The organism is Agrobacterium sp. 10MFCol1.1 (assembly GCF_000381165.1).
GTDB lineage: Bacteria > Pseudomonadota > Alphaproteobacteria > Rhizobiales > Rhizobiaceae > Agrobacterium > Agrobacterium tumefaciens.
Genome location: NZ_KB906072.1, coordinates 320,728 through 551,413 on the forward strand (window position 1 = coordinate 320,728; position 230,686 = coordinate 551,413).

212 protein-coding genes, 5 tRNA genes and 1 riboswitch are annotated in these 230,686 nt (G+C 59.1%); of the genes, 93 read left to right on the plus strand and 124 right to left on the minus strand.

Going from position 1 to position 230,686, the window contains the following annotated elements:
- Positions 1–485 precede the first annotated feature (485 nt).
- Both F617_RS0101710 and F617_RS0101715 read left to right on the plus strand, forming a co-directional pair.
- On the plus strand, positions 486–920 hold the full coding sequence (locus F617_RS0101710; protein WP_025592588.1) for a hypothetical protein: 435 nt from the start codon (positions 486–488) through the stop codon (positions 918–920).
- 260 nt (positions 921–1,180) lie between these two features.
- Positions 1,181–1,627 carry a DoxX family protein gene (locus F617_RS0101715; protein WP_019564240.1) on the plus strand — a complete coding sequence of 149 codons (447 nt, stop codon included), beginning with the start codon at positions 1,181–1,183 and terminating at the stop codon, positions 1,625–1,627.
- Between the two features lie 63 nt (positions 1,628–1,690).
- On the opposite strand, the gene hisG is transcribed toward F617_RS0101715, so the two are convergent.
- Genes hisG through hisS form a run of 4 tightly spaced genes read right to left on the minus strand, consistent with a single transcriptional unit; the run spans position 1,691 to position 5,420 of the window.
- Positions 1,691–2,383, minus strand: coding sequence for an ATP phosphoribosyltransferase (hisG, locus tag F617_RS0101720; protein ID WP_019564241.1), 693 nt, complete (start codon positions 2,381–2,383; stop codon positions 1,691–1,693).
- Complete coding sequence (locus tag F617_RS0101725; RefSeq protein WP_004432209.1) at positions 2,380–3,507, minus strand: ATP phosphoribosyltransferase regulatory subunit; 1,128 nt, start codon at positions 3,505–3,507, stop codon at positions 2,380–2,382. The genes hisG and F617_RS0101725 overlap by 4 nt, the downstream gene beginning before the upstream one ends.
- 16 nt (positions 3,508–3,523) lie before the next feature.
- Positions 3,524–3,892 carry a VOC family protein gene (locus F617_RS0101730; protein ID WP_026330619.1) on the minus strand — a complete coding sequence of 123 codons (369 nt, stop codon included), beginning with the start codon at positions 3,890–3,892 and terminating at the stop codon, positions 3,524–3,526.
- Positions 3,893–3,896: 4 nt separating this feature from the next.
- Positions 3,897–5,420, minus strand: coding sequence for a histidine--tRNA ligase (hisS, locus tag F617_RS0101735; protein ID WP_019564242.1), 1,524 nt, complete (start codon positions 5,418–5,420; stop codon positions 3,897–3,899).
- A gap of 156 nt (positions 5,421–5,576) precedes the next feature.
- On the opposite strand from hisS, the gene F617_RS0101740 reads away from it, so the two are divergent.
- From F617_RS0101740 to F617_RS0101750, 3 genes are read left to right on the plus strand one after another with little or no spacing between them, the layout of a single operon-like run.
- Positions 5,577–5,810, plus strand: a complete 234-nt coding sequence (locus F617_RS0101740) for a DUF6290 family protein (protein ID WP_004432214.1) — start codon at positions 5,577–5,579, stop codon at positions 5,808–5,810.
- On the plus strand, positions 5,794–6,063 hold the full coding sequence (locus F617_RS0101745) for a type II toxin-antitoxin system RelE/ParE family toxin (RefSeq protein WP_019564243.1): 270 nt from the start codon (positions 5,794–5,796) through the stop codon (positions 6,061–6,063). The genes F617_RS0101740 and F617_RS0101745 overlap by 17 nt, the downstream gene beginning before the upstream one ends.
- A gap of 6 nt (positions 6,064–6,069) precedes the next feature.
- A complete protein-coding gene (locus tag F617_RS0101750) occupies positions 6,070–6,834 on the plus strand; it encodes a hypothetical protein (protein ID WP_019564244.1) in 765 nt (254 codons plus the stop codon).
- Between the two features lie 51 nt (positions 6,835–6,885).
- Here F617_RS0101750 and F617_RS0101755 read toward each other — a convergent pair whose 3' ends face one another.
- Positions 6,886–7,803, minus strand: a complete 918-nt coding sequence (locus F617_RS0101755) for a LysR substrate-binding domain-containing protein (protein ID WP_004432220.1) — start codon at positions 7,801–7,803, stop codon at positions 6,886–6,888.
- A gap of 82 nt (positions 7,804–7,885) precedes the next feature.
- Here F617_RS0101755 and F617_RS0101760 point away from each other — a divergent pair, with 82 nt between their 5' ends.
- Positions 7,886–8,929, plus strand: coding sequence for a YeiH family protein (locus tag F617_RS0101760; protein ID WP_019564245.1), 1,044 nt, complete (start codon positions 7,886–7,888; stop codon positions 8,927–8,929).
- Positions 8,930–8,944: 15 nt separating this feature from the next.
- Here the strand turns inward: F617_RS0101760 and F617_RS0101765 are convergent, their stop codons facing one another.
- Positions 8,945–9,388 (minus strand): hypothetical protein, encoded by a 444-nt coding sequence (locus F617_RS0101765; RefSeq protein WP_013635544.1) that lies wholly within the window; start codon positions 9,386–9,388, stop codon positions 8,945–8,947.
- Complete coding sequence (locus F617_RS0101770; RefSeq protein ID WP_019564246.1) at positions 9,385–10,014, minus strand: DNA-3-methyladenine glycosylase I; 630 nt, start codon at positions 10,012–10,014, stop codon at positions 9,385–9,387. The genes F617_RS0101765 and F617_RS0101770 overlap by 4 nt, the downstream gene beginning before the upstream one ends.
- 237 nt (positions 10,015–10,251) lie before the next feature.
- Between F617_RS0101770 and F617_RS0101775 the strand changes: the two genes are divergently transcribed.
- Positions 10,252–11,025 carry a L,D-transpeptidase gene (locus tag F617_RS0101775; protein WP_019564247.1) on the plus strand — a complete coding sequence of 258 codons (774 nt, stop codon included), beginning with the start codon at positions 10,252–10,254 and terminating at the stop codon, positions 11,023–11,025.
- A gap of 264 nt (positions 11,026–11,289) precedes the next feature.
- Positions 11,290–11,949: an outer membrane beta-barrel protein gene (locus F617_RS0101780; RefSeq protein WP_019564248.1), complete on the plus strand. Its 660-nt coding sequence runs from the start codon at positions 11,290–11,292 to the stop codon at positions 11,947–11,949.
- Between the two features lie 233 nt (positions 11,950–12,182).
- On the opposite strand, the gene glcF is transcribed toward F617_RS0101780, so the two are convergent.
- From glcF to F617_RS0101795, 3 genes are all read right to left on the minus strand, one after another.
- The gene (glcF, locus tag F617_RS0101785; RefSeq protein WP_019564249.1) at positions 12,183–13,484 is read right to left on the minus strand and encodes a glycolate oxidase subunit GlcF; all 1,302 of its coding nucleotides are present in this window, start codon (positions 13,482–13,484) and stop codon (positions 12,183–12,185) included.
- 3 nt (positions 13,485–13,487) lie between these two features.
- Entirely contained in the window at positions 13,488–14,690 is a 1,203-nt protein-coding gene (glcE, locus tag F617_RS0101790) for a glycolate oxidase subunit GlcE (protein ID WP_019564250.1), read from the minus strand.
- Positions 14,691–14,781: 91 nt separating this feature from the next.
- Positions 14,782–16,215, minus strand: a complete 1,434-nt coding sequence (locus F617_RS0101795; RefSeq protein ID WP_019564251.1) for an FAD-linked oxidase C-terminal domain-containing protein — start codon at positions 16,213–16,215, stop codon at positions 14,782–14,784.
- A 114-nt stretch (positions 16,216–16,329) separates the two neighbouring features.
- Here F617_RS0101795 and F617_RS0101800 point away from each other — a divergent pair, with 114 nt between their 5' ends.
- On the plus strand, positions 16,330–17,229 hold the full coding sequence (locus tag F617_RS0101800; RefSeq protein ID WP_019564252.1) for a LysR family transcriptional regulator: 900 nt from the start codon (positions 16,330–16,332) through the stop codon (positions 17,227–17,229).
- A 9-nt stretch (positions 17,230–17,238) separates the two neighbouring features.
- On the opposite strand, the gene F617_RS0101805 is transcribed toward F617_RS0101800, so the two are convergent.
- On the minus strand, positions 17,239–18,513 hold the full coding sequence (locus F617_RS0101805; RefSeq protein ID WP_019564253.1) for a DUF3422 family protein: 1,275 nt from the start codon (positions 18,511–18,513) through the stop codon (positions 17,239–17,241).
- A 290-nt stretch (positions 18,514–18,803) separates the two neighbouring features.
- Here F617_RS0101805 and F617_RS0101810 point away from each other — a divergent pair, with 290 nt between their 5' ends.
- The 7 genes from F617_RS0101810 to F617_RS0101845 all read left to right on the plus strand — a co-directional run bounded on the left by F617_RS0101810 (position 18,804) and on the right by F617_RS0101845 (position 26,480).
- Positions 18,804–19,577 carry a FadR/GntR family transcriptional regulator gene (locus F617_RS0101810; RefSeq protein WP_019564254.1) on the plus strand — a complete coding sequence of 258 codons (774 nt, stop codon included), beginning with the start codon at positions 18,804–18,806 and terminating at the stop codon, positions 19,575–19,577.
- Positions 19,578–19,679: 102 nt separating this feature from the next.
- Complete coding sequence (locus tag F617_RS0101815) at positions 19,680–21,026, plus strand: glycosyltransferase family 1 protein (protein WP_004432251.1); 1,347 nt, start codon at positions 19,680–19,682, stop codon at positions 21,024–21,026.
- Positions 21,023–21,793, plus strand: a complete 771-nt coding sequence (locus tag F617_RS0101820) for an HAD-IIB family hydrolase (RefSeq protein ID WP_019564256.1) — start codon at positions 21,023–21,025, stop codon at positions 21,791–21,793. The genes F617_RS0101815 and F617_RS0101820 overlap by 4 nt, the downstream gene beginning before the upstream one ends.
- Before the next feature lie 274 nt (positions 21,794–22,067).
- Positions 22,068–22,508: an NUDIX hydrolase gene (locus tag F617_RS0101825; protein ID WP_013635535.1), complete on the plus strand. Its 441-nt coding sequence runs from the start codon at positions 22,068–22,070 to the stop codon at positions 22,506–22,508.
- Between the two features lie 161 nt (positions 22,509–22,669).
- On the plus strand, positions 22,670–24,175 hold the full coding sequence (locus F617_RS0101835; RefSeq protein ID WP_025592560.1) for an inorganic phosphate transporter: 1,506 nt from the start codon (positions 22,670–22,672) through the stop codon (positions 24,173–24,175).
- A 20-nt stretch (positions 24,176–24,195) separates the two neighbouring features.
- Positions 24,196–24,933 (plus strand): 16S rRNA (uracil(1498)-N(3))-methyltransferase, encoded by a 738-nt coding sequence (locus F617_RS0101840; RefSeq protein ID WP_019564257.1) that lies wholly within the window; start codon positions 24,196–24,198, stop codon positions 24,931–24,933.
- A 173-nt stretch (positions 24,934–25,106) separates the two neighbouring features.
- Positions 25,107–26,480: a glutamate--cysteine ligase gene (locus tag F617_RS0101845; protein WP_019564258.1), complete on the plus strand. Its 1,374-nt coding sequence runs from the start codon at positions 25,107–25,109 to the stop codon at positions 26,478–26,480.
- Positions 26,481–26,687: 207 nt separating this feature from the next.
- Here the strand turns inward: F617_RS0101845 and F617_RS0101850 are convergent, their stop codons facing one another.
- Complete coding sequence (locus F617_RS0101850) at positions 26,688–26,981, minus strand: DUF1127 domain-containing protein (RefSeq protein WP_003515205.1); 294 nt, start codon at positions 26,979–26,981, stop codon at positions 26,688–26,690.
- A 204-nt stretch (positions 26,982–27,185) separates the two neighbouring features.
- Between F617_RS0101850 and F617_RS0101855 the strand changes: the two genes are divergently transcribed.
- Positions 27,186–28,136, plus strand: a complete 951-nt coding sequence (locus F617_RS0101855; protein WP_003515204.1) for a LysR substrate-binding domain-containing protein — start codon at positions 27,186–27,188, stop codon at positions 28,134–28,136.
- A gap of 80 nt (positions 28,137–28,216) precedes the next feature.
- Here the strand turns inward: F617_RS0101855 and F617_RS0101860 are convergent, their stop codons facing one another.
- Positions 28,217–30,655 (minus strand): DUF1217 domain-containing protein, encoded by a 2,439-nt coding sequence (locus F617_RS0101860; RefSeq protein WP_026330621.1) that lies wholly within the window; start codon positions 30,653–30,655, stop codon positions 28,217–28,219.
- Between the two features lie 366 nt (positions 30,656–31,021).
- On the opposite strand from F617_RS0101860, the gene F617_RS0101865 reads away from it, so the two are divergent.
- On the plus strand, positions 31,022–31,588 hold the full coding sequence (locus F617_RS0101865) for a DUF6101 family protein (protein WP_003515202.1): 567 nt from the start codon (positions 31,022–31,024) through the stop codon (positions 31,586–31,588).
- 77 nt (positions 31,589–31,665) lie between these two features.
- Here the strand turns inward: F617_RS0101865 and ubiA are convergent, their stop codons facing one another.
- The 4 genes from ubiA to F617_RS0101885 all read right to left on the minus strand — a co-directional run bounded on the left by ubiA (position 31,666) and on the right by F617_RS0101885 (position 37,523).
- Entirely contained in the window at positions 31,666–32,619 is a 954-nt protein-coding gene (gene ubiA / locus F617_RS0101870) for a 4-hydroxybenzoate octaprenyltransferase (RefSeq protein WP_003515201.1), read from the minus strand.
- A 120-nt stretch (positions 32,620–32,739) separates the two neighbouring features.
- Positions 32,740–33,540 (minus strand): MipA/OmpV family protein, encoded by an 801-nt coding sequence (locus tag F617_RS0101875; protein WP_003515199.1) that lies wholly within the window; start codon positions 33,538–33,540, stop codon positions 32,740–32,742.
- A gap of 234 nt (positions 33,541–33,774) precedes the next feature.
- Positions 33,775–35,031 carry a cyclopropane-fatty-acyl-phospholipid synthase family protein gene (locus F617_RS0101880; RefSeq protein ID WP_019564261.1) on the minus strand — a complete coding sequence of 419 codons (1,257 nt, stop codon included), beginning with the start codon at positions 35,029–35,031 and terminating at the stop codon, positions 33,775–33,777.
- A gap of 167 nt (positions 35,032–35,198) precedes the next feature.
- A complete protein-coding gene (locus F617_RS0101885; protein WP_019564262.1) occupies positions 35,199–37,523 on the minus strand; it encodes a Tex family protein in 2,325 nt (774 codons plus the stop codon).
- A gap of 201 nt (positions 37,524–37,724) precedes the next feature.
- Here F617_RS0101885 and purD point away from each other — a divergent pair, with 201 nt between their 5' ends.
- The 3 genes from purD (at position 37,725) to F617_RS0101905 (ending at position 41,817) form a co-directional block, all read left to right on the plus strand.
- Positions 37,725–38,996, plus strand: a complete 1,272-nt coding sequence (gene purD, locus F617_RS0101890) for a phosphoribosylamine--glycine ligase (protein WP_019564263.1) — start codon at positions 37,725–37,727, stop codon at positions 38,994–38,996.
- Between the two features lie 157 nt (positions 38,997–39,153).
- A complete protein-coding gene (locus F617_RS0101895) occupies positions 39,154–39,666 on the plus strand; it encodes a plant virulence effector HPE1-like domain-containing protein (RefSeq protein WP_026330623.1) in 513 nt (170 codons plus the stop codon).
- A 327-nt stretch (positions 39,667–39,993) separates the two neighbouring features.
- Positions 39,994–41,817, plus strand: coding sequence for a methyl-accepting chemotaxis protein (locus F617_RS0101905; protein WP_019564266.1), 1,824 nt, complete (start codon positions 39,994–39,996; stop codon positions 41,815–41,817).
- A gap of 58 nt (positions 41,818–41,875) precedes the next feature.
- On the opposite strand, the gene F617_RS0101910 is transcribed toward F617_RS0101905, so the two are convergent.
- From F617_RS0101910 to F617_RS0101955, 10 genes are all read right to left on the minus strand, one after another.
- Positions 41,876–42,370, minus strand: coding sequence for a DUF523 domain-containing protein (locus F617_RS0101910; RefSeq protein ID WP_013635525.1), 495 nt, complete (start codon positions 42,368–42,370; stop codon positions 41,876–41,878).
- Between the two features lie 228 nt (positions 42,371–42,598).
- Complete coding sequence (gene glyS, locus F617_RS0101915) at positions 42,599–44,752, minus strand: glycine--tRNA ligase subunit beta (protein ID WP_013635524.1); 2,154 nt, start codon at positions 44,750–44,752, stop codon at positions 42,599–42,601.
- Positions 44,753–44,850: 98 nt separating this feature from the next.
- Complete coding sequence (locus F617_RS0101920; protein ID WP_019564267.1) at positions 44,851–46,788, minus strand: DUF2207 domain-containing protein; 1,938 nt, start codon at positions 46,786–46,788, stop codon at positions 44,851–44,853.
- Between the two features lie 23 nt (positions 46,789–46,811).
- Positions 46,812–48,089 (minus strand): 3-phosphoshikimate 1-carboxyvinyltransferase, encoded by a 1,278-nt coding sequence (gene aroA / locus F617_RS0101925; protein ID WP_019564268.1) that lies wholly within the window; start codon positions 48,087–48,089, stop codon positions 46,812–46,814.
- A gap of 84 nt (positions 48,090–48,173) precedes the next feature.
- On the minus strand, positions 48,174–48,725 hold the full coding sequence (locus F617_RS0101930) for a LemA family protein (protein ID WP_019564269.1): 552 nt from the start codon (positions 48,723–48,725) through the stop codon (positions 48,174–48,176).
- A gap of 78 nt (positions 48,726–48,803) precedes the next feature.
- Positions 48,804–49,766: a glycine--tRNA ligase subunit alpha gene (locus F617_RS0101935; RefSeq protein WP_013635520.1), complete on the minus strand. Its 963-nt coding sequence runs from the start codon at positions 49,764–49,766 to the stop codon at positions 48,804–48,806.
- Positions 49,767–49,866: 100 nt separating this feature from the next.
- A complete protein-coding gene (locus tag F617_RS0101940; RefSeq protein ID WP_003515179.1) occupies positions 49,867–50,061 on the minus strand; it encodes an NfeD family protein in 195 nt (64 codons plus the stop codon).
- 20 nt (positions 50,062–50,081) lie between these two features.
- Positions 50,082–50,951: a S49 family peptidase gene (locus F617_RS0101945; protein ID WP_026330624.1), complete on the minus strand. Its 870-nt coding sequence runs from the start codon at positions 50,949–50,951 to the stop codon at positions 50,082–50,084.
- Positions 50,952–51,038: 87 nt separating this feature from the next.
- Positions 51,039–51,839: a tRNA1(Val) (adenine(37)-N6)-methyltransferase gene (locus tag F617_RS0101950; protein ID WP_019564271.1), complete on the minus strand. Its 801-nt coding sequence runs from the start codon at positions 51,837–51,839 to the stop codon at positions 51,039–51,041.
- Between the two features lie 6 nt (positions 51,840–51,845).
- Positions 51,846–52,076, minus strand: coding sequence for a DUF2007 domain-containing protein (locus F617_RS0101955; RefSeq protein ID WP_003515173.1), 231 nt, complete (start codon positions 52,074–52,076; stop codon positions 51,846–51,848).
- A gap of 111 nt (positions 52,077–52,187) precedes the next feature.
- Between F617_RS0101955 and F617_RS0101960 the strand changes: the two genes are divergently transcribed.
- The 4 genes from F617_RS0101960 to moaB all read left to right on the plus strand — a co-directional run bounded on the left by F617_RS0101960 (position 52,188) and on the right by moaB (position 56,703).
- Positions 52,188–53,204, plus strand: a complete 1,017-nt coding sequence (locus tag F617_RS0101960; protein WP_026330625.1) for a polyprenyl synthetase family protein — start codon at positions 52,188–52,190, stop codon at positions 53,202–53,204.
- A 191-nt stretch (positions 53,205–53,395) separates the two neighbouring features.
- A complete protein-coding gene (locus F617_RS0101965; RefSeq protein ID WP_026330626.1) occupies positions 53,396–55,240 on the plus strand; it encodes a tetratricopeptide repeat protein in 1,845 nt (614 codons plus the stop codon).
- A 6-nt stretch (positions 55,241–55,246) separates the two neighbouring features.
- Positions 55,247–56,131 carry a 4-(cytidine 5'-diphospho)-2-C-methyl-D-erythritol kinase gene (locus tag F617_RS0101970; RefSeq protein WP_019564274.1) on the plus strand — a complete coding sequence of 295 codons (885 nt, stop codon included), beginning with the start codon at positions 55,247–55,249 and terminating at the stop codon, positions 56,129–56,131.
- A 26-nt stretch (positions 56,132–56,157) separates the two neighbouring features.
- The gene (gene moaB, locus F617_RS0101975) at positions 56,158–56,703 is read left to right on the plus strand and encodes a molybdenum cofactor biosynthesis protein B (RefSeq protein ID WP_019564275.1); all 546 of its coding nucleotides are present in this window, start codon (positions 56,158–56,160) and stop codon (positions 56,701–56,703) included.
- Positions 56,704–56,747: 44 nt separating this feature from the next.
- On the opposite strand, the gene F617_RS0101980 is transcribed toward moaB, so the two are convergent.
- From F617_RS0101980 to F617_RS0102000, 5 genes are all read right to left on the minus strand, one after another.
- Positions 56,748–57,626, minus strand: coding sequence for a dienelactone hydrolase family protein (locus F617_RS0101980; RefSeq protein ID WP_019564276.1), 879 nt, complete (start codon positions 57,624–57,626; stop codon positions 56,748–56,750).
- A 110-nt stretch (positions 57,627–57,736) separates the two neighbouring features.
- Positions 57,737–58,765, minus strand: coding sequence for an alcohol dehydrogenase AdhP (adhP, locus tag F617_RS0101985; RefSeq protein WP_003515167.1), 1,029 nt, complete (start codon positions 58,763–58,765; stop codon positions 57,737–57,739).
- Positions 58,766–58,914: 149 nt separating this feature from the next.
- On the minus strand, positions 58,915–59,316 hold the full coding sequence (locus F617_RS0101990) for an MAPEG family protein (protein ID WP_003515166.1): 402 nt from the start codon (positions 59,314–59,316) through the stop codon (positions 58,915–58,917).
- Positions 59,317–59,430: 114 nt separating this feature from the next.
- Complete coding sequence (gene guaB, locus F617_RS0101995) at positions 59,431–60,936, minus strand: IMP dehydrogenase (RefSeq protein WP_003515165.1); 1,506 nt, start codon at positions 60,934–60,936, stop codon at positions 59,431–59,433.
- A 284-nt stretch (positions 60,937–61,220) separates the two neighbouring features.
- Positions 61,221–62,222 (minus strand): MBL fold metallo-hydrolase, encoded by a 1,002-nt coding sequence (locus tag F617_RS0102000; RefSeq protein WP_026330627.1) that lies wholly within the window; start codon positions 62,220–62,222, stop codon positions 61,221–61,223.
- Positions 62,223–62,415: 193 nt separating this feature from the next.
- Here F617_RS0102000 and F617_RS0102005 point away from each other — a divergent pair, with 193 nt between their 5' ends.
- A complete protein-coding gene (locus tag F617_RS0102005; RefSeq protein ID WP_003515163.1) occupies positions 62,416–63,813 on the plus strand; it encodes an MDR family MFS transporter in 1,398 nt (465 codons plus the stop codon).
- Here F617_RS0102005 and F617_RS0102010 read toward each other — a convergent pair whose 3' ends face one another.
- The 3 genes from F617_RS0102010 to F617_RS0102020 all read right to left on the minus strand — a co-directional run bounded on the left by F617_RS0102010 (position 63,814) and on the right by F617_RS0102020 (position 66,425).
- Positions 63,814–64,554: an RlmE family RNA methyltransferase gene (locus tag F617_RS0102010; protein WP_003515161.1), complete on the minus strand. Its 741-nt coding sequence runs from the start codon at positions 64,552–64,554 to the stop codon at positions 63,814–63,816. It abuts the gene before it with no gap.
- Complete coding sequence (locus F617_RS0102015; protein WP_026330628.1) at positions 64,551–66,182, minus strand: Ppx/GppA phosphatase family protein; 1,632 nt, start codon at positions 66,180–66,182, stop codon at positions 64,551–64,553. Before F617_RS0102015 ends, F617_RS0102010 begins: the two co-directional genes overlap by 4 nt.
- Positions 66,183–66,348: 166 nt before the next feature.
- Positions 66,349–66,425, minus strand: a tRNA-His gene (locus tag F617_RS0102020).
- A gap of 361 nt (positions 66,426–66,786) precedes the next feature.
- Here F617_RS0102020 and F617_RS0102030 point away from each other — a divergent pair.
- Together F617_RS0102030 and F617_RS0102035 are read left to right on the plus strand one after the other, a co-directional pair.
- Positions 66,787–70,539, plus strand: coding sequence for an ATP-binding protein (locus F617_RS0102030; RefSeq protein ID WP_019564280.1), 3,753 nt, complete (start codon positions 66,787–66,789; stop codon positions 70,537–70,539).
- 85 nt (positions 70,540–70,624) lie between these two features.
- Positions 70,625–72,283, plus strand: a complete 1,659-nt coding sequence (locus F617_RS0102035; RefSeq protein WP_034501762.1) for an iron ABC transporter permease — start codon at positions 70,625–70,627, stop codon at positions 72,281–72,283.
- A 311-nt stretch (positions 72,284–72,594) separates the two neighbouring features.
- On the opposite strand, the gene F617_RS0102040 is transcribed toward F617_RS0102035, so the two are convergent.
- The 5 genes from F617_RS0102040 to F617_RS0102060 form a co-directional block, all read right to left on the minus strand.
- Positions 72,595–73,407, minus strand: coding sequence for an ABC transporter permease (locus tag F617_RS0102040; RefSeq protein ID WP_019564283.1), 813 nt, complete (start codon positions 73,405–73,407; stop codon positions 72,595–72,597).
- A gap of 4 nt (positions 73,408–73,411) precedes the next feature.
- Positions 73,412–74,320, minus strand: coding sequence for an ABC transporter permease subunit (locus tag F617_RS0102045; RefSeq protein ID WP_003515156.1), 909 nt, complete (start codon positions 74,318–74,320; stop codon positions 73,412–73,414).
- An 11-nt stretch (positions 74,321–74,331) separates the two neighbouring features.
- A complete protein-coding gene (locus tag F617_RS0102050; protein ID WP_019564284.1) occupies positions 74,332–75,489 on the minus strand; it encodes an ABC transporter ATP-binding protein in 1,158 nt (385 codons plus the stop codon).
- A 179-nt stretch (positions 75,490–75,668) separates the two neighbouring features.
- A complete protein-coding gene (locus F617_RS0102055; RefSeq protein ID WP_003515154.1) occupies positions 75,669–76,766 on the minus strand; it encodes a polyamine ABC transporter substrate-binding protein in 1,098 nt (365 codons plus the stop codon).
- A 151-nt stretch (positions 76,767–76,917) separates the two neighbouring features.
- Positions 76,918–78,333 carry a short-chain fatty acyl-CoA regulator family protein gene (locus tag F617_RS0102060; RefSeq protein ID WP_019564285.1) on the minus strand — a complete coding sequence of 472 codons (1,416 nt, stop codon included), beginning with the start codon at positions 78,331–78,333 and terminating at the stop codon, positions 76,918–76,920.
- A 254-nt stretch (positions 78,334–78,587) separates the two neighbouring features.
- Here F617_RS0102060 and aceA point away from each other — a divergent pair, with 254 nt between their 5' ends.
- Together aceA and F617_RS0102070 are read left to right on the plus strand one after the other, a co-directional pair.
- Positions 78,588–79,877 (plus strand): isocitrate lyase, encoded by a 1,290-nt coding sequence (gene aceA, locus F617_RS0102065; RefSeq protein ID WP_019564286.1) that lies wholly within the window; start codon positions 78,588–78,590, stop codon positions 79,875–79,877.
- An 83-nt stretch (positions 79,878–79,960) separates the two neighbouring features.
- A complete protein-coding gene (locus F617_RS0102070; protein WP_003515151.1) occupies positions 79,961–80,218 on the plus strand; it encodes a hypothetical protein in 258 nt (85 codons plus the stop codon).
- A gap of 6 nt (positions 80,219–80,224) precedes the next feature.
- Here F617_RS0102070 and F617_RS0102075 read toward each other — a convergent pair whose 3' ends face one another.
- Positions 80,225–81,097: a LysR family transcriptional regulator gene (locus F617_RS0102075; RefSeq protein ID WP_019564287.1), complete on the minus strand. Its 873-nt coding sequence runs from the start codon at positions 81,095–81,097 to the stop codon at positions 80,225–80,227.
- An 83-nt stretch (positions 81,098–81,180) separates the two neighbouring features.
- On the opposite strand from F617_RS0102075, the gene F617_RS0102080 reads away from it, so the two are divergent.
- Positions 81,181–81,528 carry a hypothetical protein gene (locus F617_RS0102080; RefSeq protein WP_026330631.1) on the plus strand — a complete coding sequence of 116 codons (348 nt, stop codon included), beginning with the start codon at positions 81,181–81,183 and terminating at the stop codon, positions 81,526–81,528.
- Between the two features lie 110 nt (positions 81,529–81,638).
- Here the strand turns inward: F617_RS0102080 and F617_RS0102085 are convergent, their stop codons facing one another.
- Positions 81,639–82,820 carry an NAD(P)/FAD-dependent oxidoreductase gene (locus tag F617_RS0102085; protein WP_019564289.1) on the minus strand — a complete coding sequence of 394 codons (1,182 nt, stop codon included), beginning with the start codon at positions 82,818–82,820 and terminating at the stop codon, positions 81,639–81,641.
- 129 nt (positions 82,821–82,949) lie between these two features.
- Here F617_RS0102085 and F617_RS0102090 point away from each other — a divergent pair, with 129 nt between their 5' ends.
- The 7 genes from F617_RS0102090 (at position 82,950) to F617_RS0102120 (ending at position 91,884) form a co-directional block, all read left to right on the plus strand.
- Positions 82,950–84,386 (plus strand): glutamine synthetase family protein, encoded by a 1,437-nt coding sequence (locus F617_RS0102090; protein ID WP_013635499.1) that lies wholly within the window; start codon positions 82,950–82,952, stop codon positions 84,384–84,386.
- A gap of 10 nt (positions 84,387–84,396) precedes the next feature.
- Positions 84,397–85,683 carry an FAD-binding oxidoreductase gene (locus F617_RS0102095; protein WP_003515145.1) on the plus strand — a complete coding sequence of 429 codons (1,287 nt, stop codon included), beginning with the start codon at positions 84,397–84,399 and terminating at the stop codon, positions 85,681–85,683.
- A gap of 26 nt (positions 85,684–85,709) precedes the next feature.
- On the plus strand, positions 85,710–86,060 hold the full coding sequence (locus F617_RS0102100) for a hypothetical protein (protein WP_013635497.1): 351 nt from the start codon (positions 85,710–85,712) through the stop codon (positions 86,058–86,060).
- Between the two features lie 137 nt (positions 86,061–86,197).
- A complete protein-coding gene (gene zwf / locus F617_RS0102105; RefSeq protein WP_003515142.1) occupies positions 86,198–87,673 on the plus strand; it encodes a glucose-6-phosphate dehydrogenase in 1,476 nt (491 codons plus the stop codon).
- Positions 87,674–87,683: 10 nt separating this feature from the next.
- Positions 87,684–88,382, plus strand: coding sequence for a 6-phosphogluconolactonase (pgl, locus tag F617_RS0102110; RefSeq protein ID WP_019564290.1), 699 nt, complete (start codon positions 87,684–87,686; stop codon positions 88,380–88,382).
- Positions 88,383–88,505: 123 nt separating this feature from the next.
- The gene (gene edd, locus F617_RS0102115) at positions 88,506–90,326 is read left to right on the plus strand and encodes a phosphogluconate dehydratase (protein ID WP_019564291.1); all 1,821 of its coding nucleotides are present in this window, start codon (positions 88,506–88,508) and stop codon (positions 90,324–90,326) included.
- A 193-nt stretch (positions 90,327–90,519) separates the two neighbouring features.
- Entirely contained in the window at positions 90,520–91,884 is a 1,365-nt protein-coding gene (locus F617_RS0102120; protein WP_019564292.1) for a metallophosphoesterase, read from the plus strand.
- Between the two features lie 21 nt (positions 91,885–91,905).
- Here F617_RS0102120 and F617_RS0102125 read toward each other — a convergent pair whose 3' ends face one another.
- From F617_RS0102125 to F617_RS0102150, 6 genes are all read right to left on the minus strand, one after another.
- Positions 91,906–92,262 (minus strand): hypothetical protein, encoded by a 357-nt coding sequence (locus F617_RS0102125; RefSeq protein ID WP_034501827.1) that lies wholly within the window; start codon positions 92,260–92,262, stop codon positions 91,906–91,908.
- 254 nt (positions 92,263–92,516) lie between these two features.
- Entirely contained in the window at positions 92,517–93,605 is a 1,089-nt protein-coding gene (locus F617_RS0102130) for an ABC transporter ATP-binding protein (protein WP_003515137.1), read from the minus strand.
- Between the two features lie 21 nt (positions 93,606–93,626).
- The gene (locus F617_RS0102135) at positions 93,627–95,282 is read right to left on the minus strand and encodes an alpha-glucosidase family protein (RefSeq protein WP_019564293.1); all 1,656 of its coding nucleotides are present in this window, start codon (positions 95,280–95,282) and stop codon (positions 93,627–93,629) included.
- Between the two features lie 36 nt (positions 95,283–95,318).
- Positions 95,319–96,479, minus strand: coding sequence for a carbohydrate ABC transporter permease (locus F617_RS0102140; RefSeq protein WP_003515133.1), 1,161 nt, complete (start codon positions 96,477–96,479; stop codon positions 95,319–95,321).
- 1 nt (position 96,480) lies between these two features.
- Positions 96,481–97,494: a carbohydrate ABC transporter permease gene (locus tag F617_RS0102145; protein ID WP_003515131.1), complete on the minus strand. Its 1,014-nt coding sequence runs from the start codon at positions 97,492–97,494 to the stop codon at positions 96,481–96,483.
- A gap of 106 nt (positions 97,495–97,600) precedes the next feature.
- Entirely contained in the window at positions 97,601–98,962 is a 1,362-nt protein-coding gene (locus F617_RS0102150; protein WP_019564294.1) for an ABC transporter substrate-binding protein, read from the minus strand.
- Between the two features lie 275 nt (positions 98,963–99,237).
- On the opposite strand from F617_RS0102150, the gene F617_RS0102155 reads away from it, so the two are divergent.
- Positions 99,238–100,263 carry a LacI family DNA-binding transcriptional regulator gene (locus F617_RS0102155; RefSeq protein WP_019564295.1) on the plus strand — a complete coding sequence of 342 codons (1,026 nt, stop codon included), beginning with the start codon at positions 99,238–99,240 and terminating at the stop codon, positions 100,261–100,263.
- 9 nt (positions 100,264–100,272) lie between these two features.
- Here the strand turns inward: F617_RS0102155 and folD are convergent, their stop codons facing one another.
- The 29 genes from folD to motA all read right to left on the minus strand — a co-directional run bounded on the left by folD (position 100,273) and on the right by motA (position 127,657).
- A complete protein-coding gene (folD, locus tag F617_RS0102160; protein ID WP_003515126.1) occupies positions 100,273–101,172 on the minus strand; it encodes a bifunctional methylenetetrahydrofolate dehydrogenase/methenyltetrahydrofolate cyclohydrolase FolD in 900 nt (299 codons plus the stop codon).
- A gap of 77 nt (positions 101,173–101,249) precedes the next feature.
- A complete protein-coding gene (locus F617_RS0102165) occupies positions 101,250–103,025 on the minus strand; it encodes a hypothetical protein (protein WP_019564296.1) in 1,776 nt (591 codons plus the stop codon).
- Positions 103,026–103,138: 113 nt separating this feature from the next.
- Entirely contained in the window at positions 103,139–103,813 is a 675-nt protein-coding gene (locus tag F617_RS0102170) for a WecB/TagA/CpsF family glycosyltransferase (RefSeq protein WP_019564297.1), read from the minus strand.
- A gap of 177 nt (positions 103,814–103,990) precedes the next feature.
- Entirely contained in the window at positions 103,991–104,527 is a 537-nt protein-coding gene (locus F617_RS0102180) for a hypothetical protein (protein WP_003515123.1), read from the minus strand.
- Positions 104,527–104,895 (minus strand): hypothetical protein, encoded by a 369-nt coding sequence (locus F617_RS0102185; RefSeq protein ID WP_003515122.1) that lies wholly within the window; start codon positions 104,893–104,895, stop codon positions 104,527–104,529. The genes F617_RS0102180 and F617_RS0102185 overlap by 1 nt, the downstream gene beginning before the upstream one ends.
- 29 nt (positions 104,896–104,924) lie before the next feature.
- Positions 104,925–105,482, minus strand: a complete 558-nt coding sequence (locus F617_RS0102190; RefSeq protein WP_003515121.1) for a rod-binding protein — start codon at positions 105,480–105,482, stop codon at positions 104,925–104,927.
- Between the two features lie 115 nt (positions 105,483–105,597).
- Positions 105,598–106,017: a hypothetical protein gene (locus F617_RS0102195; RefSeq protein ID WP_019564300.1), complete on the minus strand. Its 420-nt coding sequence runs from the start codon at positions 106,015–106,017 to the stop codon at positions 105,598–105,600.
- Positions 106,018–106,032: 15 nt separating this feature from the next.
- On the minus strand, positions 106,033–106,788 hold the full coding sequence (gene fliR, locus F617_RS0102200; RefSeq protein ID WP_003515118.1) for a flagellar biosynthetic protein FliR: 756 nt from the start codon (positions 106,786–106,788) through the stop codon (positions 106,033–106,035).
- Entirely contained in the window at positions 106,785–108,872 is a 2,088-nt protein-coding gene (flhA, locus tag F617_RS0102205; protein WP_003515116.1) for a flagellar biosynthesis protein FlhA, read from the minus strand. Before flhA ends, fliR begins: the two co-directional genes overlap by 4 nt.
- Positions 108,873–109,031: 159 nt before the next feature.
- Complete coding sequence (locus tag F617_RS0102210) at positions 109,032–109,298, minus strand: flagellar biosynthetic protein FliQ (RefSeq protein WP_003515115.1); 267 nt, start codon at positions 109,296–109,298, stop codon at positions 109,032–109,034.
- 49 nt (positions 109,299–109,347) lie between these two features.
- Positions 109,348–109,818 (minus strand): flagellar hook assembly protein FlgD, encoded by a 471-nt coding sequence (gene flgD / locus F617_RS0102215; protein WP_003515114.1) that lies wholly within the window; start codon positions 109,816–109,818, stop codon positions 109,348–109,350.
- Complete coding sequence (gene flbT, locus F617_RS0102220; protein WP_003515113.1) at positions 109,809–110,258, minus strand: flagellar biosynthesis repressor FlbT; 450 nt, start codon at positions 110,256–110,258, stop codon at positions 109,809–109,811. The genes flgD and flbT overlap by 10 nt, the downstream gene beginning before the upstream one ends.
- Positions 110,255–110,599, minus strand: a complete 345-nt coding sequence (flaF, locus tag F617_RS0102225; protein WP_003515112.1) for a flagellar biosynthesis regulator FlaF — start codon at positions 110,597–110,599, stop codon at positions 110,255–110,257. The genes flbT and flaF overlap by 4 nt, the downstream gene beginning before the upstream one ends.
- A gap of 34 nt (positions 110,600–110,633) precedes the next feature.
- Positions 110,634–111,737 carry a flagellar hook-associated family protein gene (locus F617_RS0102230; RefSeq protein ID WP_003515111.1) on the minus strand — a complete coding sequence of 368 codons (1,104 nt, stop codon included), beginning with the start codon at positions 111,735–111,737 and terminating at the stop codon, positions 110,634–110,636.
- Positions 111,738–111,740: 3 nt separating this feature from the next.
- A complete protein-coding gene (gene flgK, locus F617_RS0102235; protein WP_003515109.1) occupies positions 111,741–113,219 on the minus strand; it encodes a flagellar hook-associated protein FlgK in 1,479 nt (492 codons plus the stop codon).
- 22 nt (positions 113,220–113,241) lie between these two features.
- A complete protein-coding gene (locus tag F617_RS0102240; protein WP_003515108.1) occupies positions 113,242–114,522 on the minus strand; it encodes a flagellar hook protein FlgE in 1,281 nt (426 codons plus the stop codon).
- 104 nt (positions 114,523–114,626) lie between these two features.
- Positions 114,627–115,298, minus strand: coding sequence for a transcriptional activator Rem (rem, locus tag F617_RS0102245; protein WP_003515107.1), 672 nt, complete (start codon positions 115,296–115,298; stop codon positions 114,627–114,629).
- Positions 115,299–115,580: 282 nt separating this feature from the next.
- On the minus strand, positions 115,581–116,147 hold the full coding sequence (locus F617_RS0102250) for a lytic transglycosylase domain-containing protein (protein ID WP_019564301.1): 567 nt from the start codon (positions 116,145–116,147) through the stop codon (positions 115,581–115,583).
- Positions 116,095–117,450 carry a flagellar hook-length control protein FliK gene (locus F617_RS0102255; RefSeq protein WP_019564302.1) on the minus strand — a complete coding sequence of 452 codons (1,356 nt, stop codon included), beginning with the start codon at positions 117,448–117,450 and terminating at the stop codon, positions 116,095–116,097. Before F617_RS0102255 ends, F617_RS0102250 begins: the two co-directional genes overlap by 53 nt.
- The gene (gene motC, locus F617_RS0102260) at positions 117,447–118,724 is read right to left on the minus strand and encodes a chemotaxis protein MotC (RefSeq protein WP_003515101.1); all 1,278 of its coding nucleotides are present in this window, start codon (positions 118,722–118,724) and stop codon (positions 117,447–117,449) included. The genes F617_RS0102255 and motC overlap by 4 nt, the downstream gene beginning before the upstream one ends.
- A complete protein-coding gene (locus tag F617_RS0102265; protein ID WP_019564303.1) occupies positions 118,721–120,004 on the minus strand; it encodes a MotB family protein in 1,284 nt (427 codons plus the stop codon). The genes motC and F617_RS0102265 overlap by 4 nt, the downstream gene beginning before the upstream one ends.
- Positions 120,001–120,651, minus strand: coding sequence for a hypothetical protein (locus F617_RS0102270; protein ID WP_019564304.1), 651 nt, complete (start codon positions 120,649–120,651; stop codon positions 120,001–120,003). Before F617_RS0102270 ends, F617_RS0102265 begins: the two co-directional genes overlap by 4 nt.
- A gap of 251 nt (positions 120,652–120,902) precedes the next feature.
- Positions 120,903–122,195 carry a flagellin gene (locus F617_RS0102275; RefSeq protein ID WP_019564305.1) on the minus strand — a complete coding sequence of 431 codons (1,293 nt, stop codon included), beginning with the start codon at positions 122,193–122,195 and terminating at the stop codon, positions 120,903–120,905.
- 306 nt (positions 122,196–122,501) lie between these two features.
- On the minus strand, positions 122,502–122,939 hold the full coding sequence (locus tag F617_RS0102280) for a hypothetical protein (protein WP_003515097.1): 438 nt from the start codon (positions 122,937–122,939) through the stop codon (positions 122,502–122,504).
- Positions 122,940–122,944: 5 nt separating this feature from the next.
- Complete coding sequence (gene flhB, locus F617_RS0102285; RefSeq protein WP_003515096.1) at positions 122,945–124,027, minus strand: flagellar biosynthesis protein FlhB; 1,083 nt, start codon at positions 124,025–124,027, stop codon at positions 122,945–122,947.
- Between the two features lie 126 nt (positions 124,028–124,153).
- On the minus strand, positions 124,154–125,197 hold the full coding sequence (gene fliG, locus F617_RS0102290; RefSeq protein WP_003515095.1) for a flagellar motor switch protein FliG: 1,044 nt from the start codon (positions 125,195–125,197) through the stop codon (positions 124,154–124,156).
- A gap of 27 nt (positions 125,198–125,224) precedes the next feature.
- The gene (fliN, locus tag F617_RS0102295; RefSeq protein WP_013635478.1) at positions 125,225–125,764 is read right to left on the minus strand and encodes a flagellar motor switch protein FliN; all 540 of its coding nucleotides are present in this window, start codon (positions 125,762–125,764) and stop codon (positions 125,225–125,227) included.
- A gap of 64 nt (positions 125,765–125,828) precedes the next feature.
- Positions 125,829–126,788 (minus strand): FliM/FliN family flagellar motor switch protein, encoded by a 960-nt coding sequence (locus F617_RS0102300; RefSeq protein WP_003515092.1) that lies wholly within the window; start codon positions 126,786–126,788, stop codon positions 125,829–125,831.
- The gene (gene motA / locus F617_RS0102305; RefSeq protein WP_019564306.1) at positions 126,785–127,657 is read right to left on the minus strand and encodes a flagellar motor stator protein MotA; all 873 of its coding nucleotides are present in this window, start codon (positions 127,655–127,657) and stop codon (positions 126,785–126,787) included. Before motA ends, F617_RS0102300 begins: the two co-directional genes overlap by 4 nt.
- 184 nt (positions 127,658–127,841) lie before the next feature.
- Here motA and F617_RS0102310 point away from each other — a divergent pair, with 184 nt between their 5' ends.
- The 17 genes from F617_RS0102310 to F617_RS0102390 all read left to right on the plus strand — a co-directional run bounded on the left by F617_RS0102310 (position 127,842) and on the right by F617_RS0102390 (position 142,702).
- On the plus strand, positions 127,842–128,621 hold the full coding sequence (locus F617_RS0102310) for a DUF1217 domain-containing protein (RefSeq protein ID WP_003515087.1): 780 nt from the start codon (positions 127,842–127,844) through the stop codon (positions 128,619–128,621).
- A gap of 1 nt (position 128,622) precedes the next feature.
- Positions 128,623–129,357 (plus strand): flagellar basal-body rod protein FlgF, encoded by a 735-nt coding sequence (flgF, locus tag F617_RS0102315; protein WP_003515085.1) that lies wholly within the window; start codon positions 128,623–128,625, stop codon positions 129,355–129,357.
- A gap of 11 nt (positions 129,358–129,368) precedes the next feature.
- Positions 129,369–130,775: a flagellar protein export ATPase FliI gene (gene fliI / locus F617_RS0102320; RefSeq protein WP_003515084.1), complete on the plus strand. Its 1,407-nt coding sequence runs from the start codon at positions 129,369–129,371 to the stop codon at positions 130,773–130,775.
- Positions 130,776–130,778: 3 nt separating this feature from the next.
- On the plus strand, positions 130,779–131,351 hold the full coding sequence (locus F617_RS0102325) for a hypothetical protein (protein ID WP_019564307.1): 573 nt from the start codon (positions 130,779–130,781) through the stop codon (positions 131,349–131,351).
- Between the two features lie 238 nt (positions 131,352–131,589).
- Entirely contained in the window at positions 131,590–131,982 is a 393-nt protein-coding gene (gene flgB, locus F617_RS0102330) for a flagellar basal body rod protein FlgB (protein ID WP_003515082.1), read from the plus strand.
- 3 nt (positions 131,983–131,985) lie between these two features.
- Entirely contained in the window at positions 131,986–132,405 is a 420-nt protein-coding gene (flgC, locus tag F617_RS0102335) for a flagellar basal body rod protein FlgC (protein WP_003515081.1), read from the plus strand.
- On the plus strand, positions 132,402–132,737 hold the full coding sequence (locus F617_RS0102340; protein WP_003515080.1) for a flagellar hook-basal body complex protein FliE: 336 nt from the start codon (positions 132,402–132,404) through the stop codon (positions 132,735–132,737). Before flgC ends, F617_RS0102340 begins: the two co-directional genes overlap by 4 nt.
- 122 nt (positions 132,738–132,859) lie before the next feature.
- Positions 132,860–133,648, plus strand: a complete 789-nt coding sequence (gene flgG / locus F617_RS0102345) for a flagellar basal-body rod protein FlgG (protein ID WP_003515079.1) — start codon at positions 132,860–132,862, stop codon at positions 133,646–133,648.
- A 20-nt stretch (positions 133,649–133,668) separates the two neighbouring features.
- The gene (flgA, locus tag F617_RS0102350) at positions 133,669–134,157 is read left to right on the plus strand and encodes a flagellar basal body P-ring formation chaperone FlgA (RefSeq protein ID WP_013635474.1); all 489 of its coding nucleotides are present in this window, start codon (positions 133,669–133,671) and stop codon (positions 134,155–134,157) included.
- Positions 134,154–135,275 carry a flagellar basal body P-ring protein FlgI gene (locus tag F617_RS0102355; RefSeq protein WP_003515077.1) on the plus strand — a complete coding sequence of 374 codons (1,122 nt, stop codon included), beginning with the start codon at positions 134,154–134,156 and terminating at the stop codon, positions 135,273–135,275. Before flgA ends, F617_RS0102355 begins: the two co-directional genes overlap by 4 nt.
- Complete coding sequence (locus F617_RS0102360) at positions 135,272–135,808, plus strand: MotE family protein (RefSeq protein ID WP_019564308.1); 537 nt, start codon at positions 135,272–135,274, stop codon at positions 135,806–135,808. The genes F617_RS0102355 and F617_RS0102360 overlap by 4 nt, the downstream gene beginning before the upstream one ends.
- The gene (flgH, locus tag F617_RS0102365) at positions 135,805–136,521 is read left to right on the plus strand and encodes a flagellar basal body L-ring protein FlgH (RefSeq protein WP_003515062.1); all 717 of its coding nucleotides are present in this window, start codon (positions 135,805–135,807) and stop codon (positions 136,519–136,521) included. The genes F617_RS0102360 and flgH overlap by 4 nt, the downstream gene beginning before the upstream one ends.
- Positions 136,522–136,549: 28 nt before the next feature.
- A complete protein-coding gene (locus tag F617_RS0102370) occupies positions 136,550–137,050 on the plus strand; it encodes a flagellar basal body-associated FliL family protein (protein WP_013635471.1) in 501 nt (166 codons plus the stop codon).
- Positions 137,047–137,784: a flagellar type III secretion system pore protein FliP gene (gene fliP / locus F617_RS0102375; protein WP_003515060.1), complete on the plus strand. Its 738-nt coding sequence runs from the start codon at positions 137,047–137,049 to the stop codon at positions 137,782–137,784. Before F617_RS0102370 ends, fliP begins: the two co-directional genes overlap by 4 nt.
- 372 nt (positions 137,785–138,156) lie before the next feature.
- Positions 138,157–139,167, plus strand: a complete 1,011-nt coding sequence (locus tag F617_RS0102380) for a flagellin (RefSeq protein ID WP_003515059.1) — start codon at positions 138,157–138,159, stop codon at positions 139,165–139,167.
- A gap of 591 nt (positions 139,168–139,758) precedes the next feature.
- Complete coding sequence (locus F617_RS0102385; RefSeq protein ID WP_026330633.1) at positions 139,759–141,102, plus strand: flagellin; 1,344 nt, start codon at positions 139,759–139,761, stop codon at positions 141,100–141,102.
- A gap of 262 nt (positions 141,103–141,364) precedes the next feature.
- On the plus strand, positions 141,365–142,702 hold the full coding sequence (locus tag F617_RS0102390; RefSeq protein WP_019564310.1) for a flagellin: 1,338 nt from the start codon (positions 141,365–141,367) through the stop codon (positions 142,700–142,702).
- A gap of 195 nt (positions 142,703–142,897) precedes the next feature.
- On the opposite strand, the gene F617_RS0102395 is transcribed toward F617_RS0102390, so the two are convergent.
- Positions 142,898–142,972, minus strand: a tRNA-Thr gene (locus tag F617_RS0102395).
- A gap of 155 nt (positions 142,973–143,127) precedes the next feature.
- Between F617_RS0102395 and F617_RS0102400 the strand changes: the two genes are divergently transcribed.
- The 10 genes from F617_RS0102400 (at position 143,128) to F617_RS0102445 (ending at position 150,031) form a co-directional block, all read left to right on the plus strand.
- Complete coding sequence (locus F617_RS0102400) at positions 143,128–143,394, plus strand: hypothetical protein (RefSeq protein ID WP_013635467.1); 267 nt, start codon at positions 143,128–143,130, stop codon at positions 143,392–143,394.
- A 102-nt stretch (positions 143,395–143,496) separates the two neighbouring features.
- Entirely contained in the window at positions 143,497–144,789 is a 1,293-nt protein-coding gene (gene murA, locus F617_RS0102405; RefSeq protein WP_013635466.1) for a UDP-N-acetylglucosamine 1-carboxyvinyltransferase, read from the plus strand.
- Between the two features lie 115 nt (positions 144,790–144,904).
- Positions 144,905–145,345 (plus strand): DUF2948 family protein, encoded by a 441-nt coding sequence (locus F617_RS0102410; protein ID WP_019564311.1) that lies wholly within the window; start codon positions 144,905–144,907, stop codon positions 145,343–145,345.
- 131 nt (positions 145,346–145,476) lie between these two features.
- Positions 145,477–146,775 carry a histidinol dehydrogenase gene (hisD, locus tag F617_RS0102415; RefSeq protein WP_019564312.1) on the plus strand — a complete coding sequence of 433 codons (1,299 nt, stop codon included), beginning with the start codon at positions 145,477–145,479 and terminating at the stop codon, positions 146,773–146,775.
- A 3-nt stretch (positions 146,776–146,778) separates the two neighbouring features.
- Positions 146,779–147,252 carry a UPF0262 family protein gene (locus F617_RS0102420; protein WP_003515052.1) on the plus strand — a complete coding sequence of 158 codons (474 nt, stop codon included), beginning with the start codon at positions 146,779–146,781 and terminating at the stop codon, positions 147,250–147,252.
- Positions 147,253–147,254: 2 nt separating this feature from the next.
- Positions 147,255–147,743: a low molecular weight phosphatase family protein gene (locus tag F617_RS0102425; protein ID WP_013635463.1), complete on the plus strand. Its 489-nt coding sequence runs from the start codon at positions 147,255–147,257 to the stop codon at positions 147,741–147,743.
- A 210-nt stretch (positions 147,744–147,953) separates the two neighbouring features.
- A complete protein-coding gene (gene infA, locus F617_RS0102430) occupies positions 147,954–148,172 on the plus strand; it encodes a translation initiation factor IF-1 (RefSeq protein ID WP_003493814.1) in 219 nt (72 codons plus the stop codon).
- Between the two features lie 34 nt (positions 148,173–148,206).
- On the plus strand, positions 148,207–148,830 hold the full coding sequence (locus tag F617_RS0102435; protein ID WP_019564314.1) for a Maf-like protein: 624 nt from the start codon (positions 148,207–148,209) through the stop codon (positions 148,828–148,830).
- 3 nt (positions 148,831–148,833) lie between these two features.
- Positions 148,834–149,061, plus strand: coding sequence for a DNA gyrase inhibitor YacG (gene yacG / locus F617_RS0102440; protein WP_013635461.1), 228 nt, complete (start codon positions 148,834–148,836; stop codon positions 149,059–149,061).
- Between the two features lie 148 nt (positions 149,062–149,209).
- A complete protein-coding gene (locus F617_RS0102445) occupies positions 149,210–150,031 on the plus strand; it encodes a DUF6030 family protein (protein ID WP_019564315.1) in 822 nt (273 codons plus the stop codon).
- Positions 150,032–150,058: 27 nt separating this feature from the next.
- Here the strand turns inward: F617_RS0102445 and galE are convergent, their stop codons facing one another.
- The 3 genes from galE to mscL all read right to left on the minus strand — a co-directional run bounded on the left by galE (position 150,059) and on the right by mscL (position 153,164).
- Positions 150,059–151,090, minus strand: a complete 1,032-nt coding sequence (galE, locus tag F617_RS0102450) for a UDP-glucose 4-epimerase GalE (RefSeq protein ID WP_019564316.1) — start codon at positions 151,088–151,090, stop codon at positions 150,059–150,061.
- 326 nt (positions 151,091–151,416) lie between these two features.
- The gene (locus tag F617_RS0102455) at positions 151,417–152,583 is read right to left on the minus strand and encodes a pyridoxal phosphate-dependent aminotransferase (RefSeq protein ID WP_019564317.1); all 1,167 of its coding nucleotides are present in this window, start codon (positions 152,581–152,583) and stop codon (positions 151,417–151,419) included.
- A gap of 152 nt (positions 152,584–152,735) precedes the next feature.
- Complete coding sequence (gene mscL / locus F617_RS0102460; RefSeq protein ID WP_003515034.1) at positions 152,736–153,164, minus strand: large conductance mechanosensitive channel protein MscL; 429 nt, start codon at positions 153,162–153,164, stop codon at positions 152,736–152,738.
- A gap of 216 nt (positions 153,165–153,380) precedes the next feature.
- On the opposite strand from mscL, the gene F617_RS0102470 reads away from it, so the two are divergent.
- On the plus strand, positions 153,381–156,890 hold the full coding sequence (locus F617_RS0102470) for a hybrid sensor histidine kinase/response regulator (RefSeq protein ID WP_013635457.1): 3,510 nt from the start codon (positions 153,381–153,383) through the stop codon (positions 156,888–156,890).
- 55 nt (positions 156,891–156,945) lie between these two features.
- Here F617_RS0102470 and F617_RS0102475 read toward each other — a convergent pair whose 3' ends face one another.
- The 13 genes from F617_RS0102475 to F617_RS0102540 all read right to left on the minus strand — a co-directional run bounded on the left by F617_RS0102475 (position 156,946) and on the right by F617_RS0102540 (position 170,464).
- The gene (locus tag F617_RS0102475; protein ID WP_003515028.1) at positions 156,946–158,793 is read right to left on the minus strand and encodes a methyl-accepting chemotaxis protein; all 1,848 of its coding nucleotides are present in this window, start codon (positions 158,791–158,793) and stop codon (positions 156,946–156,948) included.
- Between the two features lie 149 nt (positions 158,794–158,942).
- On the minus strand, positions 158,943–159,644 hold the full coding sequence (gene visR / locus F617_RS0102480) for a transcriptional regulator VisR (protein WP_003515015.1): 702 nt from the start codon (positions 159,642–159,644) through the stop codon (positions 158,943–158,945).
- A 58-nt stretch (positions 159,645–159,702) separates the two neighbouring features.
- Complete coding sequence (gene visN / locus F617_RS0102485) at positions 159,703–160,434, minus strand: transcriptional regulator VisN (protein WP_003515014.1); 732 nt, start codon at positions 160,432–160,434, stop codon at positions 159,703–159,705.
- A gap of 372 nt (positions 160,435–160,806) precedes the next feature.
- Complete coding sequence (fliF, locus tag F617_RS0102495; RefSeq protein WP_003515013.1) at positions 160,807–162,489, minus strand: flagellar basal-body MS-ring/collar protein FliF; 1,683 nt, start codon at positions 162,487–162,489, stop codon at positions 160,807–160,809.
- 131 nt (positions 162,490–162,620) lie between these two features.
- Positions 162,621–163,004: a hypothetical protein gene (locus F617_RS0102500; protein WP_003515012.1), complete on the minus strand. Its 384-nt coding sequence runs from the start codon at positions 163,002–163,004 to the stop codon at positions 162,621–162,623.
- Positions 163,005–163,018: 14 nt separating this feature from the next.
- Complete coding sequence (gene cheD, locus F617_RS0102505; protein ID WP_003515010.1) at positions 163,019–163,564, minus strand: chemoreceptor glutamine deamidase CheD; 546 nt, start codon at positions 163,562–163,564, stop codon at positions 163,019–163,021.
- Positions 163,561–163,950, minus strand: coding sequence for a chemotaxis response regulator CheY2 (cheY2, locus tag F617_RS0102510; RefSeq protein WP_003515008.1), 390 nt, complete (start codon positions 163,948–163,950; stop codon positions 163,561–163,563). The genes cheD and cheY2 overlap by 4 nt, the downstream gene beginning before the upstream one ends.
- Complete coding sequence (gene cheB / locus F617_RS0102515) at positions 163,950–165,005, minus strand: protein-glutamate O-methylesterase CheB (protein ID WP_019564319.1); 1,056 nt, start codon at positions 165,003–165,005, stop codon at positions 163,950–163,952. The genes cheY2 and cheB overlap by 1 nt, the downstream gene beginning before the upstream one ends.
- The gene (cheR, locus tag F617_RS0102520; RefSeq protein WP_019564320.1) at positions 165,002–165,910 is read right to left on the minus strand and encodes a protein-glutamate O-methyltransferase CheR; all 909 of its coding nucleotides are present in this window, start codon (positions 165,908–165,910) and stop codon (positions 165,002–165,004) included. The genes cheB and cheR overlap by 4 nt, the downstream gene beginning before the upstream one ends.
- A 13-nt stretch (positions 165,911–165,923) precedes the next feature.
- Positions 165,924–168,191, minus strand: coding sequence for a chemotaxis protein CheA (locus tag F617_RS0102525; RefSeq protein ID WP_019564321.1), 2,268 nt, complete (start codon positions 168,189–168,191; stop codon positions 165,924–165,926).
- Between the two features lie 16 nt (positions 168,192–168,207).
- Positions 168,208–168,573, minus strand: a complete 366-nt coding sequence (cheY1, locus tag F617_RS0102530; protein ID WP_003493773.1) for a chemotaxis response regulator CheY1 — start codon at positions 168,571–168,573, stop codon at positions 168,208–168,210.
- Positions 168,570–168,869 (minus strand): STAS domain-containing protein, encoded by a 300-nt coding sequence (locus F617_RS0102535; protein ID WP_013635450.1) that lies wholly within the window; start codon positions 168,867–168,869, stop codon positions 168,570–168,572. Before F617_RS0102535 ends, cheY1 begins: the two co-directional genes overlap by 4 nt.
- Entirely contained in the window at positions 168,869–170,464 is a 1,596-nt protein-coding gene (locus F617_RS0102540; protein ID WP_245260751.1) for a globin-coupled sensor protein, read from the minus strand. Before F617_RS0102540 ends, F617_RS0102535 begins: the two co-directional genes overlap by 1 nt.
- Before the next feature lie 516 nt (positions 170,465–170,980).
- Between F617_RS0102540 and F617_RS0102545 the strand changes: the two genes are divergently transcribed.
- The 7 genes from F617_RS0102545 to mnhG all read left to right on the plus strand — a co-directional run bounded on the left by F617_RS0102545 (position 170,981) and on the right by mnhG (position 177,465).
- Positions 170,981–171,358, plus strand: coding sequence for a hypothetical protein (locus tag F617_RS0102545; protein WP_026330635.1), 378 nt, complete (start codon positions 170,981–170,983; stop codon positions 171,356–171,358).
- Between the two features lie 106 nt (positions 171,359–171,464).
- Positions 171,465–174,383, plus strand: coding sequence for a monovalent cation/H+ antiporter subunit A (locus tag F617_RS0102550; RefSeq protein WP_019564324.1), 2,919 nt, complete (start codon positions 171,465–171,467; stop codon positions 174,381–174,383).
- A complete protein-coding gene (locus F617_RS0102555) occupies positions 174,383–174,718 on the plus strand; it encodes a Na+/H+ antiporter subunit C (RefSeq protein ID WP_003514993.1) in 336 nt (111 codons plus the stop codon). Before F617_RS0102550 ends, F617_RS0102555 begins: the two co-directional genes overlap by 1 nt.
- Entirely contained in the window at positions 174,715–176,361 is a 1,647-nt protein-coding gene (locus F617_RS0102560) for a monovalent cation/H+ antiporter subunit D (RefSeq protein WP_019564325.1), read from the plus strand. The genes F617_RS0102555 and F617_RS0102560 overlap by 4 nt, the downstream gene beginning before the upstream one ends.
- Positions 176,358–176,846, plus strand: a complete 489-nt coding sequence (locus F617_RS0102565) for a Na+/H+ antiporter subunit E (RefSeq protein ID WP_003514990.1) — start codon at positions 176,358–176,360, stop codon at positions 176,844–176,846. The genes F617_RS0102560 and F617_RS0102565 overlap by 4 nt, the downstream gene beginning before the upstream one ends.
- Positions 176,843–177,124, plus strand: a complete 282-nt coding sequence (locus tag F617_RS0102570; RefSeq protein WP_003514989.1) for a K+/H+ antiporter subunit F — start codon at positions 176,843–176,845, stop codon at positions 177,122–177,124. The genes F617_RS0102565 and F617_RS0102570 overlap by 4 nt, the downstream gene beginning before the upstream one ends.
- Entirely contained in the window at positions 177,121–177,465 is a 345-nt protein-coding gene (gene mnhG, locus F617_RS0102575) for a monovalent cation/H(+) antiporter subunit G (RefSeq protein ID WP_003514988.1), read from the plus strand. Before F617_RS0102570 ends, mnhG begins: the two co-directional genes overlap by 4 nt.
- Positions 177,466–177,711: 246 nt before the next feature.
- On the opposite strand, the gene F617_RS0102580 is transcribed toward mnhG, so the two are convergent.
- From F617_RS0102580 to F617_RS0102600, 5 genes are all read right to left on the minus strand, one after another.
- A tRNA-Phe gene (locus F617_RS0102580) sits at positions 177,712–177,787 on the minus strand.
- Positions 177,788–178,072: 285 nt separating this feature from the next.
- On the minus strand, positions 178,073–178,495 hold the full coding sequence (locus F617_RS0102585) for a hypothetical protein (RefSeq protein WP_013635445.1): 423 nt from the start codon (positions 178,493–178,495) through the stop codon (positions 178,073–178,075).
- A 169-nt stretch (positions 178,496–178,664) separates the two neighbouring features.
- Positions 178,665–180,881, minus strand: a complete 2,217-nt coding sequence (locus tag F617_RS0102590; protein ID WP_019564326.1) for a 3-hydroxyacyl-CoA dehydrogenase NAD-binding domain-containing protein — start codon at positions 180,879–180,881, stop codon at positions 178,665–178,667.
- Between the two features lie 186 nt (positions 180,882–181,067).
- Positions 181,068–182,276, minus strand: a complete 1,209-nt coding sequence (locus tag F617_RS0102595) for an acetyl-CoA C-acetyltransferase (protein ID WP_013635443.1) — start codon at positions 182,274–182,276, stop codon at positions 181,068–181,070.
- 32 nt (positions 182,277–182,308) lie between these two features.
- On the minus strand, positions 182,309–184,105 hold the full coding sequence (locus F617_RS0102600) for an acyl-CoA dehydrogenase C-terminal domain-containing protein (RefSeq protein ID WP_019564327.1): 1,797 nt from the start codon (positions 184,103–184,105) through the stop codon (positions 182,309–182,311).
- 376 nt (positions 184,106–184,481) lie between these two features.
- Here F617_RS0102600 and podJ point away from each other — a divergent pair, with 376 nt between their 5' ends.
- The 4 genes from podJ (at position 184,482) to F617_RS0102620 (ending at position 190,864) form a co-directional block, all read left to right on the plus strand.
- Positions 184,482–188,255, plus strand: a complete 3,774-nt coding sequence (gene podJ / locus F617_RS0102605) for a cell division protein PodJ (RefSeq protein ID WP_019564328.1) — start codon at positions 184,482–184,484, stop codon at positions 188,253–188,255.
- A 263-nt stretch (positions 188,256–188,518) separates the two neighbouring features.
- A complete protein-coding gene (locus F617_RS0102610) occupies positions 188,519–189,445 on the plus strand; it encodes a sulfite exporter TauE/SafE family protein (protein ID WP_003514964.1) in 927 nt (308 codons plus the stop codon).
- Positions 189,442–190,266, plus strand: coding sequence for a TIGR02186 family protein (locus tag F617_RS0102615; RefSeq protein ID WP_019564329.1), 825 nt, complete (start codon positions 189,442–189,444; stop codon positions 190,264–190,266). The genes F617_RS0102610 and F617_RS0102615 overlap by 4 nt, the downstream gene beginning before the upstream one ends.
- Positions 190,267–190,426: 160 nt before the next feature.
- Complete coding sequence (locus F617_RS0102620; protein ID WP_003514961.1) at positions 190,427–190,864, plus strand: universal stress protein; 438 nt, start codon at positions 190,427–190,429, stop codon at positions 190,862–190,864.
- Positions 190,865–190,882: 18 nt separating this feature from the next.
- Here the strand turns inward: F617_RS0102620 and pdeM are convergent, their stop codons facing one another.
- Together pdeM and F617_RS0102630 are read right to left on the minus strand one after the other, a co-directional pair.
- Positions 190,883–191,611, minus strand: coding sequence for a ligase-associated DNA damage response endonuclease PdeM (pdeM, locus tag F617_RS0102625; protein ID WP_025592414.1), 729 nt, complete (start codon positions 191,609–191,611; stop codon positions 190,883–190,885).
- 34 nt (positions 191,612–191,645) lie between these two features.
- A complete protein-coding gene (locus F617_RS0102630) occupies positions 191,646–194,237 on the minus strand; it encodes a ligase-associated DNA damage response DEXH box helicase (RefSeq protein WP_245260752.1) in 2,592 nt (863 codons plus the stop codon).
- A 50-nt stretch (positions 194,238–194,287) separates the two neighbouring features.
- Here F617_RS0102630 and F617_RS0102635 point away from each other — a divergent pair, with 50 nt between their 5' ends.
- A complete protein-coding gene (locus F617_RS0102635) occupies positions 194,288–194,791 on the plus strand; it encodes an Rrf2 family transcriptional regulator (RefSeq protein WP_013635435.1) in 504 nt (167 codons plus the stop codon).
- 101 nt (positions 194,792–194,892) lie between these two features.
- On the plus strand, positions 194,893–195,354 hold the full coding sequence (locus F617_RS0102640; RefSeq protein WP_019564332.1) for a carboxymuconolactone decarboxylase family protein: 462 nt from the start codon (positions 194,893–194,895) through the stop codon (positions 195,352–195,354).
- Positions 195,355–195,380: 26 nt separating this feature from the next.
- Here the strand turns inward: F617_RS0102640 and F617_RS0102645 are convergent, their stop codons facing one another.
- From F617_RS0102645 to F617_RS0102655, 3 genes are all read right to left on the minus strand, one after another.
- Positions 195,381–196,022 (minus strand): YitT family protein, encoded by a 642-nt coding sequence (locus F617_RS0102645; RefSeq protein ID WP_003514952.1) that lies wholly within the window; start codon positions 196,020–196,022, stop codon positions 195,381–195,383.
- Between the two features lie 73 nt (positions 196,023–196,095).
- A complete protein-coding gene (locus F617_RS0102650) occupies positions 196,096–196,707 on the minus strand; it encodes a YitT family protein (protein ID WP_003514951.1) in 612 nt (203 codons plus the stop codon).
- Between the two features lie 134 nt (positions 196,708–196,841).
- Positions 196,842–197,783: a class I SAM-dependent methyltransferase gene (locus tag F617_RS0102655; RefSeq protein ID WP_019564333.1), complete on the minus strand. Its 942-nt coding sequence runs from the start codon at positions 197,781–197,783 to the stop codon at positions 196,842–196,844.
- Positions 197,784–197,951: 168 nt separating this feature from the next.
- Here F617_RS0102655 and F617_RS0102660 point away from each other — a divergent pair, with 168 nt between their 5' ends.
- Positions 197,952–198,218, plus strand: a complete 267-nt coding sequence (locus F617_RS0102660) for a DUF6460 domain-containing protein (protein WP_003514949.1) — start codon at positions 197,952–197,954, stop codon at positions 198,216–198,218.
- 1 nt (position 198,219) lies between these two features.
- Positions 198,220–198,717, plus strand: a complete 498-nt coding sequence (locus F617_RS0102665) for a CAP domain-containing protein (protein ID WP_013635432.1) — start codon at positions 198,220–198,222, stop codon at positions 198,715–198,717.
- A 125-nt stretch (positions 198,718–198,842) separates the two neighbouring features.
- Here the strand turns inward: F617_RS0102665 and F617_RS0102670 are convergent, their stop codons facing one another.
- Positions 198,843–199,934, minus strand: coding sequence for a quinone-dependent dihydroorotate dehydrogenase (locus tag F617_RS0102670; RefSeq protein ID WP_019564334.1), 1,092 nt, complete (start codon positions 199,932–199,934; stop codon positions 198,843–198,845).
- Positions 199,934–200,287, minus strand: a complete 354-nt coding sequence (locus tag F617_RS0102675) for a DUF952 domain-containing protein (RefSeq protein ID WP_019564335.1) — start codon at positions 200,285–200,287, stop codon at positions 199,934–199,936. The genes F617_RS0102670 and F617_RS0102675 overlap by 1 nt, the downstream gene beginning before the upstream one ends.
- Positions 200,288–200,531: 244 nt before the next feature.
- On the opposite strand from F617_RS0102675, the gene F617_RS0102680 reads away from it, so the two are divergent.
- Together F617_RS0102680 and F617_RS0102685 are read left to right on the plus strand one after the other, a co-directional pair.
- Entirely contained in the window at positions 200,532–201,182 is a 651-nt protein-coding gene (locus F617_RS0102680) for a response regulator transcription factor (RefSeq protein ID WP_003514945.1), read from the plus strand.
- A gap of 111 nt (positions 201,183–201,293) precedes the next feature.
- Complete coding sequence (locus tag F617_RS0102685; protein ID WP_003514944.1) at positions 201,294–201,944, plus strand: helix-turn-helix transcriptional regulator; 651 nt, start codon at positions 201,294–201,296, stop codon at positions 201,942–201,944.
- A 74-nt stretch (positions 201,945–202,018) separates the two neighbouring features.
- Here the strand turns inward: F617_RS0102685 and F617_RS0102690 are convergent, their stop codons facing one another.
- Positions 202,019–202,771: a polysaccharide deacetylase family protein gene (locus F617_RS0102690; RefSeq protein WP_019564336.1), complete on the minus strand. Its 753-nt coding sequence runs from the start codon at positions 202,769–202,771 to the stop codon at positions 202,019–202,021.
- A 27-nt stretch (positions 202,772–202,798) separates the two neighbouring features.
- Positions 202,799–204,094: a Wzy-type polysaccharide biosynthesis protein UppY gene (gene uppY, locus F617_RS0102695; RefSeq protein ID WP_026330638.1), complete on the minus strand. Its 1,296-nt coding sequence runs from the start codon at positions 204,092–204,094 to the stop codon at positions 202,799–202,801.
- 350 nt (positions 204,095–204,444) lie between these two features.
- On the opposite strand from uppY, the gene uppX reads away from it, so the two are divergent.
- Entirely contained in the window at positions 204,445–205,671 is a 1,227-nt protein-coding gene (uppX, locus tag F617_RS0102700) for a Wzx-type polysaccharide biosynthesis protein UppX (RefSeq protein WP_236762079.1), read from the plus strand.
- Between the two features lie 40 nt (positions 205,672–205,711).
- On the opposite strand, the gene F617_RS0102705 is transcribed toward uppX, so the two are convergent.
- The gene (locus tag F617_RS0102705) at positions 205,712–206,473 is read right to left on the minus strand and encodes a transporter substrate-binding domain-containing protein (RefSeq protein WP_019564339.1); all 762 of its coding nucleotides are present in this window, start codon (positions 206,471–206,473) and stop codon (positions 205,712–205,714) included.
- Positions 206,474–206,643: 170 nt separating this feature from the next.
- On the opposite strand from F617_RS0102705, the gene F617_RS0102710 reads away from it, so the two are divergent.
- The gene (locus F617_RS0102710; RefSeq protein WP_019564340.1) at positions 206,644–208,581 is read left to right on the plus strand and encodes a glycosyltransferase family 2 protein; all 1,938 of its coding nucleotides are present in this window, start codon (positions 206,644–206,646) and stop codon (positions 208,579–208,581) included.
- 135 nt (positions 208,582–208,716) lie between these two features.
- Here F617_RS0102710 and F617_RS0102715 read toward each other — a convergent pair whose 3' ends face one another.
- The 4 genes from F617_RS0102715 to F617_RS0102730 all read right to left on the minus strand — a co-directional run bounded on the left by F617_RS0102715 (position 208,717) and on the right by F617_RS0102730 (position 211,169).
- Complete coding sequence (locus F617_RS0102715; protein ID WP_019564341.1) at positions 208,717–209,010, minus strand: hypothetical protein; 294 nt, start codon at positions 209,008–209,010, stop codon at positions 208,717–208,719.
- Between the two features lie 90 nt (positions 209,011–209,100).
- The gene (aqpZ, locus tag F617_RS0102720; protein WP_019564342.1) at positions 209,101–209,787 is read right to left on the minus strand and encodes an aquaporin Z; all 687 of its coding nucleotides are present in this window, start codon (positions 209,785–209,787) and stop codon (positions 209,101–209,103) included.
- A 154-nt stretch (positions 209,788–209,941) separates the two neighbouring features.
- Positions 209,942–210,015: transfer RNA gene (locus tag F617_RS0102725), tRNA-Gly, on the minus strand.
- A 56-nt stretch (positions 210,016–210,071) separates the two neighbouring features.
- Positions 210,072–211,169 (minus strand): 2'-deoxycytidine 5'-triphosphate deaminase, encoded by a 1,098-nt coding sequence (locus F617_RS0102730; RefSeq protein WP_026330640.1) that lies wholly within the window; start codon positions 211,167–211,169, stop codon positions 210,072–210,074.
- Between the two features lie 73 nt (positions 211,170–211,242).
- A riboswitch (SAM riboswitch) is annotated at positions 211,243–211,321 on the plus strand.
- 42 nt (positions 211,322–211,363) lie between these two features.
- Here F617_RS0102730 and F617_RS0102735 point away from each other — a divergent pair.
- Both F617_RS0102735 and apaG read left to right on the plus strand, forming a co-directional pair.
- The gene (locus F617_RS0102735; RefSeq protein WP_003514934.1) at positions 211,364–212,548 is read left to right on the plus strand and encodes an O-succinylhomoserine sulfhydrylase; all 1,185 of its coding nucleotides are present in this window, start codon (positions 211,364–211,366) and stop codon (positions 212,546–212,548) included.
- Positions 212,549–212,783: 235 nt separating this feature from the next.
- Entirely contained in the window at positions 212,784–213,176 is a 393-nt protein-coding gene (gene apaG, locus F617_RS0102740; RefSeq protein WP_003514932.1) for a Co2+/Mg2+ efflux protein ApaG, read from the plus strand.
- A gap of 38 nt (positions 213,177–213,214) precedes the next feature.
- Here apaG and F617_RS0102745 read toward each other — a convergent pair whose 3' ends face one another.
- From F617_RS0102745 to F617_RS0102755, 3 genes are all read right to left on the minus strand, one after another.
- On the minus strand, positions 213,215–214,204 hold the full coding sequence (locus tag F617_RS0102745; protein ID WP_003514930.1) for an Hsp33 family molecular chaperone: 990 nt from the start codon (positions 214,202–214,204) through the stop codon (positions 213,215–213,217).
- Between the two features lie 223 nt (positions 214,205–214,427).
- On the minus strand, positions 214,428–215,345 hold the full coding sequence (argF, locus tag F617_RS0102750; RefSeq protein WP_003514928.1) for an ornithine carbamoyltransferase: 918 nt from the start codon (positions 215,343–215,345) through the stop codon (positions 214,428–214,430).
- Positions 215,346–215,399: 54 nt separating this feature from the next.
- Positions 215,400–216,602, minus strand: coding sequence for an aspartate aminotransferase family protein (locus tag F617_RS0102755; protein ID WP_013635420.1), 1,203 nt, complete (start codon positions 216,600–216,602; stop codon positions 215,400–215,402).
- Between the two features lie 430 nt (positions 216,603–217,032).
- Between F617_RS0102755 and F617_RS0102760 the strand changes: the two genes are divergently transcribed.
- Positions 217,033–217,566 (plus strand): GcrA family cell cycle regulator, encoded by a 534-nt coding sequence (locus tag F617_RS0102760; protein ID WP_003514924.1) that lies wholly within the window; start codon positions 217,033–217,035, stop codon positions 217,564–217,566.
- Positions 217,567–217,865: 299 nt separating this feature from the next.
- Here the strand turns inward: F617_RS0102760 and phoB are convergent, their stop codons facing one another.
- The 7 genes from phoB to phoR all read right to left on the minus strand — a co-directional run bounded on the left by phoB (position 217,866) and on the right by phoR (position 225,811).
- Positions 217,866–218,549: a phosphate regulon transcriptional regulator PhoB gene (gene phoB / locus F617_RS0102765; RefSeq protein ID WP_003493692.1), complete on the minus strand. Its 684-nt coding sequence runs from the start codon at positions 218,547–218,549 to the stop codon at positions 217,866–217,868.
- A gap of 31 nt (positions 218,550–218,580) precedes the next feature.
- On the minus strand, positions 218,581–219,306 hold the full coding sequence (phoU, locus tag F617_RS0102770; RefSeq protein WP_003514921.1) for a phosphate signaling complex protein PhoU: 726 nt from the start codon (positions 219,304–219,306) through the stop codon (positions 218,581–218,583).
- Positions 219,307–219,404: 98 nt separating this feature from the next.
- Entirely contained in the window at positions 219,405–220,220 is an 816-nt protein-coding gene (gene pstB, locus F617_RS0102775; protein ID WP_003514913.1) for a phosphate ABC transporter ATP-binding protein PstB, read from the minus strand.
- Positions 220,221–220,234: 14 nt separating this feature from the next.
- Complete coding sequence (gene pstA / locus F617_RS0102780; RefSeq protein ID WP_003514911.1) at positions 220,235–221,557, minus strand: phosphate ABC transporter permease PstA; 1,323 nt, start codon at positions 221,555–221,557, stop codon at positions 220,235–220,237.
- Positions 221,554–223,038: a phosphate ABC transporter permease subunit PstC gene (gene pstC, locus F617_RS0102785; RefSeq protein WP_003514909.1), complete on the minus strand. Its 1,485-nt coding sequence runs from the start codon at positions 223,036–223,038 to the stop codon at positions 221,554–221,556. Before pstC ends, pstA begins: the two co-directional genes overlap by 4 nt.
- 274 nt (positions 223,039–223,312) lie before the next feature.
- Positions 223,313–224,347: a substrate-binding domain-containing protein gene (locus F617_RS0102790; RefSeq protein WP_003514907.1), complete on the minus strand. Its 1,035-nt coding sequence runs from the start codon at positions 224,345–224,347 to the stop codon at positions 223,313–223,315.
- 195 nt (positions 224,348–224,542) lie between these two features.
- On the minus strand, positions 224,543–225,811 hold the full coding sequence (gene phoR, locus F617_RS0102795) for a phosphate regulon sensor histidine kinase PhoR (protein WP_019564344.1): 1,269 nt from the start codon (positions 225,809–225,811) through the stop codon (positions 224,543–224,545).
- Positions 225,812–226,042: 231 nt separating this feature from the next.
- Here phoR and ppk2 point away from each other — a divergent pair, with 231 nt between their 5' ends.
- Positions 226,043–226,924, plus strand: coding sequence for a polyphosphate kinase 2 (ppk2, locus tag F617_RS0102800; RefSeq protein WP_003514903.1), 882 nt, complete (start codon positions 226,043–226,045; stop codon positions 226,922–226,924).
- Positions 226,925–226,985: 61 nt separating this feature from the next.
- Here ppk2 and F617_RS0102805 read toward each other — a convergent pair whose 3' ends face one another.
- Positions 226,986–228,131, minus strand: coding sequence for a hypothetical protein (locus F617_RS0102805; RefSeq protein WP_019564345.1), 1,146 nt, complete (start codon positions 228,129–228,131; stop codon positions 226,986–226,988).
- Positions 228,132–228,386: 255 nt separating this feature from the next.
- Here F617_RS0102805 and F617_RS0102810 point away from each other — a divergent pair, with 255 nt between their 5' ends.
- The 3 genes from F617_RS0102810 (at position 228,387) to F617_RS0102820 (ending at position 230,228) form a co-directional block, all read left to right on the plus strand.
- Complete coding sequence (locus F617_RS0102810; RefSeq protein WP_019564346.1) at positions 228,387–229,349, plus strand: nitronate monooxygenase family protein; 963 nt, start codon at positions 228,387–228,389, stop codon at positions 229,347–229,349.
- A 137-nt stretch (positions 229,350–229,486) separates the two neighbouring features.
- Positions 229,487–229,562, plus strand: a tRNA-Thr gene (locus tag F617_RS0102815).
- A 156-nt stretch (positions 229,563–229,718) separates the two neighbouring features.
- Entirely contained in the window at positions 229,719–230,228 is a 510-nt protein-coding gene (locus F617_RS0102820) for a hypothetical protein (protein WP_026330641.1), read from the plus strand.
- Positions 230,229–230,686: the final 458 nt, after the last annotated feature.

Sequence of the window (230,686 nt, forward strand, 5' to 3'; positions counted from 1 at the left end):
GAATACGAAAGGGCGGTCTTCGGATCGCCCTTTTTCGTTGCCGCCCATGCCCCTTGGGACAGCTGGCGCGATATCTTCACTTGCCGGGATCGGGCTTAAAAAATATTGTCTCTTTTTGAAACAGCGATAACTTTAGTCAGCTTGTTTTTGGCAGCGCGTGCAATAATCGGGTGCCGATAGAGGCGAATCACAATTGCCGATGGGGCGGATTTTCGCCCTCTTCAGTTTATAAGCACGACATTTAGTTGTCTTTTTTTCATATATTTCGCGATTACGATGAAGGAATACATATTATTTTTGATTTTCTCTCTGACAGGTTGTTGTCGGTAGAAGAAAATAAACTATAAGTCAGCGCCCGTGAGGGTGCCGCGGCGGGATGCAAGCATTGAAGGGGTTCGATGCTTGGCAAGCACGCTCGAATGCGGATGGCGATGAAAAATCAACTTGGCAGCGACGCTTGAGATTGCAGCGCTGGTACGATGTTCATGCGGGGGCGCGATTTGTTCGAAATATCAAGACGCAACGATGCTCTGCCTGCGGCCGCGACAACCATGCCGGATACTCAGACCCTCTCGCATTTCTTCATTTCGGAGGAATGGAGCGGCGATCTTTCGAGCGGCGTCATCAAGCTTGGCGAACATGCATCTTTCATGCATGGGCTGCCGCAGGGTGAGTGCGGCCTGCTCAGCCTGATCCGCTGTTACGATCGGGGTCACCACGACCGCGTGCTCGAAATTTTCGAACAGGCTTCCGCCGCACCCTCACGCTTCTGCTTTTCCACCGGCCTGTTCACCCTGCCGGCAATGCGGCAGCCGCTTATTTGCATGGGCGAATCCTCGGGTTTCGAGATCGGCCAGCAAGGGCGCATTTCGGGGCTCTTCCTGTTTCCGCGTTTCGAGGATATGCGCTTCGCCGCCTAGAGCGTTTCCAGTGAAACTGCGCAGCGGCTTTATGTCAGGAAAATTTGTTAAAACAATTAGATAGATCGAGTCGAATGGTCCCGTTCAAACGGGATGCGCGCTCTATGTCATTGAACGACATTGTTGGTCGTTCACAAAATGAAGACAATTTGTCTTATATTGTTCATCTTTATAGATGCATGATTTTCGGTCATTGATATCTCCAGACATCACCTTGCAGTTTAACCGGCGACACGCCGATCACTTACCGGAGATACTCCATGTCCAGCAGCCAGAACGCTCTCGTTCTCATCGCCCGCATTCTGCTTTCCTTCATCTTCATCTATTCCGGCTTCGGCAAACTCACTGATCCGGCTGGCACTGCCGGCATGATCTCGGGCGCCGGCATGCCTGGCGCAACCGCGCTTGCCTATCTTGCCGGCCTGTTCGAACTCGTTGCCGGTCTTGCCATTCTCGCCGGTTTCCAGACGAAGATCGCCGCATGGGCGCTTGCAGCATTCTGCGTGTTCACCGGCCTCGTATTCCACAGCGGCACCGTTGCCGTTCCCGGTTGGCCTGAGCCTGCTCTCGGCTGGATCAACACGCTGAACGGCATCATGCTGATGAAGAACATCACCCTTGCCGGCGCCTATATCCTGCTCGCAACCTTCGGTGCAGGCGCCTACTCCGTCGATGCAAAGCGCGGCTTCGTTACCGCCCGCGCCTGAATCCATAGGCTGACCAAGAAAAAAGCCGCCGGAGCGATCCGGCGGCTTTTTTCTTTTGTGCTTTCAGACAGCCGCTTTTATTCGCGCCGCGATCTCATGAACCGCCGGATCACCTTCGTGCTCCGGCTTGCGGGCGCGCACGAAACAGGCTTCCGAGCGGACGATGATGCCGTCGGAGAGAATTTTCAGGTGGTTAGCTTTCAGCGTCGAGCCGGTGGAGGTGATATCGACGATGATATCCGCCTGCCCTGCCGCCGGCGCACCTTCGGTGGCGCCAAGGCTTTCGACAATACGGTAAAGCTGAATGCCATGCTGGCGCGAAAAGAACTGCTGCGTCAGCCGCCAGTATTTGGTTGCGATTGCCAAACGGCGACCATGACGGGCACGGAATTCCGAGGCCACATCGCCGAGATCGGCCATGCTGTCCACATCCAGCCAGATTTCCGGCACGGCGACAACGACATCGGCATGGCCGAAACCGAGGCGGGCGCAGAATTCCACCTGCGCATCGGCGTTGGTCAGCCCCTCTCGCACCAGGTCTTCACCCGTCACGCCGAAATCCACGCTGCCAGCACCAATTTCGCGGGCGATCTCGGAGGCTGAGAGATAGGCAATCTCGATATCGTCGCGCCCTTCGATGCGGCCGCGATAGGACCGGTCGTTACCGACAGCTGCGACCTTCAGCCCGGCGCGTTCCAGAACGGCGGAGGCGTCTTCCTTCATCCGGCCCTTTGAGGGCAAGGCAATGGTGATCATGGCTTATCGCTCCCGCGCACCGTTTCGATGCGATCCAGCCAGAGGGAAAAGCCCACGGCCGGTATTTTTTCCTGCGCGCCAAGCAGCGTCAGCAGCCGGTCAAAACGGCCACCACCGGCCAAAACGCTATCGCTACCTTCTTCCATCACCTCGAAAACGAGGCCAGTATAATAATCGAGCGGACGGCCGAAGGCCGCGCCGTAGCTGACTGTTTCGAGATCGACCCCGGCATTGGCAAGGGCCGCGACACGCTTATCGAAAGCGGAAAGCGCACCGTCCAGCTTCAGCTTCGCCTTTGCGGCAAAATCGGCCAGAACTTGCGAGGCCTGCGGCAAGGGCGCCTGCAGGGCCAGGAACTGCTTGAGCAGTTCGAAACTCTCATCCGGCAGACGCGTGGCGGCAAGCGCCAGCTTTTCCCGCAGACGGCGGGCTATTTCCTGCGGCGAGCGGCTGGCATTGGTGGAATAGCCGGTTTCCTGCATTACCGTGTCGAGATAATCGACCAGCACCGCCTCTTCGCCCGTTGCCAGAAGTCCAGCGACCCGCGCGTCAAGGCCGGTCATGGGCTTGGGGTGCACGAGGCTTTCCAGCAGCGCGTCGAGCTGCGCCATATCGCCGAAAGCCTGCACCAGCCGTTTCTGCCAACCGAGCGGCAGGCCGAGCGCTGCAACGACCGCCTCGAACACCTGCTGGTCGCCCAGCGTGACGGCGAGCGAACGGCCAGGCAAAAGGCGTTTCAGAATGGCGGTTGCATCAATCACGGCGCGGGCATCGGCGGCGGCGATATCGGTATCGCCAAGATCCTCGATGCCGGCCTGATAAAACTCGTTCGCACCCTCCCGGCGCTGGCGGAAGACCTCGCCCAGATAGGAGTAACGCTTCGGCGTACCCGTCGCTGTCTCGATATGGCGCAGGCAGACGGGAATAGTGAATTCGGGGCGCAGGCACAGGCTTTCGCCTGTCTCGCTCTCCGTCATGAAAATACGCCGGCGCAAATCCTCGCCCGCCATATCCAGAAACGGTTCGGCAGGCTGGATGACAGGCGTATTCACACGACTTGTGCGCCGCGCGGCGAATTCTTCCAGTAGCTCTCCGGAAAATTCCGGCATGTCGATCAGGGGCATGGAACGGTACTTTTCGTCACGGTTCGAGCGGCTGCATCATTTCGATGCGGTTTCCGAAGGGATCAAGGACATAAAACCGGTGATATCCTTCGAGCGGCTCATCCTCAACCACATGGTAGCCTGCAGTTTCAAGTGTTTTTCGCAAGATACTGAGATCGTCTACCAGAAAGGCAGGATGGGCTTTCCTGGCAGGTCTGAAATCCTGATCGATGCCGAGGTGGAGTTTTATCGGTCCAGATGAGAACCAGCATCCGCCCCGCGCCGCCAGATTGGCGGGTTTCGCCTGCTCCGCAAAGCCGAGCAGGTCGCCATAAAAGGCGCGCGCCTCGTCTTCCCGGCCGACGGGCATCGCCAGTTGAAGGTGATCGAGCGCGAGGATCGCCATCGCCTCAGCGCCCTTCAGCGGCGCGGCGAACGTCCTCTGCATGATGCTCCAGAATCTCGCGAACCTTCGCCACCAGTTCCGTCTCCGGCGCGGTGATCTGTGCCACCCGCGCTTCGCGCCAGCTGGCATTGTCCTCGATCTCGCCGGAGAGGCGCTTGCCTTCGATTAGATCCTTGATCTGCACGACGCCTTCGGCGCGCTCGTCACCGCCCTGGATGATGGCGATGGGGGAGCCGAGACGGTCGGCATATTTCAGCTGATTGCCGAATTTCTTCCAGTTGCCCTGGTACATTTCGGCGCGGATACCCTCGGCACGCAGCGCCTGCGTGAAGCGCTGGTAGCGGCCCATGCTGTCCACATCGCCATCCATGACGGTGATGAGAACCGGGGCGAGCGGCTTGACCTGACCGAGTTTGCCGAGGTTCTTCAAGGCCGTCATCAGACGGGAAACGCCGATGGAGAAGCCTGTTGCCGGAACTGGCTGACCCATGAAGCGAGAGACGAGACCATCATAACGGCCGCCACCGCCGACCGAGCCAAAGACGACCTTTTCGCCCTTTTCGTTGGTGACGTCGAAGGTCAGTTCGGCCTCATAGACAGGGCCGGTGTAATATTCGAGACCGCGCACGACGGAGGGATCGATCTTGATACGCGTCGCATCGTAACCGGCACCGGAAACCAGAGAGCCGATGATGTTCAGTTCATCGACGCCTTCCGCGCCTTTGGATGTGCCCGCAACCAGTTGTGCGAGATCATCGGCGCTTTCCGCATAATCCTTGATGCCGACGAAAAACAGAACCTTTTCGATCTGCTCTTCACCGAGACCCGCACCCTTGGTGAAATCGCCGGACTCATCCTTGCGGCCGGGACCGAGCAGCAGCTTCACACCATCAGGGCCGAACTTGTCGAGCTTGTCGATGGCGCGCAGCACGTTCAGGCGACGACCGGCATTTTCCTCGCCACCAAGGCCGATGGCCTCCATGACGCCGTCCAGCACCTTGCGGTTGTTGACGCGGATGACATAATCACCGCGCGCAATGCCAAGCGCTTCCAGCGTATCGGCCATCATCATGCACATTTCGGCATCGGCCTGCACACCGGCAGCACCGACCGTATCGGCATCGAACTGCATGAACTGGCGGAAGCGGCCGGGGCCGGGCTTTTCATTGCGAAACACATAACCGGCGCGATAGGTACGGTAGGGCAGCTGGATTTCGTTGAAATTTTCCGCGACATGGCGGGCAAGCGGTGCAGTGAGATCGTAACGCAGGCTCATCCACTGGTCGTCGTCATCCTGCAGCGAAAATACGCCCTCGTTCGGACGGTCGCTATCAGGCAGGAATTTGCCGAGCGCATCGGTATATTCAAACAGCGGTGTTTCCACCGGATCGAAGCCGTAAAGCTCGTAGACCTTGCGGATCTTGTCGATCATTTCATTGGTGGCATGGATATCGGCAGCAGAACGGTCCACGAAGCCACGCGGCAGGCGGGCTTTCAGTTTCTGAGGCTTTTTTGCTTTTTCGCTCATGATGCCGATCCGATATTTTCCTGAAATTATGCCGGTGTATTAGATGATGAAGCCCGGTGCGGCAAGCCGCAAAGCCTCTGGTTCTACTGGCCGCACGGGGCAAACAATGCTATATGGGATGCATGTATCCCATTTTAGTCGAAAAGGGCGCAAGCAATGAGCAAACAGACTGCCATCCGCCTGCCGGACGAGACCTATGAACGGCTGAAAGCGCTTTCCGAGCGCACGGGCCGTACGTCCGCATACTATATCCGCGAGGCGATTGAGAAACATATTGAGGATATGGAAGATCTCTATTTAGCCGAAGAGGCGACGCGACAGCGCATTGCCAATAAAGAGCGCACCTATAATCTGGAAGAAGTGATGCGCGATCTTGACCTGGAAAATTGAATTTCAGCACCGAGCCGTCAAACAGCTTGGAAAGTTGGCAAAGCAGGACGCGAACCGCATCGTTTCTTTTCTGGCGGACCGGGTCGTCCAGGACGACAATCCCCGCCAGACAGGTGCCGCCCTGCAAGGCTCAGAACTCGGCAGCTTCTGGCGTTACCGGGTAGGCGATTACCGTATCATCTGCGATATACAGGACAACAAGCTTGTCGTGCTGGTGGTGGAAATTGGCCATCGCCGCGAAATTTACCGTTAGGCATCAATGATCCTCGAAGCCCTGCAATATGCCGCCACGCGTGCGGCCACGCCGAACCCATTCCGGCCGCATATCCGCTATTCCGTCAATCTATGGGCGCGCGCCAATCGCTGCGCAACAGCATGGGCGGAGCATGAAAACAACAGCCAGCAATTTGTGCTGCAATCGGTGAGAAAACTCAAACAGAGGCGGACGGCGGTGGTGCTCGGGTCGGGTCTGCTGCGCGACGTGCCATACGATGCGCTGGTGGCGATGTTCGATACCGTAGTTCTGGTCGATCTGGTGCATCTTGCCAGCGTGCAGGCGAAACTGCGCTTCAATTCCAAAAAGAATGTGCGCATCGTCAACCGCGATCTTTCCGGTTTTGACGATATCGTTGCCGGTAAAGAACCGGAACCGCTCGAGTTCCTGCGGCGGGTGCCCTATCTGGATTTCGTCGTCTCGGCCAACCTCCTGTCACAGATCGGCACCGGCGCGCGGCATCGGCTGGAGCGGGAGAAGATTGCCGGCGCGCCTGATGACCTTTTGCCGAGGCTCATTCAGACGCATCTGGATGCGCTGGCCGCCCTTCCCTGCAAGGTGTGCCTAGTAACGGACACATCCTTTGACGTTATCGGCGAAGACGGCAGCCTGCACCAGCACGAGGACTTGCTGCATGGCGCTGATCTGTCCGCGCCGGCCGCCGCATGGGAATGGCCACTCGCTCCGTTGGGAGAGGAAAGCAGGGACTATCGAATCGTTCATCACGTCGTTGCGCATGAGCTGACGTGAGAGGCTCTGCCCGCGCACCGCGATCCCGATAATGCCGCGCGGCCTTTCGACCTACAAACCGGCAAGACCGGCCTTGTAGTCCTCCGAGGCGGCACGGCTGAGGCGTTCCAGTTCCATGGCGGCACGGCTGGTGTGACGTTCCTTGTGGCGCAACAGAGCAAAATTGCGGGCGGGCAGATCGATGCCGGCGCGGACCAACAATCCCTGGCGTAAGAAGAGGGAGGCGACGGAAGCGGAAACCGCCGTCGCCGCGCCGCCGGAGCGTGCCGCCATCACCACGGCCTCGTTGGAGGGCAATTCCAGCATAACGGAAAGATCTGCCGGGTCGACCCCCATCTGCCGCACCGCCGCCTCGAAGGCGGAGCGGGTGCCGGAACCCTGTTCGCGCAACACCCAGGACGTTCCGTATAGAATATCGAGGGCGGTAAGATAACGGCCGTCGGCGAAGGGGTGGGCGGAGCCGGTGACGACCAGAAGCTTGTCGGATACCACGGGCTGCACCATCAGCGCCGGCTCGTCGATCTTGCCCTCGATGAAGCCGACCTCAGCCAGCCCATCGAGCACGGCCTGCGTTACCGTTTTCGTATTGCCGATATCGAGTTTCAGCGTAACACCCGGATAAAGCTTCTTGAATTGCATGAGGATCGGCGGCAGCCAGTAGCTGGCAATGGTCTGGCTGGCGCAGACAGTGATTTCGCCGCGCGTCAGACCGCCCATTTCGGAGAGAATCAGTTCGGCGCTGCGCACACGCGCCAGCGTCGCCCTGGCCTCACCCAGAAACACCCGGCCGCTTTCGGTCAATTCGATATTGCGGCCGACGCGATGGAACAGCTCGACATTGTAAAATGCCTCGAGGTTCTTGATAGCGGAACTGACAGCCGAGGCGGTCAAACCGATTGCCTGCGCGGCCCTTGTCAGGTGCTCGCGTTCGGCGACGGCGATGAAAATGCGGAGTTGTTCGAAGGTCATGGCTTTTTCATTCGATTTTATCGAATAATATATGCCATATTATTTGATAGAATAAAACAGGCCATTCCGGTATTGTCTGTCCATGGCACAGCATCGCACCCTCACTCATCCCTTCCAGTCTTCTTTTCGTTCGCTGACCCCGCTTCTGCCGGGCATTCTGCTTTGCGCGGCGGTCAGTTGCGCTGCCATTCTGGCGGAACGATTTCAGGTGCGGCTTGCCGGACATGCATGGCTCGGCGATCTGGTGCTGGCTATTCTGATCGGTACGCTTTTGCGTTCGCTCGTGTCGCTGCCAGCGGTTGCTTCGGCTGGCATCAAGTTCAGTGCCAAGACCCTGCTCGAGATTGCGGTGGCGCTTCTTGGCGCATCCTTGAGCCTTGCCATTCTAAAAGGCGCCGGCGGTTTGCTGATCGGCGGCATCGCTGTCATCGTCGCCCTGTCGCTGATCTTCAGCTATGCCGCCGGGCGGATGCTGGGGCTGCCACCCAAACTCGCAACCCTTATCGCCTGCGGCAATTCCATCTGCGGCAATTCGGCGATCGCGGCGGCAGCGCCCGCCATTGGCGCCAAGCCAGAAGATGTCGCCGCCTCGATTGCTTTTACAGCCGTTCTCGGTGTCGCCGCCGTTCTGCTGATGCCGTTTCTGCCGCAGCTTCTCGGTCTTGATGCCACCCAATATGGCATCTTCGCTGGCCTGACGGTCTATGCCGTACCGCAGGTGCTAGCCGCCACCGCCCCGCTCGGCGCCGTTGCGGTGCAGACTGGGACAATCGTCAAGCTCATACGCGTCCTGATGCTGGGGCCGGTCATTGCTGCCCTCTCCGTCATCCACGGCCAGTCCGGCAAGGGCCGGCTGAAGTTGCAGCAGATGGTTCCGTGGTTCATCATCTGCTTCGTGCTGATGATCATGGCCCGTTCCTTCGGCCTCATTCCCGAGGTTCTGCTCGGACCCCTCGCCTCGCTCTCCAACATCCTCACCATCATGTCGATGGCGGCACTTGGTCTGTCGGTCGACATTCGCAGCCTTCGCCATGCCGGGGGCAAAGTCATCGTCGCCGCCAGCCTCTCGCTCGTGCTGCTTGGAATCTTGAGCTTCGGCCTGATCGCGCTGACGCAAACGGCCTGAAGGTGCGGCGGGCCGTTATTTCTGAGTGCTGACCGTCAGGATATAATGCGCACCGAGCCCGCGACGCGGTGATCCCAGGATAAGCGTCGGGCGGATCAGCCATTCGGTATCCGCCTTCGGCGTCAACGTGGCGATTTTACCTTCGGAGTCGCTGAAAAAGATCGCGTCCTGATCCGGCGTCGAAAAATCAAAGATCGCCATCAGGACGAATTCGCTGGAAGAGGTAAGCTCGACCTTCATCGTCTGCCCGGCCTTGACCTTCAGGCGGTAGACATCGCCACGGCCGCGCCGTGTCCAGCCATCTAGTTTCAACGGCCCGGTGGGCGGCAGGGCAACTTCCTTGAGCCTTTCGCCGTCGTCCAGCCAGATGCCGTCGACGTTGCGGCTTTCCGCAAGGGATGGATGCGGCACGGCCGCCACGGCCATGGCAAAAGCCAGAAGAAGGGACTTTGCTTTCATGGACGTACAAACTCCCGCCGCATGGCCTCGATCGGCTCACGGCAATGACAGCCTTCGATATGATCGTTGACCATACCCATGGCCTGCATGAATGCATAGACGGTCGTCGGGCCGACGAAGGTCCAGCCGCGCTTTTTCAAATCCCTGGAAAGACGAATGGACGCGTCGCTGGTGGGGTTGGCCCTTAACGTCGCATAGTCCAGCCTTTGCGGCCTTTCTGCGGCGGAAGGCTCGAACCCCCAGAAATAATGGGCAAGCGAACCGAATTCGTCCCGGAGCGCTATGGCGCGACGGGCATTGTTGATGGTCGACACGATCTTGCCTCGATGGCGGATGATGCCCTTGTCCGCAACACAGCGCTCAATGTCGGCTTCACCGAACTCCGCAACTTTTTCGAATTCGAAATTGGCAAAGGCAAGACGGAAAGCCTCGCGCTTGCGCAACACCGTCAGCCAAGAGAGGCCGGACTGGAAGCCCTCGAGACATATCTTCTCGAACAGGCGGCGATCGTCGGTGACGGGATAACCCCATTCTCCGTCATGGTAGCGGCTGTAATCCTCAAGTCCCTGCTGCCAGAAACACCGCACGCGGCCATCCGCGCCCGTTTCAAGTCCCGCCTCGTTCATACCGCAACCACCCTTTTTCGCTCCCGCCCGTGACCGGCGTGATGCGCGCACTTACCACTCATTCACCACGTTTCAAAACGGGTCGCTAACCTTAAATCCAGCTTTTTCTAATCAAGCGCTTTTTAATGAACAGCCATTTACGATTCGCTGGCGTCAAGGTGCGAACGTAGCCGGCAAGGCGGGCGAATGATCCCGCAATTGCTATTGTTGCGACATACCGCAGAGAGAGTCCACCCGATGACGATGAAGTCCGTTTTTCTGGCGCTGAGCCTCGTTTCCACCTTCGCCGCCCCGGCCGCCGCAGCTGGTGACCGTTACCGGGAGCGCCCGCCTGTCGTCGTCAGTCCAGACCTTTCCGCCCCCTGGGTAACGCAGCTTGGTGGCGGCAATGTGCGGCCCGTGGTTTACCCGCGCGCGCCAGCAGCCCGCCAGCCTTTCTTCCAGCAGCGCCAGGCCGCCATGCCACAGCGCCCAAGCTCCGGCGTCACCTCGCAGCGCCCGGCCCGGGTACAGAACGCCGCCGTTCGCCCGAATGCGCCAGTGCGCACGCAGATCGCCCCGCAATTCCTGCCCCAGATCGTGAGCTACCAGACCACTCAGAAGCCCGGCACCATCGTCATCGATACGCCGAACCGCTTCCTCTATCTCGTCATGGCGGATGGCAAGGCCCGTCGTTATGGCGTCGGTGTCGGCAAGCCCGGTTTCGAATGGGCCGGAACGCACAAGGTGACCCGCAAGGCGGAATGGCCGAGCTGGACGCCCCCGAAAGAAATGATCAGCCGCGAAGCGACGAAGGGGCACTACCTTCCGGCCTTCATGGAAGGCGGACCTGCCAATCCGATGGGCGCGCGCGCCATGTATCTCGGCTCCACGCTTTACCGCATCCACGGTACCAACCAGCCCTGGACGATCGGCAGCAACAATTCCTCAGGCTGCATCCGCATGCGCAACGAGGATGTCACCGATCTTTACGAGCGTGTGAACGTCGGAACAACCGTCATTGTGATATGACGGCAACGGTGCCGCTAATACGCGGACTTTGCAGCCCACACCGCGGCAGATCGCGCTTGAATTGATGTCCCGCAGCGGTACAATCGCTACTAGATTGATTGAAGGAGACTTGGCGGGGGACGCCAGGCGCCGGACCTCTCTCAGGGGGATGATGGAACGGCCTTGAAACGGGTGGTCAGCTGACCGCCCGTTTTTCGTTTCTGTCATTTAAATGTTACTAAAAAGCGGTTTGGTGTGTCCTCAACACCAAACTGGATTCTCCCCATGCTGCGCCACGTTTCCATTCTTTGCGCCCTGCTGCTCAGCGGCGTTTCCTTCTCTTCCGCAATCGCGGGGGAATTTGAATTTTCCGGTTACGGCGGCTGGCAAAGCGCCCCGCACAGCGATGTCACGGTTTCGGACGGAACGGACTTCCGGGCGGGGTGGGAAGGCAAGTCATTTTCGAGCCCGGCCTATTGGGGGGTGCGCGGCACGTACTGGTTCGAGGAAGGCCAGCTCAACAATCTCGGCATCTCGCTCGATTACACCCATGACAAGGTCTATGCCGACGACCAGACGCTGGCGCGTTCCGGCTGGTCGCATTTCGAGTTCACCGACGGCCTGAACCTTTTGACGCTGAACGCGCTCTATCGTTTCCCGCTGGAGACCTGGCGCCTGACGCCTTACGTGGGCGCGGGCGTTGGCATCAACGTGCCGCATGTGGAGGTTACCCGGGCTTCCGGCAAAACCTTCGAATACCAGCTCGGTGGCGCAACCCTGCAGGCGCAGGCCGGCCTCAGCTACCGCATAACCGACAACTGGTCGACCTTCGTGGAATATAAAGGCACCTACTCCTTTATCGACGTGGATATCGACAATGGCGGCAAGCTGAAAACCGATATCATGACCAATGCGGTGAACTTCGGCGTGGCCTACAAGTTCTAAAGCTGGGATGGCAATAGAGGGCGCTTTCCGACAGGTGCCAAGCTACCCTCAAACCTCACTCCTGTGCTTGTCACAGAGATCCATCCGACACGCGTCTGCGCGGCGAGAAGAGGCCTTCAAGCCCAAAACTTGGGCTGACTGGATCCTGTGACAAACACAGGATGAGCAGAGCGAACGACGCACCGGCCCGAAACTTGTGTCGGGTCCCATGGCCCTTACAAGCGAACGGCGCTCTAAGCCAAAAGCCTCGCGGGTTTCGGTCCGCCATAAGCCCAGTCCAGCAGCTCGACCGTGTGCAGGATCGGCATTTCCGTGCCAGTCGCGATCTGCGTGATGCAGCCGATATTGCCGGTGGCAATGACATCCGCGCGTGTGGCCTCGATGTTCCTCACCTTGCGCGCCTTCAGCTTTCCTGAGATCTCCGGCTGCATGATGTTATAGGTTCCGGCCGACCCGCAGCAGAGGTGCCCTTCCGCCGGATCGCGGACGGTAAAACCAGCCGCTTTCAGCAATTGCTTCGGTGCCATGGTGATCTTCTGGCCATGCTGCATGGAGCAGGCCGAATGATAGGCAACCGTTAGGCCCTGGCTTTCCTTTTGCGGCAGGTCGAGCGTGGCAAGATATTCGGTGATGTCCTTCGCGAGTGCCGATACCCGTGCGGCTTTGTCCGCATAGGCCGGATCAAGCCGTAGCATATGGCCGTAGTCCTTGATGGTCGTGCCGCAGCCGGATGCGGTGATGATGACGGCATCGAGGCCGCCATTTTCCATTTCACGCATCCATACATCGACATTGCGGCGGGCGGCGGCGAGCGCCTCAGCCTCGCGCCCCATATGATGCACCAGCGATCCGCAGCAGCCTTCCCCCTTCGGCACGACAACCTCGACGCCAAGCCGCGCCAGAAGACGCAGCGTCGCCTCGTTGATACCAGGGTCAAGCACCGGCTGGGCGCAGCCGGTAAGAATGGCGACACGTCCCCGCTTTTCACCTTCGGCTGACCGTTCACCCGGACGGGCAGAAGCTGAAACGGCGGGCACGGAAGCCGGGGCGAGAGCGAGCATGGATTGCAGCGGTTTCAGCGCGGGAAACTTCGCGAGCACACCGGCGAAGGGTCGCGTGATCCGTGCCAGATGCAAGGCCATCCGGAAGCGACCGGGATAAGGCAGAACTGCAGCCAGAAGATTGCGGGTCAGGCGGTCCATGAAGGGACGTTTATAGGTTTGTTCGATATGGGCGCGGGCGTGATCGACAAGATGCATGTAATCGACGCCGGACGGACAGGTGGTGGTGCAGGCAAGGCAGGACAGGCAGCGGTCGATATGGGTGACGACTTCGCGGTCCGCCGGGCGGCTATTTTCCAGCATGTCCTTGATGAGGTAAATGCGGCCGCGCGGACTGTCCAGCTCATTGCCAAGCGTGACATAGGTGGGACAGGTGGCGGTGCAGAAGCCGCAATGCACACATTTGCGCAGGATTTTTTCTGATTCCGCCACATGCGGATCAGCCAGCTGCTCGGGCGTGAAGGATGTTTGCATGGTTCAGACGGCCCTTCCCATCTTGCCAGGATTGAAGATGCCCGCCGGATCGAGCTTTTCCCTGATGCGCGCAGACAATATGGCCTCCGCCGTCGGGCGCGGTTCGAATGCCGGCACGGTGGCGCGCACCGTGTCGCTCGCCCGCATCAAGGTGGCGTGCCCGCCGCCGAGCGCGCGGATGGCACCGCGCAGCAATTCCGCTTCGGGGTCCGCCTCCATCTGCATCCAGATGAGACCACCCTGCCAGTCGTAAAAGGCATCGATACCCGCTTCCATGCGCAAGGCAGCAACCAGCCTGTGGCCTTCGCTCGGCGCGACCGAGACTTTCCAGAGCGGTTTGGCATCTTGCCCGGCATAGGGCGCGACATTCCGCACCTGCCGCCATAAAACAGCACTCTCCTCGCCTTCCAGCAGCGCCCATGGGCCAACCCGATCCATGACGGAAAGGAGTTTCGCCGCGCGCGCCTCGACGGAAGCCCCGAGCCCTTCCAACCGCAGGATTGTCGCCGGACCTTCCGGCAGCGCGCCTGCGATGAAATGGGAGCGAACGCTTTCCGGCAGATGGGCCGCACCGGAAACCTCGACGCTCATCGCCATCGCTGCCGCCATGATCCGCGTCGCGGCCTCGTCGTCCAGACCGCAGACAACCACGGTTTTTTCCGCTGGCGGTTTCGGCAACACGCGGAAGGTTACTTCCGTGAGAAAACCGAGCGTGCCGTGTGAACCCGCCAGAAGCTTCGAGAGATCTAGCCCGGTGACATTCTTCATCACCCGGCCACCCGCCTTGATGACTTCCGCCTTTCCATTGACGAAACGGATGCCGAGCAGGCTGTCACGCGCCGCACCAGCCACATAACGGCGCGGGCCGGAAACATTAGCAGCAAAGACGCCGCCGATGGTCGGCTCGCCTGTGGTTCCCATGATCGGGCGGTGGTCCATCGGCTCGAAGGCCATCATCTGCCGGTTTTCCGCAAGGGCGGCCTCGACGGTGGCGAGCGGTGTGCCTGCTTTGACCGTCATGACCATTTCTGCGGGGTTGTAGGCGATGATGCCAGACATTGCGCGGGAGGAAAGCGTTTCATCTGCCTCGACCGCATTGCCGAAACCGGAGCGGGTGTTGCCGCCGATGATTTTCAGCGGGGTTTTTCGGGTTGTGTGGTCGCGGATGATGTCGGCGACCTGGGTTTCTGCATAAGGGGTCAGCATGGGGTGCGCTCCGAGCAAGAGATACCCTCCTCTGCCCTGCCGGGCACGGAGGGGTGAGCCGCACCCACCAAGGCTACAAAGCTAAAATACATCATCCCCTCCCCTCCAGCGGAAACACCTTGGAAGGGTTCATCAGCCAGCCCTCGTCAAAAGCAGCACGAACCGCCATCTGCTGGGCAAGATCAGCCTCGGCATATTGGTGCCGCATCAGGTCGCGTTTTTCGATGCCGACACCGTGTTCGCCGGTGAGGCAACCGCCCGCATCGACGCACAGCTTCAGGATTTCATTGCCCGCCTCTTCGGCCCGGGCGGCGTCTTGCGGATCGTTGGCGTTGAACAGGATCAGCGGATGCATGTTGCCATCGCCCGCATGAAAGACATTAGCGACGCGAAGGCCGAGGCGGTCGGTGATTTCGCTTGTTTTTTTCAGCACATAGGAAAGCTGGGAAAGCGGCACCGTGCCATCCATGCAGATATAGTCCGCGATGCGGCCCGTTGCGCCGAAAGCGGATTTCCGGCCCTTCCAGATCGCCGCGGCCTCCATGGCCGACTGGCATTCCCTGACCGTCTTCACGCCGTGTTTTTTCGCAATGGCGACAATATCGGCCAGCATGGCGTCCATTTCCGCCTCCGAGCCTTCGACCTCGACGATCAGCAGCGCGCCGACATCCAGCGGATATCCGGCCTTGGCGAAGGCCTCGCAAATCTCGATTGCCGGCTTGTCCATGAATTCGATGGCGACAGGAATGATGCCCGCGCCGATGATATCGGCCACGCAGGAGCCAGCTTCTTCGGAAGTTTCGAAACCAAACAGCACCGGGCGCGCGCCCTCCGGCTTGGCAATCAGCCGCACCGTCGCCTCTGTGACGATGCCGAGCTGGCCTTCCGAACCGCAAACGAGGGCGAGAAGATCGTAACCGGCGGCGTCAAGATGCTTGCCGCCCAGCTCCATCACCGTGCCATCGACAAGCACCATTTTTACGCCGAGCAGATTATTGGTGGTGACACCGTATTTCAGGCAGTGAGCGCCGCCGGAATTCATGCCGACATTGCCGCCGATGGTGCAGGCAAGCTGGGAGCTTGGGTCCGGCGCATAAAAGAAGCCTTCCGCACCGGCCGCATCGGAAATGGAGAGATTGGTGACGCCCGCCTGTACCCTTGCCGTGCGATTGTAAAAATCGAGTTCGAGGATCGCGGACATCTTCGAAAGGCCGATCACCACCGCATCTTCCTGCGGAATGGCGCCGCCGGAAAGCGAGGTGCCCGCGCCGCGCGGCACGACAGGAATGCCGTAACGGTGACAATATTTCAGCACCGCTGCGACCTCTTCGGTGGTCTTCGGCAAGGCGACGGCCAGCGGCAGGCGGCGGTAGGAGACGAAAGCGTCGGTCTCGAAAGGCACGAGCTCACGCGGCTCGTGCACGAGACAGTCTTCGTCCAGGATATCCTTCAGATCGGATATGATGCGGTCACGGCTCAATAAAACCGCCGCACGCGGCTCCAGAAACTTGATCGGCTGCGTCACCGCCCCCCTCCTCCATGCACGTCTTGCCAAGTGGTATTGTTTCTTTACCACTTTGAAGGAGCGCAATCAAATGCTAAGGATTTTTTCCGTTCTGGAAATAATCGGGAGGCAACTGTGACAAATCTGGGCGACCTGGAGGTCTTCGCAACCGTTGCCGCCTCCGGCAGCATGTCGCTTGCCGCCAAGGAGCTTGGTTATTCGCCCGCTGTTATTTCCAAGCGCATCAAGCGGCTGGAAGAAAAGCTCGGCGCACGGCTGTTCCAGCGCACGACAAGGCAGATCTCACTGACCGAAGCGGGCCAGGGCTTTTACGAACGGGTACTTGCCGTGTTGGAAGGGCTGGAGGATGCCGAGGATTTCGTGTCTGGGCGCGCCAACACCGTCAACGGCACGCTGAAAATCTCAGCTCCCACCTCCTTCGGTCGCATGCATATCGCGCCGCATCTGAAGACGTTCATGGAGCGCCACCCGGACCTGTCGGTCAATCTGGTGCTCAGCGACGAATTCATCGATATCATCGAAGGCGGTTACGATCTGGCGATCCGCATCGCTGATCTCAATTCCTCCAGCCTCGTCGCCCGCCGGCTGGCGCCGGTGCGCCGCGTGCTATGCGCCTCGGCGGAATATGTCACTGCCCACGGCATGCCGGCGACGATCGAGGACCTTAAGAAGCACCGCTGCCTGCCGGCCCACAACAACGATATCTGGCGACTGGAAGGACCGGGCGGGGCGCTCAGCATCCGCCCGGAAGGCATGCTGGTCACCAATTCCAGCGAAGTGATCCGCGAGGCGGTGATATCGGGACTGGGAATTGCGTTGCGCTCCACCTGGGATATCGGCCACGAATTGCGCGCCGGCCGGCTGGTGCAGGTTCTACCCAGCTATGGGGGATCGCGAAACGTCACGCTGTCGGCGGTCTATCCAAGCCGCCAGTTCCTGCCCGCGAAAGTGCGGCTGTTCATCGACTATCTCGCCGGACTTTACGGCCCCTCACCCTATTGGGAGCATGATTGACGCCGGTATTCAGTGCCCGCCCTCGACATGGGAGCGGCGAATGCGGCGCACCACCCACCAGACGCCGAGCACGGCAAAGGGAACGGAAAGACCGGTGACCACGGCGGGATCAACCGGCAGCACGTCGTGGCTGATCGCCTTGGTGAGATAACCGATCAATCCGACGACATAATAGGAGATGGCGGCGACCGACAGGCCTTCCACCGTCTGCTGCAGGCGAAGCTGCATGGCGGCGCGCTTGTTCATGGTGTTCAGGAGCACCGTGTTCTGCCGTTCCAGTTCCACGTCGATCCAGCTTCTGACGAGTGCCGTGGCGCGATAGAGCTTGCGCGACAGGTTGGCCTGCCGCTCCTCGACCGACTGGCAGGTGCGCATGGCGGGCGCCAGACGCCTTTCCAGAAAGCTGCCCATGGTCTCGTGCCCCTGAACCGGCGTTTCCGCAAGCGCGCGAATACGTTCACGCACGATGCCGTCATAGGCGCGGCTGGCGCCAAAACGATAGAGGCTGAGCGCGGCATTGGCTTCCAGTTCCGCCGCAAGCCGGGTCATCTCCGCCAGCAGCGCATCGGCCTCGTCGCGCGCGCCGTTTTTCATGCGCTGGGTGATTCCCGTCAGGCCATCTTCGATGCGACGGATTTCCGGCGACAGCGTCTGCGCCATCGGCAGTCCGAGCATGGCGAGCGTGCGATAGGTCTCGATATCCAGCAGCCGCTGCACCAGCGCACCGCGGCTGTAATCGCTCAAGCCACGGTCGATCACCAATATCTGCGTCAACCCGTCGCGATCCTGACGGAAATCGGTGAGGATCGCCGCCTGCCCGTCGCGCACGTCGCTGTAACAGAGGCTCGTCGGCTCGAACATGGTCTCCGCGTTGGGGGCCGTTGCGCCATCTGGACGGATTTCCAGCCGTATGCCTGATATCAGGGAGCCGGGTGGTGAAAAACCGTCGCCGAACGGGTCGCCGACAATATCGCCGCCGAATTTTTCCGGCGCGGGGCCATCCCAGAACCATGTCGAGAATTCGGTATGCCGCTCCCAGCGCAGCGTGCCCTGCCCCCAGGGCATGGCATGGTGGCGGGCATCCCGTTCCGGCGGCGCGACACCCCGGCTGCGCGACATCTCCGCAATGACCGAGTGATGCACGGCAGAACCGCCATCCATCATGAAGGCAAGCTGGACGATGATGCGCGACGGCGCGAGAAGCACGGTCGGCCGCGCATGAACCTCGCCGAGAGCCAGCGATCTTTCCGGCGCGCTTGCGAAAGCAAATCTACCCTTGGCCATAGCGATATCGTCCCCGCCTGTTTCGCCGGTTTTCTAGAACATCCATCGCGATGACGACACCGCAATCGAAGCATATGTAATTGTTTTGATGCACCTGACGGAGAAAACCCGCCATTACCACCCTGTGCGGGTGCTTTAACAAAAGCCAGTTTAAAAAGGCAGGTGCCGTGTTGCCGCAGGCATGGCGCAGAGCTTACGGCAGAACTGGACAGAATATTTGACCAGTGCGATGCTTCGCTGATAATTTGCCCCATCGAATACGGGGCGGGACTTCGCCGGAGAATGTTGCGATGGACGAAACACTGTTCGCCCGAATAGAGCACAGCCGCACATCGCAGGAGGTGATCTTACGTTTCGAGGAGCTCATCCTCGACGGCATATTGCGGGATGGCGACCGGCTGCCCGGCGAGCGTGAACTGGCGCAGAAGCTCGATGTATCGCGGCCAATCCTGCGGGAAGCGCTGAAGGAACTCGAAACGCGCGGCCTTCTCACCAGCCGGCACGGCGGTGGGACTTATGTGGCCGATATTGTCGGTCCGGTCTTTTCCGATCCCTTGAGCGCGCTGATCACACGCCACAGCCGCGCAACGCGGGATTTTCTGGAATATCGCCGATATATCGAAGGCATGACCGCCGAACTTGCGGCACAGCGGGCGACGGAACCGGACAGGCGCAACCTTGCGGCTATCGTCGAAAAAATGCGGGAGGCCCATGAGGCTGGCCGCTTCGAAGAAGAACTTGCAAGCGATGTGGAATTTCACAACGCCATCGGCGAGGCGGCACATAATATCGTGCTGATGCACACATTGCGGTCCTGCTACCGGCTCCTGAGCGACGACATCTTCTATAACCGCCATCTCATATTCAGCGTCGCAGGTGCGCATGACGAGGTGTTGAGACAGCATATCGCCATCCACGAGGCCATTGCGGGCAGTAATGCGGCAGGGGCAAGGGCTGCGGCGGAAACCCATATCGATTTTATCGTGGACACCACATCAAAGGCGCATCAGGCAAGGGAATGGGACCGGATTTCACGCCTGCGACAACAGCAGCGCAACGCCTGAAAACAGCTTCAGACGAAATGCGGCATCGCTTTTCTTCAGATTTTATGGAACCTTTTGTCCTCTTTGGTCTTTTTCTGGGGTTAATTGGAAAAATTTACCAAGATGGGACCCATGACGACCACGAGCGAAACTGAACGCTATCCAAGGATAGCTCTCATATCGACGCATGGCTATGTCGCCGCGCACCCGCCACTCGGCGCAGCGGACACCGGGGGACAAGTGGTTTATGTGCTTGAGCTTGCACGCAAACTCGGCCAGCTCGGTTACACCGTTGATCTCTATACCCGCCGCTTCGAAGACCAGCCGGAATTCGACGAGGTTGACGAGCGCGTCCGTGTGGTGCGCATTCCCTGCGGCGGGCGCGATTTCATTCCCAAGGAATATCTGCACCGCCACCTGATGGAATGGTGCGAAAACGCGTTGCGCTTCATCAAGAAAAACAACCTCAACTACTCTTTCATCAACAGCCACTACTGGGATGCGGGCGTTGCCGGGCAGCGGCTTTCCGAGGCGCTGAAAGTCCCGCATCTGCACACGCCGCATTCGCTCGGCCTCTGGAAAAAACGCCAGATGGAAACCGATTACCCGGAAAAGGCCGATACCTTCGAACTTGAGTTCAATTTCAAGGAACGTATCCAGCACGAACTCATCATCTATCGCAGTTGCGACATGGTGATTGCGACGACGCCGGTGCAACTCGACGTGCTGATCGAAGATTACGGTCTGAAGCGCAAGCACATCCACATGATCCCGCCGGGTTATGACGACAACCGCTTCTTCCCCGTCTCGGATGCGACGCGGCAAATGATCCGGCAGCGTTTCGGTTTCGAGGGCAAGGTGGTGCTGGCGCTTGGACGCCTTGCCACCAACAAGGGTTACGACCTTTTGATCGACGGCTTCTCGGTTCTTGCGGCGCGCGAACCGGAAGCCCGCCTTCATCTGGCCGTCGGCGGCGAGAATATGGACGAGCAGGAAACCACCATTCTCAATCAGCTGAAAGAGCGAGTCAAATCGCTCGGGCTGGAGGACAAGGTGGCGTTTTCCGGCTATGTCGAGGACGAGGATTTGCCTGATATCTACCGGGCAGCCGATCTTTTCGTTCTTTCGAGCCGTTACGAGCCATTCGGCATGACCGCAATCGAGGCGATGGCGAGCGGAACTCCAACCGTGGTAACCATCCACGGCGGGCTGTTCCGCGCCGTCAGCTACGGCCGCCACGCGCTGTTTGCCGATCCTTTCGATAAGGAAGACCTTGGCATCACCATGATGAAGCCGTTCAAGCACGAGCGGCTGTATGGGCGGCTTTCCCGCATGGGGGCGCACAAGGCGCGCAGCCTGTTCACCTGGACGGGAATCGCGCAGCAATTGCTGGCGCTGGTGGAAGGCAGGCCGCTGATGCCGGTTCTGGAAGAATCCGATTGGGCAGAGCCATGGAACGACGGCGATTGAAACCGCTTCGCCTGTTTTCCACCGATCTCGACGGAACCGTCGTCGGCGATAACGCCGCTACGCGCCGGTTCCGCGATTTCTGGCATTCGCTGCCGGACGATCTTCGCCCGGTTCTGGTCTTCAATAGCGGCAGGCTGGTCGATGACCAGCTCGCCCTCTTGGAAGACGTCCCTTTGCCGAGGCCCGACTACATTATCGGCGGGGTCGGCACCATGCTGCACGCAAGAGAGCGGGGCGAGCTTGAAAGCGCCTATACGCATTCGCTCGGTACGGGTTTCGACCGGAAAAAGATCGCCGATGTCATGGCCGGCCTGCCGGGTGTGACCATGCAGGCGGAACGCTATCAGCATGGCCTCAAATCCAGCTGGTTCCTGCATGGTGCGGATGAGAAGATGCTCAGTGATATCGAAGCCACGCTCGTTGCGGCGGATATCGATGCCCGGATCGTCTATTCCAGCAACCGCGACCTCGACATATTACCCAAGGCCGCGGACAAGGGTGCGGCATTGGCGTGGTTATGTGGACAACTGCACATTGGTCTCGACGAATCAGTGGTTGCGGGCGATACTGGCAACGATCGGGCGATGTTCGAGTTGAATGGTATTCGCGGTGTGATCGTTGGCAATGCCTTGCCGGAGCTTCTTTCGCTGGCGAACAATGACAGCCGTTTTTTCCTCTCGCGCGCGACCGAAGCTGACGGTGTGATCGAAGGTCTCCAGAATTGGGGATTGCACGCTGGCCAACGCAGTTCCGGCAATAATTCATAGCGGTTTTGCGTTCTGAATAGCGTAAAACAGAAAAAATGCAGTATTTCCGCGATCGGTCGCTGACGGTTACGTACCGGGCAAAGCCTTCGTTCGCACCCCTGCCACATCCCCTGCTGCCTACGATCTTCAACGGCATGAAGACAATCGTCGGTTATGCGTGAGAGGGGATTGGCGGGACATAAAGGATATCTATATTAGCAGTTACGACTAACAGGCGAAGAAGGATCCACACGGATTGAAGATTTTGAATCGATTGGCGACAGATGTAGGCTTGATGTTGCGCAGACCGCCGCGACAGCAATACGCAGCGCTGTGCTATCGATCGTCCAAAAAACATCATGAGCCGGAAGTCCTGTTGCTGACAAGCAGGGATACGGGGCGCTGGGTCATTCCCAAAGGCTGGCCCATGGCCAACAAGAAGGCGCATGCCGTTGCCGAACAGGAAGCCTACGAGGAAGCCGGTGTCAAAGGCAGGGTGGATAAGGCCCCGTTCGGCTTTTATGAGTATGAGAAAAAGCTGAACAGCGGCATCAATGTGCTGTGCAAGGTTCAGGTACATCTGCTCGAAGTGGCGGAGTTGCAGGACAGCTTTCCCGAGAAGGATTCCAGACGGCTTGAATGGGTTACTCCCGAAGAGGCCGCCAAACGGGTCAACGAGCCGGAACTGAAAGCGCTCATGCTCACTTTCGACAAGCGGATGGCGCTTTCGAAATAGCGTCCTCGCCCGAATAGTGGCAATCTGCAGTTTGTTTTTCCAACATGGCTTTTACTGTCTTTCATTTTGGAAAGATGTGCGAGATGTAACAGTCTTTCTGTAAATTGCCTTCAGCCCGCGACATTGCCGGACGAATGGGAATGCTGGCGAACGAGGTCTGAATGGCAATAAAGCCGCCACCGAACATGAAGCCGACGCTCGACAAGGATCTCGAGAAGATCACCCGTGTCGAAGAGGCGACGCTGCACGTCACGCAGCAGCTTGCCGGCCTTGGTGCGGGGGTGATGTTCGTTGTTCTGGCGGCGATATTTGCGGGCGCCTTCGTCACGGGCACGGCGGGCGCCGTCATCATCATCGCAGCCGTTGCCATCGGCGCCTATATGGCAATCAACATCGGCGCGAACGATGTGACAAACAATGTCGGCCCGGCGGTCGGCGCCAAGGCGATGCCGCTTGCAGCGGCACTCATCATCGCCGCCATCTGCGAAATCGCGGGTGCCTTGATCACCGGCGGCAACGTCGTCGAGACCATTTCCAGCGGCATCATCAACATCCAGACCATTCCCGACCGCACCGTGTTTTCCTGGGCTATGTTGTCGGCCCTTCTCGCCGCCGGTCTTCTCGTCAATATCTCGACCTGGACGAAAGCGCCGATTTCCACCACCCACACGGTGGTTGGCGGCGTTGCGGGGGCTGGAATGGCGGCCTATGGCATCCGGGCAGTCGACTGGCTGTCGCTTGGCAGCATCGCCTTTGCCTGGGTTCTAGCGCCCTTTATAAGCGCGGCCATCGCCATCGCCCTCCTTGCATTCATCAAGGAATTCATCATCTACCGGGAGGACAAGATCGACGCCGCGAAGCGTTGGGTTCCTGTTCTGATCGGCATCATGACCGGGGTCTTCACCGCTTATCTCATCTGGGTTGGGCTGAGGCAGATCGTGCATGTCTCGCTTGGCCATGCAAGCGGCATCGGGCTTTTGACCGGCCTCGTCGCCTGGCGGCTGTGCGTGCCGATCATCCGCAAACAATCGGTGGGATTGGAAAACCGCAACCAGTCGCTTCGAACGCTGTTTCAGTGGCCGCTCGTTCTTGCGGCTGGCCTCATGTCCTTCGCGCATGGGGCAAATGACGTTTCGAACGCCATCGGCCCGGTGGTGGCAATCGTGCGAGCACTGCACGACGAGGCAGTGGAGACGTCCGCCCGCGCGCCGCTCTGGGTGATGCTGGTGGGCGCATTCGGGCTTTCCTGCGGTATTCTTCTCTATGGCCCGCGCCTCATCCGCCTTGTCGGTGAACAGATCACCAAGCTTAACCCGATGCGCGCTTTCTGCGTTTCCGTGGCTACGGCTCTGACGGTTCTCGTCGCATCACGCTTCGGCCTGCCGGTCAGCACCACCCATACGGCGATCGGCGCCGTGTTCGGCGTCGGCTTCTTCCGCGAATGGTACACGCAGGCGTCTCGACGGCGGCAGGAACTCGTCCAGGCCGGCACCAGTCAAATCCGCCGGGCCGATCGATATCTGGACAATCCTTCCGAGATACGCCGCCGTTATCTCGTCCGGCGATCCCACTTCATGACCATCATCGCCGCCTGGCTGGTGACCGTTCCCGCAAGTGCTACGCTTGCAGCACTGTTATATTGGCTTATGTCCTTCCTCTTTCTCTGACGCTGAAACAGAAAAGTCCCATGCGCGCAAATTTCCGGATGCAACGCCTGTTCGTCGAAACCCCGCTTGTTGCGGGCGCGGCGCAGGAAGCGACGACCGAACAGTTCAATTATCTCGCCAATGTGCTGCGCATGACCGATGGCGCGGAAATCCTGCTGTTCAACGGCCGCGACGGCGAATGGAAGGCGAGGCTCTCCTTTCCGAGCCGCAAGAAGATCACCCTCATCCCTCTGGAACAGACACGGCCCCAGCCGCCGTCATCGGATCTGTACTACCTGTTTGCGCCGCTGAAAGTCGGACGCATGGATTATCTGGTGCAGAAGGCGGTCGAAATGGGGGCCGGTCTTTTGCAGCCGGTGATGACACAGCATGTGCAGGGCAAGATCCACAATACCGAAAAGCTGCGCGCCAATGCCATCGAGGCCGCCGAGCAATGCGGCATCCTGTCGTTGCCTGACGTGGCCGAGCCGGTGAAACTGAAAGACATGCTCCAGACCTGGCCCCAGGATCGACGGATCATCTATTGCGACGAGGGCGACGCGGGCCAAAATCCGCTGCCTGTCCTGCAATCCATCAAGGAACGCAAAATCGCTCTTCTGGTCGGCCCGGAAGGCGGGTTTTCCGAAGAGGAAAGAGAGCTGCTGCGCAGCCTTGCCTTCGTCACCCCCATCCCGCTCGGGCCGCGTATCCTCAGGGCCGATACGGCTGCGGTCGCAGCCCTTGCGGTCATTCAGGCATCGATCGGCGACTGGAATTGACCTATCTGGCACATGTCTTTATCGCAAAACCGCTGCACAGTTTTACACGACATGCGCTGGACCATTGCGCTTCATGCATCTTTAAAAGAAATTCATTTGCCTCCGGATACGATCCGGCTCTATCTGCCACACATATGCCTCGCCGCAACAGAGACGTCATAACAAGGTAAGCCATGGCACGCGATACGACCGACCAGACACCCCTCTCCTCCGTCACGGAGCTTACAGATTATCTGGCCGGCGGTTGCAGAGCTGAAGCCGACTTCCGCATTGGCACCGAGCACGAGAAATTCGCCTTTTTCCGCGAGGGCAACCGGCCGGTTCCCTATTTCGGCGAGGCCAGCATTTCCGCTCTGCTGAAGGGCATGCAGGAAAAGCTCGGCTGGGAGCCGATCATGGATGGTGAAAACATCATCGGACTTGGCGAACAGCACGGCATGGGCGCCATATCGATCGAGCCGGGCGGCCAGTTCGAACTGTCAGGTGCCCCGCTCGAGAACCTGCATCAGACCTGCAAGGAATCCAACCAGCATCTGGCGACCCTGCGCGAAGTGGCGGAGCCGATGGGCATCCGTTTTCTCGGCATAGGCGGCAGCCCGCTGTGGAGCTATGACGAAACACCGCGCATGCCGAAATCGCGCTACGCGATCATGACGCGCTACATGCCGAAGGTCGGGACCAAGGGTCTCGACATGATGTACCGTACCTGCACCATTCAAGTTAACCTCGACTTCTCTTCCGAAGCGGATATGCGCCAGAAGATGCGCGTTTCCATGAAGCTCCAGTCGCTGGCAACCGCACTGTTTGCTTCCTCGCCCTTTACCGAAGGCAAGCCGAACGGCCTGCTTTCCTGGCGCGGCGATATCTGGCGCGATACCGACAATCGCCGCTCCGGCGTGCTGCCCTTCACCTTCAATGACGATTTCGGCTTCAAGGATTATGTCGAATGGGCGCTGGATGTGCCGATGTATTTCATCGTGCGCGACGGCAAGTATCACGATTGCACCCATGTCACCTTCCGCCAGTTCATGAACGGGGCGTTAAAGGGTGAAATCGCTGAATGGGAACCGACCATGGGTGACTGGACGAACCATCTCTCCACGCTGTTCCCCGATGTGCGCCTGAAGCGCTTTCTGGAAATGCGTGGTGCCGATGGCGGCCCATGGAGACGCATCTGTGCCCTGCCCGCTTTCTGGGTCGGCCTTCTCTATAATCAGGAAGCGCTTGACGCAGCCGATGCGCTGACAGCTGGCTGGAGTTTCGATGAGGTCATCGCCCTTCGCAATACCGTGCCGACCAAGGGGCTGGCGGCGGAGATCGCCGGCAAGCCGCTTCTCGGTTTCGCCCGCGAGGTGCTCGACATTTCCCGCACCGGCCTCAAGAACCGCAACCGGCTGAACGGCGAAGGCCAGGACGAAACCGTGTTCCTGTCCTCGCTGGACGAGGTTCTTGCCAAGAAGACCACGCTCGCCGAAGACCTGCTTGCGCTCTATAACGGCCGCTGGGGTGGATCGGTGCTGCCAGTATTCGATGAATATCAGTATTGAAGCATTCCGCTGAAACTGCGCAGCGGCTTTACGTCCGGACAATGCGCAAAACAGGCAAGGCGTTGCCATAAAAAAACCCGGTGCGGCCGAGGGGCCTGACACCGGGCAAAGGCAGGGTTATTGGCAAATCACCCTGCGGGGAAAACCTTATAGGTTCGCAAGCAATCCCGGCGTCTGGAGGTACGCCGGAATTGCACGAACACAAGCCTAGAGCGTCTTGAACCGCGTGACTGAGCGCGTGCGTGCGGCGCGGGTCAGATGGGCGGTCGGATCTTCGAGCAAGCCGGTATTGAGCGCGTTGGTCACATCCGAGCGCGCCAGCCCGATATCGGCGAGCAGGCGATCGTCAAGCTCCGTGAGACCATTTGCGACGATACGATTGTAGATGCGCTGCACAAACGTTTTCACGGTGGAAGCAACACCGAAAGCGATGCGACGCAGGGTGTCGCTCTGCTGGCCGGTTGCGAATTCCAGTTCCATTTTCCGTTCTGCCGTGCGCATAACAATGATCCTTCCGTAACGGCACGATGCGGCACCGCTCCCGACGCACCGTGCGCGGGAAGCTGCCTTGGGTTGGGGGCCTGACGATGTGCCCGCCCCGGGGTTGAGATTGATTTGCTGGGTGTCAAAATGTCGCAAGACTATTGATCAGTCCAACGAATGTTTCTAATGTGAGACATCAATCATTCTGATGGATGAGTATCAATGTCCGCACCTCTCGACATAGACCAGCTGCACACCTTCATCGCCATTGTCGATACCGGCAGCTTTACCAAGGCCGCTGAGCGCGTTTTCAAGACGCAATCCGCCGTATCCATGCAGATGCGGCGACTTGAGGAGCGGATCGGCAAACAGCTCTTTGCAAAGGACGGGCGCGGCAACCGCCTGACGGCCGAGGGCGAGAAACTGATGAATTATGCCCGCCGCATCATTCGCCTTAACAACGAGGCGATTGCGGCCTTCGATGACAACAGGCTCGAGGGCACGTTGCGCATCGGCACCCCGGACGACTATGCCGACCGCTACATGCCAGAGATCATCGGGCGTTTCGCCAAGACGCATCCGAATGTCGAGCTTTACATCGTTTGCGAACCTTCGGTGAGCCTTGCCGAAAAAATGGCGCGCGGCGAGCTGGATATAGCACTCGTCACCCACAATCCCCGCGCCCGCTCCTCCGATGTCGTGCGCACCGAGCCACTCTGCTGGGTCACCTCCGCGAACCATCCGCTGAAGGATGATGCGCCAGTGCCGCTGGCTGTCGGCCGGCGCGACTGTCACTGGCGCCAACTTGCCTGCTCGGCGCTCGATGCCGACGGGCGGGATTATCAGGTGCTGTTCACCAGCTGGTCTTCCACCGTGGTTGCCGCCGCCGTGCTGGCAGGTATGGCGGTTTCCGTGCTGCCGGAATCGGCGCTGCGTACCGGCATGAAGGTTTTGACCGCCTCGGACGGTTTCCCACCGCTGCCGCCGGTCCAGATCGGCCTGATGAAACGGCCCGGCCTGTCGCCCTCGCTGGTAAACGCCATCACAGACCACATCACCGCCTGCCTCGACAACATCTCTCCGATGAACGTCGCCGATGAGCTGGATAACGATGTGAAGACCTACCCGAAGATGCCGCGCCTGCGCGCCGGGCACATGCTGCCGGGCTGGTGAATGGGTCCGCAAATGCGGTCGTGTGAGACGCCTTAACCGGGTAAGCTCGGCCTTTCCATCGTCCGTCTTCGCTTTCCAGCCTACCGCGCACGCAGCGATGCGACAGCCAGCAGCGTGTCGCCGCTGATGCCCACCGAGCCGCTGCCGTTGAACAGCATCATGATCGGGTTGGTGGTGTTCTGCTTGTCGTCGTACATGATGGTAAAACGGGCGATCAGCTTCTTGACCTTATCGGGGTCCTGAAAGTCCTCGATGTCGAAATATTTCTTCATCATCGCCACCTGCGTATCGACCCCGGCATTGCCGAGTTCATCGGGAATGCCAAAGGTGGTCGTGATGAAGTTCTGGATCGCGGTGTCGGCAAGAATGGAGTAATAGGACGTTGTTCCCGCCGCCATTCGCTTGAAATAGAGCGCCAGACGCACGCCCGCGTTTTCTTCACCTGCCTGCGTCTCCAGCGTCTGCGTCAGATAATTGTCCAGCGTCTCGTAGAGGCCGCGACGAGTCTGGATGGAGCTTCGATCCTCGCGCAGGATATTACCGTCCGTATCGAAATTGAACGCGGTGACGAGACGGCGAAAAGCCGGGTCCATCTCCTTGTTGAGATAGCTGTCCTTGTCATCCAGATTGGACGTGAACATTTTTTGCAGCTGGTCCTTGGTGACCTTCGTCGGGTCGATGCCAAGCGATTCCATCGCGAATTTCGTCAGGCGATCATTCCCCAGAAAATCGCTGAGCGTCTTGACCTTCTGTAGCTCCGAACGGAAAAATTCCGCCTCCTTCTTGGCGGCTTCCTTTTCCTGGTCTGTTCCGAAGGCTGATTTCTTCTTGATGTAGTCGACCGACATGCTCTGAATTTCAAGTTCGGACTGCGCAAGAACCGGAGAGCCTGGCGATCCGTCAGACTTGAAGTTGAAGAGTTCCGCGAGTTTGACGTAACGGTCGTCTTTCAGCGCATAAACGTAGCTCTTCTTGTCCAGCAGGTCGCTGGTCAAGGCTCTACGAACGTCCGCAATATTCACCTTCGTCGGATCGAGGCCGACCGCCTTGAGCGCATAGGTGTAAACCGCGCTGCTTTCCAGGAAGTCCGCAACGGATTTGACGTTGGCAATATCGCTCTTGAACAGCTTCAAAGCGTTTTCGTCAGCGGCTTCGTCCTTGTCGTTATAATGGTTCATGTACCCGTTGGTCGTGGTAACGGTCTGGGTCGTCGTCTGTGGTGCCGTACCGTCCGGCAGCGTTCCATCCCCCTTGAAATTGAACGCTTCGCGCAATGCGATGTAACGTTTGTCGCCATTGCCGAACTTGGCGATATAGTTGTTCGGATCGCTGAGATCGCTGGTCAAAATGTTCTCGATCGTCGCATTGACTATGGTCAAGTCATTCAGGTCGAATGCGACCTTGATGTAATTCACCAGACGCGGGTCTGCCATTAACTCATCGACGGTCTTGATCGAACCGATCTTCGATTCGAAATAATCCCTGTTCAGGGTGGCAACGGTCGGGGTCACACGCGGGGCACTGCCGACATAGGCCTGGGTCAGGATCTTGACGTTGTCGGCCGTCTGCGCCTGGCCGGCCGCAACGGTACCGTCATTGGCAAATTCGAAAGCCTGGGCCATCTGCGCCATCGTATTATATTGCGAGACGGTATTGGAGAGCTGGGTCTGCTCCGCCGTGATGGAGGCAAGGGTCGCCGCCCACTGGTCCTTCGGCGGCAGCACGGCTTCAAGCTGGGTGAGCTGATCCTGCCGGGTGGTTTTCTCTGTTTCAAGGGCGGTTCGCTGTTCGGCGGTCAGCGTGGTATCAGCCAGCGCGGTATCGATGGCCTTTATCCGATCCGTCACATCCCCATGCAACTCGATATTGCCCTTGGTCGTAAGCTTTTCCACGGCAGCGGAATAGGCCGCGCCGAACTTCTGGTTCAGATAGCTGTTCGGGTCATCGATATCGCTCGTCATCAATCCCTTGATGTGGGAATAGCTGTAGGTCTTCTCATCAACGCTGAAGACCTCGAAGATGTAGGCGCGGGTTCTATCGTTCTGAAGCAGCTGGTCCACGTTCGTGACCGTTCCGATGATCGCCTTATAATAACGGGTTTCTTCGGACAGGCTATCATCGAGGTTGGTGATCGAGGTGTCGTAAAGCCCGATCATCTTGTCGAGCTGCGCCTCCGTCTGCACCGTGGTGGTGGACTGCGTGAAGTTGAAGGATGCGGCAAATTCGCGATAACGTTCATCGGTCAGCTTGTTGGCAAAGCTGTTCTGGTCGTTCAGGTCGCTTTCCAGCACCTTCTTCATGAAGGCCTTGGCGTAGGTCATCTCGCCGAGACCGAAGGCATCCATGGCATAGGAATAGAGCTGGTAGTTATTGAGGAACTCGTCGACGCTTTTTACATTGCCGATGTTTTCCTTGTAATATTTCGTCTGCCGCTCGACGATCCCCTGCTGCGACACGCGTGAAATGCTTGCCTTCATATCGCGGTTGATGAGGTCGTAGCTCAGAAAAGTCGATACCATGCGAATGCCCCCTGGAGCACCGCGCATCACGCTGGATACGGCCGGCTCCGGTTTTGAATTCGCCCACCACACCTCCATCCGGACGCACGGCAGGCCTTGGCGCGACTGTGCATGACGCGCCTTGCCCGGAGCTTGAAAGAGCACAGTTTCGGGACTGAGAAAAATCGCATTGTCTCAATCGGCTTTACCTCAGCGAAACCATGCCACGGTGGGTTTTGCTAACCATTTGGGAATGCAAAGTTTTCTTAACCGCGATTTTTAAGCAGTCTCGAACATGCGGCGGATATTCTCCTGACATCAGAGGACGAAAAGTCCCGATGAGAAGACCGGAAACCGGCTCTCAGGTAAAACAAGGGTAGAATAAACATGACCAAGACCGTTCTGAAGCCCGACTGGGCCGTCGCCACACTCAGACTCGACCCGGCACGTTTTCCGCAACAGGTCACCTATGGCAGGGGCAATGGCGCAACCGATGTTGCCGTCACGCTCGATGAACGGGGCGCCGTTCTGCGAAAGGTCCTGTCCTCTTCCGGCCTGCCTTTGTCCTTCGCCCTGCCAGCCCGCGCTTTCAAGGGCGTTGCCGCCCGCGCCATCGACCATGGTGATGGACAGGTGACGGTGACGCTGGAGCTTCACCACGACGATCCGGAACTTTGCGTTCCGCTTCTCGTCGCCCATGATCTTTGCGACATCGCCGCCGACTGGCGCAGCTGGTCCGAGGCCTACCGCATTCCGATGCTGATGGTGGAGGCCGATGGCGTCGCCCGTCCGCTGGAAGAACATCTCGGCAAGGTGCGCACCAAGAACAGCCGCCCCCGTCGCCGGCACTCCTATTTCGCGGATCGTCGCCCGCGCTTCCTCGTGCGCCGCTCCACCGGTTCTCTCGGCATGAGCATGAAGATCGAGGGCAAGGAAATCATCGCTCGCAGCTGATAATCTTCAGACAAAACAATAAAAAGCCCGGCGCGGATATCGCGGCCGGGCTTTTTTGCATCTACCTTTCAACAACCTCACGCCAACAGAAGCGGCAGAATGAGACCGGCGAAAATCAGCACGCCGACGCGGTTGTTGGATTTAAACAGCACAAGGCATTGCGCCACGTCGTCGATATCGAGCACCCAGACCTGCCGGAAAAGCATGATGGCGGCGGCGGCAAGGCCGCTATAGGCGATCAGGTTAACGCCCGCTCCCCAGAAGGACAGGGCGATCATGACAAGGGCTGTGCCATAAAGAAAAACCAGCCAGCGATGTGTGTTGTCTCCAAACAGCAGCGCAGTTGAACCGATGCCCACTGCCGTGTCGTCTTCCTTGTCCTGATGGGCGTAGATTGTATCATAACCGATCGTCCAGGCGATGGAGCCGACATAAAGCAGGACAGCAGGCCAGGCGATGGACCCGAACTGCCCGGCCCAGCCCATCAGCGCACCCCAGGAAAAGGCAAGGCCGAGAAAAAATTGCGGCCAGTTGGTGAAGCGCTTGGCGAAGGGATAGATTGCCACGAAGACCAGCGAGAATATGCCGGTGGCAATCGCAAATCCGTTGAACTGCAACAGCACCACGAGTCCGGCGAGCGCCTGCAACACGATGAAGACCTTCGCCTGCGCCCTGCTCACGCGACCAGATGGCAGCGGCCGCGAGCGAGTGCGCGCAACGGCCATGTCGATCTTGTGGTCCGCAAGATCGTTATAGGTGCAGCCCGCGCCGCGCATCGCCACCGATCCGATGAAAAACAGCGCCAGATGCCAGATCAGCGTGCCCCAGGAAAAACCGCCGCTTGCTACCGCGGCATTGGCCGCGAGTGCTGCGGACCAGAAACACGGCCACATCAGCAATTGCCAGCCGATGGGGCGGTCCCATCTTGCTAGCTGCGCATAGGGCCAGAGGGGTCTCGGCAAAATCCGATAGACCCAGTTGTTGGATGGTGCGTCGGAGACGCGGTCTGACAAATCGCTGTGGTGAACCATGGGGATGGTTCTACAGCATCGGCAGGCGAATCGGAATCGATTTCAGCACTTGGCCGTAGCCACAAAAAAGCCCCGCAACGCTTTCGCGGCGGGGCTTGGGGTGGGCATATTCGCCTCGCCTCAGGGCAGCGTGAAGCCGAATTTGTAGCTTGCCTGGACGCCGACGACGAACTGGTTCTTGGAGCCGCGCTCACGCACCAGCGAGCTGTCGGCGGCATCGCCCGTCAGGCGGCGATATTCGGCGAAGGAACCAACTTCAGCGGCTTCCGTGACCTTCCACGTAATGGCGGCGCCGACGCCGGCGGAATGCAGGCCGCCGCCGGGGCTGTAGGGCGATGGCGCGCCGGCCGCTGTCTGCGCGGCGCTTACGCCGTAATAGCGTTCATTGTATTTGCTGCTGACCCATGTGGCGCGCGGGCCGGCGGAAATCTGGATACCGGGGGCGATATCGGTGAAGACGTCGGCCGAGAGGTCGGCGACCACGCCGCTATGGCTGCGGATGCCCTGACGGGCTTCGCCGCGAATACGCAGCCAGTCGGTGGGATAAGCCTCGGCGAAACCGCCAAGCTCGCCGCCGCGCTTGATGCGGGTCATGCCTTTCAGATCGGCCGAATCCTTCTGGTCACGCGGAGACACCAGCTTTCCCGCAAGACCCATACTGATCGGGCCATTGTCCAGCAGCGAGATCGAGGCGCTGTCGTTGCGCGACGTGAAACGCGCGCCCTGACCCTGACGGCCGAGAGAAATGATGGGCGAAAAGCCGAATTCGTTCTTGTTGTCGCCCTGATATTTCGGCGCAGAAAAACCCGAACCGCCGAGCTTCAAATACCAGTCGCCGGAAAACCAGCCATCGGCATGGGCGTTACCGACGGCAAAAAGCGATAAAACACAAGCGGCGACGGCCGCTGATGGCTTGAACATGAAAATAACCCCAGGAAACGCAATACAAACAGGTAAGCGTAGAATTAGAGGGATTCCGTTTCCATTCCATTAACCAGCGCGAGAAGGCGGCGATTAGCTCTTCCGTCATTCCGGCCCTGAGCCGGAATTCAGACGTCGCGCGTCTGCGCGGCAGGAAGCCTTCTTTCAGCCCAAGGACTTGGGCCGACTGGATGCCAGATCAGGTCCGGCTTGACGATGGCGAATGGACAAGCCTTAGAACATAACCTTCGCAAGCGGCGGCCGCGTCTTTTCGAACTCCAGCAGTTTTTCCTCGTTGCGGGCAATGTAGTCGCGATTATGCGGAACGGCGTCGCGATCCTTGGCGAGCTGGATCTGGAAAATATGGAAATTTTCGTGGGTAAAGGCCATTTCGGACCCCGCCAGATAAAATTCCCACATGCGGAAGAAACGTTCGTCATAAAGTGCTACCGCCTCTGCCTTGCGCGCCACGAAACGTTCGCGCCAGTGCCGCAGCGTATGCGCATAATGCATGGGCAGGATTTCGATATCCTTCACCAGCAGCCCAGACTTCTGGATGGCCGGCAGCACCTCGGCAAGCGAGGGGATGTAACCACCGGGGAAAATATATTTTTCGATGAAGGGATTGGTTGCAAGTGCCGGACTGGGCTGGCCGATGGAATGCAGCACCATTACGCCCTTGTCGTCCAGAACCTCCGCCACCTTGTCGAAATAATCGCGGTAATGGGTCGGCCCGACATGTTCGAACATGCCGACTGAGACGATACGGTCGAATTTCTTCGAGGCAGGCAGGTAACGGTAGTCCTGCAATTCGAAACGAACATTGCCGGCAAGCCCACGTTTTGCTGCACGGTCGCGGGAAACGCGCAGTTGCTCCTCGCTGAGCGTGATGCCGGTCACATCGGCACCTGCACTTTCGGCAATATACATCGCCATGCCGCCCCAGCCGGATCCGATCTCCAGTACGCTCTGGCCCGGCTCCGTCATCAGCTTGGCGGCGATGTGCCGCTTCTTGGCGACCTGCGCCTCATAAAGGCTGATGCCCGGCGGATTGAAATAGGCGCAGGAATATTGCCAGTCCTCATCAAGGAAGATGTCGAACAGCTTGGCGCTCAGATCATAGTGATGGGCGACGTTGCTCTTGTTGTGGTTTACCGGCAGATGCATCCTGATGCGGGCGGCGATGATGCGGGCCATACCACGCCACACCATGCCGAAGGACAGCGCCTCGCTTAGCGTGTTGCTTTTAACCAGCGCCAGAAAGTCGTAGATGTCGCCCTCGACGACCTGCATACGGCCTTCCATATAAATTTCGGCGAGTTTCAGCGCAGGATCGGCAGCGATCTCCTGCATGGCAGCTTCGTCGGTGAAATTCAGAACCACCCTTGTTCCGGTACCGTTACCAAATGTACGGCTACCACCCGGGCTATTGACGACAAGATTACCGTTCTTGATTATCTTTTCGAGAAGAACATGCAGAGACGACGCCATGGCACCCCCAATTGCTAAGTCTCACTTATCAATTTTTCTGACCGTATTCCTTTCGGCACAAGTTTCAAGATAGTCTTATTTCAAAAAAATTGAACGATTTCATCAAGCAAAAAGCCCCACCGGGGTTTCCGGCAGGGCTTTTCCATAGAAATTATTTCAACCGGAGGTCAGCGTCGCTTCATCGCTTCGGCCATAGCCGCAGCAAGAGCACCACCCGATTGCGACCCTTCGTTGTGTCCCTGCGGTTTGGAATTCGCGTGGCGCATGGCGCCCGCATTGCCCTTTTCGCGCATTGGCTGGGGTGCCGCCTCGCCACCGTCCTTGCGCATGGTGAGGGCAATACGCTTGCGCTTCACATCCACTTCCACGACACGGACCTTGACGACATCACCCGCTTTCACGACCTCATGCGGGTCTTTCACGAAACGGTCGGCCAGCTGCGAGACATGCACGAGCCCGTCCTGATGCACACCGATATCCACGAAAGCGCCGAAGGCGGCGACATTGGTGACGGTACCTTCCAGCAACATGCCCGGTTTCAGATCGGTGATCTCGTCCACGCCGTCAGCAAAGGTCGCCGTCTTGAAGCTTGGGCGCGGGTCTCGGCCGGGCTTTTCCAGTTCGGCGATGATGTCCTTGACGGTGGGCAGGCCGAATTGCTCGTCGATGAAGCGCTTCGGATCGAGCCCCTTCAGCGTGGCGCTGTCACCCATCAGCGTGCGCAGGTCGCGACCGCAGGCGGCAACGATCTTTTTCGCAACGCCATAGGCTTCGGGGTGCACGGAGGACGAATCCAGCGGTTCCTTGCCGTTTGGAATACGCAGGAAGCCGGCGCATTGCTCGAAGGTGCGCTGGCCAAGGCGCGGCACCTTCAACAGCTCCTTGCGGCTGGCAAAGGGGCCGGTCTGGTCGCGGTGTGCGACGATGGCATCGGCAATCGAAGCACCGAGGCCGGAAACCCGCGCCAGAAGCGGCGAGGAGGCGGTATTGAGATCGACACCGACGGCATTCACCGCATCTTCCACGACCGCGTCGAGTGAACGGCTAAGACGGCCCTGATCGACATCGTGCTGATACTGCCCGACGCCGATGGATTTCGGCTCGATCTTCACCAGTTCGGCCAGCGGGTCCTGAAGGCGGCGGGCGATGGACACCGCGCCACGCAGGGACACGTCGAGATTGGGGAATTCCGCCGCCGCCCGTTCCGACGCGGAATAGACTGACGCGCCCGCCTCCGAAACGATGACCTTAGTGGGCTTTGCGCCGGAAGCCAAAGCCGGCATCTGTGTCAGCAGATCGGCGACCAGCTTTTCCGTCTCACGGCTGCCCGTGCCGTTGCCGATGGCGATCAGCTCGACATTGTGCTTGCGGATGAGCATGGCGAGTTCCGCCTGCGCGCCGCGCACGTCGTTCCTCGGCTGGAAGGGATAGACCGTCGTGGTGTCGAGCAGCTTGCCGGTGCCATCCACCACGGCTACCTTGACGCCGGTGCGGATGCCCGGATCGAGCCCCATGGTGGCGCGTGAGCCCGCCGGTGCGGCCAGCAGCAAATCCTTGAGATTGCGGGCGAAAACATTGATCGCCTCTTCTTCCGCACGTTCGCGCAATTCGCGCATGAGATCGAGCGAAAGCGACATGGAGAGCTTCACCCGCCAGGTCCAGCCTGCCACTTCCATCAACCATTGATCGGCGGGGCCGGCATTGCGGATATCGAAGGCGGCCGCGACGGTACGCTGCGCGGGTTTGACCGGAGAGGGATCATCCGCATCGACATCGATGGTCAGCGTCAGAATCTCCTCGTTCCAGCCGCGCAGCATGGCCAGCGCGCGGTGTCCCGGCACTGTCGCCCAGCGCTCGAAATGATCGAAATAATCGGAGAATTTTTCGCCTGCCGCCTGCTTGCCGTCGACCACCTTGGCGCGGAAAATGGCGTTCTGGCGCATATAGTCGCGCAGGCGTCCAAGAAGATCGGCGTTTTCCGTCATGGTTTCCGCCACGATGTCACGCGCGCCTTCAAGCGCTGCCTTCACATCCGCCACCTCGCCCTGCACATAGGCCTCGCCAAGCTTTGCCGGATCGGCTGCGCGGTTTGCCCAGATCGCTTCGGCCAGCGGACCGAGACCGCGCTCGCGGGCGATTTCGGCGCGGGTGCGGCGCTTCGGCTTGTAGGGCAGATAAAGGTCTTCCAGCTCCGCCTTGGTGCCCGCCTGCATGATCTTGACCATCAGGGCGTCCGTCATCTTGCCCTGACTGTTGATGGTATCAACAATGGAGGCACGGCGCGCATTGAGTTCACGCAGATAGACGAGGCGTTCGGCAAGCGTTCGAAGCTGGGTATCATCCAGCCCTCCCGTCGCTTCCTTGCGGTAACGGGCGATGAAGGGCACGGTCGCTCCCTCGTCCAGCAACGCCACTGCCGCCTTCACCTGATCGGCGCGGGCGTTGATTTCGGAGGCGATGAGCGTGGCGAGGCGGGCATTATCTGCGGTCATGGGGTTCTCTGATGTCACATCTGGAGCGGCGAACATAATGTCTGATTGTGGCGTGACAACAAGAGGCGGCAACGATTCCACAGGAAAGGCTGAGTTCGAGGGAAAGACGGGCATTTGAGGCGCTTTCTCCTTGACCTTTCGCCCCCCTGCCCTTAACGCCCCTCAAACAAGGTTACAGGCGAATTTGCAGGGGTGTTGACCATGAAAGTTCTGTTGATCGGTTCCGGCGGACGCGAACATGCGCTGGCGTGGAAAATCGCCCAGTCTCCCCTGCTCGATGAACTTTATGCCGCTCCCGGCAATCCCGGCATCGCCGACCATGCGACACTCGTTTCGCTTGACGTGGAAGACCACGCCACCGTTATCGCCTTTGCCAGGGAAAAGGCGATTGACTTCGTCGTCGTCGGACCGGAAGCGCCGCTGGTTGCGGGTCTGGCAGATGATCTGCGTGCGGCTGGTATTGCCACCTTCGGGCCTTCGAAAGCAGCCGCTCAGCTTGAGGGTTCCAAGGGGTTCACGAAGGATCTATGCGCCCGTTACGATATTCCAACCGGGGCTTACCAGCGTTTCAAGACCGCCGAACCGGCAAAGCAATATGTCCGTGAACAGGGCGCACCCATCGTCATCAAGGCCGACGGGCTTGCCGCCGGCAAGGGCGTAACGGTTGCCATGAGCGAGGCGGAAGCGCTTGCCGCCATCGACGACTGTTTCGACGGCGCTTTTGGCGCTGCCGGCGCCGAGGTTGTGGTGGAAGCTTTCCTCGACGGTGAGGAAGCCAGTTTCTTCTGCCTTTCCGATGGCAAAACCGCGCTGGCGTTGGCAACAGCCCAGGACCACAAGCGCGTGGGTGATGGCGACACCGGCCCCAACACCGGCGGCATGGGCGCCTATTCCCCCGCCCCGGTGATGACACCGGCCATGGTGGAGCGCACCATGAAAGAAATCATCGAGCCGACGATTTCTGGCATGGCGAAAGACGGCAATCCCTTCTCAGGCGTATTTTTCGCCGGTCTGATGATCACCGCCAAAGGCCCCGAGTTGATCGAATACAATGTGCGTTTCGGCGATCCGGAATGTCAGGTGCTGATGATGCGCCTCAAGAGCGACCTGCTGCCGATCCTCTACGCCACTGCTACCGGCACGCTGGACAAGGTAGAAGCGGAATGGCGCGACGATGCGGCGCTGACCGTTGTTCTAGCTTCCAAGGGTTACCCCGGTGCCTACGACAAGAACACGCCCATCGCCCATATTCCCGATGCCAGCGAAGAGGCAAAGGTGTTCCATGCCGGGACGGCGCTGAAGGACGGCAGACTGGTGGCGACGGGCGGACGTGTGCTGAACGTCACCGCCTTTGGCAAGAACGTGACGGAAGCACAGGCGCGCGCCTATGCGCTGGCGGCCAAGGTGGAATGGGAAAACGGCTTCTGCCGTCGCGATATCGGCTGGCAGGCCGTGGCGCGCGAAAAAGTCTGACCATTCAAGGCATACAGCGGCCGGAGCGCAGATTTCGCTCAATTTTTACCAAGTTTGCTGACCTGATGGAAACGAAAGACCGATAATATCTGCCGAACATTGAAGGGCGCATTCTGTCTTGATCGTGAGGCTGCGCCGTCATTTTGGGGGTTTTTCGATGCGTCGTCTTCTTTTGACAGCGGTTGTCGCGCTGACCGGCGGGTCTGCGATGGCGTCTTCCATCGAATATGTAAACGGCACCCACACCAGCAATGGCAGCTTCGTTCGTCTCGACTGCGCCCGCTGCCAGCCCGTGAAGGACAACACTGCCCCCGAGGGCTTTGCCATCCCCTCCATCGAGCCGGGCACGCAGCACACGGAAATGCGTGAAATCGAGGGTAAGCGCACGCTGGTGCGCACCGAAGCCTGGCTTGGCGGCGCGCCCGTCACCTTCGTCAGCACCAATCCCGCTTGGATGCCGCAGGAAACCCCCGGCACCGCAATTGCCACCTATGATGAGGGTGAAGCTGGCACTCCCCCCGAGGAAACGGCAGCCACGCCAGCAGGCATAGACATGACCGCGACCACGGCAGCGACGAAGACAATTTCGGCGGCCAATGCCACGGCACCGTCAAGCGCATCAGCAATGGCGGCACCCGATTTCCAGGATTTCAAATTGCGCGGCAATTGACCGACAGTGTCGGCGGCGTCTTTGATGACAAAAGTCAAATAATCGCGTCATCGCTGCATTTTTCGAAGTGCACGGCAACCATCCGGTGAATAATAAATTATGCATCCATTATTCTGCCAAGCACGCTCATAAAGCTTTTGCTAATTAAATATTTATTCAAATTTTTTGCCGCTAAGTGACCTCATAGTGCGATGCAGCACGACATGAGGGCTTGGAGCGGACTTTCGCTTTCAGGCTGATCACAGCGCATCAGGCGCCTTCCCATTTTCGAAACTTCGGCAGCGCGCGGCTTTTTCTGGCTCGCGACGCAAAAGCTTGTGAGCGCCCATGAAGAATCTTTCCATTTCCCGTCAGCTGATCGTGCTCGTGGTGGCCCTCATGGCCGCCTTCGCAGCAGCAACGTTTTACCAGCTGAAATCTGCCACCGACGCGATCTATGAAGAACGCTACGGCATGCTGCGGACACAGGTGCAATCCGCCATTTCCATCCTGCAATCCTTCCACGACAAGGAAAAGGCCGGGACGCTTTCACACGAAGACGCCATGAAGCAGGCCTTCGCCACCGTCAGCGCCATGCGGTTCACCCCAGATGGCTATCTGTTCGGTTACGACTACGACGTGACGATGAAATTCCATCCCGACGCGAAGCGTGTCGGCGAGAACTACAAGGGCAAGCCGGACAGCAAGGGCTTCCAGTATCGTGACGAGCTCGTACGGCTTGGCCGCAACGGCGGCGGCCAGACGGATTTCTACGGTCCGAAGCCCGGCATGGAAGGCAATGACTACGCCAAAAGCTCCTACGCCCTTGCTTTTGAGCCCTGGCAGGTGGTGGTCGTGACCGGCGTTTACATCGATGATCTGAATGCCCAGGTTCGTGGCGAGGTGATGAGGGCGCTGTCCATCGGTGCCGCCATCTTCGTGCTGGCACTTGCCGCCGCCTTCTACGTTATCCGGGGGATCTCGAAGCCGCTCGGCGACATTCACAGGGCGCTGGGTGAAGTCGCCAATGAGAACGTCTCGCTCACCATACCCCATACCGGGCTGACCAACGAGGTGGGCATGATGGCGAAGGCCACGGCCTCGCTTCAGGACAAGGTGCGGGAGCGCCACGCCATGCAGCGCCGAGAGGAAGAACAGCAGCAGCAGCTCAACGCCGAGCGCCAGAACAACCTCGACATGCAGCGCGACGAGGCCGCATTGCAGGCACGTGTCGTCACCACCATTGGCGAGGCGCTGGAAAAACTCGCCGGCGGTGATCTGACCGTGCGTTGCGCCGATCTCGGCAACCGTTACGCCGCGCTGCGCGACAACTTCAACGAGGCATTGACCCATCTCGACGCCGCCATGGCCAAGGTGAATTCCAAGAGCATCGATATCGGCGGCTCGAAGGAAGAAATCCGCAAGGCTTCCAACGAGCTTTCGCAGCGCACCGAACGGCAGGCGGCAAATCTCGAGGAAACCTCTGCCGCGCTCGACGAGTTGACGGTTGCGGTACGCCAGACGGCTGAAGGTGCAGCCGACGCCGCCAAACGCGTCACGACAGTCAGCTCCGAAGCGATGCGCAGCGACCGGGTGGTGGAAGAAGCGATTGCGGCGATGAGCGGCATCGAACAATCTTCCGATCAGATTTCGAACATCATCGGCGTGATTGACGACATCGCTTTCCAGACCAATCTTCTGGCACTGAATGCGGGCGTGGAAGCGGCGCGTGCCGGGGAAGCGGGCAAGGGCTTTGCCGTGGTGGCACAGGAAGTGCGCGAACTGGCGCAGAAATCTGCCGCCGCCGCCAAGGAGATCAAGGACCAGATCGCCCGCTCTTCCAACCAGGTGGAAAACGGCGTGCGTCTTGTCGGCGAAGCCGGTGACGCGCTGAAACGCATCTCGGACCAGATCAAATCCGCCAACGAGATCGTCGGCAAGATCGCCCATTCAGCGGCCGAACAGGACACGACGCTGCGCTCTATCTCCACATCGCTCAACCAGCTCGACGTCGCCACCCAGCACAATGCGGCGATGGCGGAAGAGACCACGGCTTCGGCGGAAGCGCTGGCCGTCGATACCGAAGAGCTGCTGAACCTCATCCGCGGCTTCCGCGTCTCCTCCGGCAACCAATTCCACGGCATGGCAGAGCAGATGCGCATGGCGGGGTGATAGACGCTGAGGTGATGGATAAACGAAAACGCCGGAGGAAACTCCGGCGTTTTTTGTTTCAACGTGTCAGAGTATCCAGCCGGTCGATATCGACAGGCGAAAAGACCGTAATTCCCGCTCTTTCAAGCAGCGCCGCCGTCACGCCATTGCCCGCATGTTTGATGCCGGAGAACGAGCCGTCATAGATTGCGACCGATCCGCAGGACGGACTGCCGTCGATCAATAGCGCGTGCGTGCAGCCATTGGCTTTAGCAAGGGCCAACGCCTTTTCCGCACCGGCAATAAATTCCGCCGTGACATCGCCGCCGGTTACTTCCAGCACCCGGGCGTGACCTTCCAGCACATCGAGACCGGAAGCGCTATTCTCGATCTCTGCCGGCGGGCGCGGCACGGACATGCCGCCCGCCATTTCCGGACAGATCGCCACCAGCCTGCCTTCATCCCGCCAACGGTCTATCGCCGGGTGGACGAGAGGTTTGCCTTTGCCGTCATATCTGACCGGCTGACCGAGAAGGCAGGCGCTGATGAGGATTTTGCGGGGCGTGTGGGTCATTGGAAAAACATCCTGTGGGAGTCGCGGCTGTAGCTTACCCCCCTCTGCCCTGCCGGGCATCTTCCCCTCAAGGGGGAGATCGAATCGTGACAACGTGCCGATCATCTTCGACGTTGCAAATTTTTGCGGGGAGCGACCGTCTTGCCGATCTCCCCCTTGAGGGGAGGATGTCCGGCAGGCCAGAGGGGGTGAACCGCGCACGCTACGTCGCAGCTACCCCGAAACTCCTCACCCCGTAATCTTCGAGAAATCCGCAACCGTTCCGGTGGCTTCACGAATGGCTTTCAACAGCGCCAGACGGTTTGCGCGGATGGCCGCGTCCTCATCGTTGACGAGAACATCCTCGAAAAACTTGTCGACGGGCGCGCGAAGCGTCGAAAGCGCCTGCATGGCGGAGCGGAAATCTTCCGTCTCGACGGCCTTTGCGGCATCGGCGGAAGCGGTCTTGATCGCCGCGTAAAGCGCCTTTTCGGCGTCGAGCTTCAGCAGTTCTTCTGAAACGCTGTTCGCAACCACGGTGCCCTTCTTTTCCTCTGCGGCCAGAAGCTGGGTGGCGCGCTTTGCACCGGCCAGCAGGTTCCGGCCATCTTCGCCGGTGATGAAGGCGGTCAGCGCCTCGACACGGCGGGCGATCATCAGCAGATCGTCAGACTCCGGTGTCAGGACGGCGTCGATCAGATCGTAGCGGGCGCCAAGATCGCGCAGATAGACCTTCAGGCGGTCGTGGAAGAAGGATAGGAGGTCAGTATCCTTCGCGACGCTCAAGAGCGGCAGGCGCACGTTCTTTTCAAGCAGAATGCGAACCACGCCCAGCGCCGCACGGCGCAGTGCGAAGGGATCCTTCGAACCGGTAGGCTTTTCATCGATAGCCCAGAAGCCGACGAGCGTGTCGAGCTTGTCGGCGAGAGCAACCGTGATCGCCACCTTGTCGGCGGGCAGGCGGTCGGAGGGACCCTGCGGCTTGTAGTGATCCTCGATCGCCGCGGCGACACTTTCGTTTTCGCCCTGCAAGGTTGCGTATTTTCGGCCCATCAGGCCCTGAAGTTCGGGGAATTCGCCGACAGCTTCGGTGCGCAGGTCGGCTTTCGCCAGCACCACGGCGCGGTCCACCAGAGCAGCATCGGCACCGACGACGGCGGCCAGAGCCTTGGCCAGTTCGCGAATGCGCGCCACACGCTCACCCTGCGTGCCGAGCTTGGCATGGAAGGTAACGTTCAGCGCATCGAGCTTCGCCATGCGCTGGTCGAGCGGCTTCTTGAGATCGAGGCCAAATTTCGCAGCCGAATCCTTGAGTGTCTCCAGATCGGGCAGATCGCCCTGGTCACGGTTCCAGAAATGGCGGGCATCCGACAGGCGGGCGCGGACGACCTTGCCGTTGCCATGGATGATTTCCTTGCCGCCGTCGCTTGCCTCGATGTTCGAGATCAGGATGAAGCGGTTGGAAAGACCCTCTTCCGCACCCTGATTGCGGGTGACGAAACACTTCTGGTTGGTCTTGATGGTCAGCCGGATGATTTCCGCCGGGATTTGCAGGTAATCCTCCTCGAAAGTGCCCATCAGCACCTGCGGCCATTCAACAAGGCCGGAGACTTCTTCCAGCAGGCCTTCGTCTTCCACCAGCTCAAGGCCGTTGGCAAATGCCAGATCCTTGGCATCGTGCAGGATGATATCCTTGCGGCGGTCGGCATCGAGAATGACCTTCGCCTTTTCAAGGCTCGAGACATAATCCTCGAAACGGCGCACGGTGATCGGACCCGGCGCATGGAAACGGTGGCCATAGGTGACGTTGCCAGCGACGATGCCGTCGATGACAAAGGGAATGACCTGGGTTTCGTCATGTTCGGGGCCGAACAGGCAGACGATGGATTGCAGCGGGCGCACCCAGCGCAGGCTCTCCGAGCCCTTGCCTTCGATGCCGGCATAGCTGGAACCCTTCGGCATGGAGGCCGGGCCGGAGCGCATGGATTTCGGCCAGGGGAAGGAGCGGATGATGCCGGGCATCACTTCGGCGATAATCTCTTCCGCCGGGCGGCCGGGCTTGTTGATGATGGCGATGTAGAAATCGCCTTTCTTCGGATCGGAAACGACCTGAGCCTCGGAGACATCATTAAGGCCAGCGCCGCGTAGAAAGCCCTCAATCGCCTTTTCGTTGGCATCGGTGCGCGGACCCTTCTTTTCCTCACGCACATCGGCGGAGCGGGCGTTGAGGCCGCGAATATCCAGCGTGAGGCGGCGCGGCGTCCAATATTCGCGCGCACCCTCATAGGTCAGCCCTCTCTCCACCAAGGCGTCAGTGACGAGTTTCTTCAGATCGCCCGCCGCCTTGCGCTGCATGCGTGCGGGGATTTCCTCGGAGCGAAGTTCAAGCAGAAGATCGGGCATGGGATAAGGACTTTAATCTGTTGCAAAAGAGTGTCGCGGACTTAGCAAGACCAGCGGCAAAAGTCATCAGCTATCGGTTAAATTACCGCCGGTGGACGTTACCAGCCGCCACCACCACCACCGCCACCGCCCGAACCGGAAGAACCACCACCACCGCCACCTGAAAAGCTGGAGGAAGATGAGCTGACAGGCTGGGGAATGGTGGAAGCTATTGTATTCGCCATGGAAGTGGAGAACCCACCAATCCGGTCTCCGAAGCTGCCGTAATTGCTGCCCAAATACCAGCCGGGCGCATAACTCGCCGCGGCAGCACCGGCAGCAGCCGTGGCAAGCCAGGTCTCGAAGGTGCGGCTCCAGGGTTTTTCCACGCCGAGCGCGACCGCATAGGGCAGCAATGTCTCAAAATGCTGCGGCGACATGGCGGGGGCATCCGCCATATTCATCCGGTCCTTTTCCGCCAGCGTCAGATAGGTTCTGAGGCCCTCGATGCCGTCCATCAGCTTGCGGCCGAGCGGCGTCGGCGCACCCATCAGGAACAGGAACAGCGCGTTGGTAAGCACGATGCCGCCGATGGCGGCCAGCGCCAGCGACTTGGTGTCATGCGTCACATCCAGCAGGATCTGCGTGGCAATGCCGCCAATGACCGAGAAAGCCACAAAACCGGCAAAGGCCAGCATAACGATGCCGCCGATGCGCTTGCTCAACGACGCGCCACGCGAGAACTGTCGGCCGATGCCGATCGACAGGATGCTGAAGAAAAAGGCGAAAAAGCCGAAGACCAGCACGGCGGCAATGGCGCTTTCATCGAGATCACCGAACACCAGCGTCGCGACGATTATGGCGACGCTGAAGAAGATGCCGAAAACGATGTAACCGGCATTGCTGCGGTAATATTTGCCGCGGTGCTCTTTTTCTATCGCCGCGCGAAACTGCTTGCCGACCTTTTCGACTTCCGTTCCATGCGCCTTGTCGATGGTGAGCGTCTCGCCCGGACCACCGATGGAGGACAACAGCGTCTTCTGCCCACTCGGCAACTCCGCCCCAGCCTGCTTTTGCGTGCGGCGGATGACGATGGAGTTCTTCAGATCCTCCAGAACGACATAACCCTTGACCGCCAGATCAAGGGCGGAGGCGGACAGCGCTGTCCAGCCTGCGCCGGAAAAACCCCTGTTATCAACGTAATTGACCAGAGCCGGCGAAAGCCCCTCCGGTGCATCCCAGCGCGGCACGACTACACCCTTGGCCGGATCACGGCCGACCGCGAACCATGCTCGCAGATAATAGAGCAGCACTGCGAAAAGCCCGCCGCCCGAAAGCAGGATGGCGAGATTGTCACGTAGCCACCAACCTGCCTCCTGGGAGGAGTCGGGGGCGGCAATGGCGCCCTTCGGTAACTTCACGGCAACTGTCATGCCCTCGCCCACTGAAAACGGGCGGGTAGAGGCAAAAAACACCTCGTTGCCTTCGCTCAAAATACGCGCATCCTTGCCCTTGGCACCGAGTGGACCGGTGAAAACGGCAGTATCGGTGGCCTTCACGCCTTGTGGCAAAGTGATGGTGGCGGAAATCTCACCCATCGGAAACTGCCAGCCATTGCCGGTGACATTCCAGGTGAGTTCGTCATAGTCGCTGAAATAACGGATCTGCCGGGCGGTGGTGTAGGTGATCTGGAAGATATGCTCACCGGTCGGAAGAAAACGATCGGCGCTGCCGGTATAAATGCGGATGCCGCCATCGATATTCTCGGTGCGCCAGTTCTCCGGCGCGCCATCGCGCTCCACGGAAACGACGTTAAAATCCACCTTGGTGCGTCGGTCATTTGCATCCAGCGCATAAAGCGGGAAATCGCGGAAGATGCCGCGCTTGATGTTCTGACCTTCAGCACGGGCGGTGATGGTTTCCGTCACCGTCAGTTCGCCACTCTTCGCAACCTCGACCACGGAATGATAGGAGCGGATGAATTCTTCCGCAAAGGCCGGGCAGGTCGCGCCCAGGAAGACAAGCAGCGCGAGAAGTCTTGCGGCGATGGTCTTCACGGGGCGGTCTCCTCCAGCCGGTTTCAGTGCTGCGGCTCGGCAGCACTTTCCTTTTCGGTATAGTCGACGCCGAGCGAGGCGAGCGCCTTCCAGTAGCCCGGATAGGTCTTGCCAACGCAGGCAGGGTTCTGGATGGCGATGCCGCCGATCTTCAGAGCCGCGAGCGCAAAGCTCATGGCGATGCGGTGATCGGCAAAAGTATCGATGGAGGCATCGACCGTCTGGCCCGCCAGCGCCGGGTCGGCATGCACGATCAGGTCGTCGCCTTCCTCATGCGCCAGACCGTTGCGGATTTCGTTGAGGCCGAGCGAGACGGCGCGGATGCGGTCGCATTCCTTCACACGCAGATTGGCAATGCCGACGAAACGTACTGGCGTTTCGTTGAACGCGGCGAGAACGGCGATGGTCGGAATGGCGTCCTGCATCTGCGAACCGTCGATTTCAGCGGGCAGATGCGGAAACTGCGCCATGACCTCATAGGCCTTGGCATCCGGCTGGGTGAACTTGTCGGCGGGCGTGCCGATGTCGATCGCACCGCCGGTCAGAAGTTCCGCGCCCCAGAGATACGTGGCGGCGGATGCATCCGGTTCGATGTGGAAATCGGTCGCGGTGTAGCCGGTCGGATGCACGCGCCAGATGGCGTTGCTGACCCGCTCCACCTTTGCGCCGAAGGCTTCCATGGCTGATGTTGTGAGATCGATATAACCCTTCGCGCCGATTTCCTCGCCCTTGAGGATGATATCGACAGGCTTGTCGCCGCAGGCGGCCGCCATCAGAAGTGCCGACACATATTGGCTGGAGAGGTTGGCATCGATGGTGACGCTGCCCTTCGGGAAACCCATGCCCTTGCCCCGCACGGTAACTGGCGGGCAGCCGGTCGGCGCATCCGCTTCGACGCCGAGGGCGCGCAGCGCTTCCACCAGCGGCATGATCGGGCGTTTGCGCATGTGCTCGTCGCCATCGATGATAACGGCGCCATCCACCAGCGCTGCAGCCGCAGTCAGGAACCGCGTGGCTGTGCCGGCATTGCCAAGAAAAAGCGGCTTTTCCGGCTGTTGAAGCACGCCTGTACCATCCACCACGAAGGTCGTGGCGTCAGGTTCTGTCACCTTAACGCCCATGGCGCGCAGGGCTTCGGCCATATAGAGCGTATCATCGCTCTTCAACGCGCCGGTTAGGCGGCTTTTTCCCTTGGCGAGGCCAGCCAGCAGAAGCGCGCGGTTGGTGATGGATTTGGAGCCGGGTGGCTCTACCTTGCCGGAAAGCGGGTGGCCGGGCGGGGTGATGGTCAGTTCGATCATGATCGTCGTCTTGTCAAAGAATGCGGCAGAGAGCCGGAATACAGGAATGTCGGCGGGAGGATTTGGACCCTGGGAACGGTGGCCTTAGAATTTCACGGTCGGCACGGCGCGGTCGGCCGGGTTGTCGATCTCGAAATAAGGTGCCTTGGCAAAACCGAACTGGCCGGCGATCAGATTGGATGGAAAGCTTTCCACCCTGACGTTCAGATCGCGCGCGGCGCCATTGTAATAACGGCGCGACATCTGCAGTTCGCCCTCGATTGTTTCCAGCGAGCGCTGCAATTCCAGAAAGTTCGTGTTGGCTTTCAGATCAGGATAGGCTTCAGCGAGCGCAAAGAGCTTACCGAGCGCCTGCGACAGCATGCCTTCCGCCTGGGCGCGGCCTTCGACATCGCCAACCGGCACGGCTTGGGCCCGGTTGCGCATGGCAATCACCTCTTCGAAGGTGCTTTTTTCATGCGCCGCGTAGCCCTTCACGGTCTCGATGAGATTGGGAATGAGATCGGCGCGGCGTTTCAACTGCACGTCGATGCCCGACCACGCCTCCTCCTTCATCTGCCTCGCCTTGACGAGGCCGTTATAGATGAAGACGACATAGAGCGCGATTGCCGCGACGATTACCAGCGTGATGAACATTCCCGACCCCTCCTCAAGAGGCGCAAGCGCCGCAACGGCACCCGCACGTTAGACTGTTGCCCCGCCTTACATAAAGGTTCAGGCGGCCCTGTTCCAGTTCAACCCGCCCGCATCCGTGAGCAGGAAGGCTTCGCCGCAGGCTTTTGCCAGCGTGCGCACGCGCAGGATATAGCTCTGGCGTTCCGTCACCGAGATCACGCCGCGCGCATCCAGCAGGTTGAAGACATGGCTTGCCTTGATGCACTGGTCATAGGCCGGGAACACGCATTTATGCAGGCGCTGATTATCATCATCACCCGGCGCGCCCGCGGCGAGAAGCGCCAGGCATTCCTTTTCCGCGTCGATGAAATGGCGATGCAGCATGCCGGTGTCGGCAAATTCGAAATTATGGCGGGAGTATTCCTGCTCGGCCTGCAGGAAGACGTCACCATAGGAGATCTTCTCTTCACCCTCGCGGCCGTTGAAGTTGAGGTCGTAGACATTGTCGACGCCCTGAACATACATGGCCAGACGCTCCAGACCGTAGGTCAGTTCGCCAGCGACCGGCGAGCATTCGATGCCGCAGACCTGCTGGAAGTAGGTGAATTGCGACACTTCCATACCGTCGCACCAGCACTCCCAGCCGAGACCCCAGGCGCCGAGCGTCGGGCTTTCCCAGTCGTCTTCGACGAAGCGCACATCATGCAGCAGCGGATCGAGACCGATGGCCTTCAGAGAACCGAGATACAGTTCCTGAAGGTTGGAAGGGTTGGGCTTCAGAATGACCTGATACTGGTAATAATGCTGCAAACGGTTGGGGTTTTCACCGTAGCGACCATCAGAAGGCCGGCGCGAGGGCTGCACATAGGCAGCCTTCCATGGCTTCGGGCCCAGCGCGCGCAGCGTCGTTGCCGGATGAAACGTACCAGCGCCCACTTCCATATCATAGGGTTGCAATACCGCGCAGCCCTTGTCGGCCCAGTAATTGTGCAGCGTCAGGATCAGCGCCTGAAAGGAACGCTTGGGGTTCATATGGTCTGGAATATCGGTCATTGCAGTCATCGCGGCGTTGTGAGGATAAGTAAGCACTGACTTACTTCGGATGCGGACTGGTGCCACGGCATGGCGAAGGGGTCAAGGATTTATGCGTGGAGACACCGGCTTACGTCTCATCCTCACGCTTCACGCGGTATTCGCCGGTTTCGGGATCCTTGATCAGCGTGCCGATGGCGCCGGTTTCGCGTTCCTTTTCGCGCTGCTTCGATTTTGCCGAAAGCTTTTCCGCATCGCGAACGAAGCGGCGGTAGAGGATGACGGATCCCACCACCAGAAGAACAATTGTAATAAGCTGCGCCATAAGGCCCTATTCCTGCGACATCATAGACCGAAACGCGACCACAATGCCTTTTCTTCGGCAACTTCCGCAAGTCCCGAGACGGCGCCTGCCGCAAGCCTTTCGGCATTGAGGCCGAGTGCCGCATTCACGCCCGGCACTTTTTTGCCGAACAGCGAGCGCCCACCGGTGACGAGCTGAAGCTTCACCTTCGTCCCGTAGCGGCGACGAAGAACCTCCCTCATGTCGCCCAAGCCGTCGATCAGGCCGAGATCAAGGCCACGCATACCGGTCCAGAACAGGCCGGAGAAGATCGTCTCATCGCCCTTCAATTTTGCACCGCGGCGCATCTTGACCATATCGATGAAAACATTGTGGATTTCGACCTGAAGCGACTTCAGATATTCGATGTCGCCCTCTTTTTCCGGCTGGAAGGGATCGAGGATGACCTTGTTCTCGCCGGCCGTATAGACGCGGCGCTCCACCCCGATCTTCTTCAACATTTCCGGGAAACCGAAACCACCGGAAACGACGCCGATCGATCCGACGATGGAGGTGGGGTCGGCGATGATCTCGTCGCCGGCAAGCGCGATCATGTAGCCACCGGAGGCCGCCACATCCTCAACGAAGATCAGGACCTTCTTGTCCTTTTCCTCGGCAAGCTGGCGGATGCGATTATAGATCATTCGCGCCTGCACCGGCGAGCCACCGGGAGAATTCACGGAAATGGCGACAGCTGGCGCGTCCTTGATGGCAAAGGCCTTTTCCAGCAGCGGTGCATAGGAGGCAAGATTGAGAGCGGGGCGGAACTGGTTGCCGCCAGCCATGATGGCGCCATGCATGCGCACAACCGGGATGACGAGTTCTTTTTTGCGAAAGCGTTTCGGCACCAGATACTTCAGAAAACCCACAATTCACTCCTCGCAGCATTTGCCTGTTCGTCACGGATGTATGTATTGCCCTGCAAAACACAATGGTTTGCGGCCGGAGGAACGGCGAATTTATAGGCCAGGCCCGATTGCCTTTACATTACGGCGATAGGCGGTGCGGCCATTATTCAGATCATCCACGATGGGCGTGAAAGCATGGCTACCGGTCTCGTGCATGACGAGCGGCGCCCGGAACGACAGCCGCGCCCGTGACCCCTTGATCGCTGTTACGAGCATGCGCACCGCGTCCTCACCGGGGCGTGGGTGGATGAGTGTGATCTCGATGCCGCCGAAACGGCTGCCACAGGCGGCAATGATCTCCGCCACCGATTGCGGCCGTGCAATAAGGGAAAGCTGCCCGCCTGGAACCGTGATCGCACCTGCGGTCCTGATCCAGTCCTCGAACAGGCCCTCCGTCATGGCGTGGGCCTCAGCCTTCAGCGCATCGGGCGTGCGGCGGTCGCCTGCATCATTATAGGGCGGGTTCATGATGACGTGGTGAAAATGCCCGTCCGGCAGTCCGGCCTCGACGCGCGCCTTGCCACGCAGTGTCACGTCGGCCTCACGCACGCTGACACGGGCGGAAAAAGCGGCATTTTCTGGCAATGCCAGGCTGCGGCGGGCAAATTCCACCATTTCCGGCGAACGTTCGAACAGGGTCACTTCGGCCTTTTCAAGCCGCGTGGCGACAGCGAAACCTGCCGCGCCCGCGCCCGCGCCGAGATCGGCTATGCGGCAGGCGCGCTCGTCCGCCACCATCGAGGCAAGAAGCATGGCGTCCATGCCGGCGCGGTGTCCCCTGCCCTTGGGCTGGAGAATGTGAAAACGGCCCCGGTGAAACGCATCCAAAGTTTCCGAAATCTCGCCGCCCACGTTCGTTTACGCCTCTTCGTTGCGCAATTCGTCGCCCAGACCGGCATCCACGAGAATGCGGCGGGCCTCACCGGCGCGGTCTTCCTCCACCAGGAACCGGCGGGGCAAAAGACCGAGCGAACCTTCCAGAATGCTCATTGCCTGATCGGCGACAAGGCAATGGATGCCGGCGTCCTTCATCAGGCTTTCGGCGAAGGATAACAGCACGGCATCGTTGGTACGGATCAGTTCACGCATGGATAAGCCCCAAATTCCCATTTTTTTGAATGGCTAGCGGCAATTCGCCCCTTGCCGCGACAGGCGCCAGTTTTTATTGTCGAACTCAAATTCGAACAGGAGTCCTGTCCCTTGGGCGTCGTCATACCGCTTGAAGAAAGCAAAAACAAACTCGCATCCGTCAAGCCGCTTGTCGACCTGACCCGTGCCGACATGGAACGGGTGAACCAGCTTATCCTTTCCAGAGCCGGTTCCGATGTCCAGATGATACCTGAGGTGGCCAACCATCTGATCTCGTCCGGAGGCAAACGCCTGCGGCCGATGCTGACGCTGGCCTCTGCCTCGATGTTCGGTTACGAGGGCGACCACCATATCAAGCTCGCCACCAGCGTGGAATTCATGCACACGGCGACGCTGCTGCATGACGACGTGGTGGATGAAAGCGATCTGCGCCGTGGCAAGTCCACCGCCCGCACCATCTGGGGCAACCAGGCAAGCGTTCTCGTCGGCGACTTCCTGCTCGGCCAGGCCTTCCGCATGATGGTGGACGTCGGCTCGCTGGATGCGCTCGACGTGCTGTCCACCGCCGCTTCCGTCATCGCCGAGGGCGAAGTGCTGCAGCTTTCGGTCGCCAAGAACATGGAAACGACCGAGGACGATTATCTGCAGGTGATTCGCGCCAAGACGGCCGCCCTTTTTGCAGCGGCCGCGGAAGTTGGCCCCATCGTCGCCAAAACCGACAAGGCAAGCCGCAGCGCGCTGAAATCCTACGGCATGAATCTCGGCCTCGCCTTCCAGCTCGTTGACGACGTGCTGGATTACGGCGGCAAATCCGCCGATCTCGGCAAGAATACGGGTGACGATTTCCGTGAGGGCAAGATAACCCTGCCGGTCATCCTGTCCTATCGCCGCGGCACGCAGGATGAGCGCGCCTTCTGGCGCAACGCCATCGAAAAGGGTGAAAGCAGCGACGAGAACCTCGAAAAGGCGCTCGGTCTCATCACCAAATACAACGGTCTTGGCGATACGATCGGCCGCGCCACGCATTACGGCACCATTGCCCGCGATGCGCTTGCACCGCTGCCGGAAAGCCCGTGGAAAAACGCGCTTCTGGAAGTCATCGACTTCTGCATCGAGCGTCTCAACTGACGCTGGAGGCCTCAGGCAAACGGCGGATGGACAAGACCGTCCGCCGCTGTTTCGGACTGGGTGTCCCGCAAGGGGAGATTGTGGCGCGGGCCATAATTTCTTGCGGGGTTGCTTCAAAAAAGCCATTCTATCGTGACCAAACAATGGAAACTGATTTTTCCGTGCTTCTGCACAAAGGCAAAGGTTCCCTCATGCGGCGTAAACCAGCACTTCGTCTTCTCTGCAGCGCGGCTCTTGCCGCCGCTCTCGCACTTGGCGCGGGTGCAAGCCCCGGCTTTGCGGAGACGAAAACGGAAGCCAAGGCCGTTACTTTCGATCCTGCCAAGGTAAATACCTTCTCCGGCGCATTCCTTGCCGCGCGCAATGCCGATGTCGATCAGGATTACCCCACCGCGATTTCGCTCTACAAGAAGGCGCTGGAATTCGATCCGGCCAACTCGGAAATCCGCCAGCGCCTGATGATCGCCGAACTGTTGAGCGGCAATTTCGAGGCTGGCGCCAAGATTGCCGATTCGATGAAGGACGATACCTCCGTCGAACGCGTGACGACCATCGTGCGCGGCCTCGACGCCATCAAGGACAAGGAATTCGTCAAGGCCGAGAAAATCCTGAAATATACCGGCCCGAACGATCTCGACCGCATGGTCAACACGCTGCTGACGGCATGGGCGCGCGCCGGTTCAGGCAAGCCCAAGGAAGCGCTGGCCCTCGTCAACAACATGAAGGGTCCGGGCTGGATTTCGATTTTCCAGAAATACAATGCCGCCGCGATCGCCCTTGTCGCCGGCAACACAGATGCTGCCCGTAAGAGCCTCAATGAGGCCGTGACGGATCGTGAAGGCGGGGCAACCGCTTCCGACACCTATATGCGCGCGGTGATGGCGCTTGCACGGCTGGAGGCTTCAGCCGGCAACAAGCAGAAGGCGCTGGACGCAATTGCGGTCGGCGACACTTTTGCGCCGAACTATGCGCCTCTCAAAGCGCTTCGCCAATCCATCGAGAAGGGCGAGAAGCCGCCGCAGCAGATCACCAATGCCGTTGAAGGCGCGGCTTCCGTGATGTTTTCCATCGCGGGCGCGCTGAACCGCGAAGGTGCCGAAGAGATCGTCACGCTTTACCTTCAGACCTCGCGGGCGCTCGATCCGCAAAGCGCCGATACGCTGATCCTTCTCGGCGGACTTGCTGAGGCGATGAAACAGCCCGACCGCGCCATCGCCTTCTACCGCGACGTGCCGAAGGATTCGCCGATGCACCGCATCTCCGAGCTGCAGCTCGGGCTGACGCTGGCGCAGACGGGCAAGGTGGAGGAAGCGCGCAACCACCTGCAATCCCTGCTGCAATCCGATCCGAAGGATATCCGTTCTTACCTCGCCTATGGCAGCGTGCTTTCCGACGCCAAGGACTACAAGGCCATGGCCGAAAACTACGACAAGGCTGTCGAGGTGATCGGTGCCGTGCCGCAGAAGTCGGACTGGACCGTGTTCTTCCAGCGCGCCATCGCCCATGAGCGCCTGAAGGAATGGGACAAGGCCGAGCCGGACTTCAAGCGTGCGCTCGAGCTCAACCCGGAACAGCCGCAGGTGCTGAACTATCTCGGCTATTCCTGGGTGGACAAGGGTATCAACCTCGACGAAGCGATGAAGATGATCAGCCGCGCGGTCGAGCTTCGGCCGAATGACGGCTATATCGTCGACTCGCTTGGCTGGGCGCATTTCCGGCTGGGCGCGTTTGACCAGGCCGTCACCGAACTGGAGCGGGCAATCGAGCTCAAGGCCGGCGATCAGACCATCAACGATCATCTGGGCGATGCCTACTGGCGTGTCGGTCGCAAGATCGAGGCCGTGTATCAGTGGAACCGCGCGCTGATTGGCGACAATGACGATCTGGACAAGGCCAAGGTGAAGGAAAAGATTGCCAACGGCCTGCCGCCGCTGGAAAAGGACGCCGAAAACACCGCCAAGAAGGAGGCCGCGCCGCAGCCGCCGGCTCCGCCAGCACCGGCCCCTGTTGCCCCTGCCCCGGACAAGAAATCCTGACGCGACATGCGCGCGGATGACATTACCGGGGCTGTCGAAACAACCGAGGCGGCCCCGGCCAAGATCAATCTGGCACTGCATGTAACCGGTCAGCGGGCAGATGGTTATCATCTGCTCGAGACGCTGGTGACCTTCACCGAAGCAGGCGACGCGATCCATGTTCGCGATGCCGATGCCGACACTTTCTCCATCTCCGGCCCGTTTGGCGATCTGCTGCGCGCAGGCGATGGCGGCAACAATCTCGTCGTCCGTGCCAGAGACCTTTTGCGTGATGCGCTTGTGGCGGCAGGTCAATCGGCACGCCCGGTTGCCATCCATCTCGAAAAGAACCTGCCAGTCGCCTCCGGCATTGGCGGCGGCTCAGCGGATGCGGCAGCGACACTGCGGGCGCTGTTGCGGCACTGGAATGCCAGGATTGTTCCTGAAAATCTCGCACCCATCGCGCTTGCGCTTGGCGCTGACGTGCCGATGTGCCTTGAAAGCCGCCCACTCATCGCACGAGGTATCGGCGAGGATATCGAGCCGGTCTCCGATCTGCCGGAATTCTTTCTGGTGCTGGCCAACCCTCTGAAAGCGGTCTCGACGCCGGAGATTTTTCGGCGATTGCTCGACAAGGCCAACCCGCCCCTGCCGGAGCGCAAAGAAGGCGGCTGGATGGATTTTCTGGCGCAAAGCCGAAACGATCTGGAAGTCCCCGCCAAGGCGCTTCTGCCGGAGATCGGCGCAATCGCCGGCATGCTGTCGCAGGAAGGTGCTTCCCTTGTGCGCATGTCCGGTTCGGGTGCCACCTGTTTTGGACTATTTCATTCCTTCGAGGCCGCCCGAAAAGCGGAAACATCGCTTCGAAACAAGCGCCCCGGCTGGTATTTTCAGGCGACGCGGACCATCTGAAGACAACACAATTCGAGGATAAGGCCATGGCAGGCGGAAGACCCTTCATTCCCCTCGGCATCGCGGTTCTGACCGTTTCGGACAGCCGCACGCTTGAGAATGACAAGTCCGGCGACACGCTAGTCGCACGCATAGAGGAAGCCGGACACAAGGTCGCCGCCCGCACCATCGTGGCAGACGACAAGGCTGCTATTTTCAACACCGTGCGCGACTGGACGCTCAACGGGAGCGTAGATGTGGTCATCACCACCGGCGGCACCGGCTTTACAGGCCGCGACGTGACACCCGAGGCGCTGGAACCCCTGTTCGAAAAGCGCATGGACGGCTTTTCCGCCATCTTCCATCGCATTTCCTATGAAAAGATCGGCACCGCCACCATCCAGTCACGGGCGACCGGCGGCGTGGCAAACGCCACCTTCATCTTCGTGCTGCCCGGCTCTCCCGGCGCCTGCAAGGATGCCTGGGACGGTATTCTCAAAGCCCAGCTCGATTACCGCCACCTGCCCTGCAATTTCGTTGAGATCATGCCCCGGCTTGATGAGCATTTGAAACGCGGGGCTGGCGGCGTCTAGAGCGGGATTTCAGGGGTTGTCCGTCACAGCGGACCAAAACCCCATCACGCCAGATATTTTTTGAAGAACTCCGTCGTCCGGCCCCAGGCGAGATCGGCCGCGGCCTTGTCGTATCGCGCCGAGGATGTATCGTTGTTGAAGGCGTGGTTGACGCCGTCGTAAACGAAGATTTCGAAGGTCTTGCCGTTTTCCTCCAGCGCCTTTTTATACGCGTCGATACCGGCATTGATGCGCTCATCCAGACCGGCATACTGTAACAGCAGGGGCGCCTTGATAGCAGGCACATCGGCCGCCGGCGGTTGCTGGCCGTAATAGGCGACACCGGCATTCAGGCCTGCCGATTTGGTGGCGAACCGGTTGACCAGCCCGCCGCCCCAGCAGAAACCGACCGCACCAACCTTGCCGTTCGCACCCTGCCTTGCAGCGAGCCACACCCGACCGGCTTCGGCATTGGCGACTGTTGCCTCCATATCGAGGCCACTGAACATCTCCCGTGCCTTATCTTCATCCGAAGGCGTGCCGCCCTGCGGCGACAGGAAATCAACCGCAAGCGCCCTGAACCCCGCAAGCGCCACGCGTCTTGCCACATCGCGGATATGGTCGTTCAGGCCCCGGTTTTCATGGATGACGATAACCGAGCCAATGGGGCCGGAAACCGATTTCGGCGTGACGAGATAGCCCTTCATCTCGCCACCGGGGGCGGGATAGGTCACCTCTTCCGCAACGATACCCGCATCATCAGGCGCGACGATTGCCGCACGGGCGCTGTTGGCCGAAAGAAGCGGCGCGATTGCGGCAGCAGCTGCGCCGGACCCGGCAAGCAGGCTGAGCTTTTCCATGAATTTGCGGCGATCGAGACTGAGATGGGTATATTCATCGTAAGCGTCGATCATGGCCTGCGTAATCTTCGGCTTGTCGTCCATCGCTCTCTTCTCCCTGAACGCGCAGATGCACAGGGAGGATAGCGCAGATTGCTACTCGGTGAACAAGCGGCGGCACACTTTTGCGTGAGCGCCGCCGCTGGTCATCTGTCTCAGGCGGCAAGGTCCACGACGATACGGCCGTCGATCTTGCCCTCTTCCATGCGACGGAAGATGTCGTTGATGTTTTCGAGTTTGTCCCAGGAGAAGTGGGCGGCTACCTTGCCTTCACCAGCGAAGGAAAGCGCCTCCTCCAGATCCTGCCTTGTGCCGACGATGGAGCCACGCACCGTGATGCGCTTCAGCACCGTTTCGAAAACCGGAATGGAGATGAAGCCCGGCGGCAGGCCAACAAGTGCCATCGTGCCCTTGGAGCGCAGGAAACCGTAGGCCTGCTCCATGGCTTTGGGCGAAACCGCCGTCACGAGCGCGCCGTGGACGCCGCCGGTCGCCTTCTGCACCTGTTCCACCGCATCCGGCGCCCGACCGTTGACGGTAAAATCCGCGCCCAGCTTTTTCGCAAGCTCCAGCTTGTCGTCATAAATATCGGCGGCAACGACATGCATGCCCATGGCCTTGGCATATTGCACGGCCATATGACCAAGCCCGCCAATGCCCGAAATTACCACCCATTCGCCGGGCCTCACTTCGGTTTCCTTGAGACCCTTGTAGACGGTGACACCGGCGCAGAGCACGGGTGCAGCGGGGCCGAATTCCAGATTGTCGGGAAGTCGGCCAACGAATTTCGGATCGGCAAGCCCGTATTCCGCAAAGCTGCCATTGACGGAATAACCCGAGTTCTTCTGACTTGGGCAAAGAGTTTCCCAGCCGGTACGGCACGGAATGCAGCATCCGCAGGCGGTATAAAGCCACGGCGTGCCGGCGCGGTCGCCTTCCTTGATGCCGGTCACGCCAGCGCCGATCTTGGCGACGTAGCCGACGCCTTCATGGCCGGGGATGAATGGTGGATTGGGTTTGACCGGCCAATCGCCCGTTGCGGCGTGCAGGTCCGTGTGGCAAATGCCGGTCGCCTTGTAATTGATGAGAATTTCACCCGGGCCGGGATCCGGTATCGCCACTTCCTCGATGGTCAGCGGTTTGCCAAATGCGCGGACAACCGCGGCCTTCATTGTTTTAGCCATGACATACTCCCTAATCTCTGCTCGCCTGAAATTCTCGACGGCGAGGCAGAGACTACCGGGGATGGGGCGTCACGGAATTGACCCATCGCAAATCGCAGCATTTTAGAGGCGCGATTGTCTCACTTATGAAGCAACCTTACGGTGCCATCTCACTCCAGCGCCAACCAGATGGCGAGCCAGCCCCAGAGGCAGACGAGAAGCGCGAAACCAATCGCGAACAATGGCGCACGATAACGCAAACGGTTGCTGGTGACGTGAACGAAGGAGTGCGCATAACGGGAAATCACGAACAGCCAGGCCAGAACGACGGTAACGATATTGTCCGCGTCGGTAATATAAAGCAGCAGGCAGACGGGGTGGAAGAGAACCGGAAGCTCGAACTGGTTGGCAATGTTTCGGTTGACCAGATAGCTTTCGCGCCCTTCCTGTCCCGTATCGCGATATCTGAGCGCGGTATCACGGTCCGTCAGCGTGTATTTTTTGCGGCGGTAAAGCAGTAGGGCGTAAAGAACGAACACGAGAAATGCATGGGCTATCATCGGCCAGAACATTGCGGTCGTTGGTGACATGCTTTCTCCTCCAATCACAATAACGCTCCCCGATCCGGCGTGAATCGGGGAGCGCCAAATACTGAGACTATGTTGTTGCGGATTCGGTTCGAAAGATCAAACCGCGCCGGGGTAGTTCGGGCTTTCGCGGGTGATCGTCACGTCATGGGCGTGGCTTTCGCGCAAGCCCGCGCTGGAAATGCGCACGAAGGTGGCGCGCTCCTGGAATTCCTTGATCGTGCCGCCGCCGACATAACCCATGGCAGCCTTCAGGCCACCGGCCAGCTGGTGCAGGACGCCGGAGACCGGACCCTTATAGGGAACCTGACCTTCGATACCTTCCGGAACGAGCTTCAGCGTGTCGCGCACTTCCGCCTGGAAATAACGGTCGGCGGAGCCGCGCGCCATGGCGCCAACGGAACCCATGCCGCGATAGGCCTTGAAGGAACGGCCCTGATAGAGGAACACTTCGCCCGGGCTTTCATCCGTGCCGGCCAAAAGCGAGCCGATCATGACGGCGGAGGCGCCGGCGGCAATAGCCTTCGCCAGATCGCCCGAGAACTTGATGCCGCCATCGGCGATGACAGGAATATCTGCAGCATTGGCCACTTCGACCGAGGCCATGATCGCAGCAAGCTGCGGAACGCCAACGCCGGCGACGATACGGGTGGTGCAGATGGAACCAGGGCCGATACCGACCTTGACGCCATCGGCGCCGGCATCGATCAGTGCCTTGGTGCCGTCAGCGGTCGCAACATTGCCGGCGATGATGCGAACGGAGTTCGACATCTTCTTGACCACCGAAACGGCATCGAGCACGCGCTGCGAATGGCCATGCGCGGTATCAACGACCAGAAGGTCAACACCGGCATCGATGAGGCGTTCTGCGCGTTCGATGGCATCGGCACCGACGCTGATGGCGGCAGCGGCGCGAAGACGGCCCTGCGCATCCTTGGTGGCGTTGGGGTTGAGCTGCGACTTCTCCATATCCTTGACGGTGATGAGGCCGACGCAATTGCCCTTTCCATCCACCACCAGCAGCTTTTCAATGCGGTGCTTGTGCAACAGACGGCGCGCTTCCTGCTGATCGACGCTGCTTTCCTTGACCGTAACAAGGTTTTCGCGGGTCATCAGTTCATAGATCTTCTGCTGCGGATCGGATGCGAAACGCACGTCGCGGTTTGTCAGAATGCCGACGAGACGGCCATTCTTGTGGCCGCCTGCACCGCCGTTTTCAACCACCGGAATGCCGGAAATGCCGTGCGCCTTCATCAAAGCCTGTGCTTCTGCCAGCGTGGCATCCGGGCCGATGGTGACCGGGTTGACGACCATGCCGCTCTCGAACTTCTTTACCTGCCGGACTTCTTCGGCCTGTTCGATGGGGGTAAGGTTGCGGTGGATGACGCCGATGCCGCCGGCCTGCGCCATGGCGATGGCAAGGCGGCCTTCCGTGACCGTGTCCATGGCGGAAGAGAGGATCGGCAGGTTGAGATCGATATCACGGGCAATGCGGGTGGCGATATTCGTCTGTCCCGGCATAACCTCGGAATGTCCGGGTTGCAGCAACACATCGTCAAATGTGAGGGCGTCCAAACCAGTGGGTGTTTGAATGATGCGTGCCATGACCAAATTCCTTCATAATGAAAATGCGTGGCCGTCCCGGAACGAAAAGTTCACCCCGGCGCCCTGCAAGGATTGCTTGGAAGTTGGCGAGGGCTGGTAACACGTTCATGACAGGAAGGAAATAGAAAAAACCCGGAATGACCTTCCGGGCTTATTCTGTTGCTGCATTGCAGCAGGCGTTAAAGAGCGTCCTGTGGATCCCTGTTCCGCACGACGCGCTTTAACTGCTTGTTTTTACGCATGTCTTTATCGCAAAACCGCTTAACACTTTTGCGCGATATGCATCAGATGTCGAACTGGTAGGACTTCGGCACGAAACGGTACCCCGTATCCAGCTTTTCCGCGTAACCGACAGCCGGGAAAGGCATGTGATAGCCGAGGAACGGCAACCGGTCCGTGGCGATCATGTCGTAGACCTTCTTGCGGGTTGCAGCGGCCGCCGCCTTGTCCATGTCGAACTTCACTTCCCAATCCGGCTTTTGCAGCGACAGGACGAAATGGTTGGCCGTATCAGCCGTCAGGATCAGCTGCTTGCCTTCCGATTCGACACGGAAGATCATGTGGCCCGGCGAATGGCCAAACGCCGCAATGCCGGTGATGCCGGAAACCACGTCAGCGCCGTCGCCTATGAAGGTCGCCTTTTCCGCCAGCGGTTTGACGTTGGCGATGACGCCCTTCTGGCCGCCTTCGGCAGGCGTGCCAACCCGCTTCTCGTCCGTCCAGAAATCATATTCCGCCTGGCCGAAAACATAACGCGCCTTGGAGAAGGTCGGCGCGCCCTTTTCCATCAATCCGCCAATGTGGTCGCCGTGCATGTGGGTCAACACCACCACGGTCACGTCGTCAGGAGAGTAACCGGCAGCCGCCATGCCTTCGATAAGACGGCCGTTACCGGCGCCACGGCCGGACTCGCCGAAACCCGTGTCGAACAGCACGAGGTCCGTGCCGGTATTTACGAGAACCGGCGAGAAGGAATTGACGAATTGCTCCTTCGGCAGAAAATTGTCTTCCAGCAGCTTGCCGACGGTTTCCGCCGACTGATCGGTGCCGAAGGTCTCGCCCGGATTGGGCGCGGCGCGCGCGCCATCCTTCACGACAAGCACTTCGAAATTACCAAGCTTGAAGCGATTGGTTTCAGGCGGCATGGCGTGTTTGATCTCCATGGAAGTTTGCGGCTGGTTCGTCTGCGCCGTTGCGGTGCGCGCCATCAGAAGCGGCGCGCCGAGAACGCTTGCTCCCGCCACACCGATAAGGCCGCGTCTGCTCATGCTCAAGGATTGAGTCATCATTTTTCTCCCGATTCTCGCCAATGTCACTTTGCCCAACGGACAATAGAGCGAGAAAGTTGCAAGAAAACCTGCCTCACGCAGGTTTGATCGGAACTTCAGAAATTGATAATTAACGTGTTGGCAAGTCGGCCCATCAGGCGTAGGAGGAACTGCGATACCATTGTCGCAGCGGAGAGCCGCAGGCAGCCTCATGAACCGCATCATTCCCCTGATCCTGGCAGTCGCTCTCTTCATGGAGCAGATGGACTCCACCGTCATCGCAACGTCGCTTCCGGCCATTGCGGCCGATCTTCATGTGGGTCCGATCACGCTCAAGCTCGCACTCACGGCCTATATGGTGTCGCTGGCGATCTTCATTCCCATCAGCGGCTGGATGGCCGACAAATACGGCGCGAAGAAAATCTTCCGTTTCGCCATCGGCGTCTTCGTCGTCGGTTCGATCTGCTGCGCGGTCTCGTCATCGGTATTCGAATTCGTCGTTTCGCGCTTCCTGCAAGGCATGGGCGGGGCGATGATGACGCCCGTTGGCCGCCTCGTCCTCCTGCGGACGACGCAACGCAGCGAACTGGTTTCCGCCATGGCGCTTTTGACGATACCGGCGCTTGTCGGCCCTCTGACCGGCCCGCCGATCGGCGGCTTCATCACCACCTATTTTTCATGGCACTGGATTTTCCTCATCAACGTGCCCATCGGCGTCATCGGCATCTGGCTGTCGACGATCTTCCTGCCGGAAATCGAGACCACCAATCCGCCACCGATGGACGGCAAGGGTTTCGTGTTATCCGGTCTCGCAGCATCGGGCGTGGTTTTCGGCGTGTCGGTCGTCAGCCTTCCGGCACTGCCGCCCGCCATCGGCATCGCTTCGACGGTCATCGGTTTCATCTGCGGCTTTCTTTATGTGCGCCACGCGGCAAACCACCCTGCCCCCATTCTGGATTTCCGCATTTTCCGCAACCCGACATTCCGGGCGGCCACCGTTGGCGGCACCGCCTTCCGCATTTCCACGGGCGCCATTCCCTTCCTGATGCCGTTGATGTTGCAGATCGGTTTCGGGCTCAACCCGTTTCAATCAGGCATGATCACCTTTGCCGGGGCAATCGGCGCGATCACCACGAAATTCATGGCCAAGCGGGTCTTTGCCGCAACGGGGTTCAGATCAACGCTGATCGGAGCCGGCATCGTCGGCGCCTTCACGACGCTCGCCAACAGCTTCTTCACGCCGGAAACGCCCTACCCGCTGATCATGATCTGCCTGGTCACGGCGGGCTTTGCCCGTTCCTTCTTCTTTACCGGATCCAACGCGCTCAGCTATTCCGATATAGACGACAGCCAGGCAAGTCAGGCAACTTCGATGGCGTCCGTGCTGCAACAGATCAGCCTTGCGCTCGGCGTGGCTTTCGCAGCCGCCATCCTGGAAGTCAGCAGCATGTTATCCGGCTCGCATCTGCAGCTTGCCGATTTCCACGTTGCCTTCACCATCGTGGCGCTGGTCTCGCTGTTTGCAATCGTGCCGATCATCCGCATGGACGCGCAAGCGGGCGCGGCCGTTTCCGGCCACCGCGGCAAGGTCTCGCAACCGGCAGAATGATTAGTCTTCGTCCGCCTCATCCACGTGCATAACGGACTGCGTTTCGGCTGTCCGGCCCTTGAAATGCTTGGCGAGCAGGAACATTTCGACCGATTCCGAGCGCGAGGACGCCGGCTTGATATGCAGGACCTGCTTGAAGTTCTTCTTCAGCATGTCGAGCAATGCCTTTTCCGTGCCGCCCTGGAAGGTCTTGGCGAGGAAATGGCCGCCTTCCGCCAGCACCTGAACCGCGAAATCGGCCGCGACTTCGCACAGATGCATGGTGCGGATGTGGTCCGTCTTCTGGTGGCCCGTGGTTGGTGCCGCCATGTCGGACAGCACCAGATCCGGCGTGCCGCCAACGGCCTCCATCAACTGGTCCGGTGCGGTCGGATCGAGGAAGTCGAGCTGCAGGATCTTCACGCCGGGGATGGGATCGATTTCGAGAAAATCGATAGCGGCGACGCGGATATCATCCTCCGTGGAATCGGTAACCTTAGAAGCGATCTGCGACCAGCTTCCGGGTGCCGCACCAAGGTCGATGATGCGGGTGGCACCCTTCAGGATCTGGTGCTTGTCGTTGATTTCCAGAAGCTTGAAGGCGGCGCGGGCGCGATAGCCTTCAAGCTTGGCGCGCTGCACATAGGGGTCGTTGATATGACGTTCCAGCCAGCGGCGCGATGAGGCCTTGAGCTTGGTCTTCTTGACCTTCTGACCGATCTTTCGGCCGGTGCGATTGGTGCTTGTGGGCGCCTTGCTCATGTCAAACCTTCCGTTCTGTCCTGCCGTGCCATCTGCATGCGCCTTATCCGGTTACGCCGCCATGCGCCGTCATCCGCCATCATATCCGTCAACAGGCCTTCGCGCAGCCCGCGATCGGCCACACGCATGCGCCGCGCCGGCCAGCGACGGCGAATGGCCTCGAGGATGGCGCAGCCGGCCAGAACCAGATCGGCCCTGTCAGGACCGATGCAGGCATTGGCGGCGCGGCCGGCGAAATCCCATGCCAGAAGCTTGTCCTGCATCGCCGTCACCTCGGTATCTGAAAGCCAGAGGCCATCCACCTTGCGGCGATCGTAGCGCGGCAGGTCGAGGTGAACGCCCGCGAGCGTCGTCACCGTACCCGAGGTTCCGATCAGGTGAAAATCCTCGTGATGCGCAAGTGGCGCCAGAGGCGGGCACTGGAAGGCATCCAGCAGCCCTTCGACTTCCCGCACCATGGCGGCAAACACATCCGGCGTCACATTGCGGCCGCCATGGCGTTCCGAGAGGGTAACAACGCCGACCGGCAACGATGTCCAGTGGGTGATGTGGTTGGCGAGCCGGTTGGAACGGTTTTCGCCGACCTTGATGACCGCGATTTCCGACGATCCGCCGCCTATATCGAACAGCACCACCGAACGAGCTTCACGCCCGACCAGGGAGGCGCAACCCGAAACGGCGAGACGCGCTTCCGTCTCGCGGCTGATGATCTCAAGCTTGAGCCCGGTTTCCCGGGTAACCCGCTCCAGAAACTCCTCGCCATTGGTTGCTGCCCGGCAAGCTTCGGTGGCGATGAGGCGCATACGCCTGATCGGGCGTCCAGCAAGTTTCGAGGAGCAGACCTTGAGAGCCTCCACCGCGCGATCCATGGCATCGTCTGAAAGACGGCCGGTCGATACCAGCCCCTCGCCCAGCCGGACGATGCGCGAAAAGGCATCGACGACCCGGAACTGGCCGGGCCGTGTCGGCTGCGCGATCAGCAGTCGGCAATTATTGGTTCCGAGATCGAGCGCCGCATACATGTCCGTTGCGAATTCGGAGCCATGCTCTTGATGGCGGGCGCCGTGACGGGCGGACATTTCGGATTGTTGCCGGTGCGGTTCCTGAGCCGTCCCATTGGCGCGACCGTTCTGCTTGCCAACATGTCGGGGCGCATGGGAGGGAACCAGCGGGCGACCCTGCGGATCGCGGCTGCGCGGATCACGGTGAGCCCGCTTGCGGTTACGCGACTTGCGACCACCGGCAGGCGGCACGGAGGATGGATTGGTGGCATCCGTTGCGACGACAGCCTCTGGCTGTTCACTGGCAGCAGGCGGCGTCTGATGGGAGGTGCCTTTGCCACGGGAACGCCGACGCCGCTTTCTTTTGCGCGGTTCGGCATCCGGCTCGAGAGCCGATACATAGGGGGAACCGGCCGGAACATCCGCGGCAACATCATGCGACAGCACAGCAACGTCACGGGGTTTACCGTCACGCCTGTTTTTCTTGCCACGACGGGATCGCTTCGCTTTCCCTTTGTTTGCCACCGACGCCCCTTGTTCCGACGGCTTTGGGCCGTTTCCGGGGTCGATCACTGTCTTGTCCATTTCGCCGCGCACAAGCGTAGACGCTATGCTGCTGGCTTTCATAAGGTTTCGTTGGGCGGACAATACCAGCGCAAGAGATTTTAGCCAAATGGTTTTTGGAAGCGAGGAAACCGCACCGTCGACGCGCAGCAAAGACATGCGTTTGCGATAACCCAAATCGGGTTTGAAATCGCTGCAATGATTTTCAGGAATTTTAGGAAATTGGAGATGGTACGGTTGGGGGGTCTCGAACCTCCGACCTCAGGTGCCACAAACCTGCGCTCTAACCAACTGAGCTACAACCGCACATCAAACGCCGAACCGGCGCCACGGGGGGTGACATAAAAGGTGTTTTCGCTATTTGCAAGTCCTTCAGCGAATTTTGCGAAAAAAGGCTTGGAAAGGCAAGCGGTTTTCATGGCGCCAGAGCTGGCAACAGTCGATAGCCGGGTATACCGCTTGTAATCTGGAACGGGGCCAGAACGGGTCTCGCCGGGCCTGTTCATGTTAACTCTATTTGGCGATTCATTCAGGCGGCGGTGGACCGCGCCGCCCTGTGAAGTTATTTAAAATTCTGTTAACGTGGTGCCTCAGCGGGTTTACGTTTCAGCTTCATGAGGAAGCCGAAAGCCTCGCAAGGTCCGGTAGTGCCAGAATAGGTTTCGACATGCCCGCCGTCCAGTATCCCTTTATCGATATCGCAGTGCATGAACGGGTGCGCGAAGGTTTCGGGCGCGGCGAGGCGATGGCTTTGTTCTCGCTCGATCTTCAGAGCGCGCTCTGGGCCAATGGGCGCGGTGCAGCGCTGTTCGGCACGCCGATGGTCTATGATTTTCTGGAACAGGGGCCCAAACGGCAGGACGTGACCTTCCGGCAGCTGGCCGCGACGGCGGCGCGTCTTTCGAAGACCGGCGACAGCCTGTCGTTTACCATTCGTATCAATGCGGGCTTCCGCAGCCTTGCCGTTACCGCCAAGGCGGAAATCATCGAGGCCGAACCGGGCCAGCCTGCTATTCTGTTTTCCGCCCTCACCGATCAGGCCGCACCTGACACGGCGGAATGCGCAAGGCGCATGATTGAAGGCTTTGACGATCCCGATATCCATATCGCTGTCATCAATGGCGATAACGAGGTCGTTGCCGCTTCGGCCAAGTTTGCGTCGCTCGGCATCACGCCGCATACGGCAAAGACGCTGGTTAGGATGGCCGCAGGTCAGGCTGGCCACCTCGTCAAACGGCCCGTGCCGACCGGCAAGGGTTACATGCCCGCCGCCGCCGGCCAGATCACAACATCGCCAGAACTCAATCTGTTGTTCGTGGTCGAAACCGCGCTCGGGACGCTCGATCCCGTTAACGGCTTTGCCGAAGACAAGCCGCAGGAAAACCCGGCCGCCGCCCAACCGGCTTTGCCGGTTGCCGAGACCGCGCCTGTTGCCGCAACGGCTGCCTCGTTCGATTCCGTGCTCGACGCCGTCGCCGGGATAGAAGATGTGGAGGACGTGCCGGAACTGCCTTCCGACGTCGATGACGAAGTGACGGTGGAACAGGATGAGGAAGCCGTCCTGCCATTGCTTGCGGCAAAAGAAGAAACGGATGCTCCGGCGCATATCCCGCCGGAGGATGCCGATACGGCTGCGAATGCGGCTATGACGGACGATATTGCCGATATCTTCGAACTGGATGCGGATGAGGCAGAGGTTCCGGCAGCTGGTCAGGCTTCCAGCGAAGACCATACCGAACAGGCCCCGGACGTGGAGCGCGCAGAGGCGGAAGATGAGGTCGCTGAAACAATAGCGGCGCAGGACGCTGCACCCGTTGAAGAGGATGCCCCGGCGGCCGTGGAACAGACCGACGAACCCCGGCCTTTTGTCTTCAACGCCGGTGCGCGTGCATCCCGTTTCGTCTGGAAAATCGATGCCGAGGGCCGCTTCAGCTCGATCTCGCACGAATTTGCAGAAGCTGTGGGCGCGAAGGCGGCAGCTGTCGAAGGCATGAGTTTTGCCGATGTGGCGGCACTGTTCAATCTCGATCCGGAAGGCAAGATTCGCGAGCTTCTCGGCCGCCGTGATACCTGGTCTGGCAAGACGATCTATTGGCCGGTTGAAGGCACGTCCCTGATGGTGCCGATCGATCTCGCCGCCCTTCCCACCTATACGCGCTCGCGCGAATTTGACGGTTTCCGTGGTTTCGGCATCGTGCGGCTGGCCGATGCCGCAGAGGATCCGCACGCCACCGGCCTCACCTTCCTGCACGGCGAAGACATCCTTCAAACCGAGGTTTTGCCGCAGCCGGCTGCCGAGGATGAAGACGAGGAATTGCTGGCTTTTCTCGATGAGCTCGATGAGGAAACCCCGGCCGCTGAAGATGCGCCAGCCGAGATTTCGGACGAAGAGCGGCCCCACGATTACAGCCCGCCGGAATTCGAAGTGCCGGCCTTGGAAATCGTACCGACCCCGGAACCAGAGCCGGAGCCGGAGCCAACCTACTCCGACAAGGTCGTCCATCTGGAAGAGCGCCGCTGGCGCTCCCGCGAGGGCCTGACCGCAGGCGAGCAGGCCGCCTTCCGCGAAATCGGCCGGACGCTGGCACCCGTAGATGCCGTTTCAGACGAGGGCCCGAAGGCGGAAGAAGATGCTCCTTCTACCGATCCGGCTGCACAGCACATCCAAGACGATATCGACGCGGTAACACAGGTGGACCTGCCGCCCGTGCTGGAAGAAGACGTTAATGCCGCAGAACCGGCTGAGGAAGACGATCTCTTCGCGGACTATGTTCGCGGCGAACGTCCTGCGGCCACGAACAAGCCTGCCGATGAAATCCAGATCGAAGAAAAAACAGTCGCCTTCACCGAGGTGGTACCGGCGGCCGATATCGCCGCTGCGATGGTTAGCCCACCGCTGCGCCCCGCCGATGCGCTGAGCGCCGAAACGCTGGACCAGATGCCCGTGGCACTGCTGGTGCATGCCGGTGACAGGCTGATCCATGCCAATCCGGATTTCCTGCGGCTGACGGGCTACGGCTCTCTTGATGAATTGGACGAGGTCGGTGGACTGGAAGCCCTGCTGCAACGGCAGGAGCTTGAGGATATGCCTGATAACGAAGGCGGCATGGTCGTCGTCAGCGCCGAAAATGACATCATTCCGGTCAAGGCACGGCTGCAATCCATCCGCTGGGAAGACACCAAGGCGCTGATGCTGTCGCTGGTTCCGCTGGAAGAAAAGCAGGCACCGGTTACGGCAGCCAACGAGAATACGTCAGCGGACGAAACGGCGAATGCCGACGCAGGCAGCGTTTCCGTATTGCAGGGCGAAGTCGAAGAACTGCATTCCATTCTGGAAACGGCAACGGATGGCGTGGTGCTTTTGGGAGACGACGGCGAAATCCGTTCGCTCAATCGCTCCGCCAGTGCGCTATTCAACTACGACAATGGCGAAATCGCAGGAAAGCCCTTCGTCACCTTGTTTGCGCATGAAAGCCAGCGCGCGGTGCTGGACTATCTTTCCGGCCTAGCCAATAACGGTGTCGCCAGCGTGCTGAACGATGGCCGCGAGGTGATTGGCCGCGAGGCATCCGGCGGTTTTCTGCCGCTGTTCATGACGATCGGGCGGCTCAAATCCTCGCACGGCTATTGCGTGGTCATCCGTGACATCACCCAGTGGAAGCGCACGGAAGAAGAGTTACGCAACGCCAAGCGCGCGGCGGAAACCGCCAATGCGCACAAGACCGATTTTCTTGCGCGTGTCAGCCACGAAATCCGCACGCCTCTCAACGCCATCATCGGCTTCGCGGACATGATGGCGACCGAGCGTTTCGGGCCGATCGGTCATCCGCGTTATGTGGAATATTCCAATGATATCGGACGTTCGGGCCGGCATGTGCTCGATATCGTCAACGACCTCCTCGACATCTCAAAGATCGAAGCCGGGCAGATGGATGTCGATTTCATCGCGGTTCCGCTTAACGAGACGGTGGCCGAGGCGGTCTCGCTGGTGCAACCGCAGGCCAACAATCAGCGTGTCATCATCCGCACGGCGCTTTCGCAATCCGTTCCACAGATCGTTGCCGACTTGCGCTCGATCAAGCAGATCGTGCTCAACATCCTGTCGAACGCCATCCGCTTCACGCCATCAGGCGGCCAGATCGTGGTTTCCACCGCCTATGAGGCCAATGGCAGCGTCGCGCTGCGTATCCGCGACACCGGCATCGGCATGACCCGAGCTGAGTTGGAACAGGCCATGAAGCCGTTCCGGCAGGTGGCGTCATCGGGCAAGCGCGTGCGCGGCGATGGCACCGGGCTCGGCCTTCCCTTGACCAAGGCGATGGTGGACGCCAACCGGGCGAACTTCTCCATCACCTCGACACCGAACGAGGGAACGCTGGTGGAAATTACCTTTCCGTCGCAGCGGGTTCTTGCCAACTGAGGCCATGCGGGCGTAGCAATGCGGGAACCGCCGGCTAAACGGACAGCCGGTTGAGGCTTTCGCAGGACATCAGGCTGGCATTTCCATGACGGTTTCCATTCCGGCAACAAGACGCGTTTCATTGTTGCCCATCACGGCGGTCATCGTCGCAGCGATCGCCGCCATGCCTGTTCTGGCAGTCTTCTGGCTGGCGCTGACCGGCAGCACGGAAGGATGGCAACACCTTCTAGCCAATGTTCTGCCGCGCGCCGGGTTGCGCACCTTCCTGCTGCTGGCGATGACGGCCGCAACGACGGCATTCTTCGGCATTGTCTGCGCCTGGCTCGTCACCACATTCGAATTCCCTTTGCGGCGGGTATTGTCGGCGGCACTTGTCCTGCCGCTCGCCATTCCCTCGTATCTGGCAGCCTATGCTTTCGGCGAGTTCCTCGATTTCACCGGCCCGGTACAAAGCGCCCTTCGCGCCGCCTTCGGCTATCACAGCATCCGCGACTACTGGTTTCCGGACGTACGCTCGCTTGGCGGCGCCGTGGTGGTTCTGAGTTCGGTGCTTTACCCTTATGTCTATCTCTCGGCCCGCGCCGCCTTTTCCATGCAGGGACGGTTTGCGGCCGAAGCTGCGCGCACGCTTGGTGCGAAACCGCTTGGTGTATTCTTTTCCGTTCAATTGCCGATGGCGCGGCCGGCGATCGCCATCGGTCTTTCGCTGGTCCTGATGGAAACGCTGAACGATATTGGCGCTGTCGAATATCTCGGTGTCCAGACGCTGACTTTCACGATTTACGAGACCTGGCTCAATCGCGGCAATCTTGCCAATGCGACACAGATCGCCGCCGTCATTCTGCTCATCGTTGGTGCGTTGATCTTCATCGAACGCAATGCCCGCGAAAAACAGCGCTTTGCCGCTCCAAAAGCCACGACCATGGCGCAACGCCACCGGTTGAAAAGCCTTCGCGGCTGGCGGCGCTGGTCTGCGAGCCTCTTCTGCATCGTTCCCGTGGCGAGTGGTTTCCTCATTCCCGTCATCGTTCTTGGCGGTTACGCCGCGAAAAGGCTGGATGCGCTGTTTGCGCCGAAACTGCTGAAAGCACTCGGTCACAGTCTTGAGGTCTCGCTTTCCGCCGCCTTCGTCACTCTGATTGCGGCTTTCGTATTTTCCTATGCCATCCGCACCGAGCGCTCGCGCACGTCAAAGGTGGCCGCGCGACTTGGCTCCATGGGATATGGCGTGCCGGGAACGGTGCTCGCCATCGGCGTGCTCATTCCCCTGGCCGGTCTCGACAATCACGTCGACGGGTTTGTCCGCTCCCACTTTGGATTTTCGAGCGGCCTGCTGCTGTCAGGCACTGCCTTCGCCATCATCTACGCCCATTCCGTGCGCTTCATGACCATGGCGGAGGGAACGCTTGATGCCGGGTTCCAGAAGCTCTCGCCGCATATCGACATGGCCTCGCGAACGCTTGGGCGCAACCGGTTGCAGACACTGTTCAAGGTGCTGCTGCCGAATATGCGGCCTGCGGCGCTGACAGCCTTTCTTCTGGTACTGATCGAATCCATGAAGGAGCTGCCGGCGACGATCCTGCTGCGGCCCTTCGGCTTCAACACGCTTGCCACGCTGGTCTATGAAGACGCGTCCCGCTCAAGGGTGCAGGATGCCGCCGTGCCGGCGATCATCATCATCATTGCCGGGCTTATCCCCGTGCTTCTCGTGTCGAAATCGATGGATCATCCGGAAAACCGCTGAAGGCAACCCGCATGGCGGCAAAAAGAAAGGCGGCCTCTCGGCCGCCTGTATTAGTTGTGCTTTTTTAACGAGAGAAAGGGGGACAACCTCGCCATATGGAAATTATCAATCCCGGCTATCTAAAGTTTGACAGCCCTGCGTTGGGATTTACTTTCCGCCAACTCCTATTAACAAGCGGTTAAAACCAAAATCGATCAATTACCGACGATAATTCCTATTTTGAGACCGTAAAAGTCAAAAACTAAATTACAGGTTTCTAATTTTATCGACGCCTCAACAGTAACGCGTAGAAATCGGAGAGGAATATTCGATCAGTTGCGCGTGGCTGCGTGTTCGTCCTTCATCCGCTGGAGTTCCGTGCGTTTGGAGGCGATGGAAGCGACAATCACGCCGATTGTGACAAGCCCGATAAGGATCGTGCAGATGGCGTTGATCTCAGGTGTGACACCAAGACGAACCTGCGAATAAATCTTGATCGGCAGCGTCGTCGCACCTGGACCGGTGGCGAAACTTGCGATCACGAGATCATCGAGCGACAGCGTAAACGCCAGCATCCAGCCGGCGATGACGGCCGGGAAGATCAGCGGCAGGGTAATTTTGAAGAAGGTCTTGACCGGCGGGCAACCGAGATCGAGCGCTGCTTCCTCAAGGCTGCGATCAAAGGTCAACAGACGCGACTGCACGACGATTGCCACATAACACATGGTGAAGGTGGTGTGGGCGATGACCACCGTCCAGAAGCCGCGATCCACCCCGACGGCCACGAACAGCAAAAGCAGCGACAGACCGGTAATGACCTCCGGCATGACGAGCGGCGCATAGATCATGCCCGAAAACAGCACGCGTCCCGGAAAGCGCGCAAAGCGCGTCAGAGACAGCGCCGCCAGCGTTCCGAGGATGGTGCCGATGGTGGCACTCAAAATACCGACACGAAGCGTCACCCAGGCTGCATCCATCAGTCCCTGGTTCGACCACATGGACTTGTACCATTGCAGCGAAAATCCGCCCCAGACGGTGACCAGCTTCGAGGCATTGAAGGAGTAGACGATCAGGATGATGATCGGGATGTAGAGAAAGGCAAAACCGAGGGTCAGGACGGTGATGTCGAATTTTCCGCGTTTCATGGCCTCACCCGACTTTCTTCTGCTGGTTCTGGAAGATGGCGATGGGCACCACCAGCAACAGTAGAAGCAGCACCGCAACGGCGGATGCCAGGGGCCAGTCGCGGTTGCCGAAGAATTCAGTCCAGAGCGTCTTGCCGATCATCAGCGTCTGCGCACCGCCAAGCAGATCGGGAATGACGAATTCGCCGGTTATCGGGATGAAACAGATCATCGACCCGGCCACCACGCCCGGCAGAGACAGCGGGAAGGTAATCTTCCAGAAGGCTTTCCAGGGCGGGCAACCCAGATCGGCCGCCGCTTCCAGAAGCGTATTGTCGAATTTTTCCAGCGCCGAATAAAGCGGCAGCACCATGAACGGCAGATAGGAATAAACGATGCCGATGAAGATCGCCGTCTCGGTGCGGAAGATATTGACCTGCTGGTCCGGCCCCAGAAAACCGAGCCATTGGAACAGCACCGTCAGCAGACCTTCGGGCTTCAGAATACCGATCCAGGCGTAAACGCGGATCAGGAACGAGGTCCAGAACGGCAGGATGACCAGCATCACCAGCGTCGGGCGGATGGATGACGGCGAACGCGCCATGGCAAGAGCCATGGGATAACCGATCAGCAACAGCAGGAAGGTGGAGATGAATGCGATGCGCAGCGACGAGAGATAGGCGTCGATGTAGAGCGGGTCTTCCGTCAGAAACAGGTAGTTTTCGAAATCCAGCTGCGAGAAGAACGCGCCAAGCTTCGAAAACCCTTCGAAGACTGGCGTATAGGGCGGCATGGATATCGCCGTATCCGAAAGCGATATTTTGAAAATGATAAAAAAGGGCGCTGCGAAAAACAGCATCAGCCAGAAATAGGGAACCGCGACGACCAGCCATCGCCAGGGACTTTGCCGGTTTTCAGGAGTGGTGATCGCCATAAAAGCCTCCCTCAGTGCGTTAGCACAAGACCGGAATCCTGTTTCCAGTTCAACCACACCATATCGCCAAAGGTGATCGGGCGATCCACGAGACGCGAGACATTCGCCTGCGCTGCACGGATGACACGACCATCGGCAAGCTTGACGATGAACACCGAGAAGTCACCGAGATAGCCGATATCCCAGACTTCGCCATAAGCGGAATTGACGGCACTGTCGGTGGGTTGATCGAGCGAGATGCGGACCTTTTCCGGGCGGATGGCGAAAGAAACCCGGCTTCCGGTGACAGCGGCGCATTCCTGCTCCACCGCAACTGTCAGCCCGTCGCAATCGAGTGTCACCAGTCCCGGCTTGCCGATATCGGACGCGTTAGTGACGACATTGGCGTCGAAAATATTGATGTCGCCGATGAAATCCGCCACGTAACGGCTGTTCGGCGCCTCGTAGATCTCGGCAGGTGTTGCCACCTGCACCACAATGCCCTTGTCCATGACCGCGATCCGGTCCGACACCGTCATTGCCTCTTCCTGGTCATGGGTGACGATCAGGAAGGTGAGGCCGAGATTGGTCTGGATGTCCATCAGCTCGAATTGGGTTTCCTCGCGCAGCTTCTTGTCGAGCGCACCGAGCGGTTCATCCAGCAAAAGCACCTTCGGCCGCTTGGCAAGCGAGCGGGCAAGCGCCACGCGCTGCCGCTGGCCGCCCGAAAGCTGGCTCGGCTTGCGCTTGGCAAACTCGCTGAGCTTGACGAGCCGCAGCATTTCCTCGACCCGCGAGGATATTTCTGCCTTGGGCAGACCGTCCTGCTCCAGACCGAAGGCAATGTTCTTCTCCACCGACATATGCGGGAAAAGGGCGTAGGACTGAAACATCATATTGGTCGGGCGCTTGTAGGGCGGCACGCCGGAAATATCCTTGCCCTGGAGGAGAATACGCCCATTGGTCGGTTCCTCGAAACCGGCCAGCATGCGCATCAGCGTGGTCTTGCCGCAGCCGGAAGGACCGAGCAGCGAAAAGAACTCCCGTTCGTAAATATCGAGCGTCAGATTATCGACGGCGACGAAATCGCCAAACCGCTTGGTGACGTTTTCAAAACGGATGAAGGGAACCGCATCGGGATTGTCCCAAGGGCTAAATTTGCGTTTGACCGGCCCCAGAGTTTTCGCCATTCACCCTACCCTCAAATCCCGTTGATTTTGTAGATTTGAGCATCGGATTTCCCGAAAACCGCGTCACACTTTTCGGTCCGATGCCATGAGGCGGGCAGCGCCGGCAGGTTGCGTGACCTGCCGGCAAGGTATTAGAGAAACAGGCCCGCCGGCCGTTTCTCAACCAGCGCGCGGAGCTATCAGCTACCGGTCTTTATCTGCGTCCAGACACGGTTCAAGACGCGCTGTTCCTTCGGTCCGTAGGGTGAGATGGTGAAGAGCTTCTTCATCGTCTCGGCATTGGGGTAGACCGCCGGGTTCTTGGCAACCGACGGATCCATCAGTGCCTGCGAGGCAAGGTTGCCGTTCGCATACTGAACATAGTTGGACGCCTTGGCGATGACTTCCGGGCGCATCAGGTAGTTTATGAAGGTGTGAGCTTCCTCGACATTCTTGGCATCCGCCGGGATGGCAAGGTTGTCGAACCACATATAGGTGCCTTCCTTCGGGATGACGTAGTTCACCTCGACGCCGTTCTTGGCTTCTTCGGCACGCTTTTTCGCCTGAAGAATGTCACCCGACCAGCCGATCGTGATGCAGCTGTCGCCATTTGCCAGCTCGTCGATATAGGCGGAGGAGTTGAAGGTCTTCACGAAGGGACGGATCTTCGAATAGACGGCACCGCCCGCTTCCAGATCGGCCGTTTCCTTGCTGTCCGGGTTCTTGCCGAGGTAATTCATCGCGATGGCGAAGGTCTCGTCCGATGCATCGAGAATATTGATGCCACAGGATTTCAGCTTTTCGGCATTTTCCGGCTTGAAGAGAATATCCCAGCTGTCGACCGGAACATCACCGAGAGCTGCCTTCACCTTGGCGACGTTATAGCCGATGCCTGTTGTGCCCCACATGTAGTTCACGGCATACTCGTTGCCGGGGTCGTATTTCGCCAGACGCTCGGAGACATCCGGCCACATGTTCTTCAGATTCGGCAACTTGGACTTGTCGAGTTTCTGGAAAACACCGGCATTGATCTGGCGGGCGAGGAAGGGGCCTGTCGGCACCACCACGTCGTAGCCGGAGCTGCCGGCCAGAAGCTTCGTTTCCACGAGTTCGTTGCTGTCGAATACATCGTAAACGACCTTTATGCCGGTTTCCTTGGTGAAATCGGTGAGGATCGATTCGTCGATATAATCCGACCAGTTAAAGACGTGAACGACCTTCTCCTGGGCCATTGCCGAGCCTGCAGCAACGAGCGCCGTCGTGAGAGCCAAAGTGAAACGGAGCGAACGGTTTTTCATGATTTCTCCTGTTAACGCATCCTCGTGACGGAAGCGTGATCCCCTTTTTTAGTGAGACTAGAAAGGAAAACAAAAGGGAGCAAGGGGGAAATGTGCAGCACAGCATTTTCAACCGAATGTGTTCCACCGGAAAAAAAGTAATGCGAAACCTCTACTGGAAGTCGAAAACACTAAGACCGGTCACCATTTCGTCCAGGCCGAGCGGCCTCGTCAGCGGGGCCTCCGCCCGCGACAGACAGCCCTGCCTTTCACACAGCCGGCACGAGGGACCAATGGCAATGGTCGGCCCACCTGCGCCGGCAGCCCCGTAGACCGTCTCCCCGGCCTGGGCGAGATCGCAGCCCAGAAGCACTGCCGTTCGCCGCACCCTTTCGCCGAAACCGGCCTGCGGGCCTTCAAGTGTGCGCGACACAGTCAGGAAGGCGTCACCGTCAGGCATCTCCACCGGCTCCACCAGCACCTGCCCCGGCTGGGCAAAAGCTGCGTGGATATTAAGACGCGGACAGAGGCCACCAAACCGTGCCCTCGGGAAACCACCGGCGCCCGCAAGACGGAAACGGTTACCGGCATTGTCAGTCTCCATCAAAAAGAACGGGATTGCCGCAGCCGTCGGCCGTTGCAGGCTGACGAGCCTGTTGGCGGCCTGCTCGAACGACACATTGAAGCGCGACCGCAGGACATCGAGATCGTATTTCGCGCGCTGGGAGGCACTCAAAAACGCACCATAGGGCATCATCAGGGCGTGGGCGGCATAACGCGCCAGCTCGAAGCGGGCGATGCGCCGCGCCTCCTCCCCCTTCAGGCCAAGCGTCTCCAGCTCCGCGCCAATCTCGTCGCGAAGCGCCAGAAGACAGGTTTCCATCGCCATTTCCCTGAGCTGATCCGGCTGCGACAGGCGCTCGGACAAAAACAGCCGCATGGAATGGCGGTCATAACGCCGCCGCAGATTGGGCATGGCATGGACCGGCAGAGTTCTGACCACGATACCGTGGTTTTTCTGAAGCCATGCGCGAAGGCCCGCGGCGAGATCTTCGCCCGCCGACAATTGCCTGTGCAGTTCTTCTGCCGCCACATCGATGAAATGGTCATAGGCCGGCCGGTTTTCAAAGACGTGCCGCACCTCGTCGATCGGCAGTCGGGTGGAGGAAAGCGCCGTCTCATGCCCTTCGCGCGCCAGAAGATCCGAGAGGTCGGAAAGGCGCTGCGCCTGTTCCCGATACGCCCTGTACAGCTTGACGACGCCACTTGCCGCATTGGGCGCGGCATCTGCCACCTCGATCAGCTCCTGCGGCGACGGCACCTCGCCCACCAAGAGCGGATCGGCGAAGACCTCGCGCAATTGCCCGGCGGAACCGGCACTCTCGCCTTGCAGGTCGTCCAGATCCACCTTGTAGACTGAAGCGAGCTTCAAGAGCAGCTGCACGGTCAGCGGCCGCTGATTGCGCTCGATGAGATTGAGGTAGGAAGGCGAGATTGCCAGCGCCTCGGCCATGGCCGTTTGCGTCAGGGCCAGACCATTGCGAATACGACGTACGCGCGGGCCAGCAAAAATCTTGTTTTCCGACACAGCCTCAACCTCACATCGAAAGACTCATACAAGTCTGTTACAAAATCGCCGGGCATGAGGCTTTTACAAAATTTACAATTTTACAGCTCCACCCTGTCATGCACACTACAGCATAACCTCTTTCAAGTCACTGTTTTTATGTTTGTTCTGGCGCGCAAACTCATGAAAATGTAAATGTAGTCACATCGAACGGCGCTTCACACAGTTGAAGATAGCACGTTTCTGAAACTGTATTTGTCATGGGAGAGAGAAGTATGACGGATTTTTACAACCTTGTTCCGGGCGCACCGCAGGGACGCTTCGACGGCATCGAGCGCACTTATACCGCCGCCGACGTGGAGCGGCTGCGCGGCTCCGTTGAAATCCGCCATTCGCTCGCCGAGATGGGTGCCAACCGGCTGTGGAAGCTGATCAACGAAGAGAATTTCATCAATGCGCTCGGCGCGCTTTCCGGCAACCAGGCCATGCAGATGGTTCGCGCCGGGCTGAAGGCGATCTATCTTTCCGGCTGGCAGGTTGCGGCAGATGCCAACACGGCCTCCGCCATGTATCCGGACCAATCGCTCTACCCCGCCAATGCGGCGCCAGAGCTTGCAAAGCGCATCAACCGCACCTTGCAACGGGCAGACCAGATCGAGACTGCAGAGGGCAAGGGCCTTTCGGTCGACACGTGGTTCGCGCCTATCGTTGCCGATGCGGAAGCCGGGTTCGGGGGACCGCTCAACGCCTTCGAGATCATGAAGGCATTCATCGAGGCCGGTGCAGCCGGTGTTCACTACGAAGACCAGCTGGCATCTGAAAAGAAGTGCGGCCATCTCGGCGGCAAGGTTCTGATCCCCACGGCGGCGCATATTCGCAACCTGACGGCGGCACGACTTGCAGCCGACGTCATGGGCGTGCCGACGCTGGTCATCGCCCGCACCGATGCGGAGGCAGCCAAGCTTTTGACCTCTGATATTGACGAGCGCGACCAGCCCTTCGTTGATTACGATGCCGGCCGCACCGTCGAGGGCTTCTATCAGGTGAAGAACGGTCTTGAACCCTGCATCGCCCGTGCGGTGGCCTATGCGCCCTATTGCGATCTGATCTGGTGCGAGACCTCCAAGCCAGATCTCGAGCAGGCGCGCAGGTTTGCCGAGGGCGTGCACAAGGTGCACCCCGGCAAGAAGCTGGCTTACAATTGCTCGCCGTCGTTCAACTGGAAAAAGCACCTCGACGACGCGACGATTGCCAAGTTCCAGCGCGAGCTCGGGGCGATGGGCTACAAGTTCCAGTTCATCACGCTGGCCGGCTTCCACCAGCTGAATTACGGCATGTTCGAACTGGCGCGCGGCTACAAGGAGCGGCAGATGGCGGCCTATTCCGAGCTTCAGGAAGCGGAATTCGCGGCCGAGGTTAACGGCTACACCGCCACCAAACACCAGCGCGAAGTCGGCACCGGCTACTTCGACGCCGTGTCGCTGGCAATCTCGGGCGGCACGTCTTCGACCACCGCCATGAAGGAATCCACCGAGCACGACCAGTTCCGCCCGGCGGCGGAATAAACTGGAAAACTGCCCTTCCCTTGAACGGGAAGGGCTTGCAAATCGCATCAAGAACCCCAACCAATAAAGAGAGGAGAAATACCATGAATGCCCATAACCCCATCAAGACCCACGTCAAGGAACGCGCCGAGGAGCAGTCCTCCGCCATGACGCAGGATCAACAGGTCGCCATCCGCATGCTGGCCAACGATCTGCACCGCCTGAATCAGGCCGTCATGAAGGCAGTTGAGGCCGGTGTTTCCGTTGAACTCGTCCGCTCAGCCCGCCATCACGGCGGGGGCGGCAACTGGGGCGATCTTCTGATCCCGGTCATCGTTGCGCAGGGAAGTGCTGCTGCGTGACACCGCTCATGCCGGACGGCTTTTTCGTCCGGCGTACAAATCGGAATGTCGCTTGATGAGACGCATCATCCGGTCCGCCACCGTCCGTATATCGCGGCGGTGGCGATCGTCATTGTTCATGACGATCCACTGATTGTGACGAAGCGCTTCGATTTCGTCACCCTCACGCATCAGCCGCGCATCGGCATCGCCCACGAAACACGGCAGCACGGCAACCCCTGCTCCCGCCAGTGCCAGATCGAGCAGTGCCGTCGGCCTGTTGACGGTCACCACGATATTGTCCCGCCGGTTTTCATGCGGCCAGCGCAGGTAGGCGGAAATGGCGTTTTCTTCCGCCACCGCCAACCACCGGTCGGCAACAGAAGCGGCGGCGTTGCGCAGCCTGTAGGGCGCATAGGCCACCTCCCCCGTCTTTATGGCAGCGAGGTTGCGTTCCTCGGGCTCGAAAGCGCGAATGCCGATGTCGTTTTCACGGTGCGCCAAAGACGCCCTCTGTTCGGCGATGAAAAGATCGATGCGGAAATCATCGCGATCCGTGCAGATGGCGGAGAAATTTACTGCAAGCAGCCAGGCATTCCAGGTGCCGACGGCAATGCGCACGACGGAAGAGGCCGACGACGCCTTTTGCCATCCCTCGATATCCTTTGCCGCGTTTTCCATCGCCTGAAGGCGGTCAAACAGCGCGCGGCCATTCGGTGTCAGCGCGTATCCCGTCTGGCTGCGCTGGAACAGCGCCTTGCCAATGCGCTCCTCCAATTCGATCATGCGTCGCCCGATAGTCGCAGGGCTCAAACCCGTCAGCGCCGCAGCACCCGTAAGGCCGCCGCTGCGTGACACATCGAGGAAAAGTTGGTATGAATCCCAAGTGACGTTTTTCATTTATGAAAAACGTAGCGCATTTTCTTGCGCAGATAAATCAAAAAACGGCGTGCATCATGGCCCTCCGCAACATGGAGAGTGACATGCACGTATTTTATTCAGCATTGGCCATCATCGAAAACCAGACGCCGCGCACGCGGCGGGAAGCCATCCGGCAAGAAGAGAAATTCTATGCCGATATGGCCGAGGCATCCTGGCCGTGGCGGCTTTTTACCGCGATTGCTGCAAGGGCGAAAGCGAAGAGCCTGACCTTAGTAAAAAAGGGCGACCAGGGCAGCCACGGCACCAGCTGCGATTGCAGTCAGGCGAAAGGCCAACTGCCTGCTCTCGCTTTCGGCGCGGGCGATAGCAATGGCGCGAGGGCGGCGATGTGCGGATCTGTTCATGCGCGGGCTCCTGACGAAAAACTCAACCGACCCATGCCCTGTTAAGAGCCTCCAGCATGACATCATGTACAGCGGAACCCCAACGAGATTCGGCTTTGCTGGCATTCTGTCAGGATGACTCCGTGCCTGTTAACAAGGTGTTAATACGAGCGGTTTCAGGCGAATTCACCTGCTGCCTGACCGGAGGCCCAGGCCCACTGAAAATTATAACCGCCCAGCCAGCCGGTCACGTCAACACATTCGCCGATGAAATAGAGGCCGGCCACGGTTTTCGCTGCCATGCTGCGGGAATCGAGGCCGGTCGTATCCACGCCGCCAAGCGTGACTTCCGCCGTGCGATATCCCTCGGAACCGGCTGGCTTGATCTGCCAGTCCTGCACCTCATTTGCCAGGGTCGCCAGAGCCTTGTCTGACATATCGGCAAGGTTGCCGGTCAGCCCCGATTTTTCGACGACATGCTGCGCCAGCCGTTTCGGCAGGATTTCCGCAAGAGCGGTCTGGGCCGACTGGCGGCCGTTCTTCTGTTTCGCTTCCTTTAGCAAGGCGACGATATCGCGCGCAGGCTCCAGTTTCAGGCGGATCGTATCGCCCTCCCGCCAATAGGAGGAGATTTGCAGGATTGAGGGGCCGCTTAGGCCTCGATGGGTAAACAGAAGTGCTTCGTTGAAAGCCGTTTTGCCATGGGAAATTTCGGCTGGCACGGCAACACCGGCAAGGGGGCTCAGTCTTTCCAGTGCCGCAGGATCAAGCGTCAGTGGCACGAGGCCGGGGCGCGTCTCGATGAGCGACAGGCCGAATTGCTCGCCGATCTGGTAGGCAAAACCCGTCGCACCCATTTTCGGGATCGACTTGCCGCCCGTTGCGACCACAAGGCTTTCCGCCTCGATCACGCCGCCGGAGGTCGTCAAGCGAAACCGGCCGCCATCATGGGCGACATCAGAAACAGCGGTTTCGAGCCTCAATTTCACCTTTGCAGCCTGCATTTCGCCAAGCAGCATGCGGATGATGTCCTTGGCGCTATCGTCGCAAAACAGCTGCCCAAGCGTCTTTTCATGCCAGGCGATACGATGTTTTTCGACCAGAGCGATGAAATCGCGCGGCGTGTAACGGGCAAGTGCGGATTTGGCGAAATGCGGGTTGGCGGAGAGATAATTCTTCGGCCCGGCGTGGATGTTGGTGAAATTGCAGCGGCCGCCGCCGGAGATGCGGATTTTCTCGCCCGGCGCCTTGGCATGGTCGAGGATGATGACGGAGCGGCCGCGCTGGCCGGCACGGATGGCGCACATCATGCCGGCAGCCCCCGCCCCCAAAATCAGCACGTCACATTTGTCTGCCATAGTTGCTTTCCGTTTGCTTCTCCCTTTCCTCTTTTCGAAGTGTCGCCCGTTGTCAATGGCGCTTTCCCCCTCGCCAATTGCCAAACTCCGGTTATGATGGCGCCAGTCGAAACACAGACCCGGTGATACATGCCCCCGAAGAAAACCATGCTCCGCCCGAAGAAACAGGCAACCATGGCAAAGAAACCTCCCCTCGACCTTTCCTCTACCCGTGGCGTTTCCTCCTGGCGCGAAGCTTCGCAATGGTTGAGGGCGCGCGGTATCGAGGATATTGAATGCATAACACCCGATCTTGCCGGGGTTGCGCGTGGCAAGATGATGCCGACGGCGAAATTTACGGGCGACACCTCGCTTGCCCTGCCCTCCGCGCTCTATCGCCACACGATCTCGGGCGAATACCCGGATGAGACGGCAAACTTCCGTTATGAGCCGCGCGACAGCGACCTGAAGCTTGTGCCTGATCTTTCCACGCTGTCCGTGGTGCCATGGGAAAGCGACCCGACCGCGCAGGTGATCTGCGATGTCGTGGATGCCGAGGGTAATTTCGTTCCCTATACGCCGCGCAACGTGCTGAAAAACGTGCTTTCGCTTTACACGGAAAAAGGCTGGAAGCCGGTCGTCGCGCCGGAAATCGAATTCTACCTGGTCGCCATGAATGACGACCCTGACTATCCGCTGCATCCGCCGAAGGGCCGCTCAGGACGGTCCATCGTCGGTGGGCAGAGCTATTCCATCGCCGGCATCAACGAGTTCGACGAACTGATCGACGATATCTATCACTTCTCCGAAAAACAGGGCCTCGAGATCGATACCCTGATCCACGAGGAAGGCCCGGCCCAGCTGGAAATCAACCTGCGCCATGGCGATCCGATCGAACTTGCCGACCAGGTGTTCCTGTTCAAGCGCACGATCCGTGAAGCAGCATTGAAGCATGGCATCTACGCCACCTTTATGGCCAAGCCCATGCAGGGTCAGCCGGGTTCGGCCATGCATATCCATCAGTCGGTGGTGGAGATCGATAGCGGTCGCAATATCTTCTCCAACAAGGACGGCGGCCCATCCAAGGAGTTCTTCGCCTTCGTCGGCGGCATGCAGCGTTATGTTCCGAACGCGCTGGTGATGCTTGCTCCTTACGTGAATTCCTATCGCCGCCTGACACCTGACATGGCTTGCCCGGTCAACAATGCCTGGGGTTACGACAACCGCACGACGGCTTTCCGCGTGCCGATTTCCAGCCCGCAGGCAAGGCGTGTCGAAAACCGCCTGCCGAGTTCGGATGCCAATCCCTATCTCGCGCTTGCCGCTTCGCTTGCCTGCGGCTGGCTCGGCATCGTCAACAATATCGAGCCGACCGAACCGACCGCCGATACGGCCAATGAAGGCTCCATCGACCTGCCGCGCGGGCTGCTTGAAGCCGTGGCGTTGCTGGAAGGCGAAGAACAGTTCGAGCGGGTGTTCGGCCATGAATTCGTCGGCCTTTATGCGGGCCTGAAGCGCGGGGAATTCGAGACATTCATGCAGGTCATCAGCCCATGGGAGCGGGAATTCCTGCTTCTCAACGTGTGAGGTCTGAAGCATGACGTGGCAAAGCCCGATAGCGCCGGGGATTTCCTGGTATCAGGCAAGCGCCCAGGAGCGGCCGCAATATCCGGCGCTCGACGGGTCGAAAGCAGTGGACGTCGCGGTCGTCGGCGGCGGCTATACCGGGCTTCAGGCCGCCTTTAATCTTGCCGCCAACGGTGTCTCCGTCGCCTTGATCGAGGCGCATCGTTTCGGCGACGGCGCGTCCGGCCGCAACGGCGGGCAATTCGGCACCGGGCAGCGCTCGTTTCCCGACGAGATGGAAGACGAGATCGGCTTCGAGCAGTCGAAGGTACTGTTCGATATCGCCGAGGATGCCAAGCACTACGTCCTCAACTTCGCCCGCGATCACGGCATCGACATGGAGTATCTGCCGGGGCAGCTCTATGTGGCGCACAAGGCTGCTTACGAAGACGATTACCGCAAAAGCGTCGATGCGATGAACAATCGCTACGGCTATCCGCATATTTCCTACATGGAGCGGGCGGACGCACGCAGACGTGTCGGCTCCAGCCATTATTTCGGCGGCACACGCGATACCGGCACCGGCCATATCCATCCGCTGAAGCTGCTGGTCGGGCTTGCGAAAGCCGCAAAAGAGGCGGGCGCCGGCATCCATGAAATGACGCCCGCCAAATCCATACGCCAGGCGGGCGGCAAGACCATCATCGAAACGCCCTCCGGCACGCTGACCGCAACGCGGGTGCTGATTGCGACCAATGCCTATATCGGCAATCTGGAACCGGTGACGGCGGCCCATATCATGCCCATCCGCTCCTTCATCGGCGCGACCGCGCCGCTTGACGCTTATCCCGACATTATTCCCGGCAAGGAAGCCGTGGCCGATTCCCGTTTCGTGGTGCGCTATTTCCGCAAGACGGTCGACAACCGGCTGCTGTTCGGCGGGCGCGAGGCCTATACGGCCGATACGCCACGCGACATTTCCAGCCATATTCGCCGGCAGATCGCGGAAATCTATCCCGAACTCGGAAATGTCGAGATCACCCATTCCTGGGGCGGCTCCGTCGGCATCACCCTGCCAAGGCGGGTGTTCGTGCGGGAAGTAATGCCAGGGGTCACCTCCATCGGCGGTTATTCCGGACACGGGGTGATGCTGTCGAACTATTGCGGCAAGCTCTATGCCGATCTCGTTCTCGGCAGACAGGATATGCTGGCGCCATTCGCGCGGTTGAAGGTTCCTTCGTTCCCCGGCGGCGCATCGCTGCGGGCACCGCTGCTTTTTCTGGCGCTCTCATGGTACGCGTTGCGAGACAGGTTTTAGGAAATCCGCCCACCTCTGGAGATCTGATGGAAAGACCTAGCGACAGGCTTGTAACGATTGCGACCGGTTACGGGATGGCGGAAACCGCCGTGACGTGTTCGTTTCTGCGCGCCTATGGCATCCACACCACCGTGCCCTCGGCCCATATCGTTTCCGTGAACTGGCATTTGACGGTCGCTTTCGGAGGCATGGAAATCCGGGTGCCGGAGTGGCAGCGGCATGAGGCAAGACTGCTGCTGGACAGTATAGATGCCTCGCACAAGGTCGATGAGCCATCACCGCGATCATGGATGGGGAAAATCGCAGCAATCGTCGTTTTTTTCTTTTTTTCCGTTCCGCCGCCGGCCAAAGGCTTGTTCAAGAACCCTGCTTTCTAGCCGGCATCACTCAATGACAATCGGTACGGGTTTTCGACCCGTGAAACCAAAATTCATAATTTCACATAACTGAGACTGGCATTTTTAAATCGATTAGATTATGGATGCCCCAACCCTTGAAGATCGAGAGTATCGATATGAGCAGTCAGATCATTCCTGTTGAAGCTTTTGATTGTGTCGTTTTCGGCGGCACAGGCGATTTGGCAGAGCGCAAGCTTTTGCCGGCCCTTTATCACCGTCAGGTCGAAGGCCAGTTCACGGAGCCGACCCGCATCATCGGCGCGTCGCGTTCGGTCATGAGCCATGAGGAATATCGCAAATTCGCGCAGGACGCGCTGAAGGAGCATCTGAAGGCGGGCGAATATGATGATGCGCAGGTTGCGCTGTTCCTCAACCGGCTTTTCTACGTTCCCGTCGACGCAAAATCCGGCAACGGATGGGACGTGTTGAAGAAGCTGCTCGATGAGGGCAAGGAGCGCATACGCGCCTTCTATCTCGCTGTTGCGCCCGGCATTTTCGGCGATATCGCCGACAAGATCCGCGAACACAAGCTTATCACCCGCTCGACCCGCATCGTCGTTGAAAAGCCGATCGGCCGCGACCTTGCCTCGGCGCAGGAACTCAACGACACCATCGGCCATGTCTTCAAGGAAGAACAGATCTTCCGCATCGACCACTATCTCGGCAAGGAGACGGTGCAGAACCTGATGGCACTGCGTTTTGCCAACGCGCTTTACGAGCCGCTTTGGAATTCCGCCCATATCGACCACGTGCAGATCACGGTCGCAGAAGCTGTCGGCCTTGAGGGTCGCGCCGGATATTACGATACGGCCGGTGCGTTGCGCGACATGGTGCAGAACCACATTCTGCAATTGCTTTGCCTCGTTGCCATGGAGCCGCCCGCTTCCATGAACGCGGAAGCCGTGCGTGACGAAAAGCTCAAGGTCCTGCGCTCGCTGAAGCCGATCAACACCAGCAATGTCGAAAAGCTGACGGTTCGCGGCCAGTACCGCGCCGGCGCTTCCGCAGGCGGCCCGGTGAAAGGTTATCTGGAGGAGCTGGAGGGCGGCGTTTCCAACACGGAAACCTTCGTCGCCATCAAGGCCGAAATCGCCAACTGGCGCTGGGCCGGCGTTCCTTTCTACATTCGCACGGGAAAACGCCTTGCGACCCGCGTTTCGGAAATCGTCGTCACGTTCAAGCAGATCCCGCATTCGATCTTCGACGATGCGGCCGGCAAGATCGAAGCCAACAAGCTGGTCATTCGCCTCCAACCGGACGAAGGCGTCAAGCAGTCGCTGCTCATCAAGGATCCCGGCCCGGGCGGCATGCGTCTGCGTCAGGTCTCGCTGGACATGAGTTTTGCCGAAGCCTTCAATGTGCGCAGCCCCGATGCCTATGAGCGGCTTTTGATGGATACCATCCGCTCCAACCAGACACTGTTCATGCGCCGCGACGAAGTGGAAGCGGCCTGGGATTGGGTCGATCCGATCCTCAAGAGCTGGGAAGAGCTGGGACAGGGCGTACAGGGTTATACTGCCGGAACCTGGGGTCCGAGCGGCTCGATCGCACTGATCGAGCGCGACGGCCGCACCTGGCACGATGCTGACTGAGGGCGCGGGTATGAGCGAAACAATCCATGTCTTCGACACAGCCGCTGAACTGGCGAAAACCCTGGCGGCGGATGTTGCCGCGCGTCTAGACGCGGCAACGAAAGAATACGGAACGGCAAGCATTGCCGTTTCGGGCGGTTCAACGCCCAAGCTGTTCTTCCAGGCGCTTTCCCATCATGATCTCGACTGGAGCAACATCAGCGTGACGCTGGTGGACGAACGGTTCGTGCCGCCGGAGAGCGAGCGCTCGAACCACCGGCTGGTCAGCGAGAACCTGTTGCAGGACAAGGCGAAGGCGGCCTATTTCGTGCCGCTGTTCCAGCCCGCGGCCTCGCCTGAGGATGCCGCGACGCTTGCGACCGTCAAGACCGAAGCGATCTGCGATCCTTTCGATGTCGTCGTGCTGGGCATGGGAACGGATGGGCATACGGCATCGTTCTTTCCCGGTGGCGACAATCTCTACGAAGCGCTCGACCTTGACGAACCGCGCGGCGTTTTGACCATGGCGGCGGAAACCGCGGGGGAAGAACGGTTGACGTTCAACTTCTCCAGCCTTCACGATGCAGGTTTTCTGGTGCTCCACATCGAAGGTGCAGCAAAAAAGGCGACGCTTGAAAAAGCACAGTCGGGCGAGGATGAGGACGAAATGCCGATCCGCGCCGTGCTGAACCGGGCAGAAACCGCCCTGGATATTTACTGGGCGCCATAACTGGATGCGGTTGCCGCGCAAGCGGCCCCGCGACAGCGCCCGACGACACAAGACGAAAACACGATAACCGGTCCTTCATCTCCCGGAACACCGGTTCTCGACCAACGAACAGGATGAACGCTCATGTCCGCCGATTCCCGCATTCAGGCCATTACCGCCCGCATCGTCGAACGCTCCAAGCCTTACCGCGAGACCTATCTCGAGCGGCTGCGGCTGCAGGTTTCGAAGGGCGTTCATCGCTCCACTCTCTCCTGCGGTAACCTCGCGCATGGATTTGCTGTCTGTTCCCCCGCCGACAAGGACCTCCTTGCCGGCGACCGGGTTGGTAATCTCGGCATCATCACCGCCTATAACGACATGCTGTCGGCGCACCAGCCCTACGAGACCTTTCCGGCAATCATCCGCGAGGCCGCAGCGCAAGCCGGCGGCGTGGCGCAGGTCGCGGGTGCCGTGCCTGCCATGTGTGACGGCGTAACCCAGGGCCAGCCGGGCATGGAGCTCTCGCTATTCTCCCGTGATGCCATCGCCATGGCTGCCGGCATCGGCCTGTCGCATAACATGTTCGACGCCGCCGTCTATCTCGGTGTCTGCGACAAGATCGTTCCCGGCCTCGTCATCGCAGCGCTTTCCTTCGGTCACCTGCCCTCCATCTTCATCCCCGCCGGGCCAATGACCACTGGCCTGCCGAACGACGAGAAATCCCGCATTCGCCAGCTTTATGCAGAGGGCAAGGTTGGGCGCGCCGAGCTGCTGGAGGCAGAGTCCAAATCCTATCATGGTCCCGGCACCTGCACTTTCTACGGCACGGCAAATTCCAACCAGATGCTGATGGAGATCATGGGTTTCCACATGCCCGGCTCTTCCTTCATCAATCCCGGCACGCCGCTGCGCGACGCGCTGACACGCGAGGCCGCCAAGCGGGCGCTCGCCATCACCGCACAGGGCAACGAGTTCACGCCTGCGGGCGAAATGATCGATGAGCGCTCGATCGTCAACGGCGTCGTCGGCCTGCACGCGACGGGCGGCTCGACCAACCACACCATGCACCTGATCGCCATGGCGCACGCAGCCGGCATCATCCTCACCTGGCAGGATATTTCCGACCTGTCGGATACCGTGCCGCTGCTCGCCCGCGTTTATCCCAACGGTCTTGCGGATGTGAACCATTTCCACGCCGCAGGCGGCATGGGCTTCCTCATCAAGCAGCTTTTGAAACAGGGCTTCGTGCATGACGATGTCCGCACCGTCTTCGGACAGGGGCTCGAAGCCTACACCGTGGATGCAAAGCTTGACGAAAACGGCGCAGTGACCCGCGAGCCTTCTCCCGAGCAGAGCCACGACCCCAAGGTTCTCGCCAGCATTGAAACGCCGTTCCAGCCGACCGGCGGTCTGAAAATGCTGACCGGCAATCTCGGCAAATCGGTCATCAAGATCTCCGCCGTCAAGCCCGAACGCCATATCATCGAGGCGCCCGCGATCGTCTTTAACGACCAGCAGGAGCTTCAGGATGCCTTCAAGGACGGCAAGCTCAACCGCGATTTCATCGCTGTCGTCCGTTTCCAGGGTCCGAAGGCCAACGGCATGCCGGAACTGCACCGCCTGACACCGCCACTTGGCGTACTGCAGGATCGCGGCTTCAAGGTGGCGCTGGTAACGGACGGACGCATGTCCGGCGCTTCCGGCAAGGTGCCGGCCGCCATCCATGTCACGCCGGAAGCTTCCGAATGCGGCCCGATCTCGCTCATCCGCGATGGCGACATCATCCGTCTCGACGCCATTTCCGGAACGCTTGAAGTGCTTGTTCCAGCCGCAGAGCTGGCAAAGCGCGAACCGGCGCGCGCCGACCTTTCCGCCAACGAATGGGGCATGGGCCGCGAACTTTTCGCCCCGTTCCGCCGTAATGTCGGCCCTGCCGACCAGGGCGCCAGCGTTCTGTTCCATTGATCGCCCGGAGGCGAAGGCCGGATTCGGCCTCGCCTCCGCACCCTCTTGGCATGACCTGCACAACCCGCGCTGAAACCGCTTTATTTCCCGTCTCTTAAACGCCAAACTTGTCATGCGGCTGTGATGATCGCCCTATAGGGGCTTCTCAGCCAGCCGCGGGACGATGACGCATTTCAAGATGATGGGGCCAGACATGACGATTTTCTCAAGCAAACGCCGTGACGTGCTGAAGCTTATGGCTGGTACCGCCATACTGCCGCTGATGGTGGTGGCAACGCCGGCGGAGGCGCAGGATGTGGCCCTGCGTGCAATCGTGATTTCCGACCTGCATTCGGCCTATGAGCGCATCGGGCAGCTCCTAGCGGCCATAGAAATGCGCATCGCGGCTGAAAAGACGCCCCACATTATTCTTCTGAACGGCGACCTGTTCGAAACCGGCAATGCGGTGGCGACACGGTCGTCCGGCGAAATCGAGTGGACGTTCCTCTCGGCGCTCGCCAGGCTCGCGCCCACCGTCATCAATATCGGCAACCATGAACCGGATATCGATAACGACCTCGCCAATTTCGTCAGTCGTGCCCGCGCGCTCGGCATCACCGTGCTGTCCAACATCATCGACAAGCGCAGCGGCGCACCCTATGCACCGGCCAGTGCGGAGGTGAGTGTGGGCGGACGGCCGGTCGTCGTTGCGGGCCTTGCCACCAACGCGATCAATACCTATCCGAAGGCGACGCGTGAGATGCTGGATATTCCGCAGCCTGTGGAATGGGCCAAGGCGAATCTGCCTGCAATCGTCAAGCCGGAGGCGATCAACATCGTTCTCAGCCACGCCGGTGTCGTTGCCGACCGCGATATCCTGCCGTTGCTGCCCGATGGCACCCTGCTGGTCGGCGGCCACGATCACCTGAACTTCGTGCATGAACAGGGTGCGACGCGCTATGTCCACACGGGCTCATGGTGCACATCCATGGCCATTGCGACGATCGAAGCTTCTGGCAAGGCGCCGACGATCGAGACCGTCGCCATTGACAGCGACGCCCCCTCCTCCCCGGCGCTCAAAGGCCTGATCGAACAGACACTCGACAAACATCTGACGGCAGAAGAGAAGGCGGTTGTCGGCAAAACGGAAAAGGCGATGACAGTTGACGAGGCAGGACGCCGTGTGGCGCAGCTGATCGCCACAAAAACCGGCGCGGATGTCGGCTTCATTGGCCACACCTCCTTCGGCGCTGGTTTGCCAAGGGGCGATATCCGCCGCTACGATTTCAACGCCTCGCTGCGTTTCGACGGCAAGCTGATGGTGACGGAAGTGGATGGCGAAACGCTTGCGCAAATCCTCAAGCGCTGCAATCAGGACGGCGACATTCCGCTTGCTGACCGCACCGGCGATTATCTTTACGCCATGCCGGAAAAACCGGTCGCAAGAGAGCGCTACAAACTGGTCTGCAACGACTGGTCCGCCACCAACCAGAAATCCTATTTCGGCCGCAGCGATCTTGCCTTTGCGGAAGTGCCGGATGTGAAGCTGAAGCAGACGGTTCTGGGTGGGCTTTCCTGAAGCCGGAGATTCTCCAGCTCCTTAGAAAGACCGGATATCGAGCTTCCGGTCCTTGTGCGCCGGATGTGTGCTGAACACGAAAATGCGGTCGAGTTCCTTTTGCGTCAACATGCGCAGAAAACGGACGTGGATGGTGTTGTTGGCGTTGACGCGCAACATAACGCAGCCGATCTTGGTGATGCGGGCGTCGGGAATATCCAGATAGAACTGGTTCGGAAGATTGTATTTCGTCAGCAGTGCCAGCACGGCCTCGGTCTGGGAAATGCGAATGACGTCGCAACGGCGAGCGGCCATATGCATGACGGCCTTCTCGGTATATTCGATGCGCGCCGCATTCATGGTGTCTTCCATGCGAAACCGGCCTTCGCGGTCGTACATGAAGGATTCTTCCTTGGTCAGGTAACTGTTCTTGATAACACCCGCACTGCTCTGCACGCCCTGACCTCCATGCTCTTTCAACGTCTCCAAGATTAAAACGTAGTCTTTAACAATTCATATCAGCGTCACCTTAAACAGACCGAAGACGGAACATTTTTGGCATTTTTCCACAGCGGTAAAATATCATGAAAAAACCCCGGAACGGGACGTTCCGGGGCATGTTTCCTGAAGCTCACCGGCCATTGTCTCCGCAACTATCTGCGGTAGTTCTTGCCCTCGGCATCAAAGAGATGGAGCTTTGCCTGCGGTGCCGCAAAACGCAGGGTCTGACCCTTGGCGACGGATACGATGCCCGGTACCTTGACGATGATCGGCTCCTGCCCCTTGGGCGCTTCGAGATAAAGCAGGGTCACTTCACCGAGAGCCTCGACAATCGCGACTTTTCCCTCGAAAAGATAATCGTCGCCGGTGACGATGCTCAAATCCTCCGGCCGGACACCGAAGCTCGCGGCCTTGCCCTGCTCGGTTGCAGGCGTGGGAACGACGATGTTCAGCGTCTTGCCTCCGGCAAGTTCGATCGAAGTCCGCTCTCCGGTTACGGCAATTTTTGCCGCAATGATGTTCATGGCGGGCGAGCCGATGAACCGCGCCACGAAGAGGTTGGCGGGGTTTTCATAAAGTTCCAGCGGCGGGCCGACCTGTTCCACACGACCCGCATTCAAAACGACGATACGGTCGGCCAGCGTCATCGCCTCCACCTGATCGTGGGTGACGTAGATCATCGTCGTGTCTGCCATCTGCTCATTGAGCTTGGCGATCTCGATGCGGGTTGCCACGCGCAGCGCGGCATCGAGGTTCGACAGGGGTTCGTCGAACAGGAACACCTTGGGATTGCGGCAAATGGCACGGCCGATGGCGACGCGCTGGCGCTGGCCGCCCGAAAGAGCCTTGGGCAAGCGCTCCAGATATTGCGTCAGCTGCAGGATTTCGGCAGCGGCGCGGACGCGGCGGTCGATCTCCTGCTTGTTTTCCTTGGCGATCTTCATGCCGAAGGCCATGTTGTCGTAAACAGTCATATGCGGATAAAGCGCATAGGACTGGAACACCATGGCAATGCCCCGACGCGAGGGCGGGATTTCATTGACCAGCTGGCCGTCGATAAACATCTCACCGCCGGTGATTTCCTCCAGACCCGCAATCATGCGCAGCAACGTCGATTTCCCGCAGCCGGACGGCCCGACGAAAACGATGAATTCGCCCTGTTCGATCTCCAGATCGATGCCGTGCAGGACTTTTACCTGCCCGTATGATTTGCGGATATCCTTGAGAACGAGACTTGTCATGGGTTGTTCCTCCCTGCTCTATCAGGCGTAACGGGCGAAGAAAGCGCCCCATGCCGGAAGTTCTACGCTTCTGCCGTCCACACCGTTTGCAAAGCCGTGGCCTTCGAGAACCTCCCAGTTCCCTTCCGGCAGCGTCGCCTTTGCCGGTGTCGCGGACAGATTGAAGAGGCACAGAACGGTTTCGTTGCCGAGCGTGCGGGTGTAGCTCAGCACGTCGCCCTCCACTGGCTGGAATTCGATGCCGCCCTTGGCAAAAGCGGGATGCTTTTTGCGGAAGGAAAGGAAGCGGCGGTAGTGCTCCAGCACGGATGCCTCATTGCCCTGCTGGGCGCTGACGGCACGCTGCTTGTGTTCGGCCGGAATGGGCAGCCAGGTCTTGTCCGAGGTCGAGAAGCCGGCCTGCGCATGGCCCGCATCCCACACCATCGGTGTGCGGCAACCGTCGCGGCCCTTAAATTCCGGCCAGAACTGAATGCCGTAGGGGTCCTGCAAATCCTCAAAAGCAATATCGGCTTCAGTAAGGCCCAGCTCTTCACCCTCATAGATGCAGACGGAGCCGCGCTGCGTCATCAACAACGCCGAGAGCACCTTGGCGAAAGCATCCTTATCCTCGACATGCTCGCCCCAGCGGCTGACATGGCGAACGACATCGTGGTTGGAGAAAGCCCAGCAGGCCCAGCCTTCCGGTGCGGCCCTGGCAAAATCCGCCTGCACATCGGCAACACGCTGCGGCGTGAGCGCATCCGGCGCCAGGAATTCGAAGGCGTAACACATCTGCATCTTGTCGTCGCCGGAGGTGTATTCACCGACGATTTCGAGTCCGCGCTGGCTGTCGCCCACTTCGCCAACGGCGGCGATATCCGGAAACTCGTCCAGCACGGCGCGGAAGCGTTTCAGGAAGGCGATGTTTTCGGGGCGGTTCTTGTCGTAGAGATGTTCCTGGAAATTGTAGGGATTGACCGCAGGTGCCGTGGAGGCGTTGCGGCGCTCCGGCGCCAGCGCCGGGTTGTCGCGCAATTCCAGATCATGGAAATAGAAGTTGATGGTATCGAGGCGGAAACCATCGACGCCGCGCTTCAGCCAGAAGCGGGTGATATTGAGCAGTTCTTCCTGCACTTCCGGATTATGCAGGTTGAGATCCGGCTGCGAGGTCAGGAAGTTGTGCATATAATATTGCATGCGGGTGGGGTCCCACTGCCAGCCGGAGCCGCCGAAGATCGACAGCCAGTTGTTGGGCGGCGTGCCATCCGGCTTGCTGTCCGACCAGACATACCACTCCGATTTCGGATTGTTGCGGCTGGCGCGGCTTTCCACGAACCACGGATGCTGGTCAGACGTGTGCGACATGACGAGGTCGATCATGACGCGGATACCCAGACGGTGCGCTTCCGCGATCAACCCGTCGAAATCGGCAAGCGTGCCGAACATCGGATCGACATCGACATAATTCGAGACGTCGTAACCGAAATCCTTCATTGGCGAGGTGAAGAAGGGCGAAATCCAGATGGCGTCGGCACCGAGACCGGCAATATGCGCCAACCGGTCGGTGATGCCCTTGAGATCGCCGATGCCGTCGCCATTGGAGTCCTGATAGGAGCGCGGGTAGATCTGATAGATCACGGCGCCGCGCCACCAATCCTTGTTGGGCGTCAAAGCGGAAGTCACCGGAGCGGTCATAGTCTCATCCTGTCTGGTATGGGCGTTCATGGATAATCAGCCTCCCTTGACGGAGCCTGAGAGCAGGCCACGCACGAGATAACGTTGAAGGGCAAAGAAGACGCCGAGCGGCACGACAATGGTAACGAAGGCCGAGGCGGTGAGGATTTCCCAGTTGCCGCCGCGCGAACCGAGCAGCGCGTTCAAAGCACCGGTCAGCACCAGCTCATCCTTCTGCGTGCCGAGGAAGACCATGGCGACGAGCAGGTCGTTCCAGGTCCACAGGAACTGGAAGATGGCGAAGGAGGCGAGCGCCGGGAAGGACAGCGGCAGGATGATCTTGACGAAGATTTCGAAATCGCTCGCGCCGTCGACACGCGCACTTTCGATGATCTCTTTCGGCAGGCCGGAAATGTAGTTGCGCAACAGGTAGATGGCGAGCGGCAGACCGAAGGCGGTGTGCGCCAGCCAGATACCGGCATAGGTCTTGGACGGAACGCCGAAGATATTGCCGATTTCGTTGTAGAGTTTCAGGAGCGGTATCAGCGACATCTGCAACGGTACGACGATCAGGCCCACCACCATCGCAATCAGAAAATTGCGGCCGGAAAAGCTCATCCATGACAGCGCATAGGCGGCAAAGGCGGCGATGAGGATCGGAATGACGGTTGCCGGCACGGCGACTGTCAGCGAGTTGACGAAGGACTGGCCGATGCCTTCGGAGGTCAGGACGGTTCGATAATTGTCGAGTGTGAAGACCGGCGGTGTCGCGACGGAAATATAGACGCGCTTGCCGCGAGAGCCCTCGAAGCTTGAGGCCTTGCTGTATTCATAGGTGCCATCGGTGTTGACGAGCAGCGTTTCCCCGTCGCCGATATCTGCCGCTTCACCGGCTTTGAAGGCCGTCGGCTCCTGCACGCGAACGCCGAAGGCTGCAACCTTGCCCCCCTGTCCGCTTTCAAAAACATTACCTGATATGACGTAGCGGTTCCCGTCCTGCTTCTGCACGGCAGCGTCGGCAAGGCGAACCGCCGCGGTCTGCTCGGAACTGGAAAAGGCCGTCCACCAGCCCGACACGGTGATCTGGTCCTTGTCGCGCAGGGAACTTACGAGAATACCGAGTGTGGGCAGAAGCCAGAGAAGCACGACGACCAGCACGCTGGCATGGACGATGAGGCGCGGCAGGCCGACGCGGCGCAGACGTTTTACGATATCCATCTCAGCGGCCCTCCATCTCGCGGTTCGCCTGGCGAATGTTCCAGACCATGATCGGGGTGACGGCCGCCATGATGACGAGCGCTATGACCGCACTTCGGCCACTGTCACCGCCGCCGCGGAACATCCAGTCGAACATGAGATTGGCGAGAACCATGGTGTTCCACTGACCGTTGGTCATGGTCAGCACGATGTCGAAAACCTTGAGAACGAGAATGGTGATGGTTGTCCAGACGACGGCGATGGTGCCCCAGATTTGCGGGACCATGATCTTCCAGAAGATCTGCCAGCCATTGGCGCCATCGATGACGGCCGCTTCGATTGTCTCTTCCGGAATGCCGCGCAGCGCTGCCGACAGGATGACCATGGCAAAGCCGGTCTGAATCCAGATGAGGATGACCATCAGGAAAAAGTTGTTCCAGAAGGGCATGGAAATCCATACCTCCGGGCTGCCGCCGAAAAACTCGACGACGGCGTTGAGGAGGCCGATCTGCACCTGACCTTCGGCGCGATACTCGTAAATGAATTTCCAGATGACGGAGGCACCGACGAAGGAGATCGCCATCGGCATGAAGACGATGGATTTGGCGATGTTGCCCCACCAGATGCGGTCGGTCATGACGGCAATAACGAGGCCGAAGAAGGTGCAGGCGGCCGGCACCACGGCCAGCCAGAGGATGTTGTTGAAGATCGATTGCCTGAAGCCGGCATCGAAAAATGCCCAGCGATAATTGGCAAGACCTACGAATTCGGCGCCGGTCCGGTCATAGAACGAGAGGATGAGCGTCGCGATGACGGGATAGACCAGATAGACGAGAAGAAGGAGAAGAGCGGGGCCGATGAACAGCCAGGGCCTGACCGACGCGCGGCGGTTGAGGTTGCGGGACGCCTGCAACACGTCTCCCGAGCGGACGGGAAAGATTACCTGCAACAGTTTGTCGGATAGCCAATAATAGGCAGCGCAGGCAAAAACGCCGGCCACCATGACGCCGATGGCAGAAACGAGTTGTTGAGCCATGTTCCCTCCCTTGATCCTCTCCGCGCCGCGCTGATTTTATGCGGTCGACGGCCGTTCCGTTGGCAAAGGCCCGGCGGCATCACCGCCGGGCCAAGCTCTGTTGAGGTTACTTCAGGCCGTCCCAGGCCTTCTGGATATCGGCAGCGACCTGATCGGCCGACTTGCCGCCGACGAAATCGATCATGCCGGTCCAGAATGCACCCGCGCCGATCTTGCCCGGCATCAGGTCGGAACCGTCAAAGCCGAAGGTGGTCGCGGAGGTGAGGATTTCACCCTGGCGCTTCATCTGCTCATTGGCATAGGTATCGACATTCACACCCTTATACGGCGTCAGGAAGCTGGACTGTGCCATCCAGACTTCGTGGGCGATCGGGGTTTTCAGGAAATCGACGAAAGCCTTGGCGGCGGGCGCTTCCTTGGTGATGGTGACGAGCGTGCCGGCGCCCAGAACCGGCTTGCCGAGTTCAGGCTTTGCGGCATAGGTCGGCATATAGAAGAAATCCACATCCGTTCCGACCTTGGTACCATCAGGGAAGAAGGACGGCACGAAGGACGCTTGATGGTGGAGGTAGCACTTCGGCGGAATGTCGAAGAGACCCTTCGGGCTGTCGCGGAAGTCGGTGGAGGCGACAGCCGCAACGCCGCCGCTGACATATTTTTCGTTCTTGGCGAATTTGCCGAATTCATTGATTGCCGCAACGACGGCCGGATCGGTGAACTTCACCTCGTTCGTCGTCCATTTCTGATAGACGTCGAGTGGCTGCGTGCGCAGCATCAGGTCTTCCACCCAGTCCGTTGCCGGCCAGCCGGTCGCACCGCCGGAACCGAGGCCGATGCACCAGGGTGTGCCGCCATCGGCAACGATCTGGTCCGTCAGCTTGAACAGGTCTTCCATGCTCTCGGGCACTTTATAGCCCGCTTCCTCGAAGTTCTCAGGTACGTACCAGACGAGCGACTTCACGTCGGCCTTGAAGGGAAATGCAAAGTAAGCCTTGTTGCCGTCCTTGCCCTTGTAGCTGCCGAGATCAACCCAGGACTGGCCAGCGCCGTAATTGTCCTTGACCCAGTTTGCGGTCTCATCGCCGAGCGGAACCAGAAAACCCTTGGCGGCGAGATCGGCCAGAAGACCGGGCTGCGGCAGGATGGCGATGTTGGGCGGAGAACCCGCCTGCGTATCGATGACGATCTGCTGTTCGTAGTTTTCCGAGGAGGAATAGCGGACGTTCACGCCGGTCGCGTCGGAGAAATAGGCCAGCACCGTCTGGAACAGCGCCTCGTCCTCGCCGCGCCAGGGCCCGAAAATCGTCAGCGTCTGACCTTTCAGGTCGGCATGGGCCGCCTTGAAGTCTTCGTAGCTTTTCCAGTTGAACTTGGCATCCTGACCGGGCGCGAATTTCAGATCGGCGGCAAAGGCCGAACCCGACAGCAGCACTATAGAAGCCGCCGTCGCCAAAAAGGTCTTCTGCATGTGATTTACCTCCCATCACATAAAAGGCTCAAAGCATCTCCCATAAATCAAAGCGCTTTGGCTGCCTATTCATCTCATTGTCATTGAGAAGGAGTCAAGAGGCTCTTTCGCTGGACATGCCGCATTGTCGTATGAATAGTCATACTTACTTAGAAAGGCGGCTATCGTTTTCGATTGAGAAAACCGGCAGGGACTGGTAAAAAACTAAAGCGCTTTGGGAGTTAGAGGAGAGGCTTTTGCCATTTCCGATGCGCGCGCATGGAGGAAAAACAAACATGAACCTGAAACAGTTGTCGCAACTGCTGGGGATTTCTCAGACAACCGTCAGCAGAGCGCTCAACGGATATCCCGAGGTGAGCGCAGAGACGCGCCGCCGCGTCATGGACGCCGCCGAAAAGACCGGATATCGCCCGAATGCCGCGGCGCAACGGTTGGCGACTGGCAAGGTCGGCTCCATCGGACTGGTCATGCCGGTTGGCGAGCACCACCGCTCGGATGTGCATTTCGGCGAATTCCTGAGCGGTCTAGGCGAAGAAGCGGCTCGCAGCGGATTTCACCTCGTCATCACCCCCACGGAGCCGGAAAAGGAACGGGAAGCCCTGCGGGGGCTGGCGGCGAGCGGCAGCGTTGATGGCATCTACCTCGCCTATATGAAGAAGAACGACGCCCGCATCGCCATGATGCAATCGCTTTCCCTGCCCTTCCTCGTCCATGGCCGCTCCATCGGCGTGGAAGAGGATTATCCCTTTCTCGACGTGGACAATGAGGCCGCATTTCGCGATGCGACCCAGCTGCTGCTTCAGCTTGGCCACAAGCGCATCGGGCTTCTGAACGGGCCGGAGGGCTACGACTTCACCTTCCGCCGCTGTCTCGGGGTGGAAAAGGCGCTGACGGCAAATGGGCTGACATTGCGCCCCGAACACACAAGACACAGCAGCATGACCGACGAGGAGGGTTATCTCGGCATGGAAGCGCTGTTGTCACAGCCGGAAAGACCAACCGCCATTGTATGCGCCAGTACCGCATTGGCACTCGGCGTGATCCGCTCGCTCAACCAGCGCGGCCTGAAACCGGGCAAGGATATTTCGCTGATTGCCCATGACGATGTGTTGCCGCTGTTGAAGCCCGACAATTTCTCGGTGCCTCTCACCACCACCCGCTCATCCCTGCGGGCGGCGGGGGTGCGTGTCGGGCAGCGCCTGATCAACCGGATCAAGCTTAACCAGACCGAACCTCATCAGGAACTCTGGAAGGCGGAACTTGTCGTCCGCGCCTCCACAGGACCCGCTCCGAAAGAGTAACTACCGATTTCAGAACTTCGGTGCGGTCTTTCCAAGCGCGCGATAGGCGGCAATGACGGTGTTGGCCATCAACATGGCAATCGTCATCGGGCCTACGCCGCCCGGAACGGGGGTGATGGCAGCAGCGACTGCGCTTGCCTCATCATAGGCGACGTCACCGACCAGCTTCGATTTGCCTTCACCCTTTTCCGGAGCGGGAATGCGGTTGATGCCGACATCGATGACGGTGGCGCCGGGCTTTACCCAATCGCCCTTCACCATTGCCGCGCGACCCACCGCCGCCACGAGAATATCGGCCGTCTTGCAGACGGTGGCGAGATCCTTGGTGCGCGAATGCGCCATCGTCACCGTGGCGTTGGCGTTCAGGAGAAGCTGGCCCATCGGCTTGCCGAAGAGGTTGGAGCGGCCGATGACCACGGCGTTCAGGCCGGAAAGATCTTCGCCGTGAATGCTGCGCACCAGAAGCATGGCGCCGGCTGGCGTGCAGGAGATGAGGCCGGTTGCGAGATCGCCGGTCGCCAGCTTGCCGGCGTTCAGCACGCTCAGGCCATCCACATCCTTCTCGGGCAGGATCGACTGGATGATCTCATCGGAATTGAAGTGTTTCGGCAAAGGAAGCTGTACCAGAATGCCGTGGATGGAGGGATCGGCGTTCAGTTCGCCGACCAACTTCAGAAGCTGATCTTGAGTTGTTTCCTCCGGCAGCGTGTGCTGAACGGAATTGAAGCCGCATTGCTTGGCTGTCTTGCTTTTGGAATTCACGTAAGCGTGGCTGGCCGGATCGTTGCCGACGATGACAACCGCGAGACCGGGCTTCACACCCTGTTCCGCCTCAAGCGTTTCTGCCGATTTGCGGACCGCCTCCGTTACCGAAGCCGCCTTTGCCTTTCCGTCAATCACAACTGCCATGCGTCCTGCTCCTGCTGGATTACGTTGGCCCCGTATGGTGCCGACTTTGCAGGAATGCAAGCAAAAATGCAGCTTCGTCAGGCAGTTTTGCGGTAGTCGTCGCGATGCTCGGCGTAATCGGCGAGGCGCTCCCTCAAGAGCGCCAACTCGCGTCTCAATTCCGCCAATTCCTCGGCTTCGGCCTGCTCGTGATCGAAATGCCCGGCAAGGGCTTCACTGAGCAAGGGCGGCAGCTCCGGGGTCGTCTGGGGGGTATTCCTGACGGTGCGGTTGCCCATCAGAACCTGCCGCACACGCTCGTCCAGCGGAATGTCATCGGTATCGAATCCGCTATCGTTCGCCGCCCCGGCGTAATAGTCCGCGAACTCAGCCTCCGGCTCGAATTCGCTATCCGCGGCCGGTTCTTCCAGATCATGGAACACATCCGGCTCGATCGGCTCGAACTCGGGAAACTGCCCCGATTGCTCAGGCGCTTTTTCGGAGGGCAGAACGTGCGCATCATCAAAGACGAGTGCCTCCTCCTCGTCATGGCGACGGTAGCTCAGGAGATACAGGCTGCCCAGCAGGCCGAGCAACGCGCCACCGCCTGCCAGCATAGCGGCTTGTGTGAGGTCGCGCGACAATTCGCCCGGTCCGGCCTTCCTGGTGAGGCGGGTCTCAACGGCGGTTGTGGTGGATGAGGACATGTCCCGACGCTCGCTCGCCTCAAGATAGGCATTTCGCGCCGTTTCCAGTTCACCCTGCAATCTGGAGAATTCACCGGGCGTGACACCAAGGCTGCTCAGGCGGTCGAGATGTTTCGTTCGTTCGGCGTTCGCGGTTGCAACTTCCTGTGCGACGCGCTTCTCATCGGCGCGCAAGCCATCGACCAGCTGACGCAATGCGGGAGCGACAAGCGCCTGCACGGCATCTACGGCATTCTGGGCGGCGATGCGGCGGGGATGTTTCGGGCCGTAATCGACCGAGACGCCTGAAAGCGCCATGCTGGCACTTGCATGTCTTTGCCTGATGTCCTCAAGCACAGAGAAAGCAGCGCCTGACGGCAGGGGCTTTGACAATACGTCATTCGGCTTGAGGCCGGTGGCCACCGCCAGATCCGTCTGAAGCGACTGCTGCTGCTGGGTCGTCCCCGCAAGGCTGTCATTGAGGTCGCGCAATTGCTGCTCGAGTTGCTGCACTTCCGCCAGGACGGCCTCGCCGTGGCGCATCTGGAAACCGTTCAAGGCGGCTTCCGCCTCGTCCAACCGGGTGCGCGCCCGCTCCGTCTCGCGCATGGCGGGCGTCATGGTGCCGGCCTTGCCATCCGCCATAACACGCATCGAAAGATAATCCGTAAGCCGCATCGCGGTTTCCGGCGTCGCTGCCTTCGAGGTTACAATCAGCGTGTTTTCATCCGGCGTCAGTTCCAGACGGATCGCCTCGCCCACAGCACCGTTCAATGCTTCACGCGGGGAAAGCGAACGGGTATCCGCCCCGGTCAAAAGGTCGAAAAGCAGGCCAAGTTCGCCCTGATTGCGAACGCCGACCATGTCGGCGGGCTTCAATTTGAGGTCGCCCGTTATACGGTCCAGACCGGACGGAGAAAGCAGGGTGCGGCGGGCCATGGCAAGAAAGCGTGCCGCATCGGGTGCGTCGTAGCCGGTCTGGGTAACCTCGACATGCGCCTGCGAAACATATCCGCGAAAACCGGAATCGATGAGCAGCAGCGGAAGTGCAGCCCCCACAACGGTGGCGGCGGCTACGCAACCGGCTGTCAGAAGCCGCAGACAATGTTTGCGAAATTGCGACGCAGGCACGGCAACACCATCCTCATCAGGGCGCGTCGCCATCATATCGGGACTGTGATCAACCATCTGAAGCCGTCTGCCACGCTCGGCGCCGCCCGCAACAGGCGGCTTTCAAAACCTTACGGGAGGTTAAAGGATCGTGGCAAACAAATGGTTAACGCGGGCTTTGCCGACCCGCCTCAGCCCTTGCCGAGCGCGATGTGCCAGGGCTCGGCGCAAAGGCTGTAAAGCCAGCTCATATGCAGCTTGCGAAAGATTTCGGGCATGCCAGCCACTTCGGACGCCAGCACCTTGAACAGGGGACCGACCGCGATGACGAGACGCGCATCATCGCGATTGATGCTGCGATGCAGCCATTTCTCCTGGTTTTCCGCAAGCATGCCCGCCAGCACGACATCCACCTTCACGCCCGACGTATCCCGATTCAGCATGACGAAATCATGCCAGGGCGCATGTGCGCGCAGCTTGGCGAGGACCTCTCCGACCTGTGCTGCATCATCCCCCGCAACGCCGATACGTTTCGGCACCGCCATATAGGTCAGAAGTGCCATGACGAAGGCAACACCATCGATGGTCTCGGGCAGAGGCTTGCCGTTTTCGGCCCGTGCGGCGGCATTCATACCCCTGCCCTGCGGCAGAAGCAGACAGCTTTCCAGAATCTGCCTGTAAGCAATGTCCTTGAGGGACAGCCTGGCATTCTGGATGGTAAGAAACGAGAGCATCGTGTGGCCATCACAAGCCGAAGCCTGGCCGCTGACCATTTCCAGCGCCCCGTTCCAGTCCAGATCACAGACGCGCAGTCCGTGAATATTCCGTTGCGATCCCGTCCGCGCAAAATCTGCTGCGAAATTCATGCCAGCCCCCGAATGCCAAATCCACCGCCGCCAATCCGGCGCATGGTTTGCGGGACGGCAGCTCATGGGTCTGTTTATACAGGTGCTGGTTGAATTTACCCTGAAGGCAACCGATCGAATATTCCGGAAAATAGAAAGGGGCGATTAACCAGACCGGTGGCCTGCACCGCGCCGCCGTTAGTGGCTTGGGGCCGCTTCTTTTCCGGTGTCGACTTTCTCGCCTTCGACAAGCTTGACCGAACGGGGCGAGCCGTTGCCCTTTTGCTCGCGAATATCGGCCTTCGACAGATAATCGAGCTGCTCGATCAGGACGTCCCCGACCACCTCGTCGCCGAGTTTCTTGTTCAGCCCCTCTCGGATGCGCTGCTTGAAGACATCAGGGTCAAAGGTGGAGATATTGGCGATGTTGACCATGGAAGAACCCGCCAGAAGCGTGAAGAGTTCGTCGGTCATCAATTGCGTTGCGGGCAGTTCGATCTTCGCCATCTTGTCCTTGTCGACACGCAAGGAAATGCGGCTGAGGAAATAACCGTTCACACCACCGTCATTGATGACGGGGATGGTGATGCTTTCGCCTTTGACCAGCTGCAGACTTGCCTTTTTCGCCCCCGCCTCATCTCCCGACGAGGGGGCCGTCGCCATCTGGACGGAGAAATACACCGCGCCGAGCGTGACGGCGCAAACCCAGACGCCGGTGAGAAGAAGCTTCAACATCAGGAGGCTGCGCCGTACATGAACTGTTCCTGGGAATAGGTGCCGTCCGTATCGGCTTCCTGAATCGCGGTCTTGAGAAGATCCGCAACAGCGCGAACCGCATTCAGATGCGCCTCGACGCGGCTGGCATTGGTCGCGAGCTTGGACTTGATGCCCTGCACCTGATCGAGATGTCCGGCGGCGATTTCCTCATGGGGCGTATCGCGGAACAACATCGTCAACTCATAGAGGCAACGGCTTTTATGGGCATTGGAGACTTTGAAATCGAACTGGGGGTCCTTACCGATATTGTCATTCTCATTGTCGATGATCATTTCAAGACGGCCGAGAACGGATTTGATGCGGTGGTCGTTCGACATAAGGTCCATGCTTGTCTCCTCGTTATGATTTATCATGCTCAAGCCTCGTCCGTTTTATCATTGGAAACGCCGAGGACCTGCCTTTCGAACTCCGCCACCATCCGAATTGCAGCATTATGGTCTTTGTCATTCATGGATACGTCGGTAATGCCTTTGCTCTCGGCTTTCCGCAACGCATCCTTGTAGGCCTGTTCTGCAATGCCAACGCCGCCATTTCTGGAAATCGTGTCGGCAAACTGTTCCGCCATCATGCTTTTCCAGATCTCGCCGGCGTTACCCTTGCCGTAGACCTCCTCGCTGTCTTTCGGCAGCATGTTGGCAACGAAGGTCTGAAGCACGGAAGCCTCATACTTGCGATATGTTTCCGGAACTTCGGTACGGGCAGAGCGGATGTTGGTATTGCCGAGACCTGCCTTCGAGGTGGCGCTGTCAAGCATATCAATGGCAGCGCCAAAGCCCTTGCCCGAATCGGCAAGGCTCGTCGCAGCGAAAGCCGCCTTGTTCGCCTTCAATTTTTCCTGGGCGACCTGCACTTCCTGAGGGTCCGCAGCGCGAACCACATCCATCACCAGATCGCTTATAACCGATATCGCCACGTCCAGAACTCCCGAGCTGACGAACGGGCGGCATTAAAACCGGGGCGTTCGCTCAATCAAGAAACACCGCTGAATACGTCTCTCTGGACGCCCAACGATGCAACAACGGGACAGACTATGGATCGCCAACCTTGCTGGAGGCTGGTGTCCGGGATGCGTTCGTGATTTCTAACAGATCATAGATTGCATTGTCGTCGGCCTCCCGATCCTCGAGATCGCGCGCGAGATGCATCCTGTCCTCCAGCCGGTCGGCCTTGGTCTTTTCCTTGAGCACCTTGTTTTCCTGCAATTGCTGCACGCCGGAGAGCTGACGGTCCTTGACGACAAGGCGGCCGTAACGATCCGAATAGTGCCTGGAGAACGTCTGGTGGACCGGCTCCATGGAACTCATCGCGTCAAGCACGTTCTCCATGGATTGCGCCACTTCGGCACGCACGCGGGTGGTGTCGGCCAGTTCAACCTCGGCCATTTTCTCCATGTGGCGCTGGACCGTTACCAGGCGCTTGAGTTTGGCCGAACGCTTGTCCGAAGCCATGGCGTTTTCTCCAGATCAGAAGCCGATGAAGACCGGGCCGAAACCATCCACGAATTGCCGGATGAGGGCCGCGATCGACAGGTAAAGCATGAAAATACCGCCCGCGAGAACGAAAGGCGTCGATATGAAGTAGACTGGGATTTGCGGCGCCAGCTTGTTGATGAGGCCGACCGCAACGTTGAACATCAGACCGTAAATTACAAAGGGGCTGGCAAGCCGCAGCATGATGGAAAAGGAGGCGCGCAGCGTGTCTGTCAGGGTTATCAGCATCTTCTGGCCGCTGATGAGCGCGCCGACCGGTGTCGTGGCGTAGGAATCGACCAGCGCCCGCAGGACGATATGGTGGAAATCCAGGATGAACAGCACCATGAGCCCACCGAAGGTGATGAAGTTCGATATCTGGTTTTCCTGCACGTCTTCAACGGCATCCGCTCCGCCGGGAGCGCTAAGCCCGATGGATGCGCCGATGAGCGCGCCCGTGAACTGGAAGCCGAGCGTGTAAAACCGCGCGATCAGCCCGTACATTGCGCCAATGACGATCTCGGTGAAGATGAGGCCGACAACGGCGCCCTGGCTTGCGCCGGAGACTTTCGGATAGATCGTATCCCACAGTACCGGCAGAAGCGCCATGGACACCGCAACGCACAGGAGAATGCGTATCTGCGGCGAGATGCGCGAACTGGAAAAGCCCGGCATGGTCATGAAGCAGGCGCCGATACGGCAAATTGCAAGGAACAATGCGATAATTGTCCCTTGCGGGTCGGTTATCATGAAATGGCGCCCAGAATCTTGATCTCCAGCCCCTTGGCCAGTTCCACATGCGAGAGAACCGGCAGGGTCGCAAAGAGTCGTTCGATGATCATGCGCACATAGGACCGTGTTTCCGGCGACGTGACAAGGACAAAGGGTAGTCCGCGATCCATGAATTCACGGATAACTTTCGATGCCTGCTCGGAAAATTCCTCGAGATGGCGGGGATCGATATCGAATTCGACGATTTCGCCCTTTTGATCGCGCTTGAGCGCCTGATGGAAGACCATGTCCCATTTATTGCCGAGGCGAAGCACACGCAATACGCCATTGTCGGCAAGATCGCCGCAGAGCTGCTGCGACATGCGCACCCGTACATGTTCGACGATCTGCTCGGTCTTGCGCACATGCGGGGCAAGTTCGGCGACCGCTTCCAGAATGAGATGCAGGTTGCGGATCGACACACGTTCGGCGAGCAGCAGTTTCAGCACGGCCTGCAGGCCGGAATAGGACATGTGCGACGAGCAGATTTCGTCGGCAAGCTTCTTGTATTCCGGGTCCAGCCTGTCGATGAGGATCTTGACGTCCTTGTAGGACAGCAATTGCGGGAGATTGTTGCGAATGACCTCGCTCAGATGCGTCAGCACCACAGAGACATTGTCGATCGGGTGGAAACCTTCGCGCTTCAAATCCTCGGTGAATGTCTCGAGAATGGAAACGGCCGGCATGCCGAAGGCGGGTTCGCGGATTTCGTCGCCCGGAATGCTCGGCTTGCGCCCTGCCCCCGTCACGACAAGAACATCGCCAACGCGCAGATTGCTCGACGCGATCGTCGTGCCATGGACACGGATCTGGTAGGCCTTTTCCGGGATCATGATGTCGTCGGAGACCTTGATCTCCGGCACGACGAAGCCGTATTGGGTCGCGAATTTCTTGCGCATCTTGCCGACACGGAAAGCCAGTTCCTGATGCGCACCGAGGAGGCGGGTCGAAACCTGCTTGCCGAGGGCAAGTTCGATTTCGGACGTCTTGAGGACCTGCTTGACGGAGTCCTTTTCCGCTTCGTTGGTCTGGAGAACCTTGTCCTCCTCTTCCTGACGGCGCTGCGCGCTTTCCGCTTCGACCTGGCGCGGAATATACCAGCTGCCGAAGGCCATGATGCCGCCCAAAAGCGTGAAGGGCAGGAAGGGCAATCCCGGCATGACAGCAAGAAGCCCCATCAGCATGGCTGCGACCATCAAGGCACGCGGATATCCGCTCAGCTGATTGATGACGGCCTGATCCGTCGATCCGGAGGTGCCGCCGCGCGACACCAGAAGGCCAGCCGCCAGCGACACGATAAGGGCCGGGATCTGCGAAACGATACCGTCGCCGACCGAAAGCTTTACGAAAACATCGGCAGCCTCGCCGATCGGCATGCCGTGGCGGAAGTAACCGATGATGATGCCGCCGAAAATATTGATCGCGGTGATGATCAGGCCGGCGATCGCATCGCCGCGTACGAACTTCGAGGCACCGTCCATCGAACCGAAGAACGAGCTTTCCTCTTCCAGTTCGCGGCGACGGCGTTGCGCTTCCTTTTCATCGATGATGCCAGCGGACAAATCCGCATCGATCGACATCTGCTTACCGGGAATGGCATCCAGCGTAAAGCGCGCGCCGACTTCGGCGATACGGGTGGCACCCTTGGTGATAACGATGAAGTTGACGGTGATCAGGATCAGAAAGACGATCAGACCGATCACGAAGTCGCCCGACATGACGAGGCTGGAGAAGCCCGCAATCACGCCGCCCGCCGCCGTGGGCCCCTCGTTGCCGTGCGAAAGGATGACACGCGTCGTCGCAATGTTCAGCGACAGGCGAATCATGGTCGCGATCAGCAGCACGGTTGGAAAAGACGAGAAATCCAGCGGACGTTGTATCCAGAGCGCCACCATGAGGATGAGGACCGAAAGTGCTATGGAAAAGGCCAGACCGACATCCACCAGAACGACCGGAATGGGCAGGAACAGCACGCAGAGGATCGACACGATGCCCAATGCGAAACCGACATCCCGCATGCTCGGGCTTACCTTGGGCAAGGAAATGACTGGTGGTTGCGCCATAAAATCGTCCTGTCTCTTCATGAGAAGGGCGACGGAAAAGCCGCCGCACGGTTCCGCGGCACCGGTTTTCTAAAATCGCTGACGCAATTCAGCCCGATGCTTCAGCCTATCCCTAGTCGCTGAAGCTTGCGCGAGGATGGCATCCAGACGGGCCGGGCGTCAGAAGCCCGACTGAACCCGCGAAAAGACGAGATTGGAAAAAAGGGCGATCTGCGCGCCCACAAACGGGGCGGCAACGCCGAGAACGATCATGATCGTTACGATTTTAGGGACAAAGGTCAGCGTCATTTCCTGAACCTGGGTCAGGGCCTGGATGAAGGCGATGGCGACACCAACGATCATGGCCGCGAGAACGGCGGGACCGGCCGCGACGAGAACCGTCCAGACTGCCGCCTGCATGATATCAAGCGCATCGGCCTCGTTCATCGTCGCATCCTTTATTCCGGAAAGGCGGCGTCATGCCGCCTCTTCAATGTCAGGAACCTGCCGGCACGTCCGAATCGGTGCCGCTATCAGGTGTAGTCGCGATCGGACCGTTCGAGAAGGTCACACCGGCCTGCAGCAGCACTTTGTCACCAGCTTCTGTGATGGCGACGACGCCGTCCGAATAGACTTCGACTTCCTTTACCACGCCGGTGACCTTGTCGTCGGCGCTCTTGACCGTTTTGCCAACCAGGTCGGAAGCGCGCGTCAGGGCTTCGGCCTGCAGCATGCTCTTCAGATGGGTGTTGGTCTTGATCGTCTGCTCAACCTGCGAGAAGCTCGCAAGCTGCGACATCTGCTGGCCGGCATCCATCGGGCTGGTCGGATCCTGGTTTTTCATCTGGGCGATGAGAAGCTTCAGGAAGCTGTCGTAGTTAAGCGAGGCCGCGCTTTTGTCGTTGCTGCTCGCCCCGGCATTTGCCCAGGGGTTAGAGGCTGCCGACGTGACTGCATCTACCGCCATGGTGCGATCTCCTTGCGAATCTGCTCGATCGTTGCGGGGGTCATTTCCTGATTGTTGAGGATCTTTTCCTCGGTCGGGTACAGGCCACGAATGGCCTTCAGCGCTTCGAAAGCCTTACCCGAGGCAACCAGACCGTCGATACGCTTGAGTTCGGCCAGAATCTCCTCATGCTGGAAGCAATTCAGCAGCATGCTCACGGATTTGCGGAACAGGTTCGTCGACTGTTCGCGTCCTTCCGGGTTGATGAGGATCATCTGGGCGATGAAATAAAGCTGTCTGAGCGGCGTCGTCGCCTGCTCCGGCTGCAGGACGTGGTTTTCAAGCAGGAACGTGACATCGTTCAGGAATTCGAGGGCCACCTTGCGATCCACCCGCAAAACCGCGCCGTTGATGAAAATCTTTTCGCCCGATTTCAGCGAGATTCGAAGTGTACTTTTCATTTCAGTCCATCCCTGATGATGGTTGTCACGTCAATTATACCCTGGAAATTCGTCGACTGACGTTTCCGGATCAGTTCGCACTCTTTCAAAATCCAGATCGCGATCGAAATCAGATTTGCCCTGAGTTCCATGGCCAGCTGGTTTTCGGGCTGCTTGAGGTCCTCAATGAAGCGGATCCAGACCCGTCGAGTGTAAAAAAGCGCTTCGATCGTGTGGCGCTGGGAAGAGGAATCCTTTGCCTCCACCAGTAGATCGATCGATTTTGTCAACGCCTGCCGCTCGCGATCCTTCGCGTCTGCGACACCATCCTCCATGATTTCGGCGTAGGAAAACTGGTACATTCATGTATCCTTTATCTGCCGCCACCCCTGTTCATCAGAGGTAGTTTACCAGACTCATTTTTTGCAGACGCGACGTAAGGCTGTAGGCAATTTCAATCTGCTGCTGGAGCAGATCCAGGCGTGTCTTCACCTCGTAGGTATCGATCCCCTCGATATCCAGCAGATGAGTCTCGATGATCTTTTTCTGGGCGGCGAGCGAGTCGTTCGCTTTCGAAACACGGCTTTCGGAAAGGCCGAGCTGGCTCTGCTGCTGGTTCAAACCACTAATGACCGTGCCTATATTGGTCACCGACCTGGTCGCCACCAGTTCGCGAACATCGCTTGGGACCTTGTCATCAAGGAACGTCATCGCCGTCATTGCTGTCATCGCGAAATAACGCATGCCCTGCGAGTTGCTGTTGGTCGATGTCTCGACCACCTCGTTCTGGCTGATGCGGCTCGTCATGTTCGTGTCGCTCGCCTTCGACCCATAGGTCGTCCAGAAATCGTAATTCTGGCCGGCCGTCAGATCGCTGTGCGGTGGGTTCGTAACCGGCGTAGTACCGTTGAACACGCCTTCGATACGGGTCATGAACGCCGCGGCCTGATCCTTGGACAGGTCGGCAATGTTACCGACCGCAGGTGTCTGTGCCGCCATGAACGCGTTCAGCTCAACCTCATAGGCTGCTTTCAGCGTCGATCCTTCGGCAAAGTAGTCATCGATAGGCTTCACATCCGTATTGATGCCGGAAAACAGAAATTCGCCACTGACTGCCGTATTGGCAAAACCGGTGAAGGTGTTGAACGCATTCGAAATGGTTTTGGCGACCGTTGCCAGCGTTGGTGCTGCGCTGCTGGTATTCGGAACAAGAACCTTCTGAATTTCCTGGGCGGCCTTTGCCATGCCATCAAGTGCCGCCTGAGAGGACTTGAGGCGCTGCGTGGCGATGGAATTGACGCTGACGAGCGAAGAGAGACGATCGACATCGCGATTAAGGTCAAGACTGCGGGCCGTGTTGGCACCCAGCGTCACGCCCAGGTCCGCATGTTTGCCCGTGGTCAGCTCGGTATTGAGGTTCGTCATCTCAAGCTGGGCCTTGAGGATGGTGCTGCGCATGCTGTTCTGCATCGCCAGCGATGAAATGAAGGACGTTTTCATCTATTACCTCACCATATCCATCAGCGACTTGAGCATGTCGTCGATGGTGGTCACCAGCTTCGTGGCGGCCTTGTAGGATTGCTCGATATCCATGAGCAGCGAAAGCTCCTCATCCAGGCTGACGGCAGTATTGTTCGAATAGGAGGTGGCGGAGCGCTCATAGAGCGCGCTTTTCGCTTCGTTTGCCGAAGTTGCGCCGGATCGTTCCTGTTCGAGCCACCCCACCGAGTTGGTGCCGTATTTCAGGATGCTTGTATTCGTATCGATACGTGTCGACGCGGCAAAATTCATGGGCGCGTCAAAAGCAGTGACATAGCTGTCGATCAGTGCGGAAAACCCGGTTCCGCCTGAAGTTGTGCTGTTGATTACATAAGCGGTACCGTTGATACCGCCGTCGCGCAACAATTCCGGGTTTCCACCTTTGGAAATAATTAACGCAGGGTTGACGGTAATGCTCGCAGCGAGCCCGGGAGAGACAACACCGCTTGCCGGAATGGTTGTGGCCGCAGGCGAGCCGTAGGTGAAGAGGCCTGGCATCTTCGGCAGCGTGCTGGTCGGGCTGGCCGGCTTTTCCGCAAACATGGTGATGAGGCCGCGCGCAATTTCGTCGAGCTGGCTCTGCATGGTTGGCGCCAGGTCGTCACGAACCTGCATCAGACCCTGAAGCGAACCTTCCGCTGTCGTGTTGCTGCCGCTGCTCGCCTTGATCGCGACGCCATCAACGTAGATCGCGTTGCCCGTGACCGTCGCGTCGTAGCCCGGCTGCGCCTTGAAAGTAACCTTGCGCGGCACGACTTCGAACAGGGTCGCGCCATCCGCCGTGTAGAGCGCCACGTCGTTGTTTTCACGATTGACGACGTTGATCCCGATGATGGACGAAATGTCCTTCAGCAGCGTCTCGCGCTGGTCGAGAGCGTCACTTGGATTGCCGCCGATCGCGGTCTGCGCCTTGACCTCGTTGTTGGCTTCCTCGAATTTCGCGAGCAGGCCGTTCAGCTTGTCGACCTGAAGGGACATTTCCTTGTCGGCACGCAGGCGCATCGCCTGCAACTCGGACGAAGCCTTGTTCAGGGAATTGGCGACATCCACGGCTGATGTAACCGCAGTCGCAGCAAGCGCGGAATCGCTCGGCTTTGAGGCATAACCGTCAAGGCTCTTCAGCAGTTCCTTCATATAGGTGGCAGGCGAACTCTCGTAATCGTTGCCGCCGAAAAGGCTTTTCATCTCCTCGAGCCCGGTCAGAACGGTTTTCTGGCCGGAAGCGAGGGATGCACTGGAGATCGTCTGCCTCAGGAGGCTCTCATTCTGGGCACGGCCGTTGGCGACAATACTTGCACCTGACATGGTCGTGCCGAGAATGGCGGTTCGCTTGACGTAGTTCGCATTACCCACATTGGCAATGTTTTTCGAAGTAACGTCCGTCTGCTTACCTGTATTGTTGAAGATCGACTGCGCAGTATTCATTGCTGACGTGAGCGACATTCATTTGTCCTCGTGAGAATTACTATCTCTTCAGATTGATCAGGACATCCATCAAATCCGACCCGGTCTGGAAGACTTTCGAATTCGCTGTATAGATACGCTGGGATTCAATCATGTCGGTGAGTTCGCTGGCGATATCGACGTTCGAGCCCTCAAGCGCACCCTTCTGGATGTAACCGAAGCTGCCCGTCTGCGGGAAACCGATGGTGACGACGCCCGACTCGTTGCTCGGCAGATAAACGTTGCCGTTCTGAGGGGAGAGGTTGTCGACGCTCGGCACCGTGGCAACCGCCAGCTGGTAGATGTTGCGGCGGCCACCATCCTGATAGACTGCAGTCACTACGCCGTCCTTGCCGATTTCCACGTCCTTGATCTGGCTCGGGCCGTTACCGTTCAGGATCGCGGTGCCGGGCGTGAACTTCGTCGAGAACTGCGACATGTCGGACAGGTCGATACTTATTGCCTGCGGGACGCCGCTGACCGTGTCGTTGATGGTGATCGACTTTTGAGAGGTAGGTGTGAGCTTATTGGTCGCCGGGTCGAATGCCAGCGTGACTGATTCCTTGACAAGGTTCGCTGCTGGGGTCGCCGTGTAAGGGAAGCCGCCATTGGTCGACTGGTCCTGACGATAGACTGCCACTTCCCAGGTATTGGCGCCGGTCTTGGTGTAATAGAAATCGTAGAGAACCTTCGCGCCACCGCTGTCGTACGCCGTCAACGATGTCTTGTTACCGATCGTCGATGTTGCAAGGTTGTCGCTCGGACGCGAGCCCGCCGCAACAGCGGCTTCATCGCGATTGAGGTTGGCCGGGAAGCTGCCCTGCGTGGAGGGCGATGCTGTCAGGCCGAAATTATTGACGTTGACGGCCTCAAGGCCGGTAAAGCCGTTGACGACGGCAGCTGGCGCATTTGCCCCGTAGGGGTAACCCATCAGCTGGAAGCCCGCTGCGTTTTCCAGGTAGCCTTCCGCATTCTTCACGAACGAGCCGGCACGTGTGAGATAAGGCGTGCCGCCACCATCCTGAACCACGAAGAAACCGTTGCCCTGAATGGCAAGATCGGTGCTCGACGTGGTGTAGGACAGGTTGCCCTGCTCTGAAATGCTGTAGCGAACGTTGGACTGCACGCCGCCGGACGCATAGCTGCCCGACGAGGAGGGCAGAACGAGCGAGGAGAACGACGTCGATGCGCGCTTGTAGCCGGTGGTGCTTGCGTTAGCGATGTTGTCGCCAACGGTTCCCAGCTTGTTAGCCTGTGCATTCATGCCGGACACACCGGTTCGCATAGTGCCGAAAATACTCATTCAAAAACCCTCGTGGTCATCTTCAGGGAGAAGGTAAAGCGTTTGGCTTGCGTGAAGCTGTCTGAAATACCGCGTTTGAAAAAGACCACGCGGATGAATGAATATTATTGCCAATCAATGCTGTAACCGAGGAAACGCTTGGAATCGACCGGATCGTAGCCGAGCTTCTTGCGAAGCTTCTTGCGAAGCTTGCTGATGTGGCTTTCCACGACGTTCTCTTCGACGTCATCATCGAAGATGCCGTAGATGGCATTGAAAATCTGCGCCTTGGAAACGCGGCGTCCGCGATTGGCAATCAAATATTCAAGGATGCGGCGCTCGCGCCGCGGCAAGGCAAAGACCTCGCCACCGACTTCGGGATCACGACCGTCTGAGAAAACCCGGATCGGTCCCGCATCGGTGAAATTCGAGATAACCTGCAGGCGGCGACGGATCGCCGCCGCACGCGCAAGGATTTCACGGGGGTGAACCGGCTTGCGCACGACATCGTCGACGCCGCTGTCGAACAGCGCCAGCGTCGATTCCAGCGATGGCTGGTCGCTGACCGCGATCACCGGTGCCGTCGTGCGATCCCTGATCGCCTTCGGCAAGGAGAAGCTCCGGTCGCCCTGACCGATCAGGAATGCCTCTACGGCCGCCAGATCGCTGTCCGCTGCCGTCGAGACCCATTCCCCGAATTCGACCGGATCGAAACCGGTCGAGGGGATGCCCTCACGCCCAAATAGAGAAGTATAGCCGTCTTTAACGAGCTCGCGCTCATCAACCACTACGATCATTCGTCCGCCTCCGAATCAGTGTGGTGTTTTCCAATGCGGCATTGGTACGAATCGGGGGATTCAGCGACAACTGTAGGAAATCATCGATAGTTATTAATAATTGATTAACCATTTTGTGCCGATTTGATCTATATATAGTGGTTGTTAACCATATACGGTACAAAATTTTTGTGTAAAAATTTCAAAAATCCGAAAAAATCGCTTGCGGCGCCTTTTTTAGGGCTTTCTCTCGCCACATTTCAAATTGCGAGTCCTTGACCGCATCAAAACAATCGATGGTTGTTATCCGTCGCAGAAATTTTTCGCGTTGGCGGTCCATTTTCCGTAGCCCGTCGCCACCAGATTGGCGATCACCCGGCAGACATATTTCTTTTGAGCCGGGTCGTTGTTGGGCCCGGCATGGTAGCGGGCGACCGCCATGGTCCAGGTTTCGTGCCTGTTGTGGAGATTGCGCAGAAACATGGCGGCATATTCGACATTGCGGCGCGGATCGAACATTTCACGCGCGGATGTGAAGTTTTCGCCATGGAAATAGTGGTTTATCTGCATGCATCCGAGGTCGATCAGCTTGGCGCCGTTGCGCTTTGCCGTCTCGAAAGTGGTCAATGCCTCCTCGGTGGAGGAGGCAAATACCGGTTTTCCCTCAATATTCATGGCGTTGGGGTCAAGCCGACCCTTGCGACCGGTCTCGGTCAGGCCGACAGAATAGAGAATTCCCTCCGGCACGCCGTATTTCCGGGCGGCGGACTGAATTTCCCTTTCACAGACACCTGACGTTGCCGAAGCGGAGGCGTTTTCAGAGGTAAACGCCGTTGTCAGCAGAAGTGCGGGCAGAGCCAAGAGCGCCATCCATGCCTTCATTATGCACCCCCAAATTATCACCATTGCCCTGCCGTCCGCCGCGTGTGCCGGACTCGTCACGGTTGCGCCCTGCGGCGGCCTGTTGGCCCTGCTGCTGCGCCTGCTGATTTTGCTGATTGTTGGCTTGTGTGCCCGTTTGGTCACTCTTGTCAGAAGAAGCAATGCTGATCGTGATGTTATCGACCGTCAGACCCTGCACCTTGAGGCCCTCGAGGATGCTCTTGCTGTCCTGCTGAAGCTTTTTGTAGGCGGCCACGTTCTCCACCGTCATGTGAACGGCAAGCTCATCACCGGCAAGACGCAACGACATCGTCACCGATCCCAGCTCGATCGGCGTCATGTGCAGCTTCAGCGTATGGACGACTTTGCCGGTGCTGCTCTGGGCCGCCTCATTGGACAGCGACGAGCCGGGCTGCATAGCGCTAACCCATTCAGAATCATTGGCGATGAGGCCAGTCAGAGCCGAGGCGTTGGATGATGGTGCCAGACCAATGAACCGCCGCGAATCGAGAACGGTAATCGTCTCGGTCGCCTTGCCACTGCTTTCTCGGGCATCGAACTCGACACGGCCATCCCGCTGAACCGTACTCATATCGAGAGCGCGGGCCGTGCCGGAACGAGGAGATGCGAAGCGGAATGCCGAGGCGTCGCCTTCAGTGCCCGATCCGGATCCGGCTTCGTTTCCGGCAAGCTCGGTCCGTGCGTGCATGTCCTTCGCCAGAGGATCAGCCTTACCCCTGACCGTTTCGACCTTTTCGGATTTGACATCGGCCTTGCCGGCAATCGCCTGCGCAATTTCCTCAAGGGGCGTCTTGGCTGTCACGATATCGCCGACATTGGCCGTGAGCGTCTGCAGCTCTGCCAGCTTCGGATCGATTGCATCCGCCGCCGTCTGGCTCTCCTTGTCGGCGTCCTTGACCTTCTTGCCAGGTTTGCCGTTTTCAGGCGATGTGTGCGCCGTCTTAATCGCATTCTGAAGTTCCGCCAGCGCCTCGTGACCATGGCCTTCTCCGGAATGGTCCTTGACGATCACGTTCAGGAAGCTCGGGGGCCGCTTGACCGGCACATCCGTCTTTTCAGCATCGTCATCCGGTTGCGCATTCTGCTCCTCAGCCGATCCCGCTTCCTGCTGATGACGCGAATGCGGTGCCTGCGGCGGGCGCTCTTCCCTGACCGTCGCGAGGGTGTCGCCGAAACTTCCGCCTTTGGCGTCGTCCCTCACACTGGCGCTGCCAGCGCGCGGATCGTTATATGGCGCATTCACTATCGCGTTGATGGTTGCGTCGATCATGGTGCCCCCTCGCCTTTCTTCAAAAGGCTGTCGATTTCATCGAGCTTACTGCGGCCGCTCGTCACGAGTTGCCGGACGTTCTCGCCCTCATCCTCAGCCTTGTGGTTTTCAACTCTCCATATGCCCTTGGTCTCGGCACTGGCCGCCTCATTCGCGGGCGCGCCCGACCCGGCCCCCTGCCCTGCCGTGACACCGGGATCGGCGCCAGGCTGCGGGGAAGGCGGACGAACCACCTGGTCGGCGATTGCCCTTGCCGCGTCCCGCAGGGCCCTGTCGCGATCCGAAAGCTGGGCCTCGGGAATTTGCCCGATTGTTTCAATCGCGCTCACCACATCGGGCGTGCCGATATTGGAAAGGCTTTCATATAGATTTGCCTGAACTTGCGGCTGGTCCGGCATATCCGGCGACAGCGCTTTCGCCTTCAACGCCGCCATGCGCGCCAGCGAATCCTTGCCGCTGATCGCCGCGAGACGGGACAGGCGCAGATAAGCTTCCTTCTGCCTCTCCGCGTCCATCATGGCGAATGTTTCCTCTATCGTGTCGTGCCCGATGGAATCGACACGTTTGACCACCAGTGAGACCAGAAGGTCCGCGAACTGGCTGGCATAGGGCGAATGCAGGAACCGCCGCGCGTAACGCTGTGCATATTCGACGCCACGCCCGGCATCGCCGTCTTCAACGGCGATAGCAAGCGAGCGGCGGAGTGCAGCCTCCTCCACGATGGTACCGGGCGCTTCGAGCCGGGCTATGTCATAGAAACCCAGCGCAGCCACCGGATCGCGGGGGATCGTCACATTGCCGCCGATCAGTGCAAGATAGGCGCCAATTCTCGTGCCGCGATACTCGGGCACCATGGCCGCGATGCTCTGGGCGACCAGCGTTCCCTTGCCGGACAGATATTTGCGCAGAATATCGGCGACGCGGCTGTCGAAATTGCCGTCCACATCCCGCGCGACGAGCAATTCGAGCGTGGCCGGATTGCCGCCGCTCATCGCGTAGACAAGCGCCGCATCGACATTGCGCGGATCCTTGAAGATCGCCGAAGGTGCGCTCTTCAGCCGCTCGTCGATCGTCTGGAGCAGAAACCGCTGCATTTCGGTTGCCGAATGGTCTCCCATGGTGACCGAATCCTGCACGAACTGCAGGGAGCGCAACATGGCATAGGGCATGAGGTTGTCTTGCGATTGCGCAAAAACCTTCGCCGGTTCGGCACCGAGACCACACAGTGTCGCCGCAAGAAAAACCCAACGTTTCGAGGATTTCGTCACACTCACCCCCGATCGGCCTCAAGCAGGATTTCGATACGGCGGTTCGCATTCGCCAGCGGGTCTGCCGGCACCTGCAATCTGCGGTCCGCAAAACCCGAAACCTGTTTCACCCGCTCTTCCGACAGGCCGCCGCGAACCAGCATGTAATAGGCGCTATGCGCGCGGTCCATGGAAAGCCGCCAATTGTCATTGGCCTCACCCTTGAACTGGCGTCCATCGGTATGGCCGCGGATCACCACGCTGCCGCCACGCTCCTGAAGCAACTTGCCGATCTTCTCCATGGCCAGGACCATTTCGCCGCGGGGCACAGCCGATCCGACATTGAACATCGGCGTTTCCGTCTGGTCGGAAATGGTCAACAACAATCCGCCTTCGGCGGGCGTCACCACCAGACCTTCGGCGAGCTTGCCGCTGATGCCGGATATCTGCTTCTCGATCTCTTGGCGCAGCTCTTTGGCCTCTTCCTTCTGCGCAGCAGTACCTTGCTGCTGCTCCGGCTGAGGCTGCGTAAGTGCTGCCTGCTCGGCGGCACCCGGCCGCTGCTGCGGCACCACGGCGGCGACTTCCATGGCCTTGCCGTGATCTGCACCATCGGCTGGCTGCTGAGACGATTTAGCCGCAACCGCTTCATTATCCTTTGCAGCGTCCTGCTGCTTGTTCTCGGCAGATTGCTGCTGTTCGACCGGATTTTGCTGCTGGTCCGCACGTGTGATCTTCACCTGCTGGGTCCAGAAATCGGGATCGAAGGGATCGCGGTAAGCCTCACCGCCGCTCGCACCCGTCGCCGGGCCGGAATCGGCAGCACCACCTTCGCCCTTGGCGCTGACATTGGCCTGCTGCCCGACCTGCTGGGCAATTTCCGCCAGAACGGAATAGGGATTCTCGAAAAAGTCCGCTTCGGAGAAGTTCGACTGCTCCCCGGTCTGGGACGTCAGGTCTTCACCTGTCGCAGCGGCCGAACCCTGGGTGACCTTTTCCGCCTTTATGTTGGACTGGTCTTTCTTCTCGACGCCCTCTTCCTTGTCCACGGGCTTTTCCAGCCCCTTGGACGAAGGTTTTTCATCGGACAGCTTTATCGGATTGAAATAGCTGGCGACCGAGGCCTTGGTTTCCTCGTTTGCGGCATTGACCAGCCACATGACGAGGAAGAACGCCATCATGGCCGTCATGAAGTCGGCGTAAGCGATCTTCCACGCGCCGCCATGGGCGCCATCGTGCCCGCCCTTGTGGCGTTTGACGATGATGATCTCGTTCTTGCCGTGGTGGTGATTTTCGCCTTCACTCATTTCATCACCTTGCGAAGACTGGACGCCCAGGCGGACATGCGCGTGACGAACACGCTTTCACCCAACTCAACGGAGAGGTCGATATCTGCCGTCTCGGTAAATTTCATCGTCTCTTCTTCAAAGCCCGGCTGCGTCTTCAGCTGCTCAAACAAATCTTTCGGGCCTTTCACGACAAGGGTCACGGCCTCGCCATCCGGCATGGAGGCACGAACGACATCCGCAAGCGCCGAAACCGCCTTCAGCGACAGCTCTTCGGTCAGAACCGGGGCAAGGATATTGGCGGTCTGTTCGCTGAGATTGGTGGCGATCGCATCGATGCCTTCACGCAGTCTTAGCGACAGGAAAACGGCAATTTCTTCCAGATAGACGGAACGTAAGCCTTCGAGTTCTGCGGCATGAGCAGCAAGAAGCTCCTCGCGCTCGGCCTGCATTTTCTCCGTGATCTCGCGGGTCGCATCCTCGTGACCACGGGCATAGGCGGCCTGTTTTTCGCTTTCGACGTCGAGCGGCTCGAATTCATCGAAACCGGACGCAATATCGCCAAAACCGGAAATGCCGTCGACGTCTGCCAACGGTTCGCCGAACGTCAGTCCCGCGGGCTGCACGTCACCGAAATCCTTGAGATATCTTGCAATGGACGCGCTCATGCCCGCCCCCGGCAAAACAGGCCAAAGGGGCGAGACATGTTTCGTTGCCTGCGATCAAAGCCGTTTGGCGGCACCACCGTCATCCTTGCTACCCTGCCCGTCTCTTCAATTGTTTCCGGCCGGATCACGCCATGCGATCCACCCGATATTGCCCCGACGTTAGGTGTTCAAACTTGTGCGAGGATGAAGGCGGGCCCCGTTTTCAGAAACCTTGCAACCAACTCCCCCGAACCCGCCGGACCGACGCCGGGTTACTTGAAGAGCTGAAGGATGTTTTGCGCGTTGGCATTGGCGATCGAGAGCGCCTGGATGCCGAGCTGCTGCTGTGTCTGCAGAGCCTTCAGCCTGGTCGATTCCTCGTTCATATCCGCATCCACGAGACGGCCGATACCCTTGTCGATCACGTCCATCAGGCTCGAGACGAAGTTCTCCTGCATGTTGATGCGGCTCTGCAAGGAGCCGAGGCTGGAGGCCGTACTGGTCATGGCTTCGAGCTGCTTGTCGACAAAACTCATCATCACATCGATGGCGTCGGAAGCGGTGTAGTTCGTGGTGCCACCGGAAAAACCGCTCATGGCTGCCGCCACGACATCGAGATTGTCGAGATCGAGCGTGGAGACGGAAAGACCGAGGGATCTGGCAACGGAGGTCGGCGCACCGGTCGTGTCATAGAACCAATCGTTGCTGCCTGTGTCCCGATAGGCCGCCGCGACGGTGGTGGTGCCGCTCGAAGGGTTGGTCGCCGTCACCTTGACCCAGGTATTCTCGGACAAACGAAGATAATTCACCGTTCCGTTGCTGTAGACGCTCGGGTCGGCATTCGTATCCGGCGTCGCCGCATTCAGCGTGCCGATTTCGGCGTCCGTCAATTTCTTGACGACGTAACCCGCATTGGTGGTCACGCCGGCTGTCGTCGATGTTTGGGTGATCTGTTGTTCCGTCTTCGCGACAAAAACGGCGCTCTTGTCGAGAATACCGAGTTTTCCGCCGCTGAGGTCGAAAAGCACGGCACTGCCGTCCAGCACATAGTCAACCGTGGTGACGCCGACATTGCCCGAACCGGTGCGCGTGAAGGACGCGACGACCTTTTTGGTGATGGGTTCTACAACCGGCGGCGTGCCACCATTGCTGATGCTGGCCTGCAGCCAGTTCTCGCCGGAGAAGGAGGCAGATTCCGACGTGCTCTTCAGCTGTTCCTGAAGCTGCTTGATTTCGTCCTGGATCTTGCCGCGGTCAGCCCCGACGCCATAGGCGGCGACAAGCTTTTCCTTGATTTTCTTGACGACCTCGATCGAGTTCGCAAGGGCGTCATAGGCCGTATCGACCTTGGCGGCGCCCAGTCCCAATGCATCCTGCACGGCCGAGAGCGCTGCATTGTCGGAGCGCATGGTTGTGGAGATAGACCAGTAGGCGGCATTATCCGCCGCCGTTTCGACACGGTAGCCGGACGACACACGCGCCTGCGTCGTCTCGAGATTCTTGTCGATCATGCGCAAGGTTTGCAGCGCGGCCATCGCCGCCGCATTGGTCAAAATGCTGGTCATTGGGTCCACCCAATTGGTACTGTCGGGAAAAATCCGGCGCTGCGCCGAAAACGAGCAGAGGCATCATGCGCATCAGCGATGGTAAAAAGAGCCACCGCGACCTGCCGTTCGTTAACAAATCGTTAATTCGATAGGTACCAAACAACAACGCTGATTTGCAAGGCGTTCCTTGCCTTCACAGGCCGGTTTTGCATAAACCGACACGCTTCAGGCAAGGTCGGGTGAAAAAGTGCCCGAATGAAGCCATCGCGCCCGCGAATTCGGAAGGCGCAATGGATAATATATGAAAATGTCCGCTGGACTGGTTCAGGCAGCTTCGCCTTGGCGGGCCGACACGAATCGGGCAGCCGTCAGGCTCTGACGGAGAAATTCGGTGTTCTCGTCCGGATTTTCCGAAGGGTTCTGAAACGAAACATGATTGATCTCGACCGCAGCATGCTCGTTGGCCAGAATCAATTGCGCATAAACCGTCGCGCCGTGCGGTTTCAGTTCGAGATCGAGGACGATCTCCGGCGCCCCTTCCCATTCGAGCCTGTATTCGCCACCGGCACCGAAATTGATCGTGCCCGGATGATAATAAAGCTCCGCGGCCGACGAGACGAGGTCGGCAATGCTGCCGTAGCACTCGAATCTGAGCAATGAAATCAGGTCGGCCGGATCGAGCAGGCGCAGTTCGGTGGCGATCGGGTTGATCGCCTCTGCGACGATCATTTCCCGCTTTTCAGAATAGGCGGATTTTTTCATTGGTTTTATTGAACCCGTATTTTCGATGACTTCATGGCGTAAACCCGATGAACGAGCTCAGCTACAGCCTTGTAAAAAGCTGGTGGAATCACACTATCGATCGAGACTTGCGCAAACATGGAGCGTGCGAGCGGCGGATCTTCAAAAACGGGGATATTATTTTTCTCCGCAATCTCGCGGATTTTCAATGCGATAAGGTCCTGACCCTTGGCAACGACGACAGGCGCGTCGCCTTCTTCGCGAACGTAACGCAACGCCACTGCAAAGTGTGTCGGGTTGGCAATCACCAGTGTCGCGCGCGGCACATTGTCGATCATGCGGCGGCGGGCGCGGTCACGGGCGACCGAACGCTGACGGGCTTTGACCACCGGGTCGCCCTGCGATTGCTTGTATTCTTCCTTCACCTCATGCTTCGTCATTTTCAGCTGGCTGAACCAGTGGTGGCGCGTCCACAAAAGGTCGACGGCGGCAAGCAGCGCGGTCGAAAAGAGAATCACGACCATCATCTTTTTGGTGAGCTCGACAACCCTGACGAAAATGACCTGCGGGTCGGAGAACATCAGGTCGATGAGACTGTAGAAATCGCCGCGCAAAGACAGGAACATGATGATCGAAACGATCAAGATCTTGAACAGGGATTTGCCGAATTCCACAAATCCCTGCTTGCTGTAGATGCGGCCGAACCCCTTTGCGGGCGAGATGCGCGACCATTGCGGACGCACCCTCTCAAGCACGGGCGACGGCAGGTTCTGGAAAAACGAGGAGGCAAGGCCGAAGACGATGAACATGATCATGGCCGGCATGAGCAGATAGGCCATGGACGTGCCGAGGAAATAAAGCAGCGACAGGGCATCCGGCCTGGTGCTGAGGTTCCATTGTTCGGGCTGCCCGAACAGGTCCTTCAGCGTTACGCCGAGGCGACCGGCGCCGTCGGGCAAAAAGAAAACCAGATAGCAGTAAAAGGCGAGTGACGAAGCAAAGATCGGCACCTCGCGGGAAAAGGGAAGATTGCCCTTTTCCGCCGCATCACGGAGTTTTTTCTCCGTTGGGTCTTCTGTTTTACTGTCCTTGTCCTGATCGTCTGCCAAGGCACGTTCCCGGGATAAAAAAAGGCCCGCCGATCGCGGCAGGCCGTCATTCCGAAACTAGCGCCCGAGACCGGCCATCGCAATGGCCGGCATTGCCTGTAAGGCGGGTTATCAACCGGCTTCCGCTCAGGCTGCTGCGGATTGTTCCTCTGTGGAGGCTTCCTTCAGCTGAATCTGACCGGAATTGGCCAGCCGAATCGCTTCCTGCGCCACGGCGCGGCGTGCAATCGCCACTTCGCGGGTGTTGATGGAAGCCTGCGGCACGGCGAGGTCCGATTCGATCATGCGGCGCTGGCGCGGGCTGATGCTGGACAGCACACATTCCTTGATTTCCATGGTTGCGCCACGCAGCGCCATGGTGAGAACGTCCGCCGAGACATCGTTGAGCAGCAGGACGCGGCTGCGCTGCGGCATGAACATGAGATCGTCGAAGAGGAAGATCTTCGGCTTGACCTTGTTGGCAGCTTCCTTGCTGAGCGTTTCGAGCGAGCTGAGCAGCGTATCGACCTGCGGCTTTTCCATTTCGTTCATCAGGTCGGCAACCTTCGTGGAGCCGCCCGCATTGCGCTCTGCTTCGATCTCGTTGATGAGGTTGACCACACGCTTCTCGATGATCTGCGCAGCCGTGGGGCTGACTTCCTTCATGTTCACCGTGCGGTTCATGATATCGGCGCGCTGCTCTTCGGGAATGGTCAGAAGGACCTTGGCACCGAAGGACGAGGGCAGCATGGAGAGGATATACGCGATGGTCTGGGGATGCTCGCGCAGCAGGAATTTGCCGACGAATTCCGGCTCCGCTTCCTGCAGGCGATCCCAGATCGACGCTTCATAGGCCTGGAAGGCTGCACGACGGCCGAGAAGGCTGTCCACCTCCTCCGGTGTCAGGCCCTCTTCGAGAATGCTTTCGATCGCCTTGGCATTGTCCATCAGACCCGTTCCTTCCGTGAACAGGTCTTCGAACTCCGCCACGATCTGGGCGAGTTCGTCAGGGGGAATGACACGCAGCGTCTGGGCCGAGGAAATGATCATCTGCAATTCGTGCTGCGTGAAAAATTTCAGCAGCTTGCCGGCGACGCCCTTGCCCATGGCAAGAAGCACCGCGGCCGCCTTGTCGGCCTGAGACAACGGCTTCCCTGCCAGCGGGTTACCGAAATCCTCGAAGTCCATCATGGTCTTTCCTCTCCGTCCCCACAGGGATCAGGCTTTTCTCGTACTCATTACTTCAATCAATTTTACGCCGAAGCGCGTATCGTCGTCTTCAAGTACCGTTATTTCACCGCGCGCAATACGGCGGCCATTCACCATGATCTCGACCGGTTCACCGATCTTGCGGTCAAGCGCGATCGTTGCACCCTCTTCAAGGCTCATCAGACCCGAGACGAGCATGCGGCTGGTGCCGAGAACGATCTGGACATCGATCGGGATATCCATGATCAGGTCCATATTGTCGGACAGGCCACTGCCGAGCGGCGCCTTGATGCCCGCGACCTGTGGGGTGGCCGCGAAATCGTTCATAGCAAAATCGCCCGCTCCGCCATCGAAGGCGGAAAGGTCGCTGTCGGCGGAAGCGTCGTCAACGCTCCCGAAATCCCCGAAGTCGCCAAAGTCGGACAGCGAACCTTCCGCATCCGTCTTGAGGACGCCACGCAGATCGCCGATAGCCTGGTCGAGCTCACCGCCATCTTCAAGCGACGGCAGCGCCATATCATCGGTCACAGGTGTTTTCTTCGTAGCCATGCGCTGATTATTCCCTTTGAAACTTGCGTCAGCCTGCCCAGAACCCAAAAAAGGTGGACAGGTTTTAACCCATCAGATGTCGCAAGATCTCGTCGTCCGTGCTGACATTGTTCTTTACCCGAACCATGTAGCGGTCGCCGGACTTGCCGAATTCACAATTATAGAGCTTGGAGCCGTTGGCGCTGACCTCGACACCGATGTCGTCCTGCTTCAGATCCTGAAACGGAATGACGTCGCCGGCCACCAGCCTGGAGATCGTCCGCAGGGTCAAGGTTTCGAGCTTGATGCGCGCCTCAAGCGTTACCTGCGATCTCTTCACCTGCTCAGAGATCAAATCCACCCATTCCGCCTGCTTCTTCAGCGCCTGGGCTGAAGCCTTGGGAGCGGCGATGGAGGTCTTGAGCAGGGGCCGCTGCGGCACGATCAGCGCGAATTCCGAAGAAACCTTGCCGATGGCGATCTTCATGCGGACTGTCACGCCGTAGAGGCCGGCGATCATCTCCTCGAAGGCGCTTTTTCCATTGGCCGTAAAGGGCGGGTCGATCGTCGCCTCGAAACCGCCCGGCGCGTTGACGCCCGACCGCAGGACACCCCCGATGCGCCCGAGAACCATGGCCGCCAGGTCGAGTTCGATGTGGGACAGGCTGCGCTCGTCCGGCTCGCCGATGGTGTCGGCGGCGGCGCCCAGCATGCGCTCCATGAGCGCGATGACGAAGCCGTTGCCGACCGCCATCATGAAATTGGGGCACCAGTTGCGCAGAGAACAATCCGCAACCGAGAAATTGCCGCCGATATTGGCGATGAGATCGGTCATCAGCCCCGATTCGGAGCCGATATATTCGACGTCTATCGCAATGCCGGTCTCGCTGTGAAAGATATCAGGCAGGAATTCGCTGTAGAGATGGCCGATATCGGAGCCGACCTTCGCGATTGTCTTGCGGTCGGAAAGCCCGCCCGTAAGTTTCGCGAGCAGCGACGTGTCGATGACGGGTGCTCTTTGCTGTGCAGCTTTAGCCATGGTCATGCCGCCTTGTTTTCGCCGCCGGGGTTCATCATCTCCTGTTCGACGGCGTCGATGGACGGCCGCTCGTAGTTGGAGATGGTCTTGCGCCCGTATTCAAGCGCGACCTGCGGCACCGAGCCGTTCATGTAGGCGATCAGCGTCTGCTTGACGATGATGTAGAGGCGGTGCTGCTTGGTGCGGACGATCTTGACCTGCGAAGCGAGCGGGTTGCAGATCGAATAGGACAGGATGATGCCGAGCATGGTGCCCACCAGTGCGGCGCCGATGAGGCCACCCAGCACTTCCGGTGATTCGTTGATCTTGCCCATGGCCTTGATGACGCCGAGAACCGCCGCGACGATACCGATGGCGGGGAAGGAATCGCCCATGGTGGTGATCGCGTGGTAAGGTTTCAGCTTGTCGTGCAGGATGGTCTCGATTTCCTCGTCCATCAGCGCTTCGATTTCGTGGCTGCGCGCGTTGCCGATGATGATGAGGCGGACGTAGTCACAGATGAACGACGTCAGCTCCTTGTTTTTCAGCACCGAGGGTGCGCTCTGGAAGATCGAGGATTCTTCCGGATTGTCGATATGCGCCTCGATCTCGTTGCGCGATTTCGTGCGCAGGTCGCGCATCAGCGAATAAAGTACGCCGAGTACGTCGAGATAGTTGCGCTCCTTCGGGACCGAGTGCTTGAAGGCCTCGCCGAGCGCCTTGCCCGAATCCTTCACGACCTTCATCGGGTTCGCCATGATGAAGCCGCCTAGGCCGGCACCGCCGATAATCAACAATTCGAACGGCTGAACCAGCACGTTCAGATGGCCGCCCATCGCCATGTAGCCGCCGATGATGCAGCCGAAGGTGATTATAAGTCCAATTACAATATTCATTGATCGACCACGCCCGAACAGTGTTCCATGCCGCCATCTCTAGAAAATGTGGCTTGCGTGAACCTGTCCGCGGAGCCTCTGTCCCTCGTCGCCGCAGCCAGTTTCGCACAAGCAACATCCGGCATTATCCCGACAAAGGCGGACGTGCGCCTTGGTATCGGGATCAAACGAGAGCGGCGGTTCAGTGACTTCCACCTACACCAGCTACAGACTGATCAGTCAGGACATCGGCAAATCGCTTGAGCGTGTGTCGAAGCAACCCGACGTGGCGCGCGAAACCGAATATTACCGGTCGAAGATCGGCAGCGTGAAATCCGTCGACGACTTCATGGCCGATACCCGTCTTTACAATTATGCGCTGAAAGCCAACGGCCTCGAGGACATGGCCTATGCGAAAGCCTTCATCCGCAAGGTGCTGACCGAAGGCACGGCCGACAAGAACGCCTTCGCCAACAAGCTTTCCGACAGCCGCTATTCGGACCTTGCGAAATCGCTCGACTTTGCAAGTCTCGGTGCAGCTGCAACTGCGACCGAAGCGGCCCAGTCCGGCATCATCAGCAAATACACCCGCCAGACGCTGGAGCAGGAGGCGGGCGGCGACAATAACGGTGTCCGGCTTGCTCTTTACTTCGAGCGCAAGGCACCAACGATCAAATCGGGTCTCGATTTTCTAGCCGACGACGCGCTCGCGCAGGTGTTCCGCACCGCCTACAACCTGCCTGACGAAATTGCGGCAGGAAGCGTCGAAAAACAGGCCGCGCTTATCGAAAAATCCATCAATATCAAGGATCTGCAAAATCCAGAAAAGGTCGGCAAGCTGCTCGAGCGTTTCACCATCATGTGGGAAATGCAAAATCCCTCCACGACCTATGATCCTCTGGCCGTTTTCGGCTCCTCCAGCGGCTACGGCATTTCCCCGGACCTGCTGATCTCCATCAACTCCCTGAAACTCGGAGGCAAATGATATGCAATCCGGACTATACGTCGCCCTTTCCTCGCAGATTGCGCTGGAGCGTCGTCTCACCACCATTTCCGACAATATGGCGAATGCGAACACGGTGGGTTTCCGCGGTTCCGAAGTGAAATTCGACGAAATGGTCGCCAAGAACCACAATGACATGAATGCCAAGGTGGCGTTCGTATCGCAGGGTAACGACTATCTCTCCACCCGTCAGGGTGCCTTCGAACAGACTGGCAATAGTTTCGATTTCGCCATCAAGGGCGATGCCTGGTTCGCGATGGACACACCCGACGGCCAGATCCTGAGCCGCGACGGGCGTTTCACCATGCGTCCGGACGGCGCACTCATCTCCTCAAGCGGTTATCCGGTTCTCGACGCCGGCGGCGGTCCGATCCAGCTCAATGCGAATGGTGGCCCGATCACCGTCAGTCTCGATGGTGCGATCAGGCAGAACGACAACATCGTTGCCACGCTCGGTATCTTCCAGGCGGATTTCTCGAAAGGCTTCCTGCGCCATCCCAATAGCGGCGTGAAGCCCGTGGCCCCGCCGACGCCGGTCGTCAACAATCACGAGGTCGGCGTCGTTCAGGGTTATCTCGAGCAGTCGAACGTCAACGGCATTTCCCAGATGACGCAGCTCATCCAGGTCAACCGGGCCTTCGAGAGCATTTCGTCGCTGATGCGCGATACCGAATCCACTTTCGGCGATGCCATCAAGACGCTTGGCGGCGCACGTTAAGGAACTGAGCGATGACAATGCCGGAATCCACGCTCACGGTCGAGGCGATTTCACCGAAGCTCGCCCAGCTCGCCAGCCTTGCCGGGCACTATGCCGATCCGGAGTTTTCGGTGGCGCCGGGCGGCCATGTCCGCACCATCGCCGCCGGACACTACACGGTTTCCGGCCTGTCGCGGCATGTGAGGCTGGGCGAGTTCGTCGCCCATCGCAGCGCGACCGGTATCCATCTCGGCGAAGTCGTGCGCGTGGAACCCGATATCTGCTACGTCTGCCCCATCGAACCGGGCGAGCCGATTGGCATTCACGACACAGTCATCCGCAAAGGTGCCTTCCGCGTTGCGCCTGACGACAGCTGGTGCGGCCGCACCATCAATGCGCTTGGCGAACCCATCGATGGCAAGGGTCCGCTTGCATCAGGTACGGAGCGCCGTCCGATTTCCAGCAATGCACCGCCGTCGATGACGCGCAAGCGGGTGGAGACGCCCTTCAAGACGGGTGTCCGGGCAATCGATATTTTCTCGCCTCTCTGCCTTGGCCAGCGTCTCGGCATCTTTGCGGGCTCAGGCGTGGGAAAATCCACGCTCCTATCGATGCTTGCCAAGGCCGATGCCTTCGACAAGGTCGTCATCGGACTTGTCGGCGAGCGCGGTCGCGAAGTGCGCGAGTTCATCGAGGATACGATGGGCGAGAATATGGGCAAGTCCGTCGCCGTTGTCGCGACCAGCGACGAAAGCCCGATGCTGCGCAAGATGGCGCCGCTTTCGGCCGTCACCATCGCCGAATATTTCCGTGACAGGGGCGACAACGTCCTTCTTATCATCGACAGCGTGACCCGTTTTGCCCATGCGATCCGCGAAGTGGCGGTCGCTTCGGGTGAACCGCCGGTGGCACGCGGCTATCCGGCCTCGGTCTTCACCGAATTGCCGCGCCTTCTGGAGCGGGCGGGACCCGGCGCCGAAGGCAGCGGTACCATCACCGCCATCGTCTCCATTCTGGTGGACGGCGACAACCACAACGATCCGATTGCCGATTCGACCCGCGGTATTCTCGACGGCCACATCGTGCTGGATCGCAGCCTTGCAGAAGAAGGCCGCTATCCTCCGATCAATCCTCTGGCCTCGATCTCGCGTCTCGCCAAGAAGGCATGGACACCGGATCAGGAAAAGCTGGTGTCGCGTCTGAAAGCGCTGGTGCACCGCTTTGAGGAAACGCGGGATCTGCGCCTCATCGGCGGTTATCGACCCGGCACCGATCCCGATCTCGACATGGCGGTGAAACAGGTTCCGATCATCTATGAAACGCTGAAACAGCTTCCGAATGAACCGGCGGCGCAGGACGCCTACGCCGATCTGGCGACCGCGTTGCGCGGTGGAGTGCAAAATAATCAGCCACAGGTAAACCCGAGAATGAGAGGCTGACCCGTGAAAAAGAAACAGATCGACAAGATCGACGATAGCGACCTCGAGAACGTACAGCCGCAGCCTCCCTTCTTCACGCCCGACCGTATTCTGGCGTGGACGGGAATAGGACTTGCCGCCGCCGCCGCATTTTTCCCCTGGTACGTGTTCTTCAACGAGGACAAGTTTGGAATGAGAGTGGCAGACGGCGACCGCACGCGCGACTTGCCCCATACCGGTCCGCGCGAAGTATTCAGCGTTTCGCCCCTGGCCATGACCAATCGCAACAAGGAAGACGCGCCAGCGCCCGGCGAATTGCCGGACATGCTGACGACGGCGACGGTCAGCGAAAAGGGTAAGGAAAAACAGAACAATCTCGCCGCAGGGCTTGAAGACCAGCCCTTCCCGGGCCAGACCTCCTTCCGCCTGCTGCATGTCTCCAACGGCCGCGCCCTCATCGAGGACGGATCGGGCATGTATATGGTGCGGGTGGGCTCCACGTTGCCCGACAATGCGCGCCTGACCAAAATCGAGCAGCGCGACGGCGAGTGGATGATGGAGACCTCTTCCGGTAAAACCTATCATCCCGAGAAGTAGTCAGACCGGCACTCTGCTGAAGTCTGCTGCCGTCGCCGGATCCAGTCCGGCAGGACGGAGATGTCTTCGCAATCCACTATTCGATCCCATGGCGTGCCGCATTTGCCGGCGCGCCATTTTTGTTTCCGCAATCGCCTCCGGGATCAGATTCTCCAGTGCTTCCGCACCTGCGCCCCTCCCCGCAAGTCTGACGCAAGATTAGCACCGTAGGTTCGGGCCATACGAGATGGAGAAGTCTATGCAACCGATTCAACTGTTCGATCTGGCCTCCCGCCAAGCGGAATGGCTGAGCGTGCGGCAGGAAGTCGTGGCGACCAACATCGCCAACGCCAACACACCCAAGTTTCACGCCAAGGATGTCAGTCCTTTCGAAGCGGTCATGCAAGCCACCAGCCAGCAGGTTGGCATGGCGAAGACCCATCCCGCCCATTTCGGTGCTAGCGAGCTCAGCGAAAATATCGCGGTGCGCGACAACCCGATCAATAACGAGATCGGCATGCAGGAGTCCGGCAATTCGGTCGCGCTTGCTGAGGAAATGACCAAGACCGGCGAGATCAAGCGGCAATACGACCTGAACGCCAGTCTCGTCAAATCCTTCCATCGCATGATGCTGATGACGGTAAAGAGGTAAACCATGGATCCCTTGAGTGCGGCGAGCAAGATCGCGGGCAGCGGCCTGGAAGTGCAGTCCACCCGACTGCGTATCGTTTCGGAAAACATTGCCAACGCAAGATCGACCGGCGACACGCCTGGCGCCGACCCCTATCGCCGCAAGACCGTGACATTCGGCTCCGAGCTTGACCGCGTAAGCGGCGTGCAGCGCGTGACGGTAAAGAAGCTTGGCGTCGACCGCGGCGATTTCGTCCATGAATACGACCCCGGCAATCCGGCCGCCGACACCAGCGGCATGGTCAAGATGCCGAACGTCAACGTTCTGATCGAAATGGCGGATATGCGCGAAGCCAACCGCAGCTACGACGCCAACCTCCAGGTCATCCGCCAGACACGCGACCTCGTCGCCTCCACCATCGACCTTCTGAAAGCATCGCAATGATCGACGGCATCAAACAACTCGGTTCCCTCTCGCTCACGCGTGGCACGAGCAACGTCTCTTCGCTGACCGACAGCATTTTCGGCAGCCAGCAGACGACGCCCGCCCAGCAGACGGGCGCAAGCTTCGCAAGCGTTCTCGGCAATATGTCGACGGATGCGATGAACAACCTGAAGAAGGCGGAAGTGGCCTCTTTCGAAGGTATTCAGGGCAAGGCAAACACACGCGAAGTGGTCGATGCCGTGCTTTCGGCCGAGCAGTCGCTGCAAACGGCCATCGCGTTCCGCGACAAGATCGTGTCGGCCTATCTCGACATTACCAAGATGCAGATCTAGAGCGCGTCCGGTTTGAAGCCAATCGTTGGCCGCGCTCTAGGCCTTTGTTTTTAAGCAATTTCCGGACGTAGAACCGCTCCGCGCCTTTACTGGAAATGCTCTAGCCCCGCAGGAAAAATGACATGAGAGCTCTTGCCATCGCTGCCACCGGTATGGACGCCCAGCAGACCAATCTGGAAGTCATTGCCAACAACATCGCCAACATCAACACCACCGGCTACAAGCGCGCGCGTGCAGAGTTTACCGATCTTCTGTACCAGACCGAACGCATGCAGGGTGTGCCGAACCGTGCCAACCAGGCGATCGTACCTGAGGGAGCCAATATCGGCCTCGGCGTGCAGACTTCCGCGGTGCGCAACATCCACACCCAGGGCAACCTGATCGAAACCGGCAACAAGCTCGACGTGGCAATCATCGGCCAGGGCTGGTTTCAGATCGAGGCGGCCGACGGTTCGACGCTCTACAGCCGCGCCGGCGCCTTCAACAAGAATGCTGACGGCAACCTCGTGACGGTTGATGGCTACAATGTCATCCCGAACATCAATATCCCGACCGACGCGCAGGACATCACAATCACCCGCACGGGTCAGGTGACCGCCCGCATCGGCAACGCTGCGGATTTCACTGAACTCGGCCAGTTGACCATCGCCAACTTTGCCAACGAGGCGGGTCTGAAGCCGCTCGGCGACAACCTCTTTTCCCAGACGCCGGCCTCCGGCGCCGCCGTTATCGGCGTGCCTGACGATCCGAGCTACGGCTACATCAAGCAATCCTACCTCGAAGGCTCGAACGTCGATGCCGTCAAGGAAATCACCGACCTCATCACGGCGCAGCGCGCCTACGAGATGAATTCCAAGGTCATCACCACCGCTGACGAAATGGCTTCGATTGTCAGCAAGAACCTGAAGTAAGAACGGAAAGGCAGGCGGACATGAGGTTTGGCCGGAAACATAGCAGCTGCAGAACGGCACTCGTCCGTATGTGCCTTGCGTCTGCCTTTTCACTGGGTGCCATGGCACCCGCTTTTGCACAGGCACCGACGGCGCTGGTTCCTACTCGCACGATCTATCCGGGCGAGACGATCACGCCCGAACAGGTGAAGCCGGTGGAAGTGACCAACCCCAACATTTCCGCTGGTTACGCGAGCGATATCAGCGAAGTGGAAGGCATGATCTCCAAGCAGACATTGCTTCCCGGCCGCACAATCCCCATCGCTGCGCTTCGTGAACCGTCACTTGTGGTGCGCGGCACGAGCGTCAAACTCGTTTTCCACATCGGCAACATGACGCTGATGGCGTCCGGGACGCCCATGAGCGACGGCTCGCTCGGCGAGGTCGTAAGGGTACGCAACATCGATTCCGGCGTGATGGTCAGCGGTACCGTCATGAAGGACGGAACCATTCAGGTTATGGCGAAATGAAAGTGCTTCGTATCCTCTGTGCGGCTCTGGTCATTTCGGCCCTGCCCTTCATCTCGACGCCGCCAGCCCAGGCAGACACGTCCCGTATCAAGGATATCGCATCCCTGCAGGCCGGACGCGACAACCAGCTGATCGGATATGGTCTCGTCGTGGGCCTACAGGGTACCGGCGACAGCCTGCGCTCTTCACCCTTCACCGAACAGTCCATGCGCGCCATGCTGCAGAACCTCGGCATCACCACGCAGGGCGGCCAGTCCAACGCCAAGAACATCGCCGCCGTGATGGTGACGGCCAACCTGCCGCCGTTCGCCAGCCCCGGCAGCCGTGTAGACGTGACGGTCAGCTCGCTCGGCGACGCCTCCTCGCTTCGCGGCGGCAACCTCATCATGACATCGCTTTCCGGTGCAGACGGGCAGATCTATGCGGTCGCGCAGGGAGCACTGATCGTCAACGGCTTTTCGGCACAGGGCGATGCAGCGACATTGACGCAGGGCGTCACGACCTCGGCGCGCGTGCCGAACGGCGCGATCATCGAGCGGGAACTGCCGTCGAAATTCAAGGATTCGGTCAATCTGGTCCTTCAGCTGCGCAATCCCGATTTTTCGACCGCGGTGCGCGTCGCCGATGTCGTTAACGCCTTTGCCCGCGCCCGTTACGGCGATGGCATCGCCGAACCGCGCGATTCGCAGGAAATCTCGGTGCAGAAGCCCCGCACCGCCGACCTGACCCGGTTGATGGCGGAAATCGAAAACCTGACGGTCCAGACGGATACGCCGGCGAAAGTCGTGATCAACGAGCGCACGGGCACGATCGTCATCGGCGCGGATGTGCGTATTTCCCGCGTGGCGGTGAGCTATGGAACGCTGACCGTGCAGGTGACGGAATCGCCGCAGGTCATCCAGCCGGCGCCCTTCTCGCGCGGCGAGACGGCGGTGCAACCGCAGACGGATATCATGGCACTGCAGGAAGGCAGCAAGGTCGCCATCGTCGAAGGCCCTGACCTTCGCACGCTGGTTGCCGGTCTCAACAGCATCGGGCTCAAGGCGGACGGCATCATCGCCATTCTGCAAGGCATCAAATCTGCCGGCGCCCTTCAGGCGGAGCTCGTGCTGCAATGATGGAACTTCAGAAGAAAACTGCTTTCAGGAACGGCTTTGCCCGGTTCGCGGCCGTTGCCTCGCTGCTTTTCCTGTTGCCCGCCGCCGGCGCCGAAAGCCAGCAGAACGTGGTGTCCGAACTCAGCACGCAGGATGAAATCCAGAAATTCTGCACCAATATTGCCGATGCGGCCCGCGACCAGCGCTATCTCATGCAGAAGCAGGAGCTGGAAAAGCTTCAGGCTGACGTCAACGAGCGCATTTCCGCGTTGCAGGACCGCAAGGCGGAATATGAGGACTGGCTGGCACGCCGCAATCATTTCCTCGAGCAGGCGAAAAGCAATCTGGTCGATATCTACAAGACGATGAAGGCGGATGCCGCAGCACCGCAGCTCGAAAAGATGCATGTGGAAATCGCGGCTGCCATCATCATGCAGCTTCCGCCGCGCCAATCGGGCCTCATCCTTAGTGAAATGGATGCTCAGAAAGCCGCAATCGTCGCCGGCATCATGTCGCAGGCAATCGACAAAAACACTTCGAAGGATCCTTCATGACCCCGCGTCTTCCGGCCCTCCTCCTGCCGCTTGCCCTGCTTGCCGGCTGCCAGAACAACCAGACCCTGAAGGAAATCGGCAACGCTCCCGCGATGAGCCCGATCGGCAGCGGCCTGCAATTCAGCCAGACGCCGCAGATGGGCATGTATCCGAAACAGCCGAAGCACATGGCGAGCGGCTATTCGTTGTGGAGCGACAGCCAGGGTGCGCTGTTCAAGGATCTACGTGCGCTTAACATCGGCGACATCCTGACCGTCAACATCCAGATCAACGACAAGGCCGATTTCGACAACGAAACCGAGCGCAACCGTACCAATTCCAGCGGCCTGAACTGGAAGGCAAAGGCGGAAATCTTAGGTTGGACGCCGGAGGCAGATTCCAACATCAAATACGGCTCCGACACAGACACCCAGGCCAAGGGCAAGACCAAGCGTTCCGAAAAGCTGACGCTGATGGTGGCGGCCGTGGTGACCGGCATTCTCGAAAACGGCAACCTCATCATCAGCGGTTCGCAGGAAGTGCGCGTGAATCACGAAATCCGCATCCTCAACGTCGGCGGTATCGTCAGGCCGCAGGATGTCGATGCGCAGAACATGATCTCCTACGAGCGCATCGCCGAGGCGCGCATCTCCTACGGTGGTCGCGGCCGCCTGACGGAAGTGCAGCAACCCCCGGTCGGTCAGCAGGTCGTCGACCTGTTCTCGCCGCTCTGACGCCGACATGCGAAAGCGGGACTGACCCATGGAAAACGAACAGACTGAGGGCAAGAAAAAATCCTCGCCGATGGTCATGACCATCGCTGGCGTTGCAATCCTCACCCTGCTGGGTGCGGGCGGCGGCTGGTTCGTGGGCGGCATGGTCGCCCCGAAGATCGCCGGCGCCGAGGCGCATGCCCCGGCTGCCGCCGGCGAACATGGCGAGAAAAAGGGCGAGGGCATCGATAAAATCCCGGCAGAGGCGAACGGTATCGTCCAGCTCGATCCCATCACCACCAACCTTGCATACCCCTCCACGAACTGGGTGCGGCTTGAAGTGGCGCTGATGTTCAAGGGTCCGGTAGAGGTCAATCTCGCGGAGGATATCCATCAGGATATCATGGCCTACGTCCGCACCGTTTCCCTTCAGCAGTTGGAAGGGCCGCGCGGCTTTCAATATCTTAAGGATGACATTCAGGAACGAGTTGACCTGCGCTCTCAAGGGCGCGTATCCAAGGTCATGTTCCGGACCTTTGTCATCGAATGATTCGATTTCTTGTTACCATCGCTGTTCTTCTGGCTTTGCCGGGCCTTGCCAACGCCCAGCAATTTCCGACCGATCTGTTCAATACACAGATAGACGGATCCGTCGCCGCATGGATCATCCGCACCTTCGGCCTTTTGACGGTCTTGTCAGTCGCGCCGGGCATCCTGATCATGGTCACGAGCTTTCCGCGCTTCGTGATCGCCTTTTCGATCCTGCGCTCCGGCATGGGGCTTGCCTCGACCCCGTCGAACATGATCCTCTTGTCGATGGCGATGTTCATGACCTTCTACGTCATGTCGCCGACCTTCGATAAAGCCTGGACAGACGGCGTGCAGCCGTTGTTGCAGAACCAGATCAACGAACAGCAGGCCATTGGGCGCATCGCCGAACCCTTCCGTACCTTCATGAACGCCAATACGCGCGACAAGGATCTGAAGCTGTTCGTCGATATCGCCCGCGAGCGCGGACAGGTCGTGATGACCGACAATGTTGTCGACTACCGCGTGCTCGTTCCGGCCTTCATGCTTTCGGAAATCCGGCGCGGTTTCGAGATCGGTTTCCTGATCATCCTGCCGTTTCTGGTCATCGATCTCATCGTCGCCACCATCACCATGGCCATGGGCATGATGATGCTGCCACCCACCTCGATTTCCCTGCCGTTCAAGATCCTTTTTTTCGTGCTGATCGACGGCTGGAACCTGCTGGTCGGCAGCCTTGTGAGATCGTTCAACTGACGGCAACTGTGCCGAAATAATCTTCGTTAATCCTGTTTGTTAACCCCGCAGCCCCACGGCTGCGGGGTTTTCGCGTTTTAACCCTTTGGTTACCGTTTTTGCTAGGGGTCGGATAACTATAATTTTAAATTAAAAACTTACCAATTAAATATACTTCGCAGTAACCATAAGTATTTTCTAGTATTTCTTAATGCTCAAATTAACAATTGGGCAATTCTTTGCTGCCAAATTCTCCCTACACACAGCGGGTTTGGTTTCCAAAGGCAAGTAATTCGGAACCGAGTGGCATGAAGCCGAAACGTTGTGACCGGTAATACAAAGTCCGGAATGTCCCCAACTCCAGTATCTCGTAAAAACAAGGGACAAAATACTATGGCAAGCATTCTCACCAACGCCTCCTCTATGGCTGCTCTCCAGACGCTGCGTTCGATCGGCAACAACATGGAGACCACGCAGGGTCGTATCTCGACCGGCCTGAAGGTAGGCTCCGCCTCCGACAACGCCGCTTACTGGTCCATCGCGACCACGATGCGTTCGGACGCTTCGGCGCTCTCCACCGTTTCTGACGCACTCGGCATCGGCGCAGCCAAGGTCGACACCGCGTACTCCGGCATGGAAGCGACGATCAAGGTCGTTCAGGAAATCAAGGACAAGCTGATCCTTGCCCAGGACCCGACTGCCGACAAGAAGAAGATCCAGAAGGAAATCGGCCAGCTCCAGAAGCAGCTGACGTCGATCGCCGACTCCGCGACCTTCAACGGTGAAAACTGGCTGAAGACGAAAGCATCCAACGACGGCGCAGCATTCGCTGCCGGTACTGACGATGCGGCTATTGCCAACCTGAAGAAGCAGGTTGTTGCTTCCTTCACCCGTGACTCCGCTGGCGCCGTCAAGGTTCAGCGCGTCGATCTGCAGCTCAGCGGCTCGAACGTTCTGTTCGATACCGGCGCTGTAACAGACGGCAAGGGTACGGGCATCCTCGACAAGGCAGCTGTCGCAGACGGCGTTAAGCAGTCGGTTTCGAACCTCGATATTTCCGACCTGAGCATCTACAAGGGCGCTGGTGCCACCATGCTCGGCACTGCCGCTGCAACGGACAACGACATCCTCGACAAGCTCATCACCCACGTTGACAAGCAGCTTGAAACCCTCAACAGCGCTGCTGCCGATCTGGGCGCGGTCTCCAACCGCATCTCGATGCAGGGTGACTTCGTTTCCAAGCTGACGGCAACGATGGAAAAGGGTATCGGCCGTCTGGTTGACGCCGACATGAACGAAGAGTCGACCCGCCTCAAGGCTCTGCAGACGCAGCAGCAGCTGGCAATCCAGGCTCTGTCGATCGCCAACAGCGACTCGCAGAACATCCTGTCGCTCTTCCGTTAATCGGACCGAAAATTACAAAAGTCGAGCCGCGCCCGAAAGGGCGCGGTTTTCCATTTGTGGAGTGCTCCGCAAACGGGAAGATTTCGTTTACCATCCTTGCTTTGAAAGCATTTACCACGATTTGAGCGAAGCGCCGGGAGCGCCCTGAAATTAGGGAATTGGAAAGCACCGGCTGTCAGATTTTGGGCATGGACAAGCGGATAGCCGCTGGCCTGAATGACACTACACGCAGGATCGCAAGCGGAGGCTGACCGTCTTGCAATTGCGTGAAACAGGCAAACGTGACGGAGGCTGACCCAAGCGTATTGCCCTTTTACCAAAGCCGCATCCGGAAACGGGTGCGGCTTTATTATTTTTTAAACATTTCAGGCTACGCGCGCATGCGCGCGAAGATTGCATAATAAAATCTCAGCGTGTGCATTTTTTTGCGACCCTTAGCTCTTCATTAACCATATGGAGGTTAGCTAGAGCCATCGAAACGGCGAGCTAACCATTAAAAATCAGCAGGTTAGCAGGCATGATGCTGTGCGCTGTTCCCGGTGAGACCGGAATGTCCCTTCTTTAATCAGCCATTCAAGGGGCAAATTTACTATGACGAGCATTCTCACTAACGTAGCAGCTATGTCTGCACTCCAGACCCTGCGCTCCATCGGCCAGAACATGGAAACGACGCAGGACCGCGTGTCTTCCGGCCAGCGCGTCGGCGAAGCTTCCGATAACGCCGCTTACTGGTCGATCGCGACCACCATGCGTTCCGACAACGGCGCTCTTTCCGCTGTACAGGACGCCCTCGGCCTCGGCGCCGCAAAGGTCGACACTGCCTATTCGGGTATGGAATCGTCCATCGACGTCGTCAAGGAAATCAAGAACAAGCTGGTTGCCGCCCGCGAACCCGGTGTCGACAAGTCCAAGATCCAGGAAGAAATCACCCAGCTGCAGGATCAGCTGAAGTCGATCTCCAGCTCCTCGTCTTTCTCCGGTGAAAACTGGCTGCAGGCAACCGTCAGCAACGGTGCTGGCGAACTGAAGAACGTCACCAAGCAGATCGTTGGCTCCTTCATCCGCGACGCTGCCGGCAACGTGTCCGTAAAGACCGTCAACGTTGACCTGAGCCGCAACACGGTGCTGTTCGACACGTCTTCGGGCGCTGCAAAGGACAAGCAGGGCGTCCTCGACTCCTACGCCTATTTTTCTTCCACGGGCAGCTACAAGCTGTTCGAAATCACCAATGACTCGGACGGCGTAGGCGCCGCCCAGCCGGTGACCAAGGTTGCAGCAGCCAAGGTTTACACTGAAGCCCAGCTGAAGGGCCTGAAGGAAGCAACTGCCGGCACCCCCGTCACCTTCACAACCGCTGCTGCAACGGGTATCGTCACGATCGCTAACGCCGATGCGACAGCCCCCGACGTCAACGGCACCTACTTCAATCTTGGCAACGACCAGTATGTGAAAATCAACACGACTGCGCCGACCTCGCCGGCAACCAAGACCAACATTGCCGTTGGCCTCGACGGCACCACCAAGATCTACCTGGAAGAAGGCGCAACCGCCCAGCTCGCAACGCAGCTCACCTACTCCCTGACGTCTCTGGACATCACCAAGGACCTGACCGGCACGTTCAAGAACAGCGACGGCTCGGCAGTCTCGGAAAACCAGTACCTCGACGCCATGGTTTCCTTCGTTGACAAGCAGCTCCAGAGCATGACGTCCGCCGCTGCCGACCTCGGCTCGGTCAAGATGCGCATCGAACTGCAGGAAAACTTCGTCAACAAGCTGACCGACTCGCTCGACAAGGGCATCGGCCGTCTCGTCGACGCTGAAATGAACGAAGAATCCACGAAGCTGAAGGCTCTTCAGACCCAGCAGCAGCTGGCTGTTCAGGCCCTGTCGATCGCCAACAACGACTCGCAGAGCATCCTGTCGCTCTTCCGTTAATCGGAAAAGACGTCGCCAAAAAATCGAGCCGCATCCGAAAGGGTGCGGCTTTTTCCGTCATGGTTAAGAGAAATTATTATTTCCTAATTTTTATTAACGACAGTTTAGGCTTTGTTAACCATTCGGGCCCTAAAACCTAGCCATCGAAACGATTGGTTAACCAAGACGAAAAAGAGGTTAACAGGCATCAAGCCGCGCGATCGTTACCGGCGGCAATCCGGAATGTCCCTTTTCATTTAAGCCAATCAAGGGGCAAATAATTATGACCAGCATTTTGACGAACGTCGCGGCAATGGCCGCCCTTCAGACCCTCCGCGCAATCGGCAGCGACATGGAAGAAACGCAGTCGCGTGTCTCCTCCGGCCTGCGCGTCAAAACCGCCTCCGACAACGCCGCCTACTGGTCTATCGCGACCACCATGCGTTCGGATAACGGTGCTCTTTCCGCTGTACAGGACGCCCTCGGCCTCGGCGCCGCAAAGGTCGATACAGCCTATTCCGCCATGGAAACCACTGTCGATGTCGTCAAGGAAATCAGCAAGAAGCTGGTTGCCGCCCGCGAGGCCGGCGTCGACAAGGCAAAGATCCAGGAAGAAATCCGTCAGCTCCAGGACCAGCTGAAAAGCATCGGCGAATCCGCCTCCTTCTCCGGCGAAAACTGGCTTAAGGGCAAGATTAGCGACGCATCCGGCAACCTCACCCCGATAACGAAGCAGATCGTCGGCTCCTTCATCCGTGACGGCGCGGGCAATGTTGCAGTCAAGACGATCAACGTTCAGGTCGACAACAAGACTGCCCTTTTCGATACCTCGACCGGTGCGGCGAAAAACGGTATCCTCGATAGCGCCGCCTATTATTCCGATACAGGCTCCCTGCGCAATTTCGAGATTACCACGACCACACCCGCAGGTGCTGCCACAAACACGCCCTCTACCGCAAAGGTGTTCACGCAATCCCAGCTTCTGGGTTTCCCCTCGGGGACGACGACCACAGTTTCTGCTCCAGACGCAGTAACCGGCCTCGTAACCGTTGCTGCGGCGACAACCGCACGAAACAACGGCACCTACTTCAAGATCGGCGAAAACGCAGCGGGTGAAGCCCTCTACGTAAAAGCCAACAATACCGCGCCGATGCCTGTAGGCACCACTGTAACGGCAATCGGAACCGGCGGTTCGTCCAATAACAATATTTACCTCGAAACCGGCGCCGCAGATTCCCAGATGGCACAGAAGCTCGGCTACTCGCTGATCGATCTCGACATCACCAAGGATCTCAGCGGTTTGCTGGACGCCAAGGGCCAGCCGCTGACGGACAATGACGGCCTCGACAACATGATCCAGTTCGTCAACACCAAGCTGGAATCGCTGATCAGCGCGAGCGCCGATCTCGGCTCCATCAAGATGCGCCTCGATCTTCAGGAAGATTTCGTCAACAAGCTCACAGACTCCATCGACAAGGGCGTCGGCCGCCTCGTCGACGCAGACATGAACGAAGAATCCACCAAGCTGAAGGCTCTGCAGACCCAGCAGCAGCTGGCAATCCAGTCGCTCTCCATCGCCAATACCAGCTCCGAGAATATCCTGTCGCTATTCCGCCAGTAAGCGGCGCCCGTTGGCTACGGGCGGTTTCGTCCCGCTCTGGCAGCAACAGAATATTCGGAAATGGAAACCGCGCTTCGCAAGAGGCGCGGTTTTCACATTTACCGAGACCAGTGCAGAATGCGCGAAAAAGCAAGCCGACATCGTGGACAAGACCCACCGGCACGTTGCGTAAATTTCTGATTTTATTGGGGAAAATGGTGCTGCTAGAGAGATTTGAACTCTCGGCCTCTCCCTTACCAAGGGAGTGCTCTACCCCTGAGCTATAGCAGCATCCGGTGCCGAAGCGTTTGCTTCAGCATCAAGCGTGGCGGCCTATTGCCATAGGTTTTTGACGAGCGCAAGTCGCAAAACGATATTCTTCAACAAGCGAGGCAAAAAAGCGTTCCCCCTGTTGAAAAACGTATTTTTCGGATATTGCTGAATTTATGAACGAACATCATGACAAACAGGCAAAGGCGGCGGTTTCCGTGAACGCTTCAGAAGACCCCGTTGCCCTTGCGGCAAGCGGCAACGCGCAGGCAGGTCCCGGAGAGAAGGCGCGGCAACGCGAAGCGGAGCGCAAGGCGCGGGCAGCGAAGAAGCTGCGTGAAAACCTCCAGAAGCGCAAACAGCAGGTTCGCGCGCGCCGGGCCGGCGATGCGGATGAGACGATTGGCCTGCCTGCCGCAAAAACGGACGAATCATCCTCATAGAGAATTCACCAGCATCATTTGAAACGCCGCGGAAACTCGTCTAAGGACGCGCATTTCCGCAAGGCATGATTGAGAAAGGCGGGCATAGGCCCGTAGGGACGCATGGATCGCATCAGAATTACGGGTGGTAACAAGCTCAACGGCATCATCCCCATCTCCGGCGCGAAAAACGCCGCCTTGCCGTTGATGATCGCTTCGCTTCTGACCAGCGATACGCTGACGCTCGAAAACGTGCCGCATCTGGCGGACGTCGAGCAGCTCATCCGTATTCTCGGCAATCATGGCGTCGATATTTCGGTCAATGGCCGTCGTGAAAGCCAGGGCGAAGCCTATTCCCGCACGGTCCACTTCACCTGCCGCACCATTGTCGACACCACCGCACCTTACGAGCTGGTTTCCAAGATGCGCGCCAGCTTCTGGGTCATCGGCCCGCTTCTGGCCCGTGAAGGCCGTGCGCGCGTTTCACTGCCCGGCGGCTGTGCCATCGGCACACGTCCGGTGGACCTGTTCATCGAGGGCCTGCAGGCGCTTGGCGCAACGATGGAGATCGATGGCGGCTATATCAACGCCAGCGCTCCAAAGGGCGGCCTGATCGGCGCTGTTTATACCTTCCCGAAAGTCTCCGTCGGCGCGACGCATGTGATGCTGATGGCCGCGAGCCTTGCAAGAGGCACCACCGTCATTCACAACGCCGCCCGCGAACCGGAAGTCGTCGATCTAGCGCACTGCCTGATTGCGATGGGCGCGAAGATCGAGGGCGCTGGCACCTCCACCATCACCATCGAGGGCGTCACATCGCTTTCCGGCGCACGCCACCGGGTGCTGCCTGACCGTATCGAGACCGGCACCTATGCCATGGCCGTTGCCATGGCTGGCGGTGATGTGGTGCTGGAAGGCACGCGTGCATCGCTGCTCGACAATGCGCTGGACACGCTGCGGCTTGCTGGAGTGTCGATCAGCGACACGGAGACCGGTCTGCGCGTCGTGCGCAACGGCAACGGCATTCAGCCGGTCGATATCGTCACCGAACCCTTCCCCGGCTTCCCGACCGACCTCCAGGCGCAGTTCATGGCGCTGATGACCCGGTCGCAGGGTGTATCCCACATTACCGAAACCATCTTCGAAAACCGCTTCATGCATGTGCAGGAACTGGCCCGTCTCGGCGCGAAGATTTCGCTCTCCGGGCAGATGGCCCGTATCGAAGGCGTTACCCGCCTGAAGGGTGCGCCTGTCATGGCAACCGATCTGCGCGCCTCGGTGTCGTTGGTCATTGCGGGCCTGGTGGCGGAAGGCGAGACCATGGTTTCGCGCGTCTACCACCTCGATCGCGGTTTCGAACGGCTTGAAGAAAAGCTCACCCGCTGCGGTGCGCTGGTCGAACGCGTCAGCGATTGATCCTTTCATCGCCGCTCATTCGTTTTCTCCCCGTTGCAGAGCGGGCCGCGACTGCCTATTTCCTGTACAAGGAATAGACATTGCGGGCGCGGCCCCGCGGAAAAGGAAGAAAACGATGAGCGGCCTGAAATTGCTCGCGCTGGATACTGAAGATCTCTCGGTCATTTCGACGCACATGCAGGACAGCGTCTTCAAACTGAAGGACGTTGCATTCGAGGCAAAGCAGGGCCAATTTACACTTTCCGCCAATCGTTTCGTCTGGGAAAGCGCGAATAAGAAGAACCTGCCGCCGGAGCGATGCCGCAGCGTGGTTTTCCTGAAGCGGGTCTCCGCCGTCCGCTCGCACGGCATCAATCGCACTGATAAGGAACAGGTGCTTTCGCTCCTTGCAATCCGCTTCGTGCAGAACGGCGAAGGTCCTGATGGCGCCGTCGAACTGACGCTTTCGGGCGGCGGGGCTATCGCACTGGATGTCGAATGCATCGAGGCGCAGCTGACGGATGTGAGCGGCGCCTGGGAAACTGCCGCCAAACCGCATCATCCCGATAGCGAATAAGCTCTCCACGCCATTGCAACGGTTGCCTTTCGTCACTGTTTCGATTTATGCCACATACCAGAGCCGCATTTTTCTGCGGTGAGTTCGTGCACCTCGCGGGATCGCCGCGAGGAAAATGAGAGGGTAATGGCGTGGCAATCTGGCTGGAGCGGGCATCGACTGATTTCGAACAGAAATTTGCTGCCTTCCTGACAACCAAGAGGGAAGTTTCGGAAGACGTCAACGCGACCGTTCGCGACATCATCGATGACGTCCGCAATCGCGGCGATGCGGCCCTTGCCCACTACTCCCTTAAATTCGACGGCATCGATTTCTCGAAGGTCTCGATGCGGGTGACAGCGGAAGAGATCGATGCGGCCGTCGCAGCCGTTGACAGAAGTGTCATCGAAGCTCTCGAACTCGCAGCCCGGCGCATTGAAAAACACCATGCGCGGCAGATGCCGAAGGACGATATCTACGAAGACGAGATCGGTGTGGGCCTCGGTTCACGCTGGACGGCGATCGAAGCTGTCGGCCTTTATGTGCCCGGCGGCACCGCGAGCTATCCAAGCTCCGTCCTTATGAATGCTGTCCCCGCCAAGGTTGCCGGTGTAGAGCGTATCGTCATGGTCGTGCCGGCGAATGGCGGCGTGATAAACCCCGCCGTTCTTGCCGCCGCGCGCATCGCAGGTGTTGAGGAAATCTACCGCATTGGCGGCGCACAGGCCGTGGCTGCACTCGCCTACGGTACGGAAACAATCACGCCTGTCGCCAAGATTGTCGGCCCCGGCAATGCCTATGTGGCGGCCGCGAAACGGCATGTCTTCGGAACTGTCGGCATCGACATGATCGCCGGGCCCTCCGAAGTGCTTGTCATTGCCGACAGGGACAACGATCCGGACTGGCTGGCCGCCGATCTTCTCGCGCAGGCGGAGCATGACCGTGGCGCGCAGTCCATCCTCATCACCGACAATGCCGAACTCGGCAAGGCGGTGGAGGCGGCGGTGGAACGGCAGCTGAAGCGGCTGTCGCGCGCCGAGACGGCAGCGGCGAGCTGGGCGGATTTCGGTGCGATCATTCTCGTCGAAAAGCTCACCGATGCCATTCCCTTGGCCAACCGCATTGCGGCCGAGCATCTGGAGCTTGCCGTTGACGATCCGGACGCGCTGATGGCGCATATCCGCAATGCCGGCGCGATCTTCGTCGGGCGCCATACGCCTGAGGTGATCGGCGATTATGTCGGCGGCTCCAACCACGTTCTGCCGACGGCGCGCTCAGCGCGCTTCTCTTCCGGTCTTTCAGTGCTGGATTTCGTCAAGCGTACCTCGATCCTGCGTCTCGGGCCTGAGCAGCTGCGGCAGCTTGCGCCGGCGGCAATCACCCTTGCCCGTTCGGAGGGGCTGGACGCGCATGCGCGCTCCGTCTCCATTCGCCTCAACCCGGAAAGTTAAGAGATGGCTTCAGGCGATTTCCGGCTCTGCGATGTGGTTCTGGACGATAGCATCGGCCGGTCCACGCCGGACGTGGAGCATGAACGCGCCGTCGCCATTTTCGATCTGATAGAGGAAAACACGTTCGAACCATTCGGCCATGAGGGCGGTCCATACCGGCTGCACATATCGCTGGTCGATGCCAAGCTGGTTTTCTCGATCAAGACCGAAGACGAGAAGGATGTCTCGACCCATATCCTGTCGCTGACGCCGTTCCGCCGCATCATCAAGGATTATTTCCTGATCTGCGAAAGCTATTACGAGGCGATACGCTCCTCCACTCCAAGCCAGATCGAGGCGATCGACATGGGCAGGCGGGGCATTCACAATGACGGCTCGCAGACTTTGATGGACCGGCTTTCCGGCAAGATCAAAATCGATTTCGATACTGCGCGCCGTCTCTTCACCCTTGTCTGTGTGCTTTATTGGCGGGGTTAGAGATGAGAGATCCCGCCACGGCTCCAAATGGGGGACAGGCTCCCAAATCGGTCCTCTTCATGTGCGGTATGAACTCCATCCGTTCTCCCATGGCCGAGGTCATCGCCAAACGACTGGTGGCGCCCGGCATCTACATCCAGTCGGCCGGCGTGCGGGCGGGCGAGCGTGACCCCTTTGTGGATGCGGTTCTGGAAGAACAGGGATTTTCGCTCGGCAAACACAAACCGCGCACATTGGACGAGATCGAGGATGATTTTTTCGATCTGATCATTACATTGACACCCGAAGCTCATCACGCAGCACTTGAACTGACACGCTCCAACTCGCTCGACGTTGTCTATTGGCCAACCATGGACCCAACCGTCATCACCGGCACGCGGGACCAGATTCTGGATGCCTACCGCGAGGTGCGGGATCATCTTGCCAGGCTGATTGCCGAACGCCTGCCAGGTAGGCCGCAGCCGGCGGCGGATACGCTTTCAAAAGACTGAGGTTGAGTGTCCGTTTCGATCGGACCAGACACTTCAAACGCCGCACAGGACAGGCATTTATTCGATCCGCACCTCCCACCTGGCGAAAATCGGTTCCGATTTTCGCCGTGATGCTTTAGAGGTTCACAAATGTGCCGGGATTGTGTAGTTTCCGCGCAATTTTCCCGGACACGACAGGTCCGGCACTATCAACAGGAAGAAAACCCTTACATGACAAAAGAAGAAGTCCTCGAATTCCCGGGCATCGTAACCGAATTGCTGCCGAACGCAACATTCCGCGTGAAGCTTGAGAATGAACACGAAATCATCGCCCACACTGCGGGCCGCATGCGCAAGAACCGTATCCGCGTTCTGGCGGGCGACAAGGTGCTGGTCGAAATGACGCCTTACGACCTGAGCAAGGGCCGCATCACCTATCGCTTCAAGTAATCCGTTTTCGGCATTCGGAAGCCCGGGCAGCGCAATGACCAACTCAAAACAAAAGCTCGTTCTGGCATCCGGTTCGCCGCGGCGTCTGGAACTATTGCACCAGATCGGCATCGAGCCGGCACGTCTGATGCCGATGGATATCGACGAAACGCCCGTAAAGCTTGAGCATCCGCGCACGCTGTGCCGTCGCCTGTCGCTACAGAAGGCCGAGGCTGCGCATGCGGCGCTGAAGAGCGAGCAGACGTGGAAAGACGCCTATGTTCTCGGCTCCGACACCGTGGTGGCCGTGGGTCGCCGCATTGTCGGCAAGGCGGAATATACCGAGGAGGCTTCCGCAGCGCTGCATCTTCTCTCGGGGCGCAGCCATTGGGTCTATACCGGCATCTGCCTTGTGACATCAGGCGGCAAAATCCGTCAGAAGGTTGTGGAAACCAAGGTGCGTTTCAAACGCCTTACCACGCGCGAGATCGACGCCTATATCGCCTCCGGGCAATGGCGCGGCAAAGCCGGGGCCTATGGTATCCAGGGCATTGCCGGCTCATTCGTGCAGAAACTGACCGGCTCCTACACCAATGTCGTCGGGCTGCCGCTGTATGAGACCATGTCGCTTCTTTCCGGTGAAGGATTCGAGGTGACGTCGGGCTGGCTCGAAGGATAGACCATGACAAAATCATCTCCTGAAGGTGCGGGAAATGTTACGCCGCTTCGGAAAACGAAGCCATGTCCGGAGTGCGGGCGGCCCTCGACACGGGAAGACTATCCGTTCTGTTCGGATCGCTGCCGCTCGCTCGATCTCGCCCGCTGGCTGAACGGCTCCTACGCCATTCCTGTCGCCGACGACGAAAGCAGCGCGGACGAGCAGGACTCGTTCAAAAATTCCTCCGAATAACGTTGCGCCGCCGGAAAATCCGGCGGTGAAATACAGAATATTTTTAATGACCTTCAGCTCGCAGTATATTCACCGGGTTGCCGACAGCCCGAAAGCCATATCAAAAACCGGTTGACGCCCCTCCCCCGGCAGCCATTAGGGTTCCCCGATGGACGCAAGCCTGCAAAAAAGAGTAAGGCCTGGCGCGCTGCTGTTTGCGGTGCTGGCAGTTTGTCTTGCCATATTGGCAACGGTGCTGCTTGCCAATGACAAGAAACATCTCAAAAGCCTGCTGAGCTATCTCAACCTTGCGCCTGCCACACGCTCCGCCGAGCAGCCAGCCCGGATGAAGCCCGTCAAGCGGCAAAAGGTTACCGCCCAAAAGCTCAATCTACCGCCGCATCTGCTGAAATTCGAGCAAGGCGGCGACAGGGCATCCTTTGCCCGCGACTTCGTTCTGTCCGGCAAGGACCTCTGCGACCGCTTTACCGCGGCGGGCTTTTCCAACCCGCAAGGCTGGCACGCAAGCCCGGTGAAGATCCGCAATTTCGAATGCATGGCCGATCTTGTGGTCGGGGACACGGCGAACGCCTCGGAACGGGCATCGCTTTTTCTCGACATCAGAGGCGAGGCGTCCGACGAGGTTCGCTCTATCAGGATGAAAGTGGTTGCGCCGCAGACACCTGATGGTGCCGTTATTCTGACGAAGCTTGAGGACGCGTTGGCGATGATCATCGAGCAGACGCGCTGGGCCGACCTTGCCAGCATGCTTGAGCCGGCACGCAGGCTGCAACCCTATCAGGCAGAGCATTTCGGTATTTCCGTCTCCCTAAAGCCGGAGCCGTCTGCGCCGCATCGGCTGAACCTGATTTTGCTGGCAACGGAACAATTGCCGGGACTGAAGCTCACGCGCAGCTTTTTCGACAGCGAGAAATGGCTTCCCGCTGCCACTCTTTCGGATCGACCGGTCCTCTATTTTTCCGTCAGGTAGAACCGCATCCCGAAAACCAACGGCCGCTCAGCCTATCGCTGCCAGTTTATGCCGCCCAGGCAGAATCCTGTCGCTTCGCTGGGCTTGACGTTTGGCCTCCCACTGAAGGGCCGTGCGAACGATGGTTGTGAGATCATTGAAACGCGGCGACCATCCGAGTTCCGACTGGATGCGGCTCGAATCCGCAACCATCGCGGCAACGTCGCCGGCGCGGCGGGGACAATGGATAACCGGGAAATCGTTTCCGGATTCCCGCTGCACGGCGTGCAGCACGTCCAGTACCGAATAGCCGACGCCATAACCGCAATTGAGCGTTCGTGTGCCGCCACCAGCACGCAGATGCGCCATGGCGAGCATATGCGCGTCGATCAGATCGCTGACATGGATATAGTCGCGAACGCCGGTGCCGTCAGCGGTCGGATAATCTGTTCCGTAAACCTCCACCTTGTCGCGCCGGCCGGTTGCCGCTTCGCACGCTACCTTGATGAGGTTCGCCACACCCGTGGGGGACGGCCCGGCACGGCCCTTCGGGTCGGCACCGGCAACATTGAAATAACGCAGCGCCACATAGTTGAAATCATGCGCCTGCACGACATCGCGCAACATGATTTCTGAGGCGAGTTTCGACAGGCCGTAGGGATTTTCCGGGCTGAGAACTGCCGTTTCCGGCACCGGGCCATCAAAGGGTTGGTTCCCATAGACCGCGGCAGTTGAAGAGAAGATGAAATTGCGGATACCATGACCGACTGCCGCCGCAACAAGGGCGCGGGTCGTGCCGGTATTGTTTTCGTAATATTCGAGCGGCTGGCTGATCGATTCAGGGACGCTGACGGAGCCAGCGAAGTGGAAAATGGTCTCGATCTGGTTGTGTTCGAAAATCTGGCCGAGCAAGTCGCGATCGGCGACGTCGCCGAGATAGAAACGCGCCGCTGGCGCGACCGCCCAACGTGATCCCGTCGAAAGACGGTCGACAACAACGACGTCTTCACCGGCGTCGAGCAAAGCCCACACCATGTGGCTTCCTATATAACCGGCCCCACCGGTGACCAGAACAGCCATGACATTACTTCCCTGTTTGCTTTTGTTGCGTCCATCAAAGCCAATAATTCTTCATCATTGATTACTTGCACAGCAAATACCCCACCTATCCCTCGCCCCTATGAAAAGGTGGCTTACGATTGGTTAGCGCAATGAAGTGTGTTTTATTTATTAGATGAAAATGTTCTCATAAATGGAACACAAGGCGCATAGCACAGAAAAGCCCGCACGTCGATTGGTACGCCGTGAGGTTGTAGTTTTAGCGGCTCGCCATGATTCTTTTGGTAGAAAATCTGCCTGCCGCGGCCAAATTCGGCGCGGCAGGGCGGGCTATCGCAGGATTGCGGTTATCTGCCGAGAATATAGGACGCAAGCCGATCGGCTGCGTCTTCGATCTGCTTTGGGTTGCGCAGGAAGCAGGCACGGAGAAACAGCTCTCCGCCTTGGCCGAATGCGGTGCCCGGCGCGAGGCCGACGCCGGTCTTGTCAACGATATCCAGAGCCGTGGCGCGGCTGTCGGTCACGCCGTCCACCTTGAGGAAGGCATAAAGAGCGCCATCCGGCTTCAATGTTTCCACGCGGTTCGTCGCGATCAGCGCATCGCAGAGAATGTCGCGGGATGTCAGAGCGCGTTCGTAGTTCTCGCGGACGAAACCGTCGCCATGGTCGAGAGCCGCGACTGCGCCGCGCTGCATGAACTGCGCCACGCCGGAGGTGGAATATTGAATAAGGTTCTCGATCACCTGCCCGATGACGGGTGGCGCCACAAGCCAGCCAACACGCCAGCCCGTCATGGACCAGTTCTTCGAAAAAGAATTGGCGAAGACGATTTTGTCATCCGGTTCCATCACGTCGAGGAACGACGGCGCACGGGTGCCGGTATAGTGATAAAGTGCGTAAATCTCATCCGCCACGATCCAGAGGTCGTGTTTGCGGGCGAGTGCCAGAACATCGCGAAGATTGTCTCGCGTTGCGGTCCAGCCGGTCGGGTTGGACGGCGTGTTGATAAAGAGCGCCTTCGTCTTACCGGTGATCGCACTTTCCAGCTTGCCGATATCGAGATCCCAGCGACCATCGTGGAAATCGATGCCGGCTGCGACCGCCTTTGCGCCCGCCACGCCGATGGCGGCAACAATATTGGGCCAGGTGGGCGTGAGATAGATCATCTCGTCGCCCGGCGAGGTCAGCGCCTGCACCGCAAGCGCAATCGCCTGCATGCCGGAACCTGTTACGTAAAAATGATCTGCGGATAGAGAGGCTGAAAAGTGACGCTCGTAGTAGCTGCTGAGCGCCTGGCGCAATTCGGGAATGCCGCGTTGCCAGGTATAGAAGGTCTCGCCATTGTTGAGCCCGTCGATGGCCGCCTTGTTGATGAAGTCCGGGCTCGGCAGATCGCCTTCGCCGACCCAAAGCGGCAGAAGATTGTCCCGTCCCCGGGCATAATTCACGACCTCGACAATGCCGCTCTCGGGAGCCGCCAGAGAGCGCGCACTCAGACTGTTCAAAATGGACATTAAAGACACTCCGTTTGGTGTCTTCTTATCGCATCGAACGGGCGATATGCATGATATTCCGTGCAACAGTCATGGATTTTCTTTATGGATGGATGCCCGGCGAGAGGAAGCTGACCCATGGTCAGCAATATCGCGCCGGGACAATCTAAGCTTCAGCGCGTCTTAAGCAGATCGCGGATTTCGGTAAGAAGCTTGACGTCTTCCGGCGGCGGAGCCGGTTCCGACTTTTCCTCGATCTTTTTCCGGTCGACAGAAGCGCGAAGCTTGTTGACCCCTTTGACCATCAGGAAAATGATCCAGGCGAGAATGAGGAAGTTGATGAGGACCGTGAGAAAGTTACCATAAGCGAAGACAGCGCCCTGATCGCGCGCGGCGGCAAGCGAGCTGGCGGTGACGCTGGAACTGAGCGGCAGGAAGTAGTTCGAAAAATCGAACCCGCCGAAAATCGCACCGACGATCGGCATGATAAGGTCGTTGACGACGGAATCGACGATCTTGCTGAACGCCGCCCCGATAATAACACCCACGGCCAGATCCATGACATTGCCACGGGCAATGAAGGTTTTAAATTCGTTAAGCATCAGATGGTCCCTCTCCTGCTTCGCGAGCTGAAGCTATGTGACTGTCCCTACGGGTTCAACCATATAGATTCCCTGTCCCATTTGGAATTCGTCAAGATTGCATTTATTAGGCTTTTTGCACGGTAGTCTTGAACTTTATGATCAGACCGCGCTCATTCTCAACGGCCCGGAATTCGCCTATGCTCGTTTTCAGGGATTGTTGCATGGGGAGGATGCGTGCTTCCTGGGTGGATCATATTCGGTTCGGCCTTCGCTTATGTCCTGCTGCTGTTTGCGGTTGCAAGTTATGGGGACAGGAACAGCCGGAAAAGAAACGCTCCCAAAAAGGGGCGGCCGTTCGTCTATGCGCTTAGCCTGGCGATCTATTGCACCTCCTGGACCTATTTCGGCGGCGTCGGGCTTGCGGCAGACAAGGGGCTGGAATTCCTTGGCATCTATACCGGGCCGATCCTTGCCTTCACCATCGGCATGCCGATCATTCGCCGCATCGTGGAGCTTGCCAAAACCGAAAAGCTGACGTCGGTTGCCGATTTCATTGCCGCCCGCTACGGCAAGAACTCCACCGTGGCGATGATTGTCGCCATCATCGCGCTTGTCGGCGCCATTCCCTATATCGCGCTGCAATTGAAGGCCGTTTCCAGTTCGGTGGCGACGATGGTCGATCCCGGCGATTACGGCATTGGCAGCGGCAACCTCTATTTCCTCGATCTGCCGCTGCTCGTCACCATCGTCATGGCGGGCTTCGCCGTCATGTTCGGCACCCGGCATACCGACGCCACCGAACACCAGGACGGGCTTATTCTGGCGATTTCAATGGAATCGCTCGTCAAGCTCGTCGCCATGTGCACCGTCGGCTTTTACGTTCTGTTCGTCCTATTCGACGGCCCCTCGCATTTGTGGGAACTTGCGTCGGGCAATGAACGGGCCATGCGGGCCATATCCTATCACACGCCCATCAGCCGCTGGATCGTGATGACCCTGCTTTCCGGTTTCGCGATCATCCTGTTGCCGCGCCAGTTCCATGTCACCGTGGTTGAAAATCGCACGCCGGAAGAGCTGCGCATGGCGGGGTTCCTGCTGCCGCTTTATCTGATTGCGATCAACATCTTCGTGCTGCCGATAGCGCTTGCCGGAATTTTGACGCTCGGCGCCAATGGCAACGCCGATCTTTACGTCCTGCAATTGCCGCTCGCGCATCAAATGCCGGTCGTTTCGCTGATTACCTTCATTGGCGGATTTTCAGCGGCGACCGCGATGGTGATCGTTGCCTCGGTCGCGCTGTCGATCATGATTTCCAACGACATCGTCATGCCGATCTTTTTGCGGCAGAAGCTGTTGAACCGCTCGCCGCACCGGGACAACTTTGCCAAAACGCTTCTCAACATCCGCAGAACAGCGATCTTTGCGGTGATGCTTCTGGGCTACGGCTACTACCGTGCGGCCGATAGTGCCACCGGGCTTGCCTCCATCGGCCTCCTGGCATTTGCCGCCATCGCCCAGATGGCCCCTGCCCTTTTCGGTGGGTTGTTCTGGCGGCGCGCCAATGCGCGCGGTGCGATTGCCGGTTTGAGTTCAGGCTTTTTTGTCTGGGCCTACCTGCTGTTTCTGCCAAGCTTCGGCGGGCCTGATAATTCGGAGGTCGCGGCCACCGTTCTCGGCTTCCTCTTTTCTGGCAGTACGGTCTTCAACGGTCCCGAGGCCGACCCTTTTGTGAACGCGGTCATCCTCAGCCTGCTCGTCAACAGCATGGCTTTCGTACTTGGCTCGCTTTCACGCAACCCGCGACCGGTGGAGCGCATCCAGTCCGGCATCTTCGTGAAGCGCCATTCGAAATCACAATTCGCCACGCGTGGCTGGAAAACCCGCGTCAGCGTCGGCGATCTCAAAAGCGCGATTGCCCGTTATCTCGGTGAAGAGCGCATGCTGCGCTCACTGGCGACCTATGAAAAGACGGCGGGCAGGAAGCTCAACGACGACCAGCCCGCCGACATGGCGCTGATCCATTTCTCCGAACAATTGCTGGGCAGCGCCATCGGCTCCTCCTCAGCCCGTCTCGTGCTTTCGATCATTCTCCAGAAGGCGGAGGACACCAGCGCCGACACGGCCTGGCTGCTGGATCAGGCAAGCGAGGCGCTGCAATATAATCAGGACATGCTGCAAACGGCGCTGGCGCAGATGGACCAGGGCATCGCCGTTTTCGACAGCTCGCAGCAGCTGACGATCTGGAACCGGCGCTTCCGCACCCTTCTCGATCTACCTGAGCAATTCGGGCAGGTGGGGCTGCCGCTGACGGACATCGTTTCCATGCTGCAGGAGCGCGGCGACATGCCGCCGGGCGACACGGAACAGCTGATCACCAGTTTCCTGACCATGGACCTGCCTTTCTCGCTGGTGCTTGGCGGCGGTGAGCGCATCATCGAAGTGCGCTCCAACACTATGCCGGACAAGGGTATCGTCGCCACCTTCACCGATATCACGCAGAGAGTGGCGAGCGATCAGGCACTGAAACAGGCCAATGAAACGCTGGAACAGCGGGTGGCGGAACGAACCGTCGAGCTTACCCGCGTCAACCGCGAACTTGCGGAGGCAAGGGCATCGGCCGACGAGGCGAACATCGGCAAGACACGGTTTTTTGCTGCCGCCGGCCACGATATCCTCCAGCCGCTGAATGCCGCGCGGCTTTATTCCTCCTCGCTGGTCGAGCGGCTTGGCGCCTCGGGGGAAAGCGATCTCGTCCAGAACATCGATTCGGCGCTCGAGTCGGTAGAGACCATTCTCGGCGCGGTGCTCGATATTTCCCGCCTCGACACCGGTTCGATGAAAGCGCGCATGACATCGGTGCCGCTGAACGAGCTGCTGAAACGCATCGAAACCGATTTCGCGCCTATGGCGCAGGAAAAGAACCTCGATCTCGTGGTCATGCCCACCTCGCTCACCGTCCGCTCCGACCCCAACCTGTTGCGGCGGCTGATACAAAACCTCGTCTCCAACGCCATCAAATACACGCTGAGTGGCAAGGTTATCGTTGGCGCGCGCCGCCGGGGAGGCGATGTCGTCATTCAGGTGACGGATTCCGGCATCGGCATTCCCGCATCCAAATTCCGCACGGTTTTCAAGGAATTCGCCCGGCTGGATGAGGGTGCAAAAACGGCCTCCGGCCTCGGACTTGGTCTTTCAATTGTCGACCGGCTGTCGCGCATGCTGCACCATCCGGTACAGCTGATTTCCACACCCGGAAAAGGTACGACATTCCGTATCCACCTGCTGCGCGAGGCAGACCGCCTGACGCCAGCCAAGGCCGCTGGCGGGATCGCCAATCCGGTGGCGAGCGACCGGCTTGCCGGCGTCAGGGTACTCTGCATCGACAACGAGCCGAAAATCCTCGAGGGCATGACGTTATTGCTGACGGGATGGGGCTGTGAGGTCTTACCCGCAGGTTCAGTGGCCACACTCGAAGAACCGTTCCTGACAATGTCAGCGGTGCCGGATGTCATCATTGCCGATTATCATCTCGACGACGGCGACGGTATCAGCGCCATCCGCCTGATCAGGACATTCTACGGCAAAACGATCCCTGCCCTGCTTGTGACGGCGGACCGCAGCCCGGAAGTGCGCAGCGATGCGGAAAAATATGGGATTACCGTCCAGCATAAGCCGGTCAAACCGGCGGCGCTGCGGGCCTATATCAACCAGATATCCAGCACGGCCCGCGCGGCGGCAGAATAAAAAAACTCCCGGACCTTGCGATCCGGGAGCTCTTCGACTTTCAAAAATTCCAATGTCAGGCTGCGCGGCTCAGTCGATCCTGGCCGGTCGCCGAGCCCTGCTCCATCTGAAAACGCTGAACCAGATCGAGCAACGCTTCCACTTCGCCCGACAGCACCCGGCTGGCTGCGCTCGACTGTTGGGCAAGCGCCGCGTTCTGCTGGGTCATCTGATCCATCTGGTTGACGGACCCGTTGACATTGTGGAGCGCGGAGGACTGATCCTGCGTCGCCGTCGCGATGGTTTCGACATGCTGGCTGACGGCGACGATCTGATGGCTGATGGCTGAAAGAACCGTGCCCGCTTCCTGCACCAGCTTCGATCCGGAGCTCACCTCATGCGTTGACTGGTTGATGAGCTGCTTGATTTCACGTGCCGCGTCCGCGGAGCGTTGTGCAAGTTCACGCACTTCTTGCGCCACGACCGCAAAACCTTTGCCCGCCTCGCCCGCACGCGCAGCCTCGATGCCGGCATTGAGGGCGAGAAGGTTGGTCTGGAACGCGATGTCATCGATGACCTCGATGATCTGCTCGATCTTGCGCGAGGCGTCTTCGATACGGCCCATGGCGTCCACGGCATTGCTGACGACCGAACCGGAACTGTCGGCGCTCTGTTTGGTGATGCGGACGGCTTCGTTGGCTTCACGCGCCCGCTCGGCCGACGATCTGACCGTTGCGGTGATTTCCTCGACAGCCGCTGCCGTCTCTTCCAGCGAGGCTGCCTGATTCTCCGTGCGCTTCGACAGATCGACCGACGATTGCTCGATTTCAAAACCGCTATGCTGGATGACCAGGGTGCGCTCGCGGATTTGCCCCAGCGCATCGCGCAGGTTGAGAAGGGATTCGTTGAAGTCCGTGCGCAGACGATCCAGACGGCCGTTAAAGGGTGTCTCGATCGTGCGGCTCAGATCACCGCGCGAAAGCCTGCCGAGGCCGGACGCGATCTCGCTGACTGCGAATTCGATCTGGCCGTCCAGCTCCTGCTTCTCGGCATCGTTGCGGTGACGCTCCGATTCCGCCACGGACCGTTCCTCGGCGCTTTTGCCCTCGATCGCGAGTTTCTCAAGCGCATTCTCGCGAAATATCACGAGAGCGCGGGCGATGTTGCCGAATTCATTGGTATTGGTGGCATAGGGGATCGGCGTATCGAGATTGCCGTGCGAAAGGGACTTAACCGCATCGGTAAGCTTGCCTAGAGGCTGCAGGGTGCGCCGGATGACGAAATAGGCGAGCAATCCCACGCCGACCATGGCGAGCGCGCCACAGATCAGCATCAGGTCGCGTAGGCCGAAAATCTGGGCTTCGTAGACGGCCATGGGAACGCCCACGAAAAGAATACCGACGGTTGCTCCGGACTTGTTGAGAACCGGCATGTATCCGGTCATGTAATTGGTGCCGAAAAGCGTGGCGGCGCCGAAATAACCCTCACCCTTGGAGACCTTTTCGAAAGCGGGATGGTCGGTGGCGAGCTTCGTGCCCGCTGCTCTCTCGCCCTTTTCGTTCTTCAGATTGGTGGTCATGCGAATATAATCGCCGGCCTTGGCTTCAAAAACCGTCGCGATGCCGCCATTACCGGCAGCCGTGCGGTCGACGAGATCATTGTCGCGCAGTGTCCCGATGCTGGCGCGGCCGATACTCTTGAGCTCTCCATCCACCATTTCGAGGGCCACGCCGCCGACCTTCATCTCGTAAAGGATCGCCATGCCGCGCATCGCGCTGTGCGTGTCACGCAGCGCAGTGGTGATGATATTGTCCTTCAGGCGAATGTATGTCGAAAAACCAACTGCCGCGACGCTGAGCGCAATCAGGCCGATCGTCAGCACGACGACCTTACCCGCAACGGACTTAAAGAGCCGGTTGTGCATGAAACAGTTCCCCAAAACCAAACTTATAAAAGTTCTAGTTGGCAACTGTTAAAAAAACGCGAAGTACCGATAGCAGCTTTTAGAGTGGATGACACAAGCCGCGCCGGCGCCTGCCGGCTTACAGGGACGGGAAAGCCCGCCCCCCTCAATCAATGGATATAGCCGAGCCGGATGGCCTTTGCGATCGCCTGGATACGGTTGACGGAATCGAGCTTGATCGTCGCTGAACCCAGATAGGCGTTGACGGTGTGTACCGAAAGCCCGAGCTTCACCGCGATTTCTTCGCTGATACGACCATCACCCGCCAGTTGCAGACAGGCGATTTCCCTTTCGCTCAACGCTTCAGACGGTGCCACCTTGCGCTCATCCAGCGCCAGCATATCGACCATGATCTCGCAGCATTTAATGTGCTGTTCGATGACGACCTCGTTGTCGAGAACGAGGTTGCTGCCACAGAAAACGATGTAGCCGTTGCCGATCGTGCCGAGCCGCACCGGCAAAGCGAGTCCCGCATAGGGCAATGTATCGTTCTCGATCCGGCGCATCAAAGCCGGCACGTCAGGAAGATCGGCAAAACCGCCGGCATTCTTGTTACGCCAGATGACCGGCAGTAGCGATGTCTCGATATGATCCAAAAGAATATCGCCGACCGCGCGGATGAACTGCGCGCTCTGTTCGGCGGCATTCATGCCCCAGTTCTCCAGCTCGCAGGTCAGCTTCTTCTTGTTGGGGAAGCCGGAGGCGGCAGCCTTCGTCACCACGAAATTACGTGCGCCGACCAGTTTCTGCATGGCGACCAGCTTCGGAAACAGATCCGACCGGCTTGTCACAACAGGGCTGCGGTAAAACATACCGCTGCTTTGACTCGTACCCTCATTATCTTTCGTCTGTACCATGGGTCCCGACCATCTATACGAGGTTGTTGCGCACGGCGTAGGCGATTGCCTCCGAGCGGGTTTTCGTCGCGGTTTTCCGCATCACGCTTGTAATGTAATTATTGATCGTATTGCGCGAAATGCCAAGTATCATCGCAATTTCGTCGCTTGTCTTGCCTTCCGCGATCCAGAACAGGCACTCAAGCTCACGTTCTGTGAGGTCGATGTCACGCACGGCCTTTGCTTCGCTGGCAATGCCGAAGCTGACGCAATAGCCGGTCAGAAGCGCGATTTCGCGCAGACGATCCGGCGAAGGAACCGAGTGTTCAGGAAACAGCAGCAGAAGCGAAAGACGAATGCGACCCACACAGAAGGAAAGCGCCGAATATTGCCGGTCGATGCCGAAAGGGACAGAAACGTCGTCCGGAAGAACAAGCAATCGCGGCTGCAGAAGCGAAAGGCACTTTTCCATTTCGCTCGATCTGTTCTGGCTGTTGGCGAGTTCGGCACCAAGCCTGCGCACCAGATCGAAAGGCCAGTCGGATGTGATGATGAATTTCAGTCCGGTTTCTTCGAGAAGATCCTCCCGCGCCAGCAGATAATGCGAGGCGCCGGCGTAGGTTACGAGCAGATCCAGCGCGCCTGAAACGTTGCCGGCAGCGGCCGAGGCTGCGACGTTCTTGGCAAGCTGGTCGCGTGGCAAGGGCTTACCCATGCCCTCCATAGGCTTGGCAGACAGCCTGCGGATATCAACATCGACTTTCAATCGCCTACGCCCTCTTGCTCCCAATGGGGAGATTATACCTCGGGATGGAATCATTCCATTCGAGAAGCTTACCAAAATGGGATGGTGAGCCCCCGGAGACCGAATCACTTCATTTTATGGAACGGACTGGGATTTGCCATTACCTGACACCAGCCTTTCCACGTATTTCCTTGTTCGTCTATTCCTAAAAAACATACTGAAAAGCTGACCAATCCATAAACGGCATTCTCAGCCTATTCCCAGCAAACTGTATCGTTGCTGAATTTTTTGTAAACAGTGTCCCAAAGCGGGAATGCGACGGCGCGCGGCGCCAAGATACCAAAGAACCCGGAAATGCGCAAAAGGCCGGGATAACCCCGGCCTTTTTCAAAATCATGCAGCTTTTTCCACTGCCCATTTGCGAAGTATCTTGGCTGCGCGTTCTTCGCTGATTTCCACCATGCGGGAGAGCCTGCGCTCGGGTCCTTCGCGAACCCGGCGGTTGAAGGTGCCTTCGCTGTCGCCGCCTGCCAGAAGATCGTCGGTGCTGTCGAAGCCGAAATCCGCCCCAAACCCTTCCATGAGACCACCAGCACCCGCATCCATGCCGGGAGAGAAATCCGGCAGTTCGAGGCCTGCGGTCTCCTGGCTGATCTGGCCTGCTGCCGCGCCGTTGCCAGTGACCGTACGAACCAGAGGGCGTACACCGAGCCAGACGACGAGGAAAGCAACAGCGACGAAGGCGAGCGAATTGATGATGCCTGCCGAATTGCGGCTGAGCACTTCCATGATGCCCGGCCCGCTTGCGGCTTCGTCGAGCAGCTGCGTTTCGAGGAAGTCCATCGCCGTTAGCGTGACGATATCGCCGCGATCGGAGGAAACCCCCGCAGCCGAGGTGACGATCTTCTGCATTTCGGCAAGATAGGCGTCGATCTTGGCCTGGTCGACGGGTTCGCCGACCATCTTGGCGATGCGACCCTTGTTGACGACCACGGCGACCGAAATCTTCTCGACGGTATAGCCATTCTTGACGGTGGCGACCGTTTTGGAATTGATTTCGTAGTTGGTCTGCTCTTCCTTCTTGGCAGACTGGTCGGAAGACTGCGGGCCGCCTGCGCCGCCCTGGGGCGCTGCCTGCGGTACGTTCTGTTCCACGGTCGCGGCCGTATCGGGCTGCGTTTCCTGGGACTTCTGGTCTTCCTTAACGGTGCGGACGGAGCGCTCGACGCGCGATTCCGGATCGTAGACGGTTTCCTGAATCTGCCGGCTGTCGGTATTGAGCTGCGCCGTCACGCTGGAGCGGAAATTGTCCATGCCGAGGAAAGGCGCCAGCGCCTTGTCGATATTGGTGGTGATTTCCTGCTGAACGTTCTGCGCCAGCGTCAGCGAGCGGTTCATGGCGGCGTTGGTGACGTCGTCACCGGAAGCGAGAAGCTGGCCGGTGGAATCGAGCAGCGTCACGTCATCGACTTCAAGGCCGGGAACGGCCGAGGCGACGAGATGACGGATGGAAGCGGACGCTTTGCGCCCGGCGGTGGCATTGGCTCGAATCATGACCGATGCGGTGGGCTTCTGCTCACCGCGGCGGAAATTACCGACATCCGGCATGACGATATGGACGCGTGCGGCCGCAATTCCGTCGATCTGCTGAATGGAGCGGCTGATCTCACCCTCAAGCGCGCGAACCCGGGTCACTTCCTGCATGAAGGAAGTCAGTCCGAGAGAACCGACATTGTCGAAAAGCTCATAACCGGCATTGGCACTGTCAGGCAGGCCGCGCTCGGCCAGAAGCAGCCTTGCCTTGCTGGTGAGGCCGACCGGAACCTGGAGGCTGGCGCCATCCGTTCCAACCTGAAAGTCCAGCCCCGCTTCGGCGAGTGCAATGCTGATCTTGTTGAGGTCGCTTTTTTCAAGTCCCACATAAAGGGTCTCGTAAGCGGGACGGTTCACGTAAAGTGCTGCTGCAAGGATAATGGCCATGGACAAAATGCCCACGCCGCCCAGCATCAACAACCGTGTCTGACCCAGCGCCGCGAAATTCTTCAAGACCTGAGGGATTTGATTTAACAGATTCATTCTGTTCCGCACCGTCATTCATAGAGTCCGAGACCTTTTGGCCCCGTAATGACAATAGTGTGCGAAGCTTGCGCGAGCGTTGCCTTTATCCGCAATCCGCGAAAGGAAGGGAACCGCCAGATGAATGCTGTCTAGAACAGATCGAAGTCGCCGGCGACCTTGTCCAGCGGCTGCGAATGGCCGTGGCGGATGGCTGCGCCCAGCGCCTTTTGCATTTCTGCCAGCTTGACGAGGCTGAGCGCGGTCGAGACATCCACGATCCAATCACCGGGAATAGAGCCGGTGACGGTATCGATGAACTCGGCAAGGCCGCGGGTTTTCTGGACGGCAAGGTCGATGCCCTGCAAGAGCTTGACGCCATCGCTGGACAATTCGCCGCTTGTCGCTTCCAGCAGTTGCGGCTCGATGCGCTCGATCAGATAGGCGACATCGTGCAGTTCCGATACCACGCGCATCAGAACGTCGGGCAAGGCTTCTTCGAACGGAGTGGTGCCGGTGTTGTTTGCAATCTGCATTGGAAACTCCGTGACTAGAAAAATTCGATGTCGTTGGCGACGGGCTTGGGGGCCGGCACCGGACGCGTTTCCATGGCGACCGTCTTCTGGGTTTCCGCGCCGCTCAGCGGATGCTGTCGTGCACGGCCCGAAACCGGCCAGAACTCGATCTTGCGGCCATGATCCCCGCCCGTGGAGGAGCTGATGACCGGTATGCCTTCATCCTTCAGAAACTGCATGGCAAAGATGGCGTTCTGCTCACCGACATTGGAGAAGCTGGCAATCGTTTTTGCGCCGCCGAAAACCTTCGCCTCCAGCCGGTCGCGGCGTGCGCCCTTCTTCAGAAGACCGTTGATCAGCAGTTCCATGAGATGCACGCCATAACGCGTCGCATCCCCACCGGTCACGTTGCCCGTTCCCGGCAGCAGGAAGTGGTTCATTCCTCCAATGCCGGCAACGGGGTCTCTCAGACAGGCGGCCACGCACGAACCGAGTATCGTCGTCATGACCACGTCGGGATCGCTGACAACCTTGTACTCGCCCTGAATGATATGTACGCGCTTGGCCGCAGCTTCAATCATTTCAGCGATCCGAAAACCGCTTCGATGGCTGCGCGCATCTTGTCGATGGTGAAGGGCTTGGCCAGCACGTTGTTTGCGCCGAGCTGCGCTGCCTTCTGCACCAGCGCACGGTCGCCCTGTGCGGTGAGGATGATGAAGGCCGCCTTTTTGAGGGTCGGGTTTGCCCGCACGGCGTGCAGGAAACCGAGGCCGTCCATCTTGGGCATGTTGAAGTCGGAGATAACGAGATGATGGGGCTGCTGCTCCATGATCTTCAATCCCTGCTCGCCGTCGCCAGCGGCAGTGATCTGCTTGAAGCCGAGCTGTGTCAGCGCATCGCTGAGCAGCAGCCGGCTGGTCACCTGATCGTCGACGATCAGAACTTTGATCTTTTCTGCGAGAGACATTAGTCAGCACCTTCTTTGCGGGCAGTGGTTAGTTTCAGGATTTCTTCGCCGATTGAGGCCAGCGGCAATTGCAGTTCAACGGCGCCAAGCTCAAAGGCCACTCTGGGCATGCCGTAGACGACACATGTTTTTTCGTTCTGGCCGACGGTTCGCGCACCGGCATGCCGCATTTTCAGCAGCCCGGCCGCGCCATCGCGGCCCATGCCGGTGAGAATGACGCCGACGGCGTTGCGTCCGGCAAGCTCGGCGACCGAATCGAACAGCACATCAACTGAAGGGCGATGGCCGTTGACGGGATCGCGCTCGATAAGCCGGCAGCAGGGCGCGTTACGATTGGAAATCTGCAAATGGCGTTCACCGCCCGGCGCAAGGTAGATCTTGCCGGTCTGCAGGCGCGCCCCATCCGTCGCCTCTTCCACGACGGGTGCGCAGATGCGGTTCAGCCGTTCCGCGAAACTCTTGGTGAAAGTCGGCGGCATGTGCTGGGTGATGACCGTCGGCGGACAATTGGCCGGGAACTTCTGGAGCACGGCAATCAGTGCCTCGACACCGCCAGTGGAGGAGCCGATGGCGACGACTTTGCGGCCGGCACGATAATCGCTGACCGGGGTCGGCTGGGCTGCGACAACGGGTTCCGGGCGCGCCGTGCGGTAAGCTGCGTGTTGCGACCGTGCTGCGGCCTTCACCTTATCGGCCAAGTCGCCGAAGGGGCGCGCATCGCCTGGAGCCGGCTTGCCGACACAGTCGAAAGCACCGATTTCAAGCGCGGCGAGCGAGGCATCCGCGCCGCGGTGCGTCAGGGACGAGACCATGATGACCGGCATCGGCCGCAGTCGCATGATCTTTTCGAGAAACTCGAGGCCGTTCATTTCCGGCATCTCGATGTCGAGCGTCACGACATCGGGATTGAGCTGCTTGATGGCGGCGCGCGCTTCCATGGCATTGCCGGCCTGCCCAACCACCTCAACCTCCGGATCGGCCTTGAGGACGGCGGAAATCAGGCCACGCATGGTGGGGGAATCATCGACGACGAGGACCCGTGCGAGTGCGCTCATGCCTTCCTCCCGGACGTGTGACCAATGTAGCGGTAGGTGGTGATGCCGGTATTGTCGAACAGGTTCTTGGCGTCGCCGGACACTCTTTCGGAATGGCCGATGTAAAGATGACCGCCTTCCGGCAGCAGGCCTGCAAAACGCGTCCAGATACGCATCTGGGTCGGCTCGTCGAAATAGATGACGACGTTGCGGCAGAAGATGACGTCGAAGTTGCCCTTGAAGGGCCATTGCGTCATCAGGTTCAGTTCATTGAAGGTGATGAGGCGCTTGACCTTGTCATCGATGCGGAACTTGCGGCGACCGCCGGCATCAACTTCCGTGAACCATTGCTTGCGCATGGCGGGAGACACGGTTTCGAGCGCGTTATCGTCGTAAACACCGGCACGGGCCTGCGCCAGGATCTTCGGATCGATGTCCGTCGCCAGGATCTTGAAATCGTAGTCCGCCGCATTGGGAAACATGGCGAGCACGGTGAGCGCAATCGAATAGGGCTCCTGCCCGTCTGAGCAGGCGGCCGACCAGATGCGGACGCGCCCGCCAGTCTTTGCCCTTGCAATGAGGCCCGGCAGGACCTCGTCGCGCAGGTGTTCGAAATGGTGGTTCTCGCGGAAGAAGCGCGTGAAATTCGTCGTCAGGTGCGACAGCATTTCGCGGCGCGCAGCCGCTCCATCGGGCGATGACACCAGTGCGCAATATTCCCGAAACCCGGCCAGTCCGAGATTGCGGATATGCTTGGACAAGCGCGAATAGACCAGCGACGCCTTGGTGTCGTTGAGATAGATGCCCGCATCCGCGTAGATCATCGCAGCGATCTCCGACAAATCGCGTCTCGTCAGCGGATATTCGCCGCTGGCAAGAACGTCATCGGGAGACTGTCGCTGATCGCTGAGATTAAGTGCTGCCATTGGATATCCGCCTTCAACCCGTCGCCGCGAGTGACATTTCCTGTTTCAGTGGCTGCCCGCGCGAAGCGCTGACGATGGCGTCGACATCCAGAATGAGCGCAACGCGTCCGTCACCCAGAATGGTGGCGGCGGCAATGCCTGGAACATGGGTATAGTTGGCTTCCAAAGACTTGATGACGACTTGGCGCTGTCCCTGGATCGCATCGACCATCAGGGCGCGCTGGCCGCCGCCTTCCGATTCCACCAGAAGCGCCACGCCTTCCACAGGATCGGCCTGGGTCGGACGGAAGTTCAGAACGCGTCCGACATCGACCAGCGGGCAGAAAGAGTTGCGGATGGAAATCAGCCGCTGGTTGGCGCCGAAGGAGTGAATGTTCTTCGCTTCCGGCTGCAGGGTTTCCACGATTGCCGTCAACGGAACGACAAGCGTCTGGCCGGCCACGGTTACCACCATGCCGTCGAGAACGGCAAGCGTCAGCGGCAGGCTCATGGTGAAGGTCGAGCCAAGACCGGGGCGCGAGGAGATGTTGATGCGGCCGCCGAGCGCCTGAATGGAACGCTTGACCACATCCATGCCGACACCACGGCCGGAAATGTCGGAAATCTTGTCTGCGGTAGAGAAGCCCGGCGCGAAGATCAGATTGTCGATCTCCTCGTCCGTGAGGTTCGCATCGGCGGCAATGAGATCGTTGTCGATCGCCTTCTGGCGGACGCGCTCGCGGTTGATGCCCGCGCCATCGTCCTGAAGCTCGATAAGGATGCGGCCCGACCGGTGCTTGGCCGAAAGCTTGATGGTGCCTTCCGGGTTCTTGCCAGCGGCTTCGCGTTTTTCCGGCGTTTCGATGCCGTGGTCCACCGCATTGCGGATCATGTGCGTCAGGGGTTCGGCCAGCTTGTCGATGACCGTCTTGTCGACTTCCGTGTTCTCGCCTTCGGTAACGAGGCGGATCTGCTTGCCGATCATGTCGGCAACTTCGCGAACGATACGCGACATGCGCTGGAAGACAGGCTTCACCGGCTGCGCACGGATCGCCATGACGCTGTCCTGGATTTCGCGCGTCAATTGCTGGAGTTCGTCGAGACCCATGTTGACGGCAGACGTGCCGCTCGCATCGTTTTCGATGACGCTCTGCGACAGCATCGCCTGATTGATGACAAGCTCGCCGACGAGGTTGATCAGGCGGTCAACACGGTCGAGATCGACACGAATGGTCTGGCCGGCGCTTGCATTGGCCGCGGCATTTGCATTCGCCTGCGCTGCGGCCGGCGCTGCCGCAGCCTCACGCTTTTCGATGGCGGCGTTGACACTCTGGGCGATCTGCGTCGTTGCGACGGCAACCTCGACGACTGCGGCAACGTAGGGCTCTTCCGCCCCGGCGGTCACAACGGCCGGTTCCCCTTCCGCATCACCGTCGAGAGCCGACAGGTCGAACGGAACCGGGATCATCGGCAGCTCTTCCGCATCCGCAGCGGTTTCCGAAAGAATCGGGGTGATTTCGAGATCGCAATCCCATTCGGCGAATTCGAAGACGCTGCGGATACCCTCTTCACCCTTGTCGGTCGAGATCGAAACCGTCCAGGAGAAATAGGACGCTTCTGGATCGAGCTTGTCGAGCGAGGGCAGTTCCGACAGGTCGCAATTGACGCTCATCTCACCGATGCGCGAGAGATCGCGCAGGAGAAGGGCTGCTTCATTGCCTTTCGAATAAAGCGATGCGTGCGGCTTGAAGGTTATCTGGAAAGACGGCGTCTCCATCAACGGCGTCGTTTCATCGGCAAAGTCCGAGAAGGAGAACGGGATAGGCTCGAAACCGCTATCGTCCGTCGGCTTGGGCGCAACGGGTTCCGGCATCTTTGCGACAACCGGCGCTGCCACCGGCGCGGATGCGTGGACGGTTTCCCCGTTGGCCAGGGCTTCCAGTTCCTTGACGAGGCCACGGGTGCGGCTTTCGTCGACGCTGCCGCCGTCTCTTGCCGCATTGGTCAGGTCCGCCAGCACGTCGGCGGAACGCAGCATGACTTTCAGGACGTCCTGTGTCGGTTCCAGCTTGTTGGAGCGAACGCAGTCGAGGGTCGTTTCAAAAACGTGGGCGAAGGCCACGAGATCATCCAGACCGAAGGCACCCGCCCCGCCCTTGATGGAATGAACGGCACGGAAAACGGCGTTGACGGTTTCCGGATCACGGTCACCGTCATTCAATTTAAGAAGCCCCGATTCCAGTTCCGCGAGTTGTTCCTCGCATTCCTGGAAAAAGATTTCCTTGATTTCGTTCATATCCATCGTGAAATGTCCCGTATCAGGCAGTTACGCGTTCAATGGCATCGATGAGCTTCGCAGGATCGAACGGCTTGACGATCCAGCCGGTCGCACCGGCCTGACGGGCGCGGTTCTTCTTCTCTGCGTCGCTTTCGGTCGTCAGAACGAGGATCGGTATGGCCCGGTACTTCTCGTTGCGACGCACACCCTCGATGAAGCCGAAACCATCAAGACGGGGCATGTTGATATCGGTCACGATGACGTCGGGGTTGCTCTGCTCCAGCACTTCAAGACCCTCAATGCCGTCTTCAGCCTGAATTGTCTCGAAACCGGCATTGTTGAGCGTGACCAGGAGCATGTTCCTGATCGTTCTGGAATCATCCACGGTAAGAACTTTTTTCTTCACTTCTTGATCTCCTTCAGGAGCAAATGATCGATTTCGACGCCTATCAGTTTCATGGTCTTGTCGAATGCATCGGACACTCTGGCAAAACCGAACGGCTTGCCGTCCTCTTCCCAGGACTTCGCACCGGCCATCAGGACCTGGGCGCAAAGCGCACCGATACGTTCCACCTCGGACGCATCCACCGACAAAGGTGCTCCTCTCAGCGTCATCAGCTTGCCGTGCAGCGCCGATGCCTCGTTGAGATCCAGCACCGGTGACAGTTTCAGCGTCGCCTCAGCTGCTTTTCTGGCTGCCATTACATGACTCCTTGGCGTCTGAATTGTTGGTAATCCTGGCCGTAATCCGTGCGGTTATCCGCACGGGCCACAAATGATGTGTCCTGCCGAGCCGTAGCGGCGACAGCTGCCGCCTGTCCCTGACGGGCAATGCGGAATTCGCGAATGGTGCGGCCGAGTTCCAGAATGACAGTGTGAAGCGTATCGGCCTCCGAGGAGCCATTGCCCATATCGGCAAGGTTCCGGTCAGCCTGTCTTTGCTGTTCACCGATGTCGGCAGCGACTGATTGCAATTCGCCGGCGTGCTCTGCCGCGTGCCGGGAGACCTCAGTGATCATGTCGTTGATGCCGGATACCTGCCGGACAACACCGCCGATTGCGTCCTGCGTGCGGTTGACCATGTGCACGCCGCCTTCGACCTGCTTTTTCGTGGAGCCAACGAGGCTTTTGATCTCTCTTGCAGCGTCTGCGGAACGCTGGGCCAATGCCCGGACCTCCTGCGCGACAACGGCAAAACCGCGTCCGCTGTCACCGGCGCGTGCTGCCTCGATACCGGCGTTGAGGGCGAGAAGGTTCGTCTGGAAAGCGATCTCGTCAATCGTGCCGATGATCCGTCCGATCTGCTCGGCGGATTGCTCGATATCCGACATGGCGTTTATCGCCTCACCGATTGCCTTGCCGCTTTCGACCGCCGCCTCACGGGCATGGGAAACCGCCGTCTCCGCCGCCGAAATGCGGGCGCCGTTTTCGGCCACATCCCCGATCATCGTCTGGATCGCACGGGAGGTGTCGGCAAGGGCTGCGGCCTGCTGGCGGGAGCGCTCCGCCATGGAACGGCCAATGTCGGCAAACCGCGCGCTCAGCGCCTCGGCTTCACCGATGCTGTTTTGCGCCGATGTCAGTGACGCGCCAATCGTCTCGAGTGCCGCATTGAAAGTGGCAGCAACGTCGCGGTAGGCGTCGGGCACGTCGCCGCCGATGCGGGCCTGCAAATCGCCTGCGGCAAATGCCGTCAACGCTTCGCCCAGCAACCTTGCGGCTTCGGAGCGGTCATTGTCGCGCTGTTCTGCCAGTTCCCGGCCATGGCGCAGGCGCAATTCATTGAAGCGCAACGATACGGCAATCTCGGTATCGACCATCACCAGACGGACGACGTTCTTGACGGTTTCCGCCAGTTCGCGGCTCTTTTTACGGTTGCCGGGCAGGATGGAGCGCGGCGCGTGCTCAGTCACCAGACCGCCCAGAAGATGTTCCAGAACGACGGCATGGCTGGCGATCTGCCAGCGCGGATCGAGACCCATACGACCGGCATTATCGGAAAGCACTTTCACCCGCTCGGCATAAAGCCCATCGAAACGCGCATCGGTCAGCACGCTCCAGTGCGAGGATTGCAAATCGTGCAGGCGGTCGAGCTGGTTTTCGCTTTCGAAAGACGGCGAACAGTCCGGCATGGACTGGAAACGGTTCATCACATCGCGCAGGCCAGCCTTAACGTAAGGCTCCAGCATGCTGCGATAATTGCGCAGGAAATCGGATTGCGTCTCGTCGAGGCCGGCAAAGCGCAACCGCCCCGCCAGGCTTGCGCCTGCCGATCTCCGCGCTTGTTCTGATGGCAAGTCCTGCCCCAACCGACGACCCCAATAATATGACGGCCGATAAAACCCGGCCAAATGGCAAGGTTCAGAACGCCAGCACCCTTAAGGGGGATTTTTGAACGAACATACCCATCGCGGACGATGCGGCATCGACGCTTGCCTGACCTTCTTGAACCAAGAAACGAAATACCGGATCGGGCCCGGTACGGCAGTGCGGCGTCATGCCTGGAAGGGGAGATAACCCCATTCCGCCGTGGAAATACCATCAATCTTTATGGTTAATTCCTTGCTTGAAAGTTAAGAAACATCAGCACCGGCGTCAAACGGTAAAATTTGTAAAAGCTTTTAGCCATTGTCGCCCCTACTTTGCCGCAAACGGGCAAAAACGAAAAGGAATCGGACGCGACGGGCGGTTTTTCCAGCCTGTGCGCTGGACAAGCGTGTCCGCCTTCCCCTAAAACAAATCAACGGGATATTCGCTCAGCGGTGATGCTTTAGAGAGACCTTTACGATCAAGGAGACGCCAACTTGTTACGGATGGAGAAATGCCGCTGTTCAAGGCGCCATCCGCAAGTGTTGATCGGTCTTGTGGTTGCGAGCCTGCTCGTCATCATCGGCTTTCAGGCGCCATCCGGCATCAAGGCAATCTCAAAGACCAGCCGTCTGGAACGATTGCAGACGGCTGACCTAAGCCACTCCCCCTCGCCTCGCGATAAGGACTGCACCACCGGCGACGATCACGGCTGCAAGGCTCACAACGGTGCTCCGGGGCTTCGCCCCGTCGGTTTTCCCTCGACCATCCTGCGGATCGTGGCTGACGCCAAACCGGCCGTCACGCCTGTTGCCATCGCGCCACAAACTTTCCGAGACTTTGCGAACGTGATTCCAAGAGCACCTCCGCATATTATCTCTTAGTCATTCCGGCGGTCCTCATCATTCGGTTCCTTGCGAACCTTGAGGGATCGGAGTCGTCGGAAACCCGCCGTAGGCTCCAATTCCAGAGAGAAAACCGCCGCCGCATATGACACTTGCAACCGTTCTACCATTTATTATCGCATTGCCGTTCGTCGGCGCTCTCATAACGGCCTTCATGCCGCGCGAAGGCGCGGCCGCAAGCGCGGCCTACGTAGCAAGCGCCGTAGCCCTCTTCGGCCTGGTCGGCAGCATTCTTCTTTATCCAAATGTCAGTGGCGGTGGCGTGCTGAAATACGATGTGGAATGGCTGCCGCAGCTGGGGCTTAATTTTACCCTGCGGCTGGATGGCTTCGCCTGGATTTTCGCGATCCTCATTACCGGCATCGGCCTGCTCGTGGTTCTCTACGCCCGATATTACATGTCGGCCCAGGACCCTATTCCACGGTTTTTCGCCTTTCTGCTCGCCTTCATGGGCTCGATGCTCGGCATAGTGCTGTCCGGCAACGTCATTTTGCTGTCGATCTTCTGGGAAATGACCAGCATCTTCTCGTTCCTGCTGATCGGCTACTGGCACCAGAACGCCGGCGCACGCGATGGCGCCCGCATGGCGCTGACCGTGACCGGCATCGGCGGCTTCAGCCTGCTCGCCGGGCTTCTGATCCTCGGCCACATGGCGGGAAGCTACGATCTGGACAAGATCATCGCGGCCGGTGCCGATATCCGCGCCCATTCCCTTTATCTGCCCGCACTTATTCTCATCCTTGGCGGCGCGCTGACGAAAAGCGCACAGTTTCCGTTTCATTTCTGGCTGCCCAATGCCATGGCGGCGCCCACGCCCGTTTCCGCCTATCTGCACTCGGCCACCATGGTGAAGGCCGGGGTTTTCCTGCTGGCGCGGTTCTGGCCGGTGCTGGCAGGCACGCCGGAATGGTTCTGGCTGGTGGGTGCTGCAGGCGTCATCACCCTGCTGCTCGGCGCCTATTTCGCCATGTTCCAGCAGGACCTGAAAGGCTTGCTCGCCTATTCCACCATCAGCCATCTGGGGCTCATTACCACGCTTTTGAGCCTGGGCAGCCCGCTTGCGGCGGTTGCAGCGATCTTCCACATGGTCAACCACGCCACCTTCAAGGCATCGCTGTTCATGGCGGCCGGCATCATCGACCATGAAACCGGCACGCGCGACATGCGGCGACTTAGCGGGCTTTACACCTATATGCCGGCAACCACGACGCTCGCCATGGCGGCGAGCGCTGCAATGGCCGGCGTGCCCCTGTTCAACGGCTTCCTCTCCAAGGAAATGTTCTTTGCCGAGGCCGTCGAAACCCACGCGGACTCGCTGCTGGACCGGGCTTTGCCATACGTCGCGACGTTGTCAGGCGCCTTCGCCGTCGCCTACTCGCTACGCTTCATCCACACGGTCTTCTTCGGCCCCAAGCCGGTTGACCTGCCGAACCCCAATCCGCATGAGCCGCCGCGCTGGATGCGTTTCCCGATCGAGTTCCTCGTTTTCGCCTGCCTGATCGTCGGCATCGTTCCGAGCCTGTCGATCGGCCCGTTCCTGCATTCGGCTGTGCTTTCCGTTCTCGGTCCGCAAACGCCCGTCTACAGCCTGTCGATTTGGCACGGTTTCAACCTGCCGCTCATCATGAGTATTGCAGCACTCGGCGGCGGCGTTGCCATCTATGCCCTGCTCGGCGGCTATTTCTCCCGCTGCGACGACGGCCCGCCGATCTTCCGGCATCTTCGGGGACAGCGCATCTTCGAGCGCATTCTCGTCACCGTGTCCTGGAAGTGGGCGCGGTGGCTGGAAAGCACGCTCGGCACCCGGCGCCTGCAGCCGCAGCTGAGGCTTCTGATCCTCGTGGCGATTCTTGCCGGTTTCTCGCCGCTTTTCCTCTCGGAATTTTCATTGTCGCTGCCGCGCGTGACGTCCTTCGATCCGATCTTTGCCATTCTGTGGCTGATCGGCATGATCGCCGCGCTGGGTGCCGCCTGGCAGGCGAAATATCATCGTCTCGCCGCACTCATCATGCTCGGCGTCTCCGGCCTTGTCACCTGCCTCACATTCGTCTGGCTTTCTGCACCCGATCTCGCGATCACCCAGTTGCTGGTCGAAATCGTCACCACCGTTCTGATCCTGCTCGGTCTCAGATGGCTGCCGAAACGCTTCGAGAAGGTGGACAGCAGCGATGAATTGCCGGCGCAGCTTCGCCGCGCCCGTGACTTCCTGCTGGCCGCAGCAAGCGGCATTGGAATGTCCGTCATCGCCTATGCGGTCATGACCCTGCCCGTGCCGAACGCCATCGCGACCTATTTCCTCGAGCGCGCTTATTCGGAAGGCGGCGGCACCAATGTCGTCAACGTCATCCTCGTCGATTTCCGCGGCTTCGACACGTTCGGCGAAATCGCGGTGCTGGCGATCGTGGCGCTGACGGTCTTTGCGCTGCTTCGCCGTTTCCGCCCTGCACATGAAAGCATCGGGGTGCCGGAACAGCAGCAGATGCAAAACGCCTTCGATGCGGAGAGGCCCGACCGCAGCAAGGGCGATACGGTGCGCGACTATCTCTATGTACCGTCCATCGTCATGCAATGGATGTTCCCGGTTATCGTCACCTTTTCGATCTTCCTGTTCATACGCGGCCACGATCTGCCCGGCGGCGGCTTTGCGGCCGGCATCACTATGGCAATCGCGTTCCTGCTACAATATCTCGCCGGCGGCGCGCGCTGGGCGGAGGATCGCATCCGCATCCTGCCGCTGCGCTGGATGGGCTTCGGCCTTCTGATGGCGGCGGCAACCGGCATGGGGTCATGGTACTTCGGCTATCCGTTCCTGACCTCTTATTTCCAGTACACGGAGATACCCTATATCGGCAAAATGCCGACGGCATCCGCCTTGCTGTTCGACCTCGGCGTCTTCTCGCTGGTCGTCGGCTCCACCGTTCTTATTCTTATAGCACTGGCACACCAATCGTTGCGTAACTACCGCGTTCGCACGCCTGAAGCCGCAAAAGCGGAGGACGTGTAATGGAACTCATTCTTTCAATCGGGATCGGCATCATGACCGGCTCCGGCGTCTGGCTGATCCTGCGCCCACGCACTTATCAGGTCATCGTCGGGCTTTCGCTGCTGTCCTATGCCGTCAACCTGTTCATCTTCGGCGTCGGCGGAATCAAGACCAATGCGCCGCCGGTGCTGGTGAACGGCGTCGACAGTTCCACGCTTGCCGACCCCGTGCCGCAGGCGCTGGTGTTGACGGCAATCGTCATCGGCTTTGCGACGACTGCGCTGTTCCTCGTCGTGCTTTTGGCCGCCCGTGGGCTTACCGGCACCGACCATGTGGACGGGAGGGAGTCGAAATGATGTCGTTCCCCTTCCACATCGTCATCGCGCCCATTCTGGTGCCGCTGATCACCGCAGCCCTCCTGTTGTTCTTCGACGAGCGCCAGCGCGTGGCGAAGGCCGCCATCAGCCTTGCCTCGACCGTGATATTGCTTGTTGTCGCCATCCTGCTGTTCCGCGAGGTGAACTCGACGGTCAATACCGAGATCGCGGCGGTGGTTTCGAGCGGGGTCTATCTGCTCGGCAACTGGCCGGCACCCTTCGGCATCGTGCTCGTTGCCGATCGCCTCTCCGGGCTGATGGTGCTTTTGACGGCACTGCTTGCCATTCCCTCGCTGATCTATTCGCTGGCGAAATGGCATAAGGCAGGCGCGCATTTCCATTCGCTGTTCCAGATGATGCTGATGGGCGTCAACGGCGCTTTCCTGACCGGTGACCTCTTCAACCTCTTCGTTTTCTTCGAGGTTATGCTCGCGGCATCCTATGGTTTGCTGTTGCATGGCTCCGGTCAGCAGCGCGTCAAGGCCGGGCTGCATTACATCGCCATCAACCTCGTCGCCGCATTGTTCTTCCTGATCGGCGTCAGCCTCATTTATGGCGTCACCGGCACGCTGAACATGGGTGACCTTGCCCACCGCATCGACGGCCTCAACCCGGACCAGCGCATGCTGCTTGAAACCGGCGCTGCGGTTCTCGGCATCGCGTTCCTGGTCAAGGCTGGCATGTGGCCGCTGAATTTCTGGCTGCCTTCCGCCTATGGCTCGGCTTCAGCACCTGTCGGCGGGCTGTTTGCTATCATGAGCAAGGTCGGCATCTACGTCATTGCCCGCCTGTCCTTCCTGCTTTTCGGGCAGACGGCCGGGGAATCGGCCGGTTTTGGCCATGATGCCCTGCTTGTCGGCGGCATCGCCACCATCATCTTCGGCGCCATCGGCGTTCTTGCCTCGCAGGCGCTTGGGCGGCTGGCCGGGTTTTCGGTTCTGGTGTCCTCGGGAACACTTCTCGCGGCCATGGGCACCGGCAATCCCACGGTTGCAGCCGGCGCGCTCTTTTATCTCGTCAGTTCCACACTCACCATCAGCGCTTTCTTCATGCTGATCGAACTGGTGGAACGCGGGCAGGATGCCGGCGCGAACGTTCTTGCCGTAACCATGGAAGCCTATGGCGAGGGCGAAGAGGAGGAAGAGGAAGAAGAAGTCGGCGTAACCATGCCCGGCACCATGGCGGTGCTCGGGGCGTGTTTTGCAGCCTGCGGCATTCTCCTCGCCGGTCTGCCGCCGCTCTCGGGCTTCATCGCCAAATTCTCCATGCTGACCGCCATTCTCAACCCTTCAGGGCTGGGTGCCAATGACAGCGTCTCCACCCTTTCCTGGTGGCTGGTCTTCCTGATTGTCTTTGCAGGTTTCGCCTCGCTGATCTCGATGACCCGCGCGGGCATCCGCACCTTCTGGGCCTCCCTCGAAGGCACAGTACCGCGTGTTCTCGTCATCGAAATAGCGCCCATCATGCTGCTGCTGGGACTGACACTCGCCATGACCGTGCAGGCGGGGCCGGTGATGCGCTACATGCAGGAGACGGCGCGTATTCTCGATCTGCCGGCCAGCTACATTCAGGGCGTCATTTCCGCCCCAAGAGCGGGAACCAATCCGGAGGCGCAGCCATGATAAGCCGTGTCCTGCCCTACCCGCTGCTGACGGTTTCGCTGATCATCTTCTGGATGACGATCAACAGCTTTTCAGCCGGACATCTGCTGCTAGGCACCGGTGTGGCCCTCATCGCCTCCTGGGCTATGGCGTCGCTCCGGCCGGCAAAACCTCGCATCCGCAACTGGCACAAGCTCGTCAAGCTGATCGCGATCGTGCTTTACGACATCGTCCTGTCCAATATTTCCGTCGTGAAGATCATTCTGTTCCAGCGCGAGAGAGATCGCAAATCCGGTTTCCTCGCGGTGCCGCTCGATATTCGCGATCCGATGGGATTGGCCGTTCTGGCGACAATCCTCACCTCGACACCGGGAAGCGCCTGGCTCGAATATAATTCCAGCCAGGGCACGCTTCTGCTCCATGTTCTCGACGATGAGGATGAGGCGGCCTGGATAAGCCTCATCAAGAACCGATATGAAAAACTGTTGATGGAGATATTCGAATGAGTTCGATTATCCTTTTCTGGTCCTTTTCGCTCGCGCAGCTGATGCTCGCCATTGCCATGACGATTTCCGTTTACCGCATCGCCATCGGCCCACGCGCCCAGGACCGGGTGCTCGGCGTTGACACGCTCTATGTCAACGCCATGCTGCTTCTCTTGACCTTCGGCCTGCGCACCGGCAACGACATCTATTTCGAGGCCTCGCTGCTCATCGCAATCCTTGGCTTTGTCTCCACCGTTGCCCTTTCCAAATTCATGATGCGTGGCGAGGTGATTGAATGAACAATGCCGCAGAATTTCCGCTCTGGGCCGCCATTCTGGTGGCGTTCTTCGTCCTTCTGGGCGCCTCGCTGACGCTGATCGGCACCATCGGCTTTGCCAAGCTCAACAGCTTCTACGAGCGCCTGCATGCACCGACGCTCGGCACCAGCTGGGGCACCGGCGGCATCGTCATGGCCTCGATCATCTATTTCTCCGTCTCCGGCGACCGCTTCGCCTTCCACGAGATCTTCATCGGCATCTTCGTGACGGTGACGACACCGGTTTCCCTGATGCTACTCGGCCGCGCCGCGCTTTATCGGGACCGGGCGGAGCAGAATACGGATAACCGGGAGCATCTGTAGCACCGCGGACTCAGATAATTTTTGCGTGAATTACCTTCCTGAAGATCAAGGAAACTCTCCTGCGACGAGTCTTATCCGATGATCCACTTGCGGGCGGCTTTCCGATTGTTGGACAAGTAGGCAGACGTAACGCATCGAGTTACATCGTCCGCGCTAAAAAACCGATGACAACGGAAGCAATCTGCTCTCGCCAGCGCGGAGGAGGCAACACGCATTCAATTCAGGAAAAAATGAAATTAAGAAGAATGGTGCCCGGAGGCGGATTTGAACCACCGACACGCGGATTTTCAATCCGCTGCTCTACCAACTGAGCTATCCGGGCACTTCAGGTCCTTGAAGAACCTCCGCTTTTGGCGGGCGGGGCTGTTTGGTGCCCCGAAAGTGAGCGGGGTTATAACATCTTGTTCGGACATGGCAAGCGCCATAGCGAAGTTTTTTGACAGTTTTTTCACGGCGCCTGTGGATGGCTGGAATACGTGCGCTGTGAAGGCCTTATCGTGGCTGGAAACGCGCTATCGGCAATCCGCCAGAACTGATCGACATCAGTCAGGTGGCGGATTCAGGCGCGGCTGATCCGGGCGAGCGGCGGTTGGGCGGCTTGGGGCAATTATGCCCCTTCCCTGCGCCGTGCGGCAAGTCCAAGCGCAAAAGGCACCACAGCCACCAGAGCCGCCATGACGGGTGAGGACGCGAAGATGCGGCTGGCAAGCGAGGTAACGGCAACGGAGCGCACAACCATCATCAGGCGCGAATTCTCGTGGTCTTTCTCGTGCCTGATATCTGTGGGTTTGTGGCGGGTTGGATGGGACGCCGATTCCAGCTTTTTCACATCGCGGCGCAGCTTTTCCAACTGTTTGCGGAGTTCGTCCAGTTCCGCGCGTATCGACTGGTCCACCGTAGCGGAAGCACGCGCCTCTCGGACAGCGGGCTTTTCTGCCTCTTTCTCCGCAGCTTCTTCATCAAGTTCAGCCAAGTGGTCGTCAAGGTCCGATGGTTTGTCGAAACCATGGGATCGCAGCGATGTCTTCATTGCAGTCTCCTGAAGTGTCCTGAATTGCGGCACCGGGCGCGCATCGCCCGTTCACGCCTTCTCAACGCCCCAGCCGGGCAAAGGATGCACATAAAGCGACGGTATCGGCACGATAGGCCGATAAAAAAACAGGCCCCGAAGGGCCTGTTCATTTGTGTGTCTTGAAGGCTTATGCCGCTTTCGCGGTGCTGCCATAGGGATCGAAGCGACCGTAGAAGGTCTCGCCCTTGGCCGCCATGTCCTTCAGAAGCGGCGTCGGCTTGAAGCGTGGGCCATAGGTCTCGCTCAGCTTCTCGGCCAGCGCCACGAAGGTCTTCACGCCCATGCCGTCGATATAGGAGAGGGCGCCGCCGGTGTAGGGCGCAAAGCCGAAACCGAGGATGGAGCCGACATCGGCCTCACGCGGGTCGGTGACGATGCCTTCTTCCACGGTGCGGGCGGCTTCCAGCGCCACGGTGACCAGAAAGCGCTGTTTCAGCACTTCCATATCCACATCCTCCGGCTTCTGCTGAGGATAGAGATCCTTCAGGCCGGGCCAGAGGGACTTCTTGGCGGGCTTTGGCGGGTAGTCGTAAAAGCCCTTGGCGTTCTTGCGGCCAAAACGGCCCTCGCCTTCCACCAGCTTCTTCACCAGTTCCATATGGCGCGGATCGACAGCCTTTTCACCGAGATCGGCGACGGTTGCTTTCAGGATCTTGTAGGAAAGATCGATCGCCACCTCGTCGTTCAGCGCCAGCGGGCCGACCGGCATGCCGGCGAATTTCGCGGCATTCTCGATCATGGCGGGCGGCACACCCTCGATCAGCATGTCGTAGCTTTCCGCCATGTAACGCAGCACGCAGCGATTGACGAAGAAGCCGCGCGTATCGTTGACGACAATCGGCGTCTTCCTGATCTTGGCCACATAATCCAGCGCGACGGCCAGCGCCTTGTCACCCGTTTCCTTGCCGAGGATGACTTCCGTCAGCATCATCTTCTCGACCGGCGAGAAGAAGTGGATGCCGATGAAATCCACCGGGCGCTTGGAGTTCTTCGCAAGCCCGGTGATCGGCAAGGTGGAGGTGTTGGAGGCGAAAATTGCGCCTTGCGGCAACACGGCTTCCACGGCCTCGATGACGGCCTTTTTCACGTCGCGGTCTTCGAAGACGGCCTCGATGACGAGATCGGCGTCGGAGAGCGCCGCGTAATCCGCTGTCGGGGTAACGAGGTCGAGCAAGGCCTTGCCTTCATCCTGCGTCAGCCTGCCCTTGCCGATGGCGGCCTTGACGCTTTCCTCGCAATGGCCCTTGCCCTTGTCGGCGGCTTCCTGATCGCGGTCCACCAGCGTGACGGGGATACCGGCTGCGGCAGTGACATAAGCAACGGCAGCGCCCATGAAGCCCGCGCCGACGACGCCGACCTTTCTGAACTCCGTCTTCGGCTGACCGGCCGGGCGGCGCGCGCCCTTGCCCAGTTCCTGCATGGAAACGAACAGCGAGCGGATCATGCCGAAGGCTTCCTTCGAGCGAAGGATTTCGGTGAAATAACGCTGCTCCACCTTCAACGCCGTATCGAACGGCAATTGCAGACCCTCATAGACGCATTTCAGGATAGCAAGTGCTGCCGGATAGTTGCCGGCGCTTTCACGGCGCAGGATCGCCGGAGCGGCCGGCCAGAGCTGGGCAGCGGCCGGCGTCCAGATGCCGCCGCCGGGGGCCTTGAAGCCTTTTTCATCCCAGGGGGCAACCGGCTTCAGGCCGTCCTTGATCATTTGCTTGGCAGCGGAAATGAGCTGATCCGGATCCACCACCTGATGAACCAGCCCCATGGCCTTGGCGCGCGCACCGGTCAGCGACTGACCGGTGGTCATCATCTGCAAGGCGGATTGCGCATCGGTCAGGCGCGGCACGCGCTGGGTGCCGCCGGCACCAGGGAAGATGCCGACCTTGACTTCAGGAAGGGCTATCTTGAGGCTCTTGGCATTCGACGCGACGCGACCGTGGCAGGCAAGCGACAGCTCGAAAGCGCCGCCCATGCAGGTGCCGTTGATGGCTGAGACCCAGGGCTTACCGTTGGTCTCCAGCTTGCGGAACAAGCCGGTCATGCGGCCGACCAGTTCGAACAGCTTGGCGGCTGCCTGATCCGGGTCCTTCGCCTTCTCGTCATTGTAGAAGGAGAACATCGACTTGATCATCGAAAGATCGGCACCGCCGGAAAACGTGCTCTTGCCGGAGGTGAAGACAACACCCTTGACGGCAGCGTCGGCGACAGTTGCGTCAACGATGGCGTTCAGTTCGTCCATCACCTCGGAAGTGAAGACATTCATGGACTTCTCCGGCATGTCCCAGGTGACAAGGGCAATGCCGTCTGCGTCCGTCTCGATGGTGAAATTGGTATAAGTGCTCATTTTGGGATTCCTCTTCCCTGAATTTCGTTTCGCCGAACTTCCCGATCCCTCATTCCTGTGCCTGTCACAGGAACCCAGTCAGCCCAAGTCTTTGGGCTGGAATACTCTCGCGCGCCGCAGACGCGGCGCTGCTGGAATCCCTGTGACGAGCACAGGGTGAGGAGCCTGGGGTTAGCCCTCCGTAACTCAAACCCGCTCGATAACCGTCGCCGTGCCCATGCCCGCGCCGATGCAGAGCGTGACGAGGGCAGTGTTCAGATCGCGCCGCTCCAGCTCGTCAAGCACCGTGCCGAGGATCATCGCTCCTGTCGCACCCAGCGGATGGCCCATGGCGATTGCGCCGCCATTGACGTTCATCCTTTCGTGGCTGATGTCGAAAGCCTGCATGTAACGCAGCACGACGGCGGCGAAGGCCTCGTTGAGTTCGAAAAGATCGATATCGGCAAGCGACATCCCGGTCTTTTTAAGAAGCTTCTCGGTCACATCCACCGGGCCGGTCAGCATCAGCGCCGGATCGGAACCGATATTGGCGAAAGCCCTGATGCGGGCACGCGGCTTCACGCCCATCGCCTCGCCGCCCGCCTTGGAACCAACCAGAACGGCGGCCGCGCCATCGACGATACCGGACGAATTGCCCGCATGGTGCACGTAGTTGATACGCTCCACTTCCGGGTGCGCCATGATGCCAACGGCTTCGAAGCCGCCCATTTCACCCGGCATCTGGAAAGAGGGGTTGAGGGAAGCCAGCGCCTGCATGTCCGTACCGGGGCGCATATGTTCGTCGCGGTCGAGGATCGTCAGGCCGTTGCGGTCCTTCACGGGGATAACGGACTTGTTGAAATAGCCCTTTTCCCAGGCATGCGCGGCGCGCTTCTGGCTTTCGACAGCATAGGCGTCGACATCGTCCCTGGAGAAACCATATTTCGTGGCGATGAGATCTGCCGACACGCCCTGCGGCATGAAGAAGGCGGGGAAGTTGACCGAAGGGTCCATGTACCAGGCGCCACCAGACATGCCCATGCCGACGCGCGACATGCTTTCCACGCCGCCGGCAATGACGATATCGTCGGAGCCTGCCTTGACCTTGCCGGCCGCGAAGTTGATGGCATCGAGACCTGAAGCGCAGAAGCGCGAGATCTGCATTCCCGGTGCCTTGTTGGAATAACCGGCCTCGAAGGCGGCGGCTTTCGGGATAACTGCACCGGCATCCATGACGGGATCGACACAGCCCATGATGATGTCATCGACAGCAGACGTATCGAGCCCGTTGCGGTCGCGGATGGCTTCCAGCGTCTTGGCGGCAAGGCGAACGGAGGGCACCTCATGCAGGCTGCCATCCTTCTTGCCGCGTCCGCGCGGGGTGCGGACATGGTCATAAATGTAAACGTCGGTCATTAACTCTCTCCCTCGGCGCGTGACACGCCCTGTCAGAATGCTTCCGCAGCCAGTTCCATCATGGTGTCCGCGCCGGTTTCGATGCAGGCCTTGCGTAGCGCCGTTTCCGGCATGATGCGCTCCATATAAAACTTCGCCGTGACAAGCTTGGTCTTGAGGAAATCCTCGTCCGAAGTGCTACCTGCCGCAAGGGCTTCGCTCGCCGCCTTCGCCATGCGGGCCTGCATGTAACCCAGCACCACGATACCGAAGAGGTGCATGTAATCGGTCGAACCGGCACCGGCATTGTCTGGCTTGGCCATGGCGTTCTGCATGAACCACATGGTTGCGGCCTGCAGGTCGTTCAAGCCCTTCTTCAGGCCCTTGGTGTAGAGGCTAAGCTTTTCGTCAGCGCGGTTTTCCTCGCAGAAATCGCCGATTTCCTTGAACAGCGCCATGACGGCACGGCCGCCATTCATGCCGAGCTTGCGGCCGACCAGATCGAGCGCCTGAATGCCGTTCGCACCCTCATAGATCATGGTGATGCGGGCATCGCGGACATATTGGCTCATGCCATGTTCCTCGATATAGCCGTGACCGCCGAAGACCTGTTGCGCCATCACGGCATGGTCGAAGCCCTTGTCAGTCAGCACGCCCTTGAGGATCGGCGTGACGAGACCGAGCAGGTCATCTGCCGTCTGACGCTCTTTCTCATCGGTCGACCGGTGGGCGATATCGGATTGCAGCGCGGTCCACAGAAGGAAGGCGCGACCAGCCTCGTTATAGGCCTTGATAGTCATCAGCGTACGGCGGATATCCGGGTGCACGATGATCGGATCGGCCTTTTTATCGGGGAATTTTGCCCCGGAAAGTGAACGGCCCTGAATGCGCTCGCGGGCATATTCGACCGCATTCTGATAGGCGATCTCACCCACGGACAGGCCCTGAAGGCCGACGCCGAGGCGGGCCTCGTTCATCATCACGAACATGGCGGAGAGACCCTTGTTCTCCGCACCCAAGAGATACCCCGTCGCATCGTCATAGTTCATGACGCAGGTGGCGTTGCCGTGGATGCCCATCTTGTGTTCGATCGCGCCGCAGGTGACGCCGTTGCGCTCGCCGAGCGAACCGTCCTCCTTCACGAGGAATTTCGGCACGATGAACAGCGAAATACCCTTGGTGCCTTCCGGCGCGCCCTCGATGCGGGCAATCACCAGATGGACGATATTATCAGTCATGGAATGTTCGCCGGCCGAAATGAAGATCTTCTGGCCGGAAATCTTGTAGCTGCCGTCGCCCTGCGGAACTGCTTTTGTGCGCAGCAGGCCGAGATCGGTGCCGCAATGGGGTTCCGTCAGGTTCATGGTGCCGGACCATGTTCCCTCGACCATCTTCGGCAAATAGGTTTCTTTCTGCTCCTGCGTGCCATGGACGAGGACGGCAGCGATGGCGCCCTGCGTCAGGCCGGGATACATCATCAGCGACAGGTTGGCGGACGACATATACTCGCCAATCGCCGCATGCAGCGTATAGGGCAGGCCCTGTCCGCCGAATTCCGGCGGTACGGCGAGGCCGATCCAGCCGCCTTCACAATAGGCGTCGTAAGCCTCCTTGAAACCATCAGGAACGGAAACCGAACCATCATCTGCACGCTTGCAGCCCTGTTGATCGCCAGACAGGTTCAGCGGGAAAAGCCGCTCCTCGGCAAGTTTCGCCGCCTCGCCGGTAATAGCCTCGATCATGTCGGGGGTTGCATCCTCGAAGCCGGGCAGGTTGTTATACCGCTCGAGGCCAAGAACGTCGTTCAGAATAAAAAGCGTGTCTTTAACTGGGGCCTTGTAAACAGGCATTACCGATGTTCCTCCGCATCGTGAAAGCCGGAGCCGATCCGGCCGATATGGGATGACAATATTTGACGTGCGCGTAAACGTCAAATAAATTCCGGTCGAATGTCATGGCCCTTTTTCCGCGCAATGCTTGGCCAGCCCCACGCGAAAGCGTTACGAGCCGCAAAAGTTAAAAAATTCCAACCATAGTTAACCACTTCTTTACCACGTTTCGTGAATTCTCCGACACGAGGTAACTGCTTCGTCAATCGAAGCATTTTCCTCCATGGGGGCAAATACCGGCTCTAGAATTGCTGCATGTTGTGCGACGGCATTATCAGGCGGGTAGCCGTTGCAACAAACACCGGGCACGCCGGACGGAAGCGAAGCGAGCGAGAAGATGAACGGATTGCGATCGAAAAACCAAAGCCCGAGCGACAGGTCGTCTCTTGATGCTCTCAATCGCACCATTGAAGGCCTTGAAGCCCGCATCGAAGGGCTGATGAGCCAGAAATTTCCGCGCGACCCCCGGGCCACGACAGCTGAGCCGAAAAACGAGGCCCATGCCGCGCCGCGCGAGCCACGCGCCACCGTCACCCCGCCGCAACTCGACCCGGTCAACGAAATCCGCCAGCGCCAGCGCCTGCTTGAGGCAAGCTTCCAGCGCCCGCAGGAGCCCGTTGCGCGCCCGGAACGAACCATTAGCAGACCGCTTGCGCCTGAATACCGGCCGAACGACGTGCAGAACGCGGCGGCCAACCCCGCACCGCGCGCGCGCTCCATCCCGCCCTATCAGGAGCAGCAGCGAAACGACGCGGCCTTGCAGGAGATCGCGCAGGCGCTCGTCAACCTGCGGCATGAGCTGAAGCACGATATTTCAGAAGGCGTGGCGCGCGAAGCGCAAGGGCTGCGAGCCGAAATCCGAAACATTCGCGCGATCGCGGAAGACCAGCAGTTCATCGGCGACCTGCGCGACGATATTGCAAGGCTTGCCAGCAGCATCGACCAGCTCGGCAATCTGGCCTCTCCCGATGCCTACGGGCTGCGCAATGAATTCGATGACCTGCGCCTCACCATCGATCAGCTTGCGCGTGAAGACAGCGTACATCGGATCGAAAGCCGCTGGAACACCGTGGAAGACACGTTGCGCGGTTTCGACACGGCCTCGCTGCAGGACGAAATCGTCTCGCTCGCCTATCGTCTCGACGACATCAAGACCCAGCTCGGCGGCATGAGCAACAATCCCGCCGTGCGCGTGCTTGAGGAAAAGCTGATCACCATCGCAAGCGCTGTGGAGCAGCTCGGCAAGCATATGCAGCCGAACGAGGCTGCCTTTACCGAACAGTTTTCCGGTCTGGACCAGCGACTGGATGAAATCAGCCGCGCCATTGCCGCTACTGGCGCCCGCTCCAACAATGCACAGGCCACCGACAACGCACTGGCACAGCGGCTGGAAACCCGCCTGAACGGCCTTGCCGAACAGCTCGGTGATATCAATCGTATTGCCGCCGCAAAGCCCGATCCTGCTGTGGATCTCACCGCCCGTCTTGAAACGCTGGCCGCCAAGATCGACGAATTGAGCACGGCGCGCGACGCGGCACAGCTGCACGAGCGACTGGACCAGCTTTCCCTGCTTCTGGAGCGTTCGCAGCGCCCCTCACAGCAGGCGGAACTGACATCGTTCCTCAGCGACATTTCCCGCAAGATCGACGCGCTGGATCACGGCACGGTCAATGACGGCCTGGCGGAACGGCTCGACACGCTTTCTCGGCGCATCGAAGACCTTGACTATCGCTACAGCCAGCCGCAGCCCGTTGCTGGTTTCAACGAAGGCACTTTTTCGCGCCTGGAAGAACGGCTTGGCGATATCGCGGCCCGTCTGGACGAGACCGCCCATGCCGCACCCGCCGACAGCGGCGCTTTGCTCAGCCTCGAAAATCAGATCGCCCATCTCTCCTCGCTAATCAGCCAGCCGGGTCATCACCAGCCGGCGGGCATGTCGCCGGAACTCGATGCCCGCATGTCGGCGATCGAGGACTACATGGCGTCCAACGATGAGTATATCATCGAAGCGGCTCGACAGGCGGCCGAGGCCGTTCTGGACGCCTTTACGCGCAACAATGTCTCCTCCGGCGCAAACCTCGCCGATATGACGATGCTGACCGATCTTGCCACCGATCTGCGCAGCCTCGAGGCGCTGAGCCGCAACACGGAAGAACGCACGCACCGCACCTTCGAGGCGCTGCACGAAACGCTGGTGCAGATTGCCGGTCGACTGGACAGCCTTGATAATCGCGCACCCGCTCCCGCCTATCGCGAAGAGGCAGCGCCACGCAACGTCGCGCAGCATATGATTACGCCCGCCCGCGAAGACGTGGCCATGCCGGCCGCCATCTTCCCGCAAGAGGGCTACATCACCGAAGAACAGCTTATTCTCGAAGACACGCGCGATGCCGGCGAAAACGGCGCGGATGCGATGGCAATCGTGCCGCCCGCCGCTGCAAAACCCGCAAAAGCAGAGAAAAAGAGCCTGCTTGCCGGCCTGACCAAGCGTTTCAAAACCGGCACGGCGAAGACCGCCAAATCGGCAGAAGAACCCGTATCGGCAACCACCACCCGCACGCAGGTGGAACCCGCCCCTTCGCTCGATCCGATCGACGTGCTGCCCGCGGGCCAGGAGAACGAACTTCTGGAGCCCGGCTCCGGCGCACCTGATATCAAGAAAATACTGGAACGGGTGCGCGCCAGCCAGGTCGCTTCCAGCGGCAAGGCGGCGGATGCAGAAGGCCGCACGGATTTCATCGCCGCCGCCCGTCGCGCAGCGCAGGCTGCCGCCATGGAAACCTCACCGGAGAAGCTTGAGACCGGCAAGAAAAATCGCAAGCCCGACGCTTCGGCGCTTTCACGTTATCGTCGCCCGCTGCTGCTCGGCATCGGCGCCATTCTTCTTGCGATGATGGCCATGCCGCTCGTCAAGACGATGATGGGCGGCACGGAAGCCCCGGCACCGGTCATCGAAGAGAAGATGGGCGATGCCCCGGTCTCCGCACTTCCCGAGACCGGCGACAAGGCCGTGACCATTCCGTCCGAACTGGCTATCGATTCGCAGGAGGCGGCATCCGCCGACAGCATCGAAAACGCAGCACCATCGGAAAACACCATCGATCCGCGTACCATTGGCGGCGCGCCGCTTGCCAATGAACCGCCTGTTGCCGATGCGCCTGCTGTGGATGCGGCGACATCAGGCACTGTCGCACAGAGTGAGCCGCAGGCACCGGTGCAGGCCGCTACCACAACTGCCGCCGCCCAGGGCGCGATTGCGGTTCCCGCCGGTATCGAGCCAGCATCGCTGGCGGAAGCCGCAGCGAAAGGCGACACGCAGGCGCTGTACGAGATCGCAGCACGCTACACCGAAGGTCGCGGCCTTGCCGCCGATCGCGCGGAAGCCGCCAAATGGTACAAGCTGGCTGCGGATCGCGGCCTTGCTCCCGCACAATATCGTCTCGCCAACCTTTACGAGAAGGCGAACGGCGTCGAGCGCAACCTTTCCGAAGCGAAGCGCTATTACACGCTGGCAGCCGAACAGGGCAATGCAGGCGCCATGCACAATCTCGCCGTCCTGCTCGCCTCCGATGCGGCCGGCCAGCCGGATTTCACCACCGCCGCGCAATGGTTCATCAAGGCTTCCGAACTCGGCGTCCGCGACAGCCAGTTCAACCTTGCCATTCTCTACGCGCGCGGAAGCGGCGTGAAGCAGGATATCGAGGAATCCTACAAGTGGTTCTCCATTGCCGCCAAGGATGGCGACACGGACGCTGCCCAGAAGCGTGACGAGGTTGCGGGAGCGATGAACCCGCAGCAGCTTCAGAGCGCAAGTGCGAAAGCCGACGCGTGGAAGGTCAAGCCGCTTTCGGAAGACGCCAACAGTGTCAATCCGCCCGAGGAATGGGCTGGCAAGGACGGCGTGAAGACTGCCTCCGTGGACATGGAAAAGGCGATCCGCAACATTCAGGCAATCCTGAACAAGAACGGTTTCGATGCCGGCCAGCCCGACGGCAAGCTTGGCAAGAACACGGTTACCGCCATCAAGGATTTCCAGAAATCCGTTGGCCAGACACCCGACGGGCGCATCACCAACGAGCTGGTGACAGCGCTGCTCGCCCGCAACAAATAACCGTTTCGCAACGGACGAGGCGGCCTCCCCGGCCGCTTCCCCGCAGTTTGGCGCCGGAATGTGGCGCTGCTCCCACGCCTGATCGCTATGTTTCCAAATTATCAACGTATTTACCGTTGAATGTTGACACGTCGGACCCTCGCGGGCATGACGGATGAAGGCTGGGCATGCCCGGTCTTTTCAGACAGAAAATGTAAATCGCGGCGCGGCCCCACACCCGGACAAGCCCTGCCGCCCGGAACCATTTGCCCGAGGTCCGAGCCGTGACTGTCTATCTGCCGATTGCAGAACTGTCGGTGAACATTTTCATCATTCTCGGCATGGGCGCGGCCGTCGGTTTTCTTTCCGGCATGTTCGGCGTGGGGGGCGGTTTTCTCATCACCCCCTTGCTGATTTTTTACAATATTCCGCCCGTAGTGGCTGTGGCGACGGGCGCAAACCAGGTGGTGGCCTCTTCCGTCTCCGGCTCGATCACGCATTTCCGGCGCGGAACGCTGGATGTGAAGCTTGGGAGCGTCCTGCTGGTCGGCGGCCTTGTGGGCGCTACGGTGGGCGTGTGGATATTCTCCTTCCTGCGCAGCATCGGCCAGCTCGATCTCATCGTTTCGCTGCTTTATGTCATCCTGCTCGGCACTGTCGGCACCTTGATGCTGAAGGAGAGCATTTCCGCCCTGCGCCGCGCTGCCCGTAATGAGACGGTGACGCTGCGCCGCCCCGGCCATCACAACTGGGTTCACCGCCTGCCGCTGAAAATGCGGTTCAAGAAGTCGAAGATCTATCTCAGCATCATTCCCGTCGTCACGCTGGGTTTCGGTATCGGCATCCTGACCTCGATCATGGGTGTCGGCGGCGGCTTCATCATGGTGCCGGCCATGATCTATCTTCTGCGTATTCCGACCAACGTCGTTGTCGGGACCTCACTGTTCCAGATCATTTTCGTTACCGCCTATACGACCATCGTTCAGGCTGCGACGAACTATTCCGTCGATGTGGTGCTGGCCTTCATCTTGATGGTCGCGGGCGTCATCGGCGCGCAATATGGCGTGCGCGTCGGGCAGAAACTGCGCGGCGAACAGCTGCGCGCGCTTTTGGCGCTTCTGGTGCTTGCAGTCGCCCTTCGCCTTGCCGTGGCACTGGTAGTTCGCCCCGAAGACCTGTTTTCGGTCGCCGTCGGAGGGTTAGGTTATTGACCCACCGCCTGCTGCTTTGCGCCTTTCTGCTTATCGGTTCCTGCCTTGCCTTTAACGCTTCGGCGCAGACACCGCCGCTTGCCCTGCCTCCCGGCACACAGCAGCGGTCCTTGCAGGAAAATATCGAAATCGGCGCATCGACGACGGAGATTCCGATCACCTCCGATTTTCGCGGCGCGGATTTCACGCTTTTCGGAGCTCTTAACAACACCGACCAGTTGCTGCTCGCTATCGGCCAATATGATATCGTCGTCACCCTCGAAGGCCCCAGCGACTACATGACCGTGCGCAAGAAGGAGCGCGTGGCCGGTATCTGGATCAATACCAGCGCCATCACCTTCACGCCGCTGCCGGAATCCTATTCCATGGCCAGCACGCGCGATATCAGCGCCGTCGCTTCGCCTGGCACCTTGCGGGCCATGGGGCTTGGTGTCGAACATCTGTCGCTCAAAAGTGCGGTGTTTTCCGGCGTGCCCGACAATGTCTTCGATTTTCAGGAGGCCTATCGGCGCCTGCGGCTTTCAAGCGGCATCTATCGCAACGACACGACCGGCGTGCGGCTTGAACGCACCGGCCTGTTCTGGGCAACCCTGCGCCTGCCCGCCAACGTCCCGAACGGCGTGCATACCGCCCGTGCCTATCTCTTCAAGAGCGGCAATTTCATCGCCCAGCGCGAGCTGAAACTGCGCGTCGTCAAGACCGGCATGGAACAGGCAATCACGGATGCCGCGCATCAGACACCGCTTGCCTATGGCGCGCTGTGCGTTCTCCTCGCCGTCGTCACGGGCTGGAGTGCCAGTATTATTTTCCGCAAGGAATGAGTGTTTTTCATTCCCGTAAAAGAGCGCGTCTTTCGCCCTCGGCGTAAAAGATAGCGTTCGCTTCCTTCAATGGTTTGCGGTAAAATTCAAGACGTTACAACCACGTACGCAGCTTATGGCGGCAAGTGCGGTTGTGACCGGGATGAAAAGGAGAAATGTCATGTTCAAGCACATTCTCATTCCCACCGATGGCTCGCCGCTGGCGCAGATCGCAATCGACCAAGGGTTCGCTCTCGCCAGAGAGGCAGGCGCAAAGGTGACCGTCGTGACGGTGTCCGAACCCTTTCACGTGATTGCCAGCGATGTCGAGGACATTGCCGCCATTGCCGAAGAGGAATTCCACCGTTGCGAGGAGGCGGAGCATTTTCTGAGAGATACGCAGGCGCACGCCGCATCGATGGGGCTGGATTGCGAAGCCCTGCTGGCGCGGGCGGGACGGCCGGATGAGGCGATTGTCGAAATCGCCAACAGGACCGGCTGCGACCTGATCGCCATGGCTTCACACCGGCGCAGAAGCTTCGTCGAGATGCTTGTCGGCAGCGTTACCGCCAAGGTGCTGAAAAACTCGAAGATACCGGTGCTGGTATACCGCCAATAGGCGGGCGAAGCGATGCGCTCAGCCGAGCAGATTTGAAAACCGTACCGAATAGATGCGGTCCCGCCCCATCAGATGCGCGACGAGTGCAGCGTGGTCAAAGAGGCCGCGCATCGCCTTGTGCCGCAAATCCAGTCCGCCGCTCATCACCCCGAAGGCCGGCATCAACAGGCGGGAACCATCGGTGGCGAAACAGGGGCGCCGCACCGTTTTTTCGCGACGGCGAACAGTGGCGGAGGGATGCAGATGGCCTGCGATTTCACCCGCGGCATCTCCTACCTTAGGCTCGTGGCGGAAAACGAGATTGCCATAAAACATCTCATCTACCGAAGACCCCGGCAGATCGACCGTGCCATCCGGATCGTGATTGCCGTTGATCCATATCCAGTCACGGCCACGGGCCATCTCGCGGATCAGTTCGCGCAGCATAAGCGGCAGATGCTCGGACCCGACCCGATCGTGGAAATTGTCGCCGAGGCTGACGACGATCTTCGGATCGTAACGGCTGACAAGGGAAGACAGGATTTTGAGGGTAGCGATCGTGTCGTAAGGCGGCAGCATGCGCCCGCGCCGGGCAAAGGCCGCACCTTTTTCAAGATGCAGGTCCGAGACAACCAGCAGCGACAGATCGGGCAGGTAAAGCCCACCCAACGGGTCACACCAGGCGGCGACGCCGTTGATGGCAGTTTCGCTGCCAAGGCATTCGAAGCCATTGGAAAACCTGTCGCTCAATGTCAGTCGGCTCAGCACTTTTGTGGTCGTTCCTTCATTCCAGTTTGATGCCTCAGGACATGGCTTCGGCGATAAGCTCGTCTGCGGCCTCGGCCAGCACCTGATCCATCGCCTCGCCCGCCACCGTCTCGCGGCCGATTTCCAGCATGACGGGAACGGCAAGCGGCGAGACGTGCTCCAGTGCACGATGGGTGGTGTGACCCTTGATTCGCTTCAGCATATCGCCAAGACGGCCAATGTCCAAAAGTCCCGCCGCCGCATCACGTCTGGTTGCCTCCAGCAGAATATGATCCGGCTCATGGCTGCGAAGAACGTCATAAATAAGATCGGCGGAGACCGTGACCTGACGGCCCGTCTTTTCCTTGCCGGGATGGCGGCGTTCGATGAGGCCTGAAATGACGGCACAGTTGCGGAAGGTCCGCTTCAGCATGAAGGATTCGTCCAGCCACGCCTCGAGATCGTCGCCCAGCATGTCCTCGTCGAGAAGTTCCGCCAACGACAGGCGGCGGGATTTCAGCCGCCTGCCAATATCCTCCATGGCCCAGATGGCGAGCGAATAATCGGTGGCAACGAAGCCCATGGGCTTTGCGCCCGCCCGTTCCAGCCGCCGTGTCAGAAGCATGCCGAGGGTCTGGTGAGCCAGCCGCCCTTCAAAAGGATACATGACCATGAAGAAGCGTTTGCGGAAGGGAAATGTCTCGACCAGCAGCTCGTCGCGCTTGGGAATGATCGATTTTTCCTTCTGGATTGCCAACCAGTCGCGCACCTGATCCGGCAGCGACTGCCAGCGGGCGGGATCGGACAGCATGGAGCGCACCTGGTCCGCAAGGTAGGTGGAAAGCGGAAACTTGCCGCCGGCATAGGAGGGTATCTTCGGGTCCATCGAAAAGGCCTGCGACACCAGGCATTCATTCTCCCGGATGCCTTCGAAGCGCAGAACCTTGCCGGCAAACAGGAAGGTATCGCCCTGCACCAGCTGCTCGAGGAAATATTCCTCGACCTTGCCGAGCGACATGCCACCGCGTCCGACCGAGCCCTTGGCATTGCGCTTGACCATGCGGACATTGAGTTCCGCAGCCTCGACGATGGTGCCGAGGTTGAGGCGATATTGCTGCGCGACCGCCGGATTGGAGACACGCCAGCGGCCGTCCTTCATCTGGCGGATGCGGGCGTAACGTTCATAGGTGCGCAGTGCGTATCCACCGGTAGCGGTAAAATCCACAACGCGGTCGAAGGTAGAACGCGGTAGATCGGCATAGGGTGAAGCGCTGGTCACTTCACGATAGAGATCATCCGCATCGAAAGGTTCGGCGCAGGCCATACCGAGCACATGCTGGGCAAGAACATCCAGTGCGCCTTGCGCGATGGGGGGCGTATCCTGCGCGCCGATATAGTTCGCATCGAGTGCGGCCCGGCACTCCATCACCTCGAAACGGTTGGCGGGAACGAGGATTGCCTTTGACGGCTCATCCATGCGGTGATTGGCGCGGCCGATGCGCTGGGCAAGGCGGCTCGCCCCCTTTGGCGCGCCGACATGCACGACGAGATCGACATCGCCCCAGTCTATCCCGAGATCGAGCGTGGAGGTGGCGACGACCGCGCGCAATTTGTTTTCAGCCATCGCGGCCTCCACCCGGCGGCGCTGTCCGGCATCCAGCGAACCGTGATGCAAGGCGATCGGAAGATTATCGTCGTTTACATTCCAGAGTTCCTGAAAAATCCTTTCCGCCTGCGAACGGGTGTTAACGAAGATGAGCGTCGTCTGGTGCGCCTTCAGAGCGGGATACAAATCCTTCATGGCGTAGCGCGCGGAATGGCCGGACCATGGAATACGCTCCTCCGTCTGCAGAATGGCGATGTTTGGCTTGGCTCCGCCTTCCACTGTTATAAGACCTGCGGGCGGTTCTCCCTGCCCCTGCGGTGCCAGGTAACGGCGCAAATCCATCGGCTCCGCCACCGTGGCGGAAAGGCCAATGAAGCGGACATGCGGCGCGTGCCTGCGCACCCGCGCGAGCGCGAGCGACAGCAGATGGCCACGCTTGGAGGTGACGAGCGAGTGCAGCTCATCCAGCACCACATATTTCAGGTCGCGGAAAAAGCGCTCGGCTTCCTTGTTGGCAAGCAGCAGCGACACCTGTTCCGGCGTCGTCAGGAGAATATCGGGCGGTTTGACCTTCTGGCGCTGGCGTTTTGCCTGCGGCGTATCGCCGGTGCGGGTTTCGATTGAGATCGGCAGGCCCATTTCCGTGACAGGCTTGGTGAGATTGCGTTCGATATCCACCGCAAGTGCCTTGAGCGGCGAGATGTAAAGCGTGTGCACGCCGACAAAGGCGGAGCCCGGCGGCACCTTGCCGCGTTCAGCAAGATCGGTGAGCGACGCCATGAAGCCGCCCAGCGTCTTGCCGGCACCCGTCGGTGCAATCAGCAGCATGTTTTCGCCGCCACGCGCCCGAGCCATCAGCTCCAATTGATGCGCGCGCGGGGACCACCCTTTTTCGGCAAACCATTTCTGGAATGAAAGGGGCAAGGTGCCGACATGCGTGCCGGAAATGGGAGACTCAGCGTGTTTCACGCCTTCAAGGTAGTGAGAAACCTTGAAAAAAGAAGAGCGGAACAGAGCTGCTTGACAGGAATGCATAGTCATGGATAAATAATATCCACGATACTAAAGCAAACCAAACGTGAGCAAATCGGATGAAACTCGGCGACGGCGTTGAACAGGCCATTCACAGCGTAGGCATGTTAGCGGGACTTTCCGAAGGCGGCGTGCTTTCGGCGGCGGCGCTGGCAGAATTCCATGGCGTTTCCACGAGTTATCTCTTGAAGCACCTGCAATTGCTTTCCGGTGCCGGAATAGTTTCCACCGTACCAGGGCCGAAGGGCGGTTATCGTCTGGCCCGGACAACCGACAAGATTACCCTGCTTGATATTGTTCTGGCCGTGGAGGGACCACAGCCTGCCTTTCGCTGCGCAGAAATTCGCCAGCGCGGGCCGAACCCCCTGCCGGGACGTTATTTCACCAAGCCCTGCGGCATCAACGCCGCGATGCTGAAGGCGGAGAAAGCCTATCGGGCGGAACTCGCTAAAACCAGCATTGCCGACATTCTGGGCGACCTTGCCGCCACTGACGACGGCGGCATTGCGGCACGCGGCTGCGCCTTTCTGGAGCTGAACGAGCGCAGGACGGCGACGCGCTAGAACCTAAAAAGACCCGACCATCTGAAATACCGGAGAGCTTCGCAGCTTCCCGGAACGATGACACATGCCCCTCAAACTGAACCACGAATGGAGAGAGACACATGAAAACCCGTTTGAACTATGCCAAGGCATCCCCCGAAGCCTTCAAAGCCGTGATGGCGCTCGAAACCTACGTCCAGAGCAGCGGCCTCGAGCGCCGCTTCGTTCATCTCATCAAGCTGCGCGCATCAATCATCAATGGCTGCGCGTTCTGTGTGGACATGCATGTGAAGGAAAGCCGTCACGACGGTCTTTCCGAACAGTGGATCAACCTGATGAGCGTTTGGCGGGAATCCCCGGTATATACCGAACAGGAACGGGCGTTGCTCGGCTGGGTGGATGCGGTAACGAAGATTGTCGAAACCGGCGCTCCGGATGACGCCTTCGAGGCCCTGAAGGCGCATTTCTCCGATGAGGACATCGTGAAGATCACCGTTGCCATCGGTGCCATCAACACCTGGAACCGCATCGCCGTCGGCTTCCGTTCGCAGCACCCGGTCGAAGCGGCAGCAAAAGCAGCCTGATCCGCTTTACCTGCACCGGACGACCGTTACATGGCGATGTAGCGGTCGTTTCTATGATTGATGGCGAGCGCGAGGTTCATGACTAGCGCGCCGAGGATGGAGCACAGGATGACGAAGGGTGTCGCCACGAAGAATGAGCAGGCCAGCACCATGCCATCGAAGGCGAGCTGGACGAGACCGGCGCGCCAGCCAAAACGGTCCTGGAGATAAAGCGCCAATATGCCGAAGCCGCCGAGGCTAGTGCGATGGCGGAACAGTGCAAGCATGCCTGCCGCGACCGTCAACCCGCCGAAAAGGGCGGCCGCGACGGGATTGATGCTTTCGAAAGCGAAGAAGCCCGGCATATATTCCGAAAGCAGCGCCGTCATGGCAATGGCGCAAAAGGTCTTGACCGTGAAAGCAAGGCCGAGACGGCGGAAGGCGAGATAATAAAACGGCAGATTGACGAGGAAGAACACCGCGCCGAAGCTAAAGCCGATCGAATAGTGCACCAGAAAGGCAATACCCACCACACCCCCGGTGAGGAGGCCCGCAGCGGAAAGCAGCGTCACGCCGAGCGAGACCAGCATGCTGCCCGCCAGAACGCCCTGGGCATCTTCCAGCAGCGAATGGCGATCGGGCGCAGAAGCCCAGATATTCACGCGCTTGCGCGTAGTCGTATCGCCCATGCCTGTTCCCCTGATTTTCCGGCCTTGATCGAGCTATTGCGCCCAAGCGCGAGAGATTTCAAGCGTACTTTCTTCAGCGCACAACGATGTATCTGTCCGAGCGGTGGTTGATGGCGAGAAACATGTTCAGCACGAAGGCGCCGACAATCGAATAGACGACGGTGGCCGGATCGATGACGAGGAAGGCGCAGAGCATCACGAATGCATCGAAGGCAAGCTGGATCAGGCCGGCGCGGATGCCGAAGCGGTCCTGAATATAGATGGCCAGAATGCCGATGCCGCCGAGGCTGGCGCGATGGCGATAAAGCGCCAGCAACCCGTAACCGAGGAGCAGGCCACCGAGCAGCGCCGCCCAGAGCGGGTTGATGCTGTCAATGACCATCCAGCGCGCTTCCACTTCCGTCAGCACCGAAACAAGACCGATGGCAATGAAGGTCTTGATGGAAAAGGCAAGACCGAGGCGGCGGAACGAGAGGTAATAAAAGGGCAGATTGACGAGGAAGAACAGGAGGCCGAAGCTGATGCCGAAGGCATAGTGAATGAGGAAGGCGACGCCGGCGGTGCCACCGGTCAAAAGGCCGACCTTGTTCAGCAGATAAAAACCGAGCGCCGATACGATAGCTCCGGTAACGATGCCCTGCACGTCTTCCACGGGCGCATGTTTGGCCGGATCCGAACTCCACATGCTGTAAACGCTTCTCGTTCTGCTCACGCTTTTTCCCTCAGGTTTCCGCGCATTTTGCACTGCAACAAACACGCGATCAAGATGGATACGTAAGGACGACTGACCTATCGTGAAAAAGGCAAGAAACGAAATGTTCAGGCTTTGGCGCGGGCAAGAAAAAGAATGCCGGAAAGGGGTTTTCCGGCATCCTTGCGAATGGTGGTTTTGCGGATTTCGATAAGAGAATAGCCCGCCCGCTCAAGAAGGCCGGTCACATAGCTTTTCGAATGTGCGTAACGCAACGATTCCCGCAGCACAAAACCATCTTCATCCCCTGCGTCCTCCACCGAAAAGGCGAAGAAACCGGAGGGCACAAGCAGGGCCGAAACGAGGGGCATGACGGTTTCGAGACTGCCGAGATACATCATCACGTCGGCGGCGGCGACGAGGTCCGCGCGGTGGTGCGGCATTGCCGGCGCGAACAGTCCCGAGGCATCAGCTTCCAGCGATAGATCGGCCTGGCCGAGATGGGCGTAAAGTCCCTTTTCCTCCGCCTTGGCGAGCATGTTCTGGGAAATGTCGAAACCTTCCAGCCGCTTCGCCAGGGAGCGGATTTCAACGCCGAGAAGGCCGGTGCCGCAGCCGATATCGACAATGGTGTCGAAGACGCCGCCTCCCGCCGCCTTGCCGATCAGTTCCGCCAGCTTCTGCGGTACGCTGTAATCCAGTTTCTCGACGAGCGACGTTTCGAAACGGTCGGCATAATCGTCGAACAGCCCTTCTACATAACGGCTCGGCGGCTGCTCCGGTGTGTCCGCGGCGCCGAGAACCGCGAGTTTCAGTTCGGCTGCAAACAGCCCTTCCGTATCCAGTTCGGCGACTTTTTCGTAAGCCGCCACGGCTTTGTCCGTTTCCCCCGCCTTTTCATGATATTCCCCGAAGCGAAACCAGCCCGCCGTCCACCGTGGCGCAAGTTCAAGCGCCTGCTCCATGAGTTCGGCGGCGGCGGGATAATCACCGCTCTCCGCCAACATGCGGGCATAGTCCGCCCGGCGGTCGGCAATGACGTCACCGGAAGAAAACTGGTTTGGGGCCATTCAAGATTTCCTGAGAAGATGTCGGCTGTCATTTATCAAGCCATAAAAAAACTCAAGTCCTATTTCATGGCGCACTCATGGAATTGCGAATATGACGCGATATAGTGCACCGAAACTTGCATCGAAGCAGCGTGCTTCATATGTCAGGACAAAACAGGAGACTTGCTGATGGCCGGTGAGGTCAACAAAATGCTGGGTGATACGGTGGCCCGCACCGTGGTGAAGCTGCTGGTAGTTTCATTGCTCGTCGGCTTTCTGATGGCGATCTTCGGATTGACGCCATGGAATATCATCTATGGCGCACGCGACTTCGTGGTTGATCTGTGGCGCAGCGGTTTCCACGCGCTTGGCGCAATCGGCGACTATCTGATCCTTGGCGCGACGATCGTCATACCCATTTTCATCATCCTGCGCCTCCTGAGCTATCGCCGCTGACATGACCGACACATCTTTCCAGACGCTTACGCGGCGCGGCTTCGTGCTGATTTCCGCCGGTTCCGTTCTTTCCGCCTGTGTTTCCGTGCCTACAAACAAGGGCATGCCGTCAGGCACCCGCGATGAGACCGCGGCAGCGCTTCCAATGGTCAACGAGTTGCGCCGCTCGAAAGGACTTTCGCCACTCTCCTTCAGTAGTGCGGCAAGTGGTGCGGCCGCTTATCAGGCCGGACGCATGGTCAAGGCGCAGAAGATGGCGCATCTGATCGGCCTGACCGACAGTTTCCTCATCCGCATGAAGGACGGCAATGTACCGCTACCAGCAGCGGAAAACGTGGCGGCCGGGCAGGACAGCGTTGAGCGTGTCGTCAAGGCCTGGATCGGCTCGAAACATCATCTCGAAAACATGCTCGGACCATATAATGGCCTTGGCGTCGCGGTTGCCTATGATGCCGCAAGCCGCAACCGGCCCTATTGGGCGATGGTGCTCTGCGCGTGAGATAACGGGGGGACGCCCCCTCCACCCTCATTCCTCTCCCTGTCACAGGGATGAGGCAGGAGAGCACACCACCACGATAAGCACTTATCTTAACCGACGCAGCGTCTCGACCGTTCAGGTCATCGTCATCCAAGCTTGCGGTCGGCCCAGCGGTCGACCGTGCTGTCGCGTAGGTCACGAATGGAGTGCACACCTTCGCGAGAGACCAGCTTCGACAGGCCTTTGACGATGGACGACGGCAGGCCGGGGCCTTCATAGACCATGCAGGAATAGAGCTGAACCAGATCGGCCCCTGCCCTTACCTTTTCCAATGCCGTTTCCGGCGAAGAAACGCCACCCACGCCGATGATGGGCAGATTGCTGCCGACGCGCCGGCGCATCTTGGCGAGAACAGTGGTCGAAAGCTCGAATAGCGGCTTGCCGGACAGTCCACCCGCCTCACCCTTATGCGGACCGGGCCGCAGGCCTTCACGCGAGAGCGTGGTGTTGGAGACGATCAGGCCATCGAGATCATGGGCCAGCGCCTCTTCCGCCACGTCATCCAGCCCTTCCTCGGTCAGATCGGGCGCGATCTTCAGGAAGATCGGAATGCGTTTGCCAAAGCGTTCGGCTTCTGCCCTGCGGCGCTCCAGCACGGCGCCAAGAAGTGCCGCGAGGCTTTCGCGCGCCTGCAAGTCACGCAGACCCGGCGTATTGGGCGAAGAGATGTTGACGGTGAAATAGGATGCGACCGAATAAAAGGCCTCGATGCCCTGCACATAATCGGCGATGCGGTCTTCGCTGTCCTTGTTGGCACCGATATTGACGCCGACGATGCCGCGTAACTGCGCCTGCCTCAAGCGCTCCAGCGCCGCGGCATGGCCTTCATTGTTGAAACCGAGGCGGTTGATGACGCCTTCATCCTCAACCAGACGGAAGATGCGCGGTTTGGGATTGCCGGATTGCCCACGCGGCGTGACGGTGCCGATTTCAGTAAAGCCGAAACCGAGCCTCAGAAGCGGTCCCGGGACTTCCGCATTCTTGTCGTAACCCGCCGCCATGCCGAGCGGATTGGGGAAAACGAGGCCTGCAACGGTCTGCTGCAGCCGCGGATCGTGCGGCACCATGCAGGTGGGCAGAAAGCCGCTTTTCAGCGCCGCCACGGACAGACCATGTGCCTTTTCCGGATCGACAAGAAACAGGCCCTTGCGGCCGATTGAGGAAAATAATCCGCTCATCACAAAATCTCCGGAAACTGGTGCTGGCCATCATGGCCAAGTGAAAGCGGCGTTTCCCAAAGCACGGCGGTCAAGGGAAGAGACGCATAGAGATGGGGGAAAAGATCGCCGCCTCTCGAGGGTTCATAAACCAGCTTGTCGCCAAGTGCTGCACCATCAACAGCGATCAGAAGCAGGTCGGTCTGGCCGGAAAAATGCCGGGCGGCAGTCTCGGCCGCCTGCTTTGCCGTTGAAAAATGAATGAACCCATCAGTCAGATCGATGGCGGCGCCTTCGAAGATGCCTTGTTCCCTGGCTGCATTCCACAACGTCTCCGGCACGATTTTGTAAATGATCGCGGGCGTTTCGTGCATGGGGCTCTCCGAAGGCTTTCCAAGGCTTTTCAGTCTGGGCGGTTTGCCGCAAAGCGGGTCGATTGTCCACAGTTTCCACGGCATTTTTATTGCCGCGACGGCTGTTCCCAAGCTTTTTCTTGTAATACGCAACCGATTAGAGCAACCTTTCAGAAGAGGAGCCGGAAGTAGTCTAGACTGCCGGCAAACGGGAGTGCGCCATACCTTTCAAAGAACCGCATAACGCCCTTGGGAGGGGGCCAGAATGTCGGAACTTGTCATTATCATCGCAGACGACCACCCGCTTTTTCGCGGCGCCCTAAAACAGGCCGTATCCGGTCTCGACGGGCAGCAGACAATCATGGAAGCCGGGGATTTCGAGGCTGCCAGAAGTGCCGCGACGGCGTGCAACGACGCCGATCTGATGCTTCTGGACCTCGCCATGCCGGGTGTCAGCGGATTTTCAGGCCTGATGGCGCTGCGGGCGGAATTTTCCAGCCTGCCCATCGTCATCGTTTCGGCAACGGACGACGCGACCACTGTTCGCCGGTCCATCGAACTCGGCGCTTCCGGTTTTATTTCCAAATCCTCGGGCATCGACGATATCAGGGATGGCATTCGCGCGGTTCTTGAAGGCGATGTGTGGATACCGGCAAGCTGTCAGGGCGAAAAGGAGCATGATCCTGACGTGGCTGATCTCATCGGCCGGCTCAGAACGCTGACGCCGCAACAGAGCCGGGTTCTGGGCATGCTGGCGGAAGGCCTGCTGAACAAGCAGATCGCCTATGCGCTGAATGTTTCGGAAGCCACCATCAAGGCGCATGTCTCCGCTATTCTGTTGAAGCTTAAGGTCGATAGCCGTACACAGGCGGTGATACAGCTCAGCAAGATAAACACATCGGCCATGGTGGCATAATAGAGGATTTTATTCCTTTCTTTTCTTTACTCCTGACGGGATATGGTCTAGATTCCGCGGAGTAAACGACAGGAGCTTTTCCGCCACGGGCTCCACCTGCGGGCTTTCATCATGCTTTCACACGAGACGATCTGGAGCGCCATCGATACGCTTGCCAAACGTCACCAGCTGACGCCTTCGGCCTTGGCGAAGCGTGCCGGTCTCGATCCCACCTCGTTCAACAAATCGAAACGTTTCGGCCCGGATGGCCGCAAACGCTGGCCTTCGACGGAATCGGTATCCAAGGTGCTGGAGGCGACGGGGGCAAGCGTCGACCAGTTTTTTGGTTATGCTTTCGGCAGGACGCAGACAATGCAGCCTTCAGGTGCGGACAATGCCATCCCCCTGCTCGGTTTTGCGCAGGCGGGCTCCGGCGGCTTTTTCGACGATGGCGGTTTTCCGGCCGGCCAAGGCTGGGATGTGGTGGAGTTCCCCTCTTCTCCCGAACGCAAGCAGGGCGTCTACGCGCTGGAAGTACAGGGCGAAAGCATGATGCCGCTTTACCGCGACGGCGATATCCTGATCGTGGAGCCGGGCGCGCAGGTGCGGCGCGGCGACCGCGTGGTGCTGAAAAGCCGAGACGGCGAAGTGATGGCCAAGGTGCTGGCGCGGCAAAGCCCCAAGAATATCGAGCTTCTTTCGCTCAATCCCGAACATCCGAACCGCAGCTTTGACATGGCCGATGTGGAATGGATCGCCCGCATCATCTGGGCCAGCCAATAGACACCCGCCATTGCGAAGACAGGCGTCCTACTTGCCCGGGCACAACTCAGAGAGCAGGCGTCGATACTATCCCTTTACAGACCGAGTGACGTTGCCGCGGCATCAACCGTCATGATCTTCGCACCGCCGGAAGCTGCCCTGCGGACAAGGCTCTGAAGTTTGTCTTCCGGGCAACCGTAAAAGCTCGGTGTCTGCGAAACATCGTGGGTGAAAATGATGAGCCAGCCGCCATTTTGCAAAACATCCTCGAGCCAACGATCGGCGGCATCGAGATAGTTTTGGTCCGCGCGCAACTCCACCCCGGCAAGATTGTACGGATCGATGCTGCCCCGGTTGATGCCAGGCATGATGCCGCGAGCGGTCTTGAACCTTCGTCGTAACAGGGGCTGCATGACGGGCGAGGCCATGCCGAAAGGAACGGAGAAATTCCGCCTGCCTCGGTTTTTGGCGAACGATCCCAGCACGGTTTCGTTGTGATCAAGATCCTCTTCAAGCCCGCGCCGTGAAAAGCTCGAGAGTTTGCGATGGGAAAAAGTATGGCAGGCAAGCTCGTGGCCAGCCGCTGCAAGTTCCGAACAGCCTTCGGTTGAAATCATGTCCTGCTGTTCATAGTGCCTGTCGATAAAAGTACCTGCGAGATAAAATGTCCCGCGAACACCCTCGCTTTCCAGAATGCGCGCGCCCTTTGTCCAGGCGGTCGCCGGCACATCATCGAATGTGAAGGAGACGATTGGTTCGGACGTTTTGATCAGCGCCGCCGGTCCTGGAAAGTACTGCACCAGCCGGTTATTGATCCTGTCTGCAAATGTCCCGATTTTTTGTGTCATGCATAAGCCCCCCGGCCTGTCTGCAAATTACTGCCCCTGCTCAAGTATGTCGTACGCCTGATGCCTCAAACAATAGATTGCAATCAGTAGAGAAGACCAGATAGGCCCGGTTCCGGTAAAGAAATTACTCTCAAGACACGAAGAAAGCAGTGCATACACCCAAATTCGTGCAAAAAGCCGCGTTAATGCCGGATCGGTACCCTTGTTCACAGCTATACGAAAATCGTTTGCGGGTATGATGACGAGCCATATGACGATGAGAACAAAGGCCGGCAGGCCGCCATTCAGCAGGCTTTCGACAAAGCCGTTATGGGCATGGAAGGCGGTGACCGCCCAGGTGCCGGCAGTATCGGCCTGCGCCAGCAGCCGGTCACTCGTCCAGAATGCCTGAAAACCCTGCCCGAAGATCGGCGATTGCGCAAACGTGTCGAAGGACAGGCGCCATATATCCGTTCGGCCGGTAAAGGTGGAATCGATCCCCAGACTATCGACCACATGCCGTATGCTCGGAAAATAGGTGGAGCCGACCGCGAGGATGTTGAGGAAAGCCAGAAGACCTCCGATCATCAGCAATGTCCGACCGGCATGTCTTTCCATGACCCAGACCAGCGCAACAGTGACGGGCAACAGCATCGCTGCGGTTTTCCCGTTGGTTTTCCAGAGGAAGAACCCTGCCAGAAGCGTGATGACAATGCCGCCGACCGTCGACCAGCTATTGCGCAGGTAAAGCCCGATCATGACGAGAATGATCATGGCGGGAGCGGCGGCATTCTTGTGATTGAAGATACCGCGCCAATCGCCGGCGAGCGCCGTTTCATCGAGATCGTAGGGCTGGTGGATCGAGCGCGAGCGCAGGAAGATCACCCCGAAGTAGCAGAGCGCCAGCAGGATGACGGCGAAGATGGCCATCATCCGGTCGAACTGCCTCCTGTCGCGCGGCATGACGACGAGGACGCTGGTGATGAAGCAAAGAAGGCCCGTAAAGAGCAAACGTTGCAGCGAAGTGCCAGGCTGGGAGCCAAGCACCGAACAAATCACCAGCCAGGAAAACAACAGCAGAATGGGCAGACGCGGCCGCAACAAAAGCCCCGTCAGCCGATGACGCAGGGCAAAAACACCCAGCATCAGCGAAATTACCAGCCCGGTCAGCTGGTTTGCGGCGGCGTGCGGCACGGGTGCAGCCGCAAGATTTTCGAAAGGCGCAACGGAAATCCAGATATAAAGCATCGTGACGACGAAAAAAATCGCGTCGCGACGGCCGCCCGTAAGCGACATGCTGTTGCTTTGTACAGGAATGGACTGCGTATCAGTAAAAGGCGGCATCGTCGGCCACATCGAAAAAGGATAATCGGATCATTGGCCTGCCTTGTGACGAACAACGAAACCCTTTTTGAAACCGGGCCATGTCCAAATAACCATAACAGTCATTATCATCATTATTATACAATTGCTTTAACCCTCTCTTACCTCAAGAAGGCTAAGACTGGGCAACTGCCATTCATAGAGGTCAACGGCCTTCGAATTATTGCCCCCTTGCCGGGTTTTCCAGTTCATCAATTTTAAAAACACGGCAGTTATCTTGAATTCGCCCGGCGACGCCGGAAAGCACGGAGAATAAGGTGTCGTTGAATACGCCGCGGTTCAGCCATCTAGTCAGACTGGGATTGACCTATATGGCATCCGGCGGGGCGCTTTTGATGTCCAGCGCCGCCCAGCTTTTGACCTTCGCCCTGCTTGCCCGCCATCTCGGCGTGGAACAATTCGCGCTCTATGCCTCGATCACGGCCGTGACCAATCTCGGCGTACAGATTTGTGGTTTCGGTTCGCAGGAATCGCTGATCCGCCGCGTGGCGCAGGATCGCAGTATGTTTCCCGTGATGCTCGGCCACAGCTATCTCCTGAGCGCCGCTACCGGCATTTTGCTGACCATCATCGGCATGGTCACGATCCCGGTGTTTTTCCCGACGTCGGAAACATTGCTGCATACCCTCATCACCACTTTCGTGATCCTGGTAACAAACCTCATCCTTTTGAAAGTCATTTCGCTTTCGACCCAAAGCTTCATCGCCCATTCCGACTTCGCCTCCGCCAACAAGCTGGAAGTGATGTTCGCCGTTGCCCGCACAATTGCCGCCGTGGTCGCCTGTCTCATCTTCAAGGTGGAGACGGTGGAGGCCTGGGCCCTGTGGAACCTGGCTGCCCATACGATTGCGGCAGTGATTTCGCTGAAGGCGATCGGCAGGCTCGGTCGGCCGGTTTTCCGGATCGTTCGCGATGAAATTCGCATCGGCATCCTGTTTTCCACCCAGTTCCTGTTCAAGGCCGTGCGTGGCAATGCCGATATTCTCGTTCTCGGTGCCGTTGCCAGCGCCGAGGTTCTGGGCAGCTACTCCATTGCCCGGCGAATTCTCGACAGCTCCTACCTCTCCGTCGAGGCTCTGAACCGGCTGATCTATCCGGGGTCGGCCTCAGCCGCCCTGCAGGGTATCGGAAAGACCATAGAGCGCGCTTATAATGTGCTGAAGGCAGCGCTTGTCATCGCAGTCGGCAGCGCGCTGGTCATCTTCATCATCGCACCCTTCCTGCCGCTACTGTTCGGCGACGAATACGTCTCACTGCCGATCATCACCCGTATCCTTTGCTGGGTCGTGCTGCCCATGGCCGTTGCGGCGACCGCGCTTGAGGCGCTTGGCGCATCCGGACGGCAGGATATCCGCGCCAAGATATGGAACAGCGGCAATCTCATCGGCTCCGTTATCGTCGCCTTCCTCACCTGGTCCTTCAGCATTTCCGGAACGATCGGCAGCTATTTCTTCGTGGAAGCCGCCATCGCCGCCGCCGTTTGGATCGCGCTTTTGCGATTGCGGCGCAACGAAGAAGCCTTTGCGCCCGCCAAATAGAACGTCATCCGGGCCCCGATCCGAATGAAACCGGATTTCTCTAATAAAGCCCGTAGGGGAAATAACGCCGGTAGATTTCTTCCAGCCGGCCATTGCGCGAAAGGGCGGCAAGCGCCTGATCAAAGGCCGGTACAAGCACATCGTCCGGATCAACTGCCATGATGGAAAGGCCTTCGCCAAGAAATCTGTCGGATAAATAAGGTCCGCCGAAAAGCGCACAGCAAGCACCGGACGCGCTTCCCGAAACCCAGAAAGGCAGGCGCAGCCCATCCGCAAAAACGGCGTCCACCTTGCCCGTCTTCAACGCCTCATACATGGGTTCGTAACCATTAAAGCCTTCAGCCGAGGCTTTGGGAAAAAATGCCTTGAGCATCTGTTCGTGCCGCGAGCCCGTGACCACACCCACCTTCTTTCCCGACAGGGCATCTGCGCCGGAGCCAGTGAATTTCGCCGCCTTGTTGACGGCAAGACGCGCGGGCAACAGCAGATAGGGTCGCGAGAAGGTGAAACTCTTGCGCAGATCGGCGGTGGTGGCAATGCCGGAAATCACCGCTTCGCCCTCTCCCATTTCCAGCGCTGCCTCCAGCTCGTCAAACGGCAGTGCCTGCACCTGGCATTTGCTCTCAACCTTCAGCTGGGCGCAGATTTCGCGCACCAGATCGACATGAAAACCGGCAAGCCGGCCTTCCTGATCGGTAAAATTAAAGGGTGGAAAATCGACCGACATCAAAAACCTGATCCGGGGCACGGAGGAGAGATCGCCACCCGGAAACCGCTCCTGCGCATCAAACAGCACCGGCATGCGGTTTCTGTCCGAGAGACCTTCCGCGTGAAGTTTTCCCAAATTACCACCGAATTGTAAAGCGATAGCTAAAGTAAAACTAATAACTATATTTCGCGTTACATTCATCATTCTCATCTATACTGTCCGTAGCAAGAAGCAGGGCGTTACCATGGCGGCGGCGGCGATGCATGGATTATTTTAGGCACTATACACGAGAATCGTTCCGCACGACGTCAGCGGGGCGAAAAATTGCGTTTTCGCTCATCGGCGACAATCCACTTTGGACAGCGCCCGAACCGGACGAGCATGGGCCAACACGCTTTCTCTCTTCGCTCGGGTTCGGCAAGCCTTACATCGCTGCATTCGAAGAGCAGGCCCTCAAAAACGGCTCAACCGTGGAAGACGAATTGCTGGCGAGCGGCCTGGTCGATGCGGATGCGTATTACGGTGCTTTTGCCAGATTGTTGCGATTGCCGTTCCGACCGGAAATCGATCCGGGTCGTGTGGCAGACCTCAATCACCTGGACGCGCAACTAGCCGAACCACGGCTCCTGCGGTTGACACCGCTGAAAGGTAAGCCAGTGCTGCTGATCGTCCCGGAATTGGCAAGGATGGAGTTGCTGAAAGGCATCCTCGATCAGCGTCCGTATCTTCTCGAAGAACTTGCCGTGACCACGCCACAGGCCATGCGCAGCGCAATCTGGAAGGCGGGCGAAGCACGCCGCTGCCGAGATGCGCGACATCAGCTTTTCAACGCGGCGCCGCAGCATTCCGCAAAGATCACGCTGCATGGCGAGCAGGGTTTTGTCAGCGGCATTTTCGTTACCCTGCTCGTTCTGTCGCTTCTGTTTTATACGCAGGCGGCCATGGCCTATATTCACGTCACCCTCACGATGCTTTATCTCTCCACCTTGCTTTTCAGGTTGTTTGCACTCGTCCATACGCCAAAAGGAAACGATGCGAAAACCGTCATACCACTCCAGCAGGACAGGGAGCTGCCGGTCTACACTATTCTCATGCCGCTTTATCGCGAAGAGGCGGTCGTTGAGCAGCTCATTCATGCGCTGGAGCGGCTGGACTGGCCCAAATCCCGGCTCGATATCAAGCTCGTCTGCGAGGCAGACGACGTAGCGACGATCGAGGCCATCCAGCGGATAAATCCCGGTCCGCATATCGAGATCGTCAGGGTGCCGCCATCCATGCCACGCACGAAGCCCAAGGCCCTGACCTATGCGCTTTCCGGCGCGCGTGGCACTTTCGTTGCCGTTTACGACGCCGAGGACCGGCCGCATCCGCTGCAATTGCGCGAAGCCTATGCCGCCTTCCGCGGCCAGCCGGACGAGGTGGCCTGTGTGCAGGCGCCGCTTATTGTCAGCAATGCCAGCTCCTCCTGGCTCAGCGCCTGTTTCGCACTGGAATATTCCGGCCTTTTCCGCTGCATGTTGCCCGTTCTTGCAGCGTGCAAGCTGCCGCTGCCGCTTGGCGGCACCTCCAACCATTTTCGCACCGCCGTGTTACGCCGGGTGGGAGGATGGGACCCGTATAATGTGACGGAAGATGCCGATATGGGCCTCCGGCTGCACAGGCTGGGTTATCGCTGCGGTGTCATCCGGCGGCAGACACTGGAGGATGCTCCGACCTCCCTTTCCGTCTGGCTGAACCAGCGCGCGCGTTGGTACAAGGGCTGGCTGCAAAGCTGGCTGGTCATGACCCGCTCGCCCTTCACGACCGCGCGCCGCATGGGATGGATCGCCTATATCGTCTTTCAGCTGCTGATTGGCGGCATGCTTCTGTCGTCGCTGGCCCATCCCTTGCTGTTTGTTTCCTTCGCCTTCATGGCCATGGCAATCCGGGAAAACGGCACGGATATGCTGCTTTCCTGGCAGGGCATTCTGTTTTTCATCGATACGCTGAATATTTTCGGAAGCTACGCCATCTTCGTACTGATGGGCAGAAACAGGATGATAGCTCATGAGAAACAACAGGTCGGACGGCGCTGGTTGGCGATCCCGCTTTACTGGCTGATGCTGTCACTCGCCGCATGGCGCGCCGTGGTGGAATTGAAAACCAAGCCGTTCGTCTGGAACAAGACGCCGCATATGCCGGTCATCAGGAACAAGGCCTGACGACCAGACTCTACAAACGAATTCCAGCTCCCTCTGCGCCGCCACTGCGGATATGGCACAAACCAAAACGCCTTGCCGAACGAGGCTTCTCCATCGGCAAGGTTTATCGCTTCGCAAAAGATCGGCCGAGCAGCTCTATTTGGTAACGAGCTTGTTCTTGATGAGGCCGACAATGATCTGGACAATCAGGCCGCCGACACCGCCGCCAACGAGCTGGCCGGCAAGAGCGCCTATATCCATGCCGCCAGCTGCAGCAGTTCCCGCCGTCCCGAGCAGCGATCCGAGCACGGTTCCTCCGCCGATGCCGCCAATAGCGCCGGCAATCAGGTTGCCGAGTGCACCGAGATCGGAATCCTTGAGTATTTTTCCGCCGGCCGAACCACCAACCGCACCGCCGACAATTTGGGCCAATATCGAAGTAAGATCCATGTCATCCTCCTCACAGGTTTCCCCGACCATTCGGAGAAACAATGCTTCCCATTCATGTCTGTGCGGGCCGGAGAAAGCGGGCTTTGAGCCTTAGTCTTTCTCGCCGAAAAGTTTCCAGACCACGGCGCCGATTGCGCCGCCGAGGATCGGAGCGAGCCAGAACAGCCAGAGCTGTTGCAGCGCCCATCCACCAACAAACAACGCCTGTCCCGTCGAGCGGGCCGGATTGACGGATGTGTTGGTGACCGGAATGGAGATCAGATGAATAAGTGTGAGAGCAAGGCCGATGGCGATCGGCGCAAAACCAGTGGGAACCCTGCCATGCGTCGATCCCAGAATGACGATCAGGAAAAATGCCGTCAAAATGACTTCGATCAGCAGCGCCGACACGAGCGAATATCCACCCGGCGAATGTTCCCCGTAACCATTTGCGGCAAAACCGCCAATATCGGCACCGGCTTTGCCGGTAAGGATGACATAAAGCGCCCCCGCCGCGACGATCGCCCCCAGAACCTGCGCCACTATGTAAGGAACGAGGTTCGATGCCGGAAATTTGCCAGCAACGGACAGACCGACGGAAACGGCCGGATTAAAATGACCGCCCGAAATGCCGCCGACCGCATAGGCCATGGTCAAAACCGTCAGACCGAAAGCGAAAGCGACACCAAGAAAGCCAATGCCGAGTTCAGGGAAAGCAGCGGCAAAAACCGCACTGCCGCAACCTCCGAACACGAGCCAGAAAGTGCCAAGAAATTCCGAAAGAAGCTTGCGACTCATAACACTCCCCCAATAATGTTACGACCGCATCAACTATTACGTGCAATTTAATTGTAGTCAAGCTAAATCGCATAGTCGCACGTTTGTCGCAGCGATGGCGGTGACATGCGCGCTTTTGGCTGGCCAGGAAGTTGTTTGGATTGCCTTGAAAATATGGAGCGGGTGAAGGGAATCGAACCCTCGTATTCAGCTTGGGAAGCTGCTGCTCTACCATTGAGCTACACCCGCGCCGCGCACAAGACATCGGACAGTTCTTATCGGGTGTCAAGCACCCGACAGGATCATTACTCCGTGCGGAAATGCTTGGAGAGCTTCAGGCCCTGTGCCTGATAGTTGGAGCCAAGGCCGCTGCCGTAGAGGCCATCCGGTTTTTGCAACATGTGCTCGTAAACCAGCCGGCCGACGATCTGGCCGTGTTCGAGGATGAAGGGCACCTCGTGGCTGCGCACCTCGAGAACGGCGCGGCTGCCCGTGCCGCCCGCCTGCGCATGGCCGAAGCCTGGATCGAAGAAGCCCGCATAATGCACGCGGAACTCGCCCACCAAGGGATCGAAGGGTGTCATTTCGGCCGCATAAAGTGGCGGTACATGCACGGCTTCACGCGAAACGAGAATATAGAACTCATCCGGATCGAGGATCAGTTCGGCACGGCCGCGGGCGTATAGAGGTTCCCAGAAATCGAGAACATCGTGCTGAGCCTTCTTGTCGACATCTACCACCGCCGTGTGATGCTTGCCGCGATAACCGATCAGCCCTTTTTCGCCAAAACCCTTAAGGTCGATGGAAAGCGCGATGCCGCCGCCGGTCACATTAGGGGTTTCGCTGGCGACCAGCGTCTCCGTCTCGTGCAATTTCAGAAGCTCGGCTTCGTTGAGCAACGAGTGGCCGATGCGGAAACGGATTTGCGAGAGGCGCGAGCCACGGCGCACGACGACCGGGAAGGTGCGCGGGCTGATTTCCAGATAGAGCGGGCCGGCATAGCCCGCAGGTATCTTGTCGAATTCCTGTGCATTGTCGGTCATGACGCGGGTGAAGATATCAAGACGCCCCGTCGAGCTTTTCGGATTGGCCGAAGCCGACATATCCGCCGGCAGCTCCAGGCTCTCCATCAAGGGCACGATGTAGACGCAACCGGTTTCCAGCACCGCCCCCTCGCTCAGATCGACCTCATGCAGGCTGAAGCGGTTGAGCTTGTCGATGACTCGGGTTCCGGGGCCGGGCATGAAACTGGCGCGCACGCGATAGGCTTTGGAGCCCAGTCGCAGATCGAGGCTGGCGGGTTGCACCTGATCGCCATCGAGATCAGCCTCGCTTCTCAGCTTGCCGCCCGCAAACAGCGCCCTGATCGCGCCATCCGCCAAAATGCCCGTGGTTCTGGTCATGATCATCATTCCTTTTTACGGCGACAAAACCAAAAGGAAAGCATTGACGCAAGCCGGTAACGGCAGTATGGCAAGCTTATCCCGTGGTGATTTGGCCGGTCGGCTTGCAGCCACGTTAAACAAGTGGCTAAAAAGACCGGGTGCTAGGAACCGGTCTGCTTTTGCGACCGGTTTTTTTGTTTTGAGGTGATCACATGAGCAATAAATGGCGCCCGGCAACCCAGCTCGTTCACGGTGGTACGCTACGCTCACCCTATGGTGAAACGTCGGAAGCGATCTATCTGACCCAGGGTTTCGTTTACGAAAACTCCGAAGCCGCCGAAGCGCGCTTCAAGGGCGAAACGGATGGCTTCATCTATGCCCGCTATGCAAGCCCGACCAATGACATGTTCGAAAAGCGCATGTGCCTGCTGGAAGGTGCGGAAGACGCCCGTGCGCTTGCCTCCGGCATGGCCGCCGTGACAGCCGCCATCATGTGCCAGCTGCGTGCCGGCGATCACATCGTTGCTGCCCGCGCGCTTTTTGGCTCCTGCCGTTGGGTGGTAGAAACGCTTGCACCCAAATACGGCATCGAGTGCACGCTGATCGACGGACGCGATCTCAACAATTGGGAAAAGGCGATCCAGCCGAACACCAAGCTGTTTTTCCTCGAAAGCCCGACCAACCCGACGCTCGAAGTGGTGGATATTGCCGGCGTGGCGAAGCTCGCCAACCAGATCGGCGCGAAAGTGGTTGTCGACAATGTTTTCGCCACACCGCTTTTCCAGAAGCCACTCGAACTCGGCGCCCATATCGTCGTTTATTCGGCGACGAAGCATATTGACGGTCAGGGCCGTTGCCTTGGCGGCGTGATCCTTTCCGACAAGAAGTGGATTGAGGAAGAGCTGCAGGACTATTTCCGCCACACCGGCCCAGCCATGTCGCCGTTCAATGCCTGGACGCTGCTGAAGGGCATCGAAACCCTGCCGCTGCGTGTCAAGCAGCAGACGGCCAATGCCTCGAAGATCGCCGATTTCCTCGCCGACAGCGGCAAGGTTGCCAAAGTGATCTATCCTGGTCGCGCCGACCATCCGCAGGCAGACATCATCGCGCGGCAGATGTCGGGCGGCTCGACGCTCGTGGCTTTCGAACTGAAGGGCGGCAAGGAAGCGGCATTCGCACTGCAGAACGCGCTTGATATCGTGAAGATTTCCAACAATCTCGGCGATGCCAAGAGCCTCATTACCCACCCTGGCACCACGACGCATAAGAACCTGACCGACGAGGCGCGCGCCGAACTGGGTATTTCCGGCGGGACCTTGCGTCTTTCCTGCGGTATCGAAGATACGGACGATCTGCTGGAAGATCTGGCGAAGGGTCTTGCGGCCGTTTCAGTTTAAGGATTCAATCGACATATCGCCATGGCCCGACTTCCCGTCGGGCCATGGCACACATCCCGCCTGGGTGAAAGCCCGCGTCTGGCAACCAATATTTACCTTTACCGTTATCCCTAACGGTGAAAAAACGGCGCAACAGAAGATGCGCGTGGTCGTCAAGTCATTCATTTTCTTGACGATAGCCAGAACCTGTAGTGTAGGATGATGGCAGCAGGGAAAATATCGAGGTGTGGCGCGTATGTATCGTGCTCTGACAAGGGATATCGAGGTAACGGTCGATCCGTATTATCTCGAGGAGCAGTCCGACCCGGATGACGATCGTTATGTCTGGGGCTATAAAGTCGTGATCTCGAACAATTCCGATGTTCCGATAACACTCGTCAACCGCTATTGGCACATCACCGACCAGAACGGACAGGTGGATGAGGTCTACGGGCCGGGTGTCGTCGGCGAAAAACCGCATCTGAACCCCGGCGACAGTTACGAATATTCATCCGGCTGCCCGCTGGATACGCCGTCAGGCCTTATGTTTGGCCACTATGAAATGGAAACGGACAAAGGCGAGGTGTTCAACGTCACCATCCCCGCCTTTTCACTGGATTCACCCGGCCTGTTGCGGGTGCTGAACTGACAAAATAGCCGCGCCATTCACAAGCGCGGCTCTCCTCGTCAGACGTTTTCAAACTCGCTGACATCGTAGCGATAGGTCGTGGAGCAGAACTCGCACGTCACGGCAATCGCACCGTCTTCCTCACTCGCCTTGATCTCTTCGGCGGTGAAACCGGACAGCACACCCTTGATCTTGTCCCGTGAACAGCTGCAACGGTCGAAAATGACCTGCGGATCGTAGATGCGCACGCCGCTCTCGTGGAAAAGCCTGTAAAGCAGACGCTCCACCGGCACCTGCGGATCGGTCAGCTCGTCAGTATCCACCGTATTCAGCAGCGACACCGCCTCTGTCCAGGCATCGTCCTCCGCCACTTCATAATCGCCCTCGTCGCCGTCACCGCCATGGAGATCGCGCATGCGCAAACGTTCGGGCGCCTGCGGCAGGAACTGGGCAATCACGCCGCCTGCACGCCAGCTATGGCGTGGCTTCCCTTCGCCGTCACGGTCGAAGAACTGGGCAACGCCGAGGCGCACGCGGGTGGGAAGCTGTTCCGACTGACGGAAATAAACCCCGGCGATTTCTTCCAGCGAAGAACCGTCCAGCGGCACGATGCCCTGATAAGGCTGCATGCCGACGCCCTGATCGATGGTGAAGGCCAGAATGCCGGTTCCGAGCAGTTGTTCGGGCGAGGTTTGCCCCGCAGCGACAGCTTCCGCCAGCCGCTCCTCATCGAAACGAGCATAAGCGCGCATGCTCTCGGGCGCGGTGAAATCCGCCACCAGAAGGTCAACCGGGCCGTCGCCCTTGGTCTGCACAGTCAGCTTGCCGGAAAATTTCAGGGATGTGCCGATCAGCGCCGTCAGAACCGTTGCTTCCGCGAGCAGGCGGGCGACAATCTCGGGATATTCGTGACGTTCGAGGATGGCATTCAACAGCGGCCCGACCTGTACGGCGCGACCGCGCACGTCCAGACCTTCGACCTGAAAGGGCACAACCTTGTCGTCGCCAGCTAAATCGAGATTGTCCAGTTCAACCGTTACATCTGCCATGTCATAACTCCTTGGCGCAGCCGTTGCGCCGCTACCGTCCAAAAGTCCGGCTTTTAAAATGTACTTTTTCAGCTTGTCGCACAGAGATCCGGGAAGCGAAACCGCCTCCGGGGAAAATCGTGCAAATCGTGAGGTGGCCCGCCAGCGAAAAGCCGACGAGCGTCTTCGAAGCCCCACAGATGGGAATGTGCATCGCCGAGTTCAAGCACCCGGCCGATAGCGGTCAGATGACGCCCATGCACCATGCGATAATGGACTTCTGCGCATGGAGCCGGTTTTCCGCCTCGTCGAAGACCACCGATTGCGGCCCGTCGATCACTGCATCCGTTACTTCCTCGCCGCGATGCGCCGGCAGGCAGTGCATGAACAGCGCTTCCTTGTTGGCCTTCGCCATCAGCGCTTCATTGACCTGATAAGGCTGGAAGATATTGTGGCCGCGCGCCTTGTGTTCCTGGTTCATGGACACCCAGGTATCGGTGACGACGCAATCAGCGCCCGCCACTGCCTTGTCGGCATCGTGGTACAGCGAGATTTCGCCGCCATTGTTGCGTGCCCAGTTCAGGAACTTGTCGTGCGGTTCCGAACCCATCGGGACTGCCATCGCCATGCGGTAACCGAAACGGGCGGAGCCTTCCACGAACGAATGCAGCACATTATTGCCGTCACCCGTCCAGGCAATGGTCTTGCCCTTGACCGGGCCGCGATGTTCCTCGAACGTCAATATATCCGCCATGATCTGGCAGGGATGCGTGTCGTCCGTCAGGCCATTGATAACAGGCACGGTGGCGTGTTCGGCAAGCTCGAGCAGACGCGAGTGATCCGTGGTGCGGATCATGATGGCATCGACATAGCGCGACAGCACCTTGGCCGTATCGCCAATCGTTTCCGCGCGGCCCAGCTGCATTTCCGTGCCCGACAGGAACAGGGTCTCACCGCCGAGCTGGCGCATGCCGACATCGAAGGAGACGCGGGTGCGTGTGGACGGTTTTTCGAAAATCATTGCCAGCATCTTGCCGGCAAGCGGCTTTTCCGCCGTGCCGGTTTTGGTGGCAATCTTGCGCGTGCGCGCATCATCAAGAATTGTCCGCAGATCCTCCGACCCGACGGCCGAGAGGTCCAGAAAATGTTTTGGTGAACCCATTCTAATCTGTCCCATGCTTGCGAGCCCCTGAAGAGAGGCCCGCTCTTGATTTTTTCAGGCGCTTTTTGCCTGTTTCGCAACCGTCAGGGAGGCGGCAGCCGCGTCGATACGTGCAAGACCCTCACGGGCCTCTTCCGCCGTGGTGACGAGCGGCGGCAGAAGACGGATGACATTGTCGCCCGCAGGCACGCCAAGCAGATGCTCTGCGCGCATGGCCTGCAGCAATTCGCCCGAAGGAATCTTCGCCTTGATGCCCAGAAGCAGACCTTCGCCGCGAATTTCCTCGATCACGTCAGGATAACGGTCCTTGAGCGAGGCCAGACCCTGCCGGAAGACCAGCGCGACGTCACGGACCTTCTCGAGAAAACCTTCGGAGAGAACGACGTCAAGCACGGCATTGCCGACTGCCATGGCCAGCGGGTTGCCGCCGTAGGTGGTGCCATGTACGCCCGCCGTCATACCGGAAGCGGCATCTGCCGTGGCAAGACATGCGCCGAGCGGGAAACCGCCACCGATACCCTTGGCGACCGCCATGATATCGGGCGCAACACCGGTATGTTCATAAGCAAACAGCTTGCCTGTGCGGCCGACACCCGTCTGGACCTCATCGAAAATCAGCAGCAGGCCGTGCTCGTCGCACAATCCGCGCAGAATTTGCAGGAATTCCTTGCTGGGCGAGCGAATGCCGCCCTCGCCCTGGATGGGCTCGATCAGAAGTGCTGCAGTCTCAGCCGTGATGACGGCCTTGAGGGCATCGACATCACCGAACGGAACCTGATCGAAACCTTCGACCTTGGGACCGAAACCTTCGAGGTATTTCTGCTGGCCACCCGCGGCGATCGTCGCCAGTGTACGGCCATGGAAAGCGCCTTCGAAGGACACGATGCGGAACTTCTCCGGATGGCCCTTGGTATAGTGATAACGGCGGGCGGTCTTGATGGCGCATTCCAGGGCTTCCGCGCCTGAATTTGTGAAGAATACCTTGTCCGCGAAAGTCGCTTCCGTCAGGCGCCTGGCGAGTTTTTCCTGTCCCGGTACTTCATAAAGGTTCGAGACGTGCCAGACCTTCTCGGCCTGCGTCTTGATCGCATCAACGAGGTGAGGATGGGCGTGGCCCAGCGAGTTGACAGCAACACCGGCCGCAAAATCCAGATATCGCTCGCCGCTTTCCGTGAACAGCCATACACCCTCACCGCGCTCGAAGCGCAGGGGGGCTCTTGAAAACGTATCAAACAATGGCGCGCCGGCTTCGGCCATGGCTGTATCACTCCTTGCGCAGATGCGCTGTCAAACTGTTGTCAATAGGCTTGCGGGGTTATCCCTCGCCTGAAAATCAAAATGCCGCCTTGCGGCGGCAGGGGCACTATTGTCACTTCGTTTGCCGATGTCAACAAAAGTCAGCGTTTCCCGGGCTTCTCAAGCACTAGTATGCGGCCGCGGGCCAGCCCCAAGGTGTTGCCTTTCAGACTCAATACGCCAGCAAGTTGGGGAAAACCGGAAAATCGATTCCAGATGATTCCCGCGACTCTTGCCACGGAGTCGGGCTGGCACTAGGTTAATCGCTAATTACTAGACTGCATTGCGGCGGAACTAGTCACCGAAAATCAGGCAGAAACCACGCTTGCGGCATGCGCGCGAGACGGAGAGGGATTCTGCCGAAAATACACGCGACAAGCGGAGAAGCGGCATGAACTGGACAGACGAACGAGTCGAAAAGCTCAAGAAATTGTGGTCCGAGGGCCTTAGCGCCAGCCAGATTGCAGCGCAGCTGGGCGGCGTCAGCCGTAATGCCGTGATCGGCAAGGTCCATCGTCTCAATCTGCCGGGACGCGTCAAGGCTGGCGGTCCAGTGACTTCGGCACGCTCCGCGCCGAAGCGCACCGCTGCCCCTGCACCGCGTGCGACGACTTTCGCAGGTCGCGTCAACGCGGCTCCGGCGCGCATCCTCACCCGTTCGAACGCGGCAACGGCGCTGCACGAGGAGATCGATATCGAGACCGCGCAGGTGCTCGATTACGTTCCCTCCAAGAACGTTGTCACGCCGATTTCCCGTCGCCTGACGCTGACGGAACTGACCGAGCGCACCTGCAAATGGCCGGTTGGCGATCCGCTGAAGGACGACTTCCATTTTTGCGGTTGTGAAGCGCTGGAATCTTCGCCCTATTGCAAGTTCCATGCGAAACTCGCCTACCAGCCGGTGAGCGAGCGCCGCAAGGCTTGAGTGTTGCGGCACGCATTCAGCACTCAAAAATTACGGGCCTTCGGGCCCGTTTTTTTATGACAAAAATAAAGCCGCTTTCTGGGCGGCTTGATGGCAGGCCTCACCCTTTCCCCTTACTATCGGGCGTGACCCTTCAATCCGGATTTCAACGCGCCGCCGATCTCCTCCGGTCAAAACGGACAATGGCATCGAGTTTGGCGGATATTCATATTGAAAAAGCCCGAAATCGTTTCAGATTTCGGGCTTCCTGATTTTTTGGTGCACTACTTCGCCAGCGAAACTATCTGGTTCCGCATCGCTCAGGCTTCCATCGAATATCCCGCACCACGCACCGTGCGGATGACATCCTGCATGTGCGAGAAATTCAGGGCCTTGCGCAGACGTCCGACATGCACATCGACAGTACGCTCGTCGACATAGATATCATGACCCCAGACGCCATCCAGCAATTGCGAGCGGGAAAACACCCGACCCGGCGACGTCATCAGGAATTCCAGCAAGCGGAATTCCGTCGGGCCGAGGCGCACTTCGCGGCTTTTGCGGTGAACGCGATGGGTCTCGCGATCCAGTTCGATATCGCCGCATTTGAGCACCGACGACAGAACCTCCGGACGGGCCCGGCGCAACATGGCCTTGACCCGGGCCATGAGTTCCGGCGTCGAGAACGGCTTGACGACATAATCGTCAGCGCCCGTAGCGAGACCGCGAACCCGTTCGCTCTCTTCGCCACGCGCCGTCAGCATGATGATGGGCAGGCGTTCTGTTTCCGGCCGCATTCTCAAGCGCCGGCACAGTTCGATACCGGAGACACCGGGCAACATCCAGTCCAGGATGAGAAGATCCGGAATGCGCTCCTGCAGCCTGATTTCCGCCTCATCGCCACGGGGTATCGTGTCGACGTCGTATCCCTCAGCCTCGAGATTGTAACGAAGCAGGACGCTCAGCGCTTCCTCGTCTTCCACAACTGCAATCTTGGGCACCATATGCTGAACTCCGCAAGCTTCTGCTTGTCTGTTACTCGGTCACCGAACCAAGCGTGTTGGAACTGTCGTCCTTCGGACGCTCGCCCTCCGGCTGGCTGCCGGTGGTCATGTAATAGATCGTCTCTGCGATATTGGTCGCATGATCGCCGATACGCTCGATGTTCTTGGCGCAGAACAGAAGATGCGTGCAGGTGGTGATGTTGCGCGGGTCTTCCATCATGTAGGTCAGAAGCTCCCGGAAGAGCGACGTGTACATGGCATCGATTTCCTCGTCGCGTTCACGGATCGCATTGGCCTTTTCGGCGGAACGCGTGGAATAGACGTCGAGGACTTCCTTGAGCTGCACCAGCGCCAGGTCGGACAGATGCTCGATGCCGCGGGCGAGCTTGCGCGGAACGCCGGTGCCGGCGACAGCGATAACGCGCTTGGCCGTGTTCTTGCCAAGATCGCCGACGCGTTCGAGATCGGCGGCGATACGCAGGGTGCCGATGATCTCGCGAAGGTCTGCCGCCATCGGCTGACGCTTGGCGATGGTTACAATCGCCTTGTCGCCAATTTCGCGCTCAGCATGGTCGAGAATGGTATCGTCCGAAATGACTTTCTGCGCGAGCGCAGCATCAGAATTGACGAGTGCGCGCACGGCGTCACCGCACATCTGCTCGGCAAGACCGCCCATTTCGGCGATGCGGCGCGTCAGAAACTTCAGTTCGTCGTCATAGGCAGACAGGATATGCGAATGGGTCGTTGTCTGTGTCATGGTCTATTCCTCCGGCTTGGCCTGCATGCGCGTGCCCAACAGCGGGGCACGGCAGAGGCACCAGTCTTGTACGGTTACGATAAAGCACCGGCCGGGGATCAGCCGAAGCGGCCCATGATGTAGTCCTGCGTGCGCTGGTCGTCCGGATTGGTGAACATCTTGTCGGTTTCGTTTTCTTCGACAAGATGACCAAGATGGAACATGGCCGTACGCTGGGAAACGCGCGCCGCCTGCTGCATGGAGTGCGTGACGATGACGATGGTGTAGTTGGTGCGCAGTTCGTGGATCAGTTCCTCGACCTTCGCAGTCGCGATCGGATCCAGCGCCGAGCACGGCTCGTCCATCAGGATCACTTCCGGGCTGACGGCAACCGCGCGTGCGATGCACAGACGCTGCTGCTGACCACCGGAGAGACCCGTGCCGGATTCCAGCAAACGATCCTTCACCTCGTTCCAGAGACCCGCTTTCTGCAGGCTATGCTCGACGATCTGGTCCATATCCGCCTTGTTGCGGGCGAGACCGTGGATACGTGGGCCGTAGGCGATGTTCTCATAAATCGTCTTCGGAAACGGGTTCGGCTTCTGGAACACCATGCCGACGCGGGCACGCAGTTCCACGACGTCGATCTGCTGATCGTAGATATCGTCGGTATCGAGCGTGATCTTGCCGGTGACCCGGCAACCGTCGATCGTGTCGTTCATGCGGTTCAAGGTGCGCAGGAAAGTGGATTTACCGCAACCGGACGGGCCGATAAGTGCAGTCACCGTGTTTTCGCGGACATTGAGGTTCACGTCGTAAAGCGCGCGCTTTTCGCCGTAATAAACCGAAACATCCTTGCCGATCATCTTGTATGAGACTTCATTCATTTTCTTGTCCAGCGCCTTTTCAACTGCTGCTTCCGACAACATGTTCATTGCTCTAGCTCCCTCTACCAGCGCCGCTCAAAGCGGCGACGCAACAGGATTGCGCCAACATTCATGAGAATGAGGAACAGAAGCAGGATGATGATAGCGCCAGATGTCCGTTCGACAAAGGCACGCTCAGCTTCGTTCGCCCACATGTAAATCTGCACCGGCAGGGCCGTGGACGGATCCATAGGCGTTGTCGGATAGTTCGCGACGAATGCCACCATGCCGATCAGAAGCAGCGGCGCCGTTTCGCCCAGTGCGTGGGCGAGACCGATGATGGTGCCGGTCAGAATGCCAGGCATTGCCAGCGGCAGGACGTGATGGAAAATCGTCTGCATCTTGGAAGCGCCAAGACCAAGTGCGGCGGCGCGGATCGACGGCGGCACGGCCTTCAATGCAGCGCGGGTGGCGATGATGATCGTCGGCAGGGTCATCAGCGTCAGGACGAGGCCGCCGACCAGCGAGGCCGAGCGTGGAAAGCCCATGAAGTTGATGAAGACGGAGAGACCGAGCAGACCGTAAACAATGGAGGGAACAGCCGCCAGATTGTTGATGTTGACCTCGATAAGGTCCGTCAACCGGTTCTTGGGGGCAAATTCCTCCAGATAGATGGAGGCCGCAACACCGATCGGCAGCGACAGCACCAGCACGATCAGCATCATGTAGAACGAGCCGATCAGCGCAACGCCAACACCCGCGGCTTCCGGACGGCTCGAAGCGCCGTTGACGAAGATGCCGGTATTGAAATGCTTGCCAAGCTGTCCGCTTTCCACGAGCTGGTTCATCCAGCCGAGCTGCTGGTTCGAGATACGGCGGTTTGCTTCATCCCCCGACATGTCGACCTGGCCCTTGAAGGCGCTGTCGACATCACCCGACGCCAGAAGCGTGACGCTGCGCGTGGTGCCGATGACGGACGGATCGGCGACGACGATATCACGCAGCTGGGTGCGTACGCTGTCGGAGATCATGACGTTGACGGCGCGAAGACCGGCCTTATCCGTCGGCGCGACGCCGAGAACCTTTGCCACCGCATCACGGGCGAGGACGGGGTAGTTGGCCGTCATCAGCTTTGCCGGATTGGTTGCGCGCTCGTTCTTTGGATCGATGATCAGTTCGGAAAACTCGACCGGAACGGTGATCATCGTCTGCTGGAAGGCGGTGTGACCCTTGGATACGACCGACCAGAGCAGCAGAAAGAGGAAGATGAGGCCGAACGAGATTGCTGCCAATCCATAGGCGCGGAAGCGGCGTTCAGCTGCATAGCGACGCTTGATGCCGATATCACGGCGCGTGGCCTTGTTCACGGCGGCAGCACCGGCCGCCGGGGAAACGATGTCGGTCATTCATATTGCTCCCGGTATTTGCGCACGATGTAAAGCGCGTAGATATTCAGGCAAAGCGTGATTGCAAAAAGAGTTATGCCCAGCGCGAAGGCCACCAGTGTTTGCGGCGAGGTAAACTCAAGGTCACCCGTCAGCTGGCTGACAATCTTGACCGTCACTGTTGTCATGGGTTCGAAGGGGTTGAGCTGCAGGCGGGCAGCGACGCCAGCCGCAAGAACTACGATCATGGTCTCGCCGATCGCACGCGACGCCGTCATCAGCACGGCGCCGACGATGCCGGGAAGAGCGGCGGGAAGGATGACCTTCTTGATGGTTTCAGAGCGCGTGGCGCCGAGACCGAGAGAGCCATCGCGCAGCGAACGCGGCACGGCGGTGATGATGTCGTCAGACAGCGACGAAACATAAGGGATCAGCATGATGCCCATGACGAAGCCGGCGGTGATGACGCTCTGCGCCTGGATGAAGTTGGCGTAGTTGCCTGTCGCAAGACCGCTGATCTGCGTAGAAATGTCTCGCAGGAAAGGACCAACGGTCGTCAGCGCGAAGAAGCCGTAGACGATTGTCGGGATGCCCGCGAGCACCTCGAGCAGCGGCTTTACAATCGAGCGAAGGCGCGGCGTCGCATATTCCGACATATAGATCGCAGAAAACAGCCCGACCGGAACGGCGACCAGCATGGCGACGAAACCAATATAGAGCGTGCCGGCGAGCAGCGGGATCAGGCCGAACTGGCCGGAAGAGTCGGTCGCACCGGCAGCGGCAAAACGCGGATCCCATACCGTTCCGAAGAAGAACTGGTGCGCCGGAACCATGGTGAAGAACTGGATTGCTTCTGAAAGCATCGAAAGGACGATGCCGATGGTCGTCAGGATGGCGATGGACGACGCTACGACCAGAGCCGCGAGAATGACCCGCTCCACCCTGTTGCGCGCCCGAAAACGCGGCGCGATTGAACGCAGTGCATAAGCGGCACCGGCGAATGCGGCCAGCAGCACGGTGGCGATCATGCCCAGGCGGCTGGTGGAGGTCATCGCATTCAGCGTCTGGGCGGCATCGACCATGAAACGCTGGGGTTCGCCGGCAATTGCCACGCCCTTCGATGCCAGAAGCGATCTTACCGCAGCCGTATCCGCATCAACCTTTGCGGTTTCTTCCGGCGTCAGACGCTGGAGACCGCGGGCGATGGACGTTACCATGCCATAGGTCAGGCTCTGCTGCGCTTCGGATTGGGAGCGCACATCTTCGGGAAATTCGCCACGCACCGCAGAGGTAACGATCAGCGGGCTGATAACAAGCCAGATACAGAGAATGAGCGCTGCGGGCAGCACCGCCCAGACGACAGCGTAGGAACCGTGATAACCGGCACGGGAATGCATGCTGGAGGGACGCCCACCAGACAAAGCAACGGCGCGGCGGCTGCCGAGCAGATAACTGCCGATGCCGATCAACACCAGTATCAGCAAAAGGATCGATGTGTTCATTAGAGTTCCCTCGTCGTGCCTCAAGAGCACGGTGCGATATCGGGCAAATCAAAAAGTCATCAAAACGAGACCGCTGGACCATCCAGAGATGCTTGCCGCCTGACTGTAACAAAGTCTGGCAAGCGTCAAGGTTGATACATCCTATGCATCTGTAATCCATCAACAATTATGTGGACGGCGATGGATGGGAACTGTCAACCGGAGACAGCCGCCTTAAGCACAACGGTACCGGAGCGAAGAGAGGGGTGCGGCAGGCCGCACCCCTCCTTGTTTATTACATCGAAGCGCCGGCAGCGAACTTGGAGCGAATTTCTTCGCGTTCTTTTTCCGGAGCGGCAACGAGGCCGTAGTTTGCGAGCGGGGAGTCGGGGCCGATCATTTCGTCAGAAACGAAGAACTCGACATATTCCTTGAGGCCCGGGATAACGCCCAGGTGAGCCTTCTTCACGTAGAAGAACAGCGGGCGCGAAACCGGGTACTTGCCGCTGGCAACGGTTTCCGTGGACGGAACAACGCCGCTGACGGTCGCAACCTTCAGGCGGTCAGCGTTGTTCTCATAAAATGCCAGGCCGAAAACGCCGAGGCCGGTCTTGTTGGCGTCGATGCGGGCAAGCGTCTCGGTGTAGTCGCCGTCGATGTCGACTGCAGCGCCGTCCTTGCGAACTGCAACGCACTTGGCAGCAGCCTGCTTGGCGTCGGTGATCAGCGCCTTGATGGCGTCGGTCGCCTTGGCTTCCTTGCAGCCGTCAGCCATGATCTTCTCTTCGAAGACTTCGCGCGTGCCGTGCTTGGAACCCGGAATGTAAGCGGCGATCGCTACATCAGGCAGTTCCTTGTTGATTTCCGACCACTTCTTGTAAGGGTTGGCAACGAGCTTGCCATCCTTGACGATTTCAGCGGCGAGCGCGAGGTACAGATCCTTCGGCTCGAGCTTGATGTCCTTGTTGGAAGAGTCCATTGCGAAGACGATGCCATCGTAGCCGATCTTCACTTCCTGAACGTCGGCAACGCCAGCGGCCTTACAAGCGGCAAGTTCGTCGCTCTTGATCGGGCGCGAAGCGTTTGCAATGTCGATGGTGCCTTCGCCGACGCCGGAGCAGAACGCCTTCAGACCGCCGCCCGTGCCGCCAGACTCAACAACCGGAGCCTTGAAGTTCGGGAAAGTCTCAGCAAAAGTTTCGGCAACGATCTTGGCATAGGGCAGAACCGTGGAGGAACCAGCAACCTGGATCTGGTCGCGAGCAGCGGCGGCGCCAGCGAAGGCGACAGAAGCCACCAGAGCTGCTGCGGAAAATTTAACGAAGTTCATTTGTCTCTCCCGTCGTGGGCTTGTTTGTGGACGCAGCCGATAGCGGCAGACGCTCTTAGCATGCGCTCGGCGGTCTCTTCTTAACCACCGTAACCACTTCCTTTTATGTCACTTCGGTGAAAGATTTGTGACAGCCTAAATTATTGATTTTATTTATAAAATTTTTCGAAGCTGAAGACTGTAACGTACTCTATGTCAGAATCTGACGGTAAAGTCCGTGCCATTGCCCAGTTCCGATTTAATGATGAGGCGGGCGCGGTGGCGGGTGAGGATGTGCTTGACGATGGCAAGCCCGAGGCCGGTCCCTTTTTTGGAGCGACTGTCAGCGACACTGACGCGGTAAAACCGTTCCGTCAGACGCGGCACATGTTCAGCAGGAATGCCCGGCCCCTTGTCAATGACGCTCACCTCCACCGGCTTACCGGGTTCGGCACGCAGCCAGACATCCACGACCTTGCCTTCCTGGCCATATTTACAAGCATTTTCAACGAGGTTCTGAAACACTTGCACCAGCTCGTCGCGGTCGCCCTGCACTTCTGCCGGCCGGTCGGGCAGATGCAGCGTAATAACCACATCCAGCTCGTTGGCGAGCGGCAGCAACGCATCCCGGACATGGCCGATGACTGGGACGAGATCGACCTTCTGGTCCGGCGCAATATTCGCCCGCAATTCCAGCCTTGAGAGTGACATGAGGTCATCCACCAGCCTGCTCATGCGTGTGGCCTGATCCAGCATGATGGCGAGGAAACGTTCCTGCGCTTTGGGGTCGTTGCGGGCCGGCCCCTGCATGGTTTCGATGAAACCGCGCAGCGAGGCGAGCGGGGTGCGCAATTCATGGCTTGCATTGGCGACGAAGTCGCTGCGCATGCGGTCGATGCGGCGAAGCTCCGAAACATCGCGGAACGACAGGATGTAGAACGGTGGACCCGCCGCCTCTCCCGCATCCGCCCGGGCAATGCGGACGATGAAGACCCGCTCTGAGGGAAAACGCTCGGAATGCTCGACCTGGTTGGGCTGTCCGGTGGTGATGGTCTCGCGAATGACATCCAGCAAGCCCGGCGAACGCAGCCGGGCGGAAATATGCGCGCCGGCCGGAAGCTGGCCAAAGGCGCGTTCCGCCGCGCCGTTCTGATAAAGAACGCCTGCGTTTTTATCGAGGATGAAGACCGGCGTATCCAGAACGGCCAGACCCGCCCTCACCCCGGAAATGACGTTTTCGCCGGGCACATCAGGCTCTTCCGCCTCAGCAGCTGCGGTTTCATCCTTAGCCGGCTCCTCCGGCTTTTGCCAAGCGGTCAAAATAGCGATGACGGCGCAGAGCCACAGGACGGCGGGCATGTAGGGCGTTTGCAACTCAGAAACGGCAGCAACGGCAAGCATGCTGACGACGAGAACAGGCAACCAGTTTCGGCCAAGCTTTTTCGCAAAAAGCTTCAATCCACTCTCGCCTTTCATGACTGCCATTTCAGCACACTTTCCACTTTCACCTGACAGCGCATCGGAGTCTCATAGGCCAGCTTCATGACAGAGATTCATCATCGCGTATTTTCCACAGCGTATATGCGCAAAATCTGCGCCGCAATCGTCACTGCGGTAGCACTCCGGCTAACCAATCCTCTTTCACTTGAATTATGCGGGTGGATATGAACTCATTGGCAGCGAGTTGCCTTTACACAACAACATCAGGAGGAAAGCATGGGCGAAGAAACGAAGAAGCGATCGGTGGAGATCACCATTGGCGGCAAGCTGCGCAGCTTCGACATCGACGATCCGGTTCTTCCCGACTGGGTGGAGGAGAAAAAGCTTTCCGCCGGAGATTTTCCTTACGACAAAAAGATGAAGCGGGAGGAGTACGACGCCACCCTCGAGGCGCTGCAGGTGGAGCTGGTCAAGGTGCAGTTCTGGCTGCAGGCCACCGGCAAACGGGTGATGGCAGTCTTCGAAGGACGCGATGCTGCCGGAAAGGGCGGCGCGATCTTTGCGGCCCACGCTTACCTCAACCCCCGCTATGCCCGTGTCGTGGCGCTGACCAAACCAACCGAGACCGAGCGTGGCCAATGGTATTTCCAGCGCTATATCTCGCATTTCCCGACGGCTGGAGAATTCGTCCTCTTCGACCGTTCCTGGTATAACCGCGCCGGGGTGGAGCCTGTAATGGGCTTCTGCACCCCGGAAGAGCACAAGCGCTTTCTCAAGGAAACACCACGCCTCGAAAAGATGCTGGTCCACGAGGGTGTTCATCTGTTCAAGTTCTGGCTTGATATCGGCCGCGAAACGCAGATCGAGCGCTTCCATGACCGTCGCCACAGCCCGCTGAAATGCTGGAAGCTTTCCGACATGGATATCGCCGCGCTGACGAAGTGGGACGACTACACACAAAAGCGCGACGAGATGCTGGAAAAGACCCACACCGATGTCGCCCCGTGGACGGTGGTGCGCGCCAACGACAAACGCCGTGCGAGGGTGAACCTCATTCGCCACATCCTCAATACGCTTGACTACGACGGCAAGGACAAAAAGGCGATTGGCGAAATCGACGACAAGATCCTTGGATCAGGACCGGGTTTTCTGAAATAAGACCGGGAGACGTCAACAAGCGCCCCGGCTGCGGCGCTTGTTCCCTCTTCTTGCTGGATTCTTACTGACCCGGCAAAATGCGCACGGAGTACAGGTTCACCGGGCGGGCATTGCCATCGATATCGCTGTTGATGAAGATCTTGCCGGGCGCATTCGGGGCAAGCGAACGCTCGAACGTCGTGTTCAGCAGCATATCCGCACGCTCGGCCGTTGCCGTGAAACGGTGACGGGAGCAATCGCCCAACGTGGCGAAATCGCATGCTACGGAAACCTGCGTTTGCCGATCGCTGGAGGATTGCAGCGTGATCGAGATGGTCGAGGATTTACCCGCCATGTCGCGCATCACTTCCACCGGAACCTCGACGCTGATTGCGCCGTCCTGAGAGACGCTTCTCGACGTCACCCGTATCGCCTTGCCGGCGGGTGTGGCGATGTTCTCGACACTGGCGCGGGAGCCTGCCGAAACTCCGGAACTGCCGCGCTCCGCATTAAATACTTCCACCCAGTCGTCAGAAAAACCGCGGCCGGCGGAAAGGCTCGGCGCGGGCTCAGTACCGTTGAAGTCCTCCGCCTGGACTTGTGCCGGCGGATTAGGCACGCTGGTATCGCGCTGCTCCGGCGTGAGCAGCAGGCCGGAGGAATAGACCCACCAGGCGCCGAAACCGACAAAGGCCAGAAGCGATACGAGCATGAAAAGCCGGGCGAAAAGTCCGCGACGCTTGCGGCGGCCAACGGCACCTTCCGGACGAAACGCGAGCGAGGCGTCACCTGCGCTGGAGCCTCTCCTTGGCGGTTTTCCATTACGACGTCCAGCACTCAGCGGCTCCGGAGAGGCAGCGACGCCAGGCCGCACGTCGCGCGTTTCGCCACGCAATTCCGGCTCGACTGCCATATCGCCGTGATGCTGCGATTGTGAGACGGGATCGACCGAGGGGCCGTCATGCGCCGCACTTTCCGGCACAGGCGGCCGCAACTGCTGCTCCACCCTGTCCAGAAGACGATTCCGCTCTTCATTCTCTATAACATGGATAAGGCTTTCGAGCCGCTGGCGCTGCTGGCCCACAATCTGCGGGTCGTCTATGCCCTGCTTGCGCAGGCCCGCTTCCAGTGCCTGACGGGACGATTGGTAAATTCGTGCACGAACTTCGGCGTTCGATCTGTCCGATTTTTCCAGAGCATTTCTGATTGCCGTTTCCAGTCCGCTCACGACCGATCCTTATTCTACTGCTCTTCGCAAAAAATATGTGGCAGTGCGCCATTGGTTTACGATTCGGTAACGGCTATGCCGCGCCTCCGCAAGCATCGTTTGCGATAAAGACCGGATTGCCTTGGGGAAAATCGATCCATTGTGGCGCTGTGAGCGCAGGTCTGCCGGGCCAGTACGACGCTGTTTTCGCTTTCAATCCGCTGCCGAACACGATATTGACTTACGTGCGCGTAAACGTAATCCGTGGGAGGAGACATGCTGCCGTCCGTGCTGAAAGACAATCTGCGTCTTCCGGTCATAGCGTCACCGCTATTCATTATTTCGCATCCGCAATTGACGCTGGCGCAATGCAAGGCGGGTGTCATCGGCGCTTTCCCGGCGCTGAATGCGCGGCCCGAAAGCCAGCTGGACGAATGGCTGGCAATGATCACCGAGGATCTGGCCGCCCACAACAAGGCTAACCCCGAGCGCCCGGCTGCTCCTTTCGCCGTCAACCAGATCGTACATATGTCCAACCGGCGGCTGGAACACGATCTCGGCCTTTGCGTCAAATACAAGGTGCCGGTGGTGATTTCCTCGCTTGGTGCAGTACCGGAAGTCAATGCGGCCGTGCATTCCTATGGCGGTATCGTGCTGCATGATGTCATCAACGATCGCCACGCCCGTTCCGCCATCCGCAAGGGCGCGGACGGGCTGATTGCAGTGGCAACGGGTGCCGGCGGACATGCGGGCACGCTTTCGCCCTTCGCCCTGGTTCAGGAAATCCGCGAATGGTTCGATGGTCCCCTGCTGCTGGCTGGCGCCATCGCCGATGGCGGTTCCATCCTTGCGGCGCAGGCCATGGGCGCGGATATGGCATATATAGGCTCCCCCTTCATCGCGACGCAGGAAGCCCGGGCCTCCGACGCTTACAAGCAGGCGATCGTGGAGGCACAGGCCAAGGACATCGTTTATTCGAACTATTTCACGGGCATACACGGCAACTACCTGAAAAGCTCGATCGTCGCCTCAGGCATGGACCCCGACAACTTGCCGGAAGCGGACCCTTCCAAGATGGACTTCGAAACCGCCACCGGCGGCGCAAAGGCCTGGAAGGATATCTGGGGCGCCGGACAAGGCATCGGCGCGGTCAAGGTGGTGGAGCCGGTGGCTGACCTAGTCGATCGGCTGGTACGCGAGTATGAGGCAGCCAGACAGCGCATCTGCGCGAGAGGCTGAGGCCACCTATAAACAACGGGCAGGCAAAGCTTTTTTTCGGATTTTTCGAAACCCGCGCATTCAAGGCTTGAAATCCGTCAGCATTGCCTGTATCAGCCCGCCATGAAGCTGATCCGTAACAAACGGGTCACAATCGGGCCGCTTTAGCTCAGTTGGTAGAGCACGTCATTCGTAATGACGGGGTCACGTGTTCGAGTCACGTAAGCGGCACCATTTTTCCGGAAAAAGTGAAGACATTTCAAAGCAATAGATGCGTTGCCGTGTTTTCCATCCACCTTTCTGCCCACCTTTCAAGCGTCGGTATGACGTTGTCTCTCCACATCCGTTCTGGCAACTTTCGCTCATTTAAACATGGGGGGAATCGGTAATATGGTTTCAGCGACATCGCTGCTCGGGGCTGCCGGCGAACATTTTGTTATGTGCCAACTGCTGCGTCACGGTCTGATAGCGGCGCTAGCTCCAGCTGGAGTGCCGAATGCCGATATCGTAGTCACGGATGATATTGGCGACAGGCTTTGTGCCATTCAGGTAAAGACGCGGACTGACAAAGGCGCGGACGGCGGCTGGCATATGGGCCGCAAACACGAGAGTATATTCTCCGACCGGCTCTTCTACGTTTTCCTTGATTTCGGTGTTGATCTAACGACGCAGCCGAAGTCCTTTATCATTCCAAGCCTGATAGTGGCCGAAGTCATAAAGACCTCCCATCAGGTGTGGCTTTCCGAACCCGGCAAAAGGGGGCAGTCGAGGAAGGATACTGACTTTCGCCGGATGCTTCCTGACTATGACCGCATGGGTATCATGTTCGGATTTGGCGCGGGCTGGATGGATCAGTACCGCGAGAACTGGGCCAGCCTTCGGATCGAGTCTAATAAATGACGGAAGCTGCTCACCGATTTTGATAAGCAGGTAGCACGCGCGTAATGCGCAGAAAATCCGACGTTCCCCTTGATGTCCATATTTGTCCATCCGTTTGGACCCTTGCAAACCTTAGCCAACGCCAAGAATGTTTCGTCAACCCTTTTTGGCGGACACTGCGCCCTCACAACGCGGGGGCGGTTCATGAGGGGGTTTGTGATTGCGGCGATGTTTTTGCTTGCAGCCGGAGCGGCAGCGGCAACAAACACACCGTGCAGCGGAAAGAAGGGCGGCATAGAGCGATGCCAAGACGACACTTTCATTTGCTTGGACGGGTCGGTTAGCGCCAGCAAGAAGTCATGCAGCGCAACGATGGGCAGTTTTGGTTTGCTGGGATCGGGAGCGGTTGATATGGCGCCGACCACCTCAAAGGATTGCCATGCCTTGGCGGGTCTTACTGCACCGGCACGCGCGGAGGA

Bases quoted from the DNA above. Each gene is read 5' to 3' on its own strand.
- F617_RS0101710 (WP_025592588.1), top strand. From the start codon at position 486: ATGCGGGGGCGCGATTTGTTCGAAATATCAAGACGCAACGATGCTCTG.
- F617_RS0101715 (WP_019564240.1), top strand. From the start codon at position 1,181: ATGTCCAGCAGCCAGAACGCTCTCGTTCTCATCGCCCGCATTCTGCTT.
- hisG (WP_019564241.1), bottom strand. From the start codon at position 2,383: ATGATCACCATTGCCTTGCCCTCAAAGGGCCGGATGAAGGAAGACGCC.
- F617_RS0101725 (WP_004432209.1), bottom strand. From the start codon at position 3,507: ATGCCCCTGATCGACATGCCGGAATTTTCCGGAGAGCTACTGGAAGAA.
- F617_RS0101730 (WP_026330619.1), bottom strand. From the start codon at position 3,892: ATGGCGATCCTCGCGCTCGATCACCTTCAACTGGCGATGCCCGTCGGC.
- hisS (WP_019564242.1), bottom strand. From the start codon at position 5,420: ATGAGCGAAAAAGCAAAAAAGCCTCAGAAACTGAAAGCCCGCCTGCCG.
- F617_RS0101740 (WP_004432214.1), top strand. From the start codon at position 5,577: ATGAGCAAACAGACTGCCATCCGCCTGCCGGACGAGACCTATGAACGG.
- F617_RS0101750 (WP_019564244.1), top strand. From the start codon at position 6,070: ATGATCCTCGAAGCCCTGCAATATGCCGCCACGCGTGCGGCCACGCCG.
- F617_RS0101755 (WP_004432220.1), bottom strand. From the start codon at position 7,803: ATGACCTTCGAACAACTCCGCATTTTCATCGCCGTCGCCGAACGCGAG.
- F617_RS0101760 (WP_019564245.1), top strand. From the start codon at position 7,886: ATGGCACAGCATCGCACCCTCACTCATCCCTTCCAGTCTTCTTTTCGT.
- F617_RS0101765 (WP_013635544.1), bottom strand. From the start codon at position 9,388: ATGAAAGCAAAGTCCCTTCTTCTGGCTTTTGCCATGGCCGTGGCGGCC.
- F617_RS0101770 (WP_019564246.1), bottom strand. From the start codon at position 10,014: ATGAACGAGGCGGGACTTGAAACGGGCGCGGATGGCCGCGTGCGGTGT.
- F617_RS0101775 (WP_019564247.1), top strand. From the start codon at position 10,252: ATGACGATGAAGTCCGTTTTTCTGGCGCTGAGCCTCGTTTCCACCTTC.
- F617_RS0101780 (WP_019564248.1), top strand. From the start codon at position 11,290: ATGCTGCGCCACGTTTCCATTCTTTGCGCCCTGCTGCTCAGCGGCGTT.
- glcF (WP_019564249.1), bottom strand. From the start codon at position 13,484: ATGCAAACATCCTTCACGCCCGAGCAGCTGGCTGATCCGCATGTGGCG.
- glcE (WP_019564250.1), bottom strand. From the start codon at position 14,690: ATGCTGACCCCTTATGCAGAAACCCAGGTCGCCGACATCATCCGCGAC.
- F617_RS0101805 (WP_019564253.1), bottom strand. From the start codon at position 18,513: ATGGCCAAGGGTAGATTTGCTTTCGCAAGCGCGCCGGAAAGATCGCTG.
- F617_RS0101810 (WP_019564254.1), top strand. From the start codon at position 18,804: ATGGACGAAACACTGTTCGCCCGAATAGAGCACAGCCGCACATCGCAG.
- F617_RS0101815 (WP_004432251.1), top strand. From the start codon at position 19,680: ATGGGACCCATGACGACCACGAGCGAAACTGAACGCTATCCAAGGATA.
- F617_RS0101825 (WP_013635535.1), top strand. From the start codon at position 22,068: ATGTTGCGCAGACCGCCGCGACAGCAATACGCAGCGCTGTGCTATCGA.
- F617_RS0101835 (WP_025592560.1), top strand. From the start codon at position 22,670: ATGGCAATAAAGCCGCCACCGAACATGAAGCCGACGCTCGACAAGGAT.
- F617_RS0101840 (WP_019564257.1), top strand. From the start codon at position 24,196: ATGCGCGCAAATTTCCGGATGCAACGCCTGTTCGTCGAAACCCCGCTT.
- F617_RS0101845 (WP_019564258.1), top strand. From the start codon at position 25,107: ATGGCACGCGATACGACCGACCAGACACCCCTCTCCTCCGTCACGGAG.
- F617_RS0101850 (WP_003515205.1), bottom strand. From the start codon at position 26,981: ATGCGCACGGCAGAACGGAAAATGGAACTGGAATTCGCAACCGGCCAG.
- F617_RS0101855 (WP_003515204.1), top strand. From the start codon at position 27,186: ATGTCCGCACCTCTCGACATAGACCAGCTGCACACCTTCATCGCCATT.
- F617_RS0101860 (WP_026330621.1), bottom strand. From the start codon at position 30,655: ATGGTATCGACTTTTCTGAGCTACGACCTCATCAACCGCGATATGAAG.
- F617_RS0101865 (WP_003515202.1), top strand. From the start codon at position 31,022: ATGACCAAGACCGTTCTGAAGCCCGACTGGGCCGTCGCCACACTCAGA.
- ubiA (WP_003515201.1), bottom strand. From the start codon at position 32,619: ATGGTTCACCACAGCGATTTGTCAGACCGCGTCTCCGACGCACCATCC.
- F617_RS0101875 (WP_003515199.1), bottom strand. From the start codon at position 33,540: ATGTTCAAGCCATCAGCGGCCGTCGCCGCTTGTGTTTTATCGCTTTTT.
- F617_RS0101880 (WP_019564261.1), bottom strand. From the start codon at position 35,031: ATGGCGTCGTCTCTGCATGTTCTTCTCGAAAAGATAATCAAGAACGGT.
- F617_RS0101885 (WP_019564262.1), bottom strand. From the start codon at position 37,523: ATGACCGCAGATAATGCCCGCCTCGCCACGCTCATCGCCTCCGAAATC.
- purD (WP_019564263.1), top strand. From the start codon at position 37,725: ATGAAAGTTCTGTTGATCGGTTCCGGCGGACGCGAACATGCGCTGGCG.
- F617_RS0101895 (WP_026330623.1), top strand. From the start codon at position 39,154: ATGCGTCGTCTTCTTTTGACAGCGGTTGTCGCGCTGACCGGCGGGTCT.
- F617_RS0101905 (WP_019564266.1), top strand. From the start codon at position 39,994: ATGAAGAATCTTTCCATTTCCCGTCAGCTGATCGTGCTCGTGGTGGCC.
- F617_RS0101910 (WP_013635525.1), bottom strand. From the start codon at position 42,370: ATGACCCACACGCCCCGCAAAATCCTCATCAGCGCCTGCCTTCTCGGT.
- glyS (WP_013635524.1), bottom strand. From the start codon at position 44,752: ATGCCCGATCTTCTGCTTGAACTTCGCTCCGAGGAAATCCCCGCACGC.
- aroA (WP_019564268.1), bottom strand. From the start codon at position 48,089: ATGATCGAACTGACCATCACCCCGCCCGGCCACCCGCTTTCCGGCAAG.
- F617_RS0101930 (WP_019564269.1), bottom strand. From the start codon at position 48,725: ATGTTCATCACGCTGGTAATCGTCGCGGCAATCGCGCTCTATGTCGTC.
- F617_RS0101935 (WP_013635520.1), bottom strand. From the start codon at position 49,766: ATGACTGCAATGACCGATATTCCAGACCATATGAACCCCAAGCGTTCC.
- F617_RS0101940 (WP_003515179.1), bottom strand. From the start codon at position 50,061: ATGGCGCAGCTTATTACAATTGTTCTTCTGGTGGTGGGATCCGTCATC.
- F617_RS0101955 (WP_003515173.1), bottom strand. From the start codon at position 52,076: ATGCGTGAACTGATCCGTACCAACGATGCCGTGCTGTTATCCTTCGCC.
- F617_RS0101965 (WP_026330626.1), top strand. From the start codon at position 53,396: ATGCGGCGTAAACCAGCACTTCGTCTTCTCTGCAGCGCGGCTCTTGCC.
- F617_RS0101970 (WP_019564274.1), top strand. From the start codon at position 55,247: ATGCGCGCGGATGACATTACCGGGGCTGTCGAAACAACCGAGGCGGCC.
- moaB (WP_019564275.1), top strand. From the start codon at position 56,158: ATGGCAGGCGGAAGACCCTTCATTCCCCTCGGCATCGCGGTTCTGACC.
- F617_RS0101980 (WP_019564276.1), bottom strand. From the start codon at position 57,626: ATGGACGACAAGCCGAAGATTACGCAGGCCATGATCGACGCTTACGAT.
- adhP (WP_003515167.1), bottom strand. From the start codon at position 58,765: ATGGCTAAAACAATGAAGGCCGCGGTTGTCCGCGCATTTGGCAAACCG.
- F617_RS0101990 (WP_003515166.1), bottom strand. From the start codon at position 59,316: ATGTTCTGGCCGATGATAGCCCATGCATTTCTCGTGTTCGTTCTTTAC.
- guaB (WP_003515165.1), bottom strand. From the start codon at position 60,936: ATGGCACGCATCATTCAAACACCCACTGGTTTGGACGCCCTCACATTT.
- F617_RS0102000 (WP_026330627.1), bottom strand. From the start codon at position 62,222: ATGACTCAATCCTTGAGCATGAGCAGACGCGGCCTTATCGGTGTGGCG.
- F617_RS0102005 (WP_003515163.1), top strand. From the start codon at position 62,416: ATGAACCGCATCATTCCCCTGATCCTGGCAGTCGCTCTCTTCATGGAG.
- F617_RS0102010 (WP_003515161.1), bottom strand. From the start codon at position 64,554: ATGAGCAAGGCGCCCACAAGCACCAATCGCACCGGCCGAAAGATCGGT.
- F617_RS0102015 (WP_026330628.1), bottom strand. From the start codon at position 66,182: ATGAAAGCCAGCAGCATAGCGTCTACGCTTGTGCGCGGCGAAATGGAC.
- F617_RS0102030 (WP_019564280.1), top strand. From the start codon at position 66,787: ATGCCCGCCGTCCAGTATCCCTTTATCGATATCGCAGTGCATGAACGG.
- F617_RS0102035 (WP_034501762.1), top strand. From the start codon at position 70,625: ATGACGGTTTCCATTCCGGCAACAAGACGCGTTTCATTGTTGCCCATC.
- F617_RS0102040 (WP_019564283.1), bottom strand. From the start codon at position 73,407: ATGAAACGCGGAAAATTCGACATCACCGTCCTGACCCTCGGTTTTGCC.
- F617_RS0102045 (WP_003515156.1), bottom strand. From the start codon at position 74,320: ATGGCGATCACCACTCCTGAAAACCGGCAAAGTCCCTGGCGATGGCTG.
- F617_RS0102050 (WP_019564284.1), bottom strand. From the start codon at position 75,489: ATGGCGAAAACTCTGGGGCCGGTCAAACGCAAATTTAGCCCTTGGGAC.
- F617_RS0102055 (WP_003515154.1), bottom strand. From the start codon at position 76,766: ATGAAAAACCGTTCGCTCCGTTTCACTTTGGCTCTCACGACGGCGCTC.
- aceA (WP_019564286.1), top strand. From the start codon at position 78,588: ATGACGGATTTTTACAACCTTGTTCCGGGCGCACCGCAGGGACGCTTC.
- F617_RS0102070 (WP_003515151.1), top strand. From the start codon at position 79,961: ATGAATGCCCATAACCCCATCAAGACCCACGTCAAGGAACGCGCCGAG.
- F617_RS0102075 (WP_019564287.1), bottom strand. From the start codon at position 81,097: ATGAAAAACGTCACTTGGGATTCATACCAACTTTTCCTCGATGTGTCA.
- F617_RS0102080 (WP_026330631.1), top strand. From the start codon at position 81,181: ATGCACGTATTTTATTCAGCATTGGCCATCATCGAAAACCAGACGCCG.
- F617_RS0102085 (WP_019564289.1), bottom strand. From the start codon at position 82,820: ATGGCAGACAAATGTGACGTGCTGATTTTGGGGGCGGGGGCTGCCGGC.
- F617_RS0102090 (WP_013635499.1), top strand. From the start codon at position 82,950: ATGCCCCCGAAGAAAACCATGCTCCGCCCGAAGAAACAGGCAACCATG.
- F617_RS0102095 (WP_003515145.1), top strand. From the start codon at position 84,397: ATGACGTGGCAAAGCCCGATAGCGCCGGGGATTTCCTGGTATCAGGCA.
- F617_RS0102100 (WP_013635497.1), top strand. From the start codon at position 85,710: ATGGAAAGACCTAGCGACAGGCTTGTAACGATTGCGACCGGTTACGGG.
- zwf (WP_003515142.1), top strand. From the start codon at position 86,198: ATGAGCAGTCAGATCATTCCTGTTGAAGCTTTTGATTGTGTCGTTTTC.
- pgl (WP_019564290.1), top strand. From the start codon at position 87,684: ATGAGCGAAACAATCCATGTCTTCGACACAGCCGCTGAACTGGCGAAA.
- edd (WP_019564291.1), top strand. From the start codon at position 88,506: ATGTCCGCCGATTCCCGCATTCAGGCCATTACCGCCCGCATCGTCGAA.
- F617_RS0102120 (WP_019564292.1), top strand. From the start codon at position 90,520: ATGACGATTTTCTCAAGCAAACGCCGTGACGTGCTGAAGCTTATGGCT.
- F617_RS0102125 (WP_034501827.1), bottom strand. From the start codon at position 92,262: ATGTACGACCGCGAAGGCCGGTTTCGCATGGAAGACACCATGAATGCG.
- F617_RS0102130 (WP_003515137.1), bottom strand. From the start codon at position 93,605: ATGACAAGTCTCGTTCTCAAGGATATCCGCAAATCATACGGGCAGGTA.
- F617_RS0102135 (WP_019564293.1), bottom strand. From the start codon at position 95,282: ATGACCGCTCCGGTGACTTCCGCTTTGACGCCCAACAAGGATTGGTGG.
- F617_RS0102140 (WP_003515133.1), bottom strand. From the start codon at position 96,479: ATGGATATCGTAAAACGTCTGCGCCGCGTCGGCCTGCCGCGCCTCATC.
- F617_RS0102145 (WP_003515131.1), bottom strand. From the start codon at position 97,494: ATGGCTCAACAACTCGTTTCTGCCATCGGCGTCATGGTGGCCGGCGTT.
- F617_RS0102150 (WP_019564294.1), bottom strand. From the start codon at position 98,962: ATGCAGAAGACCTTTTTGGCGACGGCGGCTTCTATAGTGCTGCTGTCG.
- F617_RS0102155 (WP_019564295.1), top strand. From the start codon at position 99,238: ATGAACCTGAAACAGTTGTCGCAACTGCTGGGGATTTCTCAGACAACC.
- folD (WP_003515126.1), bottom strand. From the start codon at position 101,172: ATGGCAGTTGTGATTGACGGAAAGGCAAAGGCGGCTTCGGTAACGGAG.
- F617_RS0102165 (WP_019564296.1), bottom strand. From the start codon at position 103,025: ATGGTTGATCACAGTCCCGATATGATGGCGACGCGCCCTGATGAGGAT.
- F617_RS0102170 (WP_019564297.1), bottom strand. From the start codon at position 103,813: ATGAATTTCGCAGCAGATTTTGCGCGGACGGGATCGCAACGGAATATT.
- F617_RS0102180 (WP_003515123.1), bottom strand. From the start codon at position 104,527: ATGTTGAAGCTTCTTCTCACCGGCGTCTGGGTTTGCGCCGTCACGCTC.
- F617_RS0102185 (WP_003515122.1), bottom strand. From the start codon at position 104,895: ATGGACCTTATGTCGAACGACCACCGCATCAAATCCGTTCTCGGCCGT.
- F617_RS0102195 (WP_019564300.1), bottom strand. From the start codon at position 106,017: ATGGCTTCGGACAAGCGTTCGGCCAAACTCAAGCGCCTGGTAACGGTC.
- fliR (WP_003515118.1), bottom strand. From the start codon at position 106,788: ATGATAACCGACCCGCAAGGGACAATTATCGCATTGTTCCTTGCAATT.
- flhA (WP_003515116.1), bottom strand. From the start codon at position 108,872: ATGGCGCAACCACCAGTCATTTCCTTGCCCAAGGTAAGCCCGAGCATG.
- F617_RS0102210 (WP_003515115.1), bottom strand. From the start codon at position 109,298: ATGAACGAGGCCGATGCGCTTGATATCATGCAGGCGGCAGTCTGGACG.
- flgD (WP_003515114.1), bottom strand. From the start codon at position 109,818: ATGGCGGTAGATGCAGTCACGTCGGCAGCCTCTAACCCCTGGGCAAAT.
- flbT (WP_003515113.1), bottom strand. From the start codon at position 110,258: ATGAAAAGTACACTTCGAATCTCGCTGAAATCGGGCGAAAAGATTTTC.
- flaF (WP_003515112.1), bottom strand. From the start codon at position 110,599: ATGTACCAGTTTTCCTACGCCGAAATCATGGAGGATGGTGTCGCAGAC.
- F617_RS0102230 (WP_003515111.1), bottom strand. From the start codon at position 111,737: ATGAAAACGTCCTTCATTTCATCGCTGGCGATGCAGAACAGCATGCGC.
- flgK (WP_003515109.1), bottom strand. From the start codon at position 113,219: ATGTCGCTCACGTCAGCAATGAATACTGCGCAGTCGATCTTCAACAAT.
- F617_RS0102240 (WP_003515108.1), bottom strand. From the start codon at position 114,522: ATGAGTATTTTCGGCACTATGCGAACCGGTGTGTCCGGCATGAATGCA.
- rem (WP_003515107.1), bottom strand. From the start codon at position 115,298: ATGATCGTAGTGGTTGATGAGCGCGAGCTCGTTAAAGACGGCTATACT.
- F617_RS0102250 (WP_019564301.1), bottom strand. From the start codon at position 116,147: ATGGCGCTCTTGGCTCTGCCCGCACTTCTGCTGACAACGGCGTTTACC.
- F617_RS0102255 (WP_019564302.1), bottom strand. From the start codon at position 117,450: ATGATCGACGCAACCATCAACGCGATAGTGAATGCGCCATATAACGAT.
- F617_RS0102265 (WP_019564303.1), bottom strand. From the start codon at position 120,004: ATGAGTGAAGGCGAAAATCACCACCACGGCAAGAACGAGATCATCATC.
- F617_RS0102270 (WP_019564304.1), bottom strand. From the start codon at position 120,651: ATGAGCGCGTCCATTGCAAGATATCTCAAGGATTTCGGTGACGTGCAG.
- F617_RS0102275 (WP_019564305.1), bottom strand. From the start codon at position 122,195: ATGACCAGCATTTTGACCAATGCGGCGGCGATGGCCGCGCTGCAAACC.
- F617_RS0102280 (WP_003515097.1), bottom strand. From the start codon at position 122,939: ATGAAAAAATCCGCCTATTCTGAAAAGCGGGAAATGATCGTCGCAGAG.
- fliG (WP_003515095.1), bottom strand. From the start codon at position 125,197: ATGATGGACTTCGAGGATTTCGGTAACCCGCTGGCAGGGAAGCCGTTG.
- fliN (WP_013635478.1), bottom strand. From the start codon at position 125,764: ATGGCTACGAAGAAAACACCTGTGACCGATGATATGGCGCTGCCGTCG.
- F617_RS0102300 (WP_003515092.1), bottom strand. From the start codon at position 126,788: ATGACCATGGCTAAAGCTGCACAGCAAAGAGCACCCGTCATCGACACG.
- motA (WP_019564306.1), bottom strand. From the start codon at position 127,657: ATGAATATTGTAATTGGACTTATAATCACCTTCGGCTGCATCATCGGC.
- flgF (WP_003515085.1), top strand. From the start codon at position 128,623: ATGCAATCCGGACTATACGTCGCCCTTTCCTCGCAGATTGCGCTGGAG.
- fliI (WP_003515084.1), top strand. From the start codon at position 129,369: ATGACAATGCCGGAATCCACGCTCACGGTCGAGGCGATTTCACCGAAG.
- flgB (WP_003515082.1), top strand. From the start codon at position 131,590: ATGCAACCGATTCAACTGTTCGATCTGGCCTCCCGCCAAGCGGAATGG.
- flgC (WP_003515081.1), top strand. From the start codon at position 131,986: ATGGATCCCTTGAGTGCGGCGAGCAAGATCGCGGGCAGCGGCCTGGAA.
- F617_RS0102340 (WP_003515080.1), top strand. From the start codon at position 132,402: ATGATCGACGGCATCAAACAACTCGGTTCCCTCTCGCTCACGCGTGGC.
- flgG (WP_003515079.1), top strand. From the start codon at position 132,860: ATGAGAGCTCTTGCCATCGCTGCCACCGGTATGGACGCCCAGCAGACC.
- flgA (WP_013635474.1), top strand. From the start codon at position 133,669: ATGAGGTTTGGCCGGAAACATAGCAGCTGCAGAACGGCACTCGTCCGT.
- F617_RS0102355 (WP_003515077.1), top strand. From the start codon at position 134,154: ATGAAAGTGCTTCGTATCCTCTGTGCGGCTCTGGTCATTTCGGCCCTG.
- F617_RS0102360 (WP_019564308.1), top strand. From the start codon at position 135,272: ATGATGGAACTTCAGAAGAAAACTGCTTTCAGGAACGGCTTTGCCCGG.
- flgH (WP_003515062.1), top strand. From the start codon at position 135,805: ATGACCCCGCGTCTTCCGGCCCTCCTCCTGCCGCTTGCCCTGCTTGCC.
- F617_RS0102370 (WP_013635471.1), top strand. From the start codon at position 136,550: ATGGAAAACGAACAGACTGAGGGCAAGAAAAAATCCTCGCCGATGGTC.
- fliP (WP_003515060.1), top strand. From the start codon at position 137,047: ATGATTCGATTTCTTGTTACCATCGCTGTTCTTCTGGCTTTGCCGGGC.
- F617_RS0102380 (WP_003515059.1), top strand. From the start codon at position 138,157: ATGGCAAGCATTCTCACCAACGCCTCCTCTATGGCTGCTCTCCAGACG.
- F617_RS0102385 (WP_026330633.1), top strand. From the start codon at position 139,759: ATGACGAGCATTCTCACTAACGTAGCAGCTATGTCTGCACTCCAGACC.
- F617_RS0102390 (WP_019564310.1), top strand. From the start codon at position 141,365: ATGACCAGCATTTTGACGAACGTCGCGGCAATGGCCGCCCTTCAGACC.
- F617_RS0102400 (WP_013635467.1), top strand. From the start codon at position 143,128: ATGAACGAACATCATGACAAACAGGCAAAGGCGGCGGTTTCCGTGAAC.
- murA (WP_013635466.1), top strand. From the start codon at position 143,497: ATGGATCGCATCAGAATTACGGGTGGTAACAAGCTCAACGGCATCATC.
- F617_RS0102410 (WP_019564311.1), top strand. From the start codon at position 144,905: ATGAGCGGCCTGAAATTGCTCGCGCTGGATACTGAAGATCTCTCGGTC.
- F617_RS0102420 (WP_003515052.1), top strand. From the start codon at position 146,779: ATGGCTTCAGGCGATTTCCGGCTCTGCGATGTGGTTCTGGACGATAGC.
- F617_RS0102425 (WP_013635463.1), top strand. From the start codon at position 147,255: ATGAGAGATCCCGCCACGGCTCCAAATGGGGGACAGGCTCCCAAATCG.
- infA (WP_003493814.1), top strand. From the start codon at position 147,954: ATGACAAAAGAAGAAGTCCTCGAATTCCCGGGCATCGTAACCGAATTG.
- F617_RS0102435 (WP_019564314.1), top strand. From the start codon at position 148,207: ATGACCAACTCAAAACAAAAGCTCGTTCTGGCATCCGGTTCGCCGCGG.
- yacG (WP_013635461.1), top strand. From the start codon at position 148,834: ATGACAAAATCATCTCCTGAAGGTGCGGGAAATGTTACGCCGCTTCGG.
- F617_RS0102445 (WP_019564315.1), top strand. From the start codon at position 149,210: ATGGACGCAAGCCTGCAAAAAAGAGTAAGGCCTGGCGCGCTGCTGTTT.
- galE (WP_019564316.1), bottom strand. From the start codon at position 151,090: ATGGCTGTTCTGGTCACCGGTGGGGCCGGTTATATAGGAAGCCACATG.
- F617_RS0102455 (WP_019564317.1), bottom strand. From the start codon at position 152,583: ATGTCCATTTTGAACAGTCTGAGTGCGCGCTCTCTGGCGGCTCCCGAG.
- mscL (WP_003515034.1), bottom strand. From the start codon at position 153,164: ATGCTTAACGAATTTAAAACCTTCATTGCCCGTGGCAATGTCATGGAT.
- F617_RS0102475 (WP_003515028.1), bottom strand. From the start codon at position 158,793: ATGCACAACCGGCTCTTTAAGTCCGTTGCGGGTAAGGTCGTCGTGCTG.
- visR (WP_003515015.1), bottom strand. From the start codon at position 159,644: ATGTTTTACCGCAGCCCTGTTGTGACAAGCCGGTCGGATCTGTTTCCG.
- fliF (WP_003515013.1), bottom strand. From the start codon at position 162,489: ATGAATCTGTTAAATCAAATCCCTCAGGTCTTGAAGAATTTCGCGGCG.
- F617_RS0102500 (WP_003515012.1), bottom strand. From the start codon at position 163,004: ATGCAGATTGCAAACAACACCGGCACCACTCCGTTCGAAGAAGCCTTG.
- cheD (WP_003515010.1), bottom strand. From the start codon at position 163,564: ATGATTGAAGCTGCGGCCAAGCGCGTACATATCATTCAGGGCGAGTAC.
- cheY2 (WP_003515008.1), bottom strand. From the start codon at position 163,950: ATGTCTCTCGCAGAAAAGATCAAAGTTCTGATCGTCGACGATCAGGTG.
- cheB (WP_019564319.1), bottom strand. From the start codon at position 165,005: ATGAGCGCACTCGCACGGGTCCTCGTCGTCGATGATTCCCCCACCATG.
- cheR (WP_019564320.1), bottom strand. From the start codon at position 165,910: ATGGCAGCACTTAATCTCAGCGATCAGCGACAGTCTCCCGATGACGTT.
- F617_RS0102525 (WP_019564321.1), bottom strand. From the start codon at position 168,191: ATGGATATGAACGAAATCAAGGAAATCTTTTTCCAGGAATGCGAGGAA.
- F617_RS0102535 (WP_013635450.1), bottom strand. From the start codon at position 168,869: ATGGCAGCCAGAAAAGCAGCTGAGGCGACGCTGAAACTGTCACCGGTG.
- F617_RS0102545 (WP_026330635.1), top strand. From the start codon at position 170,981: ATGGAGAAATGCCGCTGTTCAAGGCGCCATCCGCAAGTGTTGATCGGT.
- F617_RS0102550 (WP_019564324.1), top strand. From the start codon at position 171,465: ATGACACTTGCAACCGTTCTACCATTTATTATCGCATTGCCGTTCGTC.
- F617_RS0102555 (WP_003514993.1), top strand. From the start codon at position 174,383: ATGGAACTCATTCTTTCAATCGGGATCGGCATCATGACCGGCTCCGGC.
- F617_RS0102560 (WP_019564325.1), top strand. From the start codon at position 174,715: ATGATGTCGTTCCCCTTCCACATCGTCATCGCGCCCATTCTGGTGCCG.
- F617_RS0102565 (WP_003514990.1), top strand. From the start codon at position 176,358: ATGATAAGCCGTGTCCTGCCCTACCCGCTGCTGACGGTTTCGCTGATC.
- F617_RS0102570 (WP_003514989.1), top strand. From the start codon at position 176,843: ATGAGTTCGATTATCCTTTTCTGGTCCTTTTCGCTCGCGCAGCTGATG.
- mnhG (WP_003514988.1), top strand. From the start codon at position 177,121: ATGAACAATGCCGCAGAATTTCCGCTCTGGGCCGCCATTCTGGTGGCG.
- F617_RS0102585 (WP_013635445.1), bottom strand. From the start codon at position 178,495: ATGAAGACATCGCTGCGATCCCATGGTTTCGACAAACCATCGGACCTT.
- F617_RS0102590 (WP_019564326.1), bottom strand. From the start codon at position 180,881: ATGAGCACTTATACCAATTTCACCATCGAGACGGACGCAGACGGCATT.
- F617_RS0102595 (WP_013635443.1), bottom strand. From the start codon at position 182,276: ATGACCGACGTTTACATTTATGACCATGTCCGCACCCCGCGCGGACGC.
- F617_RS0102600 (WP_019564327.1), bottom strand. From the start codon at position 184,105: ATGCCTGTTTACAAGGCCCCAGTTAAAGACACGCTTTTTATTCTGAAC.
- podJ (WP_019564328.1), top strand. From the start codon at position 184,482: ATGAACGGATTGCGATCGAAAAACCAAAGCCCGAGCGACAGGTCGTCT.
- F617_RS0102620 (WP_003514961.1), top strand. From the start codon at position 190,427: ATGTTCAAGCACATTCTCATTCCCACCGATGGCTCGCCGCTGGCGCAG.
- F617_RS0102630 (WP_245260752.1), bottom strand. From the start codon at position 194,237: ATGACTATGCATTCCTGTCAAGCAGCTCTGTTCCGCTCTTCTTTTTTC.
- F617_RS0102635 (WP_013635435.1), top strand. From the start codon at position 194,288: ATGAAACTCGGCGACGGCGTTGAACAGGCCATTCACAGCGTAGGCATG.
- F617_RS0102640 (WP_019564332.1), top strand. From the start codon at position 194,893: ATGAAAACCCGTTTGAACTATGCCAAGGCATCCCCCGAAGCCTTCAAA.
- F617_RS0102645 (WP_003514952.1), bottom strand. From the start codon at position 196,022: ATGGGCGATACGACTACGCGCAAGCGCGTGAATATCTGGGCTTCTGCG.
- F617_RS0102650 (WP_003514951.1), bottom strand. From the start codon at position 196,707: ATGTGGAGTTCGGATCCGGCCAAACATGCGCCCGTGGAAGACGTGCAG.
- F617_RS0102655 (WP_019564333.1), bottom strand. From the start codon at position 197,783: ATGGCCCCAAACCAGTTTTCTTCCGGTGACGTCATTGCCGACCGCCGG.
- F617_RS0102660 (WP_003514949.1), top strand. From the start codon at position 197,952: ATGGCCGGTGAGGTCAACAAAATGCTGGGTGATACGGTGGCCCGCACC.
- F617_RS0102665 (WP_013635432.1), top strand. From the start codon at position 198,220: ATGACCGACACATCTTTCCAGACGCTTACGCGGCGCGGCTTCGTGCTG.
- F617_RS0102670 (WP_019564334.1), bottom strand. From the start codon at position 199,934: ATGAGCGGATTATTTTCCTCAATCGGCCGCAAGGGCCTGTTTCTTGTC.
- F617_RS0102675 (WP_019564335.1), bottom strand. From the start codon at position 200,287: ATGCACGAAACGCCCGCGATCATTTACAAAATCGTGCCGGAGACGTTG.
- F617_RS0102680 (WP_003514945.1), top strand. From the start codon at position 200,532: ATGTCGGAACTTGTCATTATCATCGCAGACGACCACCCGCTTTTTCGC.
- F617_RS0102685 (WP_003514944.1), top strand. From the start codon at position 201,294: ATGCTTTCACACGAGACGATCTGGAGCGCCATCGATACGCTTGCCAAA.
- F617_RS0102690 (WP_019564336.1), bottom strand. From the start codon at position 202,771: ATGACACAAAAAATCGGGACATTTGCAGACAGGATCAATAACCGGCTG.
- uppY (WP_026330638.1), bottom strand. From the start codon at position 204,094: ATGCCGCCTTTTACTGATACGCAGTCCATTCCTGTACAAAGCAACAGC.
- uppX (WP_236762079.1), top strand. From the start codon at position 204,445: ATGGCATCCGGCGGGGCGCTTTTGATGTCCAGCGCCGCCCAGCTTTTG.
- F617_RS0102705 (WP_019564339.1), bottom strand. From the start codon at position 206,473: ATGCCGGTGCTGTTTGATGCGCAGGAGCGGTTTCCGGGTGGCGATCTC.
- F617_RS0102710 (WP_019564340.1), top strand. From the start codon at position 206,644: ATGGATTATTTTAGGCACTATACACGAGAATCGTTCCGCACGACGTCA.
- F617_RS0102715 (WP_019564341.1), bottom strand. From the start codon at position 209,010: ATGGATCTTACTTCGATATTGGCCCAAATTGTCGGCGGTGCGGTTGGT.
- aqpZ (WP_019564342.1), bottom strand. From the start codon at position 209,787: ATGAGTCGCAAGCTTCTTTCGGAATTTCTTGGCACTTTCTGGCTCGTG.
- F617_RS0102730 (WP_026330640.1), bottom strand. From the start codon at position 211,169: ATGACCAGAACCACGGGCATTTTGGCGGATGGCGCGATCAGGGCGCTG.
- F617_RS0102735 (WP_003514934.1), top strand. From the start codon at position 211,364: ATGAGCAATAAATGGCGCCCGGCAACCCAGCTCGTTCACGGTGGTACG.
- apaG (WP_003514932.1), top strand. From the start codon at position 212,784: ATGTATCGTGCTCTGACAAGGGATATCGAGGTAACGGTCGATCCGTAT.
- F617_RS0102745 (WP_003514930.1), bottom strand. From the start codon at position 214,204: ATGGCAGATGTAACGGTTGAACTGGACAATCTCGATTTAGCTGGCGAC.
- argF (WP_003514928.1), bottom strand. From the start codon at position 215,345: ATGGGTTCACCAAAACATTTTCTGGACCTCTCGGCCGTCGGGTCGGAG.
- F617_RS0102755 (WP_013635420.1), bottom strand. From the start codon at position 216,602: ATGGCCGAAGCCGGCGCGCCATTGTTTGATACGTTTTCAAGAGCCCCC.
- F617_RS0102760 (WP_003514924.1), top strand. From the start codon at position 217,033: ATGAACTGGACAGACGAACGAGTCGAAAAGCTCAAGAAATTGTGGTCC.
- phoB (WP_003493692.1), bottom strand. From the start codon at position 218,549: ATGGTGCCCAAGATTGCAGTTGTGGAAGACGAGGAAGCGCTGAGCGTC.
- phoU (WP_003514921.1), bottom strand. From the start codon at position 219,306: ATGACACAGACAACGACCCATTCGCATATCCTGTCTGCCTATGACGAC.
- pstB (WP_003514913.1), bottom strand. From the start codon at position 220,220: ATGAACATGTTGTCGGAAGCAGCAGTTGAAAAGGCGCTGGACAAGAAA.
- pstA (WP_003514911.1), bottom strand. From the start codon at position 221,557: ATGACCGACATCGTTTCCCCGGCGGCCGGTGCTGCCGCCGTGAACAAG.
- pstC (WP_003514909.1), bottom strand. From the start codon at position 223,038: ATGAACACATCGATCCTTTTGCTGATACTGGTGTTGATCGGCATCGGC.
- F617_RS0102790 (WP_003514907.1), bottom strand. From the start codon at position 224,347: ATGAACTTCGTTAAATTTTCCGCAGCAGCTCTGGTGGCTTCTGTCGCC.
- phoR (WP_019564344.1), bottom strand. From the start codon at position 225,811: ATGGCAGTCATGAAAGGCGAGAGTGGATTGAAGCTTTTTGCGAAAAAG.
- ppk2 (WP_003514903.1), top strand. From the start codon at position 226,043: ATGGGCGAAGAAACGAAGAAGCGATCGGTGGAGATCACCATTGGCGGC.
- F617_RS0102810 (WP_019564346.1), top strand. From the start codon at position 228,387: ATGCTGCCGTCCGTGCTGAAAGACAATCTGCGTCTTCCGGTCATAGCG.
- F617_RS0102820 (WP_026330641.1), top strand. From the start codon at position 229,719: ATGGTTTCAGCGACATCGCTGCTCGGGGCTGCCGGCGAACATTTTGTT.